At 69.0% G+C, this 229781-nt stretch carries 217 protein-coding genes, 1 tRNA gene, 3 rRNA genes and 2 riboswitches (2 of these 223 running past the window's edge); of the genes, 64 read left to right on the forward strand and 157 right to left on the reverse strand.

Annotated features, from left to right (window positions below; translation table 11 throughout):
- The 11 genes in view from dop to D4739_RS13940 are tightly spaced (at most 50 nt apart) and all read left to right on the forward strand, a layout consistent with a single transcriptional unit that may run on beyond the window.
- A protein-coding gene (gene dop / locus D4739_RS13890; RefSeq protein ID WP_120061176.1) for a depupylase/deamidase Dop crosses the window boundary here: on the forward strand, positions 1-7 show its 3' end. Its footprint begins 1502 nt before the window's first position; 7 of the gene's 1509 nt are visible here — the last part of the coding sequence; its start codon lies beyond the left edge, outside the window; it ends in the stop codon at positions 5-7.
- A 9-nt stretch (positions 8-16) separates the two neighbouring features.
- On the forward strand, positions 17-214 hold the full coding sequence (locus tag D4739_RS13895) for a ubiquitin-like protein Pup (RefSeq protein WP_120061177.1): 198 nt from the start codon (positions 17-19) through the stop codon (positions 212-214).
- Positions 215-255: 41 nt separating this feature from the next.
- Positions 256-1068 carry a proteasome subunit beta gene (gene prcB / locus D4739_RS13900; RefSeq protein ID WP_120061914.1) on the forward strand — a complete coding sequence of 271 codons (813 nt, stop codon included), beginning with the start codon at positions 256-258 and terminating at the stop codon, positions 1066-1068.
- Complete coding sequence (gene prcA / locus D4739_RS13905) at positions 1065-1982, forward strand: proteasome subunit alpha (protein ID WP_120061178.1); 918 nt, start codon at positions 1065-1067, stop codon at positions 1980-1982. Before prcB ends, prcA begins: the two co-directional genes overlap by 4 nt.
- Positions 1983-1991: 9 nt before the next feature.
- A complete protein-coding gene (gene pafA / locus D4739_RS13910; protein ID WP_120061179.1) occupies positions 1992-3353 on the forward strand; it encodes a Pup--protein ligase in 1362 nt (453 codons plus the stop codon).
- 42 nt (positions 3354-3395) lie between these two features.
- Positions 3396-4322, forward strand: a complete 927-nt coding sequence (locus D4739_RS13915; protein WP_120061180.1) for an FKBP-type peptidyl-prolyl cis-trans isomerase — start codon at positions 3396-3398, stop codon at positions 4320-4322.
- A gap of 16 nt (positions 4323-4338) precedes the next feature.
- Positions 4339-5331: a helix-turn-helix transcriptional regulator gene (locus tag D4739_RS13920; RefSeq protein ID WP_120061181.1), complete on the forward strand. Its 993-nt coding sequence runs from the start codon at positions 4339-4341 to the stop codon at positions 5329-5331.
- Complete coding sequence (locus tag D4739_RS13925; protein WP_120061182.1) at positions 5328-6293, forward strand: helix-turn-helix transcriptional regulator; 966 nt, start codon at positions 5328-5330, stop codon at positions 6291-6293. The genes D4739_RS13920 and D4739_RS13925 overlap by 4 nt, the downstream gene beginning before the upstream one ends.
- A 50-nt stretch (positions 6294-6343) precedes the next feature.
- Positions 6344-6571: a Sec-independent protein translocase subunit TatA gene (gene tatA / locus D4739_RS13930; RefSeq protein ID WP_238473659.1), complete on the forward strand. Its 228-nt coding sequence runs from the start codon at positions 6344-6346 to the stop codon at positions 6569-6571.
- Positions 6572-6583: 12 nt separating this feature from the next.
- Positions 6584-7420 (forward strand): twin-arginine translocase subunit TatC, encoded by an 837-nt coding sequence (gene tatC / locus D4739_RS13935; protein ID WP_238473436.1) that lies wholly within the window; start codon positions 6584-6586, stop codon positions 7418-7420.
- A gap of 25 nt (positions 7421-7445) precedes the next feature.
- Positions 7446-10247, forward strand: coding sequence for a DEAD/DEAH box helicase (locus D4739_RS13940; protein WP_120058504.1), 2802 nt, complete (start codon positions 7446-7448; stop codon positions 10245-10247).
- On the opposite strand, the gene D4739_RS13945 is transcribed toward D4739_RS13940, so the two are convergent.
- Positions 10199-11212, reverse strand: a complete 1014-nt coding sequence (locus D4739_RS13945; protein WP_120058509.1) for a zinc-binding dehydrogenase — start codon at positions 11210-11212, stop codon at positions 10199-10201. The genes D4739_RS13940 and D4739_RS13945 overlap by 49 nt on opposite strands.
- A gap of 52 nt (positions 11213-11264) precedes the next feature.
- A complete protein-coding gene (locus D4739_RS13950) occupies positions 11265-11732 on the reverse strand; it encodes a MarR family winged helix-turn-helix transcriptional regulator (RefSeq protein ID WP_120058502.1) in 468 nt (155 codons plus the stop codon).
- Between the two features lie 41 nt (positions 11733-11773).
- Between D4739_RS13950 and D4739_RS13955 the strand changes: the two genes are divergently transcribed.
- Positions 11774-12868 carry a substrate-binding domain-containing protein gene (locus tag D4739_RS13955; RefSeq protein WP_220699295.1) on the forward strand — a complete coding sequence of 365 codons (1095 nt, stop codon included), beginning with the start codon at positions 11774-11776 and terminating at the stop codon, positions 12866-12868.
- Here D4739_RS13955 and D4739_RS13960 read toward each other — a convergent pair.
- The 12 genes from D4739_RS13960 to D4739_RS14015 all read right to left on the reverse strand — a co-directional run bounded on the left by D4739_RS13960 (position 12841) and on the right by D4739_RS14015 (position 23228).
- Positions 12841-13602, reverse strand: coding sequence for an urease accessory protein UreD (locus D4739_RS13960; protein WP_120061183.1), 762 nt, complete (start codon positions 13600-13602; stop codon positions 12841-12843). The genes D4739_RS13955 and D4739_RS13960 overlap by 28 nt on opposite strands.
- On the reverse strand, positions 13586-14341 hold the full coding sequence (gene ureG / locus D4739_RS13965) for an urease accessory protein UreG (protein ID WP_338016278.1): 756 nt from the start codon (positions 14339-14341) through the stop codon (positions 13586-13588). Before ureG ends, D4739_RS13960 begins: the two co-directional genes overlap by 17 nt.
- Positions 14334-15002: an urease accessory protein UreF gene (locus tag D4739_RS13970; protein WP_238473660.1), complete on the reverse strand. Its 669-nt coding sequence runs from the start codon at positions 15000-15002 to the stop codon at positions 14334-14336. Before D4739_RS13970 ends, ureG begins: the two co-directional genes overlap by 8 nt.
- A gap of 6 nt (positions 15003-15008) precedes the next feature.
- On the reverse strand, positions 15009-16715 hold the full coding sequence (locus D4739_RS13975; protein WP_120061184.1) for an urease subunit alpha: 1707 nt from the start codon (positions 16713-16715) through the stop codon (positions 15009-15011).
- 2 nt (positions 16716-16717) lie between these two features.
- Positions 16718-17047 (reverse strand): urease subunit beta, encoded by a 330-nt coding sequence (gene ureB, locus D4739_RS13980; protein ID WP_120061185.1) that lies wholly within the window; start codon positions 17045-17047, stop codon positions 16718-16720.
- 29 nt (positions 17048-17076) lie between these two features.
- Positions 17077-17379, reverse strand: coding sequence for an urease subunit gamma (locus D4739_RS13985; protein WP_120061186.1), 303 nt, complete (start codon positions 17377-17379; stop codon positions 17077-17079).
- Between the two features lie 12 nt (positions 17380-17391).
- Entirely contained in the window at positions 17392-18072 is a 681-nt protein-coding gene (locus tag D4739_RS13990; protein WP_120061187.1) for an ATP-binding cassette domain-containing protein, read from the reverse strand.
- On the reverse strand, positions 18065-18862 hold the full coding sequence (gene urtD / locus D4739_RS13995; protein ID WP_120061188.1) for an urea ABC transporter ATP-binding protein UrtD: 798 nt from the start codon (positions 18860-18862) through the stop codon (positions 18065-18067). Before urtD ends, D4739_RS13990 begins: the two co-directional genes overlap by 8 nt.
- A complete protein-coding gene (gene urtC, locus D4739_RS14000; RefSeq protein WP_120061189.1) occupies positions 18859-19947 on the reverse strand; it encodes an urea ABC transporter permease subunit UrtC in 1089 nt (362 codons plus the stop codon). Before urtC ends, urtD begins: the two co-directional genes overlap by 4 nt.
- On the reverse strand, positions 19944-20828 hold the full coding sequence (urtB, locus tag D4739_RS14005) for an urea ABC transporter permease subunit UrtB (RefSeq protein WP_120061190.1): 885 nt from the start codon (positions 20826-20828) through the stop codon (positions 19944-19946). Before urtB ends, urtC begins: the two co-directional genes overlap by 4 nt.
- Before the next feature lie 89 nt (positions 20829-20917).
- A complete protein-coding gene (gene urtA / locus D4739_RS14010; protein ID WP_120061191.1) occupies positions 20918-22138 on the reverse strand; it encodes an urea ABC transporter substrate-binding protein in 1221 nt (406 codons plus the stop codon).
- Between the two features lie 133 nt (positions 22139-22271).
- Positions 22272-23228 carry a 5'-3' exonuclease gene (locus D4739_RS14015; RefSeq protein ID WP_120061192.1) on the reverse strand — a complete coding sequence of 319 codons (957 nt, stop codon included), beginning with the start codon at positions 23226-23228 and terminating at the stop codon, positions 22272-22274.
- Between the two features lie 122 nt (positions 23229-23350).
- Between D4739_RS14015 and D4739_RS14020 the strand changes: the two genes are divergently transcribed.
- The 4 genes from D4739_RS14020 (at position 23351) to D4739_RS14035 (ending at position 27574) form a co-directional block, all read left to right on the forward strand.
- Positions 23351-24277, forward strand: coding sequence for an alpha/beta hydrolase (locus tag D4739_RS14020; RefSeq protein WP_147384929.1), 927 nt, complete (start codon positions 23351-23353; stop codon positions 24275-24277).
- A 433-nt stretch (positions 24278-24710) separates the two neighbouring features.
- On the forward strand, positions 24711-26294 hold the full coding sequence (gene lnt / locus D4739_RS14025) for an apolipoprotein N-acyltransferase (protein WP_182920427.1): 1584 nt from the start codon (positions 24711-24713) through the stop codon (positions 26292-26294).
- Positions 26291-27049: a polyprenol monophosphomannose synthase gene (locus D4739_RS14030; protein ID WP_220699296.1), complete on the forward strand. Its 759-nt coding sequence runs from the start codon at positions 26291-26293 to the stop codon at positions 27047-27049. The genes lnt and D4739_RS14030 overlap by 4 nt, the downstream gene beginning before the upstream one ends.
- A 57-nt stretch (positions 27050-27106) precedes the next feature.
- Positions 27107-27574 carry an FxsA family protein gene (locus tag D4739_RS14035; RefSeq protein ID WP_120061195.1) on the forward strand — a complete coding sequence of 156 codons (468 nt, stop codon included), beginning with the start codon at positions 27107-27109 and terminating at the stop codon, positions 27572-27574.
- 26 nt (positions 27575-27600) lie between these two features.
- Here the strand turns inward: D4739_RS14035 and D4739_RS14040 are convergent, their stop codons facing one another.
- The 4 genes from D4739_RS14040 to D4739_RS14055 form a co-directional block, all read right to left on the reverse strand.
- A complete protein-coding gene (locus D4739_RS14040) occupies positions 27601-27990 on the reverse strand; it encodes an RNA polymerase-binding protein RbpA (protein ID WP_120061196.1) in 390 nt (129 codons plus the stop codon).
- A gap of 188 nt (positions 27991-28178) precedes the next feature.
- Positions 28179-29546: an MFS transporter gene (locus tag D4739_RS14045; protein WP_120061197.1), complete on the reverse strand. Its 1368-nt coding sequence runs from the start codon at positions 29544-29546 to the stop codon at positions 28179-28181.
- On the reverse strand, positions 29543-29845 hold the full coding sequence (locus tag D4739_RS14050) for a DUF1905 domain-containing protein (protein ID WP_120061198.1): 303 nt from the start codon (positions 29843-29845) through the stop codon (positions 29543-29545). Before D4739_RS14050 ends, D4739_RS14045 begins: the two co-directional genes overlap by 4 nt.
- Entirely contained in the window at positions 29842-30630 is a 789-nt protein-coding gene (locus tag D4739_RS14055) for a glycerophosphodiester phosphodiesterase family protein (RefSeq protein WP_238473661.1), read from the reverse strand. The genes D4739_RS14050 and D4739_RS14055 overlap by 4 nt, the downstream gene beginning before the upstream one ends.
- A gap of 49 nt (positions 30631-30679) precedes the next feature.
- Between D4739_RS14055 and D4739_RS14060 the strand changes: the two genes are divergently transcribed.
- Positions 30680-30946: a TFIIB-type zinc ribbon-containing protein gene (locus D4739_RS14060; protein WP_182920428.1), complete on the forward strand. Its 267-nt coding sequence runs from the start codon at positions 30680-30682 to the stop codon at positions 30944-30946.
- A 40-nt stretch (positions 30947-30986) separates the two neighbouring features.
- Here the strand turns inward: D4739_RS14060 and D4739_RS14065 are convergent, their stop codons facing one another.
- Positions 30987-32513: a UDP-N-acetylglucosamine 1-carboxyvinyltransferase gene (locus D4739_RS14065; protein WP_120061201.1), complete on the reverse strand. Its 1527-nt coding sequence runs from the start codon at positions 32511-32513 to the stop codon at positions 30987-30989.
- A gap of 64 nt (positions 32514-32577) precedes the next feature.
- On the opposite strand from D4739_RS14065, the gene D4739_RS14070 reads away from it, so the two are divergent.
- The gene (locus tag D4739_RS14070; RefSeq protein WP_120061202.1) at positions 32578-33594 is read left to right on the forward strand and encodes a zinc-dependent alcohol dehydrogenase family protein; all 1017 of its coding nucleotides are present in this window, start codon (positions 32578-32580) and stop codon (positions 33592-33594) included.
- Positions 33591-34052, forward strand: a complete 462-nt coding sequence (locus tag D4739_RS14075) for a GNAT family N-acetyltransferase (RefSeq protein ID WP_238473662.1) — start codon at positions 33591-33593, stop codon at positions 34050-34052. The genes D4739_RS14070 and D4739_RS14075 overlap by 4 nt, the downstream gene beginning before the upstream one ends.
- Here the strand turns inward: D4739_RS14075 and D4739_RS14080 are convergent.
- The 3 genes from D4739_RS14080 to D4739_RS14085 form a co-directional block, all read right to left on the reverse strand.
- Entirely contained in the window at positions 34033-35574 is a 1542-nt protein-coding gene (locus D4739_RS14080) for a hypothetical protein (RefSeq protein WP_147384931.1), read from the reverse strand. The two genes, D4739_RS14075 and D4739_RS14080, sit on opposite strands and share 20 nt — an antisense overlap.
- 58 nt (positions 35575-35632) lie before the next feature.
- Positions 35633-35791, reverse strand: a complete 159-nt coding sequence (locus tag D4739_RS16945) for a hypothetical protein (protein ID WP_182920429.1) — start codon at positions 35789-35791, stop codon at positions 35633-35635.
- Between the two features lie 106 nt (positions 35792-35897).
- Positions 35898-36398 (reverse strand): asparaginase domain-containing protein, encoded by a 501-nt coding sequence (locus tag D4739_RS14085; RefSeq protein WP_220699298.1) that lies wholly within the window; start codon positions 36396-36398, stop codon positions 35898-35900.
- A gap of 31 nt (positions 36399-36429) precedes the next feature.
- Here D4739_RS14085 and D4739_RS14090 point away from each other — a divergent pair, with 31 nt between their 5' ends.
- The 4 genes from D4739_RS14090 to D4739_RS14105 all read left to right on the forward strand — a co-directional run bounded on the left by D4739_RS14090 (position 36430) and on the right by D4739_RS14105 (position 48077).
- Positions 36430-38772 (forward strand): ATP-binding cassette domain-containing protein, encoded by a 2343-nt coding sequence (locus D4739_RS14090; RefSeq protein ID WP_120061205.1) that lies wholly within the window; start codon positions 36430-36432, stop codon positions 38770-38772.
- An 84-nt stretch (positions 38773-38856) separates the two neighbouring features.
- A complete protein-coding gene (locus tag D4739_RS14095) occupies positions 38857-40251 on the forward strand; it encodes a glycoside hydrolase domain-containing protein (protein WP_120061206.1) in 1395 nt (464 codons plus the stop codon).
- Positions 40252-40620: 369 nt separating this feature from the next.
- Positions 40621-46998 carry a DNRLRE domain-containing protein gene (locus D4739_RS14100; RefSeq protein WP_120061207.1) on the forward strand — a complete coding sequence of 2126 codons (6378 nt, stop codon included), beginning with the start codon at positions 40621-40623 and terminating at the stop codon, positions 46996-46998.
- A gap of 683 nt (positions 46999-47681) precedes the next feature.
- Positions 47682-48077 (forward strand): hypothetical protein, encoded by a 396-nt coding sequence (locus tag D4739_RS14105; protein WP_147384933.1) that lies wholly within the window; start codon positions 47682-47684, stop codon positions 48075-48077.
- On the opposite strand, the gene D4739_RS14110 is transcribed toward D4739_RS14105, so the two are convergent.
- The 3 genes from D4739_RS14110 to D4739_RS14120 form a co-directional block, all read right to left on the reverse strand.
- Positions 48070-49170, reverse strand: a complete 1101-nt coding sequence (locus D4739_RS14110) for a hypothetical protein (RefSeq protein WP_220699299.1) — start codon at positions 49168-49170, stop codon at positions 48070-48072. The genes D4739_RS14105 and D4739_RS14110 overlap by 8 nt on opposite strands.
- A 379-nt stretch (positions 49171-49549) precedes the next feature.
- Positions 49550-49903, reverse strand: a complete 354-nt coding sequence (locus tag D4739_RS14115) for a helix-turn-helix domain-containing protein (protein ID WP_120061210.1) — start codon at positions 49901-49903, stop codon at positions 49550-49552.
- On the reverse strand, positions 49896-50948 hold the full coding sequence (locus tag D4739_RS14120) for a tyrosine-type recombinase/integrase (RefSeq protein WP_220699300.1): 1053 nt from the start codon (positions 50946-50948) through the stop codon (positions 49896-49898). The genes D4739_RS14115 and D4739_RS14120 overlap by 8 nt, the downstream gene beginning before the upstream one ends.
- Positions 50949-51384: 436 nt before the next feature.
- On the opposite strand from D4739_RS14120, the gene D4739_RS14125 reads away from it, so the two are divergent.
- Together D4739_RS14125 and D4739_RS14130 are read left to right on the forward strand one after the other, a co-directional pair.
- A complete protein-coding gene (locus D4739_RS14125) occupies positions 51385-51915 on the forward strand; it encodes a COG4315 family predicted lipoprotein (protein WP_120061212.1) in 531 nt (176 codons plus the stop codon).
- A gap of 16 nt (positions 51916-51931) precedes the next feature.
- Entirely contained in the window at positions 51932-52573 is a 642-nt protein-coding gene (locus tag D4739_RS14130) for a peptidylprolyl isomerase (RefSeq protein WP_120061213.1), read from the forward strand.
- A 3-nt stretch (positions 52574-52576) separates the two neighbouring features.
- Here the strand turns inward: D4739_RS14130 and D4739_RS14135 are convergent, their stop codons facing one another.
- Together D4739_RS14135 and D4739_RS14140 are read right to left on the reverse strand one after the other, a co-directional pair.
- Entirely contained in the window at positions 52577-53032 is a 456-nt protein-coding gene (locus tag D4739_RS14135; protein ID WP_120061214.1) for an OsmC family protein, read from the reverse strand.
- A 90-nt stretch (positions 53033-53122) separates the two neighbouring features.
- Positions 53123-53515 (reverse strand): LysM peptidoglycan-binding domain-containing protein, encoded by a 393-nt coding sequence (locus D4739_RS14140; protein WP_120061215.1) that lies wholly within the window; start codon positions 53513-53515, stop codon positions 53123-53125.
- Between the two features lie 95 nt (positions 53516-53610).
- On the opposite strand from D4739_RS14140, the gene D4739_RS17225 reads away from it, so the two are divergent.
- The 5 genes from D4739_RS17225 (at position 53611) to D4739_RS14160 (ending at position 60485) form a co-directional block, all read left to right on the forward strand.
- Positions 53611-55176, forward strand: a complete 1566-nt coding sequence (locus tag D4739_RS17225) for a M1 family metallopeptidase (RefSeq protein WP_238473663.1) — start codon at positions 53611-53613, stop codon at positions 55174-55176.
- Positions 55130-56074: an ERAP1-like C-terminal domain-containing protein gene (locus D4739_RS17230; protein ID WP_238473664.1), complete on the forward strand. Its 945-nt coding sequence runs from the start codon at positions 55130-55132 to the stop codon at positions 56072-56074. Before D4739_RS17225 ends, D4739_RS17230 begins: the two co-directional genes overlap by 47 nt.
- A gap of 82 nt (positions 56075-56156) precedes the next feature.
- Positions 56157-57533, forward strand: a complete 1377-nt coding sequence (locus D4739_RS14150) for a DNA recombination protein RmuC (RefSeq protein ID WP_120061216.1) — start codon at positions 56157-56159, stop codon at positions 57531-57533.
- A 19-nt stretch (positions 57534-57552) separates the two neighbouring features.
- Positions 57553-59085: a TldD/PmbA family protein gene (locus D4739_RS14155; RefSeq protein ID WP_120061217.1), complete on the forward strand. Its 1533-nt coding sequence runs from the start codon at positions 57553-57555 to the stop codon at positions 59083-59085.
- Positions 59082-60485: a metallopeptidase TldD-related protein gene (locus tag D4739_RS14160; protein ID WP_220699301.1), complete on the forward strand. Its 1404-nt coding sequence runs from the start codon at positions 59082-59084 to the stop codon at positions 60483-60485. The genes D4739_RS14155 and D4739_RS14160 overlap by 4 nt, the downstream gene beginning before the upstream one ends.
- A 13-nt stretch (positions 60486-60498) precedes the next feature.
- Here the strand turns inward: D4739_RS14160 and D4739_RS14165 are convergent, their stop codons facing one another.
- Both D4739_RS14165 and D4739_RS14170 read right to left on the reverse strand, forming a co-directional pair.
- Positions 60499-60942, reverse strand: coding sequence for a hypothetical protein (locus D4739_RS14165; RefSeq protein ID WP_147384935.1), 444 nt, complete (start codon positions 60940-60942; stop codon positions 60499-60501).
- A gap of 9 nt (positions 60943-60951) precedes the next feature.
- The gene (locus D4739_RS14170) at positions 60952-62271 is read right to left on the reverse strand and encodes a serine hydrolase domain-containing protein (protein WP_120061219.1); all 1320 of its coding nucleotides are present in this window, start codon (positions 62269-62271) and stop codon (positions 60952-60954) included.
- Positions 62272-62400: 129 nt separating this feature from the next.
- On the opposite strand from D4739_RS14170, the gene D4739_RS14175 reads away from it, so the two are divergent.
- On the forward strand, positions 62401-63621 hold the full coding sequence (locus tag D4739_RS14175) for an SGNH/GDSL hydrolase family protein (RefSeq protein ID WP_120061220.1): 1221 nt from the start codon (positions 62401-62403) through the stop codon (positions 63619-63621).
- 75 nt (positions 63622-63696) lie between these two features.
- Here D4739_RS14175 and gcvP read toward each other — a convergent pair whose 3' ends face one another.
- The 13 genes from gcvP to D4739_RS14240 form a co-directional block, all read right to left on the reverse strand.
- Positions 63697-66582: an aminomethyl-transferring glycine dehydrogenase gene (gene gcvP, locus D4739_RS14180; RefSeq protein WP_120061221.1), complete on the reverse strand. Its 2886-nt coding sequence runs from the start codon at positions 66580-66582 to the stop codon at positions 63697-63699.
- A gap of 101 nt (positions 66583-66683) precedes the next feature.
- Positions 66684-66780, reverse strand: a riboswitch (glycine riboswitch).
- A 42-nt stretch (positions 66781-66822) separates the two neighbouring features.
- Positions 66823-68031, reverse strand: a complete 1209-nt coding sequence (locus D4739_RS14185; protein WP_120061222.1) for a low temperature requirement protein A — start codon at positions 68029-68031, stop codon at positions 66823-66825.
- 65 nt (positions 68032-68096) lie between these two features.
- Complete coding sequence (locus D4739_RS14190) at positions 68097-68702, reverse strand: MerR family transcriptional regulator (RefSeq protein WP_120061223.1); 606 nt, start codon at positions 68700-68702, stop codon at positions 68097-68099.
- A gap of 164 nt (positions 68703-68866) precedes the next feature.
- Entirely contained in the window at positions 68867-69331 is a 465-nt protein-coding gene (locus D4739_RS14195) for a bifunctional nuclease family protein (protein ID WP_120061224.1), read from the reverse strand.
- A gap of 49 nt (positions 69332-69380) precedes the next feature.
- Positions 69381-70112, reverse strand: a complete 732-nt coding sequence (ftsR, locus tag D4739_RS14200; RefSeq protein ID WP_220699302.1) for a transcriptional regulator FtsR — start codon at positions 70110-70112, stop codon at positions 69381-69383.
- A gap of 2 nt (positions 70113-70114) precedes the next feature.
- Positions 70115-70618, reverse strand: a complete 504-nt coding sequence (locus D4739_RS14205) for an FHA domain-containing protein (protein ID WP_120061226.1) — start codon at positions 70616-70618, stop codon at positions 70115-70117.
- 79 nt (positions 70619-70697) lie between these two features.
- Entirely contained in the window at positions 70698-71084 is a 387-nt protein-coding gene (gene gcvH / locus D4739_RS14210; protein ID WP_120061227.1) for a glycine cleavage system protein GcvH, read from the reverse strand.
- 46 nt (positions 71085-71130) lie between these two features.
- Positions 71131-71856: a DUF881 domain-containing protein gene (locus D4739_RS14215; RefSeq protein ID WP_120061228.1), complete on the reverse strand. Its 726-nt coding sequence runs from the start codon at positions 71854-71856 to the stop codon at positions 71131-71133.
- On the reverse strand, positions 71849-72181 hold the full coding sequence (locus D4739_RS14220; protein WP_120061229.1) for a small basic family protein: 333 nt from the start codon (positions 72179-72181) through the stop codon (positions 71849-71851). Before D4739_RS14220 ends, D4739_RS14215 begins: the two co-directional genes overlap by 8 nt.
- Before the next feature lie 31 nt (positions 72182-72212).
- Positions 72213-73064, reverse strand: a complete 852-nt coding sequence (locus tag D4739_RS14225) for a DUF881 domain-containing protein (protein ID WP_120061230.1) — start codon at positions 73062-73064, stop codon at positions 72213-72215.
- A complete protein-coding gene (gene clsA, locus D4739_RS14230) occupies positions 73057-73656 on the reverse strand; it encodes a cardiolipin synthase ClsA (protein WP_120061231.1) in 600 nt (199 codons plus the stop codon). Before clsA ends, D4739_RS14225 begins: the two co-directional genes overlap by 8 nt.
- A 47-nt stretch (positions 73657-73703) precedes the next feature.
- A complete protein-coding gene (locus D4739_RS14235; protein WP_120061232.1) occupies positions 73704-74750 on the reverse strand; it encodes a hemolysin family protein in 1047 nt (348 codons plus the stop codon).
- Complete coding sequence (locus tag D4739_RS14240) at positions 74747-76102, reverse strand: hemolysin family protein (RefSeq protein ID WP_120061233.1); 1356 nt, start codon at positions 76100-76102, stop codon at positions 74747-74749. Before D4739_RS14240 ends, D4739_RS14235 begins: the two co-directional genes overlap by 4 nt.
- An 85-nt stretch (positions 76103-76187) precedes the next feature.
- Here D4739_RS14240 and D4739_RS14245 point away from each other — a divergent pair, with 85 nt between their 5' ends.
- The 4 genes from D4739_RS14245 to D4739_RS14260 all read left to right on the forward strand — a co-directional run bounded on the left by D4739_RS14245 (position 76188) and on the right by D4739_RS14260 (position 78581).
- Positions 76188-77021, forward strand: coding sequence for an adenylate/guanylate cyclase domain-containing protein (locus tag D4739_RS14245; RefSeq protein ID WP_182920430.1), 834 nt, complete (start codon positions 76188-76190; stop codon positions 77019-77021).
- A 114-nt stretch (positions 77022-77135) separates the two neighbouring features.
- The gene (locus D4739_RS14250) at positions 77136-77789 is read left to right on the forward strand and encodes a hypothetical protein (RefSeq protein ID WP_147384936.1); all 654 of its coding nucleotides are present in this window, start codon (positions 77136-77138) and stop codon (positions 77787-77789) included.
- Between the two features lie 47 nt (positions 77790-77836).
- A tRNA-Pro gene (locus tag D4739_RS14255) sits at positions 77837-77910 on the forward strand.
- Positions 77911-78080: 170 nt separating this feature from the next.
- Positions 78081-78581, forward strand: a complete 501-nt coding sequence (locus tag D4739_RS14260; protein ID WP_182920431.1) for a superoxide dismutase family protein — start codon at positions 78081-78083, stop codon at positions 78579-78581.
- A 48-nt stretch (positions 78582-78629) separates the two neighbouring features.
- On the opposite strand, the gene D4739_RS14265 is transcribed toward D4739_RS14260, so the two are convergent.
- Together D4739_RS14265 and D4739_RS14270 are read right to left on the reverse strand one after the other, a co-directional pair.
- Positions 78630-79415 carry a carbonic anhydrase gene (locus D4739_RS14265; RefSeq protein ID WP_120061237.1) on the reverse strand — a complete coding sequence of 262 codons (786 nt, stop codon included), beginning with the start codon at positions 79413-79415 and terminating at the stop codon, positions 78630-78632.
- A 99-nt stretch (positions 79416-79514) separates the two neighbouring features.
- The gene (locus D4739_RS14270) at positions 79515-80666 is read right to left on the reverse strand and encodes a CDP-glycerol glycerophosphotransferase family protein (protein ID WP_120061238.1); all 1152 of its coding nucleotides are present in this window, start codon (positions 80664-80666) and stop codon (positions 79515-79517) included.
- A 101-nt stretch (positions 80667-80767) separates the two neighbouring features.
- On the opposite strand from D4739_RS14270, the gene icmF reads away from it, so the two are divergent.
- From icmF to D4739_RS14320, 11 genes are all read left to right on the forward strand, one after another.
- Positions 80768-83863, forward strand: coding sequence for a fused isobutyryl-CoA mutase/GTPase IcmF (gene icmF / locus D4739_RS14275; protein ID WP_120061239.1), 3096 nt, complete (start codon positions 80768-80770; stop codon positions 83861-83863).
- A 30-nt stretch (positions 83864-83893) separates the two neighbouring features.
- Positions 83894-84328 carry an SRPBCC family protein gene (locus D4739_RS14280; RefSeq protein ID WP_120061240.1) on the forward strand — a complete coding sequence of 145 codons (435 nt, stop codon included), beginning with the start codon at positions 83894-83896 and terminating at the stop codon, positions 84326-84328.
- Between the two features lie 59 nt (positions 84329-84387).
- Positions 84388-85626 carry an RNA polymerase factor sigma-54 gene (locus tag D4739_RS14285; protein WP_120061241.1) on the forward strand — a complete coding sequence of 413 codons (1239 nt, stop codon included), beginning with the start codon at positions 84388-84390 and terminating at the stop codon, positions 85624-85626.
- A 120-nt stretch (positions 85627-85746) separates the two neighbouring features.
- Positions 85747-86412 (forward strand): hypothetical protein, encoded by a 666-nt coding sequence (locus D4739_RS14290; protein ID WP_120061242.1) that lies wholly within the window; start codon positions 85747-85749, stop codon positions 86410-86412.
- Between the two features lie 40 nt (positions 86413-86452).
- A complete protein-coding gene (locus D4739_RS14295) occupies positions 86453-87361 on the forward strand; it encodes a hypothetical protein (RefSeq protein WP_120061243.1) in 909 nt (302 codons plus the stop codon).
- Positions 87362-87369: 8 nt separating this feature from the next.
- Positions 87370-88674: a hypothetical protein gene (locus tag D4739_RS14300; protein ID WP_120061244.1), complete on the forward strand. Its 1305-nt coding sequence runs from the start codon at positions 87370-87372 to the stop codon at positions 88672-88674.
- A gap of 12 nt (positions 88675-88686) precedes the next feature.
- Positions 88687-90309 (forward strand): hypothetical protein, encoded by a 1623-nt coding sequence (locus D4739_RS16950; protein WP_182920432.1) that lies wholly within the window; start codon positions 88687-88689, stop codon positions 90307-90309.
- Positions 90302-91315, forward strand: a complete 1014-nt coding sequence (locus tag D4739_RS14305) for an aminotransferase class I/II-fold pyridoxal phosphate-dependent enzyme (RefSeq protein ID WP_182920433.1) — start codon at positions 90302-90304, stop codon at positions 91313-91315. The genes D4739_RS16950 and D4739_RS14305 overlap by 8 nt, the downstream gene beginning before the upstream one ends.
- Positions 91312-92094, forward strand: a complete 783-nt coding sequence (locus tag D4739_RS14310; protein ID WP_220699303.1) for an amidohydrolase family protein — start codon at positions 91312-91314, stop codon at positions 92092-92094. Before D4739_RS14305 ends, D4739_RS14310 begins: the two co-directional genes overlap by 4 nt.
- Positions 92091-93239, forward strand: coding sequence for an amidohydrolase (locus D4739_RS14315; protein WP_120061246.1), 1149 nt, complete (start codon positions 92091-92093; stop codon positions 93237-93239). The genes D4739_RS14310 and D4739_RS14315 overlap by 4 nt, the downstream gene beginning before the upstream one ends.
- Before the next feature lie 3 nt (positions 93240-93242).
- Complete coding sequence (locus D4739_RS14320) at positions 93243-93779, forward strand: hypothetical protein (protein WP_120061247.1); 537 nt, start codon at positions 93243-93245, stop codon at positions 93777-93779.
- On the opposite strand, the gene D4739_RS14325 is transcribed toward D4739_RS14320, so the two are convergent.
- On the reverse strand, positions 93773-95092 hold the full coding sequence (locus tag D4739_RS14325) for a sigma-54-dependent transcriptional regulator (RefSeq protein WP_120061248.1): 1320 nt from the start codon (positions 95090-95092) through the stop codon (positions 93773-93775). The genes D4739_RS14320 and D4739_RS14325 overlap by 7 nt on opposite strands.
- A gap of 205 nt (positions 95093-95297) precedes the next feature.
- Here D4739_RS14325 and D4739_RS17235 point away from each other — a divergent pair, with 205 nt between their 5' ends.
- Together D4739_RS17235 and D4739_RS17240 are read left to right on the forward strand one after the other, a co-directional pair.
- Complete coding sequence (locus tag D4739_RS17235; protein WP_238473665.1) at positions 95298-95597, forward strand: hemerythrin domain-containing protein; 300 nt, start codon at positions 95298-95300, stop codon at positions 95595-95597.
- A 3-nt stretch (positions 95598-95600) separates the two neighbouring features.
- Entirely contained in the window at positions 95601-95849 is a 249-nt protein-coding gene (locus D4739_RS17240) for a hypothetical protein (RefSeq protein ID WP_238473666.1), read from the forward strand.
- A gap of 36 nt (positions 95850-95885) precedes the next feature.
- Here the strand turns inward: D4739_RS17240 and der are convergent, their stop codons facing one another.
- The 11 genes from der to D4739_RS14400 form a co-directional block, all read right to left on the reverse strand.
- Positions 95886-97244, reverse strand: a complete 1359-nt coding sequence (der, locus tag D4739_RS14335; protein ID WP_120061249.1) for a ribosome biogenesis GTPase Der — start codon at positions 97242-97244, stop codon at positions 95886-95888.
- Positions 97241-97966: a lysophospholipid acyltransferase family protein gene (locus D4739_RS14340; protein ID WP_120061250.1), complete on the reverse strand. Its 726-nt coding sequence runs from the start codon at positions 97964-97966 to the stop codon at positions 97241-97243. The genes der and D4739_RS14340 overlap by 4 nt, the downstream gene beginning before the upstream one ends.
- Positions 97966-98649, reverse strand: coding sequence for a (d)CMP kinase (gene cmk / locus D4739_RS14345; RefSeq protein ID WP_274380497.1), 684 nt, complete (start codon positions 98647-98649; stop codon positions 97966-97968). The genes D4739_RS14340 and cmk overlap by 1 nt, the downstream gene beginning before the upstream one ends.
- An 11-nt stretch (positions 98650-98660) precedes the next feature.
- Positions 98661-99752: a prephenate dehydrogenase gene (locus D4739_RS14350; protein WP_238473667.1), complete on the reverse strand. Its 1092-nt coding sequence runs from the start codon at positions 99750-99752 to the stop codon at positions 98661-98663.
- Complete coding sequence (gene aroH / locus D4739_RS14355) at positions 99724-100128, reverse strand: chorismate mutase (RefSeq protein WP_120061251.1); 405 nt, start codon at positions 100126-100128, stop codon at positions 99724-99726. The genes D4739_RS14350 and aroH overlap by 29 nt, the downstream gene beginning before the upstream one ends.
- Positions 100129-101462: 1334 nt before the next feature.
- Complete coding sequence (locus tag D4739_RS14370; RefSeq protein ID WP_120061254.1) at positions 101463-101972, reverse strand: hypothetical protein; 510 nt, start codon at positions 101970-101972, stop codon at positions 101463-101465.
- Positions 101973-102247: 275 nt separating this feature from the next.
- Positions 102248-103015 carry a pseudouridine synthase gene (locus tag D4739_RS14380; protein WP_120061256.1) on the reverse strand — a complete coding sequence of 256 codons (768 nt, stop codon included), beginning with the start codon at positions 103013-103015 and terminating at the stop codon, positions 102248-102250.
- Positions 103012-103623 carry an SMC-Scp complex subunit ScpB gene (gene scpB / locus D4739_RS14385; RefSeq protein ID WP_120061257.1) on the reverse strand — a complete coding sequence of 204 codons (612 nt, stop codon included), beginning with the start codon at positions 103621-103623 and terminating at the stop codon, positions 103012-103014. Before scpB ends, D4739_RS14380 begins: the two co-directional genes overlap by 4 nt.
- The gene (locus D4739_RS14390) at positions 103620-104480 is read right to left on the reverse strand and encodes a segregation and condensation protein A (RefSeq protein WP_182920494.1); all 861 of its coding nucleotides are present in this window, start codon (positions 104478-104480) and stop codon (positions 103620-103622) included. The genes scpB and D4739_RS14390 overlap by 4 nt, the downstream gene beginning before the upstream one ends.
- A 41-nt stretch (positions 104481-104521) precedes the next feature.
- Positions 104522-104872 (reverse strand): hypothetical protein, encoded by a 351-nt coding sequence (locus tag D4739_RS14395; RefSeq protein ID WP_420799020.1) that lies wholly within the window; start codon positions 104870-104872, stop codon positions 104522-104524.
- Positions 104869-105684, reverse strand: coding sequence for a ParA family protein (locus D4739_RS14400; RefSeq protein ID WP_238473738.1), 816 nt, complete (start codon positions 105682-105684; stop codon positions 104869-104871). The genes D4739_RS14395 and D4739_RS14400 overlap by 4 nt, the downstream gene beginning before the upstream one ends.
- A gap of 432 nt (positions 105685-106116) precedes the next feature.
- On the opposite strand from D4739_RS14400, the gene D4739_RS14405 reads away from it, so the two are divergent.
- Positions 106117-107346, forward strand: a complete 1230-nt coding sequence (locus D4739_RS14405; RefSeq protein ID WP_120061260.1) for an MFS transporter — start codon at positions 106117-106119, stop codon at positions 107344-107346.
- 5 nt (positions 107347-107351) lie between these two features.
- Here D4739_RS14405 and D4739_RS14410 read toward each other — a convergent pair whose 3' ends face one another.
- The 9 genes from D4739_RS14410 to D4739_RS14450 form a co-directional block, all read right to left on the reverse strand.
- On the reverse strand, positions 107352-109868 hold the full coding sequence (locus D4739_RS14410; protein ID WP_120061261.1) for a DEAD/DEAH box helicase: 2517 nt from the start codon (positions 109866-109868) through the stop codon (positions 107352-107354).
- A gap of 7 nt (positions 109869-109875) precedes the next feature.
- Positions 109876-110832 carry a site-specific tyrosine recombinase XerD gene (gene xerD / locus D4739_RS14415; RefSeq protein ID WP_120061262.1) on the reverse strand — a complete coding sequence of 319 codons (957 nt, stop codon included), beginning with the start codon at positions 110830-110832 and terminating at the stop codon, positions 109876-109878.
- Positions 110829-111374, reverse strand: a complete 546-nt coding sequence (locus D4739_RS14420; RefSeq protein WP_238473668.1) for an NUDIX domain-containing protein — start codon at positions 111372-111374, stop codon at positions 110829-110831. Before D4739_RS14420 ends, xerD begins: the two co-directional genes overlap by 4 nt.
- 44 nt (positions 111375-111418) lie before the next feature.
- Complete coding sequence (locus D4739_RS14425; protein ID WP_120061264.1) at positions 111419-113113, reverse strand: CTP synthase; 1695 nt, start codon at positions 113111-113113, stop codon at positions 111419-111421.
- Positions 113114-113183: 70 nt separating this feature from the next.
- Positions 113184-114935 (reverse strand): DNA repair protein RecN, encoded by a 1752-nt coding sequence (recN, locus tag D4739_RS14430; RefSeq protein WP_120061265.1) that lies wholly within the window; start codon positions 114933-114935, stop codon positions 113184-113186.
- Complete coding sequence (locus tag D4739_RS14435) at positions 114935-115915, reverse strand: NAD kinase (RefSeq protein ID WP_120061266.1); 981 nt, start codon at positions 115913-115915, stop codon at positions 114935-114937. Before D4739_RS14435 ends, recN begins: the two co-directional genes overlap by 1 nt.
- The gene (locus D4739_RS14440; protein ID WP_120061267.1) at positions 115912-116751 is read right to left on the reverse strand and encodes a TlyA family RNA methyltransferase; all 840 of its coding nucleotides are present in this window, start codon (positions 116749-116751) and stop codon (positions 115912-115914) included. The genes D4739_RS14435 and D4739_RS14440 overlap by 4 nt, the downstream gene beginning before the upstream one ends.
- Positions 116751-116990 (reverse strand): hypothetical protein, encoded by a 240-nt coding sequence (locus D4739_RS14445; RefSeq protein ID WP_120061268.1) that lies wholly within the window; start codon positions 116988-116990, stop codon positions 116751-116753. Before D4739_RS14445 ends, D4739_RS14440 begins: the two co-directional genes overlap by 1 nt.
- Positions 116991-116999: 9 nt before the next feature.
- Entirely contained in the window at positions 117000-118022 is a 1023-nt protein-coding gene (locus D4739_RS14450) for an HAD-IIA family hydrolase (protein ID WP_120061269.1), read from the reverse strand.
- A gap of 28 nt (positions 118023-118050) precedes the next feature.
- On the opposite strand from D4739_RS14450, the gene D4739_RS14455 reads away from it, so the two are divergent.
- Entirely contained in the window at positions 118051-119127 is a 1077-nt protein-coding gene (locus tag D4739_RS14455) for a DUF1015 family protein (protein WP_120061270.1), read from the forward strand.
- Here D4739_RS14455 and D4739_RS14460 read toward each other — a convergent pair.
- The 18 genes from D4739_RS14460 to D4739_RS14545 all read right to left on the reverse strand — a co-directional run bounded on the left by D4739_RS14460 (position 119105) and on the right by D4739_RS14545 (position 139360).
- A complete protein-coding gene (locus tag D4739_RS14460) occupies positions 119105-119431 on the reverse strand; it encodes a single-stranded DNA-binding protein (protein WP_120061271.1) in 327 nt (108 codons plus the stop codon). The genes D4739_RS14455 and D4739_RS14460 overlap by 23 nt on opposite strands.
- A gap of 125 nt (positions 119432-119556) precedes the next feature.
- Positions 119557-120621, reverse strand: coding sequence for a tetratricopeptide repeat protein (locus D4739_RS14465; protein ID WP_120061272.1), 1065 nt, complete (start codon positions 120619-120621; stop codon positions 119557-119559).
- An 88-nt stretch (positions 120622-120709) separates the two neighbouring features.
- Positions 120710-120826, reverse strand: a 5S ribosomal RNA gene (gene rrf / locus D4739_RS14470).
- A 145-nt stretch (positions 120827-120971) separates the two neighbouring features.
- Positions 120972-124076 (reverse strand): 23S ribosomal RNA (locus D4739_RS14475).
- Between the two features lie 368 nt (positions 124077-124444).
- Positions 124445-125962: ribosomal RNA gene (locus D4739_RS14480) — 16S ribosomal RNA — on the reverse strand.
- Together the 16S, 23S and 5S rRNA genes form the textbook arrangement of a ribosomal RNA operon.
- Positions 125963-126459: 497 nt before the next feature.
- Entirely contained in the window at positions 126460-127515 is a 1056-nt protein-coding gene (locus D4739_RS14485) for an alpha-hydroxy acid oxidase (protein ID WP_120061273.1), read from the reverse strand.
- 7 nt (positions 127516-127522) lie between these two features.
- Positions 127523-128803: a tyrosine--tRNA ligase gene (tyrS, locus tag D4739_RS14490; protein ID WP_238473669.1), complete on the reverse strand. Its 1281-nt coding sequence runs from the start codon at positions 128801-128803 to the stop codon at positions 127523-127525.
- A gap of 101 nt (positions 128804-128904) precedes the next feature.
- On the reverse strand, positions 128905-129501 hold the full coding sequence (locus tag D4739_RS14495) for a DNA-3-methyladenine glycosylase (protein WP_120061275.1): 597 nt from the start codon (positions 129499-129501) through the stop codon (positions 128905-128907).
- Complete coding sequence (gene argH, locus D4739_RS14500; protein WP_120061276.1) at positions 129485-130930, reverse strand: argininosuccinate lyase; 1446 nt, start codon at positions 130928-130930, stop codon at positions 129485-129487. Before argH ends, D4739_RS14495 begins: the two co-directional genes overlap by 17 nt.
- The gene (gene argG, locus D4739_RS14505) at positions 130930-132369 is read right to left on the reverse strand and encodes an argininosuccinate synthase (RefSeq protein WP_120061277.1); all 1440 of its coding nucleotides are present in this window, start codon (positions 132367-132369) and stop codon (positions 130930-130932) included. Before argG ends, argH begins: the two co-directional genes overlap by 1 nt.
- Before the next feature lie 22 nt (positions 132370-132391).
- On the reverse strand, positions 132392-132958 hold the full coding sequence (locus D4739_RS14510) for an arginine repressor (RefSeq protein ID WP_120061278.1): 567 nt from the start codon (positions 132956-132958) through the stop codon (positions 132392-132394).
- Positions 132955-133911, reverse strand: a complete 957-nt coding sequence (gene argF, locus D4739_RS14515; RefSeq protein ID WP_120061279.1) for an ornithine carbamoyltransferase — start codon at positions 133909-133911, stop codon at positions 132955-132957. The genes D4739_RS14510 and argF overlap by 4 nt, the downstream gene beginning before the upstream one ends.
- 1 nt (position 133912) lies before the next feature.
- Positions 133913-135121 carry an acetylornithine transaminase gene (locus tag D4739_RS14520; protein WP_120061280.1) on the reverse strand — a complete coding sequence of 403 codons (1209 nt, stop codon included), beginning with the start codon at positions 135119-135121 and terminating at the stop codon, positions 133913-133915.
- Positions 135121-136071 (reverse strand): acetylglutamate kinase, encoded by a 951-nt coding sequence (argB, locus tag D4739_RS14525; protein WP_120061281.1) that lies wholly within the window; start codon positions 136069-136071, stop codon positions 135121-135123. The genes D4739_RS14520 and argB overlap by 1 nt, the downstream gene beginning before the upstream one ends.
- Positions 136068-137231, reverse strand: coding sequence for a bifunctional glutamate N-acetyltransferase/amino-acid acetyltransferase ArgJ (gene argJ, locus D4739_RS14530; RefSeq protein WP_120061282.1), 1164 nt, complete (start codon positions 137229-137231; stop codon positions 136068-136070). Before argJ ends, argB begins: the two co-directional genes overlap by 4 nt.
- Positions 137228-137755 carry an ACT domain-containing protein gene (locus tag D4739_RS14535; RefSeq protein WP_120061283.1) on the reverse strand — a complete coding sequence of 176 codons (528 nt, stop codon included), beginning with the start codon at positions 137753-137755 and terminating at the stop codon, positions 137228-137230. The genes argJ and D4739_RS14535 overlap by 4 nt, the downstream gene beginning before the upstream one ends.
- Positions 137752-138792, reverse strand: coding sequence for an N-acetyl-gamma-glutamyl-phosphate reductase (gene argC, locus D4739_RS14540; RefSeq protein ID WP_120061926.1), 1041 nt, complete (start codon positions 138790-138792; stop codon positions 137752-137754). The genes D4739_RS14535 and argC overlap by 4 nt, the downstream gene beginning before the upstream one ends.
- Before the next feature lie 22 nt (positions 138793-138814).
- Positions 138815-139360 (reverse strand): gamma carbonic anhydrase family protein, encoded by a 546-nt coding sequence (locus D4739_RS14545; protein ID WP_120061284.1) that lies wholly within the window; start codon positions 139358-139360, stop codon positions 138815-138817.
- A 42-nt stretch (positions 139361-139402) separates the two neighbouring features.
- Here D4739_RS14545 and D4739_RS14550 point away from each other — a divergent pair, with 42 nt between their 5' ends.
- Entirely contained in the window at positions 139403-139954 is a 552-nt protein-coding gene (locus D4739_RS14550) for an LOG family protein (protein ID WP_220699304.1), read from the forward strand.
- Between the two features lie 161 nt (positions 139955-140115).
- Here the strand turns inward: D4739_RS14550 and pheT are convergent, their stop codons facing one another.
- From pheT to D4739_RS14590, 8 genes are all read right to left on the reverse strand, one after another.
- Positions 140116-142596 (reverse strand): phenylalanine--tRNA ligase subunit beta, encoded by a 2481-nt coding sequence (gene pheT, locus D4739_RS14555; protein ID WP_120061285.1) that lies wholly within the window; start codon positions 142594-142596, stop codon positions 140116-140118.
- Positions 142596-143702 carry a phenylalanine--tRNA ligase subunit alpha gene (pheS, locus tag D4739_RS14560; protein ID WP_120061286.1) on the reverse strand — a complete coding sequence of 369 codons (1107 nt, stop codon included), beginning with the start codon at positions 143700-143702 and terminating at the stop codon, positions 142596-142598. Before pheS ends, pheT begins: the two co-directional genes overlap by 1 nt.
- Before the next feature lie 106 nt (positions 143703-143808).
- A complete protein-coding gene (locus D4739_RS14565) occupies positions 143809-144831 on the reverse strand; it encodes a sensor histidine kinase (protein ID WP_238473670.1) in 1023 nt (340 codons plus the stop codon).
- A gap of 68 nt (positions 144832-144899) precedes the next feature.
- The gene (locus tag D4739_RS14570; RefSeq protein WP_120061287.1) at positions 144900-145721 is read right to left on the reverse strand and encodes a TrmH family RNA methyltransferase; all 822 of its coding nucleotides are present in this window, start codon (positions 145719-145721) and stop codon (positions 144900-144902) included.
- 22 nt (positions 145722-145743) lie between these two features.
- Complete coding sequence (gene rplT / locus D4739_RS14575; RefSeq protein ID WP_120061288.1) at positions 145744-146127, reverse strand: 50S ribosomal protein L20; 384 nt, start codon at positions 146125-146127, stop codon at positions 145744-145746.
- Positions 146128-146191: 64 nt separating this feature from the next.
- Positions 146192-146386 (reverse strand): 50S ribosomal protein L35, encoded by a 195-nt coding sequence (rpmI, locus tag D4739_RS14580; RefSeq protein ID WP_120061289.1) that lies wholly within the window; start codon positions 146384-146386, stop codon positions 146192-146194.
- Between the two features lie 29 nt (positions 146387-146415).
- Positions 146416-147096, reverse strand: a complete 681-nt coding sequence (gene infC / locus D4739_RS14585; protein ID WP_220699400.1) for a translation initiation factor IF-3 — start codon at positions 147094-147096, stop codon at positions 146416-146418.
- 343 nt (positions 147097-147439) lie between these two features.
- Positions 147440-147961: an SseB family protein gene (locus D4739_RS14590; RefSeq protein ID WP_120061290.1), complete on the reverse strand. Its 522-nt coding sequence runs from the start codon at positions 147959-147961 to the stop codon at positions 147440-147442.
- Between the two features lie 24 nt (positions 147962-147985).
- On the opposite strand from D4739_RS14590, the gene D4739_RS14595 reads away from it, so the two are divergent.
- Together D4739_RS14595 and D4739_RS14600 are read left to right on the forward strand one after the other, a co-directional pair.
- A complete protein-coding gene (locus tag D4739_RS14595) occupies positions 147986-148537 on the forward strand; it encodes a uridine kinase family protein (protein WP_238473671.1) in 552 nt (183 codons plus the stop codon).
- Positions 148538-148542: 5 nt separating this feature from the next.
- Complete coding sequence (locus tag D4739_RS14600) at positions 148543-149445, forward strand: aldose 1-epimerase family protein (RefSeq protein WP_120061930.1); 903 nt, start codon at positions 148543-148545, stop codon at positions 149443-149445.
- Positions 149446-149471: 26 nt separating this feature from the next.
- Here the strand turns inward: D4739_RS14600 and D4739_RS14605 are convergent, their stop codons facing one another.
- From D4739_RS14605 to rpe, 9 genes are all read right to left on the reverse strand, one after another.
- A complete protein-coding gene (locus D4739_RS14605) occupies positions 149472-149918 on the reverse strand; it encodes a PH domain-containing protein (RefSeq protein ID WP_238473672.1) in 447 nt (148 codons plus the stop codon).
- Between the two features lie 10 nt (positions 149919-149928).
- On the reverse strand, positions 149929-150798 hold the full coding sequence (gene hisG, locus D4739_RS14610) for an ATP phosphoribosyltransferase (protein ID WP_120061291.1): 870 nt from the start codon (positions 150796-150798) through the stop codon (positions 149929-149931).
- A 9-nt stretch (positions 150799-150807) separates the two neighbouring features.
- Complete coding sequence (locus D4739_RS14615) at positions 150808-151071, reverse strand: phosphoribosyl-ATP diphosphatase (RefSeq protein WP_120061292.1); 264 nt, start codon at positions 151069-151071, stop codon at positions 150808-150810.
- A gap of 58 nt (positions 151072-151129) precedes the next feature.
- On the reverse strand, positions 151130-151366 hold the full coding sequence (locus tag D4739_RS14620; protein WP_147384938.1) for a hypothetical protein: 237 nt from the start codon (positions 151364-151366) through the stop codon (positions 151130-151132).
- Between the two features lie 427 nt (positions 151367-151793).
- Complete coding sequence (gene ribH / locus D4739_RS14625) at positions 151794-152300, reverse strand: 6,7-dimethyl-8-ribityllumazine synthase (protein WP_120061294.1); 507 nt, start codon at positions 152298-152300, stop codon at positions 151794-151796.
- On the reverse strand, positions 152297-153595 hold the full coding sequence (locus D4739_RS14630) for a bifunctional 3,4-dihydroxy-2-butanone-4-phosphate synthase/GTP cyclohydrolase II (RefSeq protein WP_120061932.1): 1299 nt from the start codon (positions 153593-153595) through the stop codon (positions 152297-152299). The genes ribH and D4739_RS14630 overlap by 4 nt, the downstream gene beginning before the upstream one ends.
- Before the next feature lie 20 nt (positions 153596-153615).
- Positions 153616-154257, reverse strand: a complete 642-nt coding sequence (locus D4739_RS14635; protein WP_120061295.1) for a riboflavin synthase — start codon at positions 154255-154257, stop codon at positions 153616-153618.
- 1 nt (position 154258) lies between these two features.
- Positions 154259-155320 carry a bifunctional diaminohydroxyphosphoribosylaminopyrimidine deaminase/5-amino-6-(5-phosphoribosylamino)uracil reductase RibD gene (ribD, locus tag D4739_RS14640; protein ID WP_238473673.1) on the reverse strand — a complete coding sequence of 354 codons (1062 nt, stop codon included), beginning with the start codon at positions 155318-155320 and terminating at the stop codon, positions 154259-154261.
- Between the two features lie 112 nt (positions 155321-155432).
- A riboswitch (FMN riboswitch) is annotated at positions 155433-155563 on the reverse strand.
- A 22-nt stretch (positions 155564-155585) separates the two neighbouring features.
- Positions 155586-156257: a ribulose-phosphate 3-epimerase gene (gene rpe / locus D4739_RS14645; protein WP_120061296.1), complete on the reverse strand. Its 672-nt coding sequence runs from the start codon at positions 156255-156257 to the stop codon at positions 155586-155588.
- 77 nt (positions 156258-156334) lie between these two features.
- Here rpe and D4739_RS14650 point away from each other — a divergent pair, with 77 nt between their 5' ends.
- Both D4739_RS14650 and D4739_RS14655 read left to right on the forward strand, forming a co-directional pair.
- Complete coding sequence (locus D4739_RS14650) at positions 156335-156637, forward strand: hypothetical protein (protein WP_120061297.1); 303 nt, start codon at positions 156335-156337, stop codon at positions 156635-156637.
- Positions 156634-157767: a hypothetical protein gene (locus D4739_RS14655; protein WP_147384940.1), complete on the forward strand. Its 1134-nt coding sequence runs from the start codon at positions 156634-156636 to the stop codon at positions 157765-157767. The genes D4739_RS14650 and D4739_RS14655 overlap by 4 nt, the downstream gene beginning before the upstream one ends.
- On the opposite strand, the gene ligD is transcribed toward D4739_RS14655, so the two are convergent.
- From ligD to D4739_RS14780, 25 genes are all read right to left on the reverse strand, one after another.
- Positions 157764-158723, reverse strand: a complete 960-nt coding sequence (gene ligD, locus D4739_RS14660) for a non-homologous end-joining DNA ligase (protein WP_120061299.1) — start codon at positions 158721-158723, stop codon at positions 157764-157766. The two genes, D4739_RS14655 and ligD, sit on opposite strands and share 4 nt — an antisense overlap.
- A 16-nt stretch (positions 158724-158739) precedes the next feature.
- The gene (locus D4739_RS14665) at positions 158740-160128 is read right to left on the reverse strand and encodes an RsmB/NOP family class I SAM-dependent RNA methyltransferase (protein WP_120061300.1); all 1389 of its coding nucleotides are present in this window, start codon (positions 160126-160128) and stop codon (positions 158740-158742) included.
- Positions 160121-160573: an MmcQ/YjbR family DNA-binding protein gene (locus tag D4739_RS14670; RefSeq protein WP_120061301.1), complete on the reverse strand. Its 453-nt coding sequence runs from the start codon at positions 160571-160573 to the stop codon at positions 160121-160123. The genes D4739_RS14665 and D4739_RS14670 overlap by 8 nt, the downstream gene beginning before the upstream one ends.
- A 1-nt stretch (position 160574) precedes the next feature.
- Positions 160575-161504, reverse strand: coding sequence for a methionyl-tRNA formyltransferase (gene fmt, locus D4739_RS14675; RefSeq protein ID WP_120061302.1), 930 nt, complete (start codon positions 161502-161504; stop codon positions 160575-160577).
- Complete coding sequence (gene def, locus D4739_RS14680) at positions 161504-162052, reverse strand: peptide deformylase (protein ID WP_120061303.1); 549 nt, start codon at positions 162050-162052, stop codon at positions 161504-161506. The genes fmt and def overlap by 1 nt, the downstream gene beginning before the upstream one ends.
- Positions 162053-162101: 49 nt before the next feature.
- A complete protein-coding gene (locus D4739_RS14685) occupies positions 162102-164144 on the reverse strand; it encodes a primosomal protein N' (RefSeq protein ID WP_238473674.1) in 2043 nt (680 codons plus the stop codon).
- A 62-nt stretch (positions 164145-164206) separates the two neighbouring features.
- Positions 164207-167296 carry a M4 family metallopeptidase gene (locus D4739_RS14690; RefSeq protein WP_238473739.1) on the reverse strand — a complete coding sequence of 1030 codons (3090 nt, stop codon included), beginning with the start codon at positions 167294-167296 and terminating at the stop codon, positions 164207-164209.
- Between the two features lie 152 nt (positions 167297-167448).
- Positions 167449-168648 (reverse strand): methionine adenosyltransferase, encoded by a 1200-nt coding sequence (gene metK, locus D4739_RS14695; protein ID WP_220699305.1) that lies wholly within the window; start codon positions 168646-168648, stop codon positions 167449-167451.
- Positions 168649-168727: 79 nt separating this feature from the next.
- The gene (gene coaBC / locus D4739_RS14700; RefSeq protein ID WP_120061306.1) at positions 168728-169954 is read right to left on the reverse strand and encodes a bifunctional phosphopantothenoylcysteine decarboxylase/phosphopantothenate--cysteine ligase CoaBC; all 1227 of its coding nucleotides are present in this window, start codon (positions 169952-169954) and stop codon (positions 168728-168730) included.
- A gap of 15 nt (positions 169955-169969) precedes the next feature.
- The gene (gene rpoZ / locus D4739_RS14705; RefSeq protein WP_120061307.1) at positions 169970-170278 is read right to left on the reverse strand and encodes a DNA-directed RNA polymerase subunit omega; all 309 of its coding nucleotides are present in this window, start codon (positions 170276-170278) and stop codon (positions 169970-169972) included.
- A gap of 52 nt (positions 170279-170330) precedes the next feature.
- On the reverse strand, positions 170331-170915 hold the full coding sequence (gmk, locus tag D4739_RS14710; protein WP_120061308.1) for a guanylate kinase: 585 nt from the start codon (positions 170913-170915) through the stop codon (positions 170331-170333).
- Positions 170915-171232 (reverse strand): integration host factor, actinobacterial type, encoded by a 318-nt coding sequence (mihF, locus tag D4739_RS14715; protein ID WP_120061309.1) that lies wholly within the window; start codon positions 171230-171232, stop codon positions 170915-170917. Before mihF ends, gmk begins: the two co-directional genes overlap by 1 nt.
- A 102-nt stretch (positions 171233-171334) precedes the next feature.
- Entirely contained in the window at positions 171335-171784 is a 450-nt protein-coding gene (locus D4739_RS14720; protein ID WP_120061310.1) for a hypothetical protein, read from the reverse strand.
- Positions 171784-172608 carry an orotidine-5'-phosphate decarboxylase gene (gene pyrF / locus D4739_RS14725; RefSeq protein ID WP_120061311.1) on the reverse strand — a complete coding sequence of 275 codons (825 nt, stop codon included), beginning with the start codon at positions 172606-172608 and terminating at the stop codon, positions 171784-171786. Before pyrF ends, D4739_RS14720 begins: the two co-directional genes overlap by 1 nt.
- Positions 172605-173447 carry a nitronate monooxygenase gene (locus D4739_RS14730; RefSeq protein ID WP_147384942.1) on the reverse strand — a complete coding sequence of 281 codons (843 nt, stop codon included), beginning with the start codon at positions 173445-173447 and terminating at the stop codon, positions 172605-172607. Before D4739_RS14730 ends, pyrF begins: the two co-directional genes overlap by 4 nt.
- Positions 173444-174274, reverse strand: coding sequence for an iron-sulfur cluster-binding protein (locus tag D4739_RS14735; RefSeq protein ID WP_120061935.1), 831 nt, complete (start codon positions 174272-174274; stop codon positions 173444-173446). Before D4739_RS14735 ends, D4739_RS14730 begins: the two co-directional genes overlap by 4 nt.
- Positions 174271-175326: a quinone-dependent dihydroorotate dehydrogenase gene (locus tag D4739_RS14740; RefSeq protein ID WP_120061313.1), complete on the reverse strand. Its 1056-nt coding sequence runs from the start codon at positions 175324-175326 to the stop codon at positions 174271-174273. Before D4739_RS14740 ends, D4739_RS14735 begins: the two co-directional genes overlap by 4 nt.
- Positions 175323-178667, reverse strand: coding sequence for a carbamoyl-phosphate synthase large subunit (carB, locus tag D4739_RS14745; protein WP_120061314.1), 3345 nt, complete (start codon positions 178665-178667; stop codon positions 175323-175325). Before carB ends, D4739_RS14740 begins: the two co-directional genes overlap by 4 nt.
- 5 nt (positions 178668-178672) lie before the next feature.
- A complete protein-coding gene (gene carA, locus D4739_RS14750) occupies positions 178673-179824 on the reverse strand; it encodes a glutamine-hydrolyzing carbamoyl-phosphate synthase small subunit (protein ID WP_120061315.1) in 1152 nt (383 codons plus the stop codon).
- Positions 179824-181164 carry a dihydroorotase gene (locus D4739_RS14755; protein WP_120061316.1) on the reverse strand — a complete coding sequence of 447 codons (1341 nt, stop codon included), beginning with the start codon at positions 181162-181164 and terminating at the stop codon, positions 179824-179826. Before D4739_RS14755 ends, carA begins: the two co-directional genes overlap by 1 nt.
- On the reverse strand, positions 181161-182102 hold the full coding sequence (locus D4739_RS14760) for an aspartate carbamoyltransferase catalytic subunit (protein ID WP_120061317.1): 942 nt from the start codon (positions 182100-182102) through the stop codon (positions 181161-181163). Before D4739_RS14760 ends, D4739_RS14755 begins: the two co-directional genes overlap by 4 nt.
- A complete protein-coding gene (gene pyrR / locus D4739_RS14765; protein WP_120061318.1) occupies positions 182099-182698 on the reverse strand; it encodes a bifunctional pyr operon transcriptional regulator/uracil phosphoribosyltransferase PyrR in 600 nt (199 codons plus the stop codon). The genes D4739_RS14760 and pyrR overlap by 4 nt, the downstream gene beginning before the upstream one ends.
- 84 nt (positions 182699-182782) lie before the next feature.
- Positions 182783-183358 (reverse strand): hypothetical protein, encoded by a 576-nt coding sequence (locus tag D4739_RS14770; RefSeq protein ID WP_120061319.1) that lies wholly within the window; start codon positions 183356-183358, stop codon positions 182783-182785.
- Complete coding sequence (locus tag D4739_RS14775) at positions 183355-185076, reverse strand: lamin tail domain-containing protein (protein WP_120061320.1); 1722 nt, start codon at positions 185074-185076, stop codon at positions 183355-183357. Before D4739_RS14775 ends, D4739_RS14770 begins: the two co-directional genes overlap by 4 nt.
- Positions 185077-185222: 146 nt before the next feature.
- The gene (locus D4739_RS14780) at positions 185223-186980 is read right to left on the reverse strand and encodes a VWA domain-containing protein (RefSeq protein ID WP_182920435.1); all 1758 of its coding nucleotides are present in this window, start codon (positions 186978-186980) and stop codon (positions 185223-185225) included.
- A gap of 128 nt (positions 186981-187108) precedes the next feature.
- Between D4739_RS14780 and D4739_RS14785 the strand changes: the two genes are divergently transcribed.
- Complete coding sequence (locus tag D4739_RS14785; protein ID WP_120061322.1) at positions 187109-188326, forward strand: HupE/UreJ family protein; 1218 nt, start codon at positions 187109-187111, stop codon at positions 188324-188326.
- 120 nt (positions 188327-188446) lie between these two features.
- Here D4739_RS14785 and D4739_RS14790 read toward each other — a convergent pair whose 3' ends face one another.
- Together D4739_RS14790 and D4739_RS14795 are read right to left on the reverse strand one after the other, a co-directional pair.
- Complete coding sequence (locus tag D4739_RS14790; protein ID WP_120061323.1) at positions 188447-189844, reverse strand: CBM96 family carbohydrate-binding protein; 1398 nt, start codon at positions 189842-189844, stop codon at positions 188447-188449.
- A gap of 221 nt (positions 189845-190065) precedes the next feature.
- Complete coding sequence (locus D4739_RS14795; protein WP_220699306.1) at positions 190066-191481, reverse strand: CBM96 family carbohydrate-binding protein; 1416 nt, start codon at positions 191479-191481, stop codon at positions 190066-190068.
- A gap of 233 nt (positions 191482-191714) precedes the next feature.
- Here D4739_RS14795 and D4739_RS14800 point away from each other — a divergent pair, with 233 nt between their 5' ends.
- Entirely contained in the window at positions 191715-192950 is a 1236-nt protein-coding gene (locus D4739_RS14800) for an MFS transporter (RefSeq protein WP_220699307.1), read from the forward strand.
- Entirely contained in the window at positions 192947-193924 is a 978-nt protein-coding gene (locus D4739_RS14805) for a TolB-like translocation protein (protein WP_120061326.1), read from the forward strand. The genes D4739_RS14800 and D4739_RS14805 overlap by 4 nt, the downstream gene beginning before the upstream one ends.
- A 6-nt stretch (positions 193925-193930) precedes the next feature.
- Here D4739_RS14805 and nusB read toward each other — a convergent pair whose 3' ends face one another.
- Positions 193931-194329 (reverse strand): transcription antitermination factor NusB, encoded by a 399-nt coding sequence (gene nusB, locus D4739_RS14810; protein ID WP_120061327.1) that lies wholly within the window; start codon positions 194327-194329, stop codon positions 193931-193933.
- A complete protein-coding gene (gene efp / locus D4739_RS14815; protein ID WP_120061328.1) occupies positions 194329-194895 on the reverse strand; it encodes an elongation factor P in 567 nt (188 codons plus the stop codon). Before efp ends, nusB begins: the two co-directional genes overlap by 1 nt.
- Positions 194896-195072: 177 nt before the next feature.
- Here efp and D4739_RS14820 point away from each other — a divergent pair, with 177 nt between their 5' ends.
- Positions 195073-195432: a hypothetical protein gene (locus tag D4739_RS14820; RefSeq protein ID WP_120061329.1), complete on the forward strand. Its 360-nt coding sequence runs from the start codon at positions 195073-195075 to the stop codon at positions 195430-195432.
- 41 nt (positions 195433-195473) lie between these two features.
- On the opposite strand, the gene D4739_RS14825 is transcribed toward D4739_RS14820, so the two are convergent.
- The 5 genes from D4739_RS14825 to aroC all read right to left on the reverse strand — a co-directional run bounded on the left by D4739_RS14825 (position 195474) and on the right by aroC (position 199567).
- Positions 195474-196226 carry an SIMPL domain-containing protein gene (locus D4739_RS14825; RefSeq protein ID WP_120061330.1) on the reverse strand — a complete coding sequence of 251 codons (753 nt, stop codon included), beginning with the start codon at positions 196224-196226 and terminating at the stop codon, positions 195474-195476.
- Positions 196227-196312: 86 nt separating this feature from the next.
- On the reverse strand, positions 196313-196756 hold the full coding sequence (locus D4739_RS14830; protein ID WP_120061331.1) for a type II 3-dehydroquinate dehydratase: 444 nt from the start codon (positions 196754-196756) through the stop codon (positions 196313-196315).
- Positions 196756-197871 (reverse strand): 3-dehydroquinate synthase, encoded by a 1116-nt coding sequence (aroB, locus tag D4739_RS14835; RefSeq protein ID WP_120061332.1) that lies wholly within the window; start codon positions 197869-197871, stop codon positions 196756-196758. Before aroB ends, D4739_RS14830 begins: the two co-directional genes overlap by 1 nt.
- Positions 197868-198392 carry a shikimate kinase gene (locus D4739_RS14840; RefSeq protein ID WP_420799021.1) on the reverse strand — a complete coding sequence of 175 codons (525 nt, stop codon included), beginning with the start codon at positions 198390-198392 and terminating at the stop codon, positions 197868-197870. Before D4739_RS14840 ends, aroB begins: the two co-directional genes overlap by 4 nt.
- Complete coding sequence (gene aroC, locus D4739_RS14845) at positions 198389-199567, reverse strand: chorismate synthase (RefSeq protein WP_120061334.1); 1179 nt, start codon at positions 199565-199567, stop codon at positions 198389-198391. Before aroC ends, D4739_RS14840 begins: the two co-directional genes overlap by 4 nt.
- A gap of 125 nt (positions 199568-199692) precedes the next feature.
- On the opposite strand from aroC, the gene D4739_RS14850 reads away from it, so the two are divergent.
- Positions 199693-199935 carry a DUF6584 family protein gene (locus D4739_RS14850; protein ID WP_120061335.1) on the forward strand — a complete coding sequence of 81 codons (243 nt, stop codon included), beginning with the start codon at positions 199693-199695 and terminating at the stop codon, positions 199933-199935.
- A 203-nt stretch (positions 199936-200138) separates the two neighbouring features.
- The gene (locus D4739_RS14855; protein WP_120061336.1) at positions 200139-201500 is read left to right on the forward strand and encodes an HNH endonuclease signature motif containing protein; all 1362 of its coding nucleotides are present in this window, start codon (positions 200139-200141) and stop codon (positions 201498-201500) included.
- On the opposite strand, the gene D4739_RS14860 is transcribed toward D4739_RS14855, so the two are convergent.
- The 17 genes from D4739_RS14860 to D4739_RS14940 all read right to left on the reverse strand — a co-directional run bounded on the left by D4739_RS14860 (position 201490) and on the right by D4739_RS14940 (position 220183).
- Positions 201490-201741 (reverse strand): hypothetical protein, encoded by a 252-nt coding sequence (locus D4739_RS14860; RefSeq protein ID WP_120061936.1) that lies wholly within the window; start codon positions 201739-201741, stop codon positions 201490-201492. The two genes, D4739_RS14855 and D4739_RS14860, sit on opposite strands and share 11 nt — an antisense overlap.
- Positions 201742-201765: 24 nt before the next feature.
- The gene (locus tag D4739_RS14865; RefSeq protein WP_120061337.1) at positions 201766-202464 is read right to left on the reverse strand and encodes a prepilin peptidase; all 699 of its coding nucleotides are present in this window, start codon (positions 202462-202464) and stop codon (positions 201766-201768) included.
- On the reverse strand, positions 202461-203273 hold the full coding sequence (locus tag D4739_RS14870) for a shikimate dehydrogenase (protein ID WP_120061338.1): 813 nt from the start codon (positions 203271-203273) through the stop codon (positions 202461-202463). Before D4739_RS14870 ends, D4739_RS14865 begins: the two co-directional genes overlap by 4 nt.
- Positions 203273-204487, reverse strand: coding sequence for an endolytic transglycosylase MltG (mltG, locus tag D4739_RS14875; protein WP_120061339.1), 1215 nt, complete (start codon positions 204485-204487; stop codon positions 203273-203275). Before mltG ends, D4739_RS14870 begins: the two co-directional genes overlap by 1 nt.
- Positions 204484-204981 carry a Holliday junction resolvase RuvX gene (gene ruvX / locus D4739_RS14880; protein ID WP_120061340.1) on the reverse strand — a complete coding sequence of 166 codons (498 nt, stop codon included), beginning with the start codon at positions 204979-204981 and terminating at the stop codon, positions 204484-204486. The genes mltG and ruvX overlap by 4 nt, the downstream gene beginning before the upstream one ends.
- Complete coding sequence (alaS, locus tag D4739_RS14885) at positions 204981-207662, reverse strand: alanine--tRNA ligase (protein WP_120061341.1); 2682 nt, start codon at positions 207660-207662, stop codon at positions 204981-204983. Before alaS ends, ruvX begins: the two co-directional genes overlap by 1 nt.
- The gene (locus D4739_RS14890; protein ID WP_120061342.1) at positions 207662-207976 is read right to left on the reverse strand and encodes a DUF6167 family protein; all 315 of its coding nucleotides are present in this window, start codon (positions 207974-207976) and stop codon (positions 207662-207664) included. The genes alaS and D4739_RS14890 overlap by 1 nt, the downstream gene beginning before the upstream one ends.
- On the reverse strand, positions 207973-208458 hold the full coding sequence (locus D4739_RS14895) for a hypothetical protein (RefSeq protein WP_120061343.1): 486 nt from the start codon (positions 208456-208458) through the stop codon (positions 207973-207975). The genes D4739_RS14890 and D4739_RS14895 overlap by 4 nt, the downstream gene beginning before the upstream one ends.
- Before the next feature lie 62 nt (positions 208459-208520).
- Positions 208521-209864 carry a replication-associated recombination protein A gene (locus tag D4739_RS14900; RefSeq protein WP_120061937.1) on the reverse strand — a complete coding sequence of 448 codons (1344 nt, stop codon included), beginning with the start codon at positions 209862-209864 and terminating at the stop codon, positions 208521-208523.
- 83 nt (positions 209865-209947) lie between these two features.
- A complete protein-coding gene (locus D4739_RS14905) occupies positions 209948-211090 on the reverse strand; it encodes an ABC transporter ATP-binding protein (RefSeq protein ID WP_476638910.1) in 1143 nt (380 codons plus the stop codon).
- A complete protein-coding gene (locus D4739_RS14910) occupies positions 211087-212163 on the reverse strand; it encodes an ABC transporter ATP-binding protein (RefSeq protein WP_120061939.1) in 1077 nt (358 codons plus the stop codon). Before D4739_RS14910 ends, D4739_RS14905 begins: the two co-directional genes overlap by 4 nt.
- 14 nt (positions 212164-212177) lie before the next feature.
- The gene (locus tag D4739_RS14915) at positions 212178-213194 is read right to left on the reverse strand and encodes an ABC transporter permease (protein ID WP_120061344.1); all 1017 of its coding nucleotides are present in this window, start codon (positions 213192-213194) and stop codon (positions 212178-212180) included.
- Positions 213195-213311: 117 nt separating this feature from the next.
- Positions 213312-215039 carry an ABC transporter substrate-binding protein gene (locus tag D4739_RS14920; protein ID WP_120061345.1) on the reverse strand — a complete coding sequence of 576 codons (1728 nt, stop codon included), beginning with the start codon at positions 215037-215039 and terminating at the stop codon, positions 213312-213314.
- A 75-nt stretch (positions 215040-215114) separates the two neighbouring features.
- Positions 215115-216125, reverse strand: a complete 1011-nt coding sequence (locus tag D4739_RS14925; RefSeq protein WP_120061346.1) for an ABC transporter permease — start codon at positions 216123-216125, stop codon at positions 215115-215117.
- Positions 216126-216309: 184 nt separating this feature from the next.
- Positions 216310-218097, reverse strand: a complete 1788-nt coding sequence (aspS, locus tag D4739_RS14930) for an aspartate--tRNA ligase (RefSeq protein ID WP_120061347.1) — start codon at positions 218095-218097, stop codon at positions 216310-216312.
- Positions 218094-219470, reverse strand: a complete 1377-nt coding sequence (gene hisS / locus D4739_RS14935; protein ID WP_120061348.1) for a histidine--tRNA ligase — start codon at positions 219468-219470, stop codon at positions 218094-218096. Before hisS ends, aspS begins: the two co-directional genes overlap by 4 nt.
- A gap of 2 nt (positions 219471-219472) precedes the next feature.
- The gene (locus D4739_RS14940) at positions 219473-220183 is read right to left on the reverse strand and encodes an MBL fold metallo-hydrolase (protein WP_120061349.1); all 711 of its coding nucleotides are present in this window, start codon (positions 220181-220183) and stop codon (positions 219473-219475) included.
- 101 nt (positions 220184-220284) lie between these two features.
- Here D4739_RS14940 and D4739_RS14945 point away from each other — a divergent pair, with 101 nt between their 5' ends.
- The 3 genes from D4739_RS14945 to D4739_RS14955 are packed head-to-tail and all read left to right on the forward strand — an operon-like array spanning position 220285 to position 222421.
- A complete protein-coding gene (locus D4739_RS14945) occupies positions 220285-221535 on the forward strand; it encodes a DUF349 domain-containing protein (protein ID WP_120061350.1) in 1251 nt (416 codons plus the stop codon).
- Positions 221536-221538: 3 nt separating this feature from the next.
- Positions 221539-222003, forward strand: coding sequence for a helix-turn-helix transcriptional regulator (locus D4739_RS14950; protein ID WP_420799022.1), 465 nt, complete (start codon positions 221539-221541; stop codon positions 222001-222003).
- Between the two features lie 10 nt (positions 222004-222013).
- Positions 222014-222421, forward strand: coding sequence for a VOC family protein (locus D4739_RS14955; RefSeq protein ID WP_120061351.1), 408 nt, complete (start codon positions 222014-222016; stop codon positions 222419-222421).
- A gap of 91 nt (positions 222422-222512) precedes the next feature.
- Here the strand turns inward: D4739_RS14955 and D4739_RS14960 are convergent, their stop codons facing one another.
- The 6 genes from D4739_RS14960 to secD form a co-directional block, all read right to left on the reverse strand.
- Entirely contained in the window at positions 222513-224741 is a 2229-nt protein-coding gene (locus tag D4739_RS14960; RefSeq protein ID WP_120061941.1) for a RelA/SpoT family protein, read from the reverse strand.
- A gap of 193 nt (positions 224742-224934) precedes the next feature.
- Positions 224935-225270 (reverse strand): hypothetical protein, encoded by a 336-nt coding sequence (locus D4739_RS14965; protein WP_147384944.1) that lies wholly within the window; start codon positions 225268-225270, stop codon positions 224935-224937.
- 269 nt (positions 225271-225539) lie between these two features.
- Positions 225540-226973, reverse strand: a complete 1434-nt coding sequence (locus tag D4739_RS14970; RefSeq protein WP_120061353.1) for a glyceraldehyde-3-phosphate dehydrogenase — start codon at positions 226971-226973, stop codon at positions 225540-225542.
- A 40-nt stretch (positions 226974-227013) separates the two neighbouring features.
- Positions 227014-227532 (reverse strand): adenine phosphoribosyltransferase, encoded by a 519-nt coding sequence (locus tag D4739_RS14975; RefSeq protein WP_220699401.1) that lies wholly within the window; start codon positions 227530-227532, stop codon positions 227014-227016.
- 44 nt (positions 227533-227576) lie between these two features.
- Positions 227577-228662, reverse strand: coding sequence for a protein translocase subunit SecF (secF, locus tag D4739_RS14980; protein ID WP_120061354.1), 1086 nt, complete (start codon positions 228660-228662; stop codon positions 227577-227579).
- Positions 228662-229781, reverse strand: partial view of a protein translocase subunit SecD gene (gene secD / locus D4739_RS14985; protein WP_120061355.1) — the 3' portion only. 425 nt of this gene lie beyond the right edge of the window; the window shows 1120 of its 1545 coding nt (coding positions 426-1545); its start codon lies off the right edge, out of view; its stop codon occupies positions 228662-228664. Before secD ends, secF begins: the two co-directional genes overlap by 1 nt.

The following is a 229781-nucleotide window of genomic DNA, read 5'->3' on the forward strand; positions in this document are numbered from 1 at the left end:
CGGCTAGGGTCGGGATATGGCCCAGGAGCAGAAGCAGCCTAAGAAGAGTTCCGAGGCGGATGAGGTCGACGAGACCGCACCCGAAGGGACCGTTGCCGAGCGCAAAGAGCAGCTCGACGAGGACATCGACGCGATCCTCGACGAGATCGACGAGGTGCTCGAGTCCAACGCCGAGGACTTCGTGAAGTCCTTCATCCAGAAGGGCGGCGAGTGACGGGTCTGCCGGGCGAGCGAGCGGGCCTTCCCGCCTCGTTCATGGCCCCCGGCACGTCGTCGTTCACCGACTTCCTCGGCGCTCACCAGCCTGACCTGCTGCCCTCGCGGCGGATGACGTCGGGCACCGGCGATGCGGGCAACCTGGCCCCGCACGGCACCACGATCGTCGCTGCGACCTTCAACGGGGGCGTCGTGATGGCGGGCGACCGCCGCGCGACCATGGGCAACATCATCGCCCAGCGCGACATTGAGAAGGTCTTCCCGGCCGACGAGTTCTCCTGCGTCGGCATCGCCGGCACCGCGGGCCTTGCGGTCGAGATGGTCCGGCTCTTCCAGACCGAGCTCGAGCACTACGAGAAGATCGAGGGCTCGACGCTGTCGATGGACGGCAAGTCCAACCGGCTGGCTGCCCTGATCCGGGCCAACCTCGGCCTGGCGATGCAGGGCCTCGCGGTCGTGCCGCTCTTCGCAGGCTTCGACCTGGCCACGCAGCGCGGCCGGATCTTCTCCTACGACGTCACCGGTGGCCGCTACGAGGAGACCGCGTTCCACTCGGTCGGCTCGGGCTCTCTCTTCGCCCGCGGTTCGCTGAAGAAGCTCTACCGCGAGGACCTCAACGCCAACACCGTCGTCGAGGCCGTCATCGAGGCGCTGTACGACGCCGCCGACGACGACTCTGCGACCGGCGGTCCTGATGTCACACGCCGCATCTTCCCCGTCGTCCAGGTGATCACGGCCGAGGGCGGACACCGCATGCCCGACGAGGAGGTCGCGACCATCGCCGACCGCGTCATCGACGGCCGCATGCGACGCCCCGACGGCCCTGCGGCAGAGCTGGAGAACCGCCGATGAGTATGCCGTTCTACGTCTCGCCCGAGCAGCTGATGAAGGACCGCGCCGACTTCGCGCGCAAGGGCATCGCCCGTGGTCGCTCCGTCGTCGCCGTGCAGTACGCCGATGGCGTGCTGTTCGTGTCGGAGAACCCCTCCCAGGCGTTGCACAAGGTCTCCGAGATCTATGACCGCATCGCGTTCGCCGCGGTGGGTCGCTACAACGAGTTCGAGAACCTCCGCATCGCCGGCGTCCGGCTGGCCGACATGCGCGGCTACGCCTACGACCGGCGCGACGTGACCGGTCGCGGACTCGCCAACGCCTACGCCCAGACGCTCGGCACGATCTTCTCCTCCGGCGGCGAGAAGCCCTACGAGGTCGAGCTCTTCGTCGCCGAGATCGGGGACGAGGTCGCCGGTGACCAGCTCTACCGCCTGACCTACGACGGACAGGTGGCCGATGAGCACGGGTTCGCGGTCATGGGTGGCGCGGCGGACGTCGTCGCGACGTACCTCAAGGAGCGTTATGAGCCGGGCCTCAGCCTCGCTGCCGCGGTGAGGCTCGCGGTGGCTGCCCTCGGCCACTCCCAGAACGAGAAGGGCGAGGGAGGCGACCGGGTGATCCCGATCGGCGACCTCGAGGTGGCGGTCCTCGACCGCACTCGGGTGCAACCGCGCAAGTTCCGCAGGATCCGCCCGCCGATCCTGGGCGACCTGCTCGGGGCGCGCGGACCCGAGCAGCCCGACGAACCGGAGCCCGAGGATGGCGCAGGGGGCTCGCTTCCGTCGGCGCCCGTGGCCGATGACCCCTCCGATCCGACCGACACGGTGAGCGGCCCGGTGCCGCCGCTGGAGCACCCCCTCACGGGTGAGCCCCACACGGCACCTCCGGTTGCTCCGCCCGTTGCGCCTCCGGTAGCCCCGCCTGCGGAGTAGGTTGCCACCATGGACCGGCGGATCTTCGGTATCGAGAACGAGTACGGCGTCACGTGCACGTTCAAGGGCCAGCGTCGCCTGAGTCCGGACGAGGTGGCCCGCTACCTGTTCCGCAAGGTCGTCTCGTGGGGCCGGAGCAGCAACGTCTTCCTGCGCAACGGCGCTCGCCTCTATCTCGACGTCGGCTCCCACCCGGAGTACGCAACGCCGGAGTGCGACGACATCTCCGACCTGGTCGCCCACGACAAGGCGGGGGAGCGGATCCTCGAAGGGCTGTTGGTCGACGCCGAGCAGCGGCTGCACGACGAGGGCATCGCGGGCGACATCTACCTGTTCAAGAACAACACCGACTCAGCGGGCAACTCCTACGGCTGCCACGAGAACTACCTCGTCGGGCGCCAGGGAGAGTTCAGCCGGATCGCCGACATCCTGATCCCGTTCCTCGTGACTCGGCAGGTGATCGTCGGCGCGGGCAAGATCATCCAGACGCCTCGCGGCGCGTCGTTCTCCGTGAGCCAGCGCGCCGAGCACATCTGGGAGGGCGTCTCGAGCGCCACGACCCGGAGCCGGCCGATCATCAACACCCGCGACGAGCCGCACGCCGACGCCGAGAAGTACCGCCGGCTCCACGTGATCGTCGGTGACTCGAACATGTCCGAGACGACGACGCTGCTCAAGGTGGCCAGCTGCGACCTCGTGCTGCGCATGATCGAGGAGGGCGTCGTGATGCGGGACCTCACGATGGAGAACCCGATCCGGGCGATCCGCGAGATCTCCCACGACCTGACGGGCCGCCGCAAGATCCGGCTCTCCAACGGCCGGGAGGCCAGCGCCCTCGACATCCAGCTCGAGTACCTCACCCGGGCGCGCGACTTCGTCGACCGCCGCGAGCTCCGCACACCTGTGATCGACAAGGCGCTCGACCTGTGGGAGCGAGGGCTCAAGGCGATCGAGTCCCAGGACTTCGACCTGGTCGACCGCGAGATCGACTGGGTGATCAAGTTGAAGCTGATCGAGCGCTACCGCGCCAAGCACGGTCTGGCGATGGGCCACCCGCGCATCGCGCAGCTCGATCTGGCCTATCACGACATCCACCGCAACCGCGGGCTCTACTACCTGCTCGAGAAGCGGGGGGCTGTTGCCCGGGTGAGCGACGACCTCACCATCTTCCGGGCCAAGACGGTGCCGCCGCAGGAGACGCGCGCCAAGTTGCGTGGGGACTTCATCCGCAAGGCCCAGGAGCGCCGACGCGACTTCACCGTGGACTGGGTGCACCTGAAGCTCAACGACCAGGCGCAGCGCACGGTCCTCTGCAAGGACCCGTTCCGTGCTGTCGACGAACGAGTCCAGCGACTCATCGACGGGATGTAGGGAGCGTTTCGTTCCTGCGGCTAGGCTGCCGCCGTGAATTCCATGCGCCGTCTCACCGTCATCCCGGCCGTCCTGTGCCTCTCCGTCCTCGGCCTCACCGCCTGTGGCGAGGAGGCCCCCGTGTCCGAGGGCTCGGTGAAGATCTCCGGAGAGTTCGGCGCGGCACCGAAGGTCACCTACGCCAACACCCCTGTCGAGCGCGAGAAGTCGGAGTTCAAGACGATCAGCTCCGGCGAGGGCGCGACGGTGAAGGACGGCGACCTCGTCACCGTCGACTACTACATCGGCAACGGGTTCAACGGCGCGAAGGCCGAGAGCACGTTCGACGACGGCGGACAGCCGGCGCAGCTCACGGTCAGCAAGGCCCAGCTCGCCATTCCGGCGCTCTACACCGCGATCGTCGACCACAAGGTGGGCTCGCGTGTCTCGGTGATCGCAGCCCCCAAGGACGGGCTGGCATCCCAGGGCGGCAATGCCGACCTCGGCATCGGCAACAACGACACGCTCGTCCTGGTTCTCGACATCGTGTCGATCGTCCCGACGAAGCCTTCGGGTGAGGCGGTCAAGCCTGCTGCGGGCGCTCCGAAGCTGGTCGAGACAGCTGGTGTGCCGACCGGGTTCGACTTCAAGGGCATGACGCCGGTCGGCAAGAAGCCGGTCCTCCACACGCTGGTCCAGGGCGACGGCCCGGCGGTGAAGAACGGTCAGAACATCACCGTTCACTACCTCGGCCAGGTGGTCGGCGGAGACGTCTTCGATGCCTCCTACCCGAAGGGCGCGCCCGCGTCGTTCGAGCTCAAGTACCCCGGCCTGGTCAAGGGCTGGATGGAGCTCGTCGGCGTCAAGCTCGGCAGCCGCGTGGTCATCGTGATCCCGTCCGAGTTCGGCTACGGCAAGACCGGGTCCGGCGAGAAGATCAAGGGCGGCGACGACCTGGTCTTCGTCGTCGACGTCCTCGCGGCCAGCTGACGGGCCTCCCCACACCATGGCCGTGAACAAGAGCGAGCGGCTGCTCAACCTGCTGATCCTGCTCCTCGCACAGCGGCACTACATCTCGAAGGAACGCATCCGCGAGCTGATCGAGGACTACCGCTCGGCGTCGGACGAGGCGTTTGAGCGGATGTTCGAGCGGGACAAGGTCGAGCTGCGCGAGCTCGGTGTCCCCGTCGAGACCGGCCAGGCGGACAAGTTCTTCGAGGACGAGCCGGGCTACCGGATCCGTCCGGACGACTTCGCCCTGCCCGGCATCGAGCTGACGGCGGACGAGGCGGCAGTCGTCGGCCTCGCGTCGCGGGTCTGGCAGCACGCCGGTCTTGCCGCCCACACCAGCGACGCGTTGACCAAGCTGCTCGCCGCAGGAGTCGAGATCGACCGTGACCGGCTGGACATGCCAGCACCCGAGGTCGCGGCCGACGAGCCGGAGTTCGACGCGTTCTGGAAGGCATCGCTCGACCGCGTGCGGGTCGCGTTCGACTACCAGCGCTCCGGCTCGAGCGCGGTCACGAAGCGTCTGCTCGAGCCGTGGGGCGTCGTCTCCTACTCCGGTCGGTGGTACGTCGTCGGCCACGACGTCGACCGCGGGGCGCCCCGCATGTTCCGGCTCTCCCGCGTGCGCGGCTCGGTGAGCCGCAGGAGCAAGGGCGACGCGTACGCCGTCCCCCCGGGCACCGACCTCCGGGAGCTGACCACCCGGCTCGGCCCGGGCCCGCGCACCGTGCAGGCGACGGTGCTGATCCGCCCCGGCGCCGCGGCGTACCTGCGACGGACCGGTGCGGCCCAGGACGCCGACGTGACCGGACCCGACGGCACTCCTGGCTGGGACCGTTTCGTCATCACCTCGTCCTCGATCCACGCGCTGGCGGACGAGGTCCTCGCCCACGGCGACCGCGTGTACGCCGAGGAGCCGGCCGAGCTCGTCAACCTGATCGTGACCCGGCTCGACGCGGCCTCGGTGGCTGCGGCGGGAGGTGCCGCATGAGCTCGGGCGCGAAGGACCAGGTCGGCCGTCTGCTGGCGCTGGTGCCGCTGATCCGGCGCCGCGGCGCGATGCGCGTCGACGAGGTGGCCGACATGCTCGGCGTGAGCCCCGCTCAGCTGGTGAAGGACCTCAAGGTCCTGATCTTCTGCGGCTGGCCGGGTTGGTACCCCGACGACCTGATCGACGTCGACCTCGACGCACTCGAGCCCGGCGGCGACGGCATGATCCGGATCTCCAACGCCGACTGCCTGCAGGAGCCGTTGCGGCTCTCGACCGCTGAGGCCTCGGCCCTGCTCGTCGCGGTGCGTGCACTGCGCGACAGCGCCGACCCGGCGGTCCTCCCGAGCATCGACAGCACGCTCGAGAAGCTCGAAGGCGCAGTGGAGGGCACGCCCGTGGCGAGCGTCCAGGTGCCCCCGCGCGAGCGGGAGTTGAGCGCGTTCCGCACCAAGCTCGCCGAGGCCATCCGCGACGCCCGCCAGGTCCGGCTCGGCTACCACGTGCCCGCGCGCGACGAGGACACCGAGCGCACCGTCGACCCGATCGCCGTGGTTTCCCACCAGGGCGTCAGCTACCTCGATGCCTGGTGCCACAGCGCGGGGGAGCGGCGCTCCTTCCGGCTCGACCGCGTCCTCGGTGTTTCCGTCCTCGAGACCGCCGCGGAGGACCACGACCTGGAGCCGCTCGACCTCGGTGACGGCATCTTCCGGCCCAGCGAGGAGCAGCCGCTGGTCACCCTGCAGCTCGCGCCGCGGGCCCGCTGGGTTGCGGAGTACTACCCGGTCGTGGACGCCCGTGAGAGCGCAGCCGGTGCGCTCGAGGTTGATCTCCGCGTCGCCGACCGCGCCTGGCTCGACCGGCTGCTGATGCGTCTCACGCCGCACGTCACTGTCCTCGCCCCCGCAGAGTTCACCGCGTCGTACCGTCAGGCCACCTCCGCTGCCCGGGCGCTCTACGCCTGAGGCGTAGGATTCAGCCGAAGCCACCCAGATCCGATTCCTTGAGGAAAACCATGAACCCGATGATGAACATGCCCGGCGGCTGGGAGCTCATCCTGATCCTTGCTGTCGTCGTCCTTCTCTTCGGCGCCAAGAAGTTGCCCGATCTCGCGCGCAACAGCGGCCAGGCCCTCCGGATCTTCAAGGCCGAGACCAAGGGTCTCCGCGACGACGAGAAGGACGCGAAGTCCACCGTCGAGGGTGAGGTCGTCGACGGCGACAAGCCCACCGACGCCAGCTGAGGTATTCCCCTCGTGTTCGGGTCCGGCCTGATCCGGCTCCTCTCTGGCGCGCCCGCGCACCCCGTCGGACCCGACGGACGGATGGCGCTCTCGGACCACTTCCGTGAGTTTCGTGCGCGCATCGTCAAGATCGCGCTGATCTGGCTCGTCGGGTTCGCCGTCTCGCTGGTCTTCCACGACCAGCTGCTCGACCTCGTCTTCGGTCCCTACGAGCAGGCGCAGAAGGTGCTGCCGGAAGGCACCACCGAGCCGATCATCCAGGGCGCAGGTGCGCCCCTGATGGTCTACCTCAAGCTCTCCGCGCTCGCCACGAGCGTGCTCACCGCACCGCTGTGGCTCTACCAGTTCTGGGCGTTCGTCCTCCCGGGCCTGCATCGCCGGGAGAAGAAGTGGACGGCGATCTTCGTCGTCATCGCGGGTCCGCTCTTCCTGCTCGGCGTCCTGCTCGGCTACCTGACGCTCCCGAAGGGCCTCGAGGTCCTGATCGGGTTCACCCCGGACAACTTCACCAACCTGGTCGACTTCAACGAGTACCTCTCGTTCTTCAGCCGGACACTGCTGGTCTTTGGCATCGCGTTCGAGATCCCGGTCTTCGTGGTCCTGCTCAACCTGGCCGGAGTGGTCAAGGGGGAGTCGCTCGGGAAGCACAGGGCGTGGATGGTCATCGGCGTCTTCGTCTTTGCGGCTCTTGCCACCCCGTCGACCGACCCGTTCACCATGACCGCGCTCGCGGTGCCGATGGTGCTGCTCTTCCTGCTTTCCGAGGGGATCGCGCGGTTCAACGACCGGCGCCGGGCAGCGCGCGATCCTTATGCCGGGCTCTCGCCCGACGAGGCGTCGGCCATCTGACCCACACCCCGACTAGGGTCTGGGTGTGGGCACACCTTCAGAGCAGAACACCGCCTTCCGCCAGCGCCAGGAGTTCCCGGTCTTCGCGGAGTTCGCCGAGCTCTACGACTTCCCGCTGGACGACTTCCAGGTCCGCGCCTGCCACGAGCTCGAGCAGGGACGCGGCGTACTCGTTGCCGCGCCAACCGGCTCCGGCAAGACCATCGTGGGCGAGTTCGCCATCCACCTGGCCCTCAGCCAGGGGCGCAAGGCGTTCTACACCGCGCCCATCAAGGCGCTGTCCAACCAGAAGTTCCACGACCTGGTCCAGCGCTACGGGCCGGAGCAGGTCGGGCTGCTCACCGGCGACAACTCGGTCAACGGCGACGCTCCCATCGTCGTCATGACGACCGAGGTCCTCCGCAACATGCTGTACGCCGGGTCCCGGACGCTCACGGGTCTCGGCTACGTCGTCATGGACGAGGTCCACTACCTCGCCGACCGCATGCGTGGCGCGGTCTGGGAGGAAGTGATCATCCATCTGCCCGAGTCGGTCGCTCTCGTCTCGCTCAGCGCGACTGTCTCCAACGCGGAGGAGTTCGGCGACTGGCTCGAGACGGTCCGCGGCGAGATCACCACGATCGTCGAGGAGCGTCGACCGGTCCCGCTCTTCCAGCACGTGATCGTCGGCAAGCAGATGCACGACCTCTTCGCCGACTCCGACGCCGATGCCAAGGCCGGCTTCGTGCGCGAAGGAGCGCCGGTCAACCCGCAGCTGCTCCGGGTGGCCCGTGACGACTGGGCATCAGGGCGCACCAGTGACCGGCGTAGTCCCCGCGACAAGCGCAAGCCCGGCCAGAAGAACGTGGGCAACGGCCGCCGCGTCTGGACGCCCAGCCGGGTGGACGTCATCGAGCGCCTCCAGCGCGACAACCTCCTGCCAGCCATCGTCTTCATCTTCAGCCGTGTCGGCTGCGACGCCGCGGTCACCCAGTGCCTTGAGTCCAACCTGCGGCTCACCACCGCGGACGAGCGCGACGAGATCTTCGCCTACGTGGAGTCCAAGGTGCGCCACCTTCCTCCGGACGACCTGCAGGTGCTCGGCTACGACGGGTTCCTCGACGGCCTCACCCGCGGTGTCGCGTCGCACCACGCCGGCATGTTGCCGACGTTCAAGGAATGCGTCGAGGAGCTCTTCCAGCGCGGTCTCTGCAAGGCCGTCTTCGCGACCGAGACCCTGGCCCTCGGCATCAACATGCCCGCGCGCACCGTCGTCATCGAGAAGCTGACCAAGTGGAACGGCGAGACCCACGCCGACATCACCCCGGGGGAGTACACCCAGCTCACCGGTCGCGCCGGCCGTCGTGGTCTCGATGTCGAGGGCCACGGCGTCGTGCTCTGGCAGCAGGGGACCAACCCCAAGGAGCTGGCCGGCCTCGCGTCGAAGCGCACCTACCCGCTGCGATCGTCGTTCCGGCCCAGCTACAACATGGCCGTCAACCTGGTCCAGCAGTTCGGGCGGGCCACCGCCCGCGAGCTCCTCGAGTCGTCGTTCGCACAGTTCCAGGCGGACCGCGCAGTCGTCGGCCTGGCCCGCCAGCACAAGAAGGCGGAGGACGCGCTCGACGGCTACGTCGAGGCCGCAACGTGCCACCTCGGGGACTTCATGGAGTACGCCGCGTTGCGGCGCCGGATCTCCGACGCCGAGAAGGCGGGTGCGCGGGACCGGCGCAACGACCGTCGCAGCGAAGCAGCGGCGTCGCTGGAGAAGCTGAGGCCGGGCGACATCATCATGGTGCCGAACGGCAAGTACTCCGGCTTCGCGGTCGTCATCGAGCCGGGCATCACCCCCGAGGGCCCCCGTCCCTACGTCGTGACCGCCGATCGTCAGGCCCGCAGGCTCGCCATGATGGACTTCGGCACCCCGGTGAAGGCGCTCGGGAGCGTGCGGATCCCGCGCGGCTTCAGCGGGCGGAACCCGCAGATGCGTCGCGACGTCGTCAACGCGCTGCGCGAGAAGACCCACGGCCTGACCCCGCCGCCCCCGACCGGTCGCGGGCCGTCGGTGGCCGCCCGCGAGCAGGAGGCGCGGGCCGAGCTCACCGAGGCCGACCGGCTCCGGCGCCAGCTGCGCGAGCACCCGTGCCACAACTGCCCGGACCGCGAGGACCACGCCCGGTGGGCAGAGCGCTGGTTCAAGCTGCAGCGCGACTCCGCAACGCTCCAGCGCCGGATCGAGTCCCGCACCAACACGATCGCGCGACAGTTCGACCGGGTGTGCGACGTGCTGATCAGCCTGGACTACCTCTCGCTCGACGACGAGGACACCACCACGGTCACCGACCAGGGCCGCCAGCTGATGCGGATCCACACCGACATGGACCTGCTCGCTGCAGAGTCGCTGCGCGCCGGGCTCTGGGACGACCTCACCCCGCCCGAGCTCGCCGCGGTGCTCTCCGTCCTCGTCTTCGAGGGCCGTCGCGCGGACGACCAGGCCGTGCCTCGCCTGCCCGGGGACAAGGTGAAGCAGGTCGTCGCCGAGATGGTGCACCTGTGGGCCCAGCTGGACGTGCTGGAGAAGGAGAACGGGCTCGAGTTCCTGCGCGAGCCCGACATGGGCTTCGCCTGGGCTGCCTATCGGTGGGCCGAGGGCGACGACCTGGACGACGTGCTCCGGCAGACCGGTCAGGCGGCCGGTGACTTCGTGCGCTGGATCAAGCAGCTGCTCGACCTCACCGACCAGATCGCCTCGGCCGCCGCCGGCACCCCGCTGCGCAACGTCGCCCGTGCGGCCTCCGATCAGATGCGCCGCGGGGTCGTGGCGTTCTCCACGCTGGGTGAGGACTGACCGGGCGAGGACCGGAGCACCACCTTCCCGACAGTCCGCCGTTCCTCCAGGTCGCGGTGGGCCCGCGCCGCCTCCTCGAGCGGGTACGCCGAGATGAGCGGTCGCCATTCGCCACGAGCGCCCCTCGCCAGTGCCTGCTCGGCCAGCCCGCGGATGCCTCCCGGGCGGGCGAACATCCGCGGCCCGAGGTTCCACCCCGCGGAGATGTTGAGGGCGATCAGGTCTGCCGTCGTGACCTCGGTCGGCGTGCCCGAGGAGTAGCCGAACATCAGCATCCGGCCGCCCGGGGCGAGCTGGTGCATCGCCCGACGGCCGATGGCGCCACCCACCCCGTCCAGCACGACCGTGGCAGCGCGGCCGATCGCCGCGGCCCAGTCCGGCTCGTGGTAGTCGACGGCCTGCGCGCCGAGCTCGCGTAGGCGGCGTACCTTCTCCGGCCCGCCTGCGGCGGCGATCACCGTCGCGCCGGCCGTGAGTGCGGCCTGGGTGAGGAGCCACCCGAGACCGCCCGCCGCCGCAGGGATCAGGACGGTGTCCTCGGCGGAGAGACCCGCCTGCTCCAGGATGCCCTCCGCGGTTCGCCCCGTGCCGACGAGGCCAACGGCCTCGTCCAGGGTGAGCCCGGCGGGAACCGGGATCAGGTTCGCGAGCGAGGTCACCGCCTGCTGCGCGTAGCCGCCGGGAACGGGACCCAGGTGCGCGACGACGCGCCTGCCCAGCCACTCCGGATCGACCGCGTCACCGACTGCATCGACGGTGCCGGCGACCTCACGACCCGGCACCGTCGGCAGCTCCGGAAGCGGGAGGGGCCCGGTCTCGCCGCGGCGCAGGCTGGTGTCGAGGAGGTGCACTCCGCTCGACTCCACCGCGATCCGGACCTGGTCGGGTCCGGGGCTCAGGTCGGGCAGGTCGTCGAGGACAAGGCGGTCAGGATCGCCGAAGGCGTGGAGTTGGATCGCTCGCATGACCACGAGCCTGAATGTTCAAGCGGACTTGAAGTCAAACGCCGCGGCGTGCTCAGCCCGCGACGTGGGGGAGGACCGCCAGGTCACGCATCAGCGCGCCCGACCGATCGGTGCCGACGGCGGAGACCAGATCGACCTCCACCGACTGCTCGGCAGCACGAAGCCGACGTGCGAGGGTCTGACCGCGTGGGGAGAGGGCCACGACGGCGCGACGCTTGTCGGCCGCGTCGATGCGCCGCACGATGATCGCCTGCTCGGCGAGACGGTCGACCAGGCGCGTCAGCGTCGCGGCGGGCACGACGGCCGAATCCGCGATCGTCGTCATCGTCAGGCCGGGCTGCACGAGCAGCACGGACATGATCCGCCAGTGGTCGAGGGTCAGGTCGACCTCGTCGAGCAGCGGCTGGAGGCGCTGCTTGACGACCTGCTCGGCGTGCTTGAGGAGCAAGGTCAGACCGGCGGCCGGGCGCGCGTCGACTGCGTCACTCTGCGGCAGAGCGCCGGTGCTGACGTCGGTCATGCGCCTATCCTAGGTGGCCAACGGTCAAATCGGAGGTAACGGTGCCCACTGGAGCCGCACCCCTGACGGATCGCGTGCGGGAGACCGTCGCGATCGCCTTCGTGGTGCCGTTGCAGGGTCCGACCGGGATCTACGGTCCGTCGTGCCTCGCCTGTGGCGAGCTCGCGGTCGAGCAGCTCAATGCAGTGGACGGCATCGGGGGACGCCAGGTCGAGCTGATCGTCGTCGACGGTGGCCGCGCGCCTGAGGTCGTCGCTGCGGAGGTTGGCACGCTCGTCGACAGCGGTCGGGTGGAGGCCGTGGCGGGCTGGCACATCTCCGCGGTGCGTCAGGCCATCACCCAGCGCGTCGGCGGCCGAGTGCTCTACGCCTTCGCTGCGATGCACGAGGGCCGCGACGACACGCGCGGCGTCTTCATGCTCGGCGAGCGTCCGATCAACCAGCTCCTCCCGGCGGCGCACTGGATGCGCGAGGAACTCGGCACCGGCCGCTGGGCGATCGTCGGCAACGACTACGTCTTCCCTCGGGTGACCGGCGCGACGGCACGCATCGCGCTCCAGGACAGTGCCTCGTCCATCGTCAGCGAGACCTACGTCCCGCTGGGCACGACTGACTTCGGCGCCGTCCTGCGAGATCTCGAGGGTGGTGACGTCGATGGCGTGATGATGCTCCTGATGGGGCAGGACGCCGTCCACTTCAACCGCCAGTTCGCACGTTTCGGGCTCGATGACCGACTCACGCGGCTGAGCCCCGCCGTCGAGGAGAACACCCTCCTCGCTGGCGGCCCCGCTGCCCACAACGGTCTCTACGCGGCGGCGGCCTACTTCGATGGGCTCGACACCGCGGAGGGCAATGAGCTGGCGAGCGCCTACTACGCGCGGTTCGGGCGCTGGGCGCCTGTGCTCAACGCGGTCGGGGAGTCCTGCTACGAAGCCATCCTCTTCCTGAGCCGGGTCGGGCAGGTCTCTGGCGGGCTCGACGTCGCCGGAGCCGATGCGCTCCGCAACGGCCACTTCTACGACAGCCCGAGGGGACTGCTCCGGCTTGATGGCAACCTGCTCAACCAGGACGTCTACCTTGCCGCCGCCAAGGGCATGGAGTTCGAGGTTCAGCAACAGATCTCCCGGACGACCTGATCCCACGCCGCGGCATCGTGGGCGGCATGCGCCTCGTGCGCGAGACGCCGCAGCAGCGTGCCTCCGGACTCGAGGTCGAACCGGTCTGCGCTCGACGACGCGGGCAGGGCGGCGCAGGCATCCCCGAGCAGCAGGAGTGAGCCGATCACCCGGTGACCACCGAGCAGCGCCGTCATCCGCACAGCGTCCACGTCGAGCTCCTCCACCAGGAGCGGGACGCCGGACGCATGCTCGACGGTCTGCGTCTGGTGGAGCCGGCCAGCCGCTTCGCCATGGCGCCCCAGGACGAGCGTCTCGCGCAGGGCGACGCCCGCCCCCGCGTCGAGCACGATCCGCGTGGTGCGGCGTACGTCCGCTCCGGCCGAGACCACGAACGGCTCGCCACCCCAGAGCAGCGTGGCACCCTCGTCGAGGCGCACCGTGACGTCCCATCGAGCGTGGTCACCGCGCATGTCGTAGGCGACTGTGCCCGCAGCCTCGTGAAGCTCCAGGACTGCGCCGGTGCCGACGTGCACATCGACCTCGACCGCGTCACCGGCGAGGAGCAGCGCACCCTCGGGCACGAGCGAGATCCGGGCGATCCGGTCGTCGGCGCCGAGCAGCATCGGCCGGATCAGCGGACGGTCGGACGGTCCGCTCGCGGCCGTGCGGACGCGCACCCTCCCCCCGGAGCGCTCCACGTGGATCGTGGTGCGGCTCGCGGTGGTGGGCGCGACGTCAGTGAGCGTGGACATGGTCCCCAGGGGAGTGCGCGTGCGAATGAGCCGCCATCGGCCCCGGGTCGACCGGGACGAGGGTCCCTTCCCGGTGGTGCGCGAACTGGTGGCGGATCCACGACGTGAGGGCGTCGATCGAGCTGCGGTCGGTGCGTGAGAGCGCGATGACCGGCCGCCCGTCGCGGGCCGCCTCCGCGTCCGCGACCATCTGGTCGCGGTCGACTCCGACGTAGGGCGCGAGGTCGGTCTTGTTGACGATCAGCAGGTCGGCCCGCTCGATGCCCGGCCCGCCCTTGCGCGCGACGTCACCACCGCCGGCGATGTCCAGCACGAAGATCTGCACGTCCACCAGGGCGGGGGAGAAGGTCGCCGTCAGGTTGTCGCCACCGGACTCGATCATCACCACGTCCAGCCCCGCATAGTCGCCCTCGAGCTCCTCGACCGCGATCAGGTTGGCCGTGATGTCGTCGCGGATCGCGGTGTGGGGGCAGGCACCGGTCTCGACCGCACGGATCCGGTCGGCGTCGAGCACTCCGGCAGCCCGCAGCAGCCGGGCATCCTCGTCGGTGTAGATGTCGTTGGTCACGACCGCGAGCGAGAGCGTCTCGGAGAGCTCACGGCAGAGGAGGGCGATCAGGCTGCTCTTGCCGGTGCCGACCGGACCGCACACGCCGACGCGCAGCGCCCGGTCCGAGCAGACGATGCCATTGAACGCCAGATCGCTGATGGTGTCGCGCCCGCTGTTGATGTCACGCACTGAACAACCTCCGAGTGGTCCGGGCGTGGGCCTCTGCCCACGCCTCGATCTGCGGCGCACCTGCCGCGGGAATGTGGGTGGGGTCGACGAGCCCTGCGACCTCCAGCGAGAGCGCCTCGACACCGGGCAGAGCGTCGTGCACCCAGCAGGCCACGTCCGCCGGATCCAGCGGCAGGAGCTTCAGCGCCGCAGCCGCGACGGTCTGTACGTCGTCGTACCCGACGAGGCGCGCCAGGGAGCGCGGTCCGAGGCCGCAGGTCGCCGCGATGGCGGCCAGCACCACCGCCCGGGACGGCAGCTCCCCGAGCGCCGTGAAGGCAGGCGCGTCGGGCCACACCCGGCGCGCCAGCCGGAGGAGCGCCTTGCCCTGTGCGCGCGACGTACGCCGCATGGCCGGGCTCGGCGTGCGCGCCGCCCAGGCCAGCTCCACCGGAGCCACGGCGAGCCCCTGGCGCAGCTGGTGGAGGGCCACGACGGCCGTGGCGGCCTCCACCCGCGTCACCGTCGAGAGCCGCGCCCGCATGTAGGCAGGGACGTCGCGGAGCCCGTGGCGAACGGCCGGCTCCAGGCCGGCCGACTGCGTGTGCCCGGCCACCGGCAGGCGGGCGTCGGCCAGGAGCATCATCAGCAGCTCGGAGGACGCGTTCGGGATCGCTTCCACGCCGGCCTAGAACATCGAGTAGAGCTGGGCGAGCGGCAGCCGCTCGGCAGGGTTGGGCACGATGCGTTCACCATCGACGGTGATGGCGAAGGTCTCCGGGTCGACCTCGATTCGGGGAAGAGCGTCGTTGTGGATCATGTCCGCCTTGCCGATGTCCCGCGTGGGGGTGACGCCCACCAGCCGCCTGCGCAGGCCGAGCCGGGACGCGAGGCCGTCCTCCAGCGCGGACGGCGCGACGAACGAGACCGAGTGGTCCGCGCCGGCCCCGTCGGCCGGGTCCACGAGCGTGTGCCGCATCAGCTGCGGCTGCGGGGTCGGGATCGACGCGTTCGGGTCTCCCAGCGCGCCCCACACGAGCATGCCGCCCTTGATCACCACCTGGGGTCGCACGCCGAAGAAGCGGGGGTCCCACAGGACCAGGTCGGCGAGCTTGCCGGGCTCCACGGAGCCGACCTCGTGCGCGATGCCGTGCGCGATCGCCGGGTTGATCGTGTACTTCGCGACGTAGCGCTTGGCCCTGGTGTTGTCGGCTGCCCCGGAGAGCGGCCCGAAGCGGTGCTTCATGACGTGCGCGACCTGCCACGTGCGGGTCACCACCTCGCCGATGCGGCCCATCGCCTGCGCGTCGGACGACGTGATGGAGAGGGCGCCGAGATCGTGGAGGACGTCCTCCGCCGCGATCGTCGTGGCCCGGATCCGGGACTCGGCGAACGCCAGGTCCTCGGGCACACGGGGGTTCAGGTGGTGGCAGACCATCAGCATGTCGAGGTGCTCGGCGACGGTGTTGACGGTGTGCGGCAGTGTCGGGTTCGTCGAGCCCGGGATCACGTGGGGGAGCGACGCGACCTTGAGGATGTCGGGCGCGTGTCCGCCACCTGCACCCTCGGCGTGGAACGCGTGGATGCTGCGCCCGCCGATTGCGTTGACGGTCGACTCGACGTAACCCGCCTCGTTGAGGCTGTCGGAGTGCAGGGCGACCTGGAGCCCGTGCTCGTCCGCAGCGCGGAGGGAGGCATCGATCGCTGCGGGAGTCGATCCCCAGTCCTCGTGCACCTTGTACGCCGCGGCGCCGGCAAGCGCCTGCTCGGCGAGGCCCGCAGCGGAGACCGTGTTGCCCTTGCCCATCAGCAGGATGTTGAGCGGGAGGGAGTCCAGCGCCCGGTGCACTGACTGCAGATGCCAGGCACCGGGCGTGACGGTGGTGGCCTTCGAGCCCTCGGACGGGCCGGTCCCGCCACCGCCGACTGTGGTGATGCCGGTCGCGAGTGCCTCGACCAGCTGTGACCGCGAGATGAAGTGCACGTGCACGTCGATCGCGCCGGCCGTGAGGATCTTGCCCTCGCCGGAGATGACGTCGGTCGACGGACCGATCAGGAGCTGTGGGTGGACGCCGTCGGCGATGTCCGGGTTGCCGGCGCGGCCCAGCGCCACGATCCGGCCGTCGCGGATCCCGACGTCAGCCCGGACGATGCCGCTGTGGTCGAGCACGATCGCGTTGGTGATCACGGTGTCGAGGGCGCCTTCGGCCCGGGTCGTGGTGCCCTGCGCCATCGACTCGCGGATCGACTTGCCGCCGCCGAACACGGCCTCCTCGCCGCCGAAGGTGAGGTCCTTCTCGATCTCGATCCACAGGTCGGTGTCCCCGAGGCGGACCTGGTCGCCGAGGGTCGGTCCGTAGAGCGCGGCGTACTGGGCGCGGCTGATGATCGCCACTCTCAGGCCTCCTGGCCGGGCTTGATCTGGATGCCGGGAACAACGCGGCGTCCCCCGAACGCCACGATGTCCACCTCCCGAGAGGCTCCCGGCTCGAAGCGACGCGACGTGCCCGACGGGATGTCGAGCCGGAAGCCCTCGGCCAGCGTGCGGTCGAAGTCGAGGGCAGCGTTCACCTCGGCAAGATGGATGTGCGAGCCGATCTGGACGGGCCGGTCGCCCACGTTGAGGACGACCAGCGTGCGTCGCTCCTCGGGTGTGCGGTCGGCGTTGATCTCGACAGTGCCGGCGATGGCGCGGATCGCGCCGGGCCCGGAGGTGGTGGTCGCCATGGGTCTTCTCCTTCGAAGCAGGTCTGGACTCAGGCGATCGGCTGGTGCAGCGTGACCAGCTTCCGGCCGTCGGGGAACGTGGCCTCGACCTGGACGTCGCTGAGCATGTCCGCGACGTCCGGCATGACCTGGTCGCGATGCAGTACGTCGCGCCCCAAGGTCATCAGGTCGCTCACGGACAGGCCCTCGCGGGCCCGCTCGATGACCCAGGTGCTGAGCAGAGCGACCGTCTCCGGGTAGTTCAGGCGTACGCCGCGCGCCAGGCGGTCACGCGCGACCATGCCAGCGACGGAGAGCAGCAGCTTCTCGGTGTCCGAGGGAGTGAGATGCATGGTTGATCCTCCTCAGACGGCCATCGCGGCGCGGACAGCGCCCTCGGCACCTGCGCCACCGGCGCCACTCGACGTCACGCGACCGGACTCCAGGACGTAGTACTTGTCGGTCATCCGGAGCGCGAACCCCACGTGCTGCTCGACCAGGAGCACCGACAGGTCGCCGCGTTGGGACAACCCGACGATCACCTGCTCGATCTCGGCGACCACGTTGGGCTGGATGCCCTCGGTCGGCTCGTCGAGGATCAGCATCCGCGGCTTCGTCAGGAGTGTCCGGGCAATGGCGAGCTGCTGGCGCTGGCCGCCGGAGAGCAGGCCGGCGCGGCGGGGGAGAAGCCCGGCCAGGGCCGGGAACGTGTCGAGGACCTCGTCGACCTCGGACTTCACCCTGCTCACCAGCTGGAGGTTCTCCAGCGTGGTCATCTGCGGGAAGCAGAGCTGGCCCTGCGGGACGTAGCCCAGCCCGCGTCGCACGCGTCCGTTCGGGCGCAGCTTCGTGACGTCCACGCCGTCGAGGAGCACCTGACCCGACTTCACCGGGATCAGGCCCACGGCAACGCGCAGCAGTGTCGTCTTGCCTGCGCCGTTGTGCCCCATGATGGCGGCTGCACCGCCCTGCGGGATGTCGATCGAGACGTCGTTGAGGACCATCGTCCGGCCGTAGCCAGCGGTGACATTCCTGAGCTCAAGCATTGTCCGCACCTTCCACGATCCCTTCGGTCCCGCCGCCGACCACCGTGCGCCCGAGGTAGACCTCCTGGACCCGCTCGTTGGCCTGGATGTCGGCCACGGACCCCTCCGCGAGGACCTTGCCCGCGTGCATCACGGTGACCACGTCGGCGTACGTGCGGACGAAGTCCATGTCGTGCTCGATGACGATGATCGTGCGCTCGGTGCCGATGCGGCGGAGCAGGTCACCGGTCTCCTCGCGCTCCTCGGCACTCATGCCTGCGACGGTCTCGTCGAGGAACATCACCTTGGCGTCCTGGACCAGCAGCATGCCGATCTCGAGCCACTGCTTCTGGCCGTGCGCGAGGATGCCCGCCGGGCGGTCGCGAAGGGCCGACAACCCGATGGTCTCCAGTGCCTCCTCCACGGCCTCCGGCACCCGCCGGCGGGGGAGTGCGAGCCGCCAGGCGCCGCGGTGGATGCCCGCGGCGATGTCGAGGTTCTGGAGGACCGTGAGCTCGTCGAAGACCGTCGCGGTCTGGAACGTCCGACCGACCCCGGCACGGACGATCCGGTGCGACGGCAACGAGAGCAGGTCCTTGTTGCGATAGGTGGCCAGGCCGGTGCCCTTCACCAGGCCGGTCAGGGCATCGACCAGCGTGGTCTTGCCTGCGCCGTTGGGCCCGATCAGGAAGTGCAGCTGGCCCTGGAGCATCGTCAGGTCCACGCCGTCGACGGCCTTGAACCCGTCGAAGTCGACCGTCAGGCCACGCACCTCGAGGTAGTCCAGTCCCTGCTCGTCCGGGGCGGTCATGCCGTCGCCTCCTTCCGGCCGGAGCGGAGCGTGCGGCCGAGGAAGCCGAAGAACCGGGGAACCACCGAGGTGAGGCCGGCGGGGATCAGCAGGATGACCACGATGAAGAGCGCCCCCTGGAAGTAGCTCCACTGGTTCGGGAAGGACTCCGACAGGGTGGACTGCCCGTAGCCCACCGCGAGGGCGCCGAGCGCCGGTCCCAGGAGCGTTGCGCGCCCGCCGAGGGCCACACCTGCGATCAGCAGGATCGAGGCACTTGCGTCGACGTCGGACGGCGAGATGATGCCGGCGATCGGTGCGAACATCGCACCACCGATGCTCGCCATGATCGCGGCGATCACGAAGGCGATCAGCTTGACGTTCGCGGGGTCGTAGCCAAGGAAGCGCACCCGCTCCTCGGCGTCGCGCGTCGCGATCAGGAGCTCCCCGAAGCGGCTGCGGTTGAGGTGCCACACGACGACCAGGCACAGGATCAGCAGGGTCGCGGCGATCGAGTAGATCATCTGCTTGTTGACCGGGTCGTAGAGGTTGTAACCGAAGAACGACGAGAAGCTGTTCAGGCCGTTGAAGCCGCCGGTCTGCTTGATCGTGGCGACCAGCAGGGCGGCGAAGGCCACGGCGAGGGCCTGGGTGAGGATCGCGAAGTAGGCGCCCTTCACGCGGCGCTTGAAGATCGCATAACCCAGGATGCCGGCGACCACGGCAGGAAGCACGATGATCGCGAAGAGGGTGAACGCGCCACTGCGGAACGGCTCCCACCAGAACGGCATCGTCGAGTCGCCGTACAGCGTCATGAAGTCGGGGACGTTGCCCGGGCCCGCCGCGTCGAGCTTGAGGTGCATCGCCATCGCGTAGCCGCCCAGGCCGAAGAAGACGCCCTGGCCCATCACGAGCATGCCGCCGCGTCCCCAGGCCAGCCCGATGCCGACGGCTGCGATCGCCCAGCAGCAGTACTTGCCGAGGTTGCCGAGGCGGAAGTCGGTCAGGGTCGCGGGCGCGACGACGAGCAGCAGGACGGCGACGAGGCCGATGGCAGCCAGAGAGCCCCAGGACTTGTAGAGGCGGCTCACGAGTGCGGTGTTCATGCCAGCCCCCGGGTCCGGACGGTGAAGAGGCCCTGCGGGCGGACCTGCAGGAAGACGACGATCAGGGCGAACGTGACCACCTGGGCCATGCTGCTGTTGAACCAGTCCGTGAGGAACGCGGTCAGCAGGCCGACCGCGAGCGCTGCGAGCACCGTGCCCTTCAGCTGGCCGAGTCCACCGGCGACGACCACGAGGAACGCCGGGATGATGTAGGTCGCGCCGAGCGTCGGGTTGGTGCCGGAGGTCAGCGCGAGCGCCACGCCACCGAGCCCGGCGATGCCGGAGCCCACGAAGAACGTCAGGCGGTCCGTACGCCGCGTGGAGATACCCATGGTCTCGGCGAGGTCGCGGTTCTGCACGGTGGCGCGGATCTTGCGTCCGAAGGAGGAGTACTTCAGGACCGCGGCCAGCCCGCCGAGAGCGGCGAGAGCGATGACGATGGTGAAGATCTTGGCGTACGGCCAGTTGTAGCCCGGGACGGAGATGTAGCCGTCGAGCCAGTCGGGTGCGGTGACCGGGTCACCCTGCGCACCGAAGACGTCCTTGGCCAGCTGCTGGAGCACCATGCTGACGCCGACGGTGACCAACAGGGTGTCGAGTGGTCGGTGGTACATCCGCGAGATGACGAGCACCTCGAGCAGGAGGCCGAGAAGGCCGGCGCCGAGGAAGGCGAGGGGGAGGGCCAGCAGGATCGACAGGCCGGCGCTGGTGACGACTTGCTGGGTCACGTAGGCGATGTATGCCCCGGCCATCAGGAACTCGCCGTGGGCCATGTTGATGACGCCCATCTGGCCGAAGGTCAGCGCCAGGCCGAGCGCCGCGATGAGCAGGATCGCTCCGGTCGATGCGCCGGTGAGCAGAGGGGTGATGAACGACTCCATGCAGGGGTGCTCCTCGAGGTCGGGAGGGGCAGGTGGCCCTGCATCGCAACCGATGCAGGGCCACCTGTCGAAGTGACCGGACTAGCGCGTCAGTTCGCGCTCGGGTCCCACCACGAGTAACCCTTGAGGAACGGGTCCGGCTCGATCGGGCCGTCGGAGCTCCAGACGATGTCGAACTGGTCGTCCTTGTTGATCTGGCCGATCAGGCTGGTCTTGGCGATGTGGTGGTTCTCGCCGTTGATCGTGACGGGGCCCTCGGGCGACGCGAACGTCACGCCGTCAGCTGCGTCGTTGATCTTGTCGACGTCGAACGAGTCAGCCTTCTCGACCATGGCCTTGAAGAGGTACAGCGAGGTGTACGCCGCCTCCATCGGGTCCGACGTCGGCCGGTCGCCGTACTTGGCCTTGAACGCCTTGACGAAGGTGTCGTTGGCCGCGCTCTTGACCGACTGGAAGTAGTTCCAGGACGCGTACTGGCCGGTGAGGTCCTTGCCCATCGCGGGCGCCTCCTCCTCGGCGATCGACACCGAGATGATCGGGGACGTCTTCGCGGTGAGGCCCTGCTCGTAGTAGGCCTTGATGAAGCCGACGTTCGACGAGCCGTTGATGGTGTTGAAGACGAAGTCCGGCTTGGCCTTGACGATCTTCGCGACCTGGGTCGACCAGTCGTCCTTGTCGAGCGGGACGTACTCCTCGCCGACGATCTCGATGTCGAGCTCCTTGGCGTACTGCTTGATGATCTTGTTCGCAGTGCGCGGGAAGACGTAGTCCGAGCCGGCGAGGAAGAGCGTCTTGACGCCCTTGTCCTTCAGGAAGTCCATGGCCGGGATGATCTGCTGGTTCGTGGTCGCGCCCGTGTAGTAGATGTTCTTGGAGGCCTCGAGGCCCTCGTACTGAACGGGGTAGAACAGCAGACCGTGGTCACCCTCGACGACCGGCAGCATCGCCTTGCGCGAGGCCGAGGTCCACCCGCCGAAGACCGCGGCGACGCAGTCGCTGGTGAGCAGCTTGCCGATCTTCTCCGCGAAGACGGCCGGGTCGCTGGCGCCGTCCTCCTCGACTGCCTCGATCTTCTTGCCGAGGATGCCGCCCGAGGCGTTGATCTCGTCGGCAGCAAGCTGCAGCGAGTCGCGGACGGTCTGCTCGCTGATCGCCATGGGGCCGGACGTGGAATTCAGGAAGCCAAGCTTGATGGTGGAGCCCGAGGTGTCCACACAGGACTTGGAGGCTGATGGTGCTTCGTCGGTCTTGGCGCCGCCACAACTGGACAGGACGAGTCCTGCTGCCAGTGCCGCGGCCGTGCTCGTCATGAGACGAGTTCGGGAGTTGAACACCTTTGATGACCTCTCGGTAGGACCAATGGTTCGAGCACGTGTGTGCTCGCTTGGCCATGACCGTAGGAAGCCCCCGTTTCAGTTACTACCGAATGGAATTAAATCCGTGTTACGCGGACGGACGGGCAGCCAGCGTCGCCGTGAGGCGGGTGGTCGAGCCACCCAGGCCCCAGCGCTCGTCCAGACCGGCCAGGGCATCCGGGTCTGCCGGCGTGCGGGGGAGCAGCAGGTCAGGGGAGCCGAGGTCGATGTCGCGAGCGACCGCGACGACTTCCGGGGCCACCAGCAGGTACGCCGCGGCGTCGCGGATCTTCCCGCGGGGGCCGGGTGCGAGATCGCTGGCCGGGTCATCGACAGCGGCAACCAGGTTCGCGATGTCGCCGAACCGGCCCAGGAGCGTGGCGGCGGTCTTCTCACCGACGCCCTTGACCCCGGGAAGCCCGTCAGAGGCGTCCCCACGCAGCGTGGCGAAGTCGGCGTACTGGCGCGCCTCGACGGCGTACTTGGCGCGCACCCAGGCCTCGTCCACGCGCTCGTGCCGGCTGACGCCCCGGGCGACGTAGAGCACGCGCACCTCGGCGGCATCGTCGACGAGCTGGAAGAGGTCGCGATCGCCGGTGACCACGTCGACCGGCATGCCTGCGCCCGTGGCGAGGGTTCCGATGACGTCGTCGGCCTCGTAGCCGTCCGCGCCGATCACCGCGATGCCGTAGGCAGCCAGGACATCGCGGATCACCGGCACCTGGACCAGCAGCGGGTCAGGCACCTCCTCGACATAGCGTCGGTCGCTTCGCTCCCCGCTGCCTGCATCGACCGGAGCAGCTCCCGGGACGATCTCGACGACGCGGTGCTCCTTGTACGTCGGGATCAGGTCGACGCGCCACTGGGGGCGCCAGTCGTTGTCCCAGCAGCAGGCCAGGTGGGTCGGCTGGTACTCCTCGACGAGACGGCTGATGTAGTCGAGAAGCCCTCGCACGGCGTTGACCGGCGTGCCGTCCGGAGCCCGCAGGCTGTCCGGCATGCCGAAGAAGGCGCGGAAGTAGAGGCTGGCCGTGTCGAGGAGCATGAGTCGCGAGGTCACGGGGTGAGTCTGACAGGCCAGGTGCGGATGACCCGTTCTGACCATCTGTCCAGGAATTTGGCGGGAAATGGCACGCTTCGGTTCCCAGTGTGGGTACCGTCACTTTCATGCGAACCGACTTCGGGGGCGGAAGCATCCGCTCGCAGGTCCTCAACCTGGTGATGCGCAACAGCGCTCGCCGGGTCATCGACGTGTGGTCGCTGGCGCCCACGCTGCCCTGGCCGTACGGCGTGGTGGACCATGCCGGGCGCCTGCAGCGCAAGGTGGCGGGGACTGTCTTCGAGCGGGTCGAGATCGCCGGCCGTCGCGCCCGCGTGGTGCGCACCCCGGACTCACGCTCCGGTCGGCACATCCTCTACTTCCACGGCGGTGCGTTCGTGGTGGGCGGGTGGCACCTCCACGGCAGCCTGATCTCCCGGGTCGCTGCGGCCACCGGCACGACGGTCCTGGCAGTGGACTACCGCCAGCTGCCGCAGCACAGCATCGATGACGCCACCGCCGACGGGCTGGCTGCCTATCGCCACCTGCTGGCGCAGGGCATCCCCGCCGAGGACATCGTCTTCATGGGTGACTCGGCTGGAGGCTTCCTCAGCTTCACCGTCGCGGATCGAGCCCGCGAGGAGGGCCTTCCGGCGCCACGCGCCCTGGCCGTCATGTCCCCGCTCATCGATCTCGATCTCGAGCGCACGCCCGCATCAGGCGGATGCGCGATCTTCGACGTGCGGATCCTGTCCATCTTCGCCCGCCTTGCGAACCGGCGCTCCGCAGGCTTCCACGCGCCCGCCGACTGTGCGCTCGGCGCCTTGCCTCCGGTGCTCTTCCAGGTGAGCTCGGCGGAGGCGCTCTACCCGCAGGTCTGCCAGTTCGCCAACCAGTTGGAGAGCGCGGGTGTCACGGTCGACCTGCACGTGTGGCCAGACCAGCTGCACGTGTTCCAGGCCTCGCTGTTGATCCCCGAAGCCGCAGAGGCCGTCCAGGCGCTCGCCCGCTACGTGACGCAGGCCTTTGAGGCGAAGGTTTCGGTGAGCGCCTGAGGGCCGGCGCTCGCACCGTCGGCGTGTCCCACGCGACACGCCGTCCAGCAGGCAAATTCCACCAGAACTGCGGGTGCTGCGGATGTCCGGCGTGACCTGCGACAACGCGCGAACCCGCAGGTCAGAGCGGGGTTGACACTACGCGGGCGAACCCGCAGGGTCGGACAGTCCGCCCATGCAGATCGTCGCGGTCGGACCGACAGCAAGGCAGTCAACGTCCTCGGGTCCATCACCAGCTCCGCGGGACGGGATTGACGGGGGTCGGTCTCGATGGCATCGAGGGTGCGACGCGGAAGGGGCCCCGGGCTCCGTAGACAACTTCCCCCTGACGGCAGCCGGTCGCCAGCGGGTTGGTCCGAAGGGCCTGGCACCCCTTCCGCGACTGCTGTTCACCTGTCGGGAGGTGGCACGCCGCATGGGTAGCCTTGCGGCCGTGCCCACTCGCCTCGCCGCTGCGCTGGTCGCCGGCGTCGCGACGTACGCCGGGTTCGACCCGATCAACCTGCCGCTCCTGATCCCGGCCGGTCTCGCACTCTTCTTCGGTGCAGTCCGCGGAGCCGGCATCCGGCGCGGTGCTGCCGTCGGAGGCGCGTTCGGAGCCACGTTCTTCGGCCTGCACATCTTCTGGATGCGGGCGCTCGGCACCGAGCCCTGGATCGCGCTCACGCTCCTGGAGACACTGTTCCTGATCCTGCTCGGCGCGATCCTCCCCGTCCTCTCCACACGACGTGCGTGGCCGGTCTGGTTCGCTCTCGCGTGGTCCGCCGCCGAGGCGATGCGCGGCGCGATTCCGTTCGGCGGCTTCACCTGGGGCCAGCTCGGCTTCGCGGTGATGGACACGCCGGTCGAACCGGTGCTTCCCTGGCTCGGCGTGGCGGGGGCTGGCTTCGTCGTGGCCCTGCTCGCAGCGCTGCTCGCCTGGGCCCTGCTCGAGGCTCGTCCACGACTGGCCCTGGTGACGGCCGGTGCCGCTGCCGTGCTGCTGGCCCTGCCCGCCTGGGTGCAGCCACCAGGTCTCCGCACCAGCAGCGGGACCCTCGACGTGGCCATCGTCCAGGCCGACATCCCGGGCAACGGGGACAACCTCGTCGCGCATCACCGCGAGGTGACGGAGGGCCAGGCGACGGCCACCCGGGAGCTCGCCGGCGCCGTCCGGCGTGGCGAGGTCGCCCAGCCAGACCTGGTGGTCTGGCCGGAGAACTCGACGGCAGTGGACCCCTTCGACGACGTCGAGGCTCGCGACGAGATCGCGAGCGCGGTCCGTGCGATCGATGCTCCCGTCCTCGTCGGCGCGATCGTGGACGACCCCGACCCTGGTCGGGTCCTGAACCAGGGGATCCTCTACGACCCGGTCACCGGCGCGGGGGAGCGCTACGCCAAGCGGCATCCGGTGCCGTTCGGCGAGTACGTCCCGTTTCGCTGGATCTTCCGCGACCGGTTCACCGAGCGGATCGGACTGGTCCGTCGCGACATGGCGGCAGGCACCCGCACCAGCCCGCTCCGCGTCGATCGCCACGACGGCACAGGCTCGGTCCTGGTCGCCGATGCGATCTGCTTCGACGTCGCGTTCGACGACGCGCTCGGCAGCCAGGTACGCCGCGGCGCCGAGCTCGGCGTCGTACAGACCTCCAACGCGCTGTTCATCCACACCAGCCAGATCGACCAGCAGTTCGCGATCAGCCGCGTGCGCGCACGCGAGCTGGCGAGGACCGTCGTGATTGCCTCGGTCAACGGCCGTTCCGGCGTCGTCGCTGCCAACGGTGATGTCGTCAACGCCTTCCCGGTGCGGGCACGTCAGGTGTCGGTCGACCGCGTTCCGCTCCATTCGGCACGTCCGCCGTCGCTCTGGGTGGGCCCGTGGTGGGGACCTGTCGCCGTGGCGTTGACCTCCCTTGGGTTCCTGTTCACGTGGCGCCCCTATCGTCGGATGAACGGCGGGAGGGTTCGCTCGCGCCCGCATGGGGAACAGTCCCACGAGCAGCCCGCTGGGGCATTCGAAGCAGGGAGGAAACGATGACGGAGAACGCACTCGGACGCGTCGTCATGGTCGTCCCGACATACAACGAGGCCCTGAACCTCGAGTGGATCGTCGGCCGGCTGCGTGCGGCGCAGCCCGATGTCGACGTGATGATCGTGGACGACAGCTCACCCGACGGCACCGGTGACATCGCAGACCGGCTCGCGGCCGCCGACGACCAGATCCATGTTGTCCACCGCACGGAGAAGGCCGGCCTCGGCGCGGCGTACGTGCACGGCTTCACGATCGCCCTGGCGCAGGGCTACGACGTCATCGGCGAGATGGATGCCGACGGCTCGCACCAGCCCGAGCAGCTCTACCGGCTGCTGAACGGCCTGGTGGACTCCGACCTCGTCATCGGGTCGCGCTACGTCAAGGGCGGCTCGGTCGTGAACTGGCCGGTGTTCCGCCGCCTGCTCTCTGCCTTCGGCAACCTCTACGTGCGGCTCCTGCTCGGCATCCACGTGCGCGACTCCACCGCGGGCTACCGCCTCTTCCGCAGGGCCACGCTGGAGAAGATCGACGTCACGACCGTGACCGTCTCCGGCTATGTCTTCCAGACCGAGATGGCGTGGCGTGCAATTCAGGCCCGCCTGCGGGTGCACGAGGTCCCTATCGAGTTCATCGAGCGCGAGCGTGGTGACTCGAAGATGAGCCAGGCCGTCGCGATCGAGTCGCTCCAGCGGATCACCTGGTGGGGGCTCCAGCAGCGCCGCAAGCAGCTGGTGCGCACGCTCCGTCGTTCCCACGGCTGATCGGGTCCGGGCCACCCCGGGGACGCGCTTGGCGCACCGGGCATGATGGGTCCCACGATGACGACCGTACGACGTGTGCCCGGCGGGCTGGTGGCCCTGCTCTTCTTCGGTGTGCCGCTGCTCGAGATCATCGTGCTGATCCAGGTGGGTCAGGCGATCGGCCCGTGGTGGACGATCCTGCTGCTGGTCGCAGACAGCGTCTTCGGCGCCTGGTTGATCAAGCACGAGGGGCGGCGCGCGTTGGCTGCGCTCAGCGGGTCGCTGAGTGCCGGGAAGATGCCTGCGCGTGAGCTCGCCGATGGTGCGCTGATCGTGCTCGGCGGCGCGCTGATGCTGTCGCCCGGCTTCGTGACAGACCTGTTCGGCATGCTCTGCATCCTGCCCATGACCCGTCCGCTCGCCCGGCGTGGCCTGAGCCGGTTCTTCGCGACCCAGCTGACGACCGGCACCTTCGGCCCGGACGTGCAACGACCCCGCCCGGATCCGTCGGGTGACGTGATCCAGGGCGAGGTCATCGGGGACTGACTGACGACTGAGTCGCCAGGACTGCGTCACGACTTTGCGGCTGCTCGGGACTTCCGTGCCGGGCGGTGCAGGTGCGCGGGGCCGATCTCGCCGCCGCGGAGCAGCTCGAGCCGCTCAGTGAGGATGTCCTCGAGCTCAGCGACGCTGCGTCGCTCCAGCAGCATGTCCCAGTGCGTGCGGACCGGCTTCTCGGCCTTCGCCTCGGGCAGGATGCCGCTCGCGCTCAGTGCGACCGCGCCGCAGCGCGGGCACTCCCAGTTGGCCGGGACGTCGGCCTCGACGGACATCGTGATCTCGAACGAGTGGCCCTGCGGACAGTTGTAGCCGACCTGCTGGCGTGCCGCGAACTCGATGCCACGCTCGTCCTCGAAGCTCTGGCCTCCGAGACGAGCTCCACGCAGTGTGCGCTCTGCCATTGCTACCTCCGGATGGTTTGTGGGCGTGTATCAGTGGGACGGGCGGGTGACGGAGCCATGACGCCGTCGAGTGCGGATGATTGCCAACCGATCGTTCCTGGTTCCTACCAACGTACGGGGCGACGCAAGCATTCCGCGCCCCTGCGCGACGGGCGTCACATCCACGGGCACCTTCCTACGGGCACCTCTTATTGGGCGGCCTCCCTGATGCCCCGGGCGGTGTCGACCCGCAGGAGCAGCGCACCGCCGACCACGAAGAACACCACCAGCGCGAAGATCGCCGGCCGGTAGGAGCCGGTGAACTGGTAGACCAGGCCGAAGGTGAGGGTGCCGAACCACGACGTGCCACGGTCGAGAGCGTGGTAGAAGCTGTAGAACTCAGCCTCACGTCCGCGGGGGATGAAGAGCGAGAAGTACGACCGGGCCAGGGCCTGGGTGCCTCCCTGGACCAGGCCGATGCCGACCGCGAGGGCGAGGAACGGCACCAGCGCCTTCTCCGGGACCACCAGTGCAACCGTCACGACCAGGATCCAGCCGAGCAGGCCGGTCAGGATCGCCCGCTTGGCGCCCCACCGGGCGGCAGCCTTCCCGAACGCGAGCGCTCCGGCGATCGCGACGAACTGGACCAGCAGGATGGTGCCGATCAGCACGGAGGTGGAGAAGCCGAGCTCCTTCTCGCCGTACGTCGATGCGCTGGCGATGACTGTCTGGATACCGTCGTTGAAGAACAGGTAGGCCAGCAGGAACGTCAGCGCGGTGGGATAGCGCGGCAGGTCCTTGAGGGTGATCCAGAGCTGGCCGAAGCTGGCGCGGACCAGACCGCCGCGCACGGGATCGGGGTGCTCGACCGGGTGGTTGGACAGCTTGAGGAACGGGATGACCGTGAACGCAGCCCACCACACGGCGGCCGAGAGCATCGAGATGCGGACCGCGAGGGCCTTGTCCAGGCCGAGGGACTCATGACCGAGGACGAGCCCCAGGTTGGCGACGAGGAGCAGTCCTCCGCCGAGGTATCCCCACGCCCAGCCACGCGACGAGACCCGGTCACGCTCGTGCTCCTCGGAGATCAGCGGAAGGATCGCGTCGTTGACGACGGTCGAGGCGCCCAGGCAGAGGTTCGCACCGATGACGGCGACCGCACCGATCTGCCAGTTGCCGCCCGCACAGAAGAAGAGCAGCGCTGCGAAGGCCGAACCGGTCCACGCAAGCCCGGCCAGCAGGCCCTTCTTGTTCGCCGTGCGGTCAGCGATCGCGCCCACCATCGGCAGCAGGAACGCCGAGAGCAGGGTCGAGAACGTGACCAGGTAGCTCGGCAGCGCACCGGGAGCGATCGAGAGGCCGAGCACCTGCAGGTCGGCGTCGCAGGAGCGGATGTCGGAGCCGACGTACCCGCACGCGGCCTGCTCGGCGACGCTGATCAGGTACGGCGCCAGCAGCACCGTTGCGATGGTCGTGACGTAGGCGGAGTTGGCCCAGTCGTACCAGTACCAGGCTCGCTGCTCACGCGCTCGGCCCAGGGGCCGGAGGTCCGCGATGCCGGATGCGCCTCGGGTCATGACAGGTCGTCCTCCAGCTCGAGGTCCAGGTGGACCGGGTCACCCGCCAGGAGGCCCTCGGCCTCCCGGACCTGCTTCTTCACGGGCAGGACATAGCTGCCCGAGGACTTGTCCGGGAAGACCGACGTCGCCCATCCCGTGGCTCCTGCACGCACCCTGACCCGGACCGAGCCGAAACCACGGGGCGCCGTGGGGCACTCCCTGATCTCGTCACCGATGTCCGCCGGCAACTGCACGAAGTGCCACGATCCCGGCTCCTCTCCCCACGCGAAGAGGTCTGCGGTGAACGACCAGGTCATGCCGCCCCCTGCCACAACCCGAGCTCGACCAGCACCTCACGCAGGACGTCCGTGCGGTCGGTGAAGATCCCGTCGACCCCGAGCGCCGCGAGCTCGCGGACCTCGTCGGCGTCGTCGACGGTCCAGACGTGGACCTCGACCCCGGCACGGCGGGCCTTGGCGATCAGGCGCGGCGTCACCACTCGGAGCCGGCCCCGCCGCATGGGCACCTGCAGTGCGATCGGGCGCCCTCGGGTGAGTCGGTGCGCGATGCGGCCCGTCGGCGCCAGGACGTACGCCGCGACCTCGAGCGGGTGGGCCGCGGTCCGCACCGTGCCCCTGCTGGCACGCCGGAAGGCCTTCAACGTGGCGGGGGAGAAGGATCCGACCAGCACCCGGTCCGCGAGCCGGCGCTCGGCGATGAACTCCGCGAGCGGCACCGCCGCCGCCGGCGACTTGATGTCGATGTTCAAGGACGCGTCCGGGAACGCCTCCACAAGCTCGGCAAGCGTCGGGATCGGCTCACGGCCGCCGACGAGCGCCACCTGCACCTCCGCGTAGCTCAGGTCGCAGAGGGCGCCGATGCCATCGGTGACCCGGTCCAGCAGGTTGTCGTGGAAGGCGATCAGGACGCCGTCGCGAGTGATGTGCACGTCGGTCTCGAGGTTCGTGTAGCCGAGTGCGACGGCATGCCGGAACGCCAGGAGGGTGTTCTCCAGGCCCTCGAGGTCCGGGTGCCTGGCACCGCCGCGATGCGCAAAGGCGATCATGATGCCCATCGTGGCGCAGATCGACCGGCGCGGCATCCGTCGACATGCTCAACCCGGAAGCCCGCGAAGGAGTAGGTTCTGGCCCATGGAGTCCGAGTCGTTGGCCTGTCCGCGTTGCGGGGCCGAGATGGTGGAGCGTGCCGTTGGCCGCGTTCCCGTGCAGAAGTGCCCTGAGGGGCACGGCGTGTTCCTGCAGCGCATCGATCTTGGGGCGCTCATCGACGCCGAGAAGGCGTGGCACGACTCCGACGGCCGGCACACGATGGCGATCCCGCGGATCACCGCGAGCATGACCTCCCCACCGCCGAAGCCCCCACGGGCTCCGGCGTGGGTGGCCACGCTGTTCGACTGAGCTGGCACCCGCGACCCAGATGTCGCGGGTGCCTCACACCTCAGATGTCGCGGAACGGCACGATGTTGGCGCCGAGCTCGTTGAGGCGTTCGGCAAGGTCCTCGTAGCCGCGGTGGATGACGTACGTCCCGCGCAGCACGCTCGTGCCCTTGGAAGCGAGCATCGCGAGCAGGATGACGACCGCGGGGCGCAGTGCCGGCGGGCAGACGATCTCCGCACCCGAGAAGTGCGTCGGGCCGTTGACGAGCACGCGGTGCGGGTCGAGCAGCTTCACGTTGCCGCCGAGCTTGGTGAGCTCGGTCAGGTAGATCGCGCGGTTCTCGTAGACCCAGTCGTGCAGGAGGGTCTGGCCCTCGGCCACTGCGGCGATGACCGCGAAGAACGGCAGGTTGTCGATGTTGAGGCCCGGGAACGGCAGTGGGTGGATCTTGTCCAGCGGCGCGCGCAGCTGCGACTTCTTCGTCGTGATGTCGACCAGGCGGGTGTGGCCGTTCTCGGCGACGTACTCGTCGGAGCGGGTGTAGTTGAACCCCATCTCCTCGAGCGTGGCCAGCTCGATCTCCATGAACTCGATCGGCACCCGGGTGATGGTGATCTCGGAGTTGGTCACGATGGCGGCGGCCAGCAGGGACATCGCCTCGATCGGGTCCTCGCTCGGGGCGTAGTCGACATCGACGTCGATTTCCGTCAGGCCGGTGACCGTGAGCGTGGTGGTGCCGACGCCCTCGACGGTGACACCCAGCTTCTGCAGGTAGAAGCAGAGGTCCTGGACCATGTAGTTGGAGGAAGCGTTGCGGATGATGGTGGTGCCGGGGTGCAGCGCGGCGGCCATCAACGCGTTCTCGGTGACGGTGTCGCCGCGCTCGGTGAGCACGATCGGGCGGGCCGGCTCCATCGCTCGGTTGACCGTCGCGTGGTAGCTGCCCTCGTTGGCCTTCACGTCGAGGCCGAAGGGGCGCAGCGCGGAGAGGTGCGGCTCGACGGTGCGCTCGCCGAGGTTGCAACCACCGGCGTACGGGAGGTCGAAGACCTCCTCGCGGTGCAGCAGCGGGCCCAGGAACATGATGATCGAGCGGGTACGACGCGCTGCGGTCTCGTCGATGTTGGCCAGGTCCAGGTGCGCCGGCGGGATGATCTCGAGGTCGTTGTCCTCGTTGATCCAGCGGGTCTGCACGCCGAGGCTCTCGAGCACCTCGAGCAGGCGGTTGACCTCTTCGATGCGCGCGACCTTGCGCAGCGTCGTGCGACCGCGGTTGAGCAGCGACGCGCACAGCAGCGCGACGCCGGCGTTCTTCGAGGTCTTCACGGCGATGCTGCCCGAAAGCGTCGTCGGACCTGTGACGCGCAGGTGCAGCGGACCGGTGCTGAGGGAGACGATCTCGGAGTCGAGAGCGCTGCCGATGCGGGCCAGCATCTCGAGCGAGAGGTTCTGGTGACCCTTCTCGATGCGGTTCACCGCCGACTGGCTGGTGTTGAGCAGATCGGCGAGCTGCTGCTGGGTGAGTCCGCGGTGTTTGCGGGCGTCGCGGATCAGGTTGCCGATGCGTCCGAGATAGTGCTCAGTCATGGTTCCAAGGTATCTCAGATATGAGATACGTCAATCCCGACCTGCCGGGTGGCAGGATCGGCACATGCGCGCGACGACCCTCCACGGACCCCAGGACATCCGCCTCAGCGAGGTGCCCGACCCGACCATCGAAGCCGACACCGACGCGATCGTGAAGGTCGTCGCCGGGTGCATCTGCGGGTCGGACCTCTGGCCGTACCGCGGCCTCAACGACATCGTTCCCGGCAACACGATCGGGCACGAGTGCGTGGGCGTCGTGGAGGAGGTCGGCTCGGCGGTCAGCTCCTTCCGGCCTGGCGACTTCGTCGTCGTGCCCTTCGACCACTGCGACAACACCTGCGTGCACTGCGCCGCAGGCATGCAGGCGGCCTGCACGCACCTCGGCTTCACGACCAGCGGTCAGGCGGAGTTCGCCCGGGTGAGCCAGGCCGAGGGCTCGCTGGTCAAGACCGACGGCATGCCGGACGCGGCGCTGATTCCGTCGTTGCTGGCACTCACGGACGTGATGGCGACTGGCTGGCACGCCGCGATCTCGGCCGGTGTCGGCCCGGGCAGCACGGCAGTCGTCGTCGGCGACGGTGCGGTCGGCCTCTGCGGCGTCCTCGCGGCGAAGCAGCTCGGCGCTGAGCGGATCATCGCGATGTCACGCCACGAACCGCGGCAGGCTGTTGCCCGCCGGTTCGGAGCAACGGACGTCGTCGCCGAGCGAGACAAGGAAGGTGTCGCCCGGATCATGGAGCTGACCGGGGGAGTGGGAGCCGACTCCGTCCTCGAGTGCGTCGGCACCGGCGACTCGATGAAGACCGCCTTCAAGATCGCGCGTCCCGGTTCCACCGTCGGGTTCGTCGGCGTGCCCCACGACGTGGTCCTGCCCGTCCAGGCCATGTTCGGCCGCAACATCGGGCTCGCCGGCGGCATGGCTCCGGTCCGGAAGTACCTCCCCGAGCTGCTCGAGCTGGTCACCACGGGTGCGATCGACCCGGGTCTCGTCTTCGACTCCACGCTTCCGCTGGACCAGGTGGCCGACGGCTACGCCGCGATGGACGAGCGCCGCGCGATCAAGGTGCTCCTGCAGCCGTGACCCTCACGATCCGCCCCGACGACCTGTCCGGCGACGCGGTGCAGGAGCTGCTTGCCGAGCACCTCGCCGACATGCACGCCACGTCGCCGCCGGAGTCCGTGCACCCCCTCGACCTCGACGGCCTGCGCGATGCTGCGGTCACCTTCTACGCCGCATGGCTCGACGACGTGCTGATGGGCTGTGGTGCGCTGAAGGAGCTCGGTGACGGGCACGCAGAGATCAAGTCCATGCGCACCTCGTCGCACGCGCGGGGGAGGGGAGTGGGCGGAGAGCTGCTGCTCTTCCTGCTCGCCGAGGCAGGTCGACGCGGGATCAGGCGGGTCAGCCTCGAGACTGGCGTCGAGCCCTATTTCGCTCCTGCCCGGCGGATGTATGCGCGCCATGGTTTCACCGAGTGCCCGCCGTTCGGCAGCTACCGCGTCGATCCGAACAGCGTCTTCATGACCAGGACTCTCTGAGGTCGATCCGGCAGGACGCCGGGCCCTGGTGGACGGCCCTGGTCACATCCGCCCGCAGGTAGATCCCCATGCCGCACGCTCGGCGCACGAGAACGTAGCGCTCCGCGAACACCTGCTCGAGGTGCGGCACGTCCAGCTGCCAGCCGGCGACTCGCTTCGTGACCACGATCCAGGTCGGGGCGTCCGGGCCGGAGAGCACCTCGTCGACCAGCTCGAACTGCGGATCGCGAACCCGGATCGGCAGCGTCCACAGGTAGGGATAGGGAGAGGTCAGGCCCGAGGCACGCACGATCGAAGGGTCGCCGTACAGGGCCATGACCGTGTCGCCGGGCTCGGCGGAGGCGCCGATGACGGCCCCCGCACCCGCCCCGGGTGCGTCGACCGGATCCAGGACCCGTGCCACGTTCGAACCGAGCGTGATGATCGCGAGGACGACAACCAGAGCGGTCCAGGCCCAGGGGCGCGGCCAGCGGAGCCCCGCGGGCACAGCCGCCACACCGATCCCGGCCAGGACGGCGATCGGCAGGATCGGCTGGACCAGGTAGTGCGACCAGTAGCCGCCGCCGAAGACGATGGCCACCGCGTCGTACGCGATCACAGCGACGAGCGCACCGATCACCGCGCGGTCGGGCGACATGCGGAGGCCACGCAGGCGCCAGGCGGCGTAGCCGAGGAGCGGAACCAGGCCGCCCGCGATGACGGCAACGGCCATCAGGAGCACGCGATCGTCGGTGTTGGGCTGCAGGCCAGCGGCGCTGCGCGCCTCGATGCGGAAGGTCAGCATTGCGTCGTACAGAGCGGACAGCGAGGTCCCGTGGGCCATCGCGAAACCGAGGACGGTGACGGCGACGAGGGTCGCGCCCAGCACGAATCCGAGCCAGGACTGCACGCGGGCGCGCGTGAGCGCACGCCCACGGAGCACCTCGAAGATCGCGACGAAGACGAAGACATCGATGAAGCTCTGCTTCACGAGCACGGCGGCAACCGCGGCCGCACCGGCGACGAGGCCACCCATGACCGTTTGCGACGGACGGATCCACGCCCACAGGCCCACCGCGACGAACGGGCCTGCGATGAGCTCGCCGTTCACCACCTCCGTGCCGTTGAGCGGTGTGGCCAGGAGCAGCGCCGCGGCAACCGCGGTGGCGGCGTACGCGCGCGGGCCCGCGACCCTGCGCGCCGCGAGGGCCGCAAAGAGTACGACGACGACCGCTGCTGCCGTTCCGAGCAGACGCAGCCCGACAGCGCCGCCCAGCAGGTCGCCCAGCCGGAAGAGGATCAGGAGGAGCGGGGGGCGATCGACCCAGTAGTCGCCGTAGAGCGCGCCGGCGGGGACCGATGTGACGGCGTGGCCCGCGGAGGTCAGCCAGTCACGGCCGAGGACCAGGAACCCGGCCTCGTCACGCGAGAGCGGGAGACGGAGGAAGGGAAGTCGCGAGGCGACCACGACCAGGATCGCAAGGAGGAGGGCGACCTGGGAACGGTCGCGGCTGACTGCCTGCCAGGGGCGGCGAAGGGACACGCCGCGAGCGTACGGGCGCTCGCGCACTGGCGGGTCCGATTGGCGCAGCCGGGGCCAGTCAGCTCGCTGCGGCAATCTCCGGCTCGCCGGGCATGGCCGGCGGGACGCAGCCGCAGAAATCGCTGCACGCGAGGAAACGATGGGCAGCATGGCCGCAGCGCGGGCAGGGCAGGTCGTGCGTCAGGTGAATGGTGTTGACGTCCACGGTGTCCCACATGACCGGCTCCTCGGCGGCTCCGAGCCAACCAGGAGGCTCGATGTGAGTGGAACGTCCGATGTGTCGGGCTGTGACGCGGTTTCCGGGAAAGATTCTGGACAGGCGTTCAGACGCGGTCGACGAACCGCCCACGCGCACGGTCCTTGGTGACCGCTCCGGCCGGAAAGACCCGCCCGCTCATCGCGATGTAGACCCCGGGGGAGAGGCTCTGGAGCGCCCCGAGGGCGAGCCCGACGTTGAAGGCCGCGTCGCTGTCGCGCATGCTTGCCGGCTGCATCGCACCGGTGAGTACGACGGTGCGCGCGACGTCCGGGTCGAGGTGGGCGATCAGGTGCTCCGCGGTGTAGGTCATCGTGTCGGTGCCGTGGGTGATCAGCACCTGTGCGGCGCCGAGTTCGGCGACCCGTGCCGTGATCGTCGCCCGGTCGGCGTCGGAGAAGTGCAGGCTGTCCTTGCCGATGATCGGCTCCACCACCACCTCGAGATCGGTGCCGGCGATCTCGAGCAGGTCGGTGACAGCCGGTGGGCCGATCTCGAGGTCACCCGTCAGCGCGTAGACCTTGTCGATCGTGCCGCCGGTGGCCAGCACGTGAATCGGGGACGTCATGCATCGCAGGCTAGCCGCTAGCGTTGCCGTCATGGATCAGCCTGCCGACAGCCACGATGTCATCCGCGTCCAGGGCGCACGTGTCAACAACCTCCGCGACGTCACCGTCGAGATCCCCAAGCGTCGCCTGACGGTCTTCACCGGTGTCTCCGGGTCGGGCAAGAGCTCGCTCGTCTTCGGGACTGTCGCCGCGGAGTCGCGCCGGCTGATTGACGAGACCTATTCCACCTTCGTGCAGGGGTTCATGCCGAACCTCCCGCGTCCCGACGTCGATGTCCTCGAGGGCCTGACGACGGCCATCCTCGTGGACCAGGAGCGGATCGGAGCCAACCCGCGTTCGACGCTCGGGACGGTGACCGACGCCAACGCGATGCTGCGCTCACTGTTCAGCCGGCTGGGGGAGCCCTACATCGGCGGGCCGACGGCATTCTCGTTCAACATCCCGACCACGAAGGTCGGCGGCGTCTCCATCACGGAGAGCGGGCAGAAGAACGTCATCCGCAACCAGGTCTACCTCGGTGGCATGTGCCCGGCCTGCGAGGGCCGCGGCACGGTCTCCGACCTCGACCTGAGCGCGATCATCGACGAGTCGAAGTCGCTGGAGGAGGGCGCGATCCTGGTGCCCGGCTACACCGCAGACGGCTGGCTGGTGGCCGCGTTCAAGGCCGTCGTCCCTTCGGACGTGCCGGTCGGCAAGCTCACCGACGAGCAGCGCCAGGACCTGCTTCACTCCGAGCCGCGGAAGGTCAAGGTCGACAAGATCAACATGACCTACGAGGGCCTGATCCCGAAGATCCGCAAGTCGATGTTCAGCAAGGACCCGGACTCCTTGCAGCCGCACATCAAGGCCTTCGTCGAGCGTGCTGCGGTCTTCGGGGAGTGCCCGACCTGCGACGGCACCCGGCTGAACGAGTCGGCACGCACGTCGAAGATCAAGGGGAAGGACATCGGCGACATCTGCCGTCTGCAGGTGACCGACGTCGCCGACTGGGTGCGCACCATCGACGACCCGCGGGTCGCCCCGCTGGTCGGTGCGCTGCTGCACCTGCTCGATGCGCTCACGGAGATCGGCCTCGGTTACCTCTCGCTCGATCGCCCGTCGGGGACACTGTCGGGCGGCGAGGCCCAGCGCACGAAGATGGTCCGTCACCTCGGCTCCGCGCTCACCGACGTCACCTACGTGTTCGACGAGCCGACGATCGGCCTGCACCCCCACGACATCGAGCGCATGAACAAGTTGCTCCTCGAGCTCCGCGACAAGGGAAACACCGTCCTCGTCGTCGAGCACAAGCCCGAGACCATCTCGATCGCCGACCATGTCGTCGACATGGGCCCGGGCGCCGGCACCGGAGGCGGCGAGGTGGTCTTCGAAGGGACGTACGCCGCGTTGTGCGGGGCCGACACCCACACCGGCCGCCACCTCGGCTACCGCGCGGCGCTGAAGTCGAGCGTCCGGGAGTCCACGGGAGTCCTGGAGATCCGGGGTGCCAGCTCGCACAACCTGCAGGACGTGGACGTCGACATCCCGCTCGGCGTGCTCACGGTCGTCACAGGTGTGGCCGGGTCGGGCAAGAGCTCGCTGATCCACGGTTCACTCGCCGGGCGCGAAGGCGTGATCACGGTCGACCAGGCTCCGATCAAGGGATCCCGCCGCAGCAACCCGGCGACGTACACAGGGCTGCTCGAGCCGATCCGCAAGGCATTCGCCAAGGCGTGCGGGGTCAAGCCGGCGCTCTTCAGCGCCAACTCGGAGGGCGCCTGCCCGACCTGCAACGGCGCCGGGGTGATCATCACCGAGCTCGGTTTCATGGACACGGTCTCGACGCCGTGCGAGGACTGCGGTGGCAAGCGCTTCCAGGCGTCGGTTCTCGAGCTGCGCATGGGCGGGCTCAACATCGCCGAGGTGCTGGACCTGCCGGTGACCGAGGCGTTGGCCTTCTTCTCCGCCGGCGAGGCGAAGACCCCGGCCGCGGCGCAGGTCCTGGCCCGGCTCGAGGACGTCGGGCTCGGCTACCTGCGCCTCGGTCAGCCCCTGAACACCTTGTCCGGCGGCGAGCGCCAGCGCGTGAAGCTTGCGATGAACATGAAGGACGCAGGTGGCATCTACATCCTCGATGAGCCCACCACCGGCCTTCACCTCGCCGATGTCGACAACCTGCTGCGGCTGCTCGACCGACTCGTGGACGCGGGCAAGACGGTCATCGTGATCGAGCACCACCAGGCCGTGATGGCACACGCAGACTGGATAGTCGACCTCGGACCGGGTGCCGGCCACGACGGGGGCCGCATCGTCTTCGAGGGCACGCCCAGTGACCTCGTCGCAGCTCGATCGACCGTCACGGGGGAGCACCTCGCCGACTACGTCGCGGGCTGAGCAGGCAATAGTCGCAATCGGCGACAATTCGGGGAGTGGCGTGCCTACGATCTGCGGGCCCCACTACCTCGTGATTGTCCGCCGATGCAGATCTACGGCCGCACCGTGCCCCGCACGGCCCCTGCCCTTCTCGCCCTGCTGATCCTCGTGACCGGCCTCGTCTCCATGTCGCCCTGGAGCCCGTCCGCCACGAACGGCGAGGCCACCGCGGCCAAGCCGGAACGCACGGGGGAGAAGCCCCGCCCATGGAACCGTCCAGCACCACCACGCCCGAAGGCACCCACCGGTTCCGCGTGGAGCGGCTACGCCTTCGACGCGTGCCGGGCGCCGAGCCAGCAGGTCATGGATCGCTGGCGGACTGCCTCCCCGTTCACCGGAGTGGGCATCTACCTGGGCGGGATCCACCGTGCGTGCGAGCAGCGCCACCTGACCCGTGCCTGGGTGGCGCGACAGGTACGTGCGAGCTGGAAGCTGCTGCCCATCTGGGTCGGACCGCAGGCGGCCTGCACGTCCTACGACCACCGGATCAGCGGCCGCCCAGGAGGCGGCTGGTACTCCCGGGCGCGCTCGGAGGGCAAGCGTGAAGCCACCCGCGCAGCCGCCACTGCACGCGGCCTCGGTATCGGGACGGGCGAAGTGGTCTTCTACGACATCGAGCCCTACGACACGCACAGCGCCAGCTGCCGCGACTCGTCGCTGGCGTTCCTCGAGGAGTGGACCAACGAGCTGCATCGCCGCGGGTACCGATCCGGTGTCTACTCACACGTCAAGGCGAGCATCGCGCAGCTCAGCCGGACCGGTCGCGGCTACGTCCGCCCCGACGCGGTCTGGTACGCGTGGATCGATCGCGTCGGTCACATGCCGCGCAAGTACGTCGCCGACCCGGCCTTCATGCGCACGAGCCGCGTCCACCAGTACGCGCTCGACCGTCGGGTGGAGTTCGGCGGCGTCCGTATGGACATCGACTGGGACTTCGTGAGCCTCGGAAGGACCGAGACACCCAGGTCGGCTGCGAGCTGCGACCAGCTCGCAGCGCGCGTGGGCACCACGAGCGTCGTCCACGGTGACCGTGGCCCGCACGTCCGCGCGCTACAATGTCTTGTGTCGGGCCAGCGCATTCACCCCCTCAAGACGAGCGGCCGGTACGACGCGGCGACGCGGGAGGCCGTGATCAGGTTCCAGACCCGCAGCGGACTGCGCGCCACCGGTGTCGTCGACCGGCCGACCTGGATCTCCCTGCTGGCGCGCGGCCACGCACCGGTGCTCAGCGCTGGATCCCGCGGCGGTTCCGTCCAGCGGCTGCAGCGCAGCCTCAATGCGGCCGTCACGCACGGACGCGTCCGGGTGGATGGACACTTCGGGCGCTCCACGGCACGCGCGGTGCGCCAGTACCGTCGAAACCTCGGATTGCCGCCGGCTGCGGTTGCGACAGAGCGCGTCTGGCGAGCTCTGGAACGTGGCCGCACCGTTCGACGGTAGATCTGGCGCCAGCGAGCGAAACCGCGACGCTTCTCGGGTTTCTGTGCGCGTCGCGATGCACTGGTAGCGACGGGAATTCATGGGCCGGGAGTTGCTCGGATATCCGCCCGCTCGCGGCCCCGACGGAGTGAACACGGCGCCTCGTCGAGCTTGTCGGCAGCTCGAGGTCGGCGGGCAAAATTGGCCTTCGCGTATGGAAGACGTAGCGGCTATCGCGCAGATCATCTTCCGGCAGCCAGACGTCATGGCAACGATCGTTGGGGTTGGTGCTGCACTCGCACTGCTGTCTTGGTTCGCGACGCGAGCTCGAGGGTCCGGGCCTCCGTCCGGTCCCACGACCCGCAGGCGGAGAAGACAATCCGTGACGCAATGGTCGACGTCGAGGCGGCCGAGGCGGGTTGGTGGGCCTCTGCTGTCCTCATCGATGTGACGAGTCATTGGAGATTTCTGCTTTTGCTTGCGGGCCGGCGCAAGGTCCGACAGTCTCAACGCGTCACAACAGTCGACGCGCTCGGGATCGTGTCCTCTCCATATCGGGGGTCTTGGGTGTTGGTTCGCTTCTCTGGTGCCGTGCGCGCCATCTCGCCAGTCGTGTCGACGGCGCTCGTGATCGGCGCATGCCAGGTGCTCGCAAGTTCGGCATCTCCCGCGACGGCGGCACCGGCCGCCGTCGCAATCGTTGCGGACCGCGGCGATCCGGTCTCGGCGATGTCGACGGCTCGGGCGCAGGGCAAGCGCGTGGAGGATCTCTCCCAGAGGACACCATCGACCGCGACCTACGCGACCCCGTCTGGATCGTGGATCACCGAGGCCTACTCAGGTCTGGTGCGGTCGAAGGTCGATGAGGACAAGTGGGTCGACATCGATCCGTCGATCAACTCTGCGGGCAAGGGCTTCGAACCGAAGGCCGTGCCGTTCGACGTGCTGTTCTCCGAGGGCCAGGATAAGAAGCTGGCCACCGTCTCGGCGGATGGCGGTGCGGCGTTGTCGGTCCAGTGGCCCAACACGCTGCCGACGGCGGAGCCGAAGGGCGACACCCTCACCTTCCCGAAAGCGGCCGGTGGCAGCGACCTGGTCGTGACCTCTCGCCCGGATGGCTTCAACTTCTCGGTCAAGCTCGACCAGGCCCCCGCCGCGGGCGCCGCACCGTTGAAGTACCAGGTGCCGCTGCATCTGGACAAGGGTCGGTTCCGGATCCACGACGACGGCTCGTTTGAAGTTCTGCAGGACGGCCATGTGGTGGCGGCAATGACTCCTCCGCTGATGTGGGATACGGCGAAGGACGCCGAGCGGGTCCCGGTCGCCGCGACTGTCGAGGGCGAGGGCGGCGACCGGGTACTGGTGTTGCGGCCCGACATGGCGTGGCTGACCGACCCGGCGCGCGTTGCACCGATCACGGTGGACCCGACGCTCACGCTGACGTCCACGGGTGACACGTGGGTGGAGTCGTTCCTGAATCCGCCGAGCCACGAGATCAGCCCGGAGTTGCAGGTCGGATCGAACAGTCTGGGCCTGAACGTAGCTCGGTCGTATGCGAACTTCGATATCTCGGGGTTGACCTCCAAGCCCGGCGCGGTGGTGTCGTCCGCCAGCCTGCAGCTGTCGAACTTCGAGACCGGCTCGTGTGCTGGTACCGCGATCCGGGTCTCGCAGGTGACCAGCTCGTGGTCGGTCCCCAACATCACCTACAGCAACCAGCCGACCACCACCGCGACCGGCTCGGCGACTTCGACGCAGTCGTTCGGCGCGTCCGGGTGCGGTACAGAGGGCACCGTCTCGTTCGACGCGAAGGCGATCGTGCAGGCGTGGCAGGGCGGCGCAGCCAACTACGGCGTCCAGATCAAGGCCGACAACGAATCGGCCAACACCGGGTGGCGCAAGTACCGGTCGCTGGAGAATGGCGATACCGCCAAGGCGCCGAAGCTGTCGATCACCTACAACACCCCTCCGGCGGTGCCGTCCTACAACCTGGTGACCCCTGCCGGCGCGGTGGGTTCGACGTTCTACACCCGGGAGACGAAGCCGACCTTCACCACCACCCCGACCGACCCGGACGGTGACCAGGTCACCGCGGAGTTGCGGATCCAGCAGGGCGGCTCGACGGTCCAGTCGTGGACCTCGGGTCAGGTTGCGTCCGGAGCGGGCCTGTCCCACGCGCTGGCGACGGCCCTTCATGAGGGCGCCTACGCCGCCAGCTGGCGGGTCAGCGACGGCTCACTGACCTCGGCGTGGTCGCCCGACCAGGCGTTCAACGTCGACGTGACCGCACCGGCGACGCCGGTGATGTCGTGCACCAACTATCCGAACAACTCCTGGCAGGACCCCCGTCCGGCGGCCACTACAACATGCACGGTCACAGCCTCGGCCGACTCCCAGTGGGCAGCTGTGCACGACGGACACGAATGGATCAATGTCCCCCCGCTGAACAACAACACCACGTCCTTTAGTTTCTCCGTACCCACGGACTCCACCTTCGGGTTCTGGGTCGTCGCCTCGGACGCGGCCGGCAACTGGGCGACCTCGACTTATACCTTCGGCGTCGGTGACGGTGGCTTCTACTCACCCGAGAACGGCGCACAGTTCGCTGGCCCGCTGCAGGTCAACGCCGGCGCGCCGTCGGGCGCGTATGCGGCGGTGCTGAACTGGCGCACCGCCGGCACCACGACCTGGACCCAGGCCACCCAGGTCAAGAAGGCGGGCGCGAACTGGACCGGCGGAGTGGACACCTCCGGCGCGATCTCCCGCACCGGCGACCTGATCTGGCAGGCCGACGCCGAGACCGGGATCACCTCCCCGGCAACCTTGGAGATCCAGGCCTGCTTCACCTACTGGACCGCACCGACCCAGCGATGCGGAAAGACCCGCCAGGTCACGCTGGTGCAGCACGCCTTCGGCGGCAGCTATCCGACCACGGAAGTCGGCCCCGCGTCTGTGGCGCTCATGACCGGCGAATACCAGACGTCCTCGACCGACGTCACCGTCCCCGGGTACCGGGACACCCTTTCCATCGGCCGGACCTTCCAGTCCCTCGGTGCCCCCGTCACCGCGGCCGAGTCGGTGTTCGGCCCCGGCTGGATCGCCAACCTGCAAGGCCCCAGCTGGGGCTTCGCCTCAGGACAGGTCGTGGACACCACCGCGACCGACGGCACCATCCAACTGCTCGACCCCTCTGGCGCAGCCTCGGTCTACAAGCTCGCCGGGCCCGCTGCCCAGGCCGTCGGCGTGTACACCGGGCAGGGCCCAACCGCCGGCGACAACGCCAAGCTCGAACTGAAGGGCGGAACCCCGAAGACGTTGGAGCTTACCGAAGCCGACGGCGTGATCACCACCTGGACCAACGTCGCCGGCACCAACAAGTGGAACGTCACCACCGTCGTCGACCCCTCCGCGGCACCGGCCACCACGTTCTCCTACAACGGTGACTACGTCACCGGCATCTACTCCGCACCCCCCGGCGTGACCTGTAACGCCACCACCCAGAGCCGCGGGTGCCGCGCCCTGCAGCTCAGCTACACCGGCACCGGTACTTCGACTCGTCTGACGCAGGTTGACCTGCGTACCTGGGACCCCAAGCCGGGCACCGACGGCTCCCCCACGGCAGCCGCGGGGATGGTCACGGTGCCTGTCGCGAAGTACTCCTACGACGCGAGCAACCGGTTGGCTTCGGTGTGGGATCCGCGCCTGGACTACGGCACCGGCGGCTCCTCCCACGTCGCCACCGGTTACGGCTACCAGACCATCGGTGGCCGTACCCAGCTCGCGTCGATCACCCCGGCAGGGGAGAAGACCTGGAACTTCACTCTCGACGGCACCACCGGCGTCTTTAAGGGAGCCACCCGGGAGCAAGACGCTGCGGTCGGCGGCACTGCCACCTGGGCGGTGAAGTACAACGTCGCGGTCTCCGGCGCCGGCCTGCCCGACCTCGCAGCAGATACTGCCAAGACCTGGGGCCAAAAGACCGTCCCCGCCACGGCCGCGGCGGTGTTCGGCCCCGACGCCCCCGGCACGACCGATTACACCTACGCCAACCTGACGTACTTCACGTCCGCCGGCGTCACCACCAACACCGCCAACTACGGTTCCGGCGAGTGGCTGATCGACACCATCGAGTACGACACACTCGACAACCCCGTCTGGTCCCTCTCCGCCGGTAACCGGGCGGCCCGACTCAAGGACAACTGGACTGGCAACCAGATCCGCGCCTGGGGCGGCGACACGCGCACCTACAGCGCTGACGGCACCCGCGTCGAAACCGACACTTCCCCGATCGCTTGGCTCACCAAGAAGGACGGCACCGGGATCGTCGGTGGACGCGTCACGCGCTATGACTACGACGACGAAGCCCCTGCTGGCGACATGCCCGGACGCCCTGCCGAGTGGACCGCCGACAGTTGGCCGCGGCACAACGTCCTGATCAAGGCCACCACCACCGTCGATGACGGATGGGGGGTAGCGGCCCACGACCCCGAAACCACCTGGTACCGCTACCAGCCCGTCGTCACCGGCGACGGCAGCGGCTGGACCCTGGGCCAGCCGACCCGCGTCTCCACCTCGCTCGGCGCCGGCTGGTCCACCAACCTGACCCGCTTCGACACCCAGGGCCGCACCATCGAAACCCGCACCCCACAAGGCGTCGCCACCGTTGACGGCACCGCCAACGACGCACGATCCCGGATCACCTCGTACTACACCGCCGACGCGACCGCCCCGGTCGCTGCGTGCCGCAACAAGCCCGAATGGATCGACGCCGTCTGCTCAGCGGGCCCTGCGGGTGGGACAGCGCCCACGACGACCACGGAAGGGTTCGACTACCTCGGATTGCCCACGCGCGCAGTCGAGACGACCGGTTCCACCCAGAGGATCACCGTCACCAGTACCGACCAGGCAGGGCGCACGACCAAGGTCGCGCTGACCACTGTGAACGCGCCGACGGGTCAGCAGGCAGTGCCCGACACGACCTTCTCATACGCGAATGCGACCGGCCGCCTGACCGGCACCACGGCTGGCGGAAGCACCGCGTCAACGACCTCTGATAGCTGGGGACGCATCGTCACTCAGACCGATGGAGCTGGCAACACCGCGACCAGCACCTACAACGCCGCCGGCCGCCCAGCGACATTCAATGACGGCAAGGGCACCTACACCTACACCTGGAACGGCACCGACGCCAACGGCAAGACCGAACGCCGCGGCCTGCTCACCGCTGTCAACGTCGGCCTTCCTGGCGGCCCGAGCGAGTTCAAGACCGGGTACGACCAAGCCGGCGCAGCCACCACGCTCGTCTACCCAAACGGGGTCTACCGCGCCACAACCTACGACGCCCTCGGCAACGAGGCCACCCGGGCGTACAACAAGGCCGACGGCACGAGCCTCCTGACCTGGCAGCAGTTCTTCGACCGCGACGGTCGCGTCCGCGCCAACCAGACGGTCGGGGTGACCCTCGAAAACTACGAATTCGACGGCCGAGGCCGACTGACCAAGGTCAAGGACAACGTCTGGGGCCAGTGCACCACCAGGGTCTACGACTTCAGCCTCGACTCCAACCGCAACAGCCTCACCAGCTACGCACCCGCAGCCGACGGCACCTGCTCCACCACAACCACCCCCACCGTCACCAACGGCACCTACGACGGTGACGACCGCAAAACCAATACCGGCTACGTCCACGACGCTCTCGGCCGGACGACCACCCTCCCGTCCGCGGACACCGACAAGCCCTCCGACGGCAACGTCACCGCGACGTACTACGCCAACGACCTCGTCGCAGGCCTCAACCGTCCCGGTGCCGCAGGCGGCGCGCAAGCCAAGACCTGGGGACTGGACGCACTCGGTCGCCTCGCTTCGATGTCCTCGACCACTGGTGGTGTCGAGCTCCGCAAGACCACCAGCCACTACGACGACAGCAGCGACTCCCCGGCCTGGATCAGTGAAGACACCCGCCCCAACGCACAGACCGCCTGGACAACGAACTGGACCCGCAACGTCCTCGACCCCACCGGCGCGCTCGGGCTCATCCAATCCTCCGACGGCACCAGCCGCATCCAGCTCGTCAACCCCCACGGCGACATCGTCTCCACCCTCAACAACGCCCCCACGATCATCGGCCTCGAGAACTACAACGAAGCCACCGAATACGGCGCACCCCGAACCCAGTTCCCCGCCCTCGGGCAGGCCTACACGTGGCTCGGATCACATCGCCGCTCCGGCGACGCCCTCGCCGGCCTCACCCTCATGGGCGTCCGCCTCTACGACCCTGCGTCGGGTCGATTTCTCAGTAGTGACCCCGTCTATGGTGGAAACGACAACGCGTATGCCTACCCGGCCGACCCAATTAACCAATTCGATACGACAGGCAAATGGTGTCGCTTCCAGGTAGGAACAACTTGTACGCGTTATGCCAAGGGTCCGTCCGGCCAGTCCATTCCAGTTCGCCATTGGGTTCGCGAGAAAGTTTGGAACAAGCACAATATTTCTTGGGAAACGATGAAGTTTGTCATTCGAAACATGTACTACCTGTTCCCCGGCGCAAATGGACGCGATAACTACGGGACCCAATTGCACCAAGTATCTTGCAGATGGATCGGGCGTTTCGCGAAACACTGCGAGCGCACAGGGGTCACCATGATGGTCAGAACGGTAATCGACTGGGGTGACAGTTCTGACGGGAAGACAATGGGGGTAGTGACAATGTATTGCCGCCGTGCGGGAACCGATCGCTGCCCTGACTGGGTGAACAACCTCGAATGATTGAGCGATGGAGGGGGGGGAATGGACCAGAACTTCAGCTATCCCTTGAAGGGTGGATGGTGGAAGATGGCACCTTTCCGGCGCCCAGGACGGGAGGTCAGCTTTCCGGAATACTCCTATGCCTGGAGACGGCAGGTGGACCGTCCGTGGAGATTGCTGGTGTCAAGTATTCGTTGACTCCCTACCTTTGGGTTTGTGAAATTCGGGGTCTCCCGGCCGTGGCCAGGCTCGACAAATACTCACAGCCGGGAGATTCCGTCAATGTGGCGGGTATCACCATTCTTCCGGCCGACTATTTCGGGCCGAATCTCGGCGCGCCTACCGTAACTGCACATGTATTGAGTGTGCGCCCGAGTTCTGTTGACGAACCACCACTTGAGTACGCGGTTGGCGCAGTCGTCCGCGTTGAATGACGCGCGACAAGCCTAACTGGCCGCCTGATGGCGCTGACCGAAAGGATCCGAAACGACGTGCTGGTCTGGAACTGAGTCGACAAGGAAATCCTCGAGAGCGTCGAGCCTGGCCGACAGTGCCAATATCGCGTCGCGGATCCGGCAGCCTTCGATCCTGAAACGTTCAGCTGCTCGGCTGCAGGGGCTGAGGACTCTGGCGTCTTCGCGCCCCCCGTCCGGAAAACTCCAACGCTGGGTGCGCCGACGGAGTTGCCCGCGATCGCTTCGCTCATGACAGTTGGATGTACAACAACGGCGCTGTGCACCACGAATATCGTCTCGCGGGACCTGCGAACGCCGACGCTGCAAACCCCGGAGGCTCTCGCAGCCGATCCACGGTCGCTGGTGGTGCACCCGGCGACGTACCTGACCGTGAGCTTCAATCCCGGGGTGGACAAGTTCGACGTCCCGACCGATCCCGCTTACAGCAATATTGCGACTGTTGATGTCAACGGCGTCATGGGCAAACTGACGGCTTCGACGAACGGCCCAGGCGTGATTCGCCGTGACTGGGTCGACGTGACTGGGACTTACCAGGTGGTGATGGTTGACCGACTCCAGACTTCAGACGGCCAAGTGGCCTTTTCGGCGCAGCAGATCCTTGCCGTGGGCCGCAGCGTCAGGTGACTTCGGGCGGGCGGCGCCCCGGTGCGCCCACGGACTTGATGGAGGCGATGTACTCCGAATAGACCGCGGCAGAACCGATTGCGTGACGTTCGATCGTGGTCGTGCTGTACCCCAGTGCGTCGGCGACGATCGGGACCGGTCCGAGCTTGGTGAGCTCGTGCAGCGTGCCGAGTCGCGCGGCACGCGTGGCGAAGAGTGCTTTGAGGCTGATGCGGAGGCTTGAGCCGGTGATATGCCGGCCGGGGGAGTAGCCCCGAAAGACCCAGTTGTCCCTTGGATGGGCAGCGGTCAGCACCGGAGCGGCGGCGAGTTCTCGGAACGGTCCGTCTAAGGGGGAGGGGAGTGCGAATGTCGTCTTGCCGAGGCTGACGGTGACGACCTCATTCACGATGGCGATGTCGCCCCAGGTCAGTTTGATGACGTCCTCGATCTGTTGGGCGAAGACGATGACGAGAATCGCAGCCGCGCGATCGCGCGCGCTCAGCTCATTGGTGTGGACGACGCGCTCGACGGCGTCGTCCTGCGCCGGCTTCGAGAACTTGGGGCTGGTTCCGCGGCGATGCGCAGGTACCTGAAGGTCAGGTCGGACCAGGCGCGACTTGACGGCCCAGGGCAGGAACCGGTCGAGGAACTTGCGGGTGCTCGGTCCGTCGGCAATCCAGGCGTCGACGTGCTCCTGTGCGATCTCGTCGAGCCGGAGCGTGTGGTCGTCGAGCCAGTTGAGGAACTCGATCGCGACAGTGACGCTCTGCTTGGACCGTAGGTAGGTGCCGTCTGGGACGCTCGTCATCTCGTTCATCCGGCGTTGGTGGTACCAGCGGACGTAGCGGCGGATCACGTCGCGGTGTTCGTCGCTCTGCAGTCGGGCGAGTGCGGCGGCAGCCCATTGGCCGTATCGAATCGCGCGCTCGTCCCGCGCGGGCAGGACGTCGTGCTCGACCATGAGCCCTCGGACGTAGCTCCGGGTGCGGTCGACACCCGGCAGATCGTCGAGGGCCTCGTGGCTGATGGACGGTGCGGCAGCAAGCGCGCGGAGGAATCCGTCGACGTGCCCCTGTTGGATCCAGGTCACGCCGCTGTTTGCGCGCTTCATCGCCTTCAGCGCATCGGCAAGTGGGGCCAGTTCGGGCCGGACGCCACCTGTCTCTGGGTGTGCAAGAACATTGTCGACCCGAAGGGCGAGTTCGCAGTGCCAGCAGCGATCGCCGCGGTAGAGCTCGTCTTCGCGGCCGCAGGTCGCGCAGTCGACGTTCAGCTTGACTCCCGAACACGGCCGACACGCCGGGGCGTTGTCGAGCCGACCGGGCAGCACGCCTTCGTGGCCGCAGGCGCACGTTCCGCGTGTGCGCTTGGCCTGCTGGTAGCAGTAGCCGCAGATGTCACCGTCGGGCCACTTGGCCGAAACGGGGTAGTGGCCCTTGCAGCGGGCGCAGGGGAGTGGCCACCGTTCGGGGTTGCCCGGCTTACGTGGCCTAGCCATCCTCGTGGTCCGGAACGATCCGCACCCGACGCGCGATTGGATTGCCCGGCTGGACGCCGAGGTCCTCAGGCCGTCGAGGAGCGTTCGCCGTCTTCGCGGCCCGAACCTCGACGACGACCTCGAGCAACTCGCCGATCTCGCAATCGAGGATGTCGCACAGCGCAGCGATCGTGCGCCCGGAAAAGCGCTCCGGTGTTCCGGTCACCAGTCGATAGACCTGGCTCTCGGAGAGGTTGATGCCGCGCGACCGAAGCAGCGGAAGGAGTTCGGTGCTCTTCCACAGACCGCGTTGCGCCATGAGGGTGCGCAGGTTCCAGCGATAGCCCATGCGGCGTTGCTCAGCCATCTGTCCGTGCCTCCTCAGGTCGAGCGATCCGTCGGGCGATCATCTTCTGGATCGTCTTCTGCTTGAAGTCATCCCCGACAGAGGTGTAGACGCTGGTCACCGAAGCGTAGGCGTGCCCAGCCTGGGTCTGGACGAACGCCGGGTCGTAGCCAGCTTCGATCAGGTGGGTGATGTAGGAGTGCCGCAGGCAGTGCAGCCCGAGCTCCTTGGGGAGTCCGACCGCGTCGCGAGCCGCAGCGAAGGAGTCACCAAGGCTCCCGAGAGTGATCCGGTCAGCACGTTCACTGGGCCACAGCGCCGCCGATCGCTCAGCAGTGGGGAAGAGGCCGCGGCCGCCTTCATGAATCCAGAACTTGAGCAGGTCCACGACCCACTCGAACTCGGGAACCGTAAGCACAGTGCGCCGCCGCGGACCAGATCCGGCCGTGCCCTTGGCCCACCGGATCGTCACCGCGCCGAACTCGCCGTACGCAGGCACGTGCGGGTTCGGACCGAAGTCGTGCACGTCGAGCATCGAGACTTCACGTCGCCGCAGGCCGTACGCGTAACAGAGCTTGAAGGCGATCGAGTCGCGCAGTGCGGGCAGCCACCGCTTCGATCCGGCGGCGTGCTCGCGGTCTACCAGGTCGTCCATGTAGTCGAAGATGCTCTGCAGCTCCTTCTGCGTGAACGCCCGGCGGCCAGGCGGCACAGCGTCATCGGTCGTGTGCCTCGGGGTGTTCCACTCAAAGGAAATCTGGGCAGGAACGTCGCCAAACGTCTTCTCACAGAACTCAATCCACCCGTAGGTCGGTGAAGAAACGTACGAGCAGAACATCGCGATCGCGTTGCTGTCGCTTCGAAGCGTGTTCAGGCTGATCGGCTTGGCACCGGACCGTCGCTCAGCCATGTAGTCGTCGAGATCGACGGCCTGCCATGTCCACGGAAACTTGCCGCCGAACACCTGAAAGCGGCGCAGCGTCCCGCAGCGGCCCTCGATGGTCTGGGTCGTGAGGCCGCGGGCGAGCATCTGCGCCTTCCAGCCGTCGAGCATCGCGTCGAACACACGGTCATCGGCACGGAACAGGCCAACTTCGCCGTCACGAAGGACCCGAGGAACAAACCCAGGAATACCTTGCATCCCGCACCTAGCGTCCGTGGAAACCTGCATCTAATGCAGGAAACATACGCCGACCTGCAGCAACAACGGAAGAGGCGACGTGTACTCGGTGTGCACCGATGCCTCAAAACCACGGATGACCTGCGAGAACACACGCGACCACCGGAACGGGAGTTCCCGCATCTGTTTCAACTCCCGTTGTTTTTGTGCCGATAATGGACATTATGTCAGTCACAACGTGGATCTACGCCCTCCTACTGACCGGCTCGAGAACCCGCGTCCGGAGGCCTGATCGAGCACGAGCGCCCCACTGCATGCGCGATGATCGAAGACGAGCGACCCAGCCAGCCGCCTCAGCGGCGAACGAGACAGGAGAACCGGCATGCGAACAACCCGACGTCTTCGCGCCGCCAGTGTCGTCGTACTCGTTCTCGTCAGCGCGAGCTGCGGGACCGACGACAACGGCGCCGAGCGCGGCAGCACTCCGACATCACAGTCTCCGTCGACGTCGAAGTCCGGGGTGACCGAGACTCCGGGCTCGGACGCGCCCACGACGAGCGGCACGACGATCACCACAGCGACCAGCGAGTTCGGTGACGTGCTCTGGGGGCCGGACCGGCAGGTCGTCTACATCTGGGAGAAGGAACCGTCAGGCACAGCCGAGTGCTACGACGACTGCGCTGTCGCCTGGCCCCCGGTGCTGACAACGGGTGACCCGGTCGCTGCCGGCGCGGTGAACGCAGAACTGCTCGGCACCACCACGCGGCGGGACGGCTCCATGCAGGTCACGTACAACGGCCACCCGCTCTACTACTACGCGCACGAGGGTCCCGGCGAGGTCAAGTGCCACGACATCTCCACGCATGGAGGGTTGTGGTGGGTCATCACGCCGGCCGGCGAGCGAGCCGAGTGACCGCTACAGTCGGCGCGTGCTGATCCGACCTGCCCTTGCCGCCCTCCTTCTGCTGCCTGCGCTTGCATCGTGCGGCGCTGACGGGACGGAGGAGCCGAAGTCCGATGCTGAAGCGTGCACCTACACGAAGGACGGCCAGGAGCCGGCCCGTGACGTGAAGCTCCCGCCCGGGACGCCGGATCACAGCGGCAAGGTCGCGGTGACGATGAAGACGACGGTCGGAGATCTGCACCTGTCGCTCGATGCGAAGAACAAGCCGTGCACGGTCAACTCGTTCCTGTCCCTCGTCAAGCAGGACTACTACGACAAGACGGGGTGCCACCGCATCGGCCACGACGCGCCGTACCTCTTCCTGCAGTGCGGCGACCCGACGTTCTCCGGCTACGGCGGGCCGGGCTACACGATTCCTGACGAGCTGACCGGCGACGAGACGTACGCGGCCGGCACGCTCGCGATGGCCCGTACCCAGTCGCCCAACAGTGGGGGCAGCCAGTTCTTCATGGTCTACGGCAACTCCACGTGGCCGCCGGACTACGCCACCTTCGGCACGTTCGACTCCTCGAGCATCCGGATCCTCCAGGGCGTGGGCGCCAAGGGCTCCGACGGCAACGAGCACCCCAACGAGAAGGTGGACATCACCGACATCGTGGTGCGCTGACGGTCACTCCACCGGGGGCAGCGTCGGGATCTCGCCAAGCTGCATGATCACAGGCTCCCCTGCCTCGACGGTCCGGCTGACCGTGCAGATGCGGTCGTGGGTGCGCTGGAGTGCCGACGGCAGGACCGCGCGCGCAGCATCGCCGGCCTCCCCCTCCGGGAAGACAAGGTCGAAGGTGACCACGATGTCGGCGATGCGGGTCGCGCCGTCCTCGTGCACCTTCATCCCCTCGGCACGTGCCCGGAAGGACTCCGCCGTCGCCCGGCGCGAGGTGATCGGGTCGAGCGTGACCGCACCACAGGCGGCGAGCGCGGCCAGGAGCAGCTCCACGGGCGAGAAGTCGGGATCCTCGCCGTTCCCGATCGGGAGGACTCCCCCGCGCACGTTGGTGGCGCGGAACCGGCTCGGGCCGATCTTCTCCATGTCGACGACGCGGGGCTCCGGCGGCTTCTCAGTCATGGAGCCGAGACTAGGCCGCTCAGCCCCGGAAACCACGAAGGCGGCGACCCGGTGTCCGGGTCGCCGCCTCGCGATGGAGCTGGGGTCAGCTCACTTGTTCGGGATCTTGAAGACCTGTCCGGGGTAGATCAGGTCCGGGTTCGGGATGTCGTTGATCCGCGCGATGTCGTGCCAGTCGACGCCGAACCGGGCGCCGATCTCGCTGAGGGTGTCGCCGGAGACGACGGTGTACTCACGGTGGGGCTTGCGCTTCGGCTTGTGCTCGTCGGCCGGACGAGCCTGCGGTGCCTCGGGGGCCTCGGGGGCCGGCGGGGCGGGCGCAGCCGGAGCATCGGGCTGGCCGGCATCCTTCTTTGCGGCGTCGGCCTTGTCCTGTGCTTCCTTGGCCTTCGCGGCTGCGTTGTCCGCCTGCGACTGCGCGTCCTCGGCAACCTCACCCTTGTCGGTGGTCAGCCCGTCCTTGATCTTGTCCCAGAGGCCCATGTCCTCATCCTTTTCAGCTCGTTGGTCAGCGCACCCGATTGCGGGCTGATCCAACTTTCTGCCGATGACCCTAACCCCTCCCCTAGGCTCGGAGCGTGAGCCAGCCACACCGGAGTCTTGAACAAACGGAAGCCGTTGAGCGACGCGCGCTCCTCCACATCGCGGCGTACGACGTCGTGCTGGACCTCGCCAGTGACGAGGCCACCTTCCGCTCGATCACCACGATCGAGCTGACCAGCAACGGCGGAGTGACGTTCCTCGACATCAAGCCGGTGCAGCTCCACGCGCTGCACCTCGACGGAGACCCGCTCGAGGCGAGCCTCCTGGACCGTGGCCGATTCCCGCTGGATCTCTCTCCCGGCGAGCACCGCATCCGGGTCGAGGCGACGATGCCGTTCCGCAACGACGGCGAGGGCCTCCACCGCAGCATCGATCCCGCGGACGGCGAGGCCTACGTCTACGGCATGTCGTTCATGGAGGCTGCGCCCACGATCTTCGCCTGTTTCGACCAGCCCGACCTCAAGGCTCCCTACACCTTCCACGTCACCGCTCCCCCGTCCTGGACGGTCATCGGCAATGCGCCCGGGCACCAGGTCGAGCCGGGCGTGTGGGAGCTCGAGCGGACCCAACCCCTGTCGACGTACTTCGTCACCCTGGTCGCCGGTCCATGGCACGTGATCCGCACCGAGCACGACGGTGTCCCGCTGTCCCTCTCCGCACGGGCGAGCATTGCCCGTGACCTCGACAAGGACGCGGACGAGCTCTTCACCCTCACGCGGCAGTGCTTCGACGAGTTCCACCGGCTCTTCGGGATCCGCTACCCGTTCGGCGACTACCACCAGGCGTTCGTCCCCGAGTTCAACGCCGGAGCGATGGAGAACCCCGGCTGCGTGACCTTCCGCGACCCGCTGGTCTTCACCTCCAAGGTGACGCGGGGGCAGCGGATCCAGCGCGCCGTGACCGTCGCCCACGAGATGGCGCACCAGTGGTTCGGCAACCTCACCACACCGGTGTGGTGGGACGACCTGTGGCTCAACGAGTCCTTCGCCGAGTACATGGGCAACCGCGTGACCGCCGCGGTCACGCAGTACGACGACGCGTGGACCCACAACGCCTTCGCCCGCCGCCAGTGGGGGCTCATTGCCGACCAGCGCCCCTCCACCCATCCAGTGGCCGGCAACGGGGCCCGGACGGCAGCCGCAGCGCTGCAGGACTTCGACGGCATCTCCTACAACAAGGGCGCGGGGATCGTGCGCCAGCTCAACACCGTCCTCGGGGACGAGGTCTTCTTCGCCGGCGCGGTCGACCACTTCACGCAAGCACGCTTCGGCAACGCGACCATGGGCGACCTCGTCGGATCGTGGGAGCGCGCCGGCGCGGGCGACCTCACGGCGTACGTCGATGGGTGGCTGCGCACGGCAGGCGCGGACACGCTCCGGTTCGATCGTCATGACAGCGCGGTGCTGCGCACTCCCCCAGCTGCAGGATGTGGGTCCAGCCGACCGGACCCACATCCTGCGTGTGGCGACTGCGAAGCCGGGCGAGCCGTGGTGTGTCGCCGACCTGACGATCGACGGCGGGGAGACCGAATTGCAGGCAGAGGCTCACGAGGCAGTGCTGCTCGACCCCTACGAGGACACCTGGGCTCTTTGCTTTCCTGACCCGACCACGATGGCGCTCCTCCCCCGGCTCGTCGTCACGGACGATGCGCTGTTGCGCGCCGGCATCTGGAACAACGTCCGCACCGGGTTCCACAACGCCGCCGTCGGCACGGACGCCGTGCTCGATCTCCTTGAGGCCGCTGTTCCCCACGAGGACTCCGATGACGCCTTGAGCACGGTCCTTCCGTGGGCCCTGACCAAGGTCGCTCCCCTCGCCCATGACCGGGACGGAGCTCTCGGGCGGATCCACCTCGCCTCCCTCGCCCGCCTGGCAACCGCCGAGGCGGGCAGCACTGTCCAGCTCGCGGCGTTCCGCGGCGCGGTGGGATCGGCTGCTTCGGTCGACACCCTCACGGCATGGCTGGCCGGCGACGAGCTACCGACCGGTCTGGAGCTTGATCCCGACCTTCGGTGGCTCGTGCTCGTCCAGCTCTCCGCCCTCGGATCGCTGTCCGAGGCGGACCTCCGGGCCGAGCTGGCGGGTGCTCCCACCAACAAGGCGCGCGTCGAGTTCGCCCGCGCGATGGCGTCGCGACCCTCAGCCGATGCGAAGGCCTGGGCATGGCAGCGCTTCACCGGCGCGGCCGAAGCGACGAACTACGAGCTCGAAGCCATCGGGGCGGGCATGTGGCGCACCGGCCAGGAACATCTCACCGAGGAGTACGTCGAGCGCTACTTCGCCACGCTCGGCGAGCTGCCCGGGGTGCACGCGGGCTGGGTGCTCGGCCAGGTCGCCTCGGCCTTCTTCCCGATGACCTCGCTGTCTCGGTCGACGCTCGCACGGGCCAACGCTGCGCTGGCCACGTCCGGTCTGGATGCGACGGTCCGGCGACGCCTCGTCGATGACACCGACGAGCTGTCCCGGCGGCTGGCGGTCGTGGCGGCGTACCCGTCCTGATTGCGCCCGATCGGCGACCTCATTCGGCACTCGGCGGCGTGGGCAGAGGAGATTGTCGGTGGTCACTGTTTGACTGTCGGACATGGAAACGATCGGTCTTCTCCTCCTCGGCCTCGCGCTCGGCGTGGCCCTCGGCTGGCTTGCTGCGCGACAGCGCCTCGAGCCCGCCACCCCGGCCGTTCCTGTCGAGGACCCGGCGCTGATCCGGGCGCGGCACGACGCCGTCATCGCCGAGCTGCGCCAGCAGGAGTCAGCTGCTCGCGGCCAGGTCGAGGCGGACCTCGCCGGCGCTCAGGCGACGGTCGACGCCCTGCGCGAGACCGTGCTGGGCCTGCAGGGCGCTCTCGAGTCCGCTCGCGACGAGCACCGCAACCTGGTCCGCACCCACCAGGCCGAGCGCCAGGAGCGCGAGCGCACCGAGGCGGGCCAGACCCAGGTCCTCAAGACCCTCACCCCCGTCGCCGAGCAGCTGCGCGCCATGCAGCGCAAGGTCGATGAGCTCGAGAAGCAGCGCTCCCACCAGCACGGCGAGCTGGCCGAGCAGCTGCGCACGACGCGTCGCACCGCCGAGGAGTCCCGCAAGGCGGCCGACACCCTCGCGTCCGCGCTGAGCAACAACGCCACCCGTGGCTACTGGGGCGAGACCCAGCTCCGCACGCTGGTCGAGTCAGCGGGTCTGCTCCACCGGGTCGACTTCGACACCCAGGCCTCCATCCAGGCCGACTCGGGTGCACGACGCCCCGACATGGTCGTCAACCTGCCTGCCGGCAAGCAGATGGCGATCGACGCCAAGGCGCCCTACACCGCATTCGTCGCCGCCCATCAGGACGGGATCGCTCCCGACCAGCGCCACACGTTGATGACCGAGCACGCGAAGAAGATCCGCGGCCACGTCGACGCCCTGAGCCACAAGAGCTACTGGACGGGCCTCGACGCCAGCCCGGAGTTCACCGTCGCCTTCATCCCCAATGAGCAGCTGCTCACGGCGGCTCTCGAGGTCGACCCGTCCCTGCTCGAGTACGCGTTCGGCAAGGGCGTCGTGCTCGCCACCCCGACCAACCTGTGGGCCGTCCTCAAGACCGTGGCGTTCACCTGGCGCCAGGACGTGCTCACCGAGGACGCCAAGCGCCTCTTCGACCTCGGCCAGGAGCTCTACCGCCGCGTGGTGACGCTCGCCGAGCACGCCGAGAAGCTCCGCCGTTCGCTGGAGAGCACCGTCGGTCACTACAACCGGTTCGCCAGCTCGCTGGAGACCCGGGTCCTCGTCACCGCCCGCAAGATCGACCAGATGGACGAGTCCAAGCTGATCCCGGCGCCGCAGCTCATCGAGGAGCGACCCCGTCCGTTGATCAGTGACGACTTCGCGGCCATCGCTGACCTGGACCGACCCGAGCTCGAGTTCGACACGGTCGACGCGGTGCTGATCGAGGAGCGCCAGGAGCGTCCCGCCGCGGGGTGAGCGCTGTTAGGTTCGAGCCATGACCGCGATCGATCCGTCGTTCACGACATTGCCGTTTCGCCGTCTCGCTGACGCCGCCCTTGAACGCGCTCGCGACCTCGGCGCGACCCACGCGGACTTCCGCTTCGAGCGGCTCCGGCACCAGCAGCTCTCGGTCCGCGACGCCGTCCTGCAAGGCGCGAGCGACAGCGACGAGACCGGCTTTGCGGTCAGGGTCATCCACGGCGGCGCGTGGGGCTTTGCCGCGGGCGTCCTGCTGACCACCGACGAGGCGGTGCGCGTCGCGGAGGAAGCCGTGCAGGTGGCCCGCGTGGCTGCCACCATGACGACCAGCCCGGTCGAGCTCGCGCCGGAGCCGGTCCACGACGACGTCGCCTGGTGCTCCGCTTATCACCTCGATCCGTTCACGGTCCCCACCGCCTCCAAGGCAGCCGTGCTGATCGACTGGACCGCCCAGCTGCTCCGCAACGATGCGGTCAGCCACGCAACGGCGTCGCTCCAGCAGGTCCTCGAGAACAAGTTCTACGCCGACCTCGCCGGGACCCGCACCACCCAGCAACGAGTGCGGATTCAGCCGTCGTTCGCCGCGATGGGCAGCCGCGACGGCGCCTTCGACTCGATGCGCTCCCTGGCTCCACCCGTCGCCCGCGGCTGGGAATACGTCACCGGGCGTCATGAGGGCCGACCGCTCGACGAGGCCTGGGACTGGGAGGGCGAGCTCGCCGAGGTTCCCGAGCTCCTGGCCGAGAAGTTGGCCGCTCCGAGTGTTGTCGCCGGCACCTACGACCTCGTCGTCGACCCGTCCAACCTCTGGCTCACGATCCACGAGTCCATCGGGCACGCCACCGAGCTGGACCGTGCCCTCGGCTACGAGGCCAACTACGCCGGCACTTCCTTCGCAACCTACGACAAGCTGGGCAGGCTTCAGTACGGATCCCCCGCCATGCACGTCACCGGCGATCGCGTGGTTCGCCACGGCCTGGCCACGATCGGCTACGACGACGAAGGTGTCGCGACCCAGCAGTGGGACATCGTGCGCGACGGGGTGCTGGTGGGCTACCAGCTCGACCGGCCGATGGCGGCACTCAAACCCGAGCTCAACGACGGCCGGTCCAACGGATGCGCCTTCGCCGACTCCCCCGCCCACGTGCCGATCCAGCGGATGGCGAACGTCTCCCTGATGGCCTCTCCCGATGGCGGGTCGACGGCCGACCTGATCGGCCGGGTCGAGGACGGGATCTACGTCGTCGGCGACAAGTCGTGGTCGATCGACATGCAGCGCTTCAACTTCCAGTTCACCGGGCAGCGCTTCTACCGGATCCGCGACGGACAGCTCGACGGTCAGCTGCGCGACGTCGCCTACCAGGCGACGACGACCGAGTTCTGGAACTCCCTCGAGGCTGTCGGCGGTCCGGAGACGTGGGTGCTGGGCGGCGCCTTCAACTGCGGCAAGGCCCAACCGGGGCAGGTCGCAGCCGTCAGTCATGGCTGCCCGACGTCGCTGTTTCGCGGCGTACGCATCCTCAACACGACCGAGGAGGCAGGGCTGTGATCACGCCTCAGGAGCTCGTCGAACACGCGCTGGCGACCAGCAGCGCCGATGACACCATCGCGATCGTCCGCACCGGCTCGCGCGCCAACCTGCGCTGGGCCAACAACACCCTCACGACCAACGGCAGCACGCGCGACCTCACGGTCACCGTCATCGCCTTCGTACGCCGGGCGGCGGGCCCCGGCGGGTCCGGCGGGACCTGCACCGGCTCGGTCACGGGGTCCGCGACGACCCGCGAGCAGGTGTCGGCGCTCGTCGAGGCAGCGACCGCTGCCGCACGCGATGCGGAGGCGGCGGAGGACGCTGCCGACCTGGTCGCGGGCGGCGCCGCAGCGGACTGGGACGAGCCTCCCGCCACGACGTCCATCGGTGTCTACGAGACCTTCGCTCCCGCCCTCGGAGAGGCGTTCCAGCGGGCAGCCGGCGAGCAGCGGATCCTCTACGGCTTCGTCGACCACCTCGTCACCACGACGTACCTCGGGTCGACGACCGGGCTCCGGCTCCGTCACGCCCAGCCGACCGGTCACTACGGGTGCACCGGCAAGACCGCCGATCTGTCGACGAGCGCCTGGGTCGGCGGTGCCACGCGCGACTTCGCCGACATCGATGCCACCGCGATGGATGCCGAGCTCGCCCAGCGGCTGGCATGGGGAGCGCGGCGCGTCGACCTGCTTGCGGGACGCTACGACACCGTGCTCCCGCCGACCGCCGTCGCCGACCTGATGATCGACGCCTACTGGGAGGCGGGTGCCCGGGTGGCTCACGAGGGCGAGACCGTCTTCAGCCGCACCGGTGGCGGCACCCGCATCGGCGAGCGGATCGTCCGGCCCGAGGTTCAGCTCTGGTCCGACCCGAGCCGCTCCGGACTGGCCTGCGCCCCGTTCGTGACCGCGGCGTCGTCGGGCAACATGAGCAGCGTTTTCGACAACGGCCTCCCGCTCGCTCGCACCGACTGGATCCGCGACGGGGAGCTCGCAGCCCTGCTCCAGACGCGCCACAGTGCCGCGCTCACCGGCCAGCCGGTCACGCCGTACGTCGACAACCTGGTGCTGGAGGTCAACGGAGGGGCCGGGGACGTCCGTGACCTGGCCGCCGGCATGGAGCGGGGCCTCCTGCTCACCTGTCTCTGGTACATCCGCGAGGTCGATCCGCAGACGCTGCTGCTGACCGGCCTCACGCGCGACGGCGTCTATCTCGTCGAAGGCGGTGAGATCGTGGGCGCTGTGAACAACTTCCGGTTCAACGAGAGCCCGGTCGAGCTGCTCAACCGGTTCACGCATGCATCCGCCACCGTGCCGAGCTTCAGCCGCGAGTGGGGCGACGACTACTTCAGCCGCACGGCGACGCCGGCCCTCCGGATCCCCGACTTCAACATGTCGAGCGTCTCGCAGGCGCTGTAGGAGCGGGCACCGCTCAGAAGCTCAGGCGACTGGGGGCAAGCACGAGGAACGCCGCGAGGAGCGCGATCGAGACCGACCAGATCATCACGCGCCGCAGCGGGCGCGCGCGGCGGCGACGGCCAGGACCGGTCCGCACATCCGCCGGACGGGGCCGGTAGATCGGGAGCTGCTCCTGGGCCGGTGCACCGCCTTGCGCAGGCACGTCGGGAGTAGCAGGCGACCTGAGGGAGGCGAGCCATGCCGGGAGCTCGAGCTCTGCCTCCGCAAGCGTCACCTGGGCGTGGCGGGCCGGGGGCCCGGTCGGCTCCGGCTCCGCGGGAGCGGCCGGCGGGTTCCAGTTCCGTGGCGGCGGGACCGCCCGGTCGAACGGCAACCGGCACATCACGCAACGCACGGCGTCACCCGGTGACGTCGTGCCACACCACTGGCACTGCTGCTCATCCACGACGATTGTCATCCTCGACGTCTACGCTCCATACGGCTCGCGTGTCAGGCGGAAGGTCGCCAGATCGAGGTGGCTGACGCTCCCACTCTCAGAGCGTACGACCCGGAGTTGCTCCCCCGCTTGGTAACCCCAAATTCCGACGATGCGGTCGCCGTCGAACCGGTAGCGGTACTGCTCGGCCCCGTTCACCCGCACGACCAGGTCAGCTCCTTCTGCAGAGAACACATGAGGTGTGTTCCCCCAGTGCCACACGCCCAGCAGCTCGGCGTACTCCGCAGGGACGGCGACCGTCGGCCGCCACGGCGCAGGCACGGTGGGTTCCCAGGTCTCCATCTCCTCCAGCATCCCGGCAAGCGTGCTCGCGGTGCGCACGCCTGTGGTGCCGTTGCAGAGCATCACCGCTCCCGTGCGACGCTGCGGGTCGACGAAGCAGCCCGCCACGAATCCCGGCATCGAACCGGTGTGGCCGACGAGCGTGCCGGAGCCACCGGGCCACAGCTGCAGCCCCAGCCCGTGGGCCTGCGTGAGACCAGCGCCTGGAGTCCCTGCGCGCGGTGTGGCCATCAGGCCGAGCATGTCGCGCGGCAGCACATCCGGGTGGCCGTCGAGAAGGAACCGGGTGTAGCCGGTGAGGTCCGACAGCGTGCTCCAGAGCTGCCCTGCCGGGGCCATGGCACCCGTGTCCGTGTGCGGTTCGGGGCTCAGCGTGCCGGCATACGGGTGCACGCTGAATCCCTGCGCATGCGGCTTCAGCGGCTCGTACGTCGTGCGGTTCATGCCGAGTGGAGCGAGGACGCGAGTGCGCAGCGCCTCCCACCACGACTGCCCGTGCACCTGCGCGACCACCTCGCCGAGAAGCCCGTAGCCCAGGTTGGAGTAGTGGAACCGCTCGCCGCGGCCGAAGACCCCATGGGCGGAGGCGTTGGACGCGGCGAGCTCCTCGAAGCTCCCGCCATCACGCCGCTCCCACCACTCCCCTGCCGGCTCCGCGGGAAGTCCGCCATCGTGGACGAGCAACTCGCGGAGGCTCCGGTCGGCGAACGGCACGTCTGCGCCGAGCCACCTCGACGCCCGATCCTCCAGCGACGCCACACCGTCGACGACGAGCTGCATGACCAGGACCGCGGTGAACGTCTTGGTGATGGAGCCAATCCGGTACTGGACGTCGAGCGGGTCACCCGGCACGTCGCCATATCCGGCGGACCAGACGAGCCGGCCCTCACGCAGCAGCGCCGCAACCACGGAGGGCAGGCGGCCTTCCACCTGCACGGCGGCAAGCCGGGCAAGCAGCCGGCGCTCGGTGAGCGGAGCGATGCGGACGACGGAAAGCGGAGCGCTCATGGAGGGAGCCTGTCGGAGCGTCGAACTGTTCGCAACAGATTGGCAACGGAGGCACCGCGGCCCTTCCGCGCCGTGGCTACCGGTCAGTAGGTTCCGGCTGTTACCTCCGTCACACTCCCAGGAGATCGCATGCACCTGCCCCGCCCGCTCGCCGTCCTGCTCGGCGCGACACCGATCGTCGCCGCTGGACTCGTCGCCCTCCCCCTCACCGCTGCCCACGCCGACGGTCCGGGCGTCGGCACTCCGTGGGTCGTCTCCGTCGGCGACTCCTACATCTCGGGTGAGGGCGGTCGCTGGGCCGGCAACACCAACAACGGCGAGTCGATCCACGACGCCGGCGGCAACGCGACGTACCTCGACAACCCCGCGCACACCGCCGAGGCGATCAACCGGTGTCACCGGAGCACCGCGGCAGAGGTGCACATCGGTGGTGCCGCCAGCAGCATCAACCTGGCCTGCTCCGGCGCGAAGACCGGCACCGTCGCTGCCGACTCCAGCGGGTACTTCAAGCCCGGCCTCGACTTCTACGACAACGGCGCGGGCAAGCAGGGCCAGGCCAAGATGCTGCAGGCCTTCGCCACCACCCACAACGTGAAGATGGTCGCGGTCTCCATCGGCGGCAACGACTTCAACTTCGCCGGCATCGTCCAGCAGTGCGTGACCGACTTCCTCGGGTCGCCGACCTGGTGGAAGGACTACTGCAAGGACGACGCGATCGTCACCAACGCCATGTCGTCCGCCAACGTGAGTGCGCAGCGGGCAAAGATCGCCACCGCGTTCCAGAACATCCGCACCGCCATGCGCAACGCCGGGTACGCCGACAACTCGTGGACGCTGCTCGTGCAGAACTACATGTCGCCCCTGCCCAACGGTGCGGGCATCCGCTACTCGGAGAGCGGCTACTCGCGGCAGAACACCGGCGGCTGCGGGTTCTGGAACGCCGATGCCGACTACGCCAACAACACCCTGCTGCCTACGATCAACGGCGCAGTGACCGGCGCGATCAGCGACTCGGGACTGACCAACACCAAGACCCTCAACGTCGCCAACGCCTTCACCGGCCGTCGTCTCTGCGAGAGCACGGTCGGGCTCTACGAGGAGAAGGGCCTGTCCAGCTGGACCAACGCGGGCGCGGTCGACAAGACCGAGTGGATCAGCACCATCCGCACGGCGACCGCGACGGGGAACTACTACATCCAGGAGTCCCTGCACCCGAACTTCTGGGGCCAGAAGGCTCTGCGCAACTGCGTCCGCCAGGCCTGGAACGCGGGAGTCCCGAAGAGCGGCAGCTGTGTGCGGGGTGCGAACGGGTTCAACGCCAGCGGTGAGCCCAACATGACGCTGCAGTGATGCTGCGTTGACACCCTGCCGGACGTCATGCGGAGGGTGCCGTGGAGTGCACCTCCGCATGACGTCCTGCAGGAGTCAGTCGGCGAAGGCCTCCGGCGGCGGGCACGCGCAGACCAGGTTGCGGTCGCCGTACGTGTTGTCGATGCGACCGACCGGCGGCCAGTACTTGTCGGGGTCGATGCCGCTCGGGAACACGCCGGTCTCGCGGGTGTAGGAGCGGTCCCACTCCCCCACGATCGAGCGCGAGGTGTGCGGTGCGTGGCGCAGCGGTGAGCTGTCCTCGGCCCACTCGCCGTCCTGAACACGCGAGATCTCGGCGCGGATCGCGATCATCGCGTCGATGAACCGGTCCAGCTCGGCGAGGTCCTCGGACTCCGTCGGCTCGACCATGAGGGTGCCCGCGACCGGGAACGACATCGTCGGCGCGTGGAAGCCGTAGTCGATCAGGCGCTTGGCGACGTCATCGACACTCACGTGGCTGTCGCGCGAGATGCCCCGCAGGTCGAGGATGCACTCGTGGGCGACGAGGCCGTTCTCGCCCTTGTAGAGGACCGGGTAGTGCTCGTCGAGCCGCGCGGCTACGTAGTTGGCCGACAGCACCGCGGTCGCGGTCGCCTTGGTCAGGCCGGCCGCACCCATGAGCCGGACGTAGGCCCACGAGATCGGCAGGATGCCCGCGGAGCCGTAGGGCGCGGCGCTGATCGCACCGATGCCCTCACGCTTGCTCGCGTCGGGGTGCTGCCCATGACTCGGGAGGTACGGCGCGAGGTGCGCGCCGACGGCCACCGGGCCCACACCGGGGCCACCGCCGCCGTGCGGGATGCAGAAGGTCTTGTGCAGGTTCAGGTGCGAGACGTCGCCGCCGAACTCACCCGGGCGGGCGTGCCCGAGCAGCGCGTTGAGGTTGGCGCCGTCGACGTAGACCTGGCCGCCGTGGCTGTGCACGATCTCGCACAGCTCGGTGATGCCCTCCTCGTAGACGCCGTGCGTCGACGGGTAGGTGACCATGATCGCGGCGAGGTCCTGGCTGTGCTCATCGCACTGCTTCTGGAGGTCCTCGAGGTCGATCGTGCCGTCGTCCTTGGACTTCACGACGACGACACGCATGCCCGCCATGACTGCGGACGCGGCGTTGGTGCCGTGGGCCGAGGACGGCATCAGGCAGACGTCACGGTGGGTGTCACCGTTGGCCAGGTGGTAGGCGCGGATCGCGAGCAGGCCCGCGAGCTCGCCCTGGGAACCGGCGTTGGGCTGGATCGAGACGCGGTCGTAGCCGGTGACCTCGGCCAGCCAGCCCTCGAGCTCGTCGACGAGCTGCGCGTAGCCGGTGGCGTCCTCCGCGGGCACGAACGGGTGGAGGTCCGCGAAGCCGGGCAGCGAGATCGGCTCCATCTCGGTGGTGGCGTTGAGCTTCATCGTGCACGAGCCGAGCGGGATCATGCCCTTGTCCAGCGCGTAGTCCCGCGCCGAGAGCTTGTGCAGGTAGCGCAGCATCTGGGTCTCGCTGCGGTGCGTGTGGAAGACCTCGTGCGTGAGGAAGTCGGTCGTGCGGACCAGCTCAGCAGGCAGGGCCAGCGGCGTGGTGCGGTCCAGCTCGTCGAGGTCCAGCACGGTCGTGCCAGGGACGGTCGGACCGAAGGCGGCCAGCACGGCCTCGACCGTCGCCAGGGTCGTGACCTCAGACGTCGACAGGCCGACGGTGTCGGCATCGACCAGGCGCAGGTGCAGCCCGTCCTGGCGGGCAGCGTGGACCACCTGGGCGGCGCGGCCGGGTGCGGCGACGGTCAGGGTGTCGAAGAAGCGCTCCGAGCCGAGCGTGTAGCCGAGCGCCTTCAGGCCGGCCGCGATCACGGTGGCGTAGCGGTGGGTCCGGGTCGCGATCGCCTTCAGGCCCGCCGGGCCGTGGTAGACGGCGTACATCGAGGCGGTGACGGCGAGCAGCACCTGCGCGGTGCAGATGTTGGACGTCGCCTTCTCGCGACGGATGTGCTGCTCACGCGTGCCGAGTGCCAGGCGGTACGCCGGGCGGCCCTCGCTGTCGATCGAGACGCCGACGAGGCGACCGGGCATGTGCCGCTCGAGTCCCTTGGCCACCGCCATGAACCCGGCGTGCGGGCCTCCGTAGAAGAGCGGGACACCGAAGCGCTGCGACGAGCCCACCACGACATCAGCCCCGAGAGCGCCGGGCGCCTCGAGCAGCGTCAGCGCGAGCAGGTCGGCGGCAACGACGGCGAGTCCGCCCTGCGCGTGGGTGGCCTCGATGACCGCGCGCGGGTCGAGGACGCGACCGGACGCACCTGGGTACTGGATGAGCGTGCCGCAGACCGCACCATCCGGAAGCCCCTGCGTGAGGTCGGCGATGACAACGTCGATGCCCATGGCCTCAGCGCGCGTGCGGACCACCTCGATGGTCTGCGGCAGCGCGTCGGAGTCGACCACGAACGGACCCTCGGACTTGCGCTGTGCGCGTCGCACCAGGGTCATCGCCTCGGCTGCGGCCGTGCCTTCGTCGAGCAGCGACGAGTTGGCGATCGGCAGCCCGGCCAGGTCGCCGATCATCGTCTGGAAGTTGATCAGCGCCTCGAGTCGGCCCTGGGAGATCTCCGGCTGGTACGGCGTGTAGGCGGTGTACCACGACGGGTCCTCGAGGACGTTGCGGCGGATCACGGCCGGCGTGATCGTCGCGTGGTAACCGAGGCCGATCAGAGGCTCGCCCGGGAAGTTCTTGCCGGCCAGCTCGCGGGCCAGCGCGCCGACCTGGGCCTCCGAGAGCGCCGCAGGAAGCGACAGCGACTCGGCGGGCCGGATGCCCGCGGGCACCGCTGCTTCCATGAGCGCATCGAGGGACTCGTGCCCCAGCGCCGCAAGCATCTGAGCGATGTCGTCGTCGGTCAGGCCGATGTGGCGGTCGACGAAGGGAAGGGCAGCATCGAGGTCAGCAAGGCTCGGCACGTCGGTCAAGGCGATCTCCTGGAAATGCGTCCCACGTGGGACGGGTCGGGTCGAGTCGCCTCCCCCTCTGTCACCCCACGCCCGCACGCGGCGAGGTGCTTCAGAGTTGCCTGGTCCGCACGGTCCTTGGCGCCTGAGAGGTTCCGGGGAGGAATTGCCCCTTCGGCGCTCCGCCAGTGCACACGGAGTCTCTCCCGCGCGGTGTCAGCAGCGGATCAAGGTTACCCCAGCCGCGCAGCTCGAACCGGATCAGTCGTGGTGGTGAGAGGCGTGGCGGACGCGAGCCCGCTCCTCGGCGTACCGGACCGTCTCGAAGCCGGCCAGCAACCACACGACAACCGCGAGCAGCACGACCTGGAGCAGGGCAGGCACGTCCGCTGCCAGGGCCCAGCCGAGCGCGACCGCGACGACCAGGGCAGCGCGCGGCTTGCTGAGGACACCGAGCGTGCGCAGCTTGAAGGCGATGTGCCCGAGCAGGTAGAGGATCACGCCGCCGAACAGGGCTGCGGCCGCAAGGCCCCCGAGGGGGTCGCTCAGGTCGTGGTGTCCCGGGTCGCCGACGTATTCCATCGTCTTCTTCAGCCCGAGCGCCATCAGCACGATGCCAGCCACCAGGGGCAGGTGCAGGAGGGAGTACGCGTCGCGAGCCATCGCCACACGGCCGTCCCGGAGCGCCTCGGCGAGAGCCTCCTCGCCCTTGAGCGCACTGATGTCGAAGTAGATCCACCACAGGCCGGCGGCGAGCGCGATGCCCGCGACACCGGCTGCGACGATCGGCCACGAGATCGGGAGCTTCTCCGTGCCGACGCCGATCGCGACGATCGACTCACCGAGCGCAATGATGACCATCAGGCCGTGGCGCTCCGCGAAGTGGCCCGCCGAGCGCAGCCGCCAGCCGCTGGAACCGCCCAGGAACGTGCCGCCGTAGTCGGCGATGACCGCGGCCACCCAGAAGAGCGTGCGGTGCACGTCGTCATGGGTGCTGGCCCCGAGCACGAGGAAGGTCGTGCTGAGGATGATCGTCGGGAAGAACCGCATCAGCTGGCGTTGCAGCCCGGCATCGTCACGGGCGTAAGCCCAGAAGAGCAGCACGTGCGTGAGCCGGAAGGCGAAGTAGCAGGCTGCGATGACGTAGGGACCGTAGAGGCCGCCGTCGAGGTCGTGGAATGCCTCCGGGATGGCGAGCGCGACCAGGAACATCACCGTCATCGCCATCATGATGATGATCCGGATGACGCCCTCGTCGGCGCGGACCAGGTTGCACAGCCAGGCGTAACCGACCCAACCCCACCAGAACAGCGCGAGGATCAGCATGCCCTGGGCGATGGCGAGAGCTCCGTGCTCTCCCTTGAGGCCGTGCGCCATGAACGCTGTCACCTGCGTCAACGCGAACACGAAGACCAGGTCGAAGAAGAGCTCGAGGGGTGTGGCGGACTGGTGCTCGTCGGTGCGCTCCATGGAGCGAAACACTAACGGCCTCCACCCCCAAGGGGTGAAGGCCGTCGGCGAATGATGTGTGGGAGTCAGCCGATCTTGCGCGCGGCGCGGCGTGCAGCGAGCTCGTCGTTGGCCGACGGAGCACCCTCAGCGTCCGCGCGCTCGCTCGGAAGCGCGGCGAGCGTGCCCTCGATCTCGCGCCAGACACCGCCGATCGCGATGCCGAAGACGCCCTGTCCCCCCTGGAGCAGGTCGATGACCTCGTCGTTGCTCGTGCACTCGTAGACCGAGGCGCCGTCGCTCATCAGCGTCACGCGCGTCAGGTCGTCGGTGCCGCGCTCGCGCAGGTGGGTCACCGCGGTGCGGATCTGCTGGAGCGAGATGCCCGCGTCCAGGAGGCGCTTGATCACCTTGAGGATCAGGATGTCGCGGAAGGAGTAGAGCCGCTGCGTGCCGGAGCCGGTGGCGCCACGGACGCTCGGCTCGATCAGGCCGGTGCGCGCCCAGTAGTCGAGCTGGCGGTAGGTGATGCCGGCAGCGTTGCACGCGGTCGGGCCGCGGTAGCCCTGGTCGCTGGGCAGCGGCGACACGTCGTCGGTGAAGAGCAGTCCCTGCTCCTCGGCCTCACCCGCTGCGGCTTCTGCCGCGGGGTTCTGCACGCCGTCGTTCAGCTCCACGTCGACCTCCGTCATCACGCTCCGTAGGGTGCAACTCCCGGGGGGAAGGTCCGCAGCGGCCAGAAGACCACAGCGGTGGAGTTACAACGAAGACACTTCAAGGTAGGCCGCGACTGCGACATGGTCAACGCGACACCCCGCGTGTCGCACCCTCAACCTCAACTTGAGGGTTACTGCTGTCAGGCTTCAAAGTCCTCGGGGGTGACGTGGTCGAGGAACTCCCGGAACTTCTCGACCTCGTCCTCCTGCTCCTCCGGCACGGGCAGCCCGGCCTCGTCGAGGACGTCCTCGGCGCACACGATCCGCGTGCCGGTGCGCAACGCCAGCGCGATTGAGTCCGACGGCCGCGCGCTGATCTCCACCCCGGAGCCGAAGACCAGGACCGCGAAGAAGACCCCGTCGCGGACCTCGGTGATGCGCACCTCGGCCAGCTCGTTGCCGGTGCCGGCGATGACGTCCTTCAGCAGGTCGTGCGTCAGCGGGCGTGGCGGCACCACGCCCTGCTGGGCGAAGGCGATGGCCGTCGCCTCGACCGCGCCGATCCAGATCGGCAGGTAGCGCTCCCCCGCGACCTCACGGAGCAGCACGATCGGCTGGTTGGAGGGCATCTCCACCCGGACTCCGACCACATCTATCTCGCGCACGAACCCACCCTACCCGCGTGAGGGATGACTGGCCGAGGGGATGGACGACTCAGCGCGAGCGCCGCAGGCCGGCCTTGACCAGCGTCGCGTGCAGGCGCACGGAAAGGGCGGCGATCTCGGCGGCTGCCTCATCGGCGCGGGCCTCGGCAGAAGCGTCGCGCCCGTTGCGCAGCGGTGCGGTCACCTGCTCGACGAGCCCGACCTCACGGTCGGCCGCGGCCTTGAAGGCACGCAGGTGGCGCGGCTCGAGACCGAACTCGGCGAGCTCGGCGGCGGTCCTTGCCACGAGCAGCGCGTCGCTGTCGTAGTGGCCGGTGCCGGGCCGGGCCTTGATCAGGCCGTGCTGCTCGAGCTGCTCGAGGGTCGCCTCGTCGATCTCGGCGATCTTCAACAGCTCCTTGCGCGAGAGCCGCACATCCGACCGGGCGAGGAACGTCTCCGCGCCGGGCAGGCCGTCCTGGCCGAGCTTGACGGTGGGAACGGTCGGCACGACGTCCTGGATCGGCGGCGGCTCGAGGCCGCGGTCGATCGCGTCGAGGTGCTCACCGATGACCTTCAGCGGCATGTAGTGATCGCGCTGCATCCGCAGGATGTAGCGCAGTCGCTCCACGTCGCCGTGCGAGAACTTGCGGTAGCCCGACGGGGTCCGCTCGGGCTTGATCAGCCCCTTGTCCTCGAGGAACCGGATCTTCGGGATCGAGATGTTGGGGTGGTCGCCGCGCAGGAGCTCGAGCACCTCGCCGATGTTCATCCGCGCCCGGGACGCTGCGGACGGTTGCATGATCACGCCTCGCCGGCAGGGCTCGCGTGACTGGCGAAGAAGACGAGACGGTACTTGCCGATCTGCACCTCGTCGCCGTCCTGCAGGGTGACCTCGTCGATCCGGTCACGGTTGACGTAGGTGCCATTGAGCGAGCCGACATCAGCAACGACGTACGTCGGGCCGCTGCGGCGGAACTCCGCGTGACGGCGCGACACGGTGACGTCGTCGAGGAAGATCTCGCTCTCGGGGTGACGGCCGGCGGTGACGGTCTCGTCGTCCAGGAGGAAGCGGGAACCAGCGCTCGGGCCACGCTGCACGACCAGCAGGGCGTGGCCCACCGGCAGTGCGTCGACCGCCGCGGACTCGGACGAGCCGAGACCGCGCTCGTCGACGTCGAAGGTGATCGTCGCCGTGGTCTCGCTCAGGCTCTCGGGGGACGCCGCAACCGCAAGGCGGGTGCCGCACTGCGAGCAGAATCGCGCCTCAGCGGGATTCTGGCTTCCGCAGTTCGTGCAGTAGGGCATCTGCCTCCCCTTCTGGTCCGACGAAACCCTCAACGGATGGTTGAGGTGGATGGTTCCAAACGTATCAGTCCTTGAGGCCTCAGCCCTCGAGGTTCGCGGCGTAGGCGGCCGCGTCCAGGAGGGCACCGAGCTCGGACTCGTCCGACGGAACGATCTCGAAGAGCCAGCCGTCGCCGTAGGGGTCGGAGTTCACGATCTCCGGGGTCGCCTCGAGGGACTCGTTGCGGGCCACGATCTCGCCGCTCACGGGGGCGTAGACGTCGGAGACCGACTTGGTCGACTCGAGCTCGCCGACGGGGGCACCGGCCGCAACCGTGTCACCCACCTCCGGAAGGGAGACGTAGACGATGTCGCCGAGCGCGTCCTGGGCGAAGTCCGTGATGCCGACGCGGATCGAACCCTGGGCCTCGCCCGGGACGCGCAGCCACTCGTGCTCGCTGGTGTACTTCAAGTCTTCGGGGTACACGTGATCTCCTCGGGGCTGGTGCAGTCGTTCGCGGGACGACGGCAGGTTAGCGGTCGTCTTCGGGGACAGCGAACTCGGGTTGGCGGGCCTTCGCAACAGACTCGACAAGGACCTCGTCGAGCTTGTCGGTCTCGAGCGTGCCGTTGGCCTCCTCAACCCGTTCGACCGGGCCGAACGGGAAGTCCAGTGCACCGTCGAGGGCGGCAGGCTCGCCGATCACGTCGATGACGTAGGGCGCTTCCACGAGCTCGCCGCCGACCTCGATGCCGGCCGCGGTCTCCTCGAACGACGTCTGCGCGACGACGCGGACCCGGTCGTTGAACTCCATGGCCTCGGCGCCTGTGGCGCGCAGCTCCTGGACCATGTCGAGGATGACGCCGGCCGAGACCTGGCCTTCGGGGTCGTCGATGGTGATCCGGATGCCCGACCCGCTGACCGGGACCGTGCCGGCGAGGATGGTCAGGGACGTCCGCTCCTCACGGGCGAGGTCGATCGCGCTCTCGCGGCTCGATGTGCTGCCCTGGAGGTCGTCGCGGTCGGCCTTGAGCCGGTCGATCTCCTTCTCCGCGCGGTCGGTGCTGGTCGAGAGCCCGTCGAAGGCACGGATCAGGTCGGCCTGGCGCAGCCCGCTGTAGTCGTCGTCCCCCTGAGAGCGCACCTGGGTGGCGCCTGCGAAGCCGAGGACGAAGAGCAGGATCGTGACGACGGCCTGGCCACGCCCCGGCCGGGCCAGGAGTGTGCGTCGCAGGAGGTCGGGTCCGGGCTCAGGCATGGAAGAGGTGCCTCCGGATCGCGGCCGCGTTGGAGAAGATGCGGATGCCGAGGACGACGATGACACCGGTGGTGAGCTGGCCGCCGACGCCCAGCTGGTCGCCGAGGTAGACGATCGTGGCCGCGATCAGCACGTTGCTGATGAAGGACACGACGAACACCTTGTCGTCGAAGATGCCGTCGAAGAACGCGCGAAGCGCTCCGAACGTCGCGTCGAGCGCCGCGACGACGGCGATGGGCAGGTAGGGCTCGAAGGCGGCTGGCACGTCCGGCTTGACCAGCAAGCCGAGGACGATGCCACCGAGAAGTCCCAGAACTGCGATCACGGTGTCACTTCTTTCATGAGGCCGTCTCGTTTCATGAGGCGCCAGCCTGCTTCGGGCGGTCGGGTGTCACGGGCGTCGCACGAGCCACGTCGGGACGGTGGGCGGCCGGGAGCCGGAGCTGCTTGTCATTCTGCATGCGGAACACGAATCCGAAGCGGGAGCGCAGGCCGAGGAACGTGTTGCCCGACGACGTCTCGACGAAACGGCTCTGCAGGGTGTTGCTGTTGCCGATCGCCAGGACGACGTAGGGCGGGCGGAGAGCGCGGTCGTGCACGAGGATCGCGCTGCCTGCCGTGCGGATGCCGCTGGTGACGGTCAGCCGTCGCCCGTTGATCGAGATCGCCTCGGCTCCCGCCGCCCACAGACCGTCGACCAACGTGGCGAGGTCCTCATCGCGTACGACGCCGTCCCGGTCGCCACCGGGGGCGTTGGCGACCGTGATCCTCACGCCCTCCCCCGTGACGGCCGCATAGCCGGCGAGCCCGGCGAGCTTCAGGTTGGCTGCAGCGGCCGCGCGCTCGGTGCGGGTGAGCCGCATCAGCGAGGTGCTCAACGACTGGATCTCGTCGCGGAGGTCGCCGATCTCCCGGTTGGCATCGCGCAGCTCGTTGCTCTTGGCAGTCGTCTGCTGGATCAGGGCCTCGCGGGCGAGCGCATCGGTGCGCGCTTCGGACTGGTTCTGCACGGCGGCGATCACGAGCAGGAGGCCGAACAATCCGACGACGACCGCCGCGCCCCAGCGCATCGGGCGTGCGTCGGCCGAGTCGCCGGTGGCTGCGCGCACCGCCGCCACGTGCTGGTAGTCCTGGTCCAGGGAGTTGCGGATGACCACGTCCAGCAAGGGCATGGTCACGTGGGCCGGCAGGGGTGCGCGCTCAGGCATCGGGAAGCGGCGCCCTTCGGTCGCGGTCCGCGAGCAGCTTGCGGACCTGCCAGGCGTAGAGCAGACCGGCCCACCAGTAGAGGACGATCCCCCACCAGGTGAACGCCCACCCGAAGACGTTGGCGAGCGTGCCGCCGACACCTTCGACCTCACCGAGGAGGAGCAGCGGGAACGCGTAGAGCAGGTTGAACGTGGCGCACTTGCCGAGGAAGTGCACGGGCAGCGCGCTGTATCCGCGCCTGCGGAGGAACGGGACCAGGCACCAGAGGAAGACATCCCGCGCCGGAAGGATCACGGCCACCCACCACGGCACGATGTCGCGCAGGGCAAAGCCGATCACGACAGCGAGGATGTAGAGACGGTCGGCGACCGGATCGAGGATCTCGCCGAGCGCCGAGCGCTGGTCGAACCTGCGGGCAGTCCAGCCGTCGAGCCAGTCGGTCACGCCCGCCAGGAAGAGCACGGCGAGAGCCCAGCCGTCGGCCTCCGGACCGAGCAGGAGCCACAGGAAGAGCGGCACGCCGCCAAGACGCACGAAGCTCAGCGCATTCGGGAGCGTGAGCACCCGGTTGCTCCGTCGAACTTCCTGCACGTCTCCCCTAGGGCTGCCGGCTGACTGCTGCTCGTCCACCCTAGCCGTCACGCCTCGTCCTGGTGGGCAGCGTCGCGGATCTCGCCGACCAGCTCCTCGAGGACATCCTCGAGGGCGACCAGGCCGAGCACGACACCCGCTTCGTCCACGACACGGGCCATGTGGGCGCCGCGGCGCTGGAGCGTCTCCAGCGCGTCGTGGAGTACGTCGTCCGCGCGCACGCTCGCGAACGGACGGATCCACTTGTCGTCGATCGGCCGGTTGCGACGGGACTCGTCGGTCTCCAGCACGTCCTTGATGTGCACGTAGCCCAGCCAGGAACCGTCGCCACCCCGCACGGGGAAGCGGGAGAAGCCGGTGGCAGCACACAGGTCCTCGGCCGCCGCGGCTGACGCTCCGTGCTCAAGGGTGGTCACGTCGCCCGTCGGCAGGATCACAGCGCTCACGGTGCGCTCGGTGAAGCCCAGAGCACCGGCCAGGCGGTCGTACTCGTTCTCCTCGAGAAGACCTTCGCCACGGGACTCCTCCACCAGCGCAGCCACCTGGTCGCGGGTGTAGGTCGAGGAGACCTCGTCCTCCATCTCCACGCCGAGCCGTCGGAGGATCCACCGGGCGATCGCGTTGATCACCACGATGACGGGACGCAGCACGACGACGAAGCCCCAGACCGCGGGACCGAGGATCAGTGCCGCCCGGTCCGGGCCGGCCAGAGCGATGTTCTTCGGGATCATCTCGCCGAGCACCACGTGCAGGAAGACGACGACGGTCATCGCGAGGACGAACGAGATCGGGTGGAGCGCGCCGTGCGGGACGTGCGCAGCCTCGAGAACCGGCTCGATGAGATGGGCGACGGCCGGCTCGCCGACGGCACCGAGGACCAGCGAACAGATGGTGATGCCGAGCTGGTTCACGCCGATCACCAGGGAGATGTTCTCCATGGCCTTCAGCGTCGTGCGGGCCAGGGCAGAGCCGGCCTCGGCCTTCGGCTCGATCTGCGTGCGGCGGGCCGCGACGAGCGCGAACTCCGCGCCGACGAAGAACGCGTTGCCGAGCAGCAGCGCGAACGCGAGGGCGATGGCGACCGGTCCACTCATCGCTCCTCCTCCGGATCCATCAGCTGCTCGTCGAGCGTGAGCCGGAGCCGGTCGATGCGCCGGGCCTCCATGCGCTCGACGCGGAGCAGCGCTGCGCGGCGTACGTCGGGTCGGTCGGGATCGACCGGGAGCGGAACGACCGCGACATCCCCCGCGAGCGGGATCCGGCCGAGAGAGCGCAGCACCAGGCCGGCGATCGTGTCGTAGTCGTCGTCCTCCGGGAGCGCGAAGCCGGTCACGTCCTCGACCTCGTCGGGCCGGAGCAGACCGGACAGCGACCAGGAGCCGTCGCGCCGCTGGCGCGCCCGTGCACCGAGGCGGTCGTGCTCGTCCGCGATGTCGCCGACGATCTCCTCGACGACGTCCTCGAGAGTGACGATGCCGGCGTGACCGCCGTACTCGTCGAGCACCACTGCGAGCTGGAAGCCCTCGCCGCGCAGCAGCGCGAGGAGCGGGTCGAGCTTGAGCGAGTCGGGGACCACGATCGGCGGGACCATGATGTGGCGGATCCGTGTGGTCGGGCGCTCGTGGACCGGCAGCGCGACAGCGTGCTTGATGTGGACCGTGCCGACGACCTCGTCATGGTCGTCGAGCACCGGGAAGCGTGAGTGGCCGGTCTGGCGCGCCAGCTCGATCACGGCCGCCGCCCGCTCGGTGCCCTCGAGGCTGTGCACACGCATGCGCGGGGTCATGATCTCGCCCGCCGTGCGGCTGCCGAACTCCACGGACTTCTCCATGAGCTCTGCGGTGTCCGCATCGAGGGTGCCCAGGTCGGCGGAACGCTGGATCAGCGACTGCAGCTCGGCGGGGCTGCGTGCCGAGCGGAGCTCCTCCTGGGGCTCGATGCCCAGCCGGCGCACGGCCGCGTTGGCAGAGCCGTTGAGCAGCCAGATCGGCAGCCGCATCGCCGAGGTGAAGCCGCGCTGGAAACGCTGCGTCGCGCGGGCCACTTCCAGTGGGCGCGCGACCGCGAGGTTCTTGGGCACCAGCTCGCCGAAGATCATGGTGAGCGCCGTGCCCAGCCCGAGGCCGAGTCCGAGCGCGACCGGGCCCACGAACCGGTCCGGGAGACCCGCAGCCTCGAGCGGGCCGTCAACGATGCTGGAGATCGCCGGCTCGGCCAGGAAGCCGATCGCGAGGTTGGTGACGGTGATGCCGACCTGTGCGCCGGAGAGCTGGGTCGACAGTGATCGCAGTGCCTTCTGGATGCCGAGAGCCCCGTGGTCGCCCTCCGCCGCCAGTCGCTCGACGTGGCCGCGGTCAACGGTGAGGAAGGCGAACTCGGCCGCCACGAACAGCCCGCACGCAGCAACGAGCGACAGCGAGACTCCGAGCAGGATCCACTCGGTCATGGGCATCCGTGTCGTCGGGGAGGTCCTGAAGGGTCCGGGGGCGTCACGCGCAAACCCTAACGGCTGCAGTAGCGTCATCCGCGCCATGGAGCTCCCTTTCACGTTCCCGACGATCGACACAGCAGCGCTGATCGCTGGCCTGGTCATCGCCCTGCTGCTCACGGGCTTCCTGCTCCTGGTCAGCAGGCTGCAGCTCCGTCGGGCCCGCCGGCAGCTCCGAGTGCTCGAGAGCACCGAGCCCCTCACGAGCCGAGCCGTGCGCACCGCGGGCTGGGCCATGCGTGGGGTCGTCGGCACTGCGGTCAAGGTCCGGGAGCAGGGCGTCGGCGGGCTGCTCCGCTCCTCCATCGAGGAGCTCACCGGCATTGCGCTCGCGGACAAGCAGGCCATCGCTCAGGTCATCGGCGAGGACGGCACGGTCACCATCGTCTTCTCCGACATCGAGAACTCCACGATGCTCAACGAGAGCCTCGGCGACGACGCCTGGGTCGCCCTGCTCGACGCCCACGACCACCTGATCCGCCGGCTGGTCGACCGGGAGCACGGCCACGTCGTGAAGTCGCAGGGCGACGGCTTCATGATCGCCTTCGGAGACCCGACTGCAGCGGTCCGCGTCGCTGTCGGGATGCAGCGCGCGCTGACGGTGTCGCGGCGCCGCGCGCTGCGTCGTACGCCGATCCGGGTGCGCATCGGTGTCCACGCCGGACGTGTCGTCGCACGCGATGGCGACTACTTCGGGTTGAACGTCGCCATGGCCGCCCGCGTCGCCGCGCTCGCGGTCGGCGGCGAGATCCTCGCGACCGAGGGCGTGCGCGCGGCGGTCGAGGACCAGTCCTTCCAGCTCCGGATGCCCGCTGCCGAGCTCAAGGGCATCCCCGGGCACCACCAGCTCTGGTCGGTTGCCTGGGACTCCGCGTAAGGCCTGCACATCCCTTGCAAGACTGGGGAAAGCGACCCTTCTGGACGATTGACCCACCCGAGCTCCAGCCGGGTAGCGTGACTTCCTGCACGACCTCCGACGAAGGGTGACTGGGTGACCAGCGAAGGCATTGAACCGGCCCAGCCGGCTCCCCTGCCGATGACGTACGCCGAGTTCGGCGACAACTTCATCCGGATGGTTCTCCACCGTCGGCGCATCCTCGAGTCGATCGACCGTCTCCTCGGGGACAAGATCGAGTTGGGTCCGATCGGCGCTGGCCCGGGCCGGGTCTTCGCGAAGGTGCGGGCGACGGGATGGTTCCAGCCGACGTCAGGCGTCGAGATCCCCGGCCCGCTCGTGGCCTACCGCGTCATCCTGCCGATCGATGCGGACTTCGAGATCGAGATCGCCCGCGACATCAACCGGTTCAAGGCAAAGGTCCTCCTCCCCCTCACCCTGAACGTGCGGGTCGAGCACCCGCTCACGATCGTCTGGGACATCGTCCTTCCCGGCGAGGACGAGGTCTCCATCAGCGTCGAGACCGACAAGCGCCGCAGCGCGGTCCTGCAGAAGGTCGCTGGCCTCGATGCGGAGCTGCGCCGGTTCCTGATCCGCGTCATCGAGAAGGAACTCGACAAGCCGCACATCCGCCGGGCGACGCGCATCGACATGGACGCCATCATCGCCGGCGCCTGGGGCCCGATCGCGGACCAGTTCCTTCCGGTCGAGGGTGACCCTGATGCCGAAGTGACCGGAACTCTCCTGTAGGGTTCACTCGCTCTCCCCGGAGGGCACGGGTCCTCCCCGGAGGGCTTCGGGCTGTAGCGCAGCTTGGTAGCGCACCTGACTGGGGGTCAGGGGGTCGCAGGTTCAAATCCTGTCAGCCCGACCGTGTGTGAAGGTCTCCACCCGCATGTCGCGGGTGGAGACCTTCCTGCATTTCCCGCGGACCCCAGCAGGGGGAAAGATGCCGCGTCCGGGTGATGTGCCGCGGTGTGCCAGGCGTTAGACCTGAGAGGTCGGGCCCCGCTCCGGGGCCTCCCCTGAAGGGATCGAGCCGTGTTGCGACGAACGACGATTGCCTTGGCAGGTGCCGGAACTCTGGTTCTTCTCCCGGCAGGCGCGCTCGCTGCGCGTGTCCTGGTCGACCACGGGCACGGGCCCACTGTCGTCCACAACACGACGTACGCCGACATCGAGACCCAGGTGCACTCCTGGACCCGGGACGGCAGCACGCACGTGCGCCTGATGGTCGACGGCCTCCCGCCGGGCCAGACCTTCGGCGCTCACGTGCACACCAGGTCGTGCGGAACCGACCCGCTGGCGTCAGGCGGTCACTACCAGCACTCGACGGACGCCAGCATCCCGCTGAGCGAGCGGGAGATCTGGCTCGACGTGACCGCCGGTGACGACGGCCATGCCTCGGCCCGCCGGACTGTCGACTGGGTGATCGCGGCCGGGACCGCCGGGTCAGTCGTCATCCACGCGAGCCCCACGAATCCGACCACCGGAGCGGCGGGCGCACGCCTGGCCTGCACCGACGTCGCCTTCGGCCAGTAGCACGCGGGCTGGCCTTCCCAGCGAGGGCGGGTGCGTGGCTCGATCAACTCAGGAAACGCTCCAGTCGACCCGGCCACTGGCCAGGTCGTAGACCGCCGGTATCACGCGAGTCCGACCTGCTGCGACGGCAGCGCGGATGATCTTCGAGCGCCGGACCAGGTCCCGGCTCACCGCAATGGTGTTCGCGCGCACCACCTCGTCGATGTACGCCGCCTGGTCGCCCTTCCGCGCCACCCGCCGCGCAACGGGTGCGATCTCCCCCAGAATGTCGGAGACCTCTCCCGGCGCCTCCGGGTGACCTGGCGACGTCTCCATGGCCTCGACGGTCGCCGTGACCGCGCCACATCCGGTGTGGCCGAGGATCACGATCAGCGGGACGGCATACGGGGCACTCGCTGCGAACTCCATGCTGCCGACGATGGTGTCGTCGAGCACCGCTCCTGCCGTGCGCGTCGCGAACACGTCCCCGATGCCCTGGTCGAAGACCAGCTCGGGAGACACGCGCGAGTCGACGCAGCCGTGGATGAGGGCCCACGGCGCCTGGTGTCCAGCAACGTCGTCGCGTGCCCGCGTCGACTGGTGCGGATGCATCGCGTCGCCGCTCGCGAAGCGGGAGTTGCCCTCGGTCAGCCGCCGCTGCGCCTCCGACGGCGAGGCCGGTGTGCTCGAGTGCCCTGCTGCCGCGGGATGCGCTGCCGTCGGCGTGCTGTCACCGGTCGACCGGCAACCCACGAGGGAGGCACCGGCGGCGAGCCCACCGGCGGCGAGGAGGAGGCGCCGGGTGACGACGGCCGGAATGGTCGAGGGGACGGATGAGGGGTCGTTGCGGCGCACTGGGTTCTCCCGAGAGTAGGAACGTTCCTCCTCGGATCGTTCCCGCGCGCACGCCTCGGCCGCGTCGCCCGCGACGGTGAGTCAGGGGGTGGACCGCCGTCAGGCGGTGGCCTCCCCCAGCTCGACCGCGCTCGGCGCGATCTCGCCGAGCAGCTCGTCGCGCAGCGCGACCAGCTCGGTGACCGACTCGATGAACCGCTTCGTGCTGTCGCCGACGCTCAGGTCGTCGAAGTAGTGGTGCCGCATGGCCACGCGAGCGATGTGGTGCTCGTCGTGGTCGAGGCGGTCGGCCACCAGCTCGGTCAGGTCCGCCAGGTCGGCCGATGCGATCACGTCGGCACAGCGGCTGACGGGGACCTCGGTGCGCAGCCGCTCACCGTCCTCGTGGCGGTCCGTGATGAAGATCGGCTTGTCGGTGCGCAGGTAGAGCCAGTCCAGGCCGACAGAGGAGACGTCGGTGACCATCGCATCGCAACCCGGGAAGACGGCGAGGATGTCACCCCGGACGACGGACTCGTGGCCTGCCTCGGGCTCACGGGCAGCGGCCTCGTCGATGAGGGCGAGGATGGCGAGGTGGCTGTCGCGGATCGCCTGGGTCTCGCTGGTGGTCACCTTCGGGTGCGGCTTGTAGACCACGCGAACATCGGGGACCTCGAGCAGCGAACGCACGATGGAGGGGCCGAAGACGTCGACGGAGGTGTAGTCGTTGTACTCCGCATCGCCCTCCCAGGTCGGCGCGTACAGGACCGTGCGCCGTTCAGTCGGCTCGAGCAGCGGCTCCGGGTGGAGGTCCAGCTGAGGACGCCCGATCCGCACGAGCTTCGTCTCGTCGAAGGCGAGCAGGCCTCCGCGGTGCCGCTGGACGGCCGCCTCGCCGGCGACGAAGACGCGGTCATAGGCCTTGGCGTTGTTGCTGACCATGCTCTGCTTGTCGGACTCGCCGTGGTTGATGTGCGCGTGCAGCGTCCGGCCGTGCAGCAGCGAGTTGAAGTTCCGCGCGCCGTTGTTGCAGTAGAGAGCGACCTTCGGGTCGTGCACCTCGTAGAACTCGACAAGGTCCGTGAACTCCGGGGCATCGTGGACCGGCAGACCGGTGCGCGCTTCCACGAGGGCAGCGGTCTCGGGATTGCGGGTCACGATCGCCACCGGACTCACCTCATCGAGGCGCTCCAGCACGGGGAGCCACTGCAACAACTGGTAGACGCGCGTCGGGTCGTCTGCGAAATACGCGATCACTTCGGGGTTCTGCACTACCCGATTCTACGGGTCTGTTGTGTCGGAATTGTTTCCAGGGTCGGACGCGGTACGGTATTTAGTAGGACGTCCTAGCAGTTGCCTCTGGAGGCCACCCGATGACCCGCTTCGTGACCGCTTCAAGCCTCTTCGACGGGCACGACGCGAGCATCAACATCATGCGCCGGATCCTTCAGTCGCAGGGCGCAGAGGTGATCCATCTCGGCCACAACCGCTCGGTCCGCGAGGTCGTCGCCGCGTGCCTCGAGGAGGACGTCCACGGCGTCGCCGTGTCGTCGTACCAGGGCGGTCACGTGGAGTACTTCGAGTACCTCGCCGAAGAGCTCCGCACGCAGCGCAACGGCGAGGTGAAGGTCTTCGGTGGGGGCGGCGGCGTCATCGTTCCCGACGAGATCGCCCGCCTCGCGCAGGCCGGCGTGAAGATCTTCTCCCCCGAGGACGGTCAACGCCTCGGCCTTCCCGGCATGATCCGCGAGGTCCTCCAGAGCGCGTCGGGCGATCTCTGGGCGCAGCGGCCTGCCACCCTCGAGGCCGTCCGCAACGGCGAGCGGTGGGCGGTCGCCCGGGCGATCACGGGCGCCGAGGACGGCACGCTCATCGCCGGGATCGGCGACGCGGCCGCCCAGCGCCACACTCCCGTGCTCGGCATCACCGGCACCGGCGGCTCCGGCAAGTCGTCGCTGACCGACGAGCTGCTCCGCAGGTTCCGCACCGACCAGTCCGACCTGCTCCGGATCGCGGTCGTCGCCATCGACCCGACCCGGCGTCGCGGTGGCGGTGCGCTGCTCGGTGACCGGATCCGCATGAACGCCCTCGACGGCGAGCGCATCTTCTTCCGGAGCCTCGCCACGCGCGGCGCCCACGAGCTCCCGGAGCACCTGAACGACGTGCTCGACGTCCTCCGGGCGGCGCCGTTCGACCTGATCATCATCGAGACGCCGGGCATCGGGCAGGGCGACGCCGCGATCGTGCCGTTCGTCGACACGAGCCTCTACGTGATGACGCCGGAGTTCGGCGCCGCGAGCCAGCTCGAGAAGATCGACATGCTCGACTTCGCCGACGCCGTCGCGATCAACAAGTTCGAGCGGCGCGGCGCGTCCGACGCCCTGCGTGACGTCGCACGCCAGCTGGTTCGCAACCGGGAGGCCTTCGGCTCCTCCCCCGACGAGATGCCCGTCTTCGGCACCTCCGCCGCGACCTTCGACGACGACGGCGTCAGCGCGCTCTACCAGCACCTGCGCGACGAGCTGGCCGGACACGGACTCCAGGTGAAGCCGGGCCAGCTGGTGCCCGTCACCGGCAAGCAGTCCACCCGGGTCAGCACGGTCATCCCGCCGAGCCGGGTCCGCTACCTCGCCGAGGTCGCGGAGACCGTCCGGGCCCATCACCGCACCACCGACGAAGCCGCTGCGGCTGCCCGTCGGCTCCAGCACCTCGAGACCGCGGCCGACGAGCTCGGCGAGGCCACCCCGGATGGTCTTCGCGACCTGGTTGCGTCGGCCCGTGCCGCAGTCCCGGAGCGGGTCAGGGCGGCGCTGGACGAGTGGCCCGCCACCGTCGCGTCGTACGCCGCAGACGAAGGCCGCGCCTCCCTCGCCGGCACCCGGATCCCGCGCGTCGCGCTCCCCCGGTTCAGTGACCACGGCGACCTGGTCCGCTGGTGGGGCCGGGAGAACCTGCCCGGCCGCTTCCCGTTCACCGCAGGTGTCTTCCCGCACAAGCGGCAGGACGAGGACCCGACGCGCATGTTCGCCGGCGAGGGCGACGCGGCGCGCACGAACCGCCGGTTCCACCTGCTCGCGGAGGGTCAGTCGGCAACGCGGCTCTCGACCGCGTTCGACTCGGTGACGCTCTACGGTCGTGACCCGGGCCCGGAGCCGGACGTCTACGGCAAGGTCGGCACCTCGGGCGTCAGCATCGCCACCCTCGACGACATGAAGGCGCTCTATGCGGGGTTCGACCTGCTCTCTCCCGCGACCAGCGTCAGCATGACCATCAACGGCCCGGCCCCGACGGTGCTGGCGTTCTTCCTCAACACCGTCATCGACCAGGCGCGCGAGCGCGGCGTGGAGCCCGCCGAGGCGATGCGCCGGGTCCGCGGCACGGTGCAGGCCGACATCCTCAAGGAGGATCAGGGCCAGAACACCTGCCTGTTCTCCACCGACTTCGCGCTGCGGATGATGGCTGACGTCCAGGAGTGGTTCATCGAGCACGAGGTCCGCAACTTCTACTCCGTCTCGGTCTCGGGCTATCACATCGCCGAGGCCGGGGCGAACCCGATCAGCCAGCTCGCGTTCACCCTCGCCAACGGCTTCACCTACGTCGAGTCGTGGCTCGAGCGCGGCATGGACATCGACGACTTCGCGCCGAGCCTGTCGTTCTTCTTCTCCAACGGCATGGACCCCGAGTACTCCGTCCTCGGTCGTGTCGCGCGGCGCATCTGGGCCGTCGCGATGCGTGATCGCTACGGCGCCAACGAGCGCAGCCAGAAGCTGAAGTACCACGTGCAGACCTCCGGCCGGTCCCTGCACGCGCAGGAGATGTCGTTCAACGACATCCGCACCACCCTCCAGGCGCTGATCGCGCTGCAGGACAACGCCAACAGCCTCCACACCAACGCGTACGACGAAGCGGTCACCACTCCGTCGACCGAGTCCGTGCGCCGCGCGATGGCCATCCAGCTCGTGATCAACCGCGAGTGGGGACTCTCGATGAACGAGAACCCGCTCCAGGGATCATTCGTGATCGACGAGCTGACGGACCTGCTCGAGGAGGCAGTCCTGGCCGAGTTCGACCGGATCAGCGAGCGTGGTGGCGTCCTCGGTGCGATGGAGACCGGCTACCAGCGCGGGCGGATCCAGGACGAGTCGATGCTCTACGAGCAGCGCAAGCACGACGGCAGCCTCCCCATCGTCGGCGTCAACACGTTCCGTGCGGCCGATGACGCCGAGGTCAAGCCGGTCCCGCTGGCCCGGGCGACCGACGCGGAGAAGGCCGGCCAGCTCGAGCGGGTGCGTAGCTTCCGCGCGGAGCACGCCCACGAGGCCGAGGAGGCCCTCAAGCGCCTGCGCCACGCGGTCGCCGACGGCGACAACGTCTTCGCGGAGCTGATGGATGCGGCGCGGGTGTGCACGCTGGGCCAGGTGACCGACGCCTTCTTCGAGGTCGGTGGCGAGTACCGGCGCAACGTCTGACCAGATCACCAGGGGCGATAGCGTGAGTCCATGCGCGCAACCAGCACCGCCGTCGTCCCTGCCTCTGTCCAGCACGTCTGGGACGTGCTCAGCGACCACGAAGGCATGTCCAAGTGGGGCCCCGGCCTCTCCGTCACGCTGACGCACCCGGGCAAGCCCGATCGCAACGGCCTCGGCGCTGTACGCCGCGTCTCGGTGCCCGGCCCCGCGCCGGCGATCGTCGAGGAGGTCATCGCCTTCGAGGCACCCTCCCGCCTGGGATACCGAGCGCTGTCCGGCGTGCCGTTCCGCAACTACTCGGGTGACGTGCGCCTGATCGCCACGCAGACCGGCACCGAGATCGTCTACGTCGTGTCTGCCGACAAGCGGCTGCCGGTGGTGGACAAGCTGGAGCAGCTCGCGCTCAAGGCCATTTCCGCCGGTCTGCTCGCGGCACTCGTGCGCCGCGTGAAGGCCACCTCCTGAACCGCTGAACCGGTCCGGCGGGGCTTCCCCGCCGGATCAGGCGACGCTAGCGTCGGGTCGTGGACCTGCGTCCCGGCCTCGAGATCACGCCGCGGCTCGCGGCCGAGCCGGGCCTGCGCTTCCTGTCCTACCTCGCGTTGCTCCCTGCCGGATCCGTCGACCTCGAGGCCGCGATCGAACGCGCCGTGGCCACCAACCCGGCACTCGAACGCGTGCCCGGCCGCCATTGCCCCGGCTGCGGGATGTACGGCGTGGGCGAGCGGTGTGCGGCCTGCTCGGCGACCGCACGGCCACCCGACCTCGCTGCACCGGTCGACTGGAGGGGCGACCTGATCCACGAGGCCCGACTGGAGCTTCCCCGTCGCCTCCACGAGCTCCTGTCGACCACGGTCGAGGCCCTCGACGACCACGGCTTCCTGCACCGCACCCCGCCCGGGGTCGATGACGGCGACCTCCAGGCGGTCATCACCGGGCTGCGCATCGTCGGCCCGCCCGGCATCGCCGCGTCGTCGCCCGTCGACTGCGTCCGGGTCCAGGCAGACCGCCTCGCCGCGCTGGGTGAAGTGCCCGTCCTCGTAGCCGTCCTCGCCGCTGGCTTCCTCGACGCCGTCGCGGAGGGCCGCCACGCCGAGATCTCGGCTGCGACGGGAGCCTCCGTCGCGGCAGTCGAGCAGGCCGTCTCGGTCCTCCGCGAGCGGGTCCGGCCGTTCGTCCTCCTCGACGGAGGATCCGACCGGGCCCGGCCCACCGACGTGGTCTTCGTGGTCGACGCGAGCGGCACGGTTCGCGCGCACGTCGCGGACGCCGGAGCGTTCGGGGTGAGGCAGGTGCTCGACCCCCTGACGGGCGATCCCGAGGCGCGGCGGTGGTGGACGCCATACCGCGACGAGGCCGGCCGGCTGCTCGCCGCCATCGAAGCGCGGGCCACGATGCTGGGACGCGTCGCCGGCCTGCTCGCCGAGGAGCAGGCCGGATTCATCCTCCAGGGCAGGGCGGCGCACCAGCCGCTGCGTCGCCACGACGTGGCCCGGATGCTCTCCGTGCACCCCTCGACCGTGGGGCGGGCCGTGCAGGACAAGGTCGCCCGCTGTCCCGACGGCCGCCTGCTCCCCCTGTCCCTGTTCTTCGGCCGGACCACCAGCCTCCTCGAGCAGGTCAGCGCTGCCGTCGCCGACCACCCGGGAGCCACGGACGCCGAGATCGCCGAGCGGCTGGCCGCGTCAGGGGTCCCGCTCGCCCGACGCACGGTGGCGAAGTACCGCCTGCTCGCCGCGAACCCTGCTTCGCCGAAGCACTGATCGCACGGGGGTGGAGCGAACCGGGCTTCGCCCATCGCGCGGCTGCTGAGCCCGGAGCGCTCTGGCACGGAAATTGCATGGGGAAGGTCGAGAGCTTCATCCGACCGAGAGGGGAGACCCATGCACGACATCGACCGCGCCATGTTCGAGTTCGAGCAGGAGACATACGAGACCGGCGGGCCCGGCGAGACCGCGGGCGAGTCCTACGAGGCATTCGAGGCCTACGAGAGCTTCGAGGCCAGCCACGAGGCCGAGGCCCTCGAGATGGAGTACGCGGCCCGCCTGCTGGAGATCACGAACGAGGCGGAGCTCGAGGAGTTCCTCGGCGGGCTGCTCCGGACCGCGACCTCGGCCGCCCGCTCCTTCATCAGCTCCCCCACCGGTCAGGCACTCGGCGGCGTCCTCAAGAACGCGGCCCGCCAGGTCCTGCCGCAGGTCGGCGGCATCGTCGGCAATGCGATTGGAGGCGACTTCGGCCGCCGCGTCGGGTCAGCCGGCGGGCGCTGGCTCGGCAAGCAGTTCGAGTACGAGGGCATGTCCGCTGAGGACCGCGAGTTCGAGGTCGCACGTGCCTTCGTCCGCACCGCCCGCGACGCGGCGCAGATCGCCCAGCGCACGGCGTACCTGCCGCCGCAGCAGGCCGCCCGCACCGCTCTCGTCACCGCTGCGCAGCGCAGCCTGCCCGGACTCGTCCCGGTGATCACCGGCGGCAGCGTCCCCGGCCCGCGCCGGACCAGCGGTCGCTGGGTGCGCAAGGGCAACCGGATCGTCCTCTACGGCGCCTGAGCGCCTCCCTACCAAACCCACCCTTGAAGGAGATGCACCCATGACCGCGTACGAAGCATTCGAGTACCAGCCGGAGCTCCACGAGTCCTACGAACAAGCGGAGGCCTACGAGACCTTCGAGACCCAGGAGCTGCACGAGGCCCTCGAGTTCGAGCTCGCCCAGGAGCTCCTCGAGATCACCACCGAGGCCGAGCTCGAGGAGTTCCTCGGCAAGCTGGTCAGGCGAGTGGCGAAGGGCGCCAGCTCCTTCATGAAGTCCGGGATCGGCAAGGCGGTTGGCGGCGTGCTCCGCAACGTCGCGAAGACCGCGCTTCCCATGGTCGGCTCCGCGCTCGGCTCGTTCGTCGCCCCCGGGCTCGGCACGGCCATCGGAGGCAAGCTCGGCGGCATGGCCGCAAGCCTGCTCGAGGCCGAGGAGCTGGAGTCGATGGGCGAGGCCGAGGCCGAGATGGAGGCCGCTCGTCGCTACGTCCGCTGGGCCTCCGGCACCGTGCGCAACGCGATGCGCGCGCCGGCCGGCGTACCGCCGCGCACCGTCGCGCGCAGCGCAGCCGTGTCCTCGGCCCGCCGCTACGCGCCCGCGCTCGTGCGTCCGTCGTACGCCGCCCGCACGCAGCCGTGGCGCAGCCGGCGTGCCTCGTCGTACGGACGGTCCGCCTGGGCCGCACCGTACGGAGGCGGAGTCGGGTTTGCGCAGGCGGCGCCCTACGCACCCTTCACCCCTGCAGGGCCGGTCGCAGGGGGCTGCTCGTGCGGCGGCCATGGCGGGGGCCAGTCCGCTCCGGACTTCGAGCCGTTCGACGGTGACTTCGAGAGCTACGAGACACAGGAGTCCCAGGAGGCGATGGAGGCCTTCGAGTCCCACGAAGCGCACGAGGCGCACGAGGTCGGCGGTGGGGGTGGCCGCTGGTACCGCCGCGGCAACCGCATCGTCCTGGTCGGGGCCTGAGGCCCGCGATGGACGTCCGCCGACTGAGCGGCTCCCTGCTCGAGCTGGAGGCACGGGCGCTGCTGTCCCGCCTGGACCAGATCCGGCCCCTCGCCCTCCACGAGACGATGGTGCCGGCCGCTGCCCTCCCGCCCCGAGCCAGCCTCGACGTCGAGCGGTTCCTCCACACCGGACGGAAGGTCCTGCGCAGCCAGGTCCGGGACTACCTCGCCTGGCTGCGCGGCCCCGGCCGTACGGCGACCCCCGAGGAGCAGCAGTACCGCTTCGTGCTGATCCGGATGCGGTTCAACGCGATCCTGAGCCAGTTCGACATGTTCACCGAGGTGGTGACCCAGCGCAGCGAGAACCGCACCGGCGTCTGGCTCTCCGGCCTCGACGTCGTGGCAGCGGATGCGCTGGTCGCCAATCCCCTGATCGTCGATCCGCCACCGCTCGTCTGCTACCTGGCCCGGGGGCCCGGTGCGGCGATCCGGCGGGCGAAGACCAAGATGCCCGGCGGTGACCTCAGCCCGGCAGCCATCGTGAGGATCCCCCGCGAGCGGATGGTCGGTCACGGCATCGCCTCGTCGCTGGTCCACGAGGTCGGGCACCAGGGCGCAGCGCTGCTCGACCTGGTCCCGTCACTGCGCAAGGAGCTCGCCGAGCACCGCGCGAAGGCGGGATCCGCGGCACCCGTGTGGCGCAACTGGGAGAACTGGATCTCCGAGATCATCGCGGACTTCTGGTCAGTGGCGACGCTCGGGATGTCCTCGACGATGGGGCTGCTCGCCGTGGTCAGCCTCCCCCGGTTCTTCGTGTTCCGGCCTTCGGGAGATGACCCGCACCCGATCCCCTACGTCCGGGTCCTGCTCAGCTGCGCGATCGGCAATGAGCTCTACCCGCATCCGCAATGGGCGGACATGGCCCGGACCTGGAAGGCGCTCTACCCGGTCTCCGCACTACCCCCGGCGCGGCAGCAGGAGTTCGCAGCGATCGAGGCCGGGATCCCGGCGTTCGTGAAGGTGCTGGCCGGCCACCGCTCTCCCACGCTCAAGGGCCGCAGGCTCCGGGAGACGTTCCCGCTTGCCGAGCGCCAGCCCGCCCGCCTCCTCGAGCTGCACCGGACCTGGAAGAACGACGTCGGCGTCATGGCCCGGCAGCGCCCGGCCCTCGTCTTCGCGGTCGTCGGCCAGGCCCGCGCCGGCCAGCTGATCACCCCCGAGGCCGAGAGCCAGCTCATCTCCGCGCTGCTGCGCGCATGGGCCCTGCGCAGCAGCCTCACCTCCACCGAGAACGTCACCACCAACCGACGCGCACTCGTGCGCGCCTCATGAGAAGGAGACACCATGTCCAACCAGATCAGGCCCGTGAGCAGGGTCTTTGCCCCGGGCGACGCGATCGTCCTCGAGATCGCCATCGAGTCCGCCGTGACTGCCTTCACCTGGGTGCTCTCCACCGAGGACGACAAAGGCACGGAGGTCGTGGTTGCGCGCGGCTGGCGTCCCAAGACGGGGGTGCGCAAGCCGCCCTCCGAGGTGTCGGTGACGCTCGCGCCCACGGACCTCGCCGGCTTCGCCCTCGACGCCTCCGAGAGCAGGGACCTTCGCGCCGGTCTGTGGGGAGGCGACTTCGTCGTACGTCTGTACAACGGCAAGCCGTCCGATCCCGATGACCTCGACGACTTCCTCGCCACCGCCGAGCTGCTCGACGAGGACGCGTTCTCGGTGACCGACCAGGGCATCGCCGAGAGTGCCGGCACCGAGACCGGTGACATCGGCTCGCCGATCCGGGTCGCCCTCGTCCGGGAGGGCCCGGCACCGGGCACCCTGCGGTCCGCGCCCGTCACCTTCGAGCGGTTCCACGAGTTCCTCGCCGATCGCTGGTCCGACGGCGAGAAGTACGACGACGCGAACGCCTGGCCCGCCTTCGGCTCGAAGCCGTACCAGGACCTCCGCGACGCGGCCCGCGAGTTCGTCGGGCGGGCCACGGTCACCAACTTCTCCGACCTGATCCCCGCGGGCTACGAGGAGGGCAAGCTCCGCAACACGGAGTCGCAGTTCCCGACGCTCGGCAAGCTCCCGCGCAACGCGAAGACGGCGTACCTGCCCGGCGTCGAGCTGATCTGGAACTACTGGCTCGAGGAGGGCATGCTCGTCCAGACGCTCAACGTGATCCTGGCCCGCTTCCAGAACCGCCGGCTCCCCGGTCGGGACCCGCTCTCCCGCTTCGACGTCACGCCGCTGCTCCCGCTGCGCAACCGCCTGTGGGGCTACGCGGAGGACGAGGTGCATCGGATGACGGTGCGCAGGCGCGCGGTGGAGTACGAGTACGAGTACGGCTTCCCGCTGATCGGGCGTGCCATCCCCAAGACGCGGACGCTCGTCGAGCGCCGCAGCGGGTTCCTGGAGTCGTTCCACCAGGTGCTCTTCCTCGCGCACCAGTACTTCAAGGAGCTCGACGACCTGACCGTCCAGGCCGACGCCTTCCCGCTCTACCGGGCGCTGCGCGACTGCCACATCGTCCTCTCGCAGGGCACCCAGAACCAGTACGGCGAGATGGCGGTCGCCGCACGCGCCGAGTTCCTGGTGATGCAGTCGATCCTGGCCGAGCCGCAGATGCGGGAGTTCCTCGGCGGACGGCCGATGACGCCGTACCCCGAGCCGTGGATGGACCGCGTCGACGCGATGAAGTCCATCCAGGGCTGGACCGACACGAGCATCATGAACTTCAACGACCTGGCCACGATCGGCGAGCAGCTGGTGCTGACGATCCGGCTCGGCAACTGGGCCGACACGGCTGTCAACGTCGCCGAGGCCTCCTCGTGGGCACAGGCGTTCCGCGCCGGCATCCAGCAGTACGCCGCGGCGTACCGCACCGCGACCGGGGTCGACCTGGCCCGCGAGGCGAACACGGAGGTGCCCTCCACACTGCTGGCGCGCAAGCTGGCCGGGAACCGGATCCGTGCCTGATGTCGACCTCACCTCCGGGCACTTCCTCGGGCTGAGGCCCGCCGCCGTGGCAGGCGGCCCGCTGACCACCGGTCGTCCGGCCGTGGTCGGCGAGCCGCCCTCCCACACACAGCTGGCCCTGCGCCTGGCGCAGACCGTCGGTGCTGCCGACGCCGTCCTGTCGAGGACCAGCTTCCACGCCTTGCTCGATGCGATCGCGACCCGCCCCGCCGGCGCGGTCGTGCTCGTGGACGAGGCGATCTACCCGGTCGGCCGCTGGGCCGCCGCCGCTGCGACTGCCGAAGGAGGCACCGTGCGCACCTTCCGCCATCAGGACGTCCGCGACGTGCGGCGGCTGACCCGGCAGGCAAGGGGCCCCGTCGTCGTGGTGACCGACGGGCTGTGCGGGTCCTGCCTGCGCCCCGCTCCCCTGGCCGCGCTCGCGGATCTCGCCGCCGACCGCAATGGCCACCTGGTCGTCGACGATTCGCTGGCTGCCGGCGTCGGTCCGGGCGGAGCGGGCACCGCGGACTGGCTGACCACCGCGCCGGAGCGGATGCTCTGGGTGGCGTCGCTGGCCAAGGGGTACGCCGCGCCAGTGGCCGCCGCGGCCGGACCGGCCGACCTCGTTGCGCTGGTCCGGTCCGAGGGGCCGACCCGGATGCACAGCAGTCCGGCATCGGCCTGCGACGTCGATGCGCTGCGGCAGGGGCTGGCGGACCCGACGGTGCCCGGGCGGCGTACCCGGCTCGCGGCGCACGTCGCGCGGATCCGGTCCCACCTCGAGCGGCTCGGGCTCGCGCCGCTCGGGGCGCCGTTCGCCGTGATCTGCACGGAAGGAGGCCGACGGGACCCGCTCGACCTCCAGCGTCGGCTGGCGATGTGCGGAGTGCGGGCGCTCGCCACCCGTGGCCGGTGCACCGGTCGTCCCACGCTGACGCTCTGCCTCCGGGCCGACCTCACCAGCGCGGACCTCGACCGGCTGGAGGACGCGCTGTCCTGGGCAGCAGGAGGGCAGGCAGCATGAACCGGACTCTGGTGATCGACGCCCACGTCCACATCGGGACCGGTGACGGGTTGCACGGTCCCTGGGACACGGCGGCTCCGCTGTCGCTGTACCTGGACCGGGCCCGTCCGGCTGGCATCCGCGGGGCCGTGATCATGGCGCCACTGACGTCGGACTACCCGAAGGCCAACGCGACGATCGCTGCGCTGATCCGGGACCGGCCGGGCCTGCTGGGTTACCTCTTCATCAATGCGCGGTCCGAGGCTGGGACGATCCAGCAGCGGGTGGCGCACGCGGTCGGCCAGGGCTTCTGCGGGATCAAGGTGCACGCGCACGATGCGCGGATCACCCGCGAGATCGCGGAGGCCGCCCGGCGGTGGCGGCTCCCCGTCCTCTACGACCCTGCGGGTGACACCGCCACGGTGGAGATGGTGGTCCGCTCCTACCCGGACGTGGCGTGGGTGGTGCCCCACCTCTCGTCCTTCGCGGACGACTGGAAGGCGCAGTGCGCGTTCGTCGACCAGCTGGTCCGGCTCCCGAACCTCTTCACCGACACCTCGGGCGTCCGCTACTTCGACCTGCTCGAGGACGCAGCCCGGCGTGCCGGTCCGGGGAAGATCCTCTTCGGGAGCGACGGACCGTTCCTGCACCCCGCCGTCGAGCTGGCCAAGGCAAGGGCGCTCCCGTTCGACACCGACGGGATGGCCCAGGTCCTCAGCGGCAACGTGTTGCGCCTGACCGGTCCGGCCAGGCTCCGGTTCCGTGGACGGCGCCCGGCAGTGCGGCGGCGAGTGGCATGACGACGGACGCCACGCTGGTCGCGGCGCCGGTCGCCGACGAGGTCCGGCACCTGGCAACCGGGCTGCTCGGGCTCTCGCACGACCTCCACGCGCACCCCGAGCTGGCGTGGCGCGAGCACCGGTCCAGCGCCACCGTTGCCACGTTCCTCGGGCGGCACGGCCTCCAGGTGCAGCACCCGGCCCACGGCCTGCCGACAGCGTTCCGGGCCTCGGCCGGCCAGGACGGCCCGCTGGTCATCCTCTGCTGCGAGTACGACGCACTCCCGGGCCTCGGCCACGGCTGCGGGCACAACGTGATCGCAGCCGCCGCTGCGGGCGCCGGCGCTGTCCTCGCCTCCCGTGCTGCGAAGCTCGGGGGCCGGGTGGTGGTGCTCGGGACGCCGGCAGAGGAGGGCGGTGGCGGCAAGATCGAGCTCCTGCGCCGCGGCGCGTTCCACGGAGCAGCGGCCGTGCTGCTGGTCCACCCGGGCAGGCACGACCAGGTCCGGGCCACCTTCCGCGCCGCCGCGTCGTACCGGATCACCTTCCACGGCCGGGCCGCCCACGCGGCGATGGCCCCGGAGACCGGGCGCAACGCGCTCGACGCCGCGGTCCTCGCCTACCAGGCACTGGCTGCCGCACGTTCGACCCTCCGCTTCGGCGACCAGATCACGGCCGTGATCGTCGAGGGCGGCACCGCGCCCAACGTCGTGCCTGCGCGCGCGGTGCTGCGTGCGATGACCCGTGCCGCCACCAGCGCCGGGCTCGCAGCCCTCGCCGATGACGTACGCCGCGCGGCCGAGGCAGGCGCCCGCGCCACCCGGTGCGCCCAGGTCGTCGAACCGGACGGGCCGGTCTACCGCGACGTGCGGAGCGATCCCGCGCTCGCGCGACTCGCTGAGCACCACCTCCGCTCGCTCGGCCGGTCACCCCTGCCGCCGTCACCACGCGACGTACTCACCGCAGGGAGCACGGATCTCGGCAACGTCAGCCACGCCGTCCCGGCCCTGCATCCCAAGCTGTCGATCGGTGACGTCCCGCAGCACTCCACCGCCTTCGCGCGCGCTGCGGTCTCACCCGCCGGCGACCGCGCTGTCCTCGACGGCGCCACCCTGCTCAGCCTGCTGACCCTCGACATCTGGGCTGGACACGACACAGAGAGGTGACCCATGTACGAATTCGAGTTCGAGGCACAGGCCCGACGGGCGGCAGCGCGCCGCCCCGCACGCCCGAAGCGCCACCGCGCTGTCGTGGAGATCAAGCCAGACACGCGAGCCGGACGGCAGGCGGGACTGGAGCAGCTGGCCCGCCCTGACCGCCAGCTCGGTCTGCCCCCACGGCTCGTCGTCTACAGCAAGTCCGGGCCGCGGAGCTACACGATCAAGGTCTCGCGCCCCGGCGCCGCCAAGCGTGCGCTCGGCGCCGCCGGCGGGCCCGACGCCACTCGCCTGACCAGCTTCGAGACCATCGGAACGGTCAGCTTCACCGAGGCGGAGTGGAAGATCGACCTGTCCGCCTGCCCGACCGAGCTCGGCCGGCGCATCGAGCAGAAGGCGTGCGAGCTCTATCGGCGCAAGGTCGGCGGCGGCTCGCGCTGCAAGGTCAGCGCGAGCGCCAACGGTCCCGACTACGTGAGCCGTGAGGCGGCGGAGTTCTACCTCGAGCTGGCCCAGGAGCTCGCGGCAGAGCTGGAGGCTGGCTACTGATCTGCGGCGGTCCGCGGCTTCGGGACCTGCTTGCGCAGCTGGATCGCGCGGTCGGTCACCCCGAGGGCCGTCGCCGCACGATGTGCGTTGCCGTCGTGCTCCGTGAGGGCGACGTCGACCGCGAGGTCGGCGACCATCGCCTTCAGGTCCGGGAGCGAGACGCCGTAGCCCAGGCAGGTGCGGACCGCACGCTCGAGCGCACCCCGGACCAGGCTCGGTCCGGTCGCGTCGGTTTCCGGTCGGTAGCGCGCCGGGATCTCGCCGGGCGTGACCGGGCCTGCCCCGCAGTGGCACGCCGCGACCGCGTAGGCGAGTTGCCTGAGCTCGCGCAGGTTGCCGGGAAAGGCACGTTCATGGAGCATCGCCGCGACCGGCCGGGAGAGCTCCGGGGCCGCGTCATGGGTCGCCTCGGCGAGGAAGTGGCGAAACAGCGGCTCGACATCGCTGGGGCGCTCGCGCAGCGGCGGGAGCCGGACGACGCCCGACGCGATGCGGTGGTAGAGGTCGCTGCGAAACCGGCCAGCGCGCTGCTCGGCTTCGAGGTCCCGGTTGGTCGCGCTCACCAGGCGGAACGAGGTCCTTGCCCACACGTCCCCACCCACCCGCTTGTAGGTGCCCTCCTGGATCACCCGGAGCAGCTCGGCCTGGAGCGGCAGCGGTAGCTCGCCGATCTCGTCGAGGAACAGCGTGCCCCCATCCGCTGCGGCGAAAGCCCCCGCACGTGAGCGATCGGCACCCGTGAAGGCGCCGCGTTCGTGCCCGAAGAGCTCGCTTCCCGACAGCGACGGCACGATCGTCGTGCAGTCGAGTACGACGAGGTCCCCCGTCGTCGGCGTACCCGGCATCGCGTGCACCAGACGGGCCGCCAGCTCCTTGCCGGTGCCGGTCTCCCCGACCAGCAGGATCGGCCCGCTCCCGAACAGGGCGAGCTCGACCAGCTCGACCAGGGCATGGCGGAGCTGCTGGCTGGAGCCGACGAACAGGTCCGTCACGACAGGTGAGGCCAGGACCGCATCCACCTTGCGCCAGCGCTCGAGGCGCCGGACCAGGGCCACCGCGGTGCCAGCGCCGTCCCAGCCGACGACGTCCTCGGCACCCGCGCGCAGGAGCGACCACGCTGCCGCCGCTGTGGCCGCGGCAGGCGTCACCACGACCTGGCGGGACCGTGCCGTCACCGGACACGAGTCGCCGCGCGCGGGGTCGAACACGATCACCTGGTAGTCGTCGTGGCCTTCGGGGAAGCCCGCGGAGTCGAGGGCCTGGCGCAGGTGCGCCACCTCGACCGTGTCCGACTTGCCGATGATCGTTGCCACGCACGCCCCGAATCAGGTGGTGGTCCCCGTCTGCGACCCGAGCCGCAACTCCTGAGCATGACAGCGAACGCCCCGGGCCCACCAATAGCCCGTTCGGGGCATCAGTGGCCATTGAGAGTTTCGAAAGTCCCTCTCGCTGAGCGGGTGTCGCGGAGCGCGCTTCGGGGTACAGGAACGCATCCGTCCGCCATCATGAGGAGTGCACATGACCGATGTCGTCGACCTGATCCTGCAAGACCACCGTGAGTTCGAGCGGATGCTCGACGACCTCACCGACGCCCCCGAGAAGCGGCCCGACGTCCTGCCTGTCTTCATCACGTTGATCACCGCGCACAGCCGCGCCGAGGAGGCCGAGGTCTACCCGCCGGCCGCCGAGGCCGGAGCTGCGCACGATGTCGAGCACAGCCAGGAGGAGCACATTGAGGCCGATGAGCTGCTGGCGAAGCTCGCTGCGGCCGATCCGGCCTCAGCCAACTTCGACGAGATCCTGGCCGACGTCGACTAGTCCGTGCGCCACCACCTCGGCGAGGAGGAGGAGACCGTGCTGCCGAAGATGCGCGAGCTGTTGAGCGCCAGCCGCTTGGAGGAGCTGGGCGACGCGTTCGCTGCGGCGCGCGCCGATCACCTCGGCGTGAGGCCGGCGGACATCACCAAGGACGAGCTCGAGCAGCAGGCAGCCAATGCCGATGTCCCTCGTGCTCGCGGAATGAGCAAGGACGAGCTGCAGCGGGCGCTGCGTCACAAGGCCTCGGGCTGACGGCGTACGCCGCCGGAGCGAGCCGCACGGACGGACTCAGCGCTTGCGCTTCTCCCGCGGCTGGACCTTGATCTCGATCGGCGTTCCGACGAAGCCGAACTCCTCGCGGAGGCGACGCTCGATGAAGCGCTCGTAGCCGGCGTCGAGCTTGCCGGTAGTGAACAGCTTGAACGTCGGGTGCGCGACCTGCACCTGGCTGCCGAACAGGATGCGCGGCTGCTTGCCGCCACGGACCGGGTGCGGGTGCTCGGCGACGAGGCGGCCGAGGAAGGCGTTGAACGTGCCGGTCGAGATGCGGGTCTCCCAGCCCTCGATCGCCGCGTCGAGCGCGGGGACGATCCGGTCGATGTGCCAGCCGGTGCGCGCGGTGATGTTGATCCGCGGCGCCCACTGGACCTGCACGAGGTCGCGCTCGATCTCGCGATCCAGGTAGTAGCGGCGCTCCTCGTCGACGAGGTCCCACTTGTTGAAGGCGATGACGAGGGCCCGGCCGGTCTCGCGGATCATCTGGATGATCCGGAGGTCCTGCTCGGAGACGGTCTGACTGCCGTCGATGACCAGGATGCAGACCTCGGCGCGCTCGATGGCACCAGCGGTGCGCAGCGAGGCGTAGTACTCGTGGCCGGAGGCTTCCTTCACCCGCTTGCGGATGCCCGCGGTGTCGATGAAGCGCCACTCGCGGCCACCGAACTCGATCAGCTCGTCGACCGGGTCGACGGTGGTGCCGGCGGCGTTGTCGACGACGACGCGGTTCTCGCCGGCCAGCTTGTTGAGCAGCGACGACTTGCCGACGTTGGGCTTGCCGACGATGGCGATGCGGCGCGGGCCGCCGACCTCCTTCTCGCCGAGCGGCGGGGGCTCCGGGAGCACGGCCAGGACGGCGTCGAGCATGTCTCCCGTGCCGCGACCGTGGACGGCCGAGATGGGCCACGGCTCACCCAGACCGAGGTTCCACAGCGCGTAGGCCTGCGCCTCGAGCGCCGGGTTGTCGACCTTGTTGGCACCGAGCACGACGGGCTTGCCCGACTTGCGCAGGATCCGGACGACGGCCTCGTCGTCATCGGTGATGCCGACGGTCGCGTCCACGACGAAGAGGACGGCATCCGCGAGGGTCACGGCGATCTCCGCCTGGGCGGCGATGCTCTGCGCCAGGCCCTCGGCGTCGGGGATCCAGCCGCCGGTGTCGACGACGGTGAACGCGCGGCCGTTCCAGGTCGCGTCGTAGGAGACACGGTCGCGGGTCACGCCGGGGCGGTCCTCGACGACCGCCTCGCGGCGACCGATGATGCGGTTGACCAGCGTGGACTTGCCGACGTTGGGGCGTCCGACGATGGCAAGCACCGGCACGGGTCCCTCGGTCTCGTCGACACCAGTGGACTCGTCGTACTCGCTCATCGTGTTCCTCGCTCGCTGACGCCCGTCGGCGGGTCGTCTTCCTCGTCGCCCGGGACCAGTGGTCCGGGTAGTTCGCGGGCGGTCAGCCGCAGTGCGTCCTCGAGCGCTGCGAGCATGTGCCTGCGCAGCAACACCGTGGCCTGCCCTACTTGTTCCCGCGTGCGCGGCCACGGGACCGCCCCCAGACGGTACGGGGTGCCGAACACCATGTCCACGCGAGCACCCTTCGCCGGCAGGTCGTTGGTGCCCCCGCCCGGCTCACGCGTGCCGAGGAAGGTGACGGGGACCACGGGGGCGCCGGTCACGAGCGCGAGGTACGCCGCGCCGCGGTGGAAGCGTCCCAGGTCGCCCGGACCTCGGCGTCCCTCGGGAAAGATGCCGATCACGCGGCCTTCATCAAGAGCCGCCAGGCAGGTGCGGATGGCCGTCGGGTCGGGGTGGAAGCGGTCCAGCGGGATCTGTCCGGCGGTCCGCAGGAACGTGCCGCCGGCGCCTGTGAAGAGCTCGTGCTTGGTGAGCGCGTGCACCGGCCTGGGCGCGTACGCCGCGAGCAGCGGGCCGTCCGCCAGACCGATGTGGTTGCCGGCCAGGATCACCGGTCCGCTGCGTGGGACGTGCTCGACGCCGTGCAGCCGGATGTCGCAGCGCCGCCCCGCGATGACGCGGGCGACCGGCCTGCCGGCACGCAGCAGCCAGGTCTTCGGGAGCGGCTCGTGGGCCATCAGGCCGTGGCGAGCGCCACCAGCGCGACGACCTGGTCGATGACCTCGTCCAGGGAGTACGGCGTGGTGTCGATGTGGTGCGCACCCTCGGGCATCGTCAGCGGAGCCGTGGCGCGGCCGGAGTCGATCTTGTCGCGAGCGAGCAGCGAGGCCTCGACGGCAGCAGCGTCGGTGCCACCTTCCTCGAGGGCCCGCCGGGCGGCGCGGGCAGCCGGGTCAGCGGTCATGTAGACCTTCACTGCAGCGTCCGGTGCGACGACCGAGCCGATGTCGCGGCCTTCGACGACGATGCCGCCTTCGCCGATGATGTCGCGCTGCAGCTGGAGCAGGCGGGCACGCACCTCCGGCACCGCGGCAACGGGGCTCACTCCCCCGGTGACTGCCTCGCCGCGGATAGCCTCGGCGACGTCGGTGCCGTCGACGGTGATGGTCGGCTTCAGCGGGTCGATCCCTGAGGTGATCGTCGGTTCGCCGGCGCGGGCCGCGATCGCGGCCGGGTCAGTCAGGTCGACGTCGTTCTCGAGCATGAACCAGGTCATCGCGCGGAACATGGCGCCGGTGTCCAGGTAGCGCAGCCCGAGCCGCGCTGCGACGCCACGCGACGTACTGGACTTGCCGGAGCCGGAGGGGCCGTCCATGGCCACGACGATGTTCTTCAGCAAGGGGGTCACAGGGCTGCTCACAACGGGACAGACTACTGGTGAACGGTCCAGCCGCGTGCCGTGAGGGACGCGACGAGCGTCTCCTCGTTGCTGACGTCGACGACGAGCTCGACCTGACCGAGGTCGCGCCCCGGGTCGTGGTCGATGTGGACGTCCTCGACGTTGACGCCCGCGTGCCCGGCGTCCGCGAAGAGCCGGGCCAGCTCGCCTGGGTGGTCGGGTACGACGACGAAGACCGAGCTCATCGGGCGGACCGGGCCACCGTGCTTGCCGGGGATCGCCAGCGTGCCGGCGACTCCGTTGGCCAGGAGCTGCTGGAGCGCATCGCGGTCGTCGGCGATGATCGCCGCCTGCAGTCGGGCGAGGTCGGCACCGAGCTGGTCGATGAGCTCGAGGATCGCCGCGGCGTTGGCCGGCACGATCTGCAGCCACATCCCGGGGTCGGTGCCGGCGATGCGGGTGACGTCCCGGACGCCCGGGCCGGACAGCGCGAGGTGACCCTCCGGCGCGTCGGCGAGCCGGCCGGCAACGAGTGCGGACATCAGGTGCGGGAGGTGCGAGGTGCGAGCAACCGCGCGGTCGTGCTCCTCGGGCCCGAAGCGCAGCGGGGTCGCGCCCGTGAGCTCGGCGAGCTCGGTGACGACAGCGGTGGCGGTCGGGTTGGTGGCTTCGTGCGGCGTGATCGCCCAAGGACGGCCCTCGAAAAGGGTGGCGCTCGCGGTCAGGGGGCCGCTGTGCTGGGTTCCCGCCATCGGGTGGCTGCCGCAGTAACGCTCCACGCTCGTGTGACCAGCGATCGTGTTGAGCGGGCCCGACTTGATGCTGCCGATGTCGGTGACCCAGGCGGTCGGGTGCTCATCGAGGGCGCTGCTGATCGCGTCGGCAAGATGGTCCGGAGGCACGGCAACGACGACCAGCTGCGGCTCTTTCGCGCTGGGTGTGTGGGGCGTGCCGGCGCCGAGACCGCTCGCGGTGCGCAGGTTGTCAGCACTCAGGTCACTGAGCTGGACCTCGATGCCGTGCTTGCGCAGGGCCAGGCCGATCGACGTACCGAGCAGGCCGGTGCCGACGATCAGCACCGGTCCGGTCAGGTGGTCAGGCATCTGCGGGCTCGGCGGGCTCATCTGGAACCTCGCGCACCTTGGTCAGGTCGCGGCGGAGGTGGGCAGCGCCGTGGAGGTAGACGTGGGTGACGTCCGCGCGGGCGAGGTCAGTCTCGATGTGCGCCATCATCCGCACGCAGCGCGGCATGGAGCCCTCGATCTCGAGTTCGCGCGCGCAGATCAGCGGGACGTCGTCGAAGCCGAGCACACGCGCGGCGTACGCCGGGAACTCGCTGACCAGGTCGGAGGTGGCCGTGAAGATGATCGAGATGAAGTCGTCGACGACGAGGTCGTTGCTCTCCATCACGTCGCGCACCATCTCGGCGACCCGCTCGAGCATGTGCTCGCGGGTGTCGCTCTCGAGCTGGGTGGCGCCTCGCACCGCACGCACTGCCACGGCTCCTCCTTCGCGTCTGTCCGACCCGCTCCGGGTCACGGGGAAAACCCTAGCGGGCAACGGCTTCGGCAATCACCGTCGACCGGGAGCCTTGCGGTGGGACGACGCGCGCATGAGCAGTACGACGCGCGCCCAGCCCCGCCGAAGTGCACTGGTGCGCGAGTTCCTGCTTGGGAGCCTGTGCCTCTGGATATCCGTCGCCTCGGCACTGAGTGGCGGGACGTCGCACTCGCTCAGCCCGCGCAGGTGCTCACGGATCCGGTCGCCCAGAGCGATCCGATCACCACGATTCTCGTCCCAGGAGCTGAGTAGGGCCACGAGGGCAGCGCCGCGCCCCGGCCCCCAAAGGTCCTCGTGGTCGCCAATGATTTCGAGTACGTGCTGAGCCGACGCATAGGGGCTGTGAGTGCGGTCCATCCGCTCTAGAGCCCACCAGATTCCTTCCCACTGGCCGCGCCAGGGCAGCGTTTCGTACGCGTGGGTGGAAGTGCGCTCAGGAAAGCCCAACTCGGCGAGTACGTCATGGATCCGGACTTTTCCTTCGAGCGCTTCCCTCGGGCTTAGTGCGGCGAGCTCGACCAAGAGGGGCGAGTCGAATCCGTCGATCAACCATTGGCAGGCCAGCATAGGAAGTTCTCGATCGTCGACAATCCGACCATGACTCATCTGTTCGGGAGTGACGTCGAATCGGTCCACACTTGATGCTCGCATGGGGGCCAGATTCGAACGCACTCAATTCGACAGAATCCGCAGCACCAACGGCATGACGGAGCGCCGGATCGGTCCGACCTAGATGCCCAGCACGTAGCTCGCGGAGCCGCCCACGACAAACCAACCAATTGCCAACGCGCCAGCCGCCCAAGCGGGTCCAGGCTTCCGAGCACTGAGCGCAAGGACAAGGCATGCAAGACCAGGCAGCAGCAGGCCGCCCGATACCACGAGCCGGTACGCGACGCCGCTTACAACCGCATCCTCAAGGTACGCCGAGTAGTTCCGAGCCCAGAGATACAGGGCGAGCGCGACGAGGGCCGTCAGGGCAGTCGCGCCCGAAACAACTCGTGCGATCCGCATGTTCTGAACCTATCGGCCTTCGCTAGGCATCCGAGCACTTCGCGGCACATCACGGGCCGGACCATCGTTGTGATCGACCCGTCGTACGGCACCGAGCGGTCGCTGCGGGTCCAGCAGCGCGACCCGACAGATCGAGCCACGAGTTCGCAGCTGACGAGGTATCGAACGGCGTTTGGTTCGTGGCCGTCCCGCACATCCTCTGACCGACGACCCCGCAGAAGCGAGCGGATCAAATCACGCTGTCCGCGGCATGAGCGATCAGATCAGCCGTTCAGCCGAGTCGTGCGGATACGAGCCCGCGGTCCTGGCGCCGGACCCCCAAGCACCGTTCCAGTGTCCTCGAGGACCCAGCGTCGGCCCGGAGTGCGCCACTTCCGATCCCACTCCTGAAGCGCCCGCGGGCGCACCAGCTGGGTGCGTACCCATGCGAGAGCCTGCGCTGCAGCCACCTCCGGAGCAAGACCAGCATCCACGCTGAAACTGTCGGGCTCACCCGGGTCGAACTCGTCCCAGAGGTGCGAGCATCCCCAATATCCGCCGAGGAATCCGGGCGTACGCAGGACCTGCAACTGGTGCGCATGGACGGGCCATTCGCTTGCAGGGATGCCGGGAACCTCGACGGTCAACAGACAGCCCATGACCGGGAACGCGCTTGTTGCATCGGGCGCGACCAGGCCGTCCAGCACGCCTGCAGCATCGGACTGGACGCGCGCCAGAAAGGCGCCGACCTCGCCGTCCTCCGGCCAGGCGCAGCCCGCGAACCAACCACTCACTCCGCCATCCTTGCGCATCGAGCGACGAAACCCGACCGGCGTCACATCGGCACGACCGGGCGGATCAGGTGCGGCTGGCTCGAAGCATCTCCGACACCTGCTTCACGCTGCGCACGGAACCGGAGATCCACTCCAAGTGGTGGAAACGCGATCTGTACCGCGGCGACGACCGTGCGCACTGGGTCGCGGCGGTCGGCGAAGCGATCCAGGCTTGGCCTGAGTGGGCCGAGTGGAGGGCAACACGCTGAGCTGAATGTGCCCGCTCGGGCACTCTGTCAGAGCTGGACGGAGTCGAGGAGCGCGCCGAGCTCGTCGTCGGTCAGCTCGCGGGTCGTGCCGACCTGGAGGTTCTTCAACGCCACCGGCCCGAACGCCGTGCGCGTCAGGCGACGCACGGGGTGACCAACCGAGTCGAGCAGGCGACGGACGATGCGGTTGCGGCCCTCGTGGATCACCAGCTCGACGATCGAGCGACCGGTCGGGTTGCCCTGCGGACCCGCAATCAGCTTCACGTGGGACGGGTGCACCGGACCGTCCTCGAGCACGACACCGGCGCGGAGCTTCTTGAGCGTGGACGGGAAGACGTCGCCGTCGACCTCGGCGACGTACGTCTTGTCCACCTCGTACGACGGGTGAGCCATGCGGTGCGCGAACTCGCCGTCGTTGGTGAGCAGGATCAGGCCGGAGGTGTCGGTGTCGAGACGCCCGACGTGGAACAGCCGCTCGGGACGGTCCTCGACGAACTCGGTCAGGTTGCGACGGCCCTCGGGGTCGCTCATCGTCGACACGACGCCGCGCGGCTTGTTCAGCACGAGGTAGACGTTCGGCGAGATCGGCGGGAGCCGCTTGCCGTCGACGTGGATCACTGCGACCTTCGGGTCGACCTTGGTGCCGAGGCGCGTGACGACCTCGCCGTCCACCTCGACGAGACCCTCGAGCATGAGCTCCTCGCACTTGCGCCGCGAGGCGACGCCGGACTGCGCGAGCAGCTTCTGCAGGCGGATCTGACCGTCGTCCTCGAGCTGGATGTCGGTGCGACTCACGAGGGGTTGTCTCCCAGGGCTGCGGCGAGCTCGTCCTCGAGGTCGTCCATGTCGGGCAGGAAGGGGGCGAGCTCGGGGAGCTCGTCGAGCGAGGTGATGCCGATGCGCTCGAGGAAGTACGCCGTGGTGCGGTAGAGGTTGGCACCGGTCTCGTGGTCCGAGCCGGCCTCCTCGACCAGTGCACGTGCCAGCAGGGTGCGCATGACGCCGTCGACGTTGACGCCACGGATGGCCGAGACCCGGGCCCGCGAGACGGGCTGCTTGTAGGCCACGACCGCGAGGGTCTCCAGCGCGGCCTGGGTCAGGCGGGCCTGTTGTCCGTCGAGCACGAACGCCTCGACGACGGCCGCGAACTCGTCGCGCGTGTAGTAGCGCCAGCCGCCGGCGACGTTGCGCAGGTCGAAGCCGCGTCCCTGCTCGGCGTACTCCTCGGCGAGGGTCTGGAGCGCGCCCACGACCTCTTCGACCGGATAGCCCACCGCGCTGGCGAGGGTGACGGTGTCGAGCGGCTCGTCGGCGATCATCAGGATCGCCTCGAGCGCCGGCCGCAGGTCCGCGACGGCCACCTCGAGGGTCTGGCCTTCGTCCTCAACGAGCTGGTCCGTCATGGCTGCTTCTCCTCGGGAAGGGGTACGTCGTCGTGCGGGTCGGCGCGCGCACCTTCGAACTCGTCGATCTCGAAGTCTGCCTCGTCGTCACCCGTCCACCGAACGCTGAGGTCACCCAGCGGCGAGACCTGGTCGAACGCAACCGCACCTTCGCGGTAGAGCTCGAGCAGCGACAGGAAGCGGGCCACGGTGGTCAGCGTGTCCGGCGAGTCGCCGATCAGCGCGCGGAACGTGAGCGTGCCGGAGCGCTTGAGCCGTTCGACGACGAGTGCTGCCTGCTCGCGCACGGAGACCGTGTTGTTGTGGATGTGGTGGAGAGAGACCTCCTGAACCGGCTTCGGCGCCAGCGCTTTTGCCGCGAGCGCCGCGAAGGCATCGAGGCCGATGCCGATCAGCACCTCGGGCAGCAGCGACGCGAAGCGCTCCTCGAGGCCGACCGCACGCGGGTGCCGCTTCGACTCTGCGGCAAACCGGGTCTCGAAGACACCGGCGACCTGCTTGAACGCCTTGTACTGCAACAGGCGCGCGAAGAGCAGGTCGCGCGCGTCGAGCAGAGCCAGGTCCTCCTCGTCCTCGACGTCGCCCTGTGGCAGCAGCCGGGCGGCCTTGAGGTCGAGCAGGGTCGAGGCGACCAGCAGGAACGACGTCGTCTGCTCGAGGTCCCACACCGAGCCGAGCGCCTTGACGTGCGCGATGAACTCGTCGGTGACCTTGGACAGCGCCACCTCGGTGATGTCCATCTTGTGCTTGGAGATCAGGCTGAGGAGCAGGTCGAACGGACCTTCGAAGTTGTCCAGCCGCACGGCAAAGGCGACCGGCTCCGCTCCTTCGACGACTGCCCCTTCGGCTCCTGCGATGACAGCTTCCCCTGCAACCGGCGCCGTGGGCGACGTCTGGGTCACTGCTCCCTCAGGCGACGGACCAGCGCACTGTCATCGCCGTGCGCCTCGAACTCCTCGAGCACGAGTGCAATGGCCTCACGGACAACGCGTCCGCGGTCGGCGGCGATCCCGTGGTGACGACGCAGCGTCAGCCGCGCGTGCTCGAGATCCATCAGCTCGTCCGAGGAGATGTAGACCGTCATCTTCTCGTCGTGGCGGACCCGACGGGACGGGCGGCGCTGCTCGTCGGCAGCGTCCGGCGCCGGGTCAGGAACGGCCGAGACCGTCCGTGGTGCAGAAGCAGCAGCGGAGGGCCCGGCGGTGGCGCTGGTCGGCCGGAACAGGTCGTCCGCGGCCGGAAGGCTCACGCGTCGAGACAACGCTCTGCCACCTCCCGCGCCAGCTGGCGGTAGTGGTCGGCACCGGTCGACGTCGCGGCGTAGGACGTGATCGGCTCGCCCGCGACCGTGGCGTCGGAGAACTTCACGGTGCGGCGGATGACGGTGTGGAAGACCTTGTCGCCCCACGCCTGCACCAGGCGCTCCATGACCTCACGGCTGTGCAGCGTGCGGCCGTCGAACATGGTGCCCAGGATGCCCTCGACCACCAGGTCGGGGTTGAGGCGCTCCTTGACCTTGTCGATCGTGTTCTTCAGCAGGGCCACGCCACGCAGCGCGAAGTACTCGCACTCGAGCGGGATGATCACGCCGTCAGACGCGGTCAGGGCGTTGACGGTCAGCAGGCCGAGCGAGGGCTGGCAGTCGATCAGGATGACGTCGTACTTCGCCAGGGCCGGCTTCAGCACCCGCTGCAGGGTCTGCTCGCGCGCGACCTCGTGCACGAGCTGGACCTCAGCCGCGGCCAGGTCGATGTTGGAGGGGAGCAGGTCCATGCCCGGCGTGCCGCTGGGTACGACGACCTCGTCGAGCTCCACGTCGCGCTGCATCAGCAGGTTGTAGATGGTCAGGTCCATCTCGTGCGGGTTCAGGCCCAGGCCGACCGAGAGCGATCCCTGCGGGTCGAAGTCGACGAGCAGCACCTTGCGACCGAACTCGGCCAGCGACGCACCCAGGTTGATGGTGGTCGTGGTCTTGCCGACGCCACCCTTCTGGTTGCACATCGAGATCACTCGCGCGGGACCGTGCTCGGTGACCGGCTTCGGGTCGTGGAAGACCGGCATCGGGCGGCCCGTCGGACCGATCTCCTGCTCAGCCACAAGCGTTTCTGTCGGGAATGCCAGCGGCTCGCTCACGCGATCATCGACTCCGGTGTTCGTAGGGGCGGGCGGACGAACCAGCGGCGGCATCTCGGACGCAGCGGCCCCGAAGGACCCGAATCCGTTGGGGTATCCCGAAACACCGCTCATGCTGAAGCTCCTCGCCCGAACTGGGATGCAGACTGAGACTTCAGTCTGTTTGTCGACTCGGCGACAACTCGCCGTGTTGACCCGCGACTCTAGGCCCGTCCTCAGACCGGTCACAAGGCGGGTGGGGGTTACCCACCGGCGTTTGGAAAATCTGTGTATGACATGTGCACAAGGTCCCGCTCAGGTGCACAGGCAAGGCCTTCCCTGTGCACAAACCTGTGGAGGACACGCCGTAGGGTTTGCCGCATGACGGAGCCCACAGCGGTTAGCTCTGCGAGCACCGACGGACGCGCGAACTGGTCGCCCTGGCGCACGATCGTGGCCTTCGGCTTCGTCAGCATGGCCGCCGACATGGTCTACGAGGGCATGCGCTCGATCTCCGGGCCCTACCTCGCCTCACTGGGTGCCTCGGCGGCGATGGTCGGGCTGGTCACGGGAGCGGGCGAGGCCATCGCGCTCATCCTGCGGCTGGTCGCCGGGCCGTTCGCCGACCGGACCCACCGCTACTGGACCCTGACCATCGTCGGCTACGGCATGACCGCGGTCTGTGTCCCGCTCCTCGCCGTCGCTCCCCTGCTCGGCGGTGCCGGGCTCGCGGTCGCCTCCACGCTGATCCTGCTCGAGCGCACCGGCAAGGCCATCCGCAGCCCCTCCAAGTCGGCACTGCTCGCGCTTGCCGCGAAGGACGTCGGCCGCGGCAAGGGCTTCGGCGTCCACAAGTCGATGGACCAGGTCGGCGCCTTCGCCGGACCACTCGTCATTGCAGCTGCCGCTGCCCTGAGCGGGCACCTGTGGCTCGGCCTGGCGCTGCTGGCGATCCCCGGTGCGATCTCGATGGTGCTGCTGTTACAGACCCGGGCGCACGCACCCCTCGTCGAGGAGCAGGCTCCCTCCTCCGGCCTCGAGGTGACCGCGGCGGGGCGTCTCCCCTGGCGCTTCCACGCCTTCGCTGTCGCCACCTCGGTGGGCACCGGCGGCCTGATGACCTACGGAGTCATAGGCTTCCACCTGGTCGACGCCGACCTGCTCTCCGCCGCGTCGACACCGGTCGTGTACGCCGGAGCCATGGCCGTGGCCGCGGTCGCGGCGCTCGGCACGGGTGTGCTCTACGACCGCTTCCACGAGAAGGTGCTCTACCTGCTCCCCGTGCTGGTGGCCTGCGTGCCCGCACTGGTCTTCGCCGACGCACTCTGGCCGGTGCTGGTCGGTGTCGCGGTCTGGGGTGCCGCGACCGGCATCCAGGACTCCACCGTCAAGGCCCTCGTCGCTGACCTCGTCGCGCGACCTCGCCTCGGCACGGCGTACGGCGTGTTCGCGGCGTACCAGGGCGTTGCGGCGCTGCTCGGTGGCTGGGCGGCCGGTGCGCTGCACCAGGAGCACCGCATGGAGCTGGTCACCGGTATCGCGGCCCTGCAGCTGCTCGCGCTGGTCCTGCTCGTCGTGACGCTCTCCCGCCGGCCGGCTCCTGCGGCCTGATCGGGTCAGAGTCGGCGCAGTGCCAGCCCGCGCACGACAGCGCCACCGATCGCGTCGGATGCGTCCAGGTCGACCTCTGCCTCGAGGACCCAGTCGCGGTGACCTGCAGGGTCGTCGAGCGTCTGGGTGGCCTTCCACAGGCGTCCGCTCTTCTCGATGCGCAACAGGTCCGGGCCGCGTGCATCCGCGCCCGTGCCGATGTCGTCGTGCTCGGCGAAGTAGGCCTCGAGCGCCTCGTCCCAGACCGACCGCTTCATGACCACCTCGGCCGGCGGCTCAGTCTGGTCGGCTGCCTCGCGCTCCATGCGGATCAGGCCGGCGAGGTCGTCGCGCGCACAGAGCTCGATCCGCCGGAACAGAGCGTTGCGGATCATCACCGTGAACGCGCGCTCCTGCGCGGAGAGGGGACGCGGCGGGGGCGGCGGTTCGTGGTGCGCAATGTCCGGACGCACGTGATCGGGGTGCGCGAGCGCTTCCCACTCGTCGAGCAGCGAGGAGTCGGTCTGTCGGACGGTCTCCCCCAGCCAGTCGATCAGCTCGAGCAGCTCGGTCGTGTGCTCGGACTCCGGCACGGTCTGCCGCAGCGTGCGATAGGCGTCGGTCAGGTAGCGCAGGACCAGCCCCTCCGAACGGGCCAGCTGGTAGCGCCCGACGAAGTCGTTGAACGACATCGCCTGCTCCCACATCTCACGCACGATCGACTTCGGGTTCAGCGCATCCTCGGGCAGCCACGGGTGGCTGCGCCGATACATCTCGTACGCCGCGCCCAGCAGCTCGGCGAGGGGCTGGGGCCAGGTCACCTCTTCGAGGAGCGCCATGCGCTCGTCGTACTCGATGCCGTCGGCCTTCATCTCGTTCACCGCCTCGCCGCGTGCGGCGTACTGCTGGGCGAAGAGGATCTGGCGCGGGGCCTCGAGCACCGATTCGACGACCGAGACGACGTCGAGCATGTGGGTCTCCGAGGTCGGGTCGAGCACGTCGAGGACCTCGAGTGCGAAGTGCGCGAGCGGCTGGTTGAGGGCGAAGTCGGCGGGCAGGTCCTCCGTGACGACGTAACGGCGGCCGAACTCGTCGAGCGAGTCGAGTCGTCGCAGCACACCCGAGGTGACCAGCGAGCGGGTCAACCGCAACGCGCGACGGGTGAGCCGCAGCTGCGAGCGCCGGTCCTCGTGGTTCTCCTGCAGCAGCCGGCGGAGCACCGCGACGGTGTCCTCCTCGCGGGCCGCCACGTTGAGCAGCATCGCGTTGTCGACCTTCATCCGCGAGGACAGCGGGTCCGGCGCACCCTCGACCAGCTTGGTGAAGGTGCCCTCCGTCCAGACGACGGCGCCCTCCTCCGGCTTGCGGAGCTGGGCCTTGGAGTTCTTCTTGCCCGAGGCACGGCGCTCCTCGGCCTTCTGCTTGAGGCGCTCGTTCTCGATCGTGTGCTCCGGCGCCTGGACCACGACGAAGCCCGCGGTGTCGTAGCCCGCCCGCCCGGCACGCCCGGCGATCTGCAGGAACTCTCTGGTGCGCAGGACGCGCGACTTGGTGCCGTCGTACTTCGCGAGAGCGGTGAAGAGCACGGTGCGGATCGGCACGTTGATGCCGACGCCGAGGGTGTCGGTGCCGCAGATCACGGTCAGCAGACCGGCCTGCGCCAGCTGCTCGACCAGGCGGCGGTAGCGAGGCAGCATGCCGGCGTGGTGCACTCCGATGCCTGCCTTGAGCAGCTTCGAGAGAGTCTTGCCGAACCCTGCGCCGAAGCGGACCTCGACCAGGCGCGCGTTGATCGCATCCTTGGTTGTCGCGTCGATCGGCAGCTTGGCGGCCAGCAGCGACGTCGCGTGCTCGACAGCGTCCTTCTGCGTGAAGTGGACGACGTAGACCGGTGCCTGCTTCGTCTCGACGAGCTCCTTGAGCGTCTCGGCGAGCGGCGTCAACGACCAGGTGAAGCTGAGCGGGACCGGCCGCTCGGCGTCGTCGATCAGCGCCGTCGGCCGACCGGTACGACGCGTGAGGTCCTCGCGGATCGCAGTCGTGTCACCGAGCGTGGCGCTCATCAGCAGGAACTGCGCGCGTGGCAGCTCCAGGATCGGCACCTGCCACGCCCAGCCGCGATCGGGGTCGGCGTAGTAGTGGAACTCGTCCATGATCACGAGCCCGACATCGGCCTGCGCACCTTCGCGGAGCGCGATGTTGGCCAGGATCTCGGCGGTGCAACAGATGATCGGGGCGTCCGGGTTCACCGAGGCGTCACCGGTCAGCATGCCGACGTCATCGGGACCGAAGACCTCGCAGAGCGCGAAGAACTTCTCGCTCACCAGGGCCTTGATCGGAGCGGTGTAGAAGCTCACCCGGTCATCGGCGAGTGCGGCGAAGTGGGCCGCGATCGCGACCAGCGACTTGCCGGAGCCCGTCGGGGTGGCCAGCACGACGTTGCTGCCCGTCACCAGCTCGAGGACGGCCTCCTCCTGATGCGGGTAGAGCTCGAGCCCCGCCTGTGCCGCCCACTCGCTGAACTGCTCGTATCCGTCGCTCATCGGGAGATCAACGGGCCCGCGGGTGCGCGGTCGCGAAGACCTCACGCAGGTTGTCGACGGTGACCAGCGTGTAGACCTGAGTCGTCGTCACCGAGGCGTGGCCGAGCAGCTCCTGCACGACGCGGACATCGGCGCCGCCGTCGAGGAGGTGGGTGGCGAACGAGTGGCGCAGGGTGTGCGGCGAGACGTCCTTGGTGATGCCGGCGCGCTCGGCAGCCTTGACGAGCACAGCCCAGGCGGACTGCCGGGAGAGCCGGCCGCCACGGGAGTTGAGGAAGACGGCACCAGCGGGCGCCTTGGCCGCGCTGGGCGAGGCGCTGGACACCAGCTCGGGCCGCCCCCTCACCAGGTACGCCGACAGCGCGTCGCGGGCGAAGGAGCCGACCGGGACCAGTCGCTCCTTGGAGCCCTTGCCGCGCAGGAGCACCTGACCGAGCTCGAGGTCGATGTCGTCGATGTCGAGACCGACCGCCTCGGAGATGCGCGCGCCGGTGCCGTAGAGCACCTCGAGCAGCGCCCGGTCCCGCAGCGACAGGATCGTGCCGGGTGCGCCGGACGCCTCGAGGATCGCCTCGACCTCGGAGAGCGGGAGTGCCTTGGGCAGCCGTTTCGCAGGCGACGGCGGCTTCACAGCGGCAGCCGGATCGATCTCGGCCAGCCCATCGAGCACCGCGAACTTGTGGAACCCGCGGACCGCCACCACGGTCCGTGCAGCACTGGTCGCACCGAGCGGCGGGTGGTCCGCGTCGCCCTCACGCAGCCGCACCAGGAAGCCGCTGACGGTCGCCTCCTTGATCGCAGCGAGCTCGTTGATCCCCTGGCCGTCGAGGTACTCCGCGTAGCGGCGCAGGTCGCGGCGATAGGACATCAGCGTGTTGTTGGCCAGGCCGCGCTCGACCGAGAGGTGGTCGAGGTAGGTGCGGATGGCGCGAGCAATGCCGTTCGGAGCACCCGAGGTGGTCACGCCAGGCCTCGGGCCCGGGCGGTGAGCACGGCCAGCGCGATGGGCGCATCCGTGACGCGGCCGTCCAGCACCGCGGCGTACAGGTCGTCGAAGGGGGTCCAGAAGGTGACCATCTCCGCCTCTTCGTGCTCCAGCGCGAAGTCACCGCGGGAGACCGGGCTGAGCCCGCGCGCGAAGTAGAGGTGGTGACGCTCGCCGGTGATGCCCGGGCTGGCCCAGACCGACAACAGGTGCGTCCACGAGGAAGCCTCGAACTCCGCCTCCTCACGCAGCTCGCGCTTCGCGACCTCGAGCGGGTCCTCCCCCGGCACGTCGCAGATCCCGGCCGGCAGCTCGACGAACGACATCTGCGCCGGGTGGCGGTACTGCTGGATGCAGAGCGCACGGCCCTGCTCGTCGAGCGCCAGCACGATCGAGGCACCCGGGTGCTCCATCACCAGGCGCCGGAACGGCTCCTCGTCGGGATGCTCCGGGCGCCGGAGGTCGTCGGCCCGGAGCGCGACGACCCAGCCGTCCCGGTGGACGTCCACAGAGGACACCACCGGCCACGACTCAGGGCGGTCACCGATCTCCGACATGGAGTCGCTCAGACCTCGTCGTCCTCGTCGGCGCGCTTGAGCACCGACTCGTCGATGCCCAGACGGAGCTCGCGCTGACGCTCGATGGCCGCAGCGATCAACCCCGCGAAGAGCGGGTGCGGCCGGGTCGGACGCGACTTGAGCTCGGGGTGCGCCTGGGTGGCGATGTAGTAGGGGTGCACGTCCTTGGGCAGCTCGACGAACTCGACCAGGTCGAGGTCCGGGTTGATGCCGGAGAAGACAAGACCCGCCTCCTCGAGCTGTGGCCGGTAGGCGTTGTTGACCTCGTAGCGGTGGCGGTGACGCTCCTCGATCAGGTCCTCGCCGTAGACCTCACGAGCGATGGAGCCCTTCTTGAGCGCGGCCGGGTAGAGGCCCAGGCGCATGGTGCCGCCGAGGTCACCGCCGCCTTCGACGATGTCCTTCTGCTCCTCCATCGTCGCGATCAGCGGCTCGGGGGTCTCGGGGTCGAACTCGGTGGAGCCCGCCTTGTCGAGGCCGAGCTCGGTGCGGGCGTACTCGATGACCATGCACTGCAACCCGAGGCAGATGCCCAGGGTCGGGATGCCGTGGGTGCGGGCGTAGGTGAGCGCACCGAGCTTGCCCTCGAGACCACGGATGCCGAAGCCACCGGGCACGAGGACCGCGTCGACGTCACCGAGGTGCTTGGCGGCACCAGCCGGGGTCTCGCACAGGTCGGAGGCGATCCACTCGATGTTGACCTTGGCCGAGTTGGCGAAGCCACCCGCACGCAGCGCCTCCGCGACGGAGAGGTAGGCGTCAGGCAGGTCGATGTACTTGCCGACCAGCGCAACGGTCACCTCCTCCTTCGGGTGGTGCACGCGGCGCAGCAGGTCGTCCCAGACGGTCCAGTCGACGTCGCGGAACGGCAGGTCGAGCTTGCGCACGACGTAGGCGTCGAGGCCCTCGCGGTGCAGGACCTTCGGGATGTCGTAGATCGACGGGGCGTCGGCGGCCGTCACGACCGCAGCTTCGTCGACGTCGCACATCAGTGCGATCTTCGACTTGATGCTCTGCGGGAGCTCACGGTCGGCGCGGCAGACCACGGCGTCCGGCTGCAGGCCGATCTGGCGCAGCTGCGCGACCGAGTGCTGCGTGGGCTTCGTCTTGAGCTCCTTGGACGGGCCGATGTAGGGCACCAGGGAGACGTGGACGAAGAAGACGTTGTCGCGGCCGATGCGCTGGCGCACCTGGCGCGCGGCCTCGAGGAACGGGAGCGACTCGATGTCGCCGACCGTGCCACCGATCTCGGTGATCACGACGTCGACGCCGGGCGTGTGCATCGCCAGGATCCGGTCGACGATCTCGTTGGTGATGTGCGGGATCACCTGCACGGTCTCGCCGAGGTAGTCGCCGCGGCGCTCCTTGGCGATCACGTTCGAGTAGACCTGGCCGGTCGTCACGTTCGCGTGGCCCGACAGGTTCGTGTCGAGGAACCGCTCGTAGTGACCGACGTCGAGGTCAGTCTCCGCACCGTCGTCGGTCACGAAGACCTCGCCGTGCTGGAACGGGTTCATGGTGCCCGGATCGACGTTGAGGTACGGATCCAGCTTCTGCATCGTCACGCGCAGACCGCGTGCCTTGAGAAGGGCACCGAGACTCGAGGCCGTGAGTCCCTTGCCGAGGGACGAGGCGACGCCGCCGGTGACAAAGATGTGCTTGGTCTGCGAGGCAGTGGCCAAAGGAACTCCCGTGGTCGAAACGTAGTCGGCTACGGGGTTCCATCCTACACGCGATGCAGGCTGACTCTGCTCATTGGCGCTGCGCGCGGGCCGCAGCGAGCAGCTCCTCGGCGTGTGCGAGCGCCGTGTCGGACTCGTCCATGCCCGCGAGCATCCGCGAGAGCTCGCGCGCCCGGTCGGACTCGTCCAGGACGGTCAGCCCGGAGGTCGTGACCACGCCGTCGGTCGACTTGGCGATCACGACGTGCCGATCGGCGTACGCCGCGACCTGCGGCAGGTGCGTCACGACCAGGACCTGGGCCGTGCGGGCGAGCTGCGCGAGCCGGCGTCCGACCTCGACAGCGGCCTTGCCGCCGACGCCGGAGTCGACCTCGTCGAACACGAAGGTCGGCACCGGGCTGGTGCCGGCCAGCGAGACCTCCAGGGCGAGCATCACGCGCGAGAGCTCACCACCGGAGGCGCCCTTGTGCAGCGGACGGGGGTCGGAGCCGGTGTTGGCAGCGAGCAGGAACTCGACCTCGTCGATGCCCGTGCTGGTGAAGCGGATCCAGCGCTTGCCGACCTGGAGGACGGCAGCGCCGATCTCATCGGGCGAGGGTGCTGCAGCCTCGCCCTGGGTCACGGCGAGCGTGACCCGCGCGTGGGGCATGGCGAGCAGGCCCAGCTCGGCGGTGACCTCCGTGGCCAGCCGCCCCGCCGCCTCGGTGCGGGCAGCGCTCAGCTCGCCCGCCGCGACGGCCAGCTCGGTGCGCAGGGTGGCCCGCTCCTGGCGCAGCTCCGCGATGCGGTCGTCGGTGCCGTCGAGGGCGAGGAGCCGCTGCGACGCCTGCTGGGCCCAGACCAGGACCTCGTCGATGGTCTCGCCGTACTTGCGGGTGAGATGGGTCAGCGCGGCTCGGCGCTCGGAGACGTGCGCCAGCCGGGCCGGGTCCGTCTCCAGACCGGTCGCGTAGGAGGCGACGTCGGCGGCGACGTCGGCCAGGAGGTAGCTGACCTCGGCCAGCCTGTCAGCGAGGGTGGATGCCTCGGTGTCGTGCTCACGCACGCCCTCGAGCGCGCGACGGGCGACCGAGACCGCCCCCAGGGCATCCGGGCTGTCCCGCTCGGAGGAGAGGGCCTCGCGCGCCTCCTCGGCCGCAGTGCGCAACGTGTCGGCGAAGCCGAGGCGGCTCTCCTCGACGGCGAGAGCGGCGTCCTCCCCTGGCTGCGGGTCGACGGCCTCGACCTCCTCGAGCCCGAAGCGGAGGAGATCGGCCTCGCGGGCGCGCTCACGCGCATGGGCGACGACGTCGATGAGCTCACGCTCAGTCGTCAGGAGGTCGGCGTGGAGCGACTGATAGGTCTCGAGCAGGGCGGCGATCCCGGCGCCACCGAAGCGGTCGAGCGCGTCACGCTGGGCGCTCGGCTTGAGCAGCCGGTGCTGGTCGGACTGGCCGTGGACGGCGACGAGTGAGTCAGCCAGATCGGCGAGCTGCGACGCGGGCACGGACGCCCCACCGACGAAGGCCCGGGAGCGCCCCTCGGCGGAGATGTTGCGCGCGATGAGGACGCGGTTGTCCTCGGGAATGCCGCCCATCTCCTCGACTGCGGCGTTGAAGCTGGTGAGCCCGGCGGCGTGAACGACGCCCTCGACCCGGGCGGCCTTGGCGCCACGGCGGACCGCACCGGAGTCCGAGCGACCGCCGAGCAACAGGCCGAGGGCAGTGACGACCATCGTCTTGCCGGCACCGGTCTCACCGGTGATGACGGTCAGGCCGGGGCCGAGCTCGAGGGTCGAGGACTCGATGATGCCGAGGGACTGGATGCGGATCTCTTCGAGCATCAGGCGTCGCTCCCGTCGGTGTCGGCAGCGCTGTCGGGGGTCTTTCCGCCGTTGCGCAACCTGCGCTCACCGGCACCACGCCAGCCCTCGACCGACAGGTCGAACTTGGCGACCAGCCGGTCGGTGAACGGGGAGTCGTGGAGTCGGACCAGCGGGACAGGAGCCCCGCGGCGCACCTCGATGCGGGCGCCGGGCGGCAGGTCGACCGTGCGGCGTCCGTCGCACCACAGGACGCCGGCGCCCTCGTTGGTGGCCATGACCTCGATCGCGATGACCGAGCTCGGCGCCACCACCATCGGGCGCCCGAAGAGGGCGTGGGCGCTCAGCGGCACGATCAGCAGTGCCTCGACGACCGGCCACACGATCGGGCCGCCGGCGCTGAAGTTGTAGGCCGTGGAGCCGGTCGGCGTCGCGCAGACGACTCCGTCGGCACCCCACCGGGACAACGGGCGACCGTCGATCTCGACCACCATCTCGAGCATCCGCTCGCGGGCAGCCTTCTCGACCGAGGCCTCGTTGAGGGCGAAGGTGCGGGCCACCAGCTCGGTGCCGCGATAGACCGTCACGTCGACGGTCAGCCGCTCCTCGGTGGTGTAGTCGCGGGCGATGATCGCCTCGATCGTGGCCTCGACGTCATCGGGGTCGGCCTCCGCGAGGAAGCCCAGGTGACCGAGGTTGACCCCGAGCAGCGGCGTGCCGGAGCCGTGGGTGATCTCCGCGGCGCGCAGGATCGTGCCGTCGCCTCCGATGACGACGGCCACCTCGCAGTCGACTGCGGCGGCGCCGTCGTCGGCCACCGTCTCGATCGCGGGGTCGAAGAGCGCCGCGTCGAGCCCGATCTCAGCGGCCTCGCTCGCAATGAGGCGGACCACGATGCCGTGAGCGGTCAACGACTTGGCAAACGACCGCGCGATCTCGCGCGCCTCCTCCCGGCCGGTGTGGGCCACGAGCAGGACGCGTCGGGTCGCGGTAACGGTCACGGGTCAACCTTCTCACCCGGGACCGACGGAGTCGGGGACGCGTGCACCTCGGCGGCGATCTCCTCCGCGCCGATCGTGGGAGCGCCTGCACGGAGCCACAGGAAGAACTCGACGTTGCCCGAGGGCCCGGGCAGCGGACTCGTGGCCACCGCACGCGCTCCCCAGCCCTTGCGGGCGGCGTTGTCGGCCACCGCGACCACCGCCTCCGTCCGCAGGGACAGGTCGCGAACGACACCGCCCTTGCCCAGCCGTTCCTTGCCGACCTCGAACTGGGGCTTGACCATCAGCGCGAGGTCGCCGTCGGGCGCCGTGACCGAGATCAGCGGGTCGAGCACGAGCGCAAGCCCGATGAAGGACAGGTCGCCGACCACGAGGTCGACCGGACCGCCGATCAGGTCGAGGGTCAGGTCACGGATGTTCACGCGGTCGTGGATGTGGACCCGCTCATCCTGCTGGAGCTTCCACGCCAGCTGGCCGTAACCCACATCGACAGCGACGACCTCAGCCGCGTCGTTGCGCAGCAGCACGTCGGTGAAGCCGCCAGTCGAGGCACCAGCATCGAGGCAGCGGCGCCCGGCAACGGTCAGGCCGAGCGGGGCGAAGGCAGCGAGTGCTCCGGCGAGCTTGTGGCCACCGCGGCTGACGTAGCCCGGGTCGGTCGGGTCATCGGTGACCAGGATCGCGAGATCGGTCGTCACCCCGGTCGCGGGCTTGGTGGCCACGGCACCGGAGACCTTCACCCGGCCCGCCGCGACAAGTTCGCTGGCGTGCTCGCGCGATCGGGCCAGGCCGCGGCGGACCAGCTCCGCGTCGAGCCGGAGGCGACGAGGCGGCATCAGCCGACGGGCGGAGCGGGAACCGCGGGCGGCTTCGGTCCCGCAGGGGCGTCGAGGGCCGAGCGAAGCTGCTCGTGTGCCTGCTCGAACACGGCAACGTGCTCCGCAACCGGGCGCTCGGCGAGACCGGCGAGGCTCTCGAGCACGACGTCGACCGCACCGTTGCCGGTCGGCGCGACTGTCTCGAGGGGCTGCTCGGCCGACTCGTCCGCTGAGTCGTAGGACGGCGAGATGGACATGGCCACACGCTACCGCCCGAGGTGACCGGATCCCGACGGCGGCACGACGTGGGTGACAGATGGCACGACGCCGGTCCGGTCGCGGTGATCCCACGCCGTCGTGGCGACGACACGCCACCAGTCCGCAGGCGAACCCTCCCCCTCGACCCGCAGGCCCGACTCCACGACGAAACCGTGCCAGCCGCCGAGCGTGTGTCCCCCACCAGCGGTCATCTTCGGGGCCTGGTGCGCGGCCAGCAGGCCCGCCAGGTCAGGCGCGAGGTACGTCGGGCGGTGCTGCGGGTCCGCACTCACGAGCTCGGGGAGGCCGGTCACCCCGGTGAGGACGAGCAGTGAGTCCAGCCCAGCGTTGTGCGCACCCTCGATGTCGGTGTCGAGACGGTCTCCGATCATCAGCGGACGCTGGCCGCCGACGCGTCGTACGGTCTCGTCGAGCAGTGCCCGCTCCGGCTTGCCTGCGACCGTCGGGACGACGCCGGTGAAGTCGGTGAGCATGCGCACGAGGACGCCGTGTCCGGGTCCGATGCCGAAACTCGTCGGGATGGTGAGGTCACTGTTGCTGGCCACCCACGGCAGCCCACCGTTGATGAGCACGGCGCCCTGCATGATCTGCCGCCACGGCAGATCCGGGCCGTAACCAGTGGCCACGGCGACCGGATCCGCAGCGGTCTCCGTGACCGGAGCGAGTCCCTCGGCCCGCAGCGCCTCGTCGAGGCCCGGACCCCCGACGAGGAAGATCCGTGCCCCGCGGCCGAACCGCTCACGGATCAGGTGGGCGGCGGCCTGGGCCGAGGTGACGACGTCCGCGGGGGCCGCATCAACTCCCAGCGCCGTCAGGTGCGCGGCCACGACCTCCGGCGGGCGCGCGGCGCTGTTGGTCACGAACGCGATGTGCATGCCGGTCCGACGCGCGGACCCGATTGCCGCGGGCGCACCAGCGACGGCGTGCTCCCCGACGTAGACAACCCCGTCCAGATCGAACATCGCCAGGTCGTACGCCGTGGTCAGCGGCTCGGCACTGGTGCGCAGCACTTGTCGGTTCCCCCTACGATTCAGCGAAATGGAGACGCAACCGGCCCCGGGTCCGCAGCTGTTGCTGCGGCCTTTCCGTGCGCTCCGGCTTCGTGAGAGCTTCGTCGGCGCCCCGGTCGCGAACCGGATCTTCGCTCGACCTTATCGGTCGGCTGCACGCCGGCTGGCGGACTGGCAGCGCCAGCGTCACCTCAGGATCGAGGGCCCACCCGCGCTCTACGTGCACGAGTACACCTCGTCGGGAGTCTCGGTACGCGGCATTGTCGGGAAGCTCGACCTGACCACCGCCGAGGGAGCAGTGCTCCCCCACGAGGCAGTCCGTGTCGAGCAGGTCGCCGAGCTCGCCGAACGCATGCGCACCATCGAGGTCAACCCGGCGCCGATCCTGCTGATGCACCGCGGGACGCCTGCGCTCCGGACCGCCGTGGATCTGCTCACCGAGCGCCGCCCCGACATCGCCTACACCGACCGGGCCGGGCAGCACCACCGCATGTGGCGCATCGCCGAGGACGACGACATCGCCCTCCTCGCCACCCTCGTGGCTCCCACCCGGGCGGTCATCGCCGACGGGCACCACCGCTATGCAGCGGCGCTCGAGCTTGCTGCACAGGCGCCCGGCACCAAGTGGGAGCAGACGCTGGTCATGCTCGTCGACCAGTCGGACACGCCGCTCCAGCTCGGCGCCATCCACCGCAGTGTGCCTGATCTGACCCTCGATGCGATCGCGGCGGCCGCCATCGCGCGTGGCGACGATTTCCGCCGGCACCCGAACCGTCGCGAGGCACTCGCCGTCCTGGAACGCGCCCTCGTCCTCCACGACGGCACCTCATGGGCATCGCTCCACCCCGTCGGGCAGCTGCCTGTCTTCGCCCTCCACCAGCAGCTCCTCCCGGCGTGGGGAGTCGACGACCAGCAGGTCGTGCACCACCACAGCGCCGGCCAGGCACTTGCACGCGCTGACCAGGGTGTCGCGATCCTGCTGCCCGCACCGACCTTCGAGCAGGTCGCCGCGGCGGCGGAGGCCGGTCAACCCTTTCCCCAGAAGGCAACGTCGTTCCAGCCGAAGCCGCACCTCGGTGCCATCATGCGTGACCTCCGCCCCTGAGCCGACGGGCCGAGGCGACCTCGATCTCCACCAGCGCCACGGGTCCGCCGCCGGACCGATAGACCCGACGCCGCAGTGCGCCGCTCACCTCGACCTCGTCACCGACCTGCCAGCGGGCCACCGAGCGACGCAGACGCCCGCTCCACACCGCGCAGTCCACCCAGTCCGATCCAGGACGCCTTCCGCTGCGCTCGACCTCCCTTGCCACCAGCAACCGGAACGAGACCAGCGCATCTCCGCTGGGCATGACCCGCTCCTCGGGCCCGCGCGAAATCGTCCCTGCCAGCTTCACTTCATTCGTCATGGCAACACCTCCACATGGCAACGCCTCCACCACGAGGACACCCCAGAACGCAGACACCCCGCACCGCAGAGCGGTACGGGGTGTGAGGAATGCGGGCCGGAACTGGCCTGTGGACGTAAAGCGGCTCAGCCGATCTTCTTCTCCAGCGCGGCTGCGCGCGCGCCGGCGTCGGTGATCTCGTCGCCATCGACGCCCTCGGTCCGGTGGAACCACGTGAGTGCCTCCTCGAGCCGACCAGCGGCCTCGAGGGTGTCGGCATAGGCATAGCGCAGGCGAACGACCCATGAGGCGCGCGAGCGGGACGTCAGCGGCGCGAACTCGAGGGTGCGAAGCGCAGCGTCGATCTCGCCCATGTCGCGGCGGGCTCCCGCTTCGACGATCGTCATCTCGGCCTTGGCCTCGGGCTCGAAGTTGGCCACCGACGGGCTCTTCGCCAGCGTCAGCGCACGCTCGGGGCGGCCCAGCGCACGCTCGCAGTCCGCCATGATCGGCAGGTACGACGTGGCGCCGTTCATGCGCTTCGCAGCGCGCAGCTCCGACAGCGCCTCGGCGTACTCCCCTGCTGCGTAGGCGGCTTCGCCGCAGGCCTCGCGAACCACAGCGAGGCGGGCAGCGCGCGCACGCGCGGCCAGGGTGTGCTCATAGGCGGTCTTGGGGTCTTCGTCGATGATCATGCCGGCCGCGGCCAGGTGACGGGCGACGCGCAGGCCGAGCTTCTCGGGCAAGGTACGCAGCTGCGCGATGACGGAGCGGTCGAGCTCCTTGCCGGTGATCTCCTCGGGGATCTCCGGACCGTCGTAGCGCGCCTGCTGCTCGCTGCGCGGCATCGAGTCCTCGCGCGGACGCTTCCAGTCATCCTTGCGGCCCGGACGGTCGCCGCCGGGCTTGCCACCGCGAGAGTCGGGCTTGCCGCCACGACCCGCAGGCTTTCCGTCGCGCGAACCAGGCTTGCTGTCGCGAGACTCGAACTTGCCGCCGGTGCGGAACTCGGACTTGCCTCCGCGCTCGCCCGGCTTGCCGCCACGGCCCTCGGGCGTAGCGCCACGCGGGTCGGGCTTCCCGCCACGGGAATCAGGCTTGCCAACGCGGGATTCAGGCTTGCCGCCACGAGCAGCAGGGCCACCGGAGCGTCCCTCGGGACGGCCCCCACGCGGGCTCTCGGAACGGCGGGGACGGCTCTGCTCTGCCATGGCTACTCTCTCCTGGCGTTGATTTCGGTGGCTGGTGGACAAAAGCGTAGAGGCCACCAGCGAACTGGTGGCCTCTACGTGAAGTGTTGTCCGGCGACGTCCTACTCTCCCACAACCTCTCGGTTGCAGTACCATCGGCGCTGAAAGGCTTAACTTCCGGGTTCGGAATGGAGCCGGGTGTTTCCCTAACGCTATGGCCGCCGAAACTCTATGGAGTTATTTGGTCGTGTCTTCCCAACCAGGCTCCGCAACGCACTACCCAAACGTGTTGGGTGGTGATTGTGGAGTCTGTTGTGGTTGGGTTCCCGACCGTAACTCGGGAACCACACAGTGGACGCGCAACATCTTTGAGGGACAAGCCCTCGGCCTATTAGTACCGGTCGGCTGGGCATTACTGCTGTACACCTCCGGCCTATCAACCCAGTCATCTACTGGGGGCCTTACCCGGTTAACCCGGTGGGAAACCTCATCTTGAAACGTGCTTCCCGCTTAGATGCATTCAGCGGTTATCACTTCCGAACGTAGCCAACCAGCCGTGCTCCTGGCGGAACAACTGGCACACCAGAGGTTCGTCCATCCCGGTCCTCTCGTACTAGGGACAGCCTTTCTCAAGTTTCCTGCGCGCGCGGCGGATAGGGACCGAACTGTCTCACGACGTTCTAAACCCAGCTCGCGTGCCGCTTTAATGGGCGAACAGCCCAACCCTTGGGACCTACTCCAGCCCCAGGATGCGACGAGCCGACATCGAGGTGCCAAACCATCCCGTCGATATGGACTCTTGGGGAAGATCAGCCTGTTATCCCCGGGGTACCTTTTATCCGTTGAGCGACGCCGCTTCCACATGCCAGCGCCGGATCACTAGTTCCGACTTTCGTCCCTGCTCGAGCTGTCACTCTCACAGTCAAGCTCCCTTGTGCACTTACACTCGAAACCTGATTGCCAACCAGGCTGAGGGAACCTTTGAGCGCCTCCGTTACATTTTAGGAGGCAACCGCCCCAGTTAAACTACCCATCAGGCACTGTCCCTGATCCAGATAATGGACCTAGGTTAGACATCTAGTACGACCAGAGTGGTATTTCAACGTTGACTCCACACTAACTGGCGTTAATGCTTCAAAGTCTCCCACCTATCCTACACAAGCCGAACCAAACACCAATACCAAACTATAGTAAAGGTCCCGGGGTCTTTCCGTCCTGCCGCGCGTAACGAGCATCTTTACTCGTAGTGCAATTTCGCCGAGTCCACGGTTGAGACAGCGCCCAAGTCGTTACTCCATTCGTGCAGGTCGGAACTTACCCGACAAGGAATTTCGCTACCTTAGGATGGTTATAGTTACCACCGCCGTTTACTGGGGCTTAAGTTCTCAGCTTCGACTTGCGTCTAACCGGTCCCCTTAACCTTCCAGCACCGGGCAGGAGTCAGTCCGTATACATCGTCTTACGACTTAGCACGGACCTGTGTTTTTAGTAAACAGTCGCTTGGGCCTGGTCTCTGCGGCCATCATTGCCTTCGCCAGCTAGTGGCTAAACAAATCCGGCCCCCCTTCTCCCGAAGTTACGGGGGCATTTTGCCGAGTTCCTTAACCATGGTTCACTCGATCGCCTTGGTATTCTCTACCTGATCACCTGAGTCGGTTTGGGGTACGGGCGGCGCATAGCTCGCTAGAGGTTTTTCTCGACAGCATAGGATCATCCACTTCGCTCAAAGAGCTCCCCATCAGGTCTCAGGCTACGTGAGTCGCGGATTTGCCTACGACTCGCCCTACACCCTTAGCCGTGGACTACCATCGCCACGGTTGGACTACCTTCCTGCGTCACCCCATCGCTTGCCTACTACTAGATCGGGTCATGCGCTCCCCCACAACGTCCTTCCCCGAAGGGTCAGATCAGCGTGGCTTCGGGCACTTAGCATCACTAGATTCAGCATGGGCGCTATTTTGCCGGTACGGGAATATCAACCCGTTGTCCATCGACTACGCCTGTCGGCCTCGCCTTAGGTCCCGACTTACCCAGGGCAGATTAGCTTGACCCTGGAACCCTTGATCATTCGGCGGAGGAGTTTCTCACTCCTCATTCGCTACTCATGCCTGCATTCTCACTCGTGTGGCGTCCAGACCTGGATCACTCCGGCCCTTCACTCGCCACACGACGCTCCCCTACCTATCCATGCACCTGGACCACGAAGGCCTAGCTCACGCATGAATACCATAGCTTCGGTGGATAACTTGAGCCCCGCTACATTGTCGGCGCGGAATCACTTGACCAGTGAGCTATTACGCACTCTTTCAAGGGTGGCTGCTTCCAAGCCAACCTCCTGGTTGTCTGTGCGACTCCACATCCTTTTCCACTTAGTTATCGCTTAGGGACCTTAGCTGATGGTCTGGGCTGTTTCCCTCTCGACAATGGAGCTTATCCCCCACTGTCTCACTGCCACGCTCTCACTTACCGGCATTCGGAGTTTGGCTAACGTCAGTAACCTTGTAGGGCCCATCGGCTATCCAGTGCTCTACCTCCGGCAAGAAACACGTGACGCTGCACCTAAATGCATTTCGGGGAGAACCAGCTATCACGAAGTTTGATTGGCCTTTCACCCCTATCCACAGGTCATCCCCTCAGTTTTCAACCTAAGTGGGTTCGGTCCTCCACGCGGTCTTACCCGCGCTTCAACCTGCCCATGGATAGATCACTTCGCTTCGGGTCTAGAGCGTGCTACTCAAGCGCCCTATTCGGACTCGCTTTCGCTACGGCTTCCCCACACGGGTTAACCTCGCAACACACCGCTAACTCGCAGGCTCATTCTTCAAAAGGCACGCTGTCACCCCACAAGGAGGCTCCAACGGATTGTAGGCACATGGTTTCAGGTACTATTTCACTCCCCGCCAGGGGTACTTTTCACCTTTCCCTCACGGTACTTGTCCGCTATCGGTCACCAAGGAGTATTTAGGCTTAACGGGTGGTCCCGCCAGATTCACACGGAATTTCAGGGGTTCCGTGTTACTTGGGATGACATCCACAGAGTCAGTGTCTTACATATACGGGGGTCTCACCCTCTATGCCGGAACTTTCCAGTTCACTTCAACTTCAACACTGATTTCTTACTCTGCTCCACGACGGCAGTCGAGGAAAGATGGTCCCACAACCCCCAAACAGCAACGCCTGCCGGCTATCACACTGCTTAGGTTTGGCCTCTTCCGATTTCGCTCGCCACTACTCTCGGAATCACTTTTGTTTTCTCTTCCTGTGGGTACTGAGATGTTTCACTTCCCCACGTTCCCTCCACGCACCCTATGTGTTCAGATGCGGGTAACTGGACATGACTCCAGCTGGGTTTCCCCATTCGGAAATCCCCGGATCAACACTCGATTGCCAATTCCCCGGGGCTTATCGCAGGCTTCTACGTCCTTCATCGGCTCTTGGTGCCAAGGCATCCACCATGTGCCCTTAGTAGCTTGTCTTGCTACAAAGATGCTCGCGTCCACTGTGTAGTTCTCAAGATACGGGCGGTCCTACTGAGGCAACCCGACCCACGCAACATCCCAGAACTGGGACACCAAAAACGTGAGTATCGGACCAAGTAGTCCACTAGAAGAATCAAGCTCTCACTCGATCCCTCAGGACCCAACAGTGTGCCAAGACATTCATACTCACAACCCCGAGGTTCCACACCCAGCACCCCAAGGGGCACCAAGCAGTACTGACAGGATCGATCACAATCGGTCCAACTAATCGACGTTCCACTAGTGAGCAGTTCACCGCGGGAGAACATTTGTCTCCCAAACGATGAGCCCTGGACGAGTTGAGCTCGCCAGATAAAGCTCCTTAGAAAGGAGGTGATCCAGCCGCACCTTCCGGTACGGCTACCTTGTTACGACTTCGTCCCAATCGCTCGTCCCACCTTCGACAGCTCCCTCCCTTACGGGTTAGGCCACCGGCTTCGGGTGTTACCAACTTTCGTGACGTGACGGGCGGTGTGTACAAGGCCCGGGAACGTATTCACCGCAGCGTTGCTGATCTGCGATTACTAGCGACTCCGACTTCATGGGGTCGAGTTGCAGACCCCAATCCGAACTGAGACCGGCTTTTTGGGATTCGCTCCACCTCGCGGTATCGCAGCCCTTTGTACCGGCCATTGTAGCATGCGTGAAGCCCTGGACATAAGGGGCATGATGACTTGACGTCATCCCCACCTTCCTCCGAGTTGACCCCGGCAGTCTCTTATGAGTCCCCACCATTACGTGCTGGCAACATAAGACGAGGGTTGCGCTCGTTGCGGGACTTAACCCAACATCTCACGACACGAGCTGACGACAGCCATGCACCACCTGTATACCGACCAAAAGGGGGCACCATCTCTGATGCTTTCCGGCATATGTCAAACCCAGGTAAGGTTCTTCGCGTTGCATCGAATTAATCCGCATGCTCCGCCGCTTGTGCGGGCCCCCGTCAATTCCTTTGAGTTTTAGCCTTGCGGCCGTACTCCCCAGGCGGGGCGCTTAATGCGTTAGCTGCGGCACGGAACACGTGGAATGTGTCCCACACCTAGCGCCCAACGTTTACGGTGTGGACTACCAGGGTATCTAATCCTGTTCGCTCCCCACACTTTCGCTCCTCAGCGTCAGGTAATGCCCAGAGAACCGCCTTCGCCACCGGTGTTCCTCCTGATATCTGCGCATTTCACCGCTACACCAGGAATTCCGTTCTCCCCTGCATACCTCTAGTCTGCCCGTATCGGAAGCAGGCTCGGGGTTAAGCCCCGAGTTTTCACTCCCGACGTGACAAACCGCCTACGAGCCCTTTACGCCCAATAATTCCGGACAACGCTTGCACCCTACGTATTACCGCGGCTGCTGGCACGTAGTTGGCCGGTGCTTCTTCTGCGGGTACCGTCACTTTCGCTTCGTCCCCGCTGAAAGAGGTTTACAACCCGAAGGCATTCATCCCTCACGCGGCGTTGCTGGATCAGGCTTTCGCCCATTGTCCAATATTCCCCACTGCTGCCTCCCGTAGGAGTCTGGGCCGTGTCTCAGTCCCAGTGTGGCCGGTCACCCTCTCAGGCCGGCTACCCGTCGAAGCCTTGGTGAGCCATTACCTCACCAACAAGCTGATAGGCCGCGAGCTCATCCTCCACCGCCAGAACTTTCCACCACCAACCCATGCGGGTAGTGGTCATATCCGGTATTAATCACCGTTTCCGGTGGCTATCCCAGAGTGAAGGGCAGATTGCTCACGTGTTACTCACCCGTTCGCCGCTCGTGTACCCCGAAAGGCCTTACCGCTCGACTTGCATGTGTTAAGCACGCCGCCAGCGTTCGTCCTGAGCCAGGATCAAACTCTCCGTTGAAAAACAACACCCCACACACCCCGAAGGACACATGAGGAAAAAGAGATCCCGGCAAGAGACCGAACCCCGACAATGAATTGTCAGAATTATCGATTACTTACCAAAGGAACCTGCCCAACCAGACCACAAAGGATCCAACGTCGGACGGGTAAAACTAATTCGTCGACTTTTGACACACTGTTGAGTTCTCAAGGATCCAGCGCGCACCGTGTTCGACACCGAAGTGTCTCCCTGCGGGGCTAGCTTTGATCACGCTCCCGGCGCACAGCAACTTGCGAGCTTTTCCGGCCGCCATGACTGGCAAACCCGTGCCTCAGCAAGGTGTCTTCGGAGCGGTCATCCGGAACCGGGTGGCCCGGCCTCTCGGCCGTTCCTCCCGCCGTTGTTCTCGGCGACAGGTGAAACATTAGGCATGTTTCGTGAACGTTGCAAATCGAGACGACGTGACCCGGGCCACAGTGGGTCGTGGAGCCGATTCTGGGCGCCTTCCGAGGGGCTCAGACACCGCCGCGCACGCCTGAAACGACCACCTGGCGCGTGTCCTCCAGCGTGGGCGTGCCAGCCAGGCGCATCGCGTCCTCCAGCTCCAGGAGCAACCGTCGATGCATCTCGCCCACCCCCGGGGATCCACCGACCAGGGCCCAGAGCGGGAGGCGTCCGAGGAACGCACACCGGGCGCCGAGCGCGACCGCGGTGAGCACGTCGAGGCCGGACCGCACTCCCCCGTCGACGTAGACCTCGGTGTTGCGGTCGAGGGCGCTGACGACGCCGGGAAGCGCAGCAGCCGTCGACCAGGCGCGGTCCAGCTGACGTCCGCCGTGGTTGGAGACCCACACCGCGGCCGCACCTGCCTGCTCACAGCGGCGCGCGTCGTCAGGACGCAGCACGCCCTTCACGACCACGGGGACTCCTGCCGTCTCCCGGAGCCACGCGATGTCCGCGGGACCGAGGTCCGTGGCTTTCGCGCTGCCACGCGCCTCGTCGTACCCGGGCGGGAAGTTCACCCGCAGCGCGTTGTCCGGCACGTCGTCCCAGACCGCCGGGCCGTCGTCGTACTTCGTCCCGACGACGGGCGTGTCCAGGGTGAGGACCACGGCCTCTGCCCCGGCACCGACCGCCGAGACCAGGAGATCGCGGGCAAGTGCGCGGTCCTGCGGGAGGTACGCCTGCAGCCACCAGCGGACGCCAGTCGCTGCGATGTCCTCGAACCGGGACCCGGCGTTGCTCGAGACGACCATCAGCGAGCCAGCGGAAGCCGTCGCCCGAGCCATGGCGAGCTCACCATCGGGGTGCACCATCCGCTGCAGCGTGGTGGGAGCGACAGCGATCGGCGCCCGGAGCGGCACACCCAGCACAGTCGTGGCGGTGTCGATCGTGCTCACGTCGCGGAGGACATGGGGTGCGAAGCGGTGCTGGCGCCAGGCGGTGGTGGCCTCGGCAGCGCTCACGCCTTCCCGCGCACCCTGGCGGACGTAGCGGAAGACCGCCGGTGGAAGCACGCGCTCAGCCTCCTCCTCGAGGGATTCGAGCCAGCGCGCGTCCACGGCCGTCATGCTCGGGTCAGCCGACCTCGACGCCCGCGAGCGTCTTCTTGCCACGGCGCAGGACGAGCCAGCTTCCGCCGATCAGGTCGGACTCCCCCGGAACGAACTCGGGATCCTCGACCCGGGTGTTGTTCAGGTAGGCGCCGCCCTCGCTGATGGTGCGGCGTGCGTCGCCATTGGACTTCGCCAGCCCGGCAGCGACCATCAGCTCGACGATCGTGCCCACCGTCTCCACCTTGGCCCCGCCGGCCTCTCGCAGCGCAGCAGCCAGTGTCGGGACGCTCAGCTCGTGCAGGTCGCCGCCACCGAACAGCGCGGCTGACGCAGCCTTGATCTTCTCGGTCTCGCCGCGGCCGTGCACGAGCGAGGTGACCTGGTCTGCCAGCGCCTTCTGGGCAGCACGGAGGAAGGGCTTCTCGGCCGTCTGCGCGTCGAGGTCCTCGATCTCCTCACGACTGAGGAACGTGAAGATCCGCAGGAGCTCGCCGACCTTCACGTCCTCGACGTTGAGCCAGAACTGGTAGAAGGCGTAGGGCGACATCAGCTCGGGGTCGAGCCAGAGGGCACCACCCTCGGTCTTGCCGTACTTCGTGCCGTCGGCCTTCGTCACCAGAGGCGTGGAGAAGGCGTGGGCCTTGCCGCCCACCGCACGGCGGATCAGCTCGACTCCGCCCGTCAGGTTGCCCCACTGGTCGGAGCCGCCGAACTGCAGCTTCACGCCGTGCTGCTTGTAGAGCTCGAGGAAGTCCATCGACTGCAACAGGATGTAGGAGAACTCGGTGAAGCTGATGCCGTCCTCGAGACGGGTCCGCACCACGTCGCGCGCGAGCATCCGGTTGACCGGGAAGTGCTTGCCGATGTCGCGCAGGAAATCGATCGTCGAGAGCGGCGCGGTCCAGTCGTAGTTGTTGACCATCGTCGCTCCGTTGCTGCCCGTGAACTCCGGGTCGCCCTCGAACGAGAGGAACGGCTGAATCTGGCTCTGGACGCGGCGTACCCAGTCCTTGACCGTGTCGAGCGAGTTCAACGCCCGCTCGCCCGACTCCTTCGGGTCACCGATCATGCCGGTCGCCCCACCCACGAGCGCGTACGGCGCGTGGCCGGCGTCCTGGAGCCGCTTCGCGGTCAAGATCTGCACCAGGTTGCCCATGTGCAGGCTCGGCGCGGTCGGGTCGAAGCCGACATAGAACTTGACCGGACCCTCGCTGAGCTCGGCGCGCAATGCGTCGAGGTCGGTCGAGTTGGCGAGGAGTCCCCGCCACTCGAGGTCATCGATCAGGTTCGGGTCGACAGCCACGATCAGCCTTTCAGGAAAGTCATTGGTGCAACGCCAAGCCTGCCTCATGCCAGGGCAGGTCGGGCGCCGGGTCCACGACCCGAGGGATGCCCGCCGGTCGGTCAGCTCCGCCGGGCCGTCTTCGCCGGACGGTATGCCGAGACCGTGGGGTCGCCGGTGATCCAGAACCGCCAGGGCAGGTCGGCCCCGTTGGTCAGGCCGACCCGGGGGCCGGAGCTGACCAGCTCCGGGTCGATCGGCTCGCCCAGCTCCAGGAAGACGGGGCCGGCGCTCAGGTCGGCGCGGTTCTCCTTGAGCCGGATGTTCAACGCGGAGCAGAGCTTGCCCGGTCCGCGGGTCAGCTCCTTCTCCACCTTCGTGCCGCGGCGGCGCTTCGCCACGTCGAGCCCGTCGACGACCTCGCCACCCCGGAGCAGCACGGCGCTTGCCGACCCCTCCGGTCCGGTGACGACGTTGGCGCAGAAGTTCGTGCCGTAGGACAGGAAGACGTAGAGGCGCCCGGCCGGGCCGAACATCACGCGGCTGCGCGGCGTCAGTCCACCGGCAGCGTGCGAGCCAGGGTCGTCCGCACCGCCGTAGGCCTCGACCTCCGTGATCCGCACGGTGACACCGTCATGGCGAAGCAGGGCACCGAGCAGCAGCGGCGCGGCCTCGAGGACCGGACGCTCGAGGCTTGAGAAGTCAGCTGAGCCAGTCACGATGCCCAGATGCTACGGCCCGCGCCTCGGTCAGCTGCTCCGCGACGCGCACCGGAGCCGTGCCACCACGACCGTCACGCGAGGAGACCGAGCCCTCGACCGTCAGCACCGAGCGGACCTCGGGGGTCAGCGCCGGGTTGATCGCAGCGAACTGCTCGTCGGAGAGGTCGGCCAGCTCGATGTCCGCCCCCTCGCAGACCTGGACGCACTCGCCGGCAACCTCGTGGGCGATCCGGAACGGCACCCCCTGCTTGACAAGCCACTCCGCGATGTCGGTCGCGAGCGAGAAGCCCTGTGGGGCGAGCTCGGCCATGCGCGCGGTGTTGAACGTGAGGGTCGCGATCTGACCGGTGAACGCCGGCAACAGGACCTCGAGGGTGTCGACGGAGTCGAACACCGGCTCCTTGTCCTCCTGCAGGTCGCGGTTGTAGGCGAGCGGCAGCGCCTTGAGCGTCGCCAGCAGACCAGCCAGGTTGCCGATGAGGCGACCGGACTTGCCGCGGGCGAGCTCGGAGATGTCGGGGTTCTTCTTCTGCGGCATGATGCTCGACCCCGTCGACCAGGAGTCGTGCAGCTTCACGAAGCCGAACTCCTTCGTCGACCAGAGGATGACCTCCTCGGCCAGGCGGGACACATCGACGCCGATCTGCGCGCAGACGAAGGCGAACTCCGCCACGAAGTCGCGGCTCGAGGTGCCGTCGATCGAGTTGGGAGTCGAGCCGGTGAAGCCGAGCTCGGCAGCCACGGACTCCGGATCCAGCCCGAGGCTCGAGCCGGCCAGGGCACCCGAGCCGTAGGGCGACTCGGCCGCCACCCGGGCATCCCAGTCGCGCAGGCGCTGCACGTCGCGGAGCAGCGGCCAGGCGTGTGCCAGCAGGTGGTGGCTGAGCAGGACCGGCTGCGCGTGCTGCAGGTGCGTGCGGCCGGGCATGATCGCGCCGTGGTGCTGCTCGGCCTGCCCGGCCAGCGCGTCGACGAGGTCGAGCACACAGGAGGCGACCACGCGGGCGTGGTCACGCAGGAAGGCACGGAACAGCGTCGCGACCTGGTCGTTGCGGGAGCGGCCTGCACGCAGGCGGCCGCCCACGTCCGGGCCGACCTCGACCAGCAGCAGCCGCTCGAGCGCGCCGTGGACGTCCTCGTCGGACGGGTCCGGGTGCAGCTCGCCAGCGGCGTACTTCTCACCCAGTGCGTCCAGCCCGCGGAGCAGCTCGACATGGTCGGCCTCCGTCAGCAGTCCGGCGGCGTGCAGCACGTTGGCGTGCGCCTTCGACCCGGCAAGGTCGTAGGGAGTCAGGCGCCAGTCGAAGTGCGTCGAGCGCGACAGGGCGTCGAGCTCGGGCGACGGGCCGCCTGCGAAGCGGCCGCCCCAGAGCTTGCCAGTGTTCGTGGTGGACGCAGTCGCGGTCTCCTTGGGCGTGCCGGACATCAGTCGGTGCCGGCTTCCATGGCGGCGTCGTCCTGGACGGCTTCGGCATCCAGGTCGATGTCGGCCGGCACGGCGATCTGGTCGAACCCACCGGCCGGCAGCTCACCGAAGAGCGTGCCGTTCTCGACGAGGACGGTGCCCTGGTCGAGCGGCTGGCCGGCGTACAGCTCGAGCTTGCTGCGGCTGTCGGCGATGTCGAGGTTGCGCATGGTCAGCTGGCCGATGCGGTCGGTCGGACCGAAGGCGGCGTTCTCGACGCGCTCCATCGAGAGCTTCTCCGGGTGGTAGGAGAAGTTCGGGCCCTCGGTCCTGACGATCGTGTAGTCGTCGCCGCGGCGCAGTCGGATCGTGACGGTGCCCGTCACCAGGGAGGCGATCCAGCGCTGGATCGACTCGCGCAGCATCAGCGACTGCGGGTCGAGCCAGCGGCCTTCGTAGAGCAGCCGACCGAGCTTGCGGCCCTGGTAGTGGTAGTTCGCGAGGGTGTCCTCGTTGTGGATCGCGTTGAGCAGGCGCTCGTACGCCGCGAAGAGCAGCGCCATGCCGGGGGCCTCGTAGATGCCGCGGGACTTGGCCTCGATGATGCGGTTCTCGATCTGGTCGGACATGCCGAGACCGTGCCTGCCACCGATCTTGTTCGCCTCGACGACGAGAGCCACGGCCCCCGTCGGCCCGTCGTACCGCTTGCCGTTGATCGCAACCGGACGGCCCGCCTCGAAGGTGATCGCGACATCCTCGGTCTCGATCGCGACGGACGGGTCCCAGAACTTCACGCCCATGATCGGCTCGACGATCTCGAGCGAGACGTCGAGGTGCTCGAGGACCTTGGCCTCATGGGTGGCGCCCCAGATGTTGGAGTCGGTGGAGTACGCCTTCTCCGTGGCGTCGCGGTAGGGCAGGTCATGCGCGACGAGCCACTCGCTCATCTCGTGCCGGCCGCCGAGCTCGGTGACGAAGTCGGTGTCGAGCCACGGCTTGTAGATGCGCAGCTCGGGGTTGGCCATCAGGCCGTAGCGGTAGAACCGCTCGATGTCATTGCCCTTGTAGGTCGAGCCGTCGCCCCAGATGTTGACGCCGTCCTCCTGCATCGCGCGGACCAGCATCGTGCCGGTGACGGCACGACCCAGCGGCGTGGTGTTGAAGTAGGCCTTCGCACCCGAGCGGATGTGGAACGCACCGCACGCGAGCGCGGCGAGGCCCTCCTCGACCAGCTGCGGCTTGATGTCGACGGCGCGCGCGATCTCGGCGCCGTACTGCTTGGCGCGGATCGGGACGCCGGCGATGTCCGGCTCGTCCGGCTGGCCGATGTCAGCGGTGTAGGTGCACGGGATGGCTCCCTTGTCGCGCATCCACGCAACGGCGACAGAGGTGTCGAGGCCGCCCGAGAAGGCGATGCCGACGCGCTCGCCGACGGGCAGGGAGGTGAGGACCTTGCTCAACGTGGATTTCCTTTGTTTCTTGTCAGTCGTGGTGGCGGTCGGCCAGGGCGGTGAAGTGGCGGGCCAGCGTCCCGCCGGAAGTCTGTGCTGTCGGGGCTGTCGGGGCTGTCGGGTCCGCCGGGTCCGTCGGGCGCTGCTCGCGCCCGATGACGAGGACAGTGTCGTCCCCCGCGATCGTCCCGAGCACATCGGGGAGCTCGACGCGGTCGATGGCCCCCGCGAGAAACTGTGCGGCACCGGGCGGCGTGCGGAGCAGGACGAGGTTGCCACTCGCTTCCGCACTGACCAGGAGCTCGGCGCAGAGCCGGGCCAGGCGGGCAGTTGCCCCTGCGCTCTCGCCCGCGACCGGCGTGCGGTCACCGCCCTCGGCGGGCACGGCGTACACGAGGGCGCCGGAGGCGACGCGCACCTTGACCGCGTCGAGCTCGACGAGGTCGCGGCTCAGCGTCGCCTGGGTGACGTGGAGGTTGCGCGCAGCCAGGAGCTCGGCGAGCTCGGGCTGCGACTTCACCTCGTGACCGACCAGCAGGTCCGCGATCAGCGCCTGCCGGGCCGCCTTGGTGACGGGGGTGAGGGCGTGCTCGGTCATGCCGGCACTCCCCCGTCGGCCCGCTCGGCCAGGAACGAGATGATCGCCTTCTGGGCGTGGCGACGGTTCTCCGCCTCGTCCCAGATCACGCTCTGCGGGCCGTCGAGCACCTCGGCCGCGATCTCCTTGCCCCGGTACGCCGGGAGGCAGTGCATGACGATCGCGTCGCCCTTGGCGTGGGCGAGCAGCTCGCTCGTGAGTGAGTACGGCGCGAGGGCAGCCAGGCGGTCGGCCGCCTCGGCCTCCTTGCCCATCGACACCCAGGTGTCGGTGATGACGACATCGGCACCCGTAACGGCCTCGATCGGGTCGCGGACCAGCGCCGCCGAGCCGCCCGTGCCCGCGGCGATCTTGGCTGCGCGGTCGACCACGTCGGCGGACGGCTCGTAGCCCTCAGGGCTGGAAACCCGCACGTTGATCCCGGCGATGGCGCCGGCCAGCAGCCAGGAGTTGCCCATGTTGCAGGCACCGTCTCCGACGAAGGCGACGGTCAGACCGGGCAGTGCACCCTTGTGCTCGATGATCGTGAGCAGGTCGGCGAGCAGCTGGCAGGGGTGGTAGTCGTCGGTCAGCGCGTTGATGACCGGGACGCCCGAGAACTCCGCCATCTCCTCGAGCTTGGACTGCAGGTCGGTCCGCCAGACGATCTGGCTGGCCTGGCGGCCGAGCACGCGCGCGACATCGGCGACCGACTCACGGGTGCCGATGGCGGCCAGCTTGCCGTCGACGGTCATCGGGAACCCACCGAGCTCGGCGATGCCCGCGGAGAAGCTCGCCTGCGTGCGGAGCGTCTGCTTGTCGAAGATCAGTGCAACGGTCCGTGGACCCGCCAGTGGCTTGCTGTCGTAGGGGTTGGCCTTCAGGGCGGCAGCGAGCGCCAGCACCTCGGCCTGCTCGGCCGGGGTCAGGTCGTCGTCGGCCAGAAGGTGCCGGATCGGGGTGGGACCAGCCATCTCACTTGCTCCCTTCAGTGGCAGCTGCGTCATCGACGATCGCCGGGAGGGCGTCCAGGAACAGCGCCACGTCGGCGCGGGTGAGGACCAGCGGCGGGGCGAACCGCAGCCGCTCCGGCGTCGGGTTGTTGACGATGAAGCCGTGCGCGAGCGCTGCCGTCGCGACGGCAGCGGAGTCGAGTCCAGCGGCCAGGTCGACGCCGATCAGCAGGCCTTCACCGCGGACCTCGGTGATCCGCGGCTCGGCAGCAAGGCCGGCGCGCAGCTGCTCACCGACGGCGACGACCTCGTCCAGCAGGCCGTCCTTCTCGATGGTGTCCAGCACCGCGAGCGCGGCAGCTGCTGCGATCGGGTTGCCGCCGAACGTCGTGCCGTGGTTGCCGGGCTGGAGCAGGCTCGCAGCCTTGCCCGTCGCCACGCAGGCGCCGATCGGGATGCCACCGGCGAGGCCCTTGGCCAGCGTGACGATGTCGGGCGGACTCGGCAGCGGGTCGCAGAGCTCGTCGTTCTGGTGCGCCAGCCACGTGCCCGTGCGGCCGATGCCGGTCTGGATCTCGTCCAGCCAGAGCAGCGCGCCGTGCGCAGCGGTGATGTGGCGGGCCTGGGCCAGGTAGTCGCGCGGCGGCACGATCACGCCTGCCTCGCCCTGGACCGGCTCGATGATGACGGCAGCCGTCTGGTCCGTGACGGCAGCGGCGAGCGCCTCGGAGTCGCCGTACGGGACGAAGGTGACGTCGCCGGGCAGCGGCTCGAAGGGTGCCCGGTAGGCCTCCTTGGCCGTGAGCGCGAGCGCGCCCATCGTCCGGCCGTGGAAAGCTCCCTCGGTCGCCACAATGTGCGTGCGGCCGGTGCGCCGGGTGATCTTGAGGCCGGCCTCGTTGGCCTCGGCGCCCGAGTTGGTGAAGAAGACCCGGGTGTCCGTGCCTCCGACCATCTGGTCGAGCCTCTCGGCGAGCTCGACCTGTGGCGCGCTGGCGAAGAAGTTCGAGATGTGGCCGAGCGTCTGCAGCTGAGCAGTGACGGCAGCGACCAGTGCCGGGTGGGCGTGGCCGAGCGCGTTGACGGCGATGCCGCCGAGCAGGTCGACGTACTCCTTGCCGTCGACGTCCCAGACCCGCACGCCCTCGCCCCTGGCGAGCACCAGCTTCGGGGTGCCGAAGGTGTTCATCACCGAGCCGGAGTAGCGCTCGGTCCAGTTGTCGCCGGCCATCACGCCTCCTTCGCGGACTTGTCGGTCGCGGGCTGCTTGGCCTGCCGGATCTTGATCGAGACGCCGGGCAGCACCTGGGTGCCGACACCCTCGGCGGTGAAGATCTCGAGGAGTACGGCGTGGGGCTCGCGTCCGTCGACCACGGTCGCCCGGGGTACGCCGTTCTCGACTGCCTGCAGGCAGGCGGCCATCTTCGGCACCATGCCGGCAGCGAGCGTCGGGAGCATCTCGGCCAGGCCCTCAGGGCTGATCTCGCCGATCACGTCATTGCTGTGCGGCCAGTCGCGGTAGAGGCCCTCGACATCGGTGAGCACCAGGAGCTTCTCGGCTCCGAGCGCGACGGCGAGCGCGGCGGCGGCGGTGTCGGCGTTGACGTTGTGGACGACGCCGTTCTCGTCCGGGGCAACGCTGGAGATGACCGGGATCCGGCCGGCCTCGACCAGGTCCAGGACGGACTCGGGCCGCACCTTGGCGACCTCGCCGACGAGGCCGAGGTCCACCTCCTCGCCGTCCACGATGGTGTTGGTCGGGGTCGCGGTGAACAGGCCGGCGTCCTCACCGGACAGGCCGACCGCGAGCGGGCCATGCTGGTTGAGCAGGCCCACGAGCTCACGCTGGACCTGGCCGACGAGCACCATGCGCACGACATCCATCGCCTCGGGCGTCGTGACCCGGAGGCCACCACGGAACTCCGACTCGATGCCGAGCCGGTCGAGCATCTTGGAGATCTGCGGGCCGCCGCCGTGCACGACGACCGGCTTGAAGCCGGCCACCCGCAGGAACGCGATGTCCTCGGCGAAGGCGGTCTTCAGGGTGTCGTCGGTCATCGCGTTGCCGCCGTACTTCACCACGATGATCTTGTCGTGGTACTTCTTCAGCCACGGCAGGGCGTTGGCGAGGACGTGCGCGTTCTGCGCGGCGGTCAGGCTCGGGATCGTGGTGTCGTTCATGAGGAGTAGGCGCTGTTCTCGTGGACGTAGGCGTGGGTCAGGTCGTTGGTCCAGACGGTCGCGGTCGCGTCGCCGGCCTTGAGGTCGATCGTCACGGTCACGTGGCGCGGCTTGAGGTCGACAGTCGCCGGGTCAGCAGCCGGAGTCGACTGCTTGCAGACCCAGACGTCGTTGATCGCGACGTCGAGGTCGGCCGGGTCGAACGCCGCCTGGGTGGTGCCGACCGAGGCCAGCACCCTGCCCCAGTTGGGGTCGTTGCCGAAGACTGCGGCCTTGAACAGGTTGGAGCGGGCGACGCTCCGGCCCACCTCGACCGCCTCGTCCTCGGACGCCGCGTTGACGACGGTGATCGAGATCTCGTGATCGGCGCCCTCGGCGTCGGCGAGGAGCTGCTTGGCGAGGCTGATGCAGGCCTCCTGCAGCGCCTCGGTGAACTCCGCGGGCGTCGGCGTGACGCCGGAGGCACCGCTCGCCATCACGGTCACGGTGTCGTTGGTCGACATGCAGCCGTCGGAGTCGAGCCGGTCGAAGCTGACCCGGGTGCTGGCCCGCAGGGCCTGGTCGAGCACGGGTGCGGGGACGACTGCGTCGGTGGTGATGACGACCAGCATCGTGGCCATCGCCGGGGCGAGCATGCCCGCGCCCTTGGCCATGCCGCCGATCGACCACTCCTGGCCCGGTGCGCCGCGTGTGAGGACGACCGACTTCGGCACCGAGTCCGTGGTCATGATCGCCCGGCCGGCGTCGGCGCCGCCGTCGGCCGACAACGCGGCGTACGCGGCCTCGACACCGTCGAGGAGGTTCTGCCGGGGGTTGGCCAGGCCGATCAGCCCGGTCGAGCAGACCACCACGTCGACCGCGCCGATGCCGAGCTTCTCGGCCACCTTCTCGGCGACCGCATGGGTGGTCTGGAAGCCCTCCGGGCCGGTGTAGCAGTTGGCTCCGCCGGAGTTGAGCACGACGGCGCGCACGACGCCGTCCTTGACGACCTCCTGGCTCCACAGCACCGGGTTGGCCTTGCACCGGTTGGCGGTGAAGACGGAGGCGGAGTCGAAGGTGGGGCCCAGGTTCTGGACCAGCGCCAGGTCGAGGTTGCCGTTGGACTTCAGGCCGGCGTGGACGCCAGCGGCGGTGAATCCGGCGGGATGGGTGATGCTCATGGCTGCTTCTTTCGGGGTGCGGTCTTGGGAGGAGTCATCGGGACGGCGGGGAGCACGGTGTGCCCCTGACGTCGCCACTCCTCGGCCGCAGCCTCGGCCTTGCCCACCGGGACCAGGATCCAGTCGGTCTGGAACGTCGACAGCGGGAACGCGGAGATGCCCGCCTGCGCCAGCGGCGTCAGCAGCGCAGCCATCACGCCGGTGAGCTCGGGGTCCAGCGGGCCCTTGACCACGAACGCGGTCAGCGGCTTGATCGCGGGCGTCTTGGCCGGGATCGACCGGGTCGCGCAGATCAGCGACGTCTCGGTCGCCGTCGCGGTGATCGAGAAGAGCGAGCTCGCCTCGGCCCACTTCGGCACCTCGGCGCCGGGGGCCAGGTTGACGATCGCGAGCTTCTCCGGGAAGTAGCTCAGCGTGAAGGTCGCGGCCTCGATGACGGCCTCGATGGCCTCCGGGCTCAGTGGGTTCTCGCTGGTCCCGGACTCGCTGGTGATGTCAGTGGGGGTCTCGTTGATGTCGCTCATGGGGCCAGTCCGATCGTGGTGAGGCCGGTGGATTCCGGCAGCCCGAGGGCGAGGTTCATGCACTGGACGGCGGCGCCGCCTGTGCCCTTGGCGAGGTTGTCGATGGCACCGACAGCGACCAGACGGCCGGCGGTCTGGTCGACCGTGACCTGCAGGTGGACCGAGTTCGAGCCGAGGACGGACTTGGTCTGCGGCCACATCCCCTGGGGGAGGACGGTCACGAACGGCTCGTCTGCGTACGCCGCGGCGTACACCTCGTAGGCCTCCTCCGCCGTGACCTTCCTGGCGATCGGCGCCGAGCAGGTGGCAAGGATGCCCCGCGGCATCGGCACGAGCAGGGGGGTGAAGCTGACCTTGATCTCGCCGTCGGTGAGCAGCGAGAGGTTCTGGGTGATCTCGGGCGTGTGCCGGTGGACGCCGCCGACGCCGTAGGCGCTGACGTTGCCCATGACCTCCGACCCGAGCAGGTTGGCCTTGAGTGCCTTGCCGGCGCCGCTCGTGCCCGACGCTGCCACGACGACGACGTCGGGCGTGATCAGGCCTGCGGCAACGGCAGGGGCGAGCGTGAGCGTGGAGATGGTCGGGTAGCAACCGGGCACGGCGATCCGCTTCGCACCCTGCAGCTGCACGCGGAGGCCGGGGAGCTCAGGCAGGCCGTAGGGCCAGGAGCCGGCGTGCACTCCGCCGTAGAACTTCTCCCACTCCCCCGGGTCGGTGAGCCGGAAGTCGGCGCCGCAGTCGATGACGACGGTGTCGTCGCCGAGGGCGTTGGCGATCGCGGCCGACTGACCGTGCGGCAGGCCGAGGAAGACGACGTCGTGACCGGCAAGGATCTCGGGCGTGGTCGCCTCGAGGACCCGGTCGGCCAGCGGCACCAGGTGCGGCTGCAGCACACCGAGCTTCTCGCCGGCGTTGGAGCCTCCGGTCAGTGCACCGATCTCGACGTCCGGGTGTCCCAGCAGCAGGCGCAGCATTTCACCGCCGGCGTATCCGCTGGCTCCTGCAACTGCGACTCTCACCTTGCCACTCATGTGCATGATCATACACAACCTTGCATGTTCATGTGCTCCTGGGCCACTCCTCGACCAGCGAGATGCCCGCAGCGTGGCGGGCAGCAAGGTCGGCGTAGTACGGCCCGTTCATCTCGGTCCAGAACTCGGCGGCCGTGCCCGCGATCTCCTTCTTCACCTTCGCCGGCGAGCCGAGCGCGAGCACCTTCGCGGGGATCTCGGTGTCCTGCTGGACCATCGAACCGGCCGCCACCAGCGTGCCCGCGCCGATCTTGGCGTTGTCGAGGACGACCGTGCCGTTGCCCACCAGACCCTTCTCGCCCAGCGACTCCCCGTGGAAGACGCAGGAGTGCGCGACCGTGCTGTGCGCGCCGATCTCGACGTGGGCATCGGGCCCGCCGTGCACCACGGAGTTGTCCTGGATGTTGGCACCCTCGCGGACCACGATCGTGCAGATGTCGGCGCGGAGCACCGCGCCGTACCAGACAGAGGCCCCCTTCTCGACGGTCACATCGCCGATCAGCGTCGCGGTGGGGGCGATGAAGGCGTCGGGGTGGACGTTGGGGCGCTTGCCCTCGAACTCGTACAACGGCATGGCGCCGACGCTATCGGATGCTCGCTCTCCTAGGGTCGGGGCGTGATCCAGCGACTCGCGATCTTCCTCGGCTCCCGCGATGGCTCCGACCCCCAGCACGCCGAGTCGGCGTACGCCGTCGGGCGTGCGCTCGCCGACCGCGGGATCGAGCTCGTCTACGGCGGTGGCGGCTCCGGCCTGATGGGCCAGGTATCCCAGGGAGTGCTCGACCACGGCGGTCACGTCTACGGCGTGATCCCGCGGTTCATGGTCGAGCGCGAGTGGGGACGACTGCACCAGGAGAACGTCGAGATGCACGTCGTCGAGACCATGCACGAGCGCAAGGCGATGATGGCCGTGCGCGCCGAGGCCTTCCTCGTCCTGCCCGGCGGGCTCGGCACCCTCGAGGAGCTGTTCGAGATCTGGACCTGGCGCACGCTCGGCCTGCACGACAAGCCGATCGGCCTGCTCGATGTCGGCGGCTTCTGGCAGCCGCTGGTCGCCACCCTCGGCGGCCTGGCGGAGGCGGACTTCATGGCCGAGGTGACTCTCGACGAGCTCGTGGTCGCGTCCACGCTCGACGCTGCGCTGGAAGCGCTCGACACCCTGCGCTGACCGTGCAGTTTCACCGGTCGGCCGGTGAAACTGCACGCGCCTGCAGGACTTCGCGCGCGATTCGGGCACATGTTGCGCGGTGCACGCCACAACATGTGCCCGATTCACCGGCCGGCCGGTGAATCTGCTGCCGATGCGGTGAATCCCGCAGGACCGGCGGCTCAGGCGCGCTGGACGGCGCCAGTGCGCTCGGCAGCCAGCGCGACCGCTGCATCACGGGCAGCGGCCGACTCGCCCTCCTTGAGCGTCCGGTCCGGAGCACGGAAGCGAAGCGCGAAGGCCAGCGACTTCTTGCCCGCGCCGACCTGCTCGCCGGTGAACACGTCGAAGAGCCGGATCGACTCCAGCAGCTCGCCGGCACCCTCGCGCAGCGCGGCCTCGACGTCGGCGGACGGGACGGAGGCGTCGACGACGAGCGCGACATCCTCCTTCGCCACCGGGTACGACGAGAAGCGCGGCGCGACCGGGGTCGCGGCGTACTGGAGCAGGGCGTCGAGGTTGACCTCCGCCGCGGCCGAGCGGGCCGGGAGGCCGAACGCCTTGCAGACCTTCGGGTGCAGCTCACCGGCGTGGCCGATCAGCACCCCGCCGACCGAGAGCGCGGCGCAGCGGCCCGGGTGGAAGGGAGCGATCGCAGCGGACGCGACATCCAGCGGGACGCCGAGCGCGCCCGCGAGCGAGCGGACTGCGGCAATGGCGTCGGACCAGCCAGCGGCGCGACCAGTGCCCCACCAGCCCGCTGCCTCGGCCTCGCCGGTGATGGCGAGCGCGAGGTGCTGCGGCTGCGCGGGGACGGCCTTCTCGATCGCGGCCCACTCCTCGTCGGTCGGACGACGGTCGGTGCCCAGGATCGGTGCCGCCTCGTCACCCGACGGGAGGAAGACCAGCGCGGTCTCGAAGATCGCGGCGTCTGCGTTGCCGCGACCGACGTTACGGGCCAGCGTGTGAAGCACGCCCGGCAGCAGGGTCGTGGCCAGCTGCGGCTGCTCCGCGTTGAGCGGGTTGGCGATGCCGAGCGCCTTGCGACGCGCGTCGTCCTCGGGCAGGCCCAGGGCGTCCCAGTCGGCATCGCCGACGAACGGGTAGCTGATCACCTCGGAGAAGCCCTCGCCCGCGAGCACCCGGCCGACGCGACGACGCAGCCGCTGGATCTCGGTCAGGCCGCGGCCGGCGGGGGCGGTCGGCAGGACCGACGGGACGTTCTCGTAGCCGACGATGCGCGCGACCTCTTCGACCAGGTCGAACGGGTCGGCCATGTCGGGGCGCCACGACGGCACGGTTGCCGTGAGGTTCTCCCCCGCGACGGTTACGGAACACCCGACAGCTTCGAGGTGGGCCACGGTCGTCTCGGCGGAGATGTCCATGCCGGTGATGCGGGCGGGCAGGTCGACAGCAGCAGCGACGGTACGCCGCGCAGGGGCGAAGCCGACAACAGTCACGCCATCGCCCGCAGTCGCACCACCGAGCTCGACGAGGAGTTCGACGACCCGGTCCGCGGCGTACTGCGGGAGCTCGGGGTCGACGCCGCGCTCGAAGCGCTTCGACGCCTCGGAGCCGAGCTTGTGGCGACGCTGCGAGCGGAAGATCGTGGTCGACTCGAAGTGCGCAGCCTCCACCACGATCGAGGTCGTGGTCTCCGACAGCTCCGTCGACGCGCCCCCCATGACGCCGGCGATGCCGATCGGGCCGTTGTCGTCCGCGATCAGCAGGTCCTCGGGGTCGAGCTTGCGCGCGACATCATCGAGCGTTGTCAGCTTCTCGCCAGCAGTGGCGCGACGGACCTGGATCGGGCCGGCCAGCTTGTCGGCGTCGTAGCAGTGGTTGGGCTGCCCGAGCTCGAGCATCACGTAGTTGGAGATGTCGACGCCGAGCGAGATCGGGCGCATGCCGCACTGCTCGAGGCGACGCGCCATCCAGTCCGGCGTGGTCGCGGCCGGGTCGAACCCGGTGACCGTGCGGGTCACGAAGACCGGGCAGCCCTCGGTGTCGGACACGACAACCGGGTAGCCGTCGATCCCGGGCTCCGGGATCTCGCGCGCTGCCGGGTCGGTGAAGGGAGCGTCGAAGCCGAGCGCCGCCTCGCGGGCGATGCCGCGGATCGAGAGGGCGTAGGCGCGGTCCGGGTTGATCTCGAACTCGATGACCGGGTCATCCAGGCCGAGCAGCGGGAACGCCTCGTCGCCAGGCTTGGCCGAATCGGCGTGCAGCACGATGATGCCGTCGCCGTCAGCCGGGAGTCCCAGCTCGGAACGCGAGCAGATCATGCCGGCGGACAGGTGACCGTAGGTCTTGCGCTCGGAGATCGCGAAGCCACCGGGAAGCACAGCGCCGGGAAGGACCACGACGACCAGGTCCCCGACCACGAAGTTGTGGGCGCCGCAGATGATCCCCTGCGGTTCACCGGATCCGTTGGCCTGGCCAACGTCGACGGTGCACCAGTTGATGACCTTGCCGTTCTTCTGCGGCTCCTTCTCGAGCGTCAGCACACGGCCGACGACGAGCGGGCCGGTGATCGCGTCACCGGGTGCCTCCAGCGCCTCGAGCTTGAGACCGAGGGCGGTGAGCCGGTGCGTGAGGTCGTCAACCGAGACGGCGTCCGGAAGGTCGACGTACTCCTTGATCCAGGAAACGGGGGCCTTCATCAGATCTCGACTCCAAAAGCAGCAGCGAAGCGGACGTCTCCCTCGAAGACGTCGCGCAGGTCCTCGACGTTGTGGCGGAACATCAACGTGCGGTCGATGCCCATGCCGAACGCGAAGCCGGTGTAGACGTCGGGGTCCACGCCGCAGGCGACCAGGACGCGCGGGTTCACGACACCGCAGCCGCCCCACTCGATCCAGCCCTCGCCGCGACACGTGCGGCAGTCGGCCGGGTCGCTGGCGTCGCCGTTGCGGCACACGAAGCAGACCAGGTCGACCTCGGCGGACGGCTCGGTGAAGGGGAAGTACGACGGACGGAACCGCGTCGAGATGCCCTCGCCGAACATGGCAGCCGCGAAGTGGTCGAGCGAGCCCTTCAGGTGGGCCATGGTGATGCCCTTGTCGATCACGAGGCCCTCGACCTGGTGGAACACCGGGGAGTGCGTCGCGTCGATCTCGTCGGTGCGATAGACCCGACCCGGGCAGACGACGTAGATCGGGGGTGTGCGGGTCAGCATCGTGCGGGCCTGGACCGGCGAGGTGTGCGTGCGCAGCACGAGGGCAGCCACAGCCGGCTCGAGCCAGAACGTGTCCTGCATGGTGCGGGCCGGGTGGTCGGCACCGAGGTTGAGTGCGTCGAAGTTGAGCCACTCGGCCTCGACCTGCGGGCCCTCGGCCACCTCCCACCCCATGGCGACGAAGACGTCGGCGATGCGCTCGGAGAGGGTGGTGATCGGGTGGCGCGTGCCCGGGGCACGGCGGGAGGTCGGGAGCGTCACGTCGACGGTCTCCTCGACCAGCATCCGCTCCTCGTGCTCGGCCTCGAGCACTCCGGTGCGCTCACCGAGCGCCTTGTTCACAGCACCACGGGCCTGGCCAACGCGGGCGCCGGCCTCCTTGCGCGCCTGCGGCGGAAGGGCACCGATCTCGCGGTTGGCCAGCGCGAGGGGCGAGCGGTCGCCGGCGTGGTCGAGGCGCGCCTGCTTCAGCTCCTCGAGGTCGGCGGCGGCAGCGATGGCGGCCAGTGCGGCGTCGCGCATCGCCTCGACCTCGTCAGCACGCAGCGGCGTGACCTCGACAGGGTCGTACTCGGTGTTCGGTCCCGACATGACTGCCTTTCGGGCGCAGGAGGTGGGAAATACCGGCCAAGTCTAGGAGGTCCGGAGGGCCGGCTCCGACCGGGTTTCAGGCCCGGTCGCAATCCAACCCGTCTGGCTAGTCGCGAGCGGAGGGCCAGAGGATGACGATCCGCGCGCCGCCACCGGGAGCGTCCTCGATCTCGACCTGCCCCCCGTGGGCGCGGACCAGCCCGTTGACGAGGTACATGCCGAGACCCGACCCACCACGCTCTCCGTGCTTCCAGAACTTCGTGAAGACCCGTTGCCGGATCGTGTCCGGGATGCCGGTGCCCTGGTCATCGACGGTGAGCTGGAGGCCGGGAAAATCGGCCCACGCCGGGATCTCCTGGAGGCGGACCGTGACGGTGCCGTCGCCGTGCCGCACCGCGTTCTCGACCAGGTTGGTCACGACCTGGGTGAACTTGTCGGGATCAGCCAGCACCTCGGGAAGATCGTCGTCGACCTCGAGCTCGACCGGACGGGACGTGCCCTGTCGCACGGACTCGACCACACGCCCCACGAGCAGCTCGGGCGCACAGGCGCGCGGGTAGAGCTGGAGCCGACCGGTGTCGATGCGCGCGACGTCGAGCAGCTCCGCGATCAGCCGGCTCAACCGGTCCGCGTCCGAGTGGACGGTGGCGAGCATGAGCTTCTTCTGGTCGTCGTTGAGCTTGTCCCAGCGGTTGATGAGCGCCTGCACGAAGCCCTTCACACCGGTCAGCGGCGAGCGCAGCTCGTGGGCGACGGTGGCGACGAGATCGGACCGCTCCCGGTCGAGGCGGGCCCGTCCCCGTCCTGAGCGCAGCGTCACCGCGATCTGGATGATCTCGCGACCCTCGCGGTGGATCCGTGCCGCGACGAGCACCTCGCTGCCGTCCGGCAGGATCCAGGACTGCTCGGGCACACCGGTCCGCGTGTGCAGCCCCGACCACGGCTGGTTGAACTCGCTCCAGGTGCGGGCCTCGGTGTCCTGCAGCAGGAGTACGTCGGCGAGCGGCTGGCCGGCGGCCACCCCGCCATCGACGTGGAGCATGCGGGCGGCGCGGTCGTTGACCCGCACCACCCGGCCCGCGCCGTCGGCGATCACCACGCCGTCCGGCAACGCATCGAGAAGGTCCACGCGCCCACGCTAGGGCATGCGGGCCTCACCGGTGTCGTGCGTCATCGCCTCACGGGAGGGCGAGCGGGTCAGCGCTGGGCTCGGGCCGACGCGTAGAGGAACACGGCCGCCGCCGTCGCCAGGTTCAGGCTCTCGGCCTGGCCGAAGATCGGGATGCTGACCACCTCGTCGGCAGCATCGCGCAGCTCGGCCGGGATGCCCCAGGCCTCGTTGCCGAGAAGCCACGCCGTCGGAGCCGCCAGCAGGTCATCGGCCTCGAAGAGCGTGCGTCCGTCCATGTCGGCAGCAAGTACGCCGAGTCCGGCAGCCTGCGAGGCGCGCACGGCCGCCAGCGGATCACGCTCGATGGCCACGGGCAGGTGGAACACCGAGCCGACGGAGGCCCGGACCGTCTTCGGGTTGTAGAGGTCGACCGCGTCGCCGGCCAGGATCACGGCATCGGCCCCGGCTGCGTCGGCCGTGCGGATCACCGTGCCGGCGTTGCCGGGATCGCGCACGTCGGAGCAGATGACCACCAGGCGGGGCGCGGGCCGATCGACCGGTGACAGCACGTGGTCGAGCGGGCGGTCGATGAACCGGCAGACGGCGATGACTCCGGCCGGGGTGACCGCGTCGGAGAGCGATGCGAGCGCACGGTCGTCGACCAGCGTCCACGGGACATCCGGCAGGCCGGCGGCGGTGGCCGCCAGCGCGGCGTACTGCTCGGTGGCGGCGGGGGTCGCGAAGATCTCGATGACGCAGCCTTCAACCGTCAGCGCGCCCTCGACTGCCTTCGGACCGTCGGCGAGGAATCGCCGCGTTTCGGTCCGGGAAGCACGACGGGCGAGCTTCCGTGCCTCCTTGACCCGGGTGTTGCCCGAGGTCAGGGGTTCGGCAGGGAAGCTCGCCACGTCAGTGAATTGCGAGCGAAGCTCAGGCGGAGGCCGGAGCGTTCACGTCGGCCGGCAGAGCAGCCTTCGCAGCGGCAACCAGAGCCGAGAACGCCGGAGCGTCGTTGACGGCCAGGTCGGCCAGGATCTTGCGGTCGACCTCGACGCCAGCCAGGTTCAGGCCCTGGATGAAGCGGTTGTAGGTCATGCCCTCGGCGCGAGCCGCGGCGTTGATGCGCTGGATCCACAGCTTGCGGAAGTTGCCCTTGTTCTTGCGGCGGTCGTTGTAGCTGTAGACGAGGGAGTGGGTGACCTGCTCCTTCGCCTTGCGGTACAGGCGCGAACGCTGTCCGCGGTAGCCGGACGCCCGCTCGAGGACGACCCGGCGCTTCTTCTGGGCGTTTACCGCCCGCTTGACGCGTGCCATTTCAGTGCTCCTTGGTGCTCAAAAAATCAGGGGGAAGGCCGGACTACGGCCAGACTGCAGAAGGTCAGAGACCCAGCATCTTCTTGGCGCGCGGAACGTCGGCCTTGGCCACTTCCACCGTGCCGGAAAGGCGGCGGGTGACCTTGGTGGCCTTCTTCTCGAGGTTGTGGCGCTTGCCGGCCTGCTCGCGCAGGATCTTGCCGGAGCCCGTCACCTTGAAGCGCTTCTTGGCACCGGAGTGCGTCTTGTTCTTCGGCATCTCTTTGCTCTCTATCTCTACTGGTCTCGTCAGAGGTCGATGTCGGGGTCGAGGGCCTCGTTGGCCCGCTTCGCCTTCTTTTCGGAGGACGGCGTCGGCTGGGTGGCGACGCGCTCGGCGCGCACCTCTTGGGCGTCGGCTTCACGCTCGGCCATGCGCTCCTGCTTTTCAGCTTCGAGCTCGACCTTGGCGTCGGCCTTCTTCTTGTGCGGGCCGAGCACCATGATCATGTTGCGGCCGTCCTGCTTGGGCGAGGACTCCACGAAGCCGAGCTCCTGGACGTCTTCAGCCAGCTTCTGCAGGAGGCGGAAACCAAGCTCCGGGCGGTGCTGCTCACGACCACGGAACATGATCGTGATCTTGACCTTGTCGCCCGCGCGAAGGAAGCGAACGACGTGGCCCTTCTTGGTCTCGTAGTCGTGGGCGTCGATCTTCGGACGAAGCTTCATCTCCTTGATGATGACGTTCGTCTGGTTTCGACGGGCTTCACGGGCCTTCTGGGCAGCCTCGTACTTGAACTTCCCGTAGTCCATGAGCTTGCAGACGGGCGGCTTGCCCTGAGGGGCGATCTCGACGAGGTCGAGGTCAGCCTCCTGAGCGAGCTTCAATGCCTCGTGCGTGGGCACGATGCCGACCGTTTCGCCATTGGGTCCAACGAGGCGGACCTCGGGAACCCGGATCCGGTCGTTGATGCGCAGCTCGGTGCTGATGTGTCCTCCTGATGATTGGGATTGCTTGCCAACCCGGAGGAAAGAAAAAGGGCCTCCGCTTGCAAGCGAAGGCCAGTCATGGAGCGCATCCCTCGAAATGCAGGGCACACCCTCACGCAGAAGTTGTGTGCTCTCGCACGCCGCCTCTGCGGGACCGGACCCGACGACCTGTTTCGATCGATGCGGGTGGGAAGCCTGGGCCTCCGCTTGGTGGATCTGCATCTCCGACGCCCTTGCGGGCACGGTGGTGCAGATCGGTCACGGACAAGACTAGCGGCAGGGCGCGGATTCTCCGAATTGGCGCGGCACCCGCCCCATCGATCCAACCCAGGCGCCCCAAGGGTCAGTCGTCGGCGGGCTTCAGCCAGACGGACTCGCCGTCCAGCTCGGCGAGGGTCCAGCCGGCGGCAAGGCCGACCAGGTCAGGCCCGCTCACCACTGCCCGGACCGGGCCAGCGGTGTCGATCAGCAGGGCGACCGCGTTGTCCTGCAGCGCCGACTGCGCGGCCCCGGCGCTGGGCACCGGCACCGGCCGTGCCTCGGGGTTCCACGCCTGCAGCGCCTCCGTGCTGGTGAACGCGAGCAGCGCCCGCTCCCCCGCCGGGTTCTCGATCAGCACCGCCGCCATGTCGCTCGACTTGTCGTGCGCCAGCCCCTTCTCGTCGTACTCGACCTCGCCGAGCAGCGCCACGACAGGGACCAGCAACCGCGCGGACTGCAGCGCCCGGAGTACGCCGGTGAACGCTTCGGGGTCAGCCGAGTACGCCGCGAGCGCCGCGGTGAGCTCGGCCGACGCATCACCCTTGTCGTCGGGGAAGGCCACCTCCTGGAGGCGGGCGCCTGCGAACCGATCCTGGAAGACCATGGCGCCACCCTAGGCTGGCCCACGATGTCACCCGAAATTGCCCGCGAGCCCGCCCGCGCCGTGTTGACCCTCGCGATGTCGCACCCACCGACCCTCGGAGCAGGGCGGCTGCTCGCCATCGACGGGCCCTCGGGTTCGGGCAAGAGCACCCTGGCCGCAGCGATCGCGGAGCTCGCGCAGACCAGCACCGTGGTCCACCTCGACGACATGTACGCCGGGTGGTCCGGGCTCCCCCGCCTGGCCGAGTCGCTCGCGGGCCTGCTGCTCCCCCTTGCTGCCGGTCACCCCGGGCAGTTCCGGCGTTATGACTGGCGGGCCGACGACTGGGCGGAGGACGTCTTCGTCGCGCCGACGTCCCTTCTCGTGCTCGAAGGGGTCGGCAGCGGCAGCCGCCGGTTCGCAGAGCTGATCACGACCCTGGTCTGGCTGGACGTCTCCCCCGAGGTCGGCCTGGCGCGGGCCATCGACCGCGACGGCGCGGCGTACGAGGAGCAATTGCGTGCCTGGCAACGCGATGAGGCGATGCACTACGCCGTGGACGCCGCCCGGGAGCGGGCCGACATCGTCCTAGGGTGATCGCCATGCTCATGCCCTCGGGAGAACAGTTCGAGATCACCGCCGGTGGCTACCGCGCGGTCATCACCGAGAGCGGCGCCGCGTTGCGACACCTCTCCTTCGACGGTGTCGACCTGGTCGACGGGTTTGCCGACGACGAAATGGCCTCCGGCGGTCGTGGCCAGCTGCTGATGCCCTGGCCCAACCGGATCGAGGACGGCCGCTACACCTTCGAGGGGAGCGCGCAGCAGCTCGCACTGACCGAGCCGAAGCGCAGCAACGCCTCGCACGGGCTGGTCCGCTGGGCAGCCTGGTCCGTGGAGGAGCACACCGCAACGAGCGTGTCGCTGACCTACCGCCTGATGGCGCAGACCGGCTACCCGTGGACGCTCGACCTCCACGTCCAGTACGACGTGTCCGCCGACGGCCTGACCGTCACGCAGAGCGCGACCAACCTCTCCGACGCCGCGGCCCCCTACGCCTCGGGCGCGCACCCCTACCTGACCGTCGGCACCCGGCTCGACGACTGCGAGCTCGTGCTCCCCGCGTCGACCCGCGGGCTGGCCGATCCCGAGCGCCTGCTGCCGACGGGGCGCACGGACGTCGAGGGCACGCCGTACGACTTCCGGGTCTCGCGTCCGCTCAAGGACACCGTCTTCAACGACGCGTTCACCGACCTCCGTCGCGGCCGCGACGGTCGTGCCGAGGTGCTGCTGCGCGGTGACCGCGCCGCGATGGTGCTCTGGGTCGACGAGCAGCACCGGTGGCTGCAGGTCTACTCCGCCGACGACGTCGCCGGCCACGACCGGCGTTCGCTGGCGGTCGAGCCGATGACCGCCAACGCCAACGCGTTCAACACCGGCGAGGACCTCGTGGTCGTCGAGCCGGACGAGACGTTCTCGGCCGTGTGGGGCATCCGGGCGCTCTGACGCGTGGCCGCGAGCGGCCCGGCACGTCAGCCCGAGGGAAGCAGCGCGCGGAGCTCGCGGACCGCGCGCTTGGCACGGGCGCCGTCGGAGCCCTGGATCGCCATCACCGAGCAGGTCTCGCCATCATCCAGGTCGAGCACCGCCCACGGAGCGCCGGGCGGCATGTGCACCGCCACGACCTGCGCCCACACGAACCGGTGCTGGCGGTAGCCGTTGACGACCAGCAGACCGGTCTCGGTGGCGACCGCCCGACTCCGCATCACGCCGTACTCCGCAGCGGCGAACAGGCCGATCAGCAGCAGCGTCGTCAACCCCTGCAGGATCGTGAACTCGGCCTTCACGCTCGCAGGGAACGAGATCCAGGCCGCTGCGCACACGATCGCGAGGGCAGTGCCGAACACGATGCCCGCCATGCGAACGCCGAAGGGGCGCCACGTGTGGGGCAGCGTCACGCCGTCGGTCGATGCGCTCACGGGTGCGACCTCAGAGCCGGCAGGCGGAGATGTCGGTGAGCAGGATCCCGCGGGCGCCCAGGCTGTAGAGCTCGTCCATCAGTCGCTGCGAGCCCTTGCGCGGCACCATGGCGCGCACGGCGACCCAGCCCTCGCGGTGCAGCGGCGAGACCGTCGGGCTCTCGATGCCGGGGGTCAGCTTCGTCGCGGCGTCGACCTGGTCGACGCGGATGTCGTAGTCCATCATCACGTAGCTGCGCGCGACGAGGACGCCTTCGAGGCGACGCAGGAAGACATCGAAGCCGACCGGGAGCGGAGCGCCCTGGCGGGTGATCAGCACAGCCTCGGACTCGAGGATGACCTCGCCGAAGGTGGCCAGCCCCGCCGCACGCAGCGTGCTGCCGGTCTCGACGACATCGGCGATCACGTCGGCGACACCGAGCTGGATGCTGGTCTCGACCGCGCCGTCGAGCCGGGTCACGCTGGCGTTGATGCCCTTCTCGGCAAGCCACTTCTCGACCACACCGACGTACGACGTGGCGATCCGCTTGCCCTCGAGCTCACCCAGGTCGGCGTACTTGCCTGCCGGACCGGCGAAGTGGAACTTCGAACGCCCGAATCCGAGGCTCAGCACCTCGTCGGCGTGCGCACCGGAGTCCTGCAGCAGGTCCCGGCCGGTGATGCCGACGTCGAGCGTGCCCTCGCCGACGTACAACGCGATGTCGCGCGGACGCAGGTAGAAGAACTCGACCTCGTTCTCCACGTCGGTCAGTGCGAGTTCCTTGCTGTCGGAGCGCTGGCGGTAGCCGGACTCCTTGAGCATCTCGGACGCCGACGTGGAGAGCGCGCCCTTGTTCGGCACGGCGATGCGGAGCAGGCGCTCCTGGGCAAACTCAGACATGGGGGTTCCTCAGAGGTGGGTGTAGACGTCGTCGAGGGTCAGACCGGTCGCGATCATGAGCACCTGGGCGTGGTACAGCAGCTGGCTGATCTCCAGCGCCGCCGCATCCTTGCCCTCGAACTCGGCGGCCATCCAGGACTCGGCGGCCTCCTCGATCAGCTTCTTGCCGATCGCATGGACCCCGGCGTCCAGCTGCGCCACGGTGCCGGATCCCTCGGGTCGGGTGCGGGCCTTCTCATTGAGCTCGGCCCACAGCTCCTCGAACGTCTTCACGGGCGACAAGACTACCGGCGTGGCGGGGCGACGGTTGCGTGCGGTCCGTCCGGCGGGCTCACCAGAGGCTCAACCAGCGCCGCTCCGACCCCGACCCGCTGTCGAGCCGGGCACCGACCAGTAGGTCGAACCAGTCCCCCGGCGGCCGCAACGTGAGCACGGTCCGTCCTCCTGTCACGTCAATTGCCACGACATCCGCTCCGAGCGCGACGAAGCTGCTGACGGTGACCACGAGAGGAAAACTGCCATGGGTGTGGCGGGCGATGGCGGCCGTCGCATACATGGCAATCGTCATGGCTCTCGTGCGCCGTACTGCTTCGAACTGGTCCTCGATCGGAGCGGCGAGGTCCACTCCCGACCAGCCGCACCCGGATTGCTCATCGGGTCGCCGTGGTCCTGTCCGGATGACGAGTGCGGCCGGCTGCAGCGTGTGCTCAGGCTCATCGGTGCCGAACATCGGGCGGACCACCAGGCCCCACACTCGCTGCTCGCGATAGAGGAGCTTGCCGGGGCGGGCACGCCGGCGGGCAGCCAGGCAGGCGGGGCGGGCGCGCCCCGAGTCCTTGGTGTTGGTACCAATTCCGGGCGTATCGGCGAGCGCATTGGCACCAACACCAAGGAGACGGCAAAGCCCCCGCGCCTCTGCCGAACGGCAGCGGAAACGGGGGCTTCAACCGCGTGAGTTCAGCCCAGCGGAACCAGGCCGGATCGCGGCAAGCGACTCAGCTCGGGTAGCCGCGCCTGATCTGCTTGAGCATTTGCGCGGTGACCAGGGCGGCCGAGGTCGCCTCCCAGCCCTTGTCCTCCTTGGACGCCGGACGACCAGGAGCCTCGGGCAGGCCGGCACGGTCCAGCGCCTGCTCGTCGGTGTCACAGGTGAGGACGCCGAATCCGATCGGGACGCCCGTGTCGAGTGCGACGCGGGTCAGGCCGTCGGTGGCGGCGTTGCAGACAAAGTCGAAGTGCGGCGTGCCGCCCCGGATGACCACGCCGAAGGCCACGACCGCGTCGTACCCCTTGAGGGCGAGCTCGCGGGCGACGACCGGGAGCTCGAAGGCACCGGGGACCCGGATGAAGGTCGCGCCCGTGACGGAGTACGCCGCGAGGCAGCGCTCGGCACCGGCGAGCAAGCCCGCGGTGACTTCCTCGTGCCAGGTGCCGGCGATGACGGCCACCCGCAGGTCGCTGCAGTCGATGGGCTCGGTGGTGGGTGCGCCAGCGCCGCTCATGAGTTGCCCTCCAGTGCTTCCAAGGTGACGGGGACGTCCAGGTCGATGGTGTGGCCCATGCGGTCGCGCTTGGTGCGCAGGTAGGCCACGTTGTTCTCGTTGACGTGGGTGTTCAAGGCGACGCGGTCGGTGACGGCGATGCCGAAGTCGCTCAGGCTCGCGCACTTGTCCGGGTTGTTGGTGATCAGCCGGACCTCCTCGATACCGAGGTCACGGAGGATCTGCGTGGCGGTGCCATAGTGGCGCGCGTCAGCCGGAAGCCCGAGATCGAGGTTCGCGTCGACGGTGTCGCGACCGTTCTCCTGGAGGGCATAGGCCTGCAGCTTCGCAGCCAGGCCGATCCCGCGGCCCTCGTGCCCGCGGAGGTAGACCACGACACCGCGACCCTCCTCGGCGATCAGCTTCAGCGACTCCTCGAGCTGCGGGCCGCAGTCGCACCGCTCGCTGCCGAAGACGTCTCCGGTGAGGCACTCGCTGTGGACGCGGGTGAGCACGGGCTCGCGTGTGCCGTCAGCCGCGGCGGAGATGTCGCCGTACACCAGCGCCATGTGCTCGGAGTCGTCGATGGTGATCCGGTAGCCGAAGGCGGTGAACTCACCGTGCTTGGTGGGCAGGCGAGTCTCGGCGACGCGCTCGACGAGCACCTCGTGCCGACGGCGGTAGCGGACCAGGTCCTCGATCGAGATCATCGCGAGGCCGTGCTCATCGGCGAACTCGCGCAGCTCGGCCGCGCGCTTCATCGTGCCATCGTCGTTGACGACCTCGACCAGGACACCGACGGGCGTCAGACCGGCCAGCTTGGCGAGGTCGACGGCGGCCTCGGTGTGGCCGCGGCGTACGAGCACACCCCCATCGCGGTAGCGCAGCGGGAAGACGTGGCCCGGACGGGTCAGCTCCCACGGCTCCGTCGCGGAGTCGGCGAGCACCTTGACGGTGTGGGCGCGGTCCGCGGCGCTGATGCCGGTCGAGGTGCCATCGCGGGCATCGACCGAGATCGTGTACGCCGTGCGATAGGCGTCGCGGTTGTGCGGCGTCATGAGCGGGATCTCGAGCCGGTCGAGCATGTCCGCCGGCATCGGCGCACAGATCACGCCGCTCGAGTGGCGGATCGTGAACGCCATCAGCTCGGGGGTGGCCTTCGCGGCGGCGAAGATGATGTCGCCCTCGTTCTCGCGGCCCTCGTCGTCAACGACCACGACAGCCTTGCCGGCAGCGATGTCAGCGATCGCACGCTCGACGGTGTCCAGCCGGACCCCGCCGTGCTGGGCGTCGCCGGGCGCGGCGCCCTCCGGGATGAACGGCGCTTCTTCGGTGCTCACTTCTTCGACTCCTTCATGAGCTTGTCCAGGCTCTGCTGGTTGAGGAGGTTGGCGCTGCTCAGCAGCTTCTCCACGTGCTTGGCGATGACGTCGACCTCGAGGTTGACCCGGTCCCCCGGCTGGCGCCGGCCCATCGTCGTCCGGGCGAGGGTCTCGGGGATGAGGCTGACGGTGAAGCGGTTGTCGCGGGTCTCGACGACCGTCAGCGAGACGCCGTCGATCGTGATCGAGCCCTTGTCTACGAGGTAGCGAGTGAGGCCCTCGGGCACCTCGAGCTCCACGACCTCCCAGTGCTCGCTCGGCGTGCGGGACACGACGGTGCCGACGGCGTCGACGTGGCCCTGGACGATGTGGCCACCAAGGCGCTTGTCGGCGGTGACGGCGCGCTCGAGGTTCACGACGTCGCCGGGGCGCACGTCGCCGATGGACGTCTTGTCGAGCGACTCCTGCATGACGTCGGCCGTCCAGACCCCGTCGTCGACGGTGACGACGGTCAGGCAGCAGCCGTTGACCGCGATCGAGTCACCAAGGCCGGTGCCCTCGAGCACCGTGGCCGCACGGATCGAGAGCCGGATGGCGTCGCTCTGCTGCTCGACGGCCTCGACGGTGCCGAGTTCCTCGATGATGCCGGTGAACATGTCAGTTGCCTTCCGGGTGGGTGCTCGCTGTGGACATCGTGATGCGGACGCAGGTGTCCTGGCCGACCGCCTCGAGCACGGCCACGTCCGTGACCCTCAGGTGACGCGCGTCGGCGATGGTCTCAATGCCCAGGTCGGCCACCGCATTCCGCCCGGTGCCGAGGAGGACGGGCGCGACGTACGCGACGACCTCGTCGACCAGGCCTGCTTTGAAGAACGCGGCTGCCAGCGTCGGCCCGCCTTCAAGGAAGACGTGCTGGCGGTCGCGGGCGAACAGCTGGGCCAACGCCTCGCGGGGATCGTGCATGCGCAGGTGAGTGGTGCCGGCGCTGCCGTCGAAGATCCGCGCGCGTGCCGGCAGCTCGCGCAGGCCCATGACCGCGCGCAGCGGCTGGTCCGGGAGCGCCACCTCGTCGGCGTCTCGGACCGTGAGCTGCGGGTCGTCCGCGAGGACGGTGCCGGTGCCGACCAGGACGGTGTCCGCGAGCGCCCTGAGCCGGTGGGTGTCCTGGCGTGCGGCAGCGGAGGTGATCCACTTGGAGGTGCCGTCCATCGCGGCGCTGCGGCCGTCCAGCGAGGTGGCGAACTTCCAGGTGACGAACGGCCGCTGGTGCTCCACCGCGAAGGCCCACACACGGTTGAGCTCGCGCGACTCCGACTCCAGGAGGCCGGACTCGACCTCGATGCCGGCGGCACGGAGGGTCTCCGCTCCCCCGACGGCCACCGGGTTGCGGTCACCGGTGGCGAAGACCACGCGGGACACACCGGCTTCGACGAGTGCCAGGGCGCAGGGTCCGGTCCGGCCGGTGTGGTTGCACGGTTCGAGGGTGACGACCGCGGTCGCGCCACGGACATCGACGCCCGCCTCGCGAGCGGTGGCGAGGGCAGCGGCCTCGGCGTGCGGCGTACCGGCACCGAGGTGGAATCCCTCGGCCAGCGTCGTGCCGTCGGCTGCGAGCAGGACGCACCCGACCCGCGGGTTCGGTCCGAGGGGTACGCCGGGGGTCGCGGCCAGCTCGAGCGCGCGCTGCATCGCGTGCTGCTCGGCAGCGGTGAACGTCATGGTGGCGCCCCTTCTCCGGTCCGGTCACGGACTCCAGGGGCTGCGAACGTGGGCCTCCGACTGGCGCCGGGAGCGCTCAGGGCGCTGCCTCGAAACCGGGCGGTCAGCCACGCCGCGTGCATCTTTCCATCCGGACTTTGACCGTCGGTCCAGGAATTTCACCTGATCAACCGGCCGCTGGATGCGGCCGGGTCGCGGACTTTAACCGCCGGTGCGGATTTTCACCGCCCCCAGAGCACGCGAGTGTCAACTCGTCGGAGGAATCCTAGCGGACGGTTGCGACTGCCTCCGCGGCAGCGCGCAGCTCGGCGACCATCTTGTCCGGGTCAGCCGCCGAGTAGACGGCGCTGCCCGCCACGAAGACGTCGGCGCCGGCCTCGGCGCAGCGCTCGATCGTCTCGAGCGAGACGCCACCGTCGACCTGGAGCCAGGTCTCGATGCCGTGCTTGTCCATCATCGCCCGGGCGCGACGGATCTTGGGCAGGCACAGGTCGAGGAACTTCTGGCCGCCGAAGCCCGGCTCGACGGTCATGATCAGCAGCATGTCGAGCTCCGGGAGCAGGTCCTCGTAGGGCTCGATCGGCGTGGCGGGCTTCAGCGCCATGCTCGCCCGGGCGCCCTGCTTGCGGATCTCACGCGCCAGCCGCACGGGGGCCTTGGCCGCCTCCACGTGGAAGGTGACCGAACCACAGCCGACCTCGGCGTACGCCGGAGCCCAGCGGTCCGGGTCCTCGATCATCAGGTGCGCGTCGAACGGCGTGTCCGTGTGCTTGCGCAGGCTCTCGATGACGGGGAGACCGAGCGTCAGGTTGGGGACGAACGCGTTGTCCATGACGTCCACGTGCACCCAGTCCGCGCTGCCGATGCGCCGGACCTCCGCGCCGAGGTTGGCGAGGTCGGAGTTGAGGATCGACGGCGTGATCTGGATGTGGCCCATGCCGAGAATCGTAGGGGTTCTCCACAGGCGCCCCGCATCACCCGTTGGGGGGAGGCAAGGGATGGGTATCCCCGGACATGGATGGATTCAGCGCTGACCCTGCCGCGATCGAAGCGGTCGCCGATCTCGTGGCGTCGTTGGTTCCGGCCCTCGCGGACGCGGCCCGAGCCGTGGGCGCCCTCTCCCCTGACGCGGGGACCTCGACATCCGAGCTGGGCGGCGGGCTGCGCGATCTCGGCGGGCAGGCGACGAGCGCGGTGGTCCGCCTGGAGGCGCTCGCGGGCGCGCTGCGGGGCACGGCGACCAGCTATGCGGCGACCGACAGCGCAACCGGCCTGACCATTGCGGGCGGCTTGTCCACCGGGCGGGCCCACCCATGACGATGCTGTCCACCCTCGTCGGCGGCGAGCCGACAGCATGCCGGGCCACTGCAGCCCACCTTCGCGCCATCGCTGCCCAGGCGCGGGACGTTGCCGTCCGCGTGCGCGACGCGGATCCGTCAGGTGGAAGCACCTGGGCAGGCCGGGCCAGGCAGGCGTTCGAGGTGCAGCGCAGATGCGATGCCGCGGCGCTCGACGAGCTCGCCGCGAGGACCCACGCCCTCGCGGGGGCAGTCGAGGAGTTCGCTGATGAGGTCGAGTCGGTCAGAGCGCAGATGGAGCAAGCGAGATCGGAGGCCCTTGCGGCGGGGGTGCCCAGCACGCCGACGGCGATCGAGGTGACCTACCTGCCGTTCGACATCACGGATGCCAGGAGCCGGGCGTGCGCGGCCGTCGATGCGGCCCGCCAGCGCGAGGCAGCCGCCCACACCACGCTCCGGGCAGCCGTCGACGCGAGCCGCGGAGAGTGCCTCGTGGAGGACGTTCTCGAGAAGGTCGGCTTCCTGCCGCCCGACGCCCCGGACACCGCGGACCGCCTCAAGCACGTCTACCGCCTGACCAGTGCCGCGGCTGACTTCGCGGCCACGGCGAGGCTCGCACGACTGGAGCTGCTCGATCCGGTCGTCGCCGACGCCAGCCGGTGGAAGCTCGTCGGTGCCGTCACGGGTCCGGTGGGCAAGGCGCTGGCCGTGGGGTTCTCAGCGAAACACCAATGGCAGGCAGATGCGGACGATCCCAACCTGAGCACGGCAGACCACATCGGACGGACCGCGGTCCGTGGGGCGGTCGAGGGCGGATCAGCCATTGCCGGCGGCATCGTCGGCACCCAGATCGGCGGCTCGATCGGGACCATGATCTGCCCGGGCGTCGGGACCGCCGTTGGCGGACTCGTCGGGGGCGCCGCCGGAGCCTTCGCCACCACCCGGGCAGGCAAGGCAACGGCCGACGCCGCAGTCGAAGCAGTCGACGACGTCCTCGATGTCGCCGAGGACGTGGGCGATGCCGTCGGCGATGCCGCCGGCGCAGTCGCGGACGCGGGCGACGCAGCACTCGACAAGGCTGACGACGTCAAGGACGCAGCTGTCGACAAGGCCAAGGACGTCGGCAAGAAGCTCTGCTTCTGGGACTAGCCCGCATCGGGCTCGACGGGAGCCTGCTCACCCGCCGCCTCGTCGCGGTCCGCCCACGCGAGCAGCGGTGCGATGTCGAACGGGTGGTCGTCGATGCTCGCGTGCAGGTCGCCGATCTCGGCGAACCGCTCCGGCATCGTGTCCATCGTGAAGTCGTCCGGCTCGCACTCGGGTATCTCCGCCCAGAGCACCGGCGCCGAGACCCTGCCGTTGGCCACACCCCGCACCGAGTACGCCGCGGCGATGGTGTGGTCGCGGGCGTTCTGGTTGTAGTCCACGAAGAGCTGCGACGGGTCGCGGTCCTTGCGCCACCAGGCAGTCGTGACCTCGCCACCCGCGCGCCGTTCGACCTCACGGGCGAAGGCGAGCGCTGCGCGGCGTACGTCCTGGAAGCCGTGGTCGGGCGGGATCCGGACGTAGATGTGCAGACCCGAGCCGCCGCTGGTCTTGGGGAACCCGACCGCGCCCAGCTCGTCGAGCACCTCGCGGGTCACGCCGGCGACCCGCTGGACCGTCGCCCAGTCGCACTCCGGTCCCGGGTCGAGGTCGATGCGCCACTCGTCCGGCTTCTCGGTGTCGGCGCGACGGCTGTTCCACGGGTGGAACTCAACCGTCGACATCTGCGTCGCCCAGATCACCTGCGCCAGCTCGGTGACGCACAGCTCGTCGGCCGTGCGGCCCCACCGCGGGAAGTAGAGCTGGACGGTCTCGACCCAGGGCGGAGCGCCGGCGGGGATCCGCTTCTGGTGGACCTTGTCGCCCTCGAGTCCCTTCGGGAACCGGTGCAGCATGCAGGGCCGCTCGCGCAGGGCGTTGACGATGCCGTCGCCGACCGCGAGGTAGTACTCCACCAGGTCGAGCTTGGTCGCTCCCGTCATCGGGAAATAGACCCGATCCGGGTTGGTCACCTTGACGACGCGGTCGTCGACCTCGATCTCCACGAACGGGCTGGCCATGCGCCCAACCTAGCGATCAGCCGCGCCGGAGGACGGCCAGGAACATCGCGTCGGTGTTGTCGCGGTGCGGCCACAGCTGCTCGGTGCGCTCGAGGACGACGTCGTCACGAGCGCCGATCACGGCGTCGACAACGCCCGTCGTCTCGGCAAGCACGGGAGAGCACGTCGCGTAGACGACCACGCCACCCGGGCGGACCGAGTCGAGGGCCGTCGCAAGCAACGCGCGCTGGAGCGGCAGGAGCTCCTCGATCTCGCCCGCGGTCTTGCGCCACCGCGCCTCGGGGCGACGACGCAGGGCACCCAGACCGGAGCACGGAGCATCGACCAGGATCCGGTCGAAGGTCTCCGGCGCCCAGGCCGGACGGAGTCCGTCTCCCGTGACCACTCCGGCGAGACCGGCGGACGACGCGCGGGTGCCGCGCGCCACCAGCTGCGCGCGGTGGTGCTGGCGCTCGTTGGCGAGCACCGTCGCGCCTCGCTCGGCAGCGATCGCGGCCAGGAGGGCGGTCTTCCCGCCGGGTCCTGAGCAGAGGTCGAGCCAGAGCTCGTCGCGACCCTCGAGGGGTGCCCCCGCCAACGCGAGCGCGACGAGCTGCGAGCCTTCGTCCTGGACACCGGCACGTCCCTCGGCAACGGCCGGGATGAGGGAGGGGTCTCCGCCACCCAGCTCGACGGCGTACGGCGAGCGGCCGGTCGCCACTCCGCCCGCCGCTTCGAGCTCGGCGACTGTGGAAAGACCCGGGCGCGCCACGAGCATGACCCGCGGCGCAGCGTTGTCCGCGGCCAGGAGCGCGTCGAGCTCGGCGGGCATGTCGGCGGGCTTCGTGGCGGAGAGGGCCTCGGCGAGCGCGTCGACGACCCAGCGCGGGTGCGAGTGCGCGAATGCGGCGAACTCGTGAGCCTTGGTCGGAGCCAGCAACCGGATCCACTCGTCGAGCGACTTCTCGCCGATGCGGCGCAGGACCGCGTTGCTGAAGCCGGCCGGTCCCTGGCCGACGCGACCCCGGACCAGGTCGACGGTCGAGGAGATCGCAGCGTGCGGGGGCACCCGCATGGCGAGGAGCTGGTGCGTGCCGAGGCGCAGCGCGTCGAGCACCTTGGCCTCGATCTTCGTCAGCGGGCGGGCAGCGCACGCAGCGATGATCGCGTCGTAGGTGCCCTGGCGGCGGATCGTGCCGCTGACCAGCTCGGTGGTGAATGCCGCGTCGCGCCCGCTGAGCTCGTACTTCTTGAGCAGCTGCGGCAACGCGAGGTTCGTGTAGGCACCCTCGACGCGGACCGCGAACAGCACGTCGTACGCCGCGGCGCGGGCCGGGTCGACGGCCGCGCGGGGCTTGGGCGGCTTCCCGCCGGACTTCGGCTGGTTGCCCTGGGAGCGCTTGCCGCCCTTGCGCGGGTCAGCCATCGCTCTGCTCCCCTGACCTCTCGGCGCGGAACGTCGTGGCCCGGAACTGCTTGGCGAGGCGCTTGGGGGCCACCGTCAGCCACGCGTCCTCGATGATCTCGCTCAGTTCGTCGATGTCGATCTCTCCCAGTCGGGACTGCTGCACGAGGACCGCGTTGAAGCCGCGGAAGTGGTCAATGGTGAAGAACGGGAGGCGGTCGTCCTCGACGAGGGCCATCTTCTCGATCTCGGTGGGTGTCCTGATCACCAGCAGGTCGTCGTACATCTCGCCGGACACCGGGTCGACTGCCGTCTTGTGCGGCATCCGGAAGAGGACGAACCCCTTGCCCTTCGGCCCCGCCGGCACCTTGTACGTCGGGCGGTCGCCCCAGGTGATGCCGAGCTCCACCTCGGGCAGCGCGCGGCAGAGAAGGTCGATGTCGTCCGGGGTCGCCGGGCGGGCCACGTCAGTCGCCGAACTTCTCGTCACCCGAGAAGGTGACCCCGCGCGCCCAGTCGGCGGCGTTCATCAGCTTCTTGCCGAACGCCTTGACCTCGCCGAGCTTCACGACGTTGCTCCCGGTGCCGACGTACACCGCGTTCTTGGTGACCTCGATCTGCCCGGGGGCGAGCGAGCCGGTCGCACCGATCGTGACCGGCCCGATCTTGATCCGCTCACCGCCGAACGTGGTCCACGCGCCCGGGAACGGTGTGCAGGCGCGGATCCGGCGGTCCACTCCGACGGCAGGCTCGCGCCAGACGATCCGGGCGTCGTCGACGAGGATCTTGGGGGCGTAGGACAGCAAACCCTCAGTCTGCTGCTCGCGCTCATCGAGCTGACCGTCCTCGATGCCGTCGAGGGTCGCGACCAGAAGGCCGGCACCACCCTCGGCGAGCCGGCCGAGGAGGTCGCCGGCGGTGTCGGTGTCGCGGACGCGCTCGGTCATCAGTCCATAGGTCGGACCGGCGTCGAGCTCCTTGACGATCCGGAACGTCGTGGCACCGGTGATCTCGTCTCCGGCCCAGATCGAGTGCTGCACCGGCGCCGCGCCACGCCAGGCCGGCAGCAGGGAGAAGTGCAGGTTGACCCAGCCACGCGACGGGATGTCGAGCGCCGACTGCGGAAGCAGCGCGCCGTAGGCGACGACGGGACAGCAGTCGGGCTCGAGCGCCTTCAGCGCGGCCTGGAACTCCGGGTCGCGCGGGTGCTCCGGCTTCATCACCGGCACTCCCAGCTCCTCGGCACGCACCGCGACGGGCGACGCCACGAGCTTCCGCCCACGCCCGGCAGGGGCGTCGGGGCGAGTGATCACGCCGACGAGCTCGTGACGCGATGCTGCGATCGCCTCGAGGGCGGGAACCGCAACCTCGGGAGTGCCCGCGAAGACAACGCGCATCAGAAGCCGAACCCGTTGGTGCGGTGCGGGGACACCTTGATCGTCGGCTGGCCGCCGTCGCCGAACCAGTCGGACTCCCGGATCTGGCGCATGGCGGCCTTGCGGGCATCGGAGTCGAGCTTGTCGATGAACAGGATCCCGTCGAGGTGATCGGTCTCGTGCTGGATCGCGCGGGCGAGCAGCTCGGAGCCGTTGATGGTGACCGGCTCGCCGTGCATGTTGAACCCCTGGGCGACCACCGACATCGCGCGCTTGCAGTCATAGGTGAGCTCGGGAAGGGAGAGACACCCCTCGAGCCCGTCCTGGATCTCCTGCGAGAGCTCGAGCGTCGGGTTGATCAGGTGGCCGACCTCGCCGTCGACGTACCAGGTGAAGACCCGGGCCGAGACACCGATCTGGGGCGCCGCGAGCCCGGCGCCCGGGGCGTCGAGCATGGTGTCGGTCAGGTCCTGCACGAGCCGCTGGAGCTCGCGGTCGAACGTGGTGACCTCGGCCGCGCGCTGGCGCAGCACCGGGTCACCGAAAAGACGAATCGGCTGAACAGCCACGGTTCTCCTTCGGCGGGGTACGCGGCCGATTCTAGAGGCTCGTCGTTCCCTACAGAGCCTGCGGATCGACGTGGACCCGCACCGCATCCAGCTTGCGGGCCGAGCGGAGCCGCTGCATCTCCCGGAGCGCCGCGCTGAGCTCGGGACCGACAGCACGAGGGACCCGGACGACCGTCCGCGACTCCCCCGCGTCGCCGTGCGGGACCGGCCCGAGCGACTCCGCCCCGTCGGGCAGGGAGAGCAGGGTGACGGCGTCATCGACGGCCCCCGGGCTGCCGGTGATCGTGGCCAGCCGGCACGCGGGCGGCAGGTGCGCCGAGGCCCGGTCTGCCAGCTCCCGCTCGGCGAACCCGGCCGGATCCCAGCGGACCAGCGCCTGCAGCACGGGATCGGCCGGATCGCCGACCACCAGAACGCGTCCACCCGATCGGGCCAGCGCGGCTGCGCCGAGCCAGCGCCGCAACGCCTCCTCGCGCACCCGCAGGTCGGGGCGCGACAACGCCAGCCAGGCGTCGAGCAGCAGCACCGCGGCGTAGCCGCCCTCGGCCACCGGCTCGGCTCCGGGGGTCGCCACGACGATGGAGGGCCGGCCCGGCACGCTCGCGCGCACCCGGTCTCCGGCTGATGTCAGGACCGGGATCGACGGGAACGCCCGTCCCAGCTCCTCGGCAGTGCGCGACTCCCCCACGACCGGCGCACGCAGCCCTCGGTGCCCGCAGGTCGGACAGGCCCAGGCGGCGTCGACGGTCCCGCACCAGCCGCAGGTGGGTGGCTCCGCCGGCCCCCCGAGCCGCAACGGCCCGGTGCACGACGAGCAGCGCGCGGGCGTCCGGCACCGCTCGCAGGCCAGGGAGGCTGCGTAGCCGGATCGAGGCGTCTGGACGAGCACCGGCCCGGTGGCGAGCGCAGACCGGAGCAGCTGGTGGGCCTGCTGCGGCAATCGGCTCGCGCGAGCGTGCGGGTCGCGCTCGAGCTCGCGGTCCGTGGCCCCGGCCACGGCAACCGTGACCGCGGCACGGATCAGCGCACGGTCAGGAGCGATCTCCTGCGCCCACCCCGTCCGGAGCAACAGGTCGGCCTCGACCGTGCGGGCGAACCCGCCGACCAGCGCGCCACAGCCCTCGACCTCGGCGCGGGTCAGCAGCACCTCGCGCGTGTGGGGGTAAGGCGCCCGGGGCTCCGCGAAGAGGTCGTCGCCGTCGTCCCAGATGGCGACCAGCCCGAGGTCATGGACCGGCGCGAACGCCGCGGCGCGGGTGCCGACGACGATGCGGCGCGCGCCGCGGGCGATGCTGAGGAAGTCGCGGTAGCGCTGCGCCGGCCCGCTGTCGGCCACCAGCGCGACATGGTGCCCGGGCCCGAGCAGCGTGGTCAGCGCGGCATCCACCCGGGCGACGTCCTTGCCGTCCGGCACGCAGAGCAGCGCTCCGCGCCCCGAGGAGTACGCCGCGACAGCGGCGTGGGCGAGCAGCAGCGGCCAGTCAGCCCCGGGGCCAGCCCCGAAGACGGCGCGCGGGTCTCCGCCGGCCGCGAGGGCACGCACGAACCCCTCGCCTGCCGGATAGGGCGACCACGCCGTCGCAGCCGCTGCGGGGTCGAGCGCAACCTCAGGCGCTGGGACCGAGGCCTCCTTCTCCGTCGTCGCATGGCGCGGTGGAACCGCCAGCCGCAACACGTCGGCGCGCGATCCCGCGTAGCGCTCCGCGACCCGACCCACGAGCTCGAGCACCGACGGACGGAGCACCGGCTCGGAGCTGACCACGCGCCGCAGCGGCGCGAGCCGACCGCTGTGGTCGCTCTCGGCGGCTCGCTCCACCACGAATGCGTCGACGTCCTGCCCGGCGAAGCGGACCTTCACCCGCGTGCCCGGCCGTGCCACCTCGGCCATCGTGGCGGGCACCAGGTAGTCGAAGGTGCGGTCGAGGTGGGCCAACGGAAGGTCCACGAGCACCCTCGCGACCGGGTCGAACTCGGCCGCCGCCACGGGTGCCGTGGCCTTCGCCGCACCACGTGAGCGCTTGACCGAGGCGCGCACGAGCGCTGGCACCAGCTCGGGTGCCAGCTCGCCCTGCGCATCGTCGTACTCGGTCACGCGGTCATCCTGTCAGCCCTCGCCGACACGGTGACGCGCGCGACCGGCGCCGCTGTGGAAAGTCAGCGAACGGTGACGGTGCGGGCCGCGGACCAGGTCCGCAGCCAACCGGTCGTGCCAGAGAGCCAACCTGCCACGTGGAACCGGTAGGCGCGCTTGCCGCGGGTCGCGGTGACCTTGGCGACGAGCTTCCCGGTGCTGGCGGACTTCGCGGTGACCGTCGAGCCATCGCTCCGCTTCAGGGTGCGCCACGTGGTGGTCCCCGCCGGGAGGTACTGCACCGTCGCGACATGGCTGGCGAGCACGGCACCACCCGGGATCCGGGTCACGTAACCGGTCAGCGTCAGCGTCGTCCGCGCCCGGACCGAGGTGGGCAGGGCACCGAGTGACACCGCACGCCCCGCGAGCGTCCGCCGGACCTCAGCGCTCTTCGTCCCGCTGACGCCGAGGCTCCGGATCGCATAGGTGAACGAGGTGTTGCCGGGAACGGTGTGACTGATCGCACCCGCCCAGGCGTACGTCCACTTCTTGCCGTCCGAGCGGGTGACCTCGTAACTGGTCACACCACTCCCCACGGTTCCCGGAGGTCCCCAGCTCAGCGTCGCGGAGAGCGCCGTGGTCGACGGCCTCACCGTGAAGCCCGCCGGAGCCCCGGGGGCGATCGCAGGAGTCCCGGTCGGGCCAGGGCTCGATGTCGGCGAGGTGGTCGATGTCGGCGAGGTCGTGACGGTCGGAGTCACCGTCGCGGTCGGCGTCACCGTCGCGGTCGGCGTCGCCGAGGCGGTCGCGGTCGGGCTCGCCGTCTCCGTCGGCGAGGCGGTCTCCGTCGGCGAGGCGGTCTCGGTCGGGCTCGCACTCCCCGTGGGCGACGCGGACGTGGTCGGGCTCGCACTCGCCGTCGGCGAGGCGGACGTGGTCGGGCTCGGGGTCACTGCCGGATCGCAGGTGTAGACCTCGATGTCGTCGAGGAACCAGGGCAGGAACGCGTACGACTCATCGGTGTTCAGGGTGAACTGCGGCCGCACGGGGTAGCCGGCGAACGGCGACAGGTCGAGCCGGCTCGCGACCCATCCGCGGGAGTCGCCGCCGAAGGCGAGACGCCCCTGGGCGGGGTTCCCCCATCCGCTCTTGATCGTCTGCTGCGGGCCGTTCACCCACGAGGACGCGGGAAAGGTCTCCGCCGCCAGCGGCCCGTAGGGGGACTCGATGAACTCCACCGTGCCGGCGTCGTAGAACTCGCCGGCGTACGTGTCGAGGAAGCGCCACTGCTGGAAGCGCAGGTACGCCGGCTGTCCCGCGGGCAGCACGACCGGGCTGACAGCCGCGAGCGATGTCGCGGAGCTCGGCTGCGTGCCGCCGTTGTGCCAGGCGTCGTGGCCCGAGTGGGAGTTGGCGCCGAAGTAGGGATCGGCCAGCCGGGTCCAGTTCGGGGATGCGGAGCTGAACGCATCGGGGTCAGCTTCGCTGGAGAGCAGCACCCGGCGGGTCAGACCGTCGGGGCATGCCTCGGGAGCGTCGGCGGGCTGCGCTGCCTTGGCCGGGGTGATCGCGAGCTCCGTCGCCAGTCCGGCCTCGTGCACCTGCGTGCAGTCGGCCGCGGTGACTCCGGACGTGCCGATGAGGTCACTGCAGGCCTGGTCCAGCACCCGGCCCAGGTCCGCGAAGTCGCTGCCCGGGACGAGGCGCTGCAGGACCTGCCACCACAGACGAGCCGACTTGGCAGTGGTCGGGTCGGCGCCGTCGATGCCGGCGACGGTGCGACCGTTGAAGGTGCCGCCCTGCGAAGCGAGATGGAACGTCTTCAGGAGCACGCCACTGTTGCTGTGCACGCCGGCGTTGTCGTTGAGGTCGGTCGAGTACAGCGCGCTGCTCGTCCGGTCCGGCTGCCCCTTCGAGGCCGGGTCGGACATGCTCCGCAGCGCACCACCCGGAGCCTGCTCTCCCAGGAGCCAGACGTCCGCGGGCTCACCCGCCATGGCCAGTCGTCGGTCGACCTGCTCGCCCATGACGTCCGCGAGCCCCTCGTTGATCGCCCCGGACTGGCCCCAGTAGAAGAGGTTGGCGTGCTTCTCGATGACTCCGTGGGTCAGCTCGTGGCCCACGACGTCGTCGATGGTCCAGCCGGCTCCGGTGTACATCTGCTGGTTGAACCAGAAGGCGTTCTGCATCGGGCAGGTGTCGCCGGACTCGCAGTAGCGCACTGTCGCCGCCAGCCGCTTGGTGCCGCCGATGGTGCGACCCAGCAGCGCGGTCAGGTCCAGGCCGGCGACATCGGCGTAGAACGCCGCCGTCGCGCCGAGCTCGTCGAACGCCCGATTGACGTCCGCCACCGCCGAGACCGGACCGGTCTCCGTGCGCGCGAAGCCGGACTCACAGGTCGTCGTGTAGCTGTTCAGCACGTTCGCGTTGTCACAAACGGCGCGGTCGAGCGCCTCGCTGCGATCGATGTCGGCGACGATCGCGCCGCTCTGGTCGTCGACGAGCACCGACCGCGCGGTGCCGGGGCCCGACGAGACGTTGAAGCTCCAGACGGAGTGGCGCCCGAGCGTCGGGTCCGCTCCGATCACAGCCGGGTCGTAGATCGCGCGTCCGTCGCGGACCACCCGGAGCCGCTCACCGTCACCGGACCGGCGTGCGACGACGCCGCGGGCGGTCTGTGCCGCTGTCGCCTCGGAGATCTTGACCGCCGGCACCGACTCGGCTTCGCTGACGTCGGCCAGGACGGACCGCAGCTGGCCGTCCGGACCGGTCTCGACGCTGACGCCCGAGCCGAGCACGGGAACACCGTCGATGTCCTGGCGGAAGATCGTGACGTGGTTGTGGACGGTGGCGTGCTTCCGGGCGACGGTCAACCGGGAACCGGGACCATCGAGCCCGAAGGCCGGACCGTACCTCCGGACATGGGCGGAGGCTGCGTCGTGCGGGGACAGGCCGGGCGTGACATCGGGATTGCGCACCTCGGAGCCGCTCCCGGTCCCGAGCCAGCGCAGGTCGCCGTCTGCGCCCGCGGCCTGCGTGCTGTTGCCCACCGCGTCAGCAGCGAGCCTTCCGTGGGCGACGGACGCGGGCGTCTCCGGGTCATCGGACCAGGTTGCCCCCGGCACGAGAAGGAGGGCCGACCCCATTGCGAGCGCAACCGCTCCACGAACCATCTTCGACACTGAGCACGTCTCCCGTTCACGCGCCCCGTGCGCAGCCGCAGTCTAGGGAGGTCCATGCCCCGAATGTGGCGGAATGCGCGCGACGCGGCCGTCGAGGAACGACAACGCCGCCCATGCGGTGCATGGGCGGCGTGTCGGTTGGATCAGATGCCGGCGGCGGCCTTCAGGGCCTCGGCCCGGTCGGTGCGCTCCCAGGTGAACTCGGGAAGCTCGCGGCCGAAGTGACCGTACGCCGCGGTCTTGGCGTAGATCGGACGCAGCAGGTCGAGGTCACGCAGGATGGCGCCGGGACGCAGGTCGAAGACCTGGAGCACGGCTTCCTGGATCTTCTCGTCCGCGATGACGCCGGTGCCGAAGGTCTCGACGAAGACACCAACGGGCTTGGCAACGCCGATGGCGTAGGCAACCTGGACCTCGGCACGACGGGCGAGGCCCGCGGCGACGATGTTCTTGGCGACCCAGCGCATCGCGTAGGCGGCCGAGCGGTCGACCTTCGACGGGTCCTTGCCAGAGAACGCGCCGCCACCGTGGCGCGCCATGCCGCCGTAGGTGTCGACGATGATCTTGCGACCGGTCAGGCCGGCGTCACCCATCGGGCCACCGACGACGAAGCGACCGGTCGGGTTGATGAAGAGCTTGTAGCCGTCGAAGGGCACGAGGCTCTTGAACTGCTCGAGAACCGGCTCGATGACGTGCGCGGTGATGTCCTTGGCCAGGGTCTCCTGGTCGACGTCCTCCGCGTGCTGCGTCGAAAGCACGACGGTGTCGATGCGGATGGCGCGGTCGTCCTCGTCGTACTCGACGGTCACCTGGGTCTTGCCGTCGGGACGGAGGTAGGGAAGCGTGCCGTCCTTGCGGACCGCGGTCAGGCGCTCGGCGAGCGTCTGCGCCATCTTGATCGGCAGCGGGAAGAGCTCCGGGGTGTCGTCGCAGGCGTAGCCGAACATCAGGCCCTGGTCGCCGGCGCCCTGGCGGTCGAGCTCGTCGCCCGAGCCGTCGACCCGCTCCTCGAAGGCGTCGTCAACGCCCTGAGCGATGTCGGCCGACTGCGCGCCGATGGCGATCTGAACACCACAGGAGGCACCGTCGAAGCCCTTGTCGGAGGCGTCGTAGCCGATGTCGAGGATCTTCTGGCGCACGAGCTGCGCGATCGGCGCGTACGTCGAGGTGGTGACCTCGCCTGCGACGACGACCAGGCCGGTGGTCACAAGGGTCTCGACCGCGACCCGGCTCTTGGGGTCGTCGGTGAGAAGAGCGTCGAGGATCGTGTCGCTGATCTGGTCAGCGATCTTGTCCGGGTGACCCTCGGTCACGGACTCCGAGGTGAAGAGGCGTCCAGCCACAGTTAAAAACCCACTCCCAAGTAGAGGTGTGTGATGTTGCTCAAAGGGTAGACGCCGCTCACGGCCCCCGGCGGGCGTCTCAGCGAGAAAGCCTAGAGGACACCTGGTCCCAGATCGCATGCGCCACCGAACTCTTCGACCCACGGGGCACGTCGACGCGCTCGCCGTCGGCCGCGAGCAGCACGGCTTCGTTGTCCGGACTGCCGAAGACGGCTCCCCCGCTGACGTCGTTGACGACGAGCAGATCGCAGCCCTTGCGGGCCAGCTTCGCGGTCGCCAGCTCGAGGACCGAACCGGTCGAGTCACCGGTCTCCGCTGCGAATCCGACGATCACCTGGCCGTCGCGCAGGCGGTGCTGCGAGATCTCCTTGAGGATGTCGGGGTTCTGCTGCAGCTCGATCGTGGGCGACGAACCGTCGTCGCTCTTCTTGATCTTCGCGTCGCTCACGCCGAGCGGGCGGAAGTCGGCGGGCGCTGCGGCCATCACGACGGCGTCAGCGGACGGCGCCGCGGCGACCACCGCGTCGCGGAGCTCGGCAGTCGTCTCCACACGCACGACCTTGACCCCGGCCGGGTCGGGCAGGGAGACGTTGGCGGCGACGAGGGTGACCTCCGCGCCGCGGGAGGCGGCGGCCCGAGCCAGGGCATAGCCCTGCAGGCCGCTGCTGCGGTTGCCGAGGAACCGGACCGGGTCGAGGTACTCCCGGGTGCCGCCGGCGGAGACCAGCACGTGCGTGCCGGCCAGATCGGGAACCGACGCGCCACGCGAGAGCACCTCACGGGCGATCTCGAAGATCTCGCTCGGGTCGGGCAGACGGCCCTTGCCGGTGTCGGCGCCGGTGAGACGGCCTTCAGCGGGCTCGATCACGATGTTGCCGCGTGCGCGCAGCGTGGCCACGTTGGCGACGGTGGCGGGGTGCTCCCACATCTCGGTGTGCATCGCCGGGGCGAAGACCACCGGGCACCGCGCGGTCAGCAGCGTGTTGGTGAGCAGGTCGTCCGCCATGCCGTGGGCGGCCTTGGCCATCAGGTCGGCGGTCGCCGGGGCGACGACGACGATGTCGGCGTGCTGGCCGATGTGGACGTGCGGAACCGCTTCGACACGGGTCCACACGTCCGAGGCGACGGGCTTGCCGCTCAGGGCAGCCCAGGTCGGCGCGCCGACGAACTCCAGCGCGGCCGCCGTGGGCACGACGGTGACGTCGTGGCCCGACTCGGTGAAGCGCCGCAGCAGCTCACACGACTTGTACGCCGCGATGCCACCGCTGACGCCCAGCACGACCCGGACCGCGGCGCCGCCCGTCATCAGATCAGCCTCGGGTCACTCGGCGGCGGAGGCAGTGGACTTCGCTGCCTCTTCAGCGGCCAGCTCGGCCGGGTCGATGTCCTCGCAGGTCAGCAGGTCCTCGTTGATCTCGCGGAGCGCGATCGAGAGGGGCTTCTCCTGCACGTGGGTGTCGACCAGGGGGCCGACGTACTCGAGGAGACCCTCGCCCAGCTGGGAGTAGTAAGCGTTGATCTGCCGAGCGCGCTTGGCGCTGTAGAGGACCAGCTTGTACTTCGAGTCCGTCTTGGACAGCAGGTCGTCGATCGACGGGTTGGTGACACCCTCGCCGGTGGGAGCAGACACGTAAAACGCCTTACTGTTCGAAGTTCAGAGAAGACGCGGGCCGGATGCGGACTCAGCGTCGCATCAAGGTTACCAACTCGTCCGCCGCAGCGTGAACTTCACGGTTGACGATGGTGACATCGAACTCCCGCTCAGCGGCAAGTTCGGTGCGTGCAGTGGCCAGTCGGCGCTCGCGTTCTTCCTCGGTCTCGGTCCCACGGCCGACCAGGCGGCGGACGAGCTCGTCCCACGACGGTGGCGCAAGGAACACGAAGAGCGCCTCCGGCGCGGTCTCGCGGACCTGCCGGGCGCCCTGCAGATCGATCTCCAGCAGCGCCGGCCGGCCGGAGGCCAGCGCGGCCTCGACGGGTCCGCGGGGGGTGCCGTACTTCGCGTGGCCGTGGACCACGGCGTACTCGAGCAGCTCTCCCCCGGCGATCATCCGGTCGAACTCCTCGTCGGAGACGAAGTGGTAGTGAAAACCGTCGATCTCGCCCGGTCGCGGCTTGCGCGTCGTGGCCGAGACGGAGATCCACACGTCCGGGTGGTCCTCACGGATCGTCGCGGCGACGCTGCCCTTGCCGACCGCGGTGGGGCCGGCCAGGACAACCAGGCGGGGTGCGACGAGGCGAGGCGGTGCGGGAGTGGTCTCCGGCATCAGTCGCGCGAGAACTCGGCCTCGAGCGAGGCCACCTGCTTCGCACCGAGGCCACGCACGCGGCGGCTCTCGGCAATGCTGAGACGCTCCATGAGCTGGCGGGCGCGCACCTTGCCGAGGCCGGGCATCGCCTGCAGGAGGTCGATGACCTTCATCTTGCCGACGACCTCGTTGACCTGACCCTCGCGGATCACCTCCATGATCGAGGCGCCGGAGTTCTTCAACCGGTTCTTGACCTCGGCACGCTCACGGCGCGACGCGGCGGCCTTGTCCAGGGCGGCCTGGCGTTGTTCCGGAGTCAGCTGGGGCAGGGCCACGTCGTCAGGTCCTCGTCATTCGTTCGGCAGGGCTGGCGGTCAATCTAGTCATCCACTTCGACCCGGGGCAACGCGGGCCGAGAAGAAGGGTCCGAACTGTGATCAGAAGAGCGGCAGGTGGCACACGTCGCGGGCGTGCTGGTCGACCGCGTTCGCTGCCTCGACCGTCTCCGGCGACGCGAGCCGGACGCTCGCGGCCTCGAGCGCCTTGCGATCGGCGGCGGGGAGGTCCTCCGGGAGCTTCCCGTCGACCTCGCCGGGTTCGAGCCCGGCCGTCTCCAGGACGTCCTGGAGTCCGGTGAGCGCGTCGAGCAGCGTGCGCCAGTCGCCCGCCACGTCATCGGGCGCCTCTCCTGCCAGGTCCTCGAGCACCGGCAACGCGTCGAGGAGGCCCTGCTGCGCTCCCCCGACGTCGAACGTCTTCGCGAGCTGGGGCGCCTGCTCCTCGACACTCTCGCAGTAGGACGCCTGGGCATCTCCGGCACAGCCGGTCAACGCCGACGCCACCAGCCCGAGGCCCGCCAGCGTCGCTGCCTTCTGGGCGAGGCGCATCAGCCGACCAGCGCCGCGAACTCGTCGTTGGCCCGGGCCGCGGCGTCGCGCAGCGCCTGGATCGAGGGGCCGGCGCCGAGGATCTCCCGCGTGGAGGTTGGTACGACGTTGCGGACTGCGGCCCCGAAGATGCGGCGCACGTCATCGGCCGTGCCGCCCTGGGCACCGATGCCCGGGACCAGCAGCGGACCGTTGATCGCGAGGTCCTCGTCGGTCGACCCGATGGTCGCACCGACCACGGCGCCGAACGACCCGAGCCCCGAAGCGTCGGCGTTGGCAGCGCGGAGGCCCGCGAGCACCTCACCGGCGATCGTCGTGCCGTCGGCAGTGCGTGCGTGCTGGAACCGCGGCGCCTCGGGGTTGGACGTCAGCGCGAGTGCGAACACACCTCCGCCGTGGCGCCGGGCGGTGTCGATCATCGGCTGCAGGGAGCCGAAGCCGAGGTAGGGGCTGGCGGTGATCGCGTCGGACGCGAGCGGGCTCGACGGGTCGAGGTAGGCGTCGGCATAGGCCTGCGCCGTGGTGCCGATGTCGCCGCGCTTCACGTCGAGGATCACCAGGCAGCCGGCGGCCCGGGTCTCGGCGATCACCTTCTCCAGCACTGCCACGCCGCGCGAGCCGTGGCGCTCGAAGAACGCGCTCTGCGGCTTGATGCTGGACACGACCGGAGCCAGCGCCTCCACCGCCGTCATGGCGAACCGCTCGCAGCCTGCCGCGGTGTCGGGAAGGCCCCAGGCCGCCAGCAGGGAGGCGTGGGGGTCGATCCCCGGGCACAGGGGTCCACGGGCGTCCATCGCGGCGCGCAGGCGCTGTCCGAAGGTCACAGGTCATCTCCTGGGTTGGTTGCCAGCTCGGAAGCGATCCGGAAAACGGTCGTCGGGTCGTGCAGCAGCGCGGTGCCCACCTGGACCGCGACGGCCCCGGCACTCAGGAAACCACGCGCGTCGTCGGCAGTGGCGATGCCACCCACCGCGATCAGGGGTACGCCGGGCAGTGCGGTCCGCACCTCGGCCAGGCAGCGCAGCGCGACCGGTCGCACGGCCGGCCCGGAGAGCTCGGCGGGAGTGCCGTTGTCGAGCGCCGCAGGGAGCGCGCCGCCGACCACCAGCGCATCGGCTCCCGCTTCGGCGACCGCGCGGGCGGCGGTGGCGATGCGGGACGGGACAGCAGGCAGCTTCACGTGCAGCGCCACGCCGACCGGGAGCTCGGCCCGGACGGCGGTGACCACCCGCGCGGCCTGGAACGGCTCGGTCGCGTCGAAGACCCCGAGCCGCCGTGGGTCGTCGACGGCGAGGTTGAGCTCGATGCCCGCGACACCCGGTGCCCTGACCAGCCGCCTGGTGATCTCGGCGTACTCGGCGAGGGTGGCGCCCGCGATCGACACAAAGGTGCGCACACCCTGCTGCGCGAGCCACGGCAACTCGGTCATCAGGAAGCGGTCGAGACCGGGGTTCTGCAACCGGTGCGCGCGCACGAGGCCGGCAGGGCTCTCCTCGACCCGCACCCGTCCGCCGGCACGCGGATCCATGGTCAGCGTGCGGGTGACGAACCCGCCGATCCCGGCGAGGCCGTCCTCCTGGGCGTAGGCGGCGAGCTCGCGGCCGGTGCCGCCGCATCCGCTGGCCACCATCACGGGCAGGTCGAAGCTCGTCGGGGCACTCACAGCAGCCCCCACTGGACGCGGTCACCGCGGAAGACCGGCCCCTCGGCGCAGGCACGCACCTTGTGGGCGATGCCGTCCTCGCCGATGACCGGCACGATGCAGGCGTGGCACAGGCCGGTGCCACAGGGCTGCGGGATCTCGAGGGCGACCTGGCTCCAGGCACCATGCGCCTCCGCCGCAGCAGCGACCGCGTGGAGCGTGGCGGACGGGCCTGCGGCGTAGACGACGTCGGCCTCGGCGCGTTGCAGGATGCCGGGCAGTGCCTGGCCGGCGGTGCCCTTGGCACCGAGGGATCCATCGACCGTCACGACGCTCACCGAGCGTGCCGTACGCCGCGCCTCGAGCGCGCCGAAGACGTGTGCCTCGTCGTCGGCCGCAAGCAGGATCGTGACCGCGCACCCGCGCTCACGCAGGCGTTCAGCAAGCGGGAAGAGTGCTGCGGCGGCGTAGCCCTCACCCACGAGCACACAGTTGACCGGCTCCTTGGGCTGGGCGAAGGGACGGCCGAGCGGGCCGGTGAGCTCGACCCTGGCGCCCTGGGTGAGGGCGGCCAGCCACGCGGTGCCGACGCCCGCCGGCTCGATGACGAGCTCGACGGTGGCGCCGTGACTTCCGGTGGGGCGGACCCGGTGGATCCAGAGGCTGCGACGGGCGAGGTGGGCACCATCCGGGAGCGAGACCGCGACGAAGTTGCCCGGGCGGAAGCGCTCGGCCACGCCCGGCGCTGCCAGGACGAGGTGGCGGTAGGCGCCCACCTTCTTGGTGGACAGCACCTCTGCGGTCACGTGGAGCGGGCCGGTCCCCTCACCCATCGGCACAGCAGTCATCGGCGGCGAGACACCGCCCGCAGGATCTTGCGGGGCCACAGCGGGCCCTCGTAGATGAACGCGGTGTACCCCTGGATCAGCGTCGCACCCGCGTCCAGACGTGCCACGGCGTCAGCGGCAGTCGTGATTCCGCCGACGCCGATCAGGACGAGGTCATCTCCGACCCGTGCCTTCAGCATCCGCATGACGTCCAGTGCGCGGTCGGTCAGCGGCTGGCCGGAGAGCCCGCCGGCGCCGATCGTCGACACCTTCGCCGGGTCGGTGGCCAGGCCGTCGCGACTGATCGTGGTGTTGGTGGCGATGATGCCGTCCAGGCCGATCGCCTTCGCCATGTCGGCCACCGCCAGCACGTCGTCGTCCGCGAGGTCGGGTGCGATCTTGACCAGCAGCGGGACGCGACGGTCGGTGACCACCAGGTCGGCGCGCTTGCGGACCGCTTCGAGCAGCGGCGTCAGCTTCTCGACGGCCTGCAGGTTGCGCAGGCCGGGCGTGTTCGGCGAGGAGACGTTGACGACCAGGTAGTCGGCGTACGGCGCGAGGTGGTCGACCGACTTCTCGTGGTCGGCGATGACCGCGGTGATGTCGTCGTCCGGCACGACCTTGGTCTTGCCGATGTTGACGCCCACGATCGGGCCGTTCTTGCCGCGACGCCTGGCGGCCCGCTCGGCAAGCCGGCGGCCCACGACCTCCGCACCGTCGTTGTTGAAGCCCATGCGGTTGATCACCGCACGGTCCTCGAGCAGCCGGAAGAGGCGCGGCTTCGGGTTGCCCGGCTGGGCTTCACCGGTGACCGTCCCGATCTCGATGTGCCCGAAGCCGAGACCGGCGAGCGCGTCGATGCCGACCGCGTTCTTGTCGAAGCCCGCGGCCAGGCCGAGGACGTTGGGGAAGGTGAGCCCCAGGGCCTGGACCGGCTGCGGCTTCGCGGTGCGTGACCAGCAGCTGAGCACCGGACGTCCTGCCCGGATCGCCGCGAACGCCTGCTCGTGCGCCTTCTCGGGGTCGATCTTCGAGAAGACGCCGTCGAAGAGGACGTCGTAGGGCTTCTTCACGCCAGGTCTCCCTGAGGGGCACCCGTGATGAGTGCCCACTCCTGCAGGGACCGCACGCCGATCTCGCCGCCGCGCACCGCCGCGATGCCCTGGACCGCGGCAGCCGCGCCCTGCACCGTGGTGATGCACGGGGTGCCCGTGAGGACAGCCGCCGCGCGGATCTCGTAGCCGTCGACGCGGGCGTCGGAGGCCGAGCCGTTGGGGGTGTTGACGATCAGGTCGATCTCGCCGTCCAGGATCATCTGGACCGACGTCTTCTCCCCTGCCGCGCCCTCGCCCTCGAAGTGCTTGCGCACGACGGTGGCCTCGATGCCGTTGCGGCGCAGCACCTCGACGGTGCCCTGCGTCGCGAGCAGCTCGAAGCCGTAGTCGGCGAGCACCCGGGCCGGGAAGATCATCGTGCGCTTGTCGCGGTTGGCGATCGAGATGAAGACCTTGCCGGACGTCGGCAGCGGACCGTACGCCGCGGCCTGGGCCTTGCTGAACGCCGTGCCGAAGTCGGCGTCGAAGCCCATGACCTCACCGGTCGACTTCATCTCCGGGCCGAGCACGGAGTCGACGTACTTGCCCTCCGGAGTGCGGAAGCGGTTGAACGGCAGGACCGCCTCCTTCACCGCGATCGGGGAGTCGGCGGGCAGCATGCCGCCGTCACCGGTCGCCGGAAGGACACCGGCCTTGCGCAGGTCGGCGATGGTCTCGCCCATCATCACGCGCGAGGCAGCCTTGGCCAGCGAGGTGCCAGTGGCCTTGGAGACGAACGGGACCGTGCGGGAGGCGCGGGGGTTGGCCTCGATGACGTAGAGGACGTCGGCACCCAGCGCGAACTGGATGTTGATCAGCCCGCGCACGCCGACACCCTTGGCGATGCCTTCGGTGGCTTCGCGGATCCGCTTGATCTCGGTGGCGCCCAGGGTGATCGGCGGGAGCGCGCAGGACGAGTCACCGGAGTGGATGCCGGCCTCCTCGATGTGCTCCATGACGCCGCCGAGGAAGAGGTCGGTGCCGTCGTACAACGCGTCGACGTCGATCTCGACCGCGTCGTCGATGAACCGGTCGATCAGGACCGGGCGGTCTTCGCTGATCAGGTCGGTCGCCATCTCGAGGTAGGCCTCGAGCGCGTCATCGGAGTAGACGATCTGCATGCCGCGACCGCCGAGGACGTAGGACGGGCGGACCAGGACCGGGTAACCGATGCCGTGCGCGATGTCGCGGGCGTCCTCGAAGGAGACCGCGGTGCCGTGCTTCGGCGCGACCAGGCCGGCCTCCGCGAGCACCCGGCCGAACGCGCCGCGCTCCTCGGCCAGCTCGATGGCCTCGGGGGACGTGCCGACGATCGGGACACCGGCGTCCTGCAGGCCCTGCGCGAGACCCAGCGGGGTCTGGCCACCGAGGGTCGCGATGACACCGGCGATCGGGCCGGCAGCGAGCTCGGCGTGGTAGATCTCGAGCACGTCCTCGAGCGTCAGCGGCTCGAAGTAGAGCCGGTCTGCGGTGTCGTAGTCGGTCGAGACCGTCTCCGGGTTGCAGTTGACCATGATCGTCTCGTAGCCGGCCTTGCTCAGCTCGAGAGCAGCGTGCACACACGAGTAGTCGAACTCGATGCCCTGACCGATGCGGTTCGGGCCGGAGCCGAGGATGAGGACGGCCGGCTTCGTGCGCGGCAGGACCTCGGTCTCCTCGTCGTACGACGAGTAGTAGTACGGCGTCTTGGCCGCGAACTCGGCGGCACACGTGTCGACGGTCTTGTAGACCGGCCGGATGCCCTCGTTGTAGCGGATCTGACGGACCTCGGCCTCGGTCAGACCCGCGCCGTCGGTGTCCCGCAACCCGGCGATCTGGGCGTCGGAGAAGCCGTGGCGCTTGGCGAGCCGCAGCGTCGTGGCGTCCAGGTGCTCGGCGTCAGCGACGGTCTGGGCGACCTCGTTGATCAGGAAGAGCTGGTCGACGAACCAGGGGTCGATCTTCGTGTTGTCAAAGATCTCGGTCTGCGTCGCGCCGGCGCGGATCGCCTGCATGACCTTCTGGACCCGGCCGTCGTGCGGACGCCGGATTTCAACCAGGAGCTCCACCAGCTCATCGGGGCCCCCGACCTCGGTGGCCCAGGTGAACGGAGCGGCCTTGTTCTCCAGCGAGCGCAGCGCCTTGTTGAAGGCCTCGGTGAAGTTGCGTCCGATCGACATCGCCTCACCGACCGACTTCATGTGCGTGGTCAGGGTGGTGTCGGCGGTCGGGAACTTCTCGAACGCGAACCGCGGCACCTTCACCACGACGTAGTCGAGCGTGGGCTCGAACGACGCGGCGGTGGAGCCGGACGGGCCGGCGGTGATGTCGTTCTCGATCTCGTCGAGGGTGTAGCCGATGGCCACCTTCGCGGCGATCTTGGCGATCGGGTAGCCGGTCGCCTTCGACGCCAGCGCGGAGGAGCGGGAGACGCGGGGGTTCATCTCGATCACGATGACGCGGCCGTCGGCCGGGTTCACGGCGTACTGGATGTTGCAGCCGCCCGTGTCGACGCCGACCTCGCGGATGATCTCGATGGCCAGGTCGCGCAGGTGCTGGTACTCGCGGTCGGTCAGCGTCATCGCCGGGGCGACCGTGATCGAGTCACCGGTGTGGACGCCCATCGGGTCGAAGTTCTCGATCGAGCAGATGATCACGACGTTGTCCTTCTTGTCGCGCATCACCTCCAGCTCGTACTCCTTCCAGCCGATGATCGACTCCTCGATGAGGACCTCGGTGGTGGGGCTGGCGGTCAGGCCGGCACCGGCGATGCGGTGCAGGTCCTCTGCGCTGTAGGCGATGCCCGAGCCCGTGCCGCCCATCGTGAAGGACGGGCGGATGACGACCGGGTAGCCGAGCTCGACGGTGGCCTTCTCGCAGTCGTCCATCGTGTGGCAGACGAAGCTCTTGGCGACCTCTCCCCCGACCTTGTGCACGATCGCGTTGAAGAGCTCCCGGTTCTCACCGCGGTGGATGGCGTCGAAGTTCGCGCCGATCATCTCGACGTTGTACTTCTCCAGGACGCCGCGCTCGTGCATCGCGATGGCCGCGTTGAGGGCGGTCTGGCCGCCGAGGGTCGGCAGGATCGCGTCGGGGCGCTCCTTGGCGATGACCTTCTCGACGAACTCCGGGGTGATCGGCTCGACGTACGTCGCGTCGGCGAACTCCGGGTCGGTCATGATCGTGGCGGGGTTCGAGTTGATCAGGATGACCCGCAGGCCCTCCTCCTTGAGCACCCGGCAGGCCTGGGTGCCCGAGTAGTCGAACTCGCAGGCCTGGCCGATGATGATCGGGCCGGAGCCGATGACGAGGACGGACTTGATGTCGTCGCGCTTGGGCATGTGGTTCAGGCTCCCTTGGTGGCCGCGGAGGACCGGGCAATGTTGTCAGCCATGAGCTGGGTGAAGCGGTCGAAGAGGTACGCCGCGTCATGCGGGCCGGCGGCCGCCTCCGGGTGGTACTGCACGGAGAAGGACTTGAGCCCGCGCTCGTCGCGCAGCTCCAGCCCCTCGACGCAGTCGTCGTTGAGGTTGATGTGCGACACCGTCGCCTCGCCGTAGGGCGTGGTGGTCGAGCCCTCGAGCGGTGCATCGACGGCGAAGCCGTGGTTGTGCGCGGTGACCTCGACCTTGCCGGTGGTGCGGTCCATGACCGGCTGGTTGATGCCGCGGTGGCCGTACTTGAGCTTGTAGGTGCCGAAGCCGAGCGCGCGGCCGAAGAGCTGGTTGCCGAAGCAGATGCCGAAGTAGGGCAGGCCCTGCTCCAGCGCCGCCTTGAGCAGCTCGACCTGGCCGGTCGTCGCCGCCGGGTCGCCGGGGCCGTTGGAGAAGAAGAGGCCGTCGGGCTTGATCGCGTTGACCTCGTCGAGCGACGCCGTCGCGGGCAGGACGTGCACCTCGATGCCGCGCTCGGCCATCATCCGCGGGGTGTTGGCCTTGATGCCGAGGTCGAGCGCCGCGACGGTGAACAGCTTCTCGCCAACCGCAGGCACGACGTACGCCTCGGGGGTGGTGACTGCGTCGGAGAGGTTCGAGCCCGCCATCTCGGCAGACTGCTGCACCTTGAGGAGCAGCGCGGCCGGGTCGGTCTCGGTGGTGGAGATGCCGACGCGCATCGCGCCACGCTCCCGCAGGTGGCGGGTCAGCGCACGGGTGTCGACGCCGGAGATGCCGACGACGCCCTGCTCCTTGAGCTCGTCGTCCAGCGAGCGCACCGAGCGCCAGTTGGACGGCACCCGGGCAGGATCGCGCACGACGTAGCCGGCCACCCAGATCCTGCGGGACTCCGGGTCCTCGTCGTTCATGCCCGTGTTGCCGATGTGCGGGGCGGTCATGACGACGACCTGGCGGTGGTACGACGGGTCGGTCAGCGTCTCCTGGTAGCCGGACATGCCAGTGGAGAACACGGCCTCGCCGAAGGTCTCCCCCTCGGCGCCGAACGCCTCACCGCGGAACGTGCGTCCGTCCTCGAGGACCATCAGGGCAGGCTTCAGATTCATCAGGAGCTTCCTTCGACAATTTTCTGGCCAAGACAGGTCGCAGTGCCACGCAGGAACGTGGCGTGCACGGCGCCGGTCAACGAGCGACCGTGCCAGGGGTTGTTGCGAGACAGCGACACCGAGGCGTCGCGGTCGACGGTGACCGACGCGGAGGGATCCACGAGGGTGAGGTTGGCGGGAGCACCGACAATCAATGCGTTGCCGTGGCTGTACTGACCTTCTTGGGAAAGCCCGGCGATGCGGGCCGGGTTGGTCGACATGACCCGCGCGACACCGGCCCAGTCCAGCAGCCCGCCCTCGACCATGACCGTGGAAACAACCGACAGGGCGGTCTCGAGGCCGAGCATGCCGAACGCCGCGTCGACGAAGGCGTGCTCCTTGTCGTGGCGTGCGTGCGGGGCGTGGTCGGTGGCGACGGCGTCGATCGTGCCGTCAGCCAGCGCGGCGCGCAGCGCCTCGACGTCCTCGGCCGGGCGCAGCGGTGGGTTGACCTTGTACGTCGGGTCGTAGCCGGTCAGCAGGTCGGTGGTGAGCAGCAGGTGGTGCGGCGTGACCTCGCAGGTGACGTCCCAGCGCCCATCCTTCTTGGCCTGCGACTTGGCCCAGCGCACGACCTCGACGGATCCGGCGGTGGAGACGTGGGCGATGTGGACCCGCGAACCCGTGTGGCGCGCGAGCATCACGTCCCGGGCGACGATGACCTCTTCGGCGATGCCGGGCCAGCCGGGCAGGCCGAGCTGGCCAGAGAGCTCACCCTCGTGGCAGCAGGCGGTCGGGCCTGCGAGCGACGGGTCCTGCGCGTGCTGGGAGACGACGCCCCCGAACGCCTTGACGTACTCCAGCGCGCGGCGCATGACGCGGGCGTCGTGGACGCACTTGCCGTCGTCGGAGAAGACCCGGACGTTGGCGCGGGACCGGGCCATCAGGCCGAGCTCCGCGAGCTCCTCGCCCTGGAGTCCCTTGGTGACTGCGCCGACGGGCTGGACGTCGACGATGCCCGCGGCGCGACCGAGGTCGAAGACCCGCTCCGCTGCCTCGGCGGTGTCGGTGACCGGGTTGGTGTTGGCCATCGCCAGGACGGCGGTGTAGCCACCGACGGCGGCAGCTCGCGATCCGGTGAGCACCGTCTCGGCGTCCTCCCGGCCGGGCTGGCGCAGGTGCGTGTGCAGGTCGACCAGGCCGGGCAGCGCGACGAGGCCGTCGGCGTCGACCTCGGTCGCACCCGCAACGCTGAGCGAGCCGACCTCGGCAATGACGCCGTCGACGAGCAGCAGGTCAGCAGCCTCGCCGCCGAGGAGGCGCGCGCCCTTGATCAGGGTCTTCCCCTGCGAGCTGGTCACTTGGCTTCTCCCTCGTTGGGCCCGGCGAGCAGGTGGTAGAGCACGGACATGCGGATCGCGACGCCCGAGGAGACCTGGTCGAGCACGACCGACTGGGCCGCATCAGCAGCGTCGGCGGCTATCTCGAGGCCGCGGTTCATCGGGCCGGGGTGCAGGATCGGGGCGTCCGGCTTCAGCAGCGCCAACCGGTCGCGGGTGAGGCCGTAGCCGACGGTGTACTCCCGCGCGGTCGGGAAGTAGCCGCCGCTCATCCGCTCCTTCTGGACGCGGAGCATCATCACCGCGTCGGCCTCGGGAAGCACGGAATCGACGTCGTACGACGTGGCGAAGCCTGCGTCCTTGGACCACGAGGCGATGCCGGACGGCATCAGCGTCGGGGGCGCGACGACGGTGACGTCGGCGCCGAGCTTGGTCAGGATCTTCACGCCGGAGCGGAAGACGCGGCTGTGCGTGAGGTCGCCGACGATCGCGATCTTGCGACCCTCGAGCGATCCGAGCTTGCGCTGCAGCGTGTAGGCGTCGAGCAGCGCCTGCGTCGGGTGCTCGTGCATGCCATCGCCGGCGTTGATGACGGGGATGTCGAGCCACCCGGCGACCTGGTGGGCGGCGCCCGAGGCGGAGTGGCGCATGACCAGGCCATCGATGCCCATGGCGGTCACGGTGAGCACGGTGTCGCGCAACGACTCGCCCTTGGAGGCGCTGGACCCCTTGGCGGAGATGTTGATGACGTCGGCGGAGAGCCACTTGCCGGCGATCTCGAAGCTCGACCGGGTGCGCGTGGAGTCCTCGAAGAAGAGGTTGATCACCGTGCGACCGCGCAGCGCGGGCAGCTTCTTGACCGCGCGTCGCTGCACGTCGTGCATCTCGGCAGCGGTCTCGAAGAGGGCGCCGATGTCGTCGACGCTCAGGTCGTCGATGGAGAGCAGGTGCTTCTTCACGCGCTCGCCCCCTTGTCGTCGGCGGTGACGCTGTCGGCGATGCGGACCTCGTCGACGCCGTCGGTCTCGACCAGACGGACCCCGACGCGCTCGGTGCGTGCGCTCGGGAGGTTCTTGCCGACGTGGTCGGCGCGGATCGGCAGGTCGCGGTGCCCGCGGTCGACGAGTACGGCGAGGCGCACGGTCGCGGGCCGGCCCAGGTCGGAGAGCGCGTCGAGCGCGGCGCGGATCGTGCGGCCGGAGAAGAGCACGTCGTCGACCAGGACGACGGTCTTGCCGTCGATGCCGCCGGCCGGGAGCTGGGTCTTGTGCGGGCTGCGCGTCGGGTGCGACCTGAGGTCGTCGCGGTACATCGTCACGTCGAGCTCGCCGACCGCCACCGGCTTGCCCTCGACGGCCTGGATCTTCTCGGCGATGCGCTTCGCCAGCGGCACACCGCGGGTGTGCAGGCCGAGGATCACCAGCGACTCGGGCTCGCGGTTGCGCTCGAGGATCTCGTGGGAGATGCGGGCCAGCGCCCGGGAGACGTCACGGGCGTCGAGAACGACGCGACCAGCAAGGGCGGAATCGCCGGGGACCGGGTCGAGGGTAGGCATCAGTGCGCCGGACCTCCTTCTCCGCCTCACAGGACGGCTCGTTAAAGGATGTCGAACAGGTGCCACCCTAACAGGGCGTGGGCCCTACGGCTGACCCGGGATGTTGTGCTTGTGCTTGCTCCCGGGGGGATTTTCGCCACACTTCGGGCCCTGCGGCGGAAGCTCCTGTACGTCGTCGCGCGCGACCCAGCCTCGCAGCGGCGCAGCCGTCTCGCTCGGCATGCTCTCGACGAGGACTCGGTCGCCCTTCACCTCGTGCACGATGGCGATGTGGCCGCCTTCCACCGCTGTCTCGCCGATCGTTGACGCACAGGTCGGAGCCGCGCCGACCAGCCGCACCTGGCCGCGCAGGTAGAAGTCGTCGACCCAGCCGCTGAGCGACGGGCCTTCGACCGTGGTCACGCGCATGGCCATGCGGTCACGCTCGACGACCCGGACCAGGGTGCCGTCGTGGACCTTGCCGACCACGTGGGTGCCGTGCGCGACGTCGTACAGCGGGACCTGGTCGAGCTGCACCAGGCCGTGGTCGTCGCGGCCGCTGAGCAGGGCGAGCCTTCCGTCCCCGGTGTCCTTCTCCGGCGCCTCCTGGCCGGCGCACCCCGTGAGGAGCGCACCGGCCAGGAGGAGTGACGCGGTGGTGCCGGCGAACCGTCCGATCACGGGCAGGTCGCGGGGTTCGCGGTGCCCTTGGTGACGCTGAGCGATGCTGTGTCGCACCACGCGCCGCCGTCGCCGATCCGGTGGATCACCTTGTTCGACTGCGATGTCGGCCAGTTGTAGGACTTGGCATCGAGCTCGACACCACCCGGCGAGGTGTAGCGCGCCCAGTCGGTGCCCGTGTTGTTCAGGAAGCCCGAGGCGAATTCGAAAACCCAGCGGCCACCGGCCGGGATGACCGTGCCGGCCGGGATCGTCTTCGGCGCGCCGCCGCCGTTGACCAGGTCGTCGACCTTGTAGCCGGAGACGTCCACCGCGACCGCGGTCGGGTTGTAGAGCTCGATCCACTCGTTGCCGGTGCTCGGTGCCGGCATGAACTCGTTGACCTTGATCAGGGTCGGGTCGCCCTGGCCGCCGCCTCCGCTGCCACCGGCGGTGTAGGACTTCGTGCCGCTGTCGTACTCGACGGCGTAGTTGGCGCCCGCGTTGGTCGTGTAGAGGTGCACGTCCCCGTTGCTGTTCAGCGTGCCGGTGTAGTCGATCGGGTTGCCGGTCGTGTCCGTGGTGTCGCACGGGTTGTTGGCCAGGAAGACGTCGGATCCGATCGCCTGGTAGGCGTCGACCGCGCGGTTGGCCGGGTGACCGTAGGAGTTCGAGCCGCAGGAGATGAACGCGGTCTCCGGGTCCATCGCGTTCACATAGGCGTTCGACGAGGAGTGACCCGAGCCGTGGTGGTTGGCGCGCAGCGTGTCGTAGTTCTGGCTGCCGAACTTGGAGACGAGGCCCGCCTCGATGTCGTTGTAGGTGTAGCCGTTGCCCGAGGTGGAGTACTCACCGTCGGAGTCACCGGCGGTGGCGTACTTCCAGGCGCCGTAGGTGAACTTCACCGCGGTCGAGTAGTCGTTCTCGCTCGGCGGGACCGAGTCGCCGGTGTGGTCGCCGCTCACCGGCGTGACGCCGTCGGCCTGCAGCGTGTCCTTGCCGTTCGCGTTCACGACGGTGACCCCGACACCGGTGCCGAGGTCGATGCTCGGCCAGCCTCCCGCGTTGGTGAGCGTCGTGACCTTGCCCTGGATGTGGGCCCGGTCGGCCTGGCCGGCGGGGCCGTAGAGCCAGCAGATGAAGCGGCGTCCGGTCTGGCTCGTCGTGCCCGCGTTGTGCCAGTCGACCTCGGGAGCCGGCGACGTCGCGGTCCCGACCTCGCACTGGTTGTTGGAGTTGTCGTCGACCCAGGTGCCGCCGTCACGATCGATGAGCGAACCGACGGTGAAGCCGAGTCCGTTCGGGATCGAGGTCGGGGTGAGCAGCTGGTAGAGGCCGTTGCCGATCGACGAGGCACCATCCTCCGGGACGTGGGCGTAGCCGATGTGGTCCAGGTGGTGGTGGCTCACCATGACGTAGTCGAGGGCGACCGGGTTGCTGCCGGTGCCGCAGATCGCCTTGAGGCGCTGAGCAACGGCGTACGCCTTGGTGTTGGTGCCACTCGTGTTCCAGGACGTCTCCCCGAGGTCGAGGAGCATCGTCTTGCCCGTCGGGCCGACGATGAACTGGCTGTCGCCCTGCTCGACGTCCAGCCAGTAGACATTCACCTCACCCTGACGCCAGGTGCCCGAGGTGGAGCACGAGGTGGCGGCGGCCTGGGCCGGCGCCGCCGAGATCACGACCGCCAGCGAGCTGGCGACGACCGAGGCTGCAACTGCGGCAGCGCGAAGCAGTGACATGCGAACTGGACTCCTGTGGTGGCCCGACTTCCCCCGAACGGCTGAACTCTGGCGGTCCAGACCACCTGATTCGGGTTCGAAAATCGCATGTCACGTGAACTTCGTGTGAACCAGTTGCGCAGGACCGCTCAGGGGCGGCCCGGTCGTCAGCTTCGGCGCGTGCCGAACCACGCCGCCGCGCCGGCTCCGAGGCCGAACACAACAGCGAGTGCGGCGATCCAACCGATGCGGGCCTTCCCGCCATCGGTCGCCTCCGACGCCGTGCCGGTGCCGGTCTCCGCGCTCGGGACCAGGGCACCGCGGTACGCCGGGCGCGGCTGCTCCTTGCCCGACACCGCGACGCCCAGCACGAACGGCACCTCGGCCCGGGACATCGTGTCGGCCGCCGATGCACTGACGAGCACGTAGTAGTCCCCTGCCACGTTCGCCGCAGCCACGGACGCCGTCGAAGAGGTGCGGTTGCCGTAGGCGACCGTCGGCGTGTGGACCTCCACCGAGCCTGCCGAGGTCTCCTGCTGGTCGACGACGCCGGCCCGGTTCGGGCTGATCACGCGGATGCTTCCGGTGACCCCCTCGCCGGCCGGGAACTGCACGGCGGCACCCAGTCGCTGTCCCCATCCCACGGGAACGCGGAAGACCTGCGTCTCGCCGGGCACGATGAGGCCCCGGTGCGCTCCTTCCGCCAGCTCGGGCGCCTGCGCGAAGGTCGGAGCCCCCGCCTGTACGGCGCCGGGCGAGATCAGCGCGACCCGCGCGCCCTCTCCGTCGGCCGCGACCGGCGTCAGCGGCTCGTCGGGAGCGGGCGCTTCCTCGGCGGCGTACATCTCGACGGGGAGCGCCGGCACCCCCGCCTGGTCGGTGCGTCGCACCACGACACCGAGCCGACGGGCATCCCGGCAGCCCTCGTCGCCGTCGGCGAGGTCCGGCACCGGGAGGTAGGCCGAAACGATCGCGTCGGTGCTCGCCGTGCCACGAGCGGTTGCCGAGCCGCAGGAGCGCTCCCCGGCGAAGGCCTCGATCTCCAGGCCGACCTCGTCACCCACGTGAGCCGGGTCCTCCGGGATGCGGACCGATGCGTGCACGTGGAGCGTCGACTCCGCGAGCACCCGCTCGAACACGAACCACCCCTCGGCGTGGCCCGTTCCCTGGGCGCCGAGGGTGTCGAACCAGGTCCCGGACCGCACCTCGGTGGACTCCGCGGCGGAGTCGCCTCCGGCTGCGGGGATGCCTCCCCCGAGGAAGACCTGGGTGGCCCGGGTGAGTGTGCCGTCGACCGCTTCCGCCAGCGCGGCCGCACCGTGCGCGTCGCGGTAGACGCCGTCGCCCGCGGCGGCGACCCGTCGCAGTGTGTCGCGCTGGGCGCCGGTGACGTCGACGCCGATGACATGGATGCGGAGGTCCGGGTCCGACGCGGTGAGCTGCGCCGCTGCCACGACCGGATCGGGGTCACAGGTGGGCGCACCGTGCGCAACGAGGACGATGGCGCGTGGTCCCCGGGACCCGAGCGCCTCTCCGGCCCGCTGCAACGCCGGGCCGAGCGGGCTCTCACCACGGGACGCCGGCGGTGACGACGGGACCAGCGCGTCGCGGAGCTTCGCCTCAGTCCCGACACGCGGTGCCAGCAGGACCCGGGTGTCGTCGCAGCCGGCGGCCTGACCCGAGCCGTAGACCTGCAGGCCGACCTCCTCGCGCGGGCCGAGGCGGGCGGCGGCACCGGAGACCGCTCGGCTGGCCGCCTCCATCCGGGTGATGCCTCCCCCGGTTTGACCGGACATCGACGCCGAGGCGTCGACGAGCAGCATCACCCGGGTCGAGTGGTCACCGTCCGCGTGGGCCACCGGAACACCGGCGGCACCGATCGCAACGGGGGCGGAGAGGAGGGCAAGGGCGAGCAGACGACGCATGGGATCTCCCAGGTGTGGCTGGCTGACGGCGGTCACTATGGCAGTCCTCGCGGCCGCCCGGGACCGCGGACTCGTCGTTCGCTTCGGCGTCATCTTGCGGCCATGCCGGGGCGATACGGTCCCGCCCCATGCGTGTGCTCTGGAAGGCGCTCGTCGCCGCCGCCCTGGTCGTTCTGCTCGCTCCTTCACCGGCACAGGCCCACCCGATGGACTTCAGCAAGGTCCGCCTCGTCGTCGAGGAGGAAGCCGTTCGCGGCACCGTCGAGATCGCGGTGCCGGCCCTGCAGCAGGTGCTCGGCTCCGACTTCAGCGCGGCCGACGAGGCCGACCTGACGGCGTACCTGCGCGGGCACATCGCGGCCGGCACCGACGGCAAGCACTGGCCGCTCTCCTTCGGCACGACCGAGACCCGCCAGCACGAGGGCATGGCCTGGGTGACGACCAGCTTCTCCTTCGCCTCGGGCGCGGCGGCGGGCAACGACTTCCTCTTCGAGTACGACGCGGTGACCGCCGAGGTGGCCCGGCACGAGGCGGATGTCGTCGTGACCGACGCCGGCGGTCACACGGTGGTGAGCGGGGTGCTGACGCACATGATCCCGGCGGTCACCATCGAGCGCGAGGCGTCGACCGGCGTCTCCGCGATGGCCGGCCAGGGTTCCCGCCACGTGCTCGAGGGTGCGGACCACCTGCTCTTCCTGATGACGCTTCTGCTCCCCGCACCCCTCGTCGCGGTGGGTGGTCGCTGGGTACGCCGCCGCTCGGTGTCGGGATCCACCTCGGCCGTCGTGCGGGTGGCCACCGCCTTCACGGTCGGTCACTCCCTGACCCTCGTCGCAGCGGCACAGCAGTGGGTCTCGGCACCGTCCGGCCCGGTCGAGGTCGTGATCGCGATCTCGGTCGGCGTCGCGGCGCTGCACGCGCTCCGGCCGCTCGTCCGTGGCGGCGAGGACCTCATCGCCGTCGGGTTCGGCCTCGTGCACGGCCTCGCCTTCGCGGGCATCCTCGCCGACCTCGGCCTGGACGGGTCGGCGTCGTGGCCAGCGCTGCTCGGGTTCAACCTCGGCATCGAGCTCGCGCAGCTCGCGGTCGTGGCCCTGGTCTTCCCATCGCTCTACGCACTCTCGACCACCCGCTGGTACGCCGGGTTCCGGATCGCCGGCGCCTCAGCCGTCCTCGTCGCCTCCACCGGGTGGGCACTGGATCGCCTCGGTGTTCTCCACAACCCGCTGGCCCCGGTCGAGGACGCGGCCGTCGGACACCCCTGGATCGTCGTGGGCGCCCTCGCCACACTCGCGATCGTCGCTGTCGCACGCGAGCGTCTGGCGCCCGAGCCACTCCCCGCCTGACCGCCCGACGTCCCCACCCGATAGTCCCTAACGAAAAGCGCCTCACCCCAGCTGGGGTGAGGCGCTTTTCGTTAGGGACTATCGCAACCTTGGGCGCGGGCCCACGTCAGGTTGCGTCACTCAGTGGCAGGTGATCGTGCCGCTGTCGCGGAACGTCTTGCCAGCCTGTGGGATGAACTCGAAGTCCGCGCTGCTGGCGCGCAGCGTGAACTTCAGGACACCGAGGGTGTCGCTGTTGCGCACGACGCTGTTCGCCGCGACGCCGTTGAAGTTGTAGTGACCGGCACCGCCCGCTCCATTGACGAACGACGTGATGCCGCGGGTGTTGTCGACTCCCCCGGTCGGGTTCATCGGCGCGAACCGCTCGTAGTTGTGGTTGTGGCCCTGGATCACGACGTCGGCGTTGTGGTCGTACAACGCCTGGTAGAGCGGGCGGACCGACGAGTCGGGCGCGTGGCTGCCCGAGGTGAACAGCGGGCTGTGCCACATCGCGATCGTGCACGGCTTCGTGTTGGCGGCGAGGTCCTGGCGCAGCCACTGTTCCTGCGGGGAACCGGCCGCGGCGTTCACCTCCGAGTTGAGCGAGATGACGTGCCAGTCGCCGACGTCCTTGGAGAACCAGCCGTTGCGGTTCGGGCCGGCCAGCGCACCGAAGTAGTCGAAGTAGCCCGAGGCACCCGAGGTCCCGTACTCGTGGTTGCCGGGGGCCGGGATGGTGCGCGCCTTGAACTGGCCCCAGGTCGGCTCGTAGTAGGTGTTGTACTCGGAGAGCGTGCCACTCGAGTAGGCGTTGTCACCGGCCGCCCAGACGGTGGCGGTGCTCGGCAGTGCGGCGATCAGCGCCGCTGTCGCCGTGTCGCCCGATCCGCTGTTGGCGATGTCGCCGGCACCGACGAAGATCGCGTCGCCGCCCCCTCCGGTCGGGGTCGGAGTGGGCGTCGGTTCCGGTGCGGTCGTGATGACCAGCTGCGGCGCGAACGATGACTCGCGCGAGTCGAAGAGCGCGTCGTCGGCATTCGTCGAGACACCGGCGAACGAGTAGGTGCCATTGCCGGTGACCGCGGCGGTCACGTCGACCTCGATCCAGGTGCCAGCGGCCACCTTGCCGAGGCTGGCGATCGTGGTGCCGTCAATGGCGGGCTGGTTGTTCCAGGTCAGGGCCGTCTCGCTCCACGAGGTGTTCGACGTGAGCTGAAGGGTTCCGGCGTTCTTGGATCCGCCGTTGCTGGCCACGTGAAGGCGCATCGTGGCGGTGGAGACAGGTTCGGTCATGCCCGACACGGTGAACTTCGTGAAGGACCGTGCCTTCGGCGTACGGTCCACGGTCACCGTGGGTGCCGTACCGAAGTTGGTGGTGGGCGAGGCCTCGGAGACGTAGGTGTCCGCGGCCGGGGCGAGGGTGACGACCGCAGCGGTGGCGCTGGGCGACGTGAGGGTGACGAGGGCGCCGGAGACGACCACCGCAGCAGCGATGGAGGCTCCCCCGGCCAGCGCGGTGCGCTTGGGCTGGAACGGCATGCGGGTGAGGCCTTTCGGAGTCTGAACTGCACGAAAGAGACAGGGCGATGCGCAAGAGACAGGGCGATAAGAGCTGTGAACGACGCTAGGGGGACGCCCGCGCGTGTCGCCTCCAACCGCGTGTGAACAGACGGCGACTCCGGAAAGTTCTGGCCGGGACCCGCCGAAATGCACCGCTGGTCCGGACCACGAGCGCAGTCCGGACCAGCAGGCAGGGTGGATCAGTGACAGGCGGTGGTGCCGCTGTCGGTCCAGGTCTTGCCGGACTCCGGCACGAACTGCCAGTCATAGCTGTTCGCGTGCAGCGTGAACTTCAGGACGCCGTAGGTGTCGGCGTTCCGCGCCTGGCTGTTGGCCGCCACGGAGGTGAAGTTGTAGTGGCTTGAACCACCCGCACCGTTCACGAAGTGCCGGATGCCGCGGGTGTTGTCGACCGCACCGCTCGGGTTCATCGGTGCGAACCGCTCGTAGTTGTGGTTGTGACCGGTCACGACCACGTCGGCGTTGTGGTCGTACAGCGCCTGGTACAGCGGCCTGACCGAGCTGTCCGGGCCGTGGCTGCCGGAGGTGAACAGCGGGCTGTGCCACATCGCGATGGTGCACGGCTTGCTGTTGGCGGCCAGGTCCTGACGCAGCCAGGTCTCCTGCGGCGAACCCGCGGCCATGTTGACCTCGGAGTTCAGCGAGATCACGTGCCAGTTGCCGATGTCCTTGGAGAACCAGCCGTTGCGGTTCGGGCCGGCCAGCGCACCGAAGTAGTCGAAGTAACCCGACGCACCGCTGGTGTGGTACTCGTGGTTGCCCGGCGCCGGGATGGTGCGCGCCTTGAACTGGCCCCACGACGGGTGGTAGTTCGTGTTGTAGTTCGACAACGTGCCGTCGGGGTAGGCGTTGTCACCGGCAGCGAACACGGTCGCGGACGACGGCATCGCCGCGATCAGGTTGGCCGTCGCGTTGTCACCCGAACCGGTGCTCGCGATGTCGCCCGCACCGACGAAGATCGGGTCGCCGCTCGGCGGGGGCGCGGTCGTCGTGGTCGTCGGGCTCGGGCTCGGCTCGGTGCCCGTGGTGATCACCAGCTGCGGGTCGAGCGTCGTCTCGCGGGAGTCGAAGTCAGCGCCGTTCGAGCTCGTCGAGCTGCCACCGATCGAGATCACGCCACTGGACGGGATCTTGCCGGTTACGTCGATCTCGTACCAGGTGTTGATCGCGACCGACCCGATGGTTCCGAGCGTCGCTCCGTCGATCGCCGGGCGGTTGTTGTAGGTGACGCCCGTCTCCGACCAGGAGGTGTTCGACATCAGCTTCCACGTGCCACCGCTGGTCGACTCGGCACCGGAAGCGTTCTTGACGTGCACGCGAAGCTTGGCGCTCGTGATGGTGCCGGTGACTCCGGTGATGTTGAACTTCATGAAGGTCTGCTGGACCTCGGAGGCGTCGACCCCGAGCGTCGTGCTGGTGCCGTAGTTGGTGGTGGCGGCGTTGCTCTGGACGCGGGTGTCCGCGGTCGGGACGACCGTGACGGTGGCGGCAGACGCACTCTGCGCCGTGAGGGTGATCAAAGCGCCGGCGGCAAGGGCCGCAGCGGTGAGGGATGCGCCGGCCGCAAGGCCCATGCGCTGCATTCGAGACTGCATCGGTGGTCGTCTCTCCTAGAGCCGAATGTTTCGGAAACTCGGGCGACCGTGACGCTAGGGAAGCCGCCTGCGTCACTGGCCCATCACGCCGTGAACACTCCGCTTCCGTTCGCAGGCTGTTCGGTGAACCATTGCGCGCGCCAACCATTGCTTCCACCTGTTCACCGGGGATCTTCCGTCCAGCCCGTATCCGGATCGCCGCAGGTCGCCAGCCGCCGACAACCTCGTGGTCTGTGTATCTCACTACGGTCACCAAGCCGAAGAACACCGATCGGGTGCGGGGACGGGTGGCGGGCAACGTCGTCGCGTTGGGTGCCGTCAGCCTGATCACCGACATCTCGTCGGAGATGGTCGCGGCGATCCTGCCCGTCTTCCTCTTCCTGAACCTGCAGCTCTCGCCTGCGGCGTTCGGCGCCATCGACGGCATCTACACGGGCGCGACCGCGCTGCTGCGGCTCGCCGGCGGCTACATCGCTGACCGCACGCAGAAGCGCAAGCTCGTCGCCGGCATCGGCTACGGCCTCTCCGCCCTCATGAAGCCGGCGCTCCTCCTCGCCGGGCGCTCGGCCGCCCTCATCGGCATCGTCATTGCCGTCGACCGCGCCGGCAAGGGCCTGCGCACGGCGCCGCGCGACGCACTGATCACGCTCTCGACGGCACCCGAGAAGCTCGGGCGCGCCTTCGGCGTCCACCGCGCCATGGACAGCACGGGCGCCTTCCTCGGTCCGCTGGTGGCGATGGCCGTGCTCGCCCTGACCTCGGACTCCTTCGACGCTGTCTTCGTCACCAGCTTCTGCATCGCCCTCTTCGGCGTACTGGTCCTCGTGCTCTTCGTCCGCGACCACCGGGAGCCGCTGGAGGACGCGCCGCGCGTCGACTTCAGCCAGGTCGGCACGATGGTCCGCACGCCGGCGGTCGCCCGCCTGCTCCTCGCTTCGTGCATCCTCGGTCTGGTCACGATCGGCGATGGCTTCGTGTACCTCATCCTCCAGGGCCGCGAGGACCTCAGCATCGCCTGGTTCCCACTGCTGTCGGTCGGCACCATGGCGGTCTACATGCTGCTGGCCGTGCCACTCGGCACGCTCGGCGACCGGATCGGCCTGCGCACCGTGCTCGTCGGTGGCTACGTCGCGCTCGGACTGGTCTACCTGCTCCTGGTGCTGCCGATCCATGGCGTGCTGTCGCTCGCCCTGAGCGTCGTCCTCTACGGCTGCTTCTACGCCGCCACCAACGGCGTGCTCATCGCACTCGCCGGACCGGTGATCCCGGCAGGCCTCCGCACGACCGGCATCGCGCTGATCCAGACCGGTCAGGCACTCGCCTACCTCGTCTCCTCGGTCGCGTTCGGCGTCGCGTGGGGCATCTGGGGTCCCGAGGCTGCCGTGAAGGTGTCGATCGCCGCCGTCGTGGTCGGCATCGCGGCCAGCTGGTTCCTGCTCCGTCGCACCGACGAAAGGGTCGACTCATGACCGAAGGGCTCAGCGACCGGGCTCGCCTCATCATCCTCGCGACCGGGGGTGCCCTCCTGCTCGCAGCCGCGCTCGGCTTCGTGCTCGTCTCCGGTCATGGCGACCGTCCGGAGCACGTGTCGCCCCGCTCCGCCGACGCGACGGGAGGCGACCTGCTCGTCGTCTCCGACCGGACGCTGACCACCGTGTCCAGCGCGGACCAGTCAGCCCCTCGCAGCGTCCACGGCGTCGAGTGCGTCCGGTCGTACGCCGCTGGCGACACTGCCGTGTGCCTGCGCCCGAAGAACGCCTGGACACACTCGCTCGTCACGATGACCGGCGACCTCAACGACGTCCACGAGTACAAGCTTCCCGGGGTGCCGAGCCGTGCACGGGTCTCGGACTCGGGCCGGATGATCTCCTGGACCACCTTCGTTGGCGGCGACTCCTACACCTCGAGCGGCATGTCCACCCGGACCGGGGTCATCGACACCAAGACCGGCGCCTACCTCCCGAGCATCGAGGAGTTCAGCGTCACCCTCGAGGGCGCGCCGTACCGGGCGGCGGACGTCAACTACTGGGGCGTGTCCTTCGCCGACGACGACAACATCTTCTACGCGACCCTCGCGACACGCGGTGAGCGCTACCTGGTCCGTGGCGACTTCGCGGCAAGGCAGGTCGAGACGCTCGCCACCAACGTCGAGTGCCCGTCGATCGCCCCGGACGGCAGCCGCCTGGCCTTCAAGCAGGCCGTCGACAACGACCCGTTGAAGGGGTGGCGGATCGCCGTCCTCGACCTGGCCTCGATGGAGGTCGACGTACTTGCGGAGGATCGCAGCATCGACGACCAGCCCGTGTGGCTCGATGCGAAGACCGTGGGCTACACCTATCGGGCCCCGGATGGAGTCCCGTCGGTGTGGGAGGTCCCGGCCGACGGCACCGGCACCCCCGTGAAGGTCGCCGACAACGCAGAGTCCCCGGCGCCCCTCACCTGAGAGGTGTCAGGCGCGGGCGCGCTGGATGGTGCCCAGGATGCCGTTGACGAAGGACGGCGACTCGTCGGTCGACAGGTCGCGGACCAGGTTCATCGCCTCGGTGATCGCAATCGCGTCGGCGACGTCGTCGACGTACAGCAACTCGTAGACGCCGAGACGGAGGACGTTGCGGTCCACCGCGGGCATGCGCTCGAGGGTCCAGCCCTGAGCGGCACCGCGGAGCAGCTCGTCGATCTCGTCCTGGTGCGCGACGACGCCACGGACGAGGTCACCCGTGTAGGGGTTCGTCGCGCCCTCGCCGTCGGCGATCGCCGTCAGCAGGGCCTTGATCGGGTCGTCGCCGCGGAGCTCGGAGGCGAAGAGGATGTCCAGCGCCCGCTTGCGGGCCTTGGAGCGTGCGCTCATCAGGACTTGACGCGGCTCTGGTACGAGCCGCCTTCGCGGGTGTCGACCTTGATCTTCTCGCCGTTCTCGATGAAGAGCGGGACCTGGATCTCGGCACCCGTCTCGAGCGTGGCCGGCTTGGTGCGCCCGGTCGCGGAGTCGCCCATGACACCCGGCTCGGTGTAGGTGATGGTGAGCTCGACCGAGGCCGGCAGCTCGACGTAGAGGACGCGGCCCTCGTTCATCGCGATGATGACATCGAGATTCTCGAGCATGAAGTCCGCGGCGTCGCCGACGATCTCCGGGCCGACCTCGAGCTGCTCGAAGGTGGTGCCGTCCATGAAGACGAACGACGTGCCGTCGTTGTAGAGGTACTGCCAGGTGCGCTTGTCGACCGTGGCCGTCTCGACCTTGGTGCCGGCGTTGAACGTCTTGTCGACGTTCTTGCCGGACTCGACGTTCTTGAGCTTGGTGCGAACGAACGCGGGGCCCTTGCCCGGCTTCACGTGCTGGAACTCCACCACCTGCCAGAGCTGGCCGTCGATGTTGAGAACCATGCCGTTCTTCAGGTCGTTCGTCGTTGCCATGAGCCGGTGCGCCTCTTCGTCGTTCGTGGGGTTCGGGTGGCCAGGGCGCCGTGCGCGCGGACCAGCGGCAGAGTCTATACGGCGAGCGGGTCCTCCTCCGCTTCCGCGTCGGATCGCCATGCCTCGACGTCGCGGGTGTTCAACGGGTCGCTACGTACTCCGGGTATGTTGCGCCGCATGAACCTCACGCCGATCCGCGCTGCCGTCGGAGCCGTTGTCGTCCTGGTCGCCGCGATGACACTGGGCTACCTCGCCAACCGAGGTGGGTCGTCCGACCAGACGCCCTCCGGCGAGAGCACGACGACGGGCACCACGGCGAGCACCACGGCGAGCACGGTGACCGGCGCTCCCACGCCGACCCCCACTCCGACCACGACGTCGGTGGTCCCGAGCAAGCCGGCCTCGGCCGAGCCGACTCAGGGCGCCTCGGCGTCATCGGCCTCATCCGGCACCCAGCGGGCGGCGCGGCCGACGCCGACCACGACCGAGATCACCTCCGACATGGGTCCGGGCGCACATGACGGCGACGGGGAGTAGTCACCCGTCGCCGCCCTGTGCGTGCATGCCGCTGAGTTGAGTCAGCGGAGCTCCCAGACCACCTTCACCGAGATGGACAGCTTCTGCTCACCGGGTTCGATCGGTGCGGACTTGAGCGCGTTTGCAGTGACCATGCTGTCCTCGGCGTACATCTGCGCATAGGGCTGCGGGCCACTGTCCGAACCGGTCTCCGTGATCCGGATGACCTTGCCCAGCTCGCGATCGGCGGCCTTTGCGAACTGCTGGGCCTTCTTGCGGGCGTCTGCGATGGCCTTGTCGCGCGCCTCCCCCATTGCCTCGTCCTTGTCACCGACCGAGAGCTTGAAGTCGTTGATCCGGGTCGCGTTGCCGCCCGCCTCGGCGGCCGCGCTGAGGACGTCGCCGGCCTTCTTGAGGTCCTTCATCGTCACCTTGACGGTCTGGGTGACGGTGTAGCCGGTGATCGTCGGCTTCCCGCGACCTTCGTAGTCGTACTCCGGCTGCAGGTCGAGTCCGCTCGTGCGGATGTCGCTCTTCTCCACGCCAGCAGCCAGCAGAGCGGCAATGACCTTGCCCTGAAGGCTGTCGGCTTCCGCCATGGCTCCCTTGGCGTCAGGCTTCGTCACCTGGACGCCGAGGGAAGCGGTCGCCCGATCCGGCACGACCGTCACCTTGCCCTGACCGGCCAGCGTGATCGTCTGCTCCCCGTTGCGCGCCGCGCCCCGGTGGCCCAGCGCGAAGGCAGCGAGGAGCACGACGGCGAGGACGGCGAGGAACGCGGTGATCTTGAGCGCGAGCGCGGTCGTGTGGTCCATGGGGTCTCCTGAAGATCGAGGGTTCAGGAGTGGGACGCGGCAGGGGCGCTGCCGGTTCCCGGACGGCCGCGGCCGGCTCTGCCCACTCAGTCCTGCGCGGTGAGCGCCGCGATGGACTCGAGCGCCTGGCGGTAGCCGTCGATGCCCTGGCCTGCGATCACGCGAGCCGCGTAGGGCGTGACGACCGAGGTGTGCCGGAACTCCTCCGGGCGCTGGCTCGGGTCCGAGATGTGCACCTCGACCAGCGGCGCGACGAGCTGCGCGCACGCGTCGAAGACGGCCCACGAGTAGTGGGTCCAGGCGGCGGCGTTGAGGACGACCGGAGTCGCGTCGTCAGCGGCCTCGTTGAGCCAGTCGAGCATCTCGCCCTCGTGGTTGGTCTGGCGCAGCTCGACGACCAGACCGATCTCCTCGCCCCACTGGCGGCACAGTTCGCCGAGCTGGTCGTGGGTGGTGGTGCCGTAGATCTCGGGCTGGCGGCGGCCCAGACGGCCCAGGTTCGGTCCGTTGAGGACCAGCACGTGCTTCATCACGAGGCAGCCTTTCCGGTCATGACGTCGTACGCCGCGCGGAGCTGGTACTCGGTCGGGCCCTCGAGCACGACCGGCGAGCCGACCTCGTCGAGCACGACGAAGCGCAGCGTGTTGCCGCGGGACTTCTTGTCCACCCGCATCGCGGCGAGCAGGTCCTCAAAGGAGGCGTTGTCGTAGGAGACGGGCAGTCCGACAGCGCCGAACGTCTCGGCATGCCGTGCGGCGAGGGCATCGTCGATGTGGCCGGTCAGGCGCGCGAGCTCGGCGACGAAGACGCAGCCGATCGCGACCGCCTCGCCGTGGCGCATGGTGAAGCCTTCGGCACGCTCGATCGCATGGGCCATCGTGTGGCCATAGTTGAGCGCCTCGCGACCCGGGTGACTGCCCGCTCCCCCGGTCTCCTTCAGGTCATCAACGACGACGTCGATCTTGACCTGGATGGCGCGCTGGACCAGCTCCGGCAGGACCTCGCCCGTGGGATCGGTGGCTGCGGACGGGTCGGCCTCGATCAGGCGGAGGATCTCGGGGTCGGCGATGAAGCCGCACTTCACGACCTCGCCGAAGCCGGAGATGAGCTCCTCGGTCGGCAGCGTGAGCAGCGTGTCGAGGTCGACCAGGACGCCCGCGGGCTCGTGGAACGCACCGACGAGGTTCTTGCCGGCTGAGGTGTTAATGCCGGTCTTGCCGCCGACTGCCGCGTCGACCATGGCGAGCAGCGTGGTGGGCACGTGCACGACCCGGACGCCGCGGAGCCAGCTCGCAGCCACGAATCCACCGGCGTCCGTGGTGGCGCCGCCGCCGAAGGTGACGACCGCGTCGGAGCGGGTGAAGCCGGCTTCGCCGAGCGCCTCCCAGCACTCGAAGATGACGTCTGCGGTCTTGGTCTGCTCACCACTGGGGAGGCCCAGTGCCAGCACGTCGTAGTCGTCGCGCAGCACGTCCATCACCGGCTGGGCCAGCTCGGCCAGCTCGGCTGCGTACAGGAACGCGACGCGCTGGACCTTGTCTCCCAGGATGGCGGGAAGCTTGCCGGCGATGCCGCGGCCGATCACGACGTCGTACGGCGACGCGCCGCCGACGTGGAGGGTGGTCTCACTGCTCAGGCCACTCATGCAGGGGGCTCCTCGATCAGGCGGATGATCTCCGCGGCCACGTCCTCGGCGGAGCGGCCGTCGGTCTCGACGGTGATGGTGGCTACGGCGGCATAGATGGGCGCGCGCTCGTCGAGCAGCTGCTTGATCCGGGCACGCACGTTGCCGAGCAGCAGCGGGCGGCCGCTGCCGAGCCCGACGCGCTTGACCGCATCGGCCAGGCCGACCTGGAGGTAGACGACCGTGTGGTCCGCCAGGTTCTTCTGCGTGACGTCGGCCAGGACGGCTCCCCCGCCGAGCGCCAGCACGCCGTCGTGGGTGTCGAGCGCGGCGGCAACCGCGTCGGCCTCGAGCGCACGGAAGACGGCCTCGCCGTCGTCCACGAAGATCTCGCTGACCGGCTTGCCGGCGGTGGCCTCGATGTCGTGGTCGGTGTCGCGGGCAGTCACGCCCCACGCGTCAGCGAGGAGGTGGGCGACCGTCGTCTTGCCCGCACCCATCGGGCCAATCAGGACGACCCGAGGACCGACCGCAGTAGTCACTTGAAGTTGATCGCGTCGAGGTAGGACTGGACGTTGCGGCGGGTCTCGCCGACCGAGTCGCCACCGAACTTCTCGATGACCGCGTCGGCCAGGACCAGGGCGACCATCGCCTCGGCAACGATGCCGGCGGCCGGGACCGCACAGACGTCGGAGCGCTGGTGGTGCGCAACGGTGGCCTCGCCGGTGGCGACGTCGACGGTGCGCAGCGCCTTCGGCACGGTCGCAATCGGCTTCATCGCGGCACGGACGCGAAGGACCTCGCCGGTGGACATGCCGCCCTCGGTGCCGCCCGAGCGACCCGACGTACGACGAAGGGCGCCGTCCTGCGTGACGATCTCGTCGTGCGCGAGGCTGCCCGGAGTGGCGGCGAGCTCGAAGCCGTCGCCGACCTCGACGCCCTTGATCGCCTGGATGCCCATGAGCGCGCCGGCCAGCTTGGCGTCGAGGCGACGGTCCCAGTGGACGTGTGAGCCGAGGCCCGGCGGCAGTCCGACCACGACGACCTCGACGACGCCGCCGAGGGTGTCGCCGTCCTTGTGCGCCTGGTCGATGCGCTCGACCATCTGCTTGGAGGCGTCAGGGTCGAGGCAGCGGACCTCGTCGTTGTCGAGGTAGGCGACGTCATCGGGCGCGGGGATCAGACCGGCCGGGGCACGGACCCCGCCCAGCTCGATCACGTGGCTGACGATGCGGGCACCGGTCGCCTGCTCGAGGAAGTTGCTGGCCACGCGACCGAGAGCCACACGGGCGGCGGTCTCGCGAGCGGACGCGCGCTCCAGGATCGGGCGGGCCTCGTCGAAGTCGTACTTCTGCATGCCGACCAGGTCGGCGTGGCCCGGACGTGGCCGGGTCAGCTTGGCATTGCGGCCGGTCTCCTTGAGCAGGGACGGGTCGACCGGGTCGGCCGACATCACGGTCTCCCACTTGGGCCACTCGGTGTTGCCGACCACCAGCGCGATCGGACCACCCTGCGTCTTGCCGTGGCGGACGCCACCGGTGATCGTGACCTCGTCCTGCTCGAACTTCATCCGCGCGCCGCGGCCATAGCCCAGGCGCCTTCGGGCGAGGGAGTCGGCGATGTCGTCGGTCGTCACCTCGACGTGTGCCGGGAGACCTTCGAGAATTGCGGTGAGCGACGGTCCGTGGGACTCGCCCGCAGTGAGCCAGCGAAGCATGGGGACAGTCTTTCATGCGTACGCCGCCGGGCCGGCGCCGCGCTGTCGTCGCGAGACTTGCGGCCCGGCCGGAGGGTTGCGGCAAACCCGTAGCGGGCCCAAGGGCAGGCTGCGAGGATCCCTCCGTGACCGATGCCCTCGCGCGTGCCCGCGCTGATCTCGCCGCGGGCCGCCCCTGGAAGGCGCGCGACCGCCTCACCGGTCTGCTTACCGTGCGGCAGGACCCCGAGCTGCTCGATCTCCTCGCCACCGTCCACTTCGAGATGCAGGACCTGCCTGCTGCGGGAGCGTTGTGGTTCGCGACCGGGCGAACTGACGCTGACGCCCTTGAGGCAATCGCGGCCAGGCTGGCGATGCAACCGGGATAGCAATCGGCTGCGTGCTGATCGCCATCGTCGCCTGCCTACTCCTGCTGATCCTGATCGGCATCTGGACCGTCGCAGGGTGGATCTGACCCTCAGGACAGTCCCGGGTCATCGAGGGCGCGACAGCCTCGCTACGGCCTCTCCGCGAGCCATTTGGGCGTGGACAAAGGGTTGCCTTCGAACAGGTGTTCGATTTAGAATGAGGCATGGCTCGGGCCTCGGAAACCACCGCCATCGGCGGCACCCACGACACCGACCTCGGCACCGCCGGGGCGGTCCTTGACGCTGTCGGAGTCCTGCGGATCACCGCCGACCGCGCCGAAGCACTCCTCCTCGCCCGCGCCTGCGACTGGGCCGACCTCCACCCCGCCGACGACCCCGCAGACGCCGCATGGGAGGCCCGTCCCGCGTTCGACGACACCCGCGACCAGACCGTCGACGAGCCCAGCTACGACGTCCCGTCGGTGCGGTGGACCGCGATCCCCGAGTTCGCCGCCCGCCTCGGCATCCCCACCGGCTCCGGCCAGCAGCTGATCCTGGAGTCCCTCGAGACCCGCCACCGCCTCCCCCGCCTCTGGGCCCGCGTCCAGGCCGGGCAAGTCCAGGCCTGGCGCGCCCGCCGCATCGCCTCACGCACCCTGCACGAGCCCGCCGACGTCGCCGAGTCCGTCGACAAGGAGATCGCCTCCATCGCCCAACGCGTCGGACTGGTCACCATCGACCGACTCATCGACGAAGCCCTCCTCCGACTCCACCCCGAAGAGGCCGAGCTGCGCCGCGAGCAGGCCCGCGAACACCGCCGCGTCGAGCTGCACACCGACGGCACTGCCGACGGGATCGCGCACATCGACATCACCACCGACACCCTCGACGCCCTCGACTTCGACTCCGCGGTCGCCGCCATCGCCCACCGCCTCGGCGAGCAAGGCGACACCGACCCCCTCGACGTACGCCGCGCCAAGGCCGTCGGCATCCTCGCCGACCCCGAAGCCGCCCTCGCCATCCTCACCGACCAGCCCGCGCAGCCCCCGGCCGACGCAGGGCAGCCCGCGGAGCCCGAGCGGCCCGGCCGACCGGCACGCCCCCGCAAGCAGATCGTGCTCCACGTCCACCTCTCCGAGGCCGCGATCACCGGCACCGAACCCGTCGGACGCCTCGACACCACCCGGACCCCCGTCCTGCGCGAAACCATCCGCGCATGGGCCGGCCGCGACGACATCAATCTGACTGTCGTGCCCGTTATCGACCTCAACGACGACGTGCAGGTCGGGCAATACGAGATCCCCGACCGCATCAAACGCAGAGTCGAACTCACCCGACCCACCTGCGCCCACCCCTGGTGCAACCGCACAGCCGAACACTGCGACAAGGACCACGTCGTGCCCTACGACTCCGGCGGATCCACCTCCACCGACAACCTCGCCCCACTCTGCAGGCGACATCACCGCCTCAAGACCCTCACCGCATGGGACTACGAAATCCTCCCGCCCGCCACCTACCTGTGGACCTCACCCCACGGCCGCAAGTACCTCGTCGACAACACCGGCACCACCGACGTCACGCCCTGACGTGCCCAACGTGGGCGTGACGGGCGCGCCGCCACGTGCGGAGAAACGCCTGATGCACCAGCACACCGATCGCTGCGTTCACAACAGCCAGCGCGGCGCCGCCAACCAGGGTTTCCCCATCGGCGAAGGTGGCCGCATCGGACGCCACCAGCATGAGTGGCCAGATAGAGACCGCAACCGCGAGGGCGATCCACGGCCACTTGCCGAGGGCCAGGCCGAGCAGCAACATCGTCGGGATCATCGCGACCACCTCTCGGCGACAACGCTACGCCGGGTAGACGCTCCAGAGGACCCCCACGAGCACGCCGAGCAGCATGAACGGTCCGAAGGGGTACATGCGGTCGGTGGTCAGCCTCAGCAACCGCATGGGCACCCAGGCAACGACGCCGAGCACGAACCCGGCGTACGCCCCGGCCATCAGCGCGGGCATCCCCACGAACCCGAGGGCCAGGCCGATCAGGCCGGAGAGGCGTACGTCGCCGTAGCCCATGCCGGGCGTGAATCGCCACAGCAGCCAGTAGAGCCCGCCGAGGATCAGCCAGCCGATCGCGGCGGCGATGATCCGCTTCGGCTCCCAGGAGAGCAGCGCGGCGACGACGATGAGCGTGCCGACGATGAGGTATGACGGGCCGATGAGCGCCGTGGGCAGCAGACGCGTGCGCCAGTCGATATAGGCGAGCGCGACGCCGACCGGGCACAGGTACACGAGGAACAGCAGCGCCCAGTGCCAGCCGAGCGCTCCGCCGAGGACCGCGCCGGACAGGCCGCTGGCGAGTGCGCACTGCCAGGCCAGCCCGGGGCGGGCGGCCAGCTCGGCGTACGGGATCTTCTCCTCGGATCCGGAGGGCGGCTCGGGCAGGATCGCGATGACACGCGGGACGAACCATCCGGCGGTTGCGGCCACGAGCGCGCACACGAGCGCAGCGGTGACGTCGAACGTGCCCCAGGGCAGGCCGACGGTCATTGCGACCTCGCGGCGAGTTCCACCTCGCCGGCGGTGCGCATGGCCTCCAGTGGCGCAGGCTCCCCGGTGAAGAGTGCGAACTGCAGCGCGGCCTGGTGCACGAGCAGGTCGAGGCCGCCGACGAGGACGCGCTCCGACGCCAGCGCTGCGCGGGCCAGCGGGGTGGGCCACGGGTGGTAGAGCACTTCGAAGACGACGGGGACCTCGCTGCAGCGACCCACCAGGGCGTTGTCCTGGGCCGTGGCGGGGATCGTCGAGACGACGACCTCACCTTCGGCGAAGTCCTCAGTCAGCGAGCCGACGATCACCGACGGAGCCGACGCGTGCCGGCGGATCGCGTCGACCGTCTCGGCCGCGCGCTCCGGCGAGCGGACCAGGAGCCTGATCTCGGTCGCGCCCAGGTCGCAGAGCGCCAGCCCGGCCGACGTCGCCGTCGCGCCGCCGCCCAGGATCGTGGCGACGCGCACCGGCCCGGAGTAGTGCTCGCGGATCGCGGCCGCGGCCCCCGGGATGTCGGTGTTGTCCGCGGTCACGCCCTCGGTGTTGAGGAGCAGGGTGTTGGCCGCGCCCGCAAGACGGGCCCGGTCGGAGACGTTCTCGGCCAGCGCGATCGCCTCGCGCTTGAGCGGCATCGTCAGCGACAGGCCACGCCACTCGTCATCGAGTCCGGCGAGGAAGTCGGCAAGTGCCCCGACCTCGACCCGGCGGGCCTTGTAGGTCCAGTCGAGCCCGAGCGCGGCGTACCCCGCCCGGTGCAGCGTCGGCGACAGCGAGTGGGCGACCGGATCACCCAGCACCGCACACTTCATCAGCAGCGATCCGACTGCGTGCGGCAGTACTCGCGGTACTCCTCGACGTTCCGGTTGTGCTCGGCGTACGTCGAAGCGAACTTGGTCTCGCCGGTCTTCAGGTTGACCGTGACCCAGAAGTACCAATCGCCGGTGGCCGGGTGGGCCGCAGCCTCGAGGGCAGCGTCACCGGGTGCCTCGATCGGCCCCGGCGGCAGGCCGACGTGCGCGTAGGTGCTGTACGGGCTGGAGGCGGCGCGCGCCCGGTCGCCGTCGAGCACCGTGATCGTGCCCTTGCGGTTCAGCGCGTAGTTGACCGTCGCATCGATCTGCAGGAGGCCGTTGGTGCCGCCCTTGTCCCCCGGCCCCTCGAGGCGGTTGAGGATGGCCCGCGCGATCTTCGGCATGTCGTCGCCACGGCCCTCGGCCTCGACGAGCGAGGCGATCGTCATCAGCTGGTGCGGCGTGTAGCCGAGCTTCTTCGCGGACCCCTCGAGGTCCACGTCGGCGGCCGCCTGCTTCCAGCGGTCCACCATGGCCTTGAGCATGTCGACAGGCTTGGCGTCAGGACTGAAGGCGTACGTCGCGGGGAACAGGTAGCCCTCCGCCTTCCCGCCTGCGTACGCCGGGAGCCCGATGCTCGCCGGCCTGGCGAGCACCCGGTTGAACTCCCGCTTGGTGAACTCGGTGTTCTTCACCAGCAGGTCGACCACGTCAACGACGCGGAGCCCCTCCGGGACAGCGACCCGGTCGGTGCGGATGTTGCGCGGGTCGGTCAGTGCGGTGAACGCCTCGGCGGCGCTCATCTTCTTCTTCACCTCGTAGTAGCCGACCTGGATGGTGGCCGAGGCGACTTCGTGGGCACGCGCGTAGTCGATGTAGGCACCGGCGGATGCGACCACGCCGGCCTTCTTCAGGGTCTGACCGATCTGGTCGGCGGTGTCGCCGGCCTCGACCTGGACGAGCACCGGATCGGTGCCGGGGCCGGGGTAGTCGGCAGGGGCAGCGAACTGGTCACGAGCCCAGTCGACGCCCTTCGTCAGGCCGACCCAGGCAACGCCGCCCATGAGGAGGACGAGAACCAGCAGCAGGATGCATCCGGCACCCGCACGCTTGCGCGCCGGGGCCTCGCCGCGCCTGTGCCCGTGCTCGCTGAGGCCCAGGGCACCCGCAAGATCGGTCTCGGTGCTGTGCTCGTCAGGTCGCTGCTCGTCAGGTCGCTGCTCGTCGGTCACCCGTCGGTCCCCTCGGTCATCTCGGTCTTCTCGACTGCGCTGTCCAGGTCCACGAGCTCGCCGGGCGCGGTCCCGCGGGCACGCTCGGTCTCGAGCGCGTTCTGCAGGATCACGACCGCAGCGACCTGGTCCACCACGGCACGCCGCTTCTGGCCCTTCCGCCCCTGCGAGCGGAGCTGGGACTCGGCGGTCACCGTGCTCAGACGCTCATCACACAGCCTCACGGGCACCGGAGCAACGTGCCGCGCCAGCGCGATCGCGAACTCCCGCACCTTCACGGCGGCAGGCCCCTCGGCTCCGGAGAGCGAACGCGGCAGCCCCATGACGATCTCCACGGCGTTCTCCTCGGTGAGGATCGCTGCGATCCGGGCCAGGTCACCGTCGCCACGGGGCACGGTCTCGACGGGCGTCGCGATGATCCCCATCGGGTCGCAGCGTGCCACCCCGATCCGGGCATCCCCGGGATCGATGCCGAGCCGGACGCCGAAACGCATCAGCCGGCGACCGTGCGGGCGACCTCGGACTCGACCAGCGCAAGCGCCGCGTCGACCTGGGTGGCGTCGGTGCCGCCGCCCTGGGCCATGTCCGGCTTGCCGCCGCCCTTGCCCCCGACGAGCGGGCTGACCGCGCGGAGCAGGTCGTTGGCCGACAGCCCCTCGGCGCGCGCCGCCTCGCTGGTCGCGGCGACGACGGAGACCTTGCCGTCCGCAACGCCGATCCCGACCACGACCACCGCGTCGCCGGGAGCGAAACGGCCGCGGACGTCGGTCACGAGCGTGCGTACGTCGTTGCCGCCGGCGCCGTCGAGACGGTGCGCGATCACCTTGACGCCGTTGATGTCCTTCGCGCCCGCTGCGAGCGAGCCGGCAGAGGCGAGCAGCTGGGCCACGCGGACCTTCTCCAGCTCCTTCTCCACCGTGCGGAGGCGCTCGACCATGTCCTCGATGCGCCCGACCAGCTGGTCGGGCTGGACCTTCAGCATGGTGTTGAGCTGGGAGACGAGGTCGCGCTCGCGGGCCAGGTAGGCGAAGCCCTCGACACCGGTCAGTGCCTCGATGCGACGGTTGCCGGAGCCGACCGAGGCCTCGCCGGTGATCACGATGGTGCCGATCTGCGAGGAGTGGTCGACGTGCGTGCCACCACAGAGCTCACGCGACCAGGGGCCGCCGATCTCGACGACGCGGACCTTCGTGTCGTCGTACGTCTCACCGAAGAGCGCGATCGCGCCCCAGTCCTTGGCCTGCGACAGTGTCATGTAGTCCCACGCGACCGGGAGGTCGGCGCGGAGCGCGTTGTTGGAGACCTCTTCGAGCTCCTTGACCTGGCCCTGGGACAGGCCCTGGGTCCAGCCGAAGTCGAGGCGGAGATAGCCGGGACGGTTGTAGGAACCCGACTGCAGCGCGGTGGGGCCGAGCACCTCGCGCAGGGCGGCGTGGACGACGTGGGTGCCGGAGTGCGCCTGGCGGGCACCGACCCGCCATTCCTTGTCCACCTGGGCGTGGAGGCTCTGGCTACCAGCGCCAGGAGTGAACTCGCCATCGACGACCCGCACCTGGTGGACCACGAGGCCCTTGACCGGGCGCTGGACGTCGACGACCTCGAGCCGGCCGCCGTCGAACTCGATGATGCCGGCGTCCGCGGCCTGGCCACCGGACTCGGCGTAGAACGGTGTGCGGTCGAGCACGAGCTCGCCGATCTCGCCATGGGCGAGCGAGCTGACCGACTTGCCCTCGCGCAGCAGCGCAACGGACTTCGACTCGGTCTCGAGCTGTGAGTAGGCGAGCCACTCGGTCGGACCGGAGGCGTCGAGGATGCCGCGGTAGACCGTGAGGTCGGCGTGGCCGCCCTTCTTGGCGCGGGCGTCGGCCTTGGCCCGCTCGCGCTGCTCGGTCATCAGCGAGCGGAAGCCCTGCTCGTCGACGTCGAGCCCGGCCTCGGAGGCCATCTCCAGGGTCAGGTCGATCGGGAACCCGAAGGTGTCGTGCAGCGCGAACGCCTTGTCGGCCGCGAGCGTGGTGCCGCCGGCCTTCTTCACGTCGCCAGCAGCGAGGTCGAAGATCTGCGTGCCCGCGGCGAGCGTCTTGCGGAACGCCTCCTCCTCGGCATCGGCGACGCGCGAGATGCGGTCCCAGTCGAGGATCAGGTCGGTGTAGGTCTCGCCCATCTTGTCGCGGGAGACCGGCATCAGCTGCGGCAGCGCCGGGTCCTCGTAGCCGAGCAGGCGCACGTTGCGGATCGCGCGGCGCAGCAGGCGGCGCAGCACGTAGCCGCGGCCCTCGTTGCCGGGCGTCACGCCGTCGGCGATCAGCATCATCGAGGAGCGGATGTGATCCGCCACCACGCGGAAACGTACGTCGTCCTCGTAGGACTTGCCGTAGGTCTTGCCGGTCAGCGCCATGGCCTTCTCGATCACCGGGAAGACGACGTCGGTCTCGTACATGTTGGCCTTGCCCTGCAGCAGGTAGGCAACCCGCTCCAGGCCCATGCCGGTGTCGATGTTCTTCTTCGGCAGCTGGCCCGCGATGTCGAAGTCCGACTTGGAGCGGACCGCGGAGAGCTCGTCCTGCATGAAGACGAGGTTCCAGAACTCCAGGTAGCGGTCGCCCGCGTCCCAGTCACGGTCGGCGCCGAAGGCGGGGCCGCGGTCGATCAGGATCTCCGAGCACGGACCACCCGGGCCGGGCACGCCCATCGACCAGTAGTTCTCCTTCGGGGGCAGCCGCACGATGCGGTCGTCCGGGAGTCCGGTGATGCGCTTCCAGAGCGCGACCGCCTCCTCGTCGCCGTCGAGCACCGACGGGTAGAGGATCGACTCGTCGAGGCCGAAGCCACCGTCGGCCTGCGACTTGGTGACCAGCTCCCAGGCGAGCTCGATCGCGCCCTCCTTGAAGTAGTCACCGAAGGAGAAGTTGCCGCACATCTCGAAGAACGTGCCGTGGCGCGTGGTCTTGCCGACCTCTTCGATGTCGGGCGTGCGGATGCACTTCTGCACGCTCGTGGCGCGCGCGTAGGGCGGGGTCGCCTGGCCGAGGAAGTACGGCTTGAACGGCACCATGCCGGCGTTCACGAAGAGCAGGTTCGGGTCGTCGAGCAGCAGGGATGCCGACGGGACGACCGTGTGGCCGGCCGCTTCGAAGTGCGCAGTGAAGCGGCGGCGGATTTCGGCGGTCTCCATCAGGAAGTTCCTCTGCTGTCTGTGCTGGGTGAGTCGGTGCTGATTGCAAGGGGGTGATCGGCGCTTCGCGCGAGCTGTGGGGCGGGCTTCGCTGCGCTCGCCAGTTGGGGCAGCCCGAGCCGCTCGCGGAGCTCGAGCTCCTTCTCGGCCTTCGCCTGGGCGACCTCGTCCCGGAGCATCCGGGCTCCCAGTGCGAGCGATCCTGCCCGGTCGCGGAGCCCGTCAGGTGTCAGTGCCTGCTGTGCGCGGCGGGCCTTGACCATGCCGTAGACGCCGGCTCCGGCACCGGCGACGAACCAGAGTGCCCGGCTCATCGGGCCGCCCGCGCGCGAGCACGCATCTCGTCGCGGACCTGGCGGAACTCGTCCTTGCGGGAACGCTTCGCCCGCTTGACCTCACGCTTCATCTCGAAGCGGATCCGGTTGCGGGTCTCGGGCGCCAGGGCGCGGCGTACGCCGTGGGTGAGGGCAGCTGCCTTCACGAGCGACTCGCGCAGCACCAGGTCGGCGAAGAGCTTGCCGTCGATGCGCGTTGCTGTCGGCCCGACGTAGTCCTCGGGCTCGGGCTCTCCGAGGTGCGTGATCACGAACTCCTCGGGCTCCCTGCGGGCGCGATCCTGAGCCGCGGCATGGGCGGCGAGTGCATCCACCCGCGCCCGGAGCTCGGCGGCTTCGGAGCGGGTCCTCGCCAGCGCTTCGCGTGACCGCGCACGCTCCTTCAGCAGCAGCGCTGCCAGCACCCCGGCGAGCGTCACCAGGACGACCAGCACCAGAGCGAGAAGGAGGGTGGGATTCACGCCCCAGACCTTATCGCGCCCGCCACGCAGGAGACGCGGCAGTTCGGATGCGGCACGGGAGGTCAGCGACCGCGGATGATGCGGCGTACCCGCTCCCACCGCTGCTTCACTGCAGCCTCGGCTCCGAGCTCGGTCGGGCGGTAGTACTCGGCGTCGGCGAGCACGTCAGGCAGGTACTGCTGCTCGGCCACACCGAAGGGCGCGTCGTGCGAGTAGATGTACGGCGTCGCGGCGCCGCCCGCGTGACCCAGCTTCTCCGCGCCGGCGTAGTGGCCATCACGCAGGTGTGGCGGCACGGAGCCGATCTTCCCGGCGCGCACGTCGGCCTGTGCCTCGTTGATGGCGACGTAGGCGGCGTTGGACTTCGGCGCGACCGCGAGAGCGATCGTGGCCTGGGCCAGGTTGAGACGTGCCTCGGGCATGCCGATCAGCTGCACGGCCTGCGCCGCGGCAACCGCGGTGGTCAGCGCGGTCGGGTCAGCCAGGCCGATGTCCTCGCTGGCCGAGATCACCAGCCGGCGAGCGATGAAGCGTGGGTCCTCCCCCGCCTCGATCATGCGCGCGAGGTAGTGCACCGCAGCGTCTGCGTCGGAGCCGCGGATCGACTTGATGAAGGCCGAGATGACGTCGTAGTGCTGGTCACCCTGACGGTCGTAGCGGACCGCTGCCTGGTCGACGGCCGCCTCGGCCGACTCGAGGCTGATCGTCTTCGCTCCCCCGCTGCGGGCTGCTCCCGCGGCCGCCTCGAGGTAGGTGAGCGCACGGCGGGCATCGCCGCCAGCCAGCCGGACCAGGTGGTCGGCGGCGTCGTCGTCGAGGGTGAACTCCTTCGCCAGACCGCGCTCGTCGACGACCGCGTCGTCGAGCACGCGGCGTACGTCGTCGTCGGTGAGCGAGCTCAGCCGCAGCAGCAGCGAGCGCGAGAGCAGCGGCGAGATGACCGAGAAGAAGGGGTTCTCGGTGGTCGCGGCCACCAGGCTGACCCAGCGATTCTCGACTCCCGGGAGCAGCGCGTCCTGCTGCGCCTTGCTGAAGCGGTGCACCTCGTCGACGAAGAGCACCGTCTCCTTGCCACCCCCGGCGAGCTCGCGGCGGGCACCGTCGATCGCGGCACGCACCTCCTTCACACCCGCCGACACCGCCGAGATCTCGACGAAGCGGCGGTCGGTCTGCTGGGAGACAATCGAGGCGATCGTGGTCTTGCCCGTGCCCGGCGGCCCCCAGAGCAGCAGTGACAGCGACTGGTCGCCCTCGACCAGCTGCCTCAGCGGCGACCCGGGTGCGCGCAGCTGCGACTGGCCGACCAACTCATCGAGGGTGCGCGGACGCATCCGCACCGCGAGCGGCGCGGACGAATGGGTGTTGGCACCGAGCGAGCCCGCGCTGGGGGCAGGCCCGCCGCCCATGTCGAAGAGTCCGTCCACCGTGTCCACAAGGCCCACCCTAGGTGCCGTGACTCAGAGCCCCGGCACAAGGACCAGCAGCGTGATCAGACCTTCACGATCGTGCGCGAGCCGACATCGAACCAGGTGTCCGCGAAGCCCGGACCGGTCGGCATGTCCACCGGTGAGGCACCCGGGTCCGGGTTTCCGTGGTCGTCCACACCGAGCAGCCGCGCCGTGAGCGGCTCCACCGGGTGGGCGCCGATCGTGCCCGCGAAGTGACAGGCGACCTTGTGCCGCTTGCCGACCTGCAGCAGCGGCGGCTCCTGCCTGGCACAGATCTCCTGCGCCAGCGAGCAGCGCGTGCGGAACCGGCACCCCGACGGCGGATTGATGGGCGAGGGCACGTCGCCCGTGAGCCGGATGCGCTCGCGGCGGCCACCGATGGCTGCCTGCTTCACGTCGGGAACAGCCGACAGCAGTGCCTGCGTGTAGGGGTGGTGCGGTCGGGAGTAGAGCGTCTCGCGGTCTGCGATCTCCACGATCTTGCCCAGGTACATCACAGCGACCTCGGGGCAGAAGTGCCGCACGATCGCCAGGTCGTGGGCGATGAAGAGGAAGGCGATGCCGAACTCCTTCTGCACGTCCTGCAGGAGGTTGATCACCTGGGCCTGGATCGACACGTCGAGAGCAGAGACCGGCTCGTCAGCGACCAGCAGTTTCGGCTGCAGTGTCAGCGCCCGGGCGATGCCGATGCGCTGGCGCTGGCCACCGGAGAACTCGTGCGGATAGCGGTTGTAGTGCTCCGGGTTGAGGCCGACGATCTCGAGCAGCTCCTGCACCCGCGGGAGGATCTTGTCCTTGGGCAGAACCTTGTGGATCTCGAGCGGAGCACCAACGATCGAGCCGACCGTGTGTCGCGGGTTCAGCGACGTATAGGGGTCCTGGAAGATCATCTGGATGTCCTGCCGGATCGGCTTCAGCTGCCTCTCCGAGACGTGCGTGATGTCGCGACCCTCGAACCGGATCGAGCCGGCAGTCGGCTCGTAGAGCCGCGTGATCAGGCGGCCTGTCGTCGACTTGCCACACCCCGACTCGCCGACCAGGCCGAGCGATCCGCCCGCCTCGAGCTGAAGGGAGATGCCGTCCACGGCCTGCACATGGCCGACGGTGCGCTTGATGACTCCGGTCTCCTTGACCGGGAAGTACATCTGGAGGTCCTCGACCTCGAGGAGCGGCTGGTCGGTCACTTGTCCTCCACCAGGTCAGGGGCAATCTCGGGCAGGATCTCCGCCTCGTAGATCTCATCGGGGTTGGCGAGGTGGCAGCGCTTCAGGTGCTCCGGGTTTCGCGCGCTCGGCAGGAGCAACGGAACTTCAGTGCGGCACAGATTGCTACCCACCTTCTCCGTGAACGCACACCGCGGGTGGAAGGAACATCCGCTCGGGGGGTTCAGGAGACTCGGCGGTGATCCCGGAATGGGGATCAGCTTCGCTGAGGTGTCGGCGGTGACATCCGGGACACTGGAGAGCAGACCCCACGTGTAGGGCATCTCCGGGTGCGTCAGAAGCTCCTTGGTAGGCCCGTGCTCAACGCCCTTGCCGGCGTACATGACCAACACATCGTCAGCCATCTCTGCGACCACACCCAGGTCATGGGTGATCATGATGATGGCGGAGTCGAACTCGCGCTGGAGGTCCTGCAGCAGGTCGAGGATCTGAGCCTGCACCGTCACGTCGAGTGCTGTTGTCGGCTCGTCGGCGATCAGCAGTCCTGGGTCGTTCACCAGACCCATCGCGATCATCGCGCGCTGACGCATGCCTCCGGAGAACTGGTGCGGGTAGTCATCGACCCGGCGATCGGGCTGCGGGATGCCCACGCGACCGAGGATGTCGATCGTGCGCTGCCGCGCCACCTTCTTCGAGGCCTCGGGGTGGTGCACCCGATAGGCCTCCTGGATCTGGTTGCCGACCGTGTAGTAGGGGTGCATCGACGAGAGCGGATCCTGGAAGATCATGGCCACGTTGCGACCACGGTGGCGCCGCATGGTCTCTTCATCCAGGGAGAGCAGATCCGTGCCCTCAAGCAGGATCCGACCGCTGACCTGGGCAGACGTGCCCCGGTGCAGGCCCAGGATCGCCGAGCTCGAGACGGACTTGCCGGAGCCGGACTCTCCCACGATCCCGAGGGTCTGGCCGCGCTCGAGCGTGAACGTCACCCCGTCGACGGCCTTGACGACGCCGTCCGGAGTCGGGAAGTGAACCTTGAGGTCTTCAACTGCGAGGAACGGCACGGAGCCGGACCGGCTGATCTGGTCTGTCATGGTCTCCGCTCCCTTCACTTGAGCCGTACTCGAGGGTCGATCACGGCGTACAAGAGGTCGACGATGATGTTGGCGGCGATCACGAAGGTGGCCAGCACGAGCACGATGCCGACAGTGGTCGGGAGGTCCTGGCCGACGGCAGCACGAACGGCCAACTTGCCCAGGCCCGGGTAGTTGAACACTGACTCGGTGATGATGGCTCCACCGAGCAGCACTGCGAAGTCGATGCCGGCCATGGAGACGAGCGGCGTGAGGGCAGCGCGCAAGTTGTGCTTGAAGACGATCTTGCCCGGCGCCAGGCCCTTGGCCTTGGCCGTGCGCATGTAGTCCTCGGTCGTCGACTCGAGTACGTAGGCACGAGTCATGCGGACGTAGGCGGCCATGAAGAAGAGCGCAAGGGTGAGCGATGGGAGCCAGAGTCCCTGGAACCAGGACCAGAGCCCACCATCAAGGATCGAGATGTATTCCGGTGTAGGGACCAGGCCCCACTTGACCGAGACGAACTTGAGAAGCAGCAAGCCGATGAAGAAGGTCGGGAAGGCGTAGAAGAGCAGCGAGATGCCGACGATGGCGCGGTCCAGGAACGAGCCCTTGCGCAACGCCGCGAGAACGCCGAAGAGCACCCCTCCGGTCATCCAGAGGATGAAGGCAAGGATGGCAAGCGAGATCGAGATCGGCAGCGCGTCCTTGATCAGGTCGGTGACGGGCGCTACCTGCTGTTGGGAGTAGCCAAGGCAGGGAGCCGGGCAGTGTGCGACGAGGTCCGGGTTCTGGGCCGCGATCGCCGGGTCATCGGGGTAGTCGCGTCCGACGAAGACACCCTTGGCGAAGTCGAGCCACTGGGTCGTCACGGGCTCGTCGTAGCCAAGGGCCTTGCGGACCTGCTCCTGCAGTGCAGGAGAGCAGTTCTTGCCACAGGCCTGCCGTGCCGGGTCGATCGGGGACGCGAAGAACAGCAGGAACGTGACCATGCTCATCACCACCAGCATGGCAACGCCCACGAGCGTTCTCCGGACGACGTACGCGAACACGCTTGACCACCTTGCGGCCCGGTGGGGCCGATCGAGAAACGGACGGAGTTGCTTCCGGGATGGCCGGGCGGCCCGCTCACGCGGACCACCCGGCCGGTTGGGCCTAGGCCCGGTCGGTCACTTGGTGACGCCGACCGGTCCGAGGTCCGGGTAACCGTTGGATGCAGCGGTGTTCATGTAGCCGCTGACCTTCGACCCGTGGAGGAAGTTGAAGTTCATGATCTCCAGCGGGATGTAGGCAACGTCCTCACCGAGGAACGCGTCGAGCTCGGCGTACTTGGCGTTCGCCTCTTCGAGCGTGGCCGCACTCTGCGCCTCGTCGATCAGCTTGTTCGCCTCGTCGCTCTTGTAGTTGCCGTAGTCCTGGCCGTTGCTTGCGGAGGTCAGGTTGATGCGGCTGTCGAAGAGCGGCGGGATGACGGTGCCGATGGACGGCCAGTCGGCGCCCCAGCCGCCCCACGTGACGTCGAAGTCCGCGTCGGGCTTCTGGATGACGTCGTAGTAGGTGTCGGTCAGCGGGTCGAGCTGAACGTCGAAGCCAGCCTTCTTCCAACCGGCAGCCAGTGCGCTGGCCTGCTTGTCCGAGGTCGGCGTGCCACCCGAGTAGGTGAACTTGATCTTGACCGGCAGGGACACGCCGGCCTTCGTCAGGAGCGCCTTCGCCGCGTCAGCGTCACCGGCCTGCGGGACATCTGCGAACGCCGGGTTCTTCTCGTAGCCCGGGACAGCCGGGTTCACGATCGAGTACGCCGGAAGGAAGGCCTTGGGGCCACCACCCGCGTTGATCCACGCGGTCCGGTCGGTCGCCAGGTTGAGTGCCTGGCGGACGTCCTTGTTCTTGAAGACGGGCGAGTTGAAGTTCGGCAGCACGTAGTCGGTGTACGGCGACGCGACCTGCTTGTAGCGGTCACCGGCGTCAGCGAGCTGCGAGTAGTACGACGGCGGGACACGGCGGTCGGTCACCGCGAACTTGTCGTTGCCCGCGTCGGCGAACAGGCGGTCGTAGACAGCCTCGTCCTGGTTGCCCTCGGAGAACACGATCTTGTCCGGGAGCGCCTTGCGGATCTCGGTCGAGTCGGTCTTGGCGTCGTACTCCGTGTTGCGGATGAACGTACCGCCCTTGCCGCTCTTCCAGGCACCGTCGAGCTTGTAGGGGCCGCTGGCGAAGACCGTGAAGTTGGAGCCGTTGCCCTTGTCCTGGTCCTCACGGAACGGGTTCGCGAAGGCGAGCGACGCAACCGACAGCGGGAAGTCCGGCCACGGCTTGTTGAAGCGATACGTGATCGTCTGGCCTTCGCAGCTGACGGCCTTGTCGAAGTCCGCCTGGTTGTCGCCCTTGTAGGGGCCGTTGTAGAGCGGAAGACCGTCCTTGCCCTTGGGCACATCCAGGTAGTTCAGGATGTAGTTCGGGCCACCGGTGATGACGTCGGTCGCGAAGCCGCGCGACAGGCCGTACTTGAAGTCTTCACACGTGATTGCCTTGCCGTCCTGCCACTTCACGTCGTCCTTGACCGTGAAGGACCAGGTCTTGCCGCCATCGGTGGCGGTGCCGGTGTCCGTGGCGAGGTCGGCGACGGGCGTCGTCGCCTCCTTCTCGTCCTCGCTCGCCGGGAAGGAGACCAGCGAGCGGTAGATGAGGCGGTTCGCGTTGGTCAGGTCACGTCCGATGTACATGCGCTGCGGGTCCCAGTGCTCCACCAGTCGCGGACCGGTCACGTAGTACAGCGTGCCGCCCGTCTTGGCGTCGCCGTCGGATGGCGTGTCGCTCGCGCCACCGCAACTGGCGAGGGACACCGCTACAGCCGCTGCCGCGAGTGCGGCGAGAGGCTTTCGAGTGATGGCCATTTGATCTCCTTTTCAGGTGCTTCCGCAGCTCTGCGGAAGCCTCCGGCACCGGGACGGTGTCGGGGTCTATGGGGTCTAGCGCCCGGACTTGGGATCGAGTGCGTCCCGTAGTCCGTCGCCGAGGAGGTTGAAGCTGATGACGATGATCGCGATGAGGAAACCGGGGAAGAAGAAGAAGCTCGGGTCTGCGGTCGAGTAGGACACCGAGTCGGCCAGGATGTTGCCGAGCGTGGGGGTGGGCGGCTTGACGCCAACCCCGAGGAAGCTGAACGCCGCCTCGGCAGAGACATACGCCGGCAGGAGCAGCGTGAAGTAGACCAGGAGCGGAGCCCACAGATTGGGCAGGATCTCCTTGAAGTAGATGCGGAAGCGCGAGGCGCCGAAGAGGCGCGCCGCCTCGACGTACTCCCGCTCGCGAAGCGAGAGCACCTGTCCCCGAACCACACGGGCCACGGGCGGCCACCCGAAGGCTGACAGGATGCCGATGACGAAGACTGCACTCGCCAGGTCACGGTTGCCGATGTGGAGGTTCTCGGTGAGGAAGATCAGCGCGGCCCCGTAGAGCGCCAGCAGCATCAGCGTCTGGGGGAACGAGAGCGTCAGGTCAATGAGACGACCGATGATCGCGTCGACCCAACCTCCTGAGAATCCGGAGACGATGCCGAAGATCGCACCCAGGACCAACGTGAAGATCGTGCCGGTCAGCGCGATGCCCAGGGACCAGGTGATGCCAAGCATCAGCCGTGAGAGCAGGTCATTGCCTGTGCCCGGAACGACGCCCAGCGGATGGCTCCAGGAGGCGCCGCCCATGGCGCCCTCCGGAATGCCGCCAAGGGAGATGTTCAGCAGATCCTGGTGGAAGTCGTTCGGAGTCAGGACTCCGAACTTGTCGAGGATCGGCGCCAGAATCGCGGAGATGATGTAGAACGCACAGATGCCCAGCGCGACCATCGACAACTTGTCCTTGCGGAACCGGGCGATGGCCAGCTGCGTCGGTGAACGACCGGCGACCTTCGCACCCTCGGGCTCGACCTCACCAACGGGAGTCGCCTCGTGGGCCACCACCTCGGAAGCGGGCAGCGTCATTGTCACCTCGTCATTGATCCGTCTGGACGGACGAGGAGGTCGCGCACCGAAGCCCGAGATCTCCCGTCCCTGATCGGACTCTAAGGACCTGAAGGCGGCGTGGCGATCACCTAGGCGTAACGATCCGGACACGGCGTGTTGGCTGTGTCCGGATCGTTACCCAATGTGAGGTTTGTGCAGGTTTTCAGCCCTCGTTGGCCACTTCAGCCTCAGGCGCAGCGGGCTTTGCGTCGACGCCGGCCTCCTTGCGCTGCTGCGCGGTGATGGGCGCGGGCGCTGCGGTGAGTGGGTCGAAGCCACCACCGGACTTCGGGAACGCGATCACGTCGCGGATCGAGTCGACGCCCGCGAGCATCGCCACGATCCGGTCCATGCCGACCGCGATGCCGCCGTGCGGCGGGGCGCCGAACTTGAAGGCGTCGAGGAGGAAGCCGAACTTCTCCTGCGCCTCCTCGTCGCTGATGCCCATGACGTTGAAGACGCGCTTCTGGACGGCTTCCTGGTGGATACGGATCGACCCGCCGCCGAGCTCGCTGCCGTTGCAGACGATGTCGTAGGCGTAGGCCAGCGCGCTGCCCGGGTCGGTGTCGAAGGTGTCCGCGAACTCCGGCTTCGGGCCGGTGAAGGCGTGGTGCACCGCGGTCCAGGCGCCAGCGCCCACAGCGACATCACCCGAGGCGACGGCGTCGGAGGCGGGCTCGAACATCGGGGCGTCGACGACCCACGTGAACGCGAATGCCTTCTCGTCGATCAGCCCGCCGCGCTTGCCGATCTCCAGGCGGGCAGCACCCAGCAGTGCGCGCGAGGACTTGGTGGCGCCGGCGGCGAAGAAGATGCAGTCACCGGGGTTGGCGCCGGCGTGCGCGGCCAGGCCCGCGACCTCGGTCTCGGTGAGGTTCTTGGCGACGGGACCGGTCAGCGTGCCGTCCTCCTGGACCAGCACGTAGGCCAGTCCGCGGGCACCGCGCTGCTTGGCCCACTCCTGCCAGGCGTCGAGCTGCTTGCGCGGCTGGCTGGCGCCACCCGGCATGACCACGGCACCGACGTACTCGGCCTGGAAGACGCGGAACGTCGTGTCCTTGAAGAAGTCGGTGAACTCGACCAGCTCCAGGCCCATGCGCAGGTCCGGCTTGTCGGAGCCGAAGCGACGCATCGCGTCGGCGTACGTCATGCGGGCGATCGGGCGCGGGATCTCGACGTCGATCAGCTTCCACATCGCGGCGAGGACGCCTTCCATGAGGGCGATGACGTCCTCCTGGTCCACGAAGCTCATCTCGATGTCGAGCTGGGTGAACTCCGGCTGCCGGTCGGCGCGGAAGTCCTCGTCGCGGTAGCAGCGCGCGATCTGGTAGTAGCGCTCCATGCCGGCGACCATCAGCAGCTGCTTGAAGAGCTGCGGGGACTGCGGCAGGGCGTACCAGGAACCCGGGTGCAGACGAGCCGGTACGACGAAGTCGCGGGCGCCTTCCGGGGTGGACCGGGTCAGCGTCGGGGTCTCGATCTCGACGAATCCCTGTCCAGCAAGGACATCGCGGGCAGCCTTGTTGACGTCGCTGCGCAGACGGAGCGCGCGGGCAGGGCCGCTGCGGCGCAGGTCGAGGTAGCGGTGCTTGAGGCGCGCCTCCTCCCCCACCTCCATGTTGTCGTCGATCGGGAACGGCAGCGGAGCGGAGGCGTTGAGCACCTCGAGGTCGGTGACGACGACCTCGATGTCGCCGGTCGCCAGGTTCGGGTTGGTGGCGCCGTCCTTGCGCGCGACCACCTCACCGGTGACCTTGATGCAGTACTCGTTGCGCAGGCTGTGGGCAAGCTCCTCGTCACGGACAACGACCTGCACCACGCCACTGGCCTCGCGGAGGTCGAGGAACGCCACGCCACCGTGATCGCGGCGACGACCGACCCAGCCGGCAAGGGTGACAGTCTGGCCGACGTTTTCGGCGCGCAGGGCGCCCGCGTCGTGGGTGCGGATCAAGAGTGCTGCTCCTTCATAACAACCTGCGGGCGCAGGTCGGCGGCGGGTGGGGTCCAGGTCGCGGGGTCGATGCTGACCTGCTCCCCCGAACGGATGTCCTTGGCTTCGTGGGTCGTCGTGCCATCCTCGGCCACGCGGGCGAAGAGCACGAACGGGATTCCCCGGCGCTCGGCGTAGCGGATCTGCTTGCCGAACTTGTCGGGCTTCGCGGCGACCTCGGTGGGTACGCCGTTGGCGCGGAGCTGCTGCGCGATCGCGTCGGCAGCGGGACGGGACTCCTCATCAGTGAGCGCAACCAGCACGGCGCTCGGTACGACGCGGCTGCCGGTGAGCACGCCCTTCTGCACGAGCGGGACGAGCAAGCGGCTGACACCGAGCGAGATGCCGACGCCGGGGTAGGTGCTCTTGCCGTCGGACGCGAGCGCGTCGTAGCGGCCGCCCGAGCAGATCGAGCCGAGCGACTCGAAGCCGGTCAGGCGGGTCTCGAACACCGTGCCGGTGTAGTAGTCGAGGCCACGGGCGATCTTGAGGTCGGCGACGACCTTGACCGTGTCGGACGTGAACGGCTTGCAGCCCTCGATCACGGCGGCGAGCTCGGTCAGGCCCTCCTCGAGCAGCTGGTCGCTCACTCCGAGAGCGCGGACGTCGTCGACGAAGCTCGCGTCCTCACTGGCGATCGTGGCGAGCTGCAGGCAGAGGTCGGCCTGCTTCTCGTCCAGACCCGCGTCGCTGATCAGGAGCTCGCGGACCTTGTCGACGGGCAGCTTGTCGAGCTTGTCGATGAGCTGCATGACCTTGTCGATGTCGCTCGCGCCCAGGCCGGTGTAGAAGCCCTGGATCAGCTTGCGGTTGTTGACCTGCAGCGTGAAGCCGGGCAGGAAGTCAAGCCCGGACAGGGCCTCGACCATGACCCGAGCCACCTCGACGTCGTGGTGGAACGGCAGTACGTCGCGGCCGACGATGTCGATGTCGGCCTGCGTGAACTCACGGAAGCGGCCTTCCTGCGGCCGCTCGCCGCGCCATACCTTCTGGATCTGGTAGCGGCGGAAGGGGAACTCGAGCTTGCCGGCGTTCTCCAGGACGTAGCGCGCGAAGGGCACGGTGAGGTCGAAGTGCAGGCCCATGCCCTTGTCGAGCGCCTTCTCCAGGCCCTGGTCGTTCGGCCCCTCCTGCAGGCGCTTGAGGACGTAGACCTCCTTGGAGGTCTCGCCCTTGCGCAGCAGCTGGTCCATCGGCTCGACGGCACGCGTCTCGATGTTGCCGAAGCCGTGCAGCTCGAAGGTGCGGGCCAGGGTCGCAAGCACCTGCTGCTCGACCACGCGGTCGGCAGGCAGGAACTCAGGGAATCCGCTCAGCGGAGTCGGCTTGGCCATGTTCAGAGTCCTCGGGTGACGCGGTCAGTCTCGCCGGAGCGGGCCAGGTCGAGCAGGTAAGGGTTGGTGACGCGCTCGCGGCCGATCGAGGTCTGCTCCCCGTGCCCGGGAAGTACGACGATGTCGTCCGCGAGCGGGAGGACCTTGTTGCGCAGGCTGTCGAGCATCCGCGCGTGGTCGCCACCGGGGAGATCGGTGCGGCCGATCGAGCCGGCAAAGAGCAGGTCGCCGGAGAACATGACCTCGCTGATGTCCTGCAACCCGTAAGGGGTGCGGAAGGCAACCGATCCCTCGGTGTGGCCGGGTGCGTGGTCGACGACGATCTCCAACCCGGCGATCTCGAGGGTGCCACCGTCGGTCAGGTCGCGGACGTCATCGGGCTCGGTGAACTCCAGTCCGGTGCCCAGCAGCATCGCTGCGGTGTCACGCGAGATGCCGGCCGCCGGGTTGGTCAGCAGGTGGCGGTCCTTGGGGTGGATCCACGCCGTCGCGTCGTACGTGCCGGCGACCGGGGCAACCGACCAGGTGTGGTCGACGTGTCCGTGCGTCAGCAGGACCGCGACGGGCTTGAGGTTGTGTTCGCGGACCATCTCGTCGATGCCTGCGGCGGCGTCCTTGCCGGGGTCGATGACGATGCACTCGGCACCGGGCTGCGTCGCGACGACGTAGCAATTGGTGCCCCAGGGACCGGCGGGGAATCCGGCGATGAACACAGTGACCTCGGATCGGTTGAGCGGAAAAGGACCAGAAAGAGCGCGGGTAGACCGGTAGAGCCTACCGAGGGTGGGCGGACCTTTGACTACGATGGCTGACCATGAGCGCGCAGCAGGACTCGACCCCCTCAAACGACTGGGGCCGCGTCGCCGAGGACCGCACCGTTTTCGTCCGTACCGCCGATGGTGAACGCGCCGTCGGGCAGTACCCCGAAGGCTCGCCCGAGGAGGCCCTGAAGTTCTTCACGGACCGCTTCGATGCACTCGCCTTCGAGGTGGACCTGCTCGAGCAGCGGATCAAGTCCGGTGCCCTCGGCCCGGACGAGGCCGCCGGTTCGGTGAAGAAGGTCAAGGACCAGGTCGTCGATGCCCACGCGGTCGGCGACCTCGACTCGCTCGTCGTGCGTCTCGACGCGCTCGGCACCGTGATCGCGGAGGCTCGCGAGGTCCGCAAGGCCGAGCGTGCCGCGAAGACCGCCGAGTCCCGCGCCCGCAAGGAGCAGATCGTGGCCGAGGCGGAGAAGCTCGCCGAGTCGAGCGACTGGCGCAACGGCGCCAACCGCCTGCGTGACCTGCTCGAGGAGTGGAAGGGGCTCCCCCGCCTTGACCGCGCCAGCGACGACACCCTGTGGCGCCGGTTCTCGACCGCCCGCACGGCCTACACCCGTCACCGCAAGTCGCACTTCGCCGAGCAGAACGAGAAGCGTGACGCCGCGCGCGTCATCAAGGAGAAGCTCGCGACCCAGGCCGAGGCGCTCGCTGGCTCGACCGAGTGGGGCCCGACCGCGGGCCAGTTCCGCGACCTGATGCAGCAGTGGAAGAACGCCGGTCCCGCGCCGCGCGACGTCGACGACGCGCTCTGGAAGCGCTTCCGTGGCGCACAGGACACCTTCTTCGCCGCCCGCGATGCCGAGAACGCAGCGCTCGACGAGGAGTTCGCCGCCAACGCTGTGGTCAAGGAGGCGCTGCTGGTCGAGGCCGAGGCGCTGCTGCCGATCACGGACCTGGACGCGGCCAAGAAGACCTTCCGCGACATCGCCGAGCGCTGGGAAGCGGCCGGCAAGGTCCCGCGCGACAAGATCAAGGACCTCGAGGGCCGACTGCGCAAGGTCGAGACCGCGCTGCGTGGTGTCGAGGACGAGCAGTGGAAGAAGACCGACCCGGAGAAGTCCGCGCGCGCTGACGGCATGGTCGCCCAGCTCGAGAAGGCGATCGCCGACCTGCAGGCCGACCTCGCCAAGGCCCGCGCTGCCGGGAACGACAAGAAGGTCCGCGACCTCGAGGAGAACATCGCCGGCCGCACCCAGTTCCTGGAGATGGCCAAGAAGGTCAGCTCGGAGTTCTCGGGCTGAGCCGTGGCCCTCGATCCGGTTGACCTGCGCTCGCTCCGGCGGGCGCGTGACCTGATGGACCGCCGGTACGCCGACCCGCTCGACGTACCAGGGCTCGCGGCGGTGGCCCACATGTCTGCGGGCCACTTCCACCGCAGCTTCCGCGAGGCGTTCGGGGACACGCCGTACGGCTATCTGATGACGCGGCGCATCGAGCGCGCCATGACCTTGCTGCGCCACGGCGACCGGACGGTGACGGACGTCTGCATGGAGGTCGGGTGTACGTCGCTGGGCTCGTTCTCCAGCCGGTTCACCCAGCTCGTCGGTGCGACGCCCTCTGCCTATCGGGCGGCCGCCATCGCCGGCGACCACGACTGGCTCGACGCGTTGCCCGGCTGCGTCGCGAAGATGGTCACCCGGCCCCTGCCGTCAGGTGCCGGGTCGGATCGGTCAGGATCGGAGAAGCCCGCGGCTGTCTCCCCCGCCTAGGGTCGATCGCATGAAGATCTCACACACGTTCATCACCGTCGACGACCACGACAAGGCGCTGGCCTTCTACCGCGACCTGCTCGGCTTCACCGTGACCAAGGACGTCTCCATGGGTGACTTCCGTTGGGTCTCGGTCGCCGCCCCGGGCACCCCCGACGTCGAGGTCGTCCTCGAGACCGTCGGCGGCTCGCCCGAGACCACGCCTGCCGACCGCGAGGCGCTGGCCGCACTGCTCGCCAAGGGCCTGCTCCGCGCAATCATCCTCACCGTCGATGATGTTGACGCGATCTTCGGCAAGCTCGAGGCTGCCGGCGCCGATGTCATCCAGGAGCCGTTCGACCAGCCCTACGGTGTGCGCGACTGCGCCTTCCGCGACCCGGCTGGCAACATGGTGCGGATCAACCAGCCGCTCGCCTGATCCGTCGAGACGGCGCAACTCGGACGTCGAGACGGCGCCGTGTCGACGTCCAAGTTGCGCCGTGTCGACCTCGAAGTTGCGACGTGTCGGCTCAGATGCGGTAGGCGTCGAAGACGCCGGGCACCGAGCGGACGGCACGCAGGACGTTGTCGAGGTGCTTGGCGTCGGCCATCTCGAAGCTGAACTTCGACTTCGCGACACGATCCCGCGACGTGGTCAGCGACGCCGACAGGATGTTCACGTGGGCGTCGGAGAGCACCATCGTGATGTCGGAGAGCAGGCGGGAGCGGTCGAGGGCCTCGACCTGGATGTTGACGAGGTACGTCGACTTGGCCGTCGGCTCCCAGTCCACCTCGACCAGGCGCTCGGGCTGGGTGCGCAGCTCCTCGGCGTTGGTGCAGTCGACGCGGTGGACGGAGACCCCGCCACCCTTGGTCACAAAGCCCAGGATCTCGTCGGGCGGCACCGGGGTGCAGCACTTGGCGAGCTTCACCCAGAGGCCGTCGGCACCCTTGACGATGACCGGTACGTCGCCGGGCGACGTCCGCGGACCACGGTTGCGGCGACCGGTGATGGTGACACCCTCGGCCAGGTCCTCGGCAGCACCCTCGTCGCCGCCGTGCAGCTCGATCACACGGCGTACGACGGCGGCAGCTGAGAGCTGGCCTTCACCGACCGAGGCATAGACAGCCGTGACATCGGCGAGCTTGAAGTGATCGGCGACCTCGCTCAGCGACTCGTGGGACATGAGCCGCTTGAGCGGCAGCCCCTCCTTGCGCATGAGCTTGACGATCTGTTCCTTGCCCTGCTCGATCGCCTCGTCGCGACGCTCCTTGGTGAACCAGTGCCGGATCTTGGAGCGGGCGCGGGGCGACTTCACGAAGCCGAGCCAGTCCTGCGACGGGCCGGCATTGGGCGCCTTGGAGGTGAAGACCTCGACGACGTCGCCGTTGTCCAGCGTGGACTCCAGCGACACCAGGCGACCGTTCACGCGCGAGCCGATGGTGTGGTGGCCGACCTCGGTGTGGACGGCGTACGCGAAGTCGACCGGGGTCGCACCCGCAGGCAGGGCGATGACGTCGCCGCGCGGTGTGAAGACGTAGACCTCGGCGCGGTTGATCTCGAAGCGCAGCGACTCCAGGAACTCGCCCGGATCCTCGACCTCGGACTGCCAGTCCAGGAGCTGGCGGACCCAGGTCATGTCCTCCTTGTCGCCCATGCGCTCGGTGTCGACGCCAGCGCGGCCGTCTTCCTTGTACTTCCAGTGGGCCGCGACGCCGTACTCCGCGCGGCGGTGCTGCGCATAGGTGCGGATCTGCATCTCGACGGCCTTGCCGTGCGGACCGATGACCGTCGTGTGCAGCGACTGGTACATGTTGAACTTCGGCATCGCGACGTAGTCCTTGAACCGGCCGAGCACGGGGTTCCACCGGGCGTGGAGGACACCGAGCACCCCGTAGCAGTCGCGCTCCTCCTCGACGAGCACGCGGATGCCGACCAGGTCGTAGATGTCGGAGAAGTCGCGGCCGCCGACGATCATCTTCTGGTAGATCGAGTAGTAGTGCTTCGGCCGGCCGGTGACGGTCGCCTTGATCTTGGCGTCACGCAGGTCCTGCTCGACCTGGGCGATCACCTCGGCCAGGAACTTGTCGCGCGACGGCGCCCGCTCGGCGACCAGCCGGACGATCTCGTCGTAGATCTTCGGGTGCAGGGTCGCGAAGGACAGGTCCTCCAGCTCCCACTTGATCGTGTTCATGCCGAGGCGGTGGGCCAGCGGAGCAAAGATGTCGAGCGTCTCGCGGGCCTTGCGCTCCTGCGTCTCCTGCTTGACGAACCGCAGCGTGCGCATGTTGTGCAGCCGGTCGGCGAGCTTGATGACCAGCACGCGGATGTCACGCGACATCGCCACGATCATCTTGCGGATCGTCTCCGCCTGCGCGGAGTCGCCGTACTTCACCTTGTCGAGCTTGGTGACGCCGTCGACCAGCTCGGCGACCTCGTCGCCGAAGTCGCGCCGCAGCTCCTCGAGCGTGTATGCCGTGTCCTCGACCGTGTCGTGGAGCAGGGCGGCGCAGAGGGTCGCCTCGGTCATGCCGATGTCAGCGAGGATCGACGTGACTGCGAGCGGGTGCGTGATGTAGGGGTCGCCGCTCTTGCGGCGCTGCTCGCGGTGGTGGTGCTCGGCGGTCGTGTAGGCGCGCTCGAGCAGCGCCAGGTCCGCCTTCGGGTGGTTGGCCCTCACCGATCGGAAGAGCGGCTCGAGGACCGGGTTGACGCTCCCCTGCGGACGCGCACCGATGCGGGCGAGCCGGGCGCGCATCCGTCGCGCGGACTGTGCTCCGATCGGCTCGGGAGCCGCCGAGGACTGCTCCGTGACAGGGACCGCCGCCGCACGCGCCGCAGGCACCGTGGGCGCCTCGGGAGGCGTGTCGGGTGCGGAAACGGAACGGTCCTCGGTCACCTGCCCATCCTAGTCAGGACAAGCAGGCGGCCGAGGACCGTGGCTCCGGCTGCTACATGTAGTTGTCGCAGTCGGCGTAGTACGTGCCGTTCGACTTCACACCCTTGAAGCAGTAGCCGGCGGTCCAGTCGGTCGTCTTCTTGTAGAGCAGGGCGCATCCACCGTTGTGGCAGTTGAAGTTCACATACTGCTTCTTGTGAACGTTCCGGTCCGGGTACCACACGCGATAGAGATGTCCGGTCTTGCACACGCGCCAGACGTCGGCGCGCCGGAACGAGTTCTTGTAGTAGATGTCCGTCCGGAGGTTCCCCAGGGCGTCGCGAGTCGAGTTCGTGTACACCCAGGCTCGGTCCCAATCCCAGGGATCGACGACGACGTCAGTTCGCACGACCTTCCCCCAAGATCCCGAACACGTCTGGTTGAGGTTGATCCAGCGCGCGGTGGGGTTACTGACCGAATCTGCCGCCGCGCTCCCCGCAGGCAGGACGGCACTTGAGGCAAAGGCGACGATCATGGTCGCCAGAATTGCAAGGCAACGGCTCATACGTTTGGACCCTCCCGAGAAGTTCACCTGCCCCGAATGACAGTGAGCACAAACGCTAGGGCATCAACGACAAGGAGCCAGCGCCTCAGCGCTGGCTCCTTGTCGAATTGTTATCAGTCCTGGGGGAAGAGCGGGTACTCCACACCGGAGATGTGCTGGACCACGCGCACGACCTGGCAGGAGTAGCCGAACTCGTTGTCGTACCAGAGGTAGACGATCGCGTTGCTGCCGTTGACGATGGTCGCGTTGGCGTCGACGATCGAGGCGTGGCGCGAGCCGACGAAGTCGGTCGAGACGGCGTCGTTCGAGGTGGTGAAGTCGATCTGACGCTTCAGGCCCGAGTGCAGCGAGACGTTGCGGAGGTACTCGTTGAACTCCTCCTTCGTCGTCTCCTTCTTCAGGGTGAGGTTCAGGATCGCCATCGAGACGTCCGGGGTGGGGACGCGGATCGACGAGCCGGAGATGTGTGCCCCGAAGTCCGGCATGGCCTTCTTGATGGCCGACGCAGCACCGGTCTCGGTGAGCACCATGTTCAGCGGCGCACTGCGGCCACGACGGTCACCCTTGTGGAAGTTGTCCAGGAGGTTCTGGTCGTTGGTGAACGAGTGAACCGTCTCCACGTGGCCGTGGACGATGCCGAACTCGTCCTCGATCGCCTTGAGCGGCGGCACGATGGCGTTGGTGGTGCAGGACGCGCAGGAGATGACGTCGTCGTCGTCCGCGATGGTGCCGTGGTTGACGCCGTGGACGATGTTCTTGACGTCGCCCTTGCCGGGCGCGGTCAGGACGACCTTGGCGATGCCGGGGCGCAGGTGCTTCGAGAGCCCCTCGCGGTCGCGCCAGATGCCGGTGTTGTCGATCAGGATCGCGTCGTCGATGCCGTACTCGGTGTAGTCCACCGTGGTCGGGTCGCTCGAGTAGATGACCTGGATCTCGACGCCGTTGGCGATGATGAGGTTGCGCTCTTCGTCGATCGAGATCGAGCCGTTGAACTGGCCGTGGATCGAGTCGCGACGCAGCAGCGAGGCGCGCTTCTTCAGGTCGTCGTCGGAGCCACGGCGTACGACGACGGCGCGCAGGCGCAGGCCGTTGCCGGAGCCGGACTTCTCGACGAGCAGGCGGGCCAGCAGGCGACCGATGCGGCCGAAACCGTAGAGGACGACGTCGGTGTGGCCGTCGCGGACCAGCTTGTTCTCACCGGTGGCGCCGGCGACGGCGGCGGTGACGAACTCCTCGAGCGTCTGGCCGTTGCTGTCCTCGGCGTAGGCGAGCGCGAGCTTGCCGATGTCGATGCGCGACGGACCCAGGTCGAGGTCGGCGATGATCTGCAGGATCGGGAACGTATCCACGATGCTGAGCTCACGCGACTCGATCTGGCGCACGTACTTGTGCGTCTTGAGGATGCTGATCACGGACTTGTTCACCAGCGACCGGCTGTGCACCAGGATGGTGACGTCGCGCTCACGGTAGAGGTGGCCGATGATCGGGATCATCGCCTCGGCCAGCGCCTCGCGGCGCTTCCAGTCGGCGAAGTGGTCAGACGTCACAGCTGAGTTCTCTCTTCTTCGTGTGTGTCAGTTGGGTGGATCAGACGCGCCCGAGGGCAGTGACCGGAAGTCCGGGCACGGCATCGCGTCCCGGCAGGAACGTGAGCTCGAGCAGGACCGAGAAGGCCTGTGCCACGCCACCGCAGGACTCGACCAGCGTGCGCGTCGCAGCAGCGGTCCCGCCGGTGGCCAGCACGTCGTCGACGAGCAGCACCCGGTCACCGGGGGCGATCGCGTCCTGATGGATCTCCAGGGTCGCCTCGCCGTACTCCAGGGCATAGGACACCGCGTGGGTCGCACGCGGCAGCTTGCCAACCTTCCGGACCGGGACGAACCCCGCCCCGAGGGCCAGGGCGACAGGTGCAGCGAGGATGAACCCGCGCGCTTCCATGCCCACAACCTTGTCAACGATGACGTTGCCGTCACCGTCACGTCCAGCAGATGCGAGAGCCGTCACAACGGCCGTGAAGGCGTCGTGGTCGGCGAGCAGGGGCGTGATGTCCTTGAACAGCACCCCCGGCTCCGGATAGTCGGGTACGTCGACGACGCACTCTCGCAGGGCCCGCTCGACCTCGGCGCTCACCTCGGGAGCCGGACGACCGCTCACCTGCGGCCTTCTGGACGACCCGACTTCTCGTCGTACACCGGCATGTTCTCGCGGTACTCCGGCACGACAGCAGCGTAGGGATCAGCAGCGCGGTTGCGTGCGCGGGCCTTCGCCCGGCGGTCCGCCTGGATCACGGCCGTCTCGCCGGACTTCATGTGGACCAGGACCCGGGGTGCGACGAAGACCGACGAGAAGACGCCCGCGGCCATGCCGACGAACTGCGACAGCGCGAGGTCCTTGAGCGAGCTCGAGCCGAGCATCGCGGCGCTGACGAAGAGGATCGCGCCGAGCGGGATCAGCGCGACGATGCCGGTGTTGACGGAGCGGACCAGCGTCTGGTTGACCGCGAGGTTGGTCGCGTCGGCGTACGAGAGCCGGGTCTTGCTCATCTCGGCGGTGTTCTCGCGAATCTTGTCGAACACCACGACGGTGTCGTAGAGCGAGAAGCCGAGGATGGCCAGCAGGCCAGTGACCGCAGCCGGAGTGACCGGGAAGCCGGAGGCTGCGTAGACGCCGATGGTGATCACGATGTCGTGGATCAGGGCGACGATGGCTGCCACCGACATCTTCCACTCGCGGAAGTAGCTCCAGATGAAGAGCACCACGATGATCAGGAAGACCAGCACGCCGAGCCCGGCCCGCTGGGCCACCTCCTGGCCCCAGCTGGCGCTGACGTCGCTCTGCGAGACCTGCAGCTGGTCGTCGCCGAGTGCCGCGAGGATCGCTTCCTGAACGGTCTTGCTCTCCTCGGTGGAGAGGTTCTCGATCTGGACCAGGAGCGCGTCGTTGTTGACGGTGGTGACCGTCGGCGACGCCGCCTCCGGGAAGCCCGTGTCGGCGACCGCGGCGCGAACCTCATCAGCCGAGGACTGGCTGGCCTGCGCGGAGCTCAGGTCGCTGATGCGGTACTCGGTGCCGCCGGTGAACTCGATGCCGAAGTGCAGCGGCTTCACGATCACCGAGAGCAGCGCCACCCCGACGATCAGGCCGGTGATGACGTACCAGAGCGTGCGGCGACCGACGAAGTCGATCGAACGCTTGCCGTTGTAGAGATCGTTGCCGATCCTCGAGAACTTGCCCATCAGGCCTTCCCTCCCGCGGTCACGAGGTCCGTGCCCAAGGTCTCGGTGCTGAGTCCGGACATCCGGCCACCACCGTTGAAGAACTTGTAGTGCGCGAGCCAGGAGACCAGCGGCTTGGTGAACCAGAACAGCACGGCCAGGTCGATCACCGTGGACAGGCCGAGCGCGAAGCCGAAGCCCTTCACGACGCCGGTGGCGAAGATGTAGAGGATGAACGCGGAGAGCAGCGAGACCACGCTGGCCGCGATGCGGGTCCGCTTGGCGCGCACCCACCCGGACTCGACCGCGACCCGCATCGACTTGCCGTCGCGCATCTCGTCACGGATCCGCTCGAAGAAGATGATGAACGAGTCCGCGGTGACACCGACAGCGATGATCAGGCCAGCGATGCCGGGGAGGGTCAGCGTGAAGCCGGCCGTCTCCGAGAGCAGGAGCACCATGCCGTACGTCGCGATGGCCGCGACAGCGAGCGAGGCAAGGACGACGATGCCCAGGCCTCGGTAGTAGACCAGGCAGAAGAGCATCACGAGCCCGAGGCCGATGCCACCCGCGATCAGACCTGCGGTCAGCTGGTCACCGGCGAGCGAGGGACCGACGGTCTCGGCGTTGGTCTCCTTGTCGAAGGCGACCGGGAGCGCGCCGTACTTCAGGCTGGTGGCGAGCTCGGTCGCCTCAGCCTGGCCCATGTTGCCGGTGATGCTCGAGACGCGGCTGAGGCTGCCGCTCTGCATCGACGGCACCGAGATCGGGGCACCGTCGAGGACGATCGCGAACTGCTCCTGGTTGTTGGCGTTCAGGGCCGCGGAGACCTTGCCGAACTCCTTCGCGCCGGCGTCCTTCAGCCGGATCTCGACAAGCCAGTCGACAGCGTTCGGTTCCTGTCCGGCCTCGGCCTTGTTCAGGTCCGAGCCCTCGACGACAGCGGCGGTGAGGAGGTACTTCGCGTACGTCTTCTGGCCGGTCGGGTCCTCGATCTCCTGACAGGTGACCAGCGGCTTGGCCGGGTCGTCGTTCTCCTCCGGCAGCTCGCCGGTGATCGGGCAGGTGGCCGCGTTGTACTTCGCCACCCACTCGGCGGTCGGAGCCTCACGCCAGGCCAACGCCTTGTCGGCGTCGCCA

The sequence above is a fragment of the Nocardioides cavernaquae genome, from assembly GCF_003600895.1.
In the GTDB taxonomy this organism is placed as follows: Bacteria; Actinomycetota; Actinomycetes; order Propionibacteriales; family Nocardioidaceae; genus Nocardioides; species Nocardioides cavernaquae.

Bases quoted from the DNA above. Each gene is read 5' to 3' on its own strand.
- D4739_RS13895 (WP_120061177.1), top strand. From the start codon at position 17: ATGGCCCAGGAGCAGAAGCAGCCTAAGAAGAGTTCCGAGGCGGATGAG.
- prcB (WP_120061914.1), top strand. From the start codon at position 256: ATGGCCCCCGGCACGTCGTCGTTCACCGACTTCCTCGGCGCTCACCAG.
- prcA (WP_120061178.1), top strand. From the start codon at position 1,065: ATGAGTATGCCGTTCTACGTCTCGCCCGAGCAGCTGATGAAGGACCGC.
- pafA (WP_120061179.1), top strand. From the start codon at position 1,992: ATGGACCGGCGGATCTTCGGTATCGAGAACGAGTACGGCGTCACGTGC.
- D4739_RS13915 (WP_120061180.1), top strand. From the start codon at position 3,396: ATGCGCCGTCTCACCGTCATCCCGGCCGTCCTGTGCCTCTCCGTCCTC.
- D4739_RS13920 (WP_120061181.1), top strand. From the start codon at position 4,339: ATGGCCGTGAACAAGAGCGAGCGGCTGCTCAACCTGCTGATCCTGCTC.
- D4739_RS13925 (WP_120061182.1), top strand. From the start codon at position 5,328: ATGAGCTCGGGCGCGAAGGACCAGGTCGGCCGTCTGCTGGCGCTGGTG.
- tatA (WP_238473659.1), top strand. From the start codon at position 6,344: ATGAACCCGATGATGAACATGCCCGGCGGCTGGGAGCTCATCCTGATC.
- D4739_RS13945 (WP_120058509.1), bottom strand. From the start codon at position 11,212: ATGCGAGCGATCCAACTCCACGCCTTCGGCGATCCTGACCGCCTTGTC.
- D4739_RS13950 (WP_120058502.1), bottom strand. From the start codon at position 11,732: ATGACCGACGTCAGCACCGGCGCTCTGCCGCAGAGTGACGCAGTCGAC.
- D4739_RS13960 (WP_120061183.1), bottom strand. From the start codon at position 13,602: ATGTCCACGCTCACTGACGTCGCGCCCACCACCGCGAGCCGCACCACG.
- ureB (WP_120061185.1), bottom strand. From the start codon at position 17,047: ATGGCGACCACCACCTCCGGGCCCGGCGCGATCCGCGCCATCGCCGGC.
- D4739_RS13985 (WP_120061186.1), bottom strand. From the start codon at position 17,379: ATGCATCTCACTCCCTCGGACACCGAGAAGCTGCTGCTCTCCGTCGCT.
- D4739_RS13990 (WP_120061187.1), bottom strand. From the start codon at position 18,072: ATGCTTGAGCTCAGGAATGTCACCGCTGGCTACGGCCGGACGATGGTC.
- urtD (WP_120061188.1), bottom strand. From the start codon at position 18,862: ATGACCGCCCCGGACGAGCAGGGACTGGACTACCTCGAGGTGCGTGGC.
- urtC (WP_120061189.1), bottom strand. From the start codon at position 19,947: ATGAACACCGCACTCGTGAGCCGCCTCTACAAGTCCTGGGGCTCTCTG.
- urtB (WP_120061190.1), bottom strand. From the start codon at position 20,828: ATGGAGTCGTTCATCACCCCTCTGCTCACCGGCGCATCGACCGGAGCG.
- urtA (WP_120061191.1), bottom strand. From the start codon at position 22,138: ATGACGAGCACGGCCGCGGCACTGGCAGCAGGACTCGTCCTGTCCAGT.
- D4739_RS14015 (WP_120061192.1), bottom strand. From the start codon at position 23,228: ATGCTCCTCGACACGGCCAGCCTCTACTTCCGCGCCTTCTTCGGCATG.
- D4739_RS14020 (WP_147384929.1), top strand. From the start codon at position 23,351: ATGCGAACCGACTTCGGGGGCGGAAGCATCCGCTCGCAGGTCCTCAAC.
- D4739_RS14030 (WP_220699296.1), top strand. From the start codon at position 26,291: ATGACGGAGAACGCACTCGGACGCGTCGTCATGGTCGTCCCGACATAC.
- D4739_RS14035 (WP_120061195.1), top strand. From the start codon at position 27,107: ATGACGACCGTACGACGTGTGCCCGGCGGGCTGGTGGCCCTGCTCTTC.
- D4739_RS14040 (WP_120061196.1), bottom strand. From the start codon at position 27,990: ATGGCAGAGCGCACACTGCGTGGAGCTCGTCTCGGAGGCCAGAGCTTC.
- D4739_RS14045 (WP_120061197.1), bottom strand. From the start codon at position 29,546: ATGACCCGAGGCGCATCCGGCATCGCGGACCTCCGGCCCCTGGGCCGA.
- D4739_RS14050 (WP_120061198.1), bottom strand. From the start codon at position 29,845: ATGACCTGGTCGTTCACCGCAGACCTCTTCGCGTGGGGAGAGGAGCCG.
- D4739_RS14055 (WP_238473661.1), bottom strand. From the start codon at position 30,630: ATGCCGCGCCGGTCGATCTGCGCCACGATGGGCATCATGATCGCCTTT.
- D4739_RS14060 (WP_182920428.1), top strand. From the start codon at position 30,680: ATGGAGTCCGAGTCGTTGGCCTGTCCGCGTTGCGGGGCCGAGATGGTG.
- D4739_RS14065 (WP_120061201.1), bottom strand. From the start codon at position 32,513: ATGACTGAGCACTATCTCGGACGCATCGGCAACCTGATCCGCGACGCC.
- D4739_RS14070 (WP_120061202.1), top strand. From the start codon at position 32,578: ATGCGCGCGACGACCCTCCACGGACCCCAGGACATCCGCCTCAGCGAG.
- D4739_RS16945 (WP_182920429.1), bottom strand. From the start codon at position 35,791: ATGTGGGACACCGTGGACGTCAACACCATTCACCTGACGCACGACCTG.
- D4739_RS14085 (WP_220699298.1), bottom strand. From the start codon at position 36,398: ATGACGTCCCCGATTCACGTGCTGGCCACCGGCGGCACGATCGACAAG.
- D4739_RS14090 (WP_120061205.1), top strand. From the start codon at position 36,430: ATGGATCAGCCTGCCGACAGCCACGATGTCATCCGCGTCCAGGGCGCA.
- D4739_RS14095 (WP_120061206.1), top strand. From the start codon at position 38,857: ATGCAGATCTACGGCCGCACCGTGCCCCGCACGGCCCCTGCCCTTCTC.
- D4739_RS14100 (WP_120061207.1), top strand. From the start codon at position 40,621: ATGGTCGACGTCGAGGCGGCCGAGGCGGGTTGGTGGGCCTCTGCTGTC.
- D4739_RS14105 (WP_147384933.1), top strand. From the start codon at position 47,682: ATGACAGTTGGATGTACAACAACGGCGCTGTGCACCACGAATATCGTC.
- D4739_RS14110 (WP_220699299.1), bottom strand. From the start codon at position 49,170: ATGAAGCGCGCAAACAGCGGCGTGACCTGGATCCAACAGGGGCACGTC.
- D4739_RS14115 (WP_120061210.1), bottom strand. From the start codon at position 49,903: ATGGCTGAGCAACGCCGCATGGGCTATCGCTGGAACCTGCGCACCCTC.
- D4739_RS14125 (WP_120061212.1), top strand. From the start codon at position 51,385: ATGCGAACAACCCGACGTCTTCGCGCCGCCAGTGTCGTCGTACTCGTT.
- D4739_RS14135 (WP_120061214.1), bottom strand. From the start codon at position 53,032: ATGACTGAGAAGCCGCCGGAGCCCCGCGTCGTCGACATGGAGAAGATC.
- D4739_RS14140 (WP_120061215.1), bottom strand. From the start codon at position 53,515: ATGGGCCTCTGGGACAAGATCAAGGACGGGCTGACCACCGACAAGGGT.
- D4739_RS14150 (WP_120061216.1), top strand. From the start codon at position 56,157: ATGGAAACGATCGGTCTTCTCCTCCTCGGCCTCGCGCTCGGCGTGGCC.
- D4739_RS14155 (WP_120061217.1), top strand. From the start codon at position 57,553: ATGACCGCGATCGATCCGTCGTTCACGACATTGCCGTTTCGCCGTCTC.
- D4739_RS14165 (WP_147384935.1), bottom strand. From the start codon at position 60,942: ATGACAATCGTCGTGGATGAGCAGCAGTGCCAGTGGTGTGGCACGACG.
- D4739_RS14170 (WP_120061219.1), bottom strand. From the start codon at position 62,271: ATGAGCGCTCCGCTTTCCGTCGTCCGCATCGCTCCGCTCACCGAGCGC.
- D4739_RS14175 (WP_120061220.1), top strand. From the start codon at position 62,401: ATGCACCTGCCCCGCCCGCTCGCCGTCCTGCTCGGCGCGACACCGATC.
- D4739_RS14185 (WP_120061222.1), bottom strand. From the start codon at position 68,031: ATGGAGCGCACCGACGAGCACCAGTCCGCCACACCCCTCGAGCTCTTC.
- D4739_RS14190 (WP_120061223.1), bottom strand. From the start codon at position 68,702: ATGACGGAGGTCGACGTGGAGCTGAACGACGGCGTGCAGAACCCCGCG.
- ftsR (WP_220699302.1), bottom strand. From the start codon at position 70,112: ATGCAACCGTCCGCAGCGTCCCGGGCGCGGATGAACATCGGCGAGGTG.
- D4739_RS14205 (WP_120061226.1), bottom strand. From the start codon at position 70,618: ATGCCCTACTGCACGAACTGCGGAAGCCAGAATCCCGCTGAGGCGCGA.
- D4739_RS14215 (WP_120061228.1), bottom strand. From the start codon at position 71,856: ATGCCTGAGCCCGGACCCGACCTCCTGCGACGCACACTCCTGGCCCGG.
- D4739_RS14225 (WP_120061230.1), bottom strand. From the start codon at position 73,064: ATGCCTGAGCGCGCACCCCTGCCGGCCCACGTGACCATGCCCTTGCTG.
- D4739_RS14235 (WP_120061232.1), bottom strand. From the start codon at position 74,750: ATGAGTGGACCGGTCGCCATCGCCCTCGCGTTCGCGCTGCTGCTCGGC.
- D4739_RS14240 (WP_120061233.1), bottom strand. From the start codon at position 76,102: ATGACCGAGTGGATCCTGCTCGGAGTCTCGCTGTCGCTCGTTGCTGCG.
- D4739_RS14245 (WP_182920430.1), top strand. From the start codon at position 76,188: ATGGAGCTCCCTTTCACGTTCCCGACGATCGACACAGCAGCGCTGATC.
- icmF (WP_120061239.1), top strand. From the start codon at position 80,768: ATGACCCGCTTCGTGACCGCTTCAAGCCTCTTCGACGGGCACGACGCG.
- D4739_RS14280 (WP_120061240.1), top strand. From the start codon at position 83,894: ATGCGCGCAACCAGCACCGCCGTCGTCCCTGCCTCTGTCCAGCACGTC.
- D4739_RS14290 (WP_120061242.1), top strand. From the start codon at position 85,747: ATGCACGACATCGACCGCGCCATGTTCGAGTTCGAGCAGGAGACATAC.
- D4739_RS14295 (WP_120061243.1), top strand. From the start codon at position 86,453: ATGACCGCGTACGAAGCATTCGAGTACCAGCCGGAGCTCCACGAGTCC.
- D4739_RS14300 (WP_120061244.1), top strand. From the start codon at position 87,370: ATGGACGTCCGCCGACTGAGCGGCTCCCTGCTCGAGCTGGAGGCACGG.
- D4739_RS16950 (WP_182920432.1), top strand. From the start codon at position 88,687: ATGTCCAACCAGATCAGGCCCGTGAGCAGGGTCTTTGCCCCGGGCGAC.
- D4739_RS14310 (WP_220699303.1), top strand. From the start codon at position 91,312: ATGAACCGGACTCTGGTGATCGACGCCCACGTCCACATCGGGACCGGT.
- D4739_RS14315 (WP_120061246.1), top strand. From the start codon at position 92,091: ATGACGACGGACGCCACGCTGGTCGCGGCGCCGGTCGCCGACGAGGTC.
- D4739_RS14320 (WP_120061247.1), top strand. From the start codon at position 93,243: ATGTACGAATTCGAGTTCGAGGCACAGGCCCGACGGGCGGCAGCGCGC.
- D4739_RS17235 (WP_238473665.1), top strand. From the start codon at position 95,298: ATGACCGATGTCGTCGACCTGATCCTGCAAGACCACCGTGAGTTCGAG.
- der (WP_120061249.1), bottom strand. From the start codon at position 97,244: ATGAGCGAGTACGACGAGTCCACTGGTGTCGACGAGACCGAGGGACCC.
- D4739_RS14340 (WP_120061250.1), bottom strand. From the start codon at position 97,966: ATGGCCCACGAGCCGCTCCCGAAGACCTGGCTGCTGCGTGCCGGCAGG.
- D4739_RS14350 (WP_238473667.1), bottom strand. From the start codon at position 99,752: ATGAGCCCGCCGAGCCCGCAGATGCCTGACCACCTGACCGGACCGGTG.
- scpB (WP_120061257.1), bottom strand. From the start codon at position 103,623: ATGACGGACCAGCTCGTTGAGGACGAAGGCCAGACCCTCGAGGTGGCC.
- D4739_RS14400 (WP_238473738.1), bottom strand. From the start codon at position 105,684: ATGCCGGTCTTCCACGACCCGAAGCCGGTCACCGAGCACGGTCCCGCG.
- D4739_RS14405 (WP_120061260.1), top strand. From the start codon at position 106,117: ATGACGGAGCCCACAGCGGTTAGCTCTGCGAGCACCGACGGACGCGCG.
- D4739_RS14410 (WP_120061261.1), bottom strand. From the start codon at position 109,868: ATGAGCGACGGATACGAGCAGTTCAGCGAGTGGGCGGCACAGGCGGGG.
- recN (WP_120061265.1), bottom strand. From the start codon at position 114,935: ATGCTCGAAGAGATCCGCATCCAGTCCCTCGGCATCATCGAGTCCTCG.
- D4739_RS14440 (WP_120061267.1), bottom strand. From the start codon at position 116,751: ATGCCGCCTCGTCGCCTCCGGCTCGACGCGGAGCTGGTCCGCCGCGGC.
- D4739_RS14445 (WP_120061268.1), bottom strand. From the start codon at position 116,990: ATGTCCATCTCGCCGTCCTACGACTCAGCGGACGAGTCGGCCGAGCAG.
- D4739_RS14455 (WP_120061270.1), top strand. From the start codon at position 118,051: ATGGAGACGCAACCGGCCCCGGGTCCGCAGCTGTTGCTGCGGCCTTTC.
- D4739_RS14460 (WP_120061271.1), bottom strand. From the start codon at position 119,431: ATGACGAATGAAGTGAAGCTGGCAGGGACGATTTCGCGCGGGCCCGAG.
- D4739_RS14465 (WP_120061272.1), bottom strand. From the start codon at position 120,621: ATGGCAGAGCAGAGCCGTCCCCGCCGTTCCGAGAGCCCGCGTGGGGGC.
- D4739_RS14485 (WP_120061273.1), bottom strand. From the start codon at position 127,515: ATGACGGCCGTGGACGCGCGCTGGCTCGAATCCCTCGAGGAGGAGGCT.
- argH (WP_120061276.1), bottom strand. From the start codon at position 130,930: ATGTCCGGCACGCCCAAGGAGACCGCGACTGCGTCCACCACGAACACT.
- D4739_RS14510 (WP_120061278.1), bottom strand. From the start codon at position 132,958: ATGACCGAGCACGCCCTCACCCCCGTCACCAAGGCGGCCCGGCAGGCG.
- argF (WP_120061279.1), bottom strand. From the start codon at position 133,911: ATGGCTGGTCCCACCCCGATCCGGCACCTTCTGGCCGACGACGACCTG.
- D4739_RS14520 (WP_120061280.1), bottom strand. From the start codon at position 135,121: ATGGCCGGCGACAACTGGACCGAGCGCTACTCCGGCTCGGTGATGAAC.
- argB (WP_120061281.1), bottom strand. From the start codon at position 136,071: ATGAACGACACCACGATCCCGAGCCTGACCGCCGCGCAGAACGCGCAC.
- argJ (WP_120061282.1), bottom strand. From the start codon at position 137,231: ATGAGCATCACCCATCCCGCCGGATTCACCGCCGCTGGCGTCCACGCC.
- D4739_RS14535 (WP_120061283.1), bottom strand. From the start codon at position 137,755: ATGAGCGACATCAACGAGACCCCCACTGACATCACCAGCGAGTCCGGG.
- argC (WP_120061926.1), bottom strand. From the start codon at position 138,792: ATGCACATGAGTGGCAAGGTGAGAGTCGCAGTTGCAGGAGCCAGCGGA.
- D4739_RS14545 (WP_120061284.1), bottom strand. From the start codon at position 139,360: ATGCCGTTGTACGAGTTCGAGGGCAAGCGCCCCAACGTCCACCCCGAC.
- pheT (WP_120061285.1), bottom strand. From the start codon at position 142,596: ATGAAGGCCCCCGTTTCCTGGATCAAGGAGTACGTCGACCTTCCGGAC.
- pheS (WP_120061286.1), bottom strand. From the start codon at position 143,702: ATGTCGGGACCGAACACCGAGTACGACCCTGTCGAGGTCACGCCGCTG.
- rplT (WP_120061288.1), bottom strand. From the start codon at position 146,127: ATGGCACGCGTCAAGCGGGCGGTAAACGCCCAGAAGAAGCGCCGGGTC.
- rpmI (WP_120061289.1), bottom strand. From the start codon at position 146,386: ATGCCGAAGAACAAGACGCACTCCGGTGCCAAGAAGCGCTTCAAGGTG.
- D4739_RS14590 (WP_120061290.1), bottom strand. From the start codon at position 147,961: ATGGTCTTCCAGGATCGGTTCGCAGGCGCCCGCCTCCAGGAGGTGGCC.
- D4739_RS14595 (WP_238473671.1), top strand. From the start codon at position 147,986: ATGTCACCCGAAATTGCCCGCGAGCCCGCCCGCGCCGTGTTGACCCTC.
- D4739_RS14600 (WP_120061930.1), top strand. From the start codon at position 148,543: ATGCTCATGCCCTCGGGAGAACAGTTCGAGATCACCGCCGGTGGCTAC.
- hisG (WP_120061291.1), bottom strand. From the start codon at position 150,798: ATGTCTGAGTTTGCCCAGGAGCGCCTGCTCCGCATCGCCGTGCCGAAC.
- D4739_RS14620 (WP_147384938.1), bottom strand. From the start codon at position 151,366: ATGACGATTGCCATGTATGCGACGGCCGCCATCGCCCGCCACACCCAT.
- ribH (WP_120061294.1), bottom strand. From the start codon at position 152,300: ATGAGCGGCGCTGGCGCACCCACCACCGAGCCCATCGACTGCAGCGAC.
- D4739_RS14635 (WP_120061295.1), bottom strand. From the start codon at position 154,257: ATGTTCACCGGCATCATCGAGGAACTCGGCACCGTCGAGGCCGTCGAG.
- ribD (WP_238473673.1), bottom strand. From the start codon at position 155,320: ATGACGTTCACCGCTGCCGAGCAGCACGCGATGCAGCGCGCGCTCGAG.
- rpe (WP_120061296.1), bottom strand. From the start codon at position 156,257: ATGGGCCACATCCAGATCACGCCGTCGATCCTCAACTCCGACCTCGCC.
- D4739_RS14650 (WP_120061297.1), top strand. From the start codon at position 156,335: ATGGATGGATTCAGCGCTGACCCTGCCGCGATCGAAGCGGTCGCCGAT.
- D4739_RS14655 (WP_147384940.1), top strand. From the start codon at position 156,634: ATGACGATGCTGTCCACCCTCGTCGGCGGCGAGCCGACAGCATGCCGG.
- ligD (WP_120061299.1), bottom strand. From the start codon at position 158,723: ATGGCCAGCCCGTTCGTGGAGATCGAGGTCGACGACCGCGTCGTCAAG.
- D4739_RS14665 (WP_120061300.1), bottom strand. From the start codon at position 160,128: ATGGCTGACCCGCGCAAGGGCGGCAAGCGCTCCCAGGGCAACCAGCCG.
- fmt (WP_120061302.1), bottom strand. From the start codon at position 161,504: ATGCGCGTTGTCTTCGCGGGCACTCCCGAGGTTGCGGTTCCCGCCCTC.
- D4739_RS14690 (WP_238473739.1), bottom strand. From the start codon at position 167,296: ATGGTTCGTGGAGCGGTTGCGCTCGCAATGGGGTCGGCCCTCCTTCTC.
- coaBC (WP_120061306.1), bottom strand. From the start codon at position 169,954: ATGACGGGCGGCGCCGCGGTCCGGGTCGTGCTGGGCGTCAGCGGTGGC.
- gmk (WP_120061308.1), bottom strand. From the start codon at position 170,915: ATGCCGGAGACCACTCCCGCACCGCCTCGCCTCGTCGCACCCCGCCTG.
- D4739_RS14720 (WP_120061310.1), bottom strand. From the start codon at position 171,784: ATGCGCCTCGCCCAGAAGGCAGCGACGCTGGCGGGCCTCGGGCTGGTG.
- D4739_RS14735 (WP_120061935.1), bottom strand. From the start codon at position 174,274: ATGACTGCTGTGCCGATGGGTGAGGGGACCGGCCCGCTCCACGTGACC.
- carB (WP_120061314.1), bottom strand. From the start codon at position 178,667: ATGCCCAAGCGCGACGACATCAAGTCCGTCCTCGTCATCGGCTCCGGC.
- carA (WP_120061315.1), bottom strand. From the start codon at position 179,824: ATGAATCTGAAGCCTGCCCTGATGGTCCTCGAGGACGGACGCACGTTC.
- pyrR (WP_120061318.1), bottom strand. From the start codon at position 182,698: ATGCCTACCCTCGACCCGGTCCCCGGCGATTCCGCCCTTGCTGGTCGC.
- D4739_RS14775 (WP_120061320.1), bottom strand. From the start codon at position 185,076: ATGTCACTGCTTCGCGCTGCCGCAGTTGCAGCCTCGGTCGTCGCCAGC.
- D4739_RS14780 (WP_182920435.1), bottom strand. From the start codon at position 186,980: ATGCGTCGTCTGCTCGCCCTTGCCCTCCTCTCCGCCCCCGTTGCGATC.
- D4739_RS14785 (WP_120061322.1), top strand. From the start codon at position 187,109: ATGCGTGTGCTCTGGAAGGCGCTCGTCGCCGCCGCCCTGGTCGTTCTG.
- D4739_RS14790 (WP_120061323.1), bottom strand. From the start codon at position 189,844: ATGCCGTTCCAGCCCAAGCGCACCGCGCTGGCCGGGGGAGCCTCCATC.
- D4739_RS14795 (WP_220699306.1), bottom strand. From the start codon at position 191,481: ATGCAGTCTCGAATGCAGCGCATGGGCCTTGCGGCCGGCGCATCCCTC.
- D4739_RS14805 (WP_120061326.1), top strand. From the start codon at position 192,947: ATGACCGAAGGGCTCAGCGACCGGGCTCGCCTCATCATCCTCGCGACC.
- nusB (WP_120061327.1), bottom strand. From the start codon at position 194,329: ATGAGCGCACGCTCCAAGGCCCGCAAGCGGGCGCTGGACATCCTCTTC.
- efp (WP_120061328.1), bottom strand. From the start codon at position 194,895: ATGGCAACGACGAACGACCTGAAGAACGGCATGGTTCTCAACATCGAC.
- D4739_RS14820 (WP_120061329.1), top strand. From the start codon at position 195,073: ATGAACCTCACGCCGATCCGCGCTGCCGTCGGAGCCGTTGTCGTCCTG.
- D4739_RS14825 (WP_120061330.1), bottom strand. From the start codon at position 196,226: ATGGACCACACGACCGCGCTCGCGCTCAAGATCACCGCGTTCCTCGCC.
- D4739_RS14830 (WP_120061331.1), bottom strand. From the start codon at position 196,756: ATGAAGCACGTGCTGGTCCTCAACGGACCGAACCTGGGCCGTCTGGGC.
- aroB (WP_120061332.1), bottom strand. From the start codon at position 197,871: ATGAGTGGCCTGAGCAGTGAGACCACCCTCCACGTCGGCGGCGCGTCG.
- aroC (WP_120061334.1), bottom strand. From the start codon at position 199,567: ATGCTTCGCTGGCTCACTGCGGGCGAGTCCCACGGACCGTCGCTCACC.
- D4739_RS14855 (WP_120061336.1), top strand. From the start codon at position 200,139: ATGGCTCGGGCCTCGGAAACCACCGCCATCGGCGGCACCCACGACACC.
- D4739_RS14860 (WP_120061936.1), bottom strand. From the start codon at position 201,741: ATGATCCCGACGATGTTGCTGCTCGGCCTGGCCCTCGGCAAGTGGCCG.
- D4739_RS14865 (WP_120061337.1), bottom strand. From the start codon at position 202,464: ATGACCGTCGGCCTGCCCTGGGGCACGTTCGACGTCACCGCTGCGCTC.
- D4739_RS14870 (WP_120061338.1), bottom strand. From the start codon at position 203,273: ATGAAGTGTGCGGTGCTGGGTGATCCGGTCGCCCACTCGCTGTCGCCG.
- ruvX (WP_120061340.1), bottom strand. From the start codon at position 204,981: ATGCGTTTCGGCGTCCGGCTCGGCATCGATCCCGGGGATGCCCGGATC.
- alaS (WP_120061341.1), bottom strand. From the start codon at position 207,662: ATGGAGACCGCCGAAATCCGCCGCCGCTTCACTGCGCACTTCGAAGCG.
- D4739_RS14890 (WP_120061342.1), bottom strand. From the start codon at position 207,976: ATGAGCCGGGCACTCTGGTTCGTCGCCGGTGCCGGAGCCGGCGTCTAC.
- D4739_RS14900 (WP_120061937.1), bottom strand. From the start codon at position 209,864: ATGGGCGGCGGGCCTGCCCCCAGCGCGGGCTCGCTCGGTGCCAACACC.
- D4739_RS14910 (WP_120061939.1), bottom strand. From the start codon at position 212,163: ATGACAGACCAGATCAGCCGGTCCGGCTCCGTGCCGTTCCTCGCAGTT.
- D4739_RS14920 (WP_120061345.1), bottom strand. From the start codon at position 215,039: ATGGCCATCACTCGAAAGCCTCTCGCCGCACTCGCGGCAGCGGCTGTA.
- D4739_RS14925 (WP_120061346.1), bottom strand. From the start codon at position 216,125: ATGACGCTGCCCGCTTCCGAGGTGGTGGCCCACGAGGCGACTCCCGTT.
- hisS (WP_120061348.1), bottom strand. From the start codon at position 219,470: ATGGCCAAGCCGACTCCGCTGAGCGGATTCCCTGAGTTCCTGCCTGCC.
- D4739_RS14945 (WP_120061350.1), top strand. From the start codon at position 220,285: ATGAGCGCGCAGCAGGACTCGACCCCCTCAAACGACTGGGGCCGCGTC.
- D4739_RS14955 (WP_120061351.1), top strand. From the start codon at position 222,014: ATGAAGATCTCACACACGTTCATCACCGTCGACGACCACGACAAGGCG.
- D4739_RS14960 (WP_120061941.1), bottom strand. From the start codon at position 224,741: ATGCGCGCCCGGCTCGCCCGCATCGGTGCGCGTCCGCAGGGGAGCGTC.
- secF (WP_120061354.1), bottom strand. From the start codon at position 228,662: ATGGGCAAGTTCTCGAGGATCGGCAACGATCTCTACAACGGCAAGCGT.